The 225,660-nt window shown below is 71.4% G+C and carries 211 protein-coding genes, 7 tRNA genes and 3 pseudogenes (1 of these 221 only partly in view); 68 read left to right on the top strand and 153 right to left on the bottom strand.

The features are described 5' to 3' along the window. A protein-coding gene (locus ACIP63_RS32530; protein WP_401522964.1) for a protein kinase crosses the window boundary here: on the top strand, window positions 1-144 show its 3' portion. The gene continues 1,446 nt to the left of window position 1, outside the view; 144 of the gene's 1,590 nt are visible here — the last part of the coding sequence; its start codon lies beyond the left edge, outside the window; it ends in the stop codon at window positions 142-144. A 47-nt stretch (window positions 145-191) separates the two neighbouring features. Then, complete coding sequence (locus ACIP63_RS32525) at window positions 192-2,357, top strand: UvrD-helicase domain-containing protein (RefSeq protein WP_401522961.1); 2,166 nt, start codon at window positions 192-194, stop codon at window positions 2,355-2,357. Window positions 2,358-2,407: 50 nt separating this feature from the next. Here the strand turns inward: ACIP63_RS32525 and ACIP63_RS32520 are convergent, their stop codons facing one another. Then, the gene (locus ACIP63_RS32520) at window positions 2,408-3,607 is read right to left on the bottom strand and encodes an ROK family transcriptional regulator (protein ID WP_401522959.1); all 1,200 of its coding nucleotides are present in this window, start codon (window positions 3,605-3,607) and stop codon (window positions 2,408-2,410) included. Window positions 3,608-3,748: 141 nt separating this feature from the next. Here ACIP63_RS32520 and ACIP63_RS32515 point away from each other — a divergent pair, with 141 nt between their 5' ends. Together ACIP63_RS32515 and ACIP63_RS32510 are read left to right on the top strand one after the other, a co-directional pair. After that, window positions 3,749-4,978 carry an MFS transporter gene (locus tag ACIP63_RS32515; protein WP_401522957.1) on the top strand — a complete coding sequence of 410 codons (1,230 nt, stop codon included), beginning with the start codon at window positions 3,749-3,751 and terminating at the stop codon, window positions 4,976-4,978. Window positions 4,979-5,143: 165 nt separating this feature from the next. Next, a complete protein-coding gene (locus ACIP63_RS32510; protein ID WP_401522955.1) occupies window positions 5,144-6,535 on the top strand; it encodes a uracil-xanthine permease family protein in 1,392 nt (463 codons plus the stop codon). A 205-nt stretch (window positions 6,536-6,740) separates the two neighbouring features. On the opposite strand, the gene ACIP63_RS32505 is transcribed toward ACIP63_RS32510, so the two are convergent. Beyond that, window positions 6,741-6,977, bottom strand: a complete 237-nt coding sequence (locus tag ACIP63_RS32505; protein WP_401522952.1) for a hypothetical protein — start codon at window positions 6,975-6,977, stop codon at window positions 6,741-6,743. Window positions 6,978-7,163: 186 nt separating this feature from the next. Here ACIP63_RS32505 and ACIP63_RS32500 point away from each other — a divergent pair, with 186 nt between their 5' ends. Both ACIP63_RS32500 and ACIP63_RS32495 read left to right on the top strand, forming a co-directional pair. Next, a complete protein-coding gene (locus tag ACIP63_RS32500) occupies window positions 7,164-9,428 on the top strand; it encodes a penicillin acylase family protein (RefSeq protein WP_401522949.1) in 2,265 nt (754 codons plus the stop codon). A gap of 221 nt (window positions 9,429-9,649) precedes the next feature. Beyond that, on the top strand, window positions 9,650-10,360 hold the full coding sequence (locus ACIP63_RS32495; RefSeq protein WP_401522946.1) for a DUF5995 family protein: 711 nt from the start codon (window positions 9,650-9,652) through the stop codon (window positions 10,358-10,360). A gap of 15 nt (window positions 10,361-10,375) precedes the next feature. Here ACIP63_RS32495 and ACIP63_RS32490 read toward each other — a convergent pair whose 3' ends face one another. From ACIP63_RS32490 to ACIP63_RS32470, 5 genes are all read right to left on the bottom strand, one after another. Continuing rightward, window positions 10,376-12,067 carry a flavin monoamine oxidase family protein gene (locus ACIP63_RS32490; RefSeq protein ID WP_401522943.1) on the bottom strand — a complete coding sequence of 564 codons (1,692 nt, stop codon included), beginning with the start codon at window positions 12,065-12,067 and terminating at the stop codon, window positions 10,376-10,378. Between the two features lie 48 nt (window positions 12,068-12,115). Next, window positions 12,116-12,913 carry a carbon-nitrogen hydrolase family protein gene (locus tag ACIP63_RS32485; RefSeq protein WP_401522940.1) on the bottom strand — a complete coding sequence of 266 codons (798 nt, stop codon included), beginning with the start codon at window positions 12,911-12,913 and terminating at the stop codon, window positions 12,116-12,118. 233 nt (window positions 12,914-13,146) lie between these two features. After that, window positions 13,147-13,605 carry an Lrp/AsnC family transcriptional regulator gene (locus tag ACIP63_RS32480; protein ID WP_104790440.1) on the bottom strand — a complete coding sequence of 153 codons (459 nt, stop codon included), beginning with the start codon at window positions 13,603-13,605 and terminating at the stop codon, window positions 13,147-13,149. 118 nt (window positions 13,606-13,723) lie between these two features. Further along, window positions 13,724-15,184 carry an aldehyde dehydrogenase family protein gene (locus tag ACIP63_RS32475; RefSeq protein WP_401522937.1) on the bottom strand — a complete coding sequence of 487 codons (1,461 nt, stop codon included), beginning with the start codon at window positions 15,182-15,184 and terminating at the stop codon, window positions 13,724-13,726. Between the two features lie 213 nt (window positions 15,185-15,397). Then, entirely contained in the window at window positions 15,398-16,864 is a 1,467-nt protein-coding gene (locus tag ACIP63_RS32470; RefSeq protein WP_401522935.1) for a GuaB1 family IMP dehydrogenase-related protein, read from the bottom strand. Between the two features lie 293 nt (window positions 16,865-17,157). On the opposite strand from ACIP63_RS32470, the gene ACIP63_RS32465 reads away from it, so the two are divergent. Next, complete coding sequence (locus tag ACIP63_RS32465) at window positions 17,158-18,210, top strand: terpene cyclase (RefSeq protein ID WP_401522933.1); 1,053 nt, start codon at window positions 17,158-17,160, stop codon at window positions 18,208-18,210. Window positions 18,211-18,268: 58 nt separating this feature from the next. Here the strand turns inward: ACIP63_RS32465 and ACIP63_RS32460 are convergent, their stop codons facing one another. Beyond that, window positions 18,269-19,255, bottom strand: coding sequence for a sugar-binding domain-containing protein (locus tag ACIP63_RS32460; protein WP_362929676.1), 987 nt, complete (start codon window positions 19,253-19,255; stop codon window positions 18,269-18,271). Window positions 19,256-19,393: 138 nt separating this feature from the next. Beyond that, window positions 19,394-20,077 (bottom strand): ribulose-phosphate 3-epimerase, encoded by a 684-nt coding sequence (gene rpe, locus ACIP63_RS32455; protein ID WP_362929473.1) that lies wholly within the window; start codon window positions 20,075-20,077, stop codon window positions 19,394-19,396. Between the two features lie 168 nt (window positions 20,078-20,245). Between rpe and ACIP63_RS32450 the strand changes: the two genes are divergently transcribed. The 3 genes and pseudogenes from ACIP63_RS32450 (at window position 20,246) to ACIP63_RS32440 (ending at window position 21,659) form a co-directional block, all read left to right on the top strand. Next, entirely contained in the window at window positions 20,246-20,317 is a 72-nt protein-coding gene (locus tag ACIP63_RS32450) for a putative leader peptide (RefSeq protein ID WP_401523167.1), read from the top strand. 165 nt (window positions 20,318-20,482) lie between these two features. After that, window positions 20,483-20,662, top strand: a pseudogene (locus ACIP63_RS32445) (ABC transporter ATP-binding protein); the annotation flags it as partial. 61 nt (window positions 20,663-20,723) lie between these two features. Beyond that, window positions 20,724-21,659 (top strand): TauD/TfdA dioxygenase family protein, encoded by a 936-nt coding sequence (locus ACIP63_RS32440; protein WP_401522930.1) that lies wholly within the window; start codon window positions 20,724-20,726, stop codon window positions 21,657-21,659. 31 nt (window positions 21,660-21,690) lie between these two features. On the opposite strand, the gene ACIP63_RS32435 is transcribed toward ACIP63_RS32440, so the two are convergent. Continuing rightward, window positions 21,691-23,124, bottom strand: coding sequence for an RsmB/NOP family class I SAM-dependent RNA methyltransferase (locus tag ACIP63_RS32435; RefSeq protein ID WP_401522927.1), 1,434 nt, complete (start codon window positions 23,122-23,124; stop codon window positions 21,691-21,693). Window positions 23,125-23,202: 78 nt separating this feature from the next. Then, window positions 23,203-24,135: a methionyl-tRNA formyltransferase gene (gene fmt, locus ACIP63_RS32430; RefSeq protein ID WP_401522925.1), complete on the bottom strand. Its 933-nt coding sequence runs from the start codon at window positions 24,133-24,135 to the stop codon at window positions 23,203-23,205. A 259-nt stretch (window positions 24,136-24,394) separates the two neighbouring features. Here fmt and ACIP63_RS32425 point away from each other — a divergent pair, with 259 nt between their 5' ends. After that, window positions 24,395-24,907, top strand: coding sequence for a hypothetical protein (locus ACIP63_RS32425; RefSeq protein ID WP_401522922.1), 513 nt, complete (start codon window positions 24,395-24,397; stop codon window positions 24,905-24,907). Window positions 24,908-24,954: 47 nt separating this feature from the next. Here ACIP63_RS32425 and ACIP63_RS32420 read toward each other — a convergent pair whose 3' ends face one another. The 14 genes from ACIP63_RS32420 to pyrR all read right to left on the bottom strand — a co-directional run bounded on the left by ACIP63_RS32420 (window position 24,955) and on the right by pyrR (window position 41,704). Then, complete coding sequence (locus ACIP63_RS32420; RefSeq protein WP_401522919.1) at window positions 24,955-27,099, bottom strand: primosomal protein N'; 2,145 nt, start codon at window positions 27,097-27,099, stop codon at window positions 24,955-24,957. A gap of 119 nt (window positions 27,100-27,218) precedes the next feature. After that, window positions 27,219-28,427, bottom strand: coding sequence for a methionine adenosyltransferase (metK, locus tag ACIP63_RS32415; RefSeq protein WP_401522916.1), 1,209 nt, complete (start codon window positions 28,425-28,427; stop codon window positions 27,219-27,221). Window positions 28,428-28,667: 240 nt separating this feature from the next. After that, window positions 28,668-29,870, bottom strand: a complete 1,203-nt coding sequence (coaBC, locus tag ACIP63_RS32410) for a bifunctional phosphopantothenoylcysteine decarboxylase/phosphopantothenate--cysteine ligase CoaBC (RefSeq protein WP_401522915.1) — start codon at window positions 29,868-29,870, stop codon at window positions 28,668-28,670. 190 nt (window positions 29,871-30,060) lie between these two features. After that, complete coding sequence (gene rpoZ, locus ACIP63_RS32405; RefSeq protein WP_003970369.1) at window positions 30,061-30,333, bottom strand: DNA-directed RNA polymerase subunit omega; 273 nt, start codon at window positions 30,331-30,333, stop codon at window positions 30,061-30,063. Between the two features lie 98 nt (window positions 30,334-30,431). Continuing rightward, window positions 30,432-31,049: a guanylate kinase gene (gmk, locus tag ACIP63_RS32400; protein WP_401522912.1), complete on the bottom strand. Its 618-nt coding sequence runs from the start codon at window positions 31,047-31,049 to the stop codon at window positions 30,432-30,434. Window positions 31,050-31,087: 38 nt separating this feature from the next. Next, window positions 31,088-31,411: an integration host factor gene (locus ACIP63_RS32395; protein ID WP_014157387.1), complete on the bottom strand. Its 324-nt coding sequence runs from the start codon at window positions 31,409-31,411 to the stop codon at window positions 31,088-31,090. A 244-nt stretch (window positions 31,412-31,655) separates the two neighbouring features. Beyond that, on the bottom strand, window positions 31,656-32,495 hold the full coding sequence (gene pyrF / locus ACIP63_RS32390) for an orotidine-5'-phosphate decarboxylase (protein WP_401522907.1): 840 nt from the start codon (window positions 32,493-32,495) through the stop codon (window positions 31,656-31,658). Then, window positions 32,492-33,601, bottom strand: a complete 1,110-nt coding sequence (locus ACIP63_RS32385) for a quinone-dependent dihydroorotate dehydrogenase (RefSeq protein WP_401522904.1) — start codon at window positions 33,599-33,601, stop codon at window positions 32,492-32,494. The genes pyrF and ACIP63_RS32385 overlap by 4 nt, the downstream gene beginning before the upstream one ends. Window positions 33,602-33,657: 56 nt before the next feature. Further along, on the bottom strand, window positions 33,658-36,966 hold the full coding sequence (gene carB, locus ACIP63_RS32380; protein ID WP_401522901.1) for a carbamoyl-phosphate synthase large subunit: 3,309 nt from the start codon (window positions 36,964-36,966) through the stop codon (window positions 33,658-33,660). Next, window positions 36,959-38,116: a glutamine-hydrolyzing carbamoyl-phosphate synthase small subunit gene (gene carA, locus ACIP63_RS32375; RefSeq protein ID WP_401522899.1), complete on the bottom strand. Its 1,158-nt coding sequence runs from the start codon at window positions 38,114-38,116 to the stop codon at window positions 36,959-36,961. Before carA ends, carB begins: the two co-directional genes overlap by 8 nt. Then, window positions 38,113-38,727, bottom strand: coding sequence for a hypothetical protein (locus tag ACIP63_RS32370; RefSeq protein ID WP_401522895.1), 615 nt, complete (start codon window positions 38,725-38,727; stop codon window positions 38,113-38,115). The genes carA and ACIP63_RS32370 overlap by 4 nt, the downstream gene beginning before the upstream one ends. Then, window positions 38,724-40,010, bottom strand: coding sequence for a dihydroorotase (locus ACIP63_RS32365; RefSeq protein WP_401522892.1), 1,287 nt, complete (start codon window positions 40,008-40,010; stop codon window positions 38,724-38,726). The genes ACIP63_RS32370 and ACIP63_RS32365 overlap by 4 nt, the downstream gene beginning before the upstream one ends. Before the next feature lie 2 nt (window positions 40,011-40,012). After that, the gene (locus ACIP63_RS32360; protein WP_401522889.1) at window positions 40,013-41,029 is read right to left on the bottom strand and encodes an aspartate carbamoyltransferase catalytic subunit; all 1,017 of its coding nucleotides are present in this window, start codon (window positions 41,027-41,029) and stop codon (window positions 40,013-40,015) included. A gap of 90 nt (window positions 41,030-41,119) precedes the next feature. Further along, window positions 41,120-41,704 carry a bifunctional pyr operon transcriptional regulator/uracil phosphoribosyltransferase PyrR gene (gene pyrR / locus ACIP63_RS32355; protein WP_401522886.1) on the bottom strand — a complete coding sequence of 195 codons (585 nt, stop codon included), beginning with the start codon at window positions 41,702-41,704 and terminating at the stop codon, window positions 41,120-41,122. 221 nt (window positions 41,705-41,925) lie between these two features. Here pyrR and bldD point away from each other — a divergent pair, with 221 nt between their 5' ends. Beyond that, entirely contained in the window at window positions 41,926-42,426 is a 501-nt protein-coding gene (gene bldD / locus ACIP63_RS32350) for a transcriptional regulator BldD (RefSeq protein WP_014157378.1), read from the top strand. 170 nt (window positions 42,427-42,596) lie between these two features. Here bldD and nusB read toward each other — a convergent pair whose 3' ends face one another. From nusB to ACIP63_RS32285, 13 genes are all read right to left on the bottom strand, one after another. Beyond that, the gene (gene nusB, locus ACIP63_RS32345; protein ID WP_031097763.1) at window positions 42,597-43,028 is read right to left on the bottom strand and encodes a transcription antitermination factor NusB; all 432 of its coding nucleotides are present in this window, start codon (window positions 43,026-43,028) and stop codon (window positions 42,597-42,599) included. 2 nt (window positions 43,029-43,030) lie between these two features. After that, complete coding sequence (gene efp, locus ACIP63_RS32340) at window positions 43,031-43,597, bottom strand: elongation factor P (protein ID WP_014044814.1); 567 nt, start codon at window positions 43,595-43,597, stop codon at window positions 43,031-43,033. 75 nt (window positions 43,598-43,672) lie between these two features. Then, complete coding sequence (locus ACIP63_RS32335; protein WP_401522882.1) at window positions 43,673-44,779, bottom strand: M24 family metallopeptidase; 1,107 nt, start codon at window positions 44,777-44,779, stop codon at window positions 43,673-43,675. 69 nt (window positions 44,780-44,848) lie between these two features. Next, the gene (locus ACIP63_RS32330; RefSeq protein WP_401522880.1) at window positions 44,849-45,676 is read right to left on the bottom strand and encodes a Pro-rich N-terminal domain-containing protein; all 828 of its coding nucleotides are present in this window, start codon (window positions 45,674-45,676) and stop codon (window positions 44,849-44,851) included. A gap of 107 nt (window positions 45,677-45,783) precedes the next feature. Next, window positions 45,784-46,227: a type II 3-dehydroquinate dehydratase gene (gene aroQ, locus ACIP63_RS32325; protein WP_362929232.1), complete on the bottom strand. Its 444-nt coding sequence runs from the start codon at window positions 46,225-46,227 to the stop codon at window positions 45,784-45,786. Continuing rightward, on the bottom strand, window positions 46,224-47,870 hold the full coding sequence (gene aroB, locus ACIP63_RS32320; RefSeq protein ID WP_401522877.1) for a 3-dehydroquinate synthase: 1,647 nt from the start codon (window positions 47,868-47,870) through the stop codon (window positions 46,224-46,226). Before aroB ends, aroQ begins: the two co-directional genes overlap by 4 nt. Beyond that, window positions 47,867-49,051, bottom strand: coding sequence for a chorismate synthase (gene aroC, locus ACIP63_RS32315; RefSeq protein WP_401522874.1), 1,185 nt, complete (start codon window positions 49,049-49,051; stop codon window positions 47,867-47,869). The genes aroB and aroC overlap by 4 nt, the downstream gene beginning before the upstream one ends. A gap of 147 nt (window positions 49,052-49,198) precedes the next feature. Further along, a complete protein-coding gene (locus tag ACIP63_RS32310) occupies window positions 49,199-50,035 on the bottom strand; it encodes a shikimate dehydrogenase (protein ID WP_401522871.1) in 837 nt (278 codons plus the stop codon). After that, on the bottom strand, window positions 50,032-51,723 hold the full coding sequence (gene mltG / locus ACIP63_RS32305) for an endolytic transglycosylase MltG (RefSeq protein ID WP_401522868.1): 1,692 nt from the start codon (window positions 51,721-51,723) through the stop codon (window positions 50,032-50,034). Before mltG ends, ACIP63_RS32310 begins: the two co-directional genes overlap by 4 nt. A gap of 100 nt (window positions 51,724-51,823) precedes the next feature. Further along, window positions 51,824-52,297, bottom strand: a complete 474-nt coding sequence (gene ruvX, locus ACIP63_RS32300) for a Holliday junction resolvase RuvX (protein WP_401523164.1) — start codon at window positions 52,295-52,297, stop codon at window positions 51,824-51,826. 8 nt (window positions 52,298-52,305) lie between these two features. Then, entirely contained in the window at window positions 52,306-54,975 is a 2,670-nt protein-coding gene (gene alaS, locus ACIP63_RS32295; protein ID WP_401522866.1) for an alanine--tRNA ligase, read from the bottom strand. Next, window positions 54,975-55,271, bottom strand: coding sequence for a hypothetical protein (locus tag ACIP63_RS32290; protein ID WP_401522864.1), 297 nt, complete (start codon window positions 55,269-55,271; stop codon window positions 54,975-54,977). The genes alaS and ACIP63_RS32290 overlap by 1 nt, the downstream gene beginning before the upstream one ends. Window positions 55,272-55,278: 7 nt before the next feature. Next, a complete protein-coding gene (locus ACIP63_RS32285; protein ID WP_401522862.1) occupies window positions 55,279-55,734 on the bottom strand; it encodes a DUF948 domain-containing protein in 456 nt (151 codons plus the stop codon). A 240-nt stretch (window positions 55,735-55,974) separates the two neighbouring features. Between ACIP63_RS32285 and ACIP63_RS32280 the strand changes: the two genes are divergently transcribed. Then, the gene (locus tag ACIP63_RS32280; RefSeq protein WP_401522859.1) at window positions 55,975-58,233 is read left to right on the top strand and encodes an ATP-binding protein; all 2,259 of its coding nucleotides are present in this window, start codon (window positions 55,975-55,977) and stop codon (window positions 58,231-58,233) included. Between the two features lie 14 nt (window positions 58,234-58,247). Here ACIP63_RS32280 and rpsD read toward each other — a convergent pair whose 3' ends face one another. After that, window positions 58,248-58,862 carry a 30S ribosomal protein S4 gene (gene rpsD / locus ACIP63_RS32275; protein WP_031097728.1) on the bottom strand — a complete coding sequence of 205 codons (615 nt, stop codon included), beginning with the start codon at window positions 58,860-58,862 and terminating at the stop codon, window positions 58,248-58,250. A 188-nt stretch (window positions 58,863-59,050) separates the two neighbouring features. On the opposite strand from rpsD, the gene ACIP63_RS32270 reads away from it, so the two are divergent. Further along, a complete protein-coding gene (locus ACIP63_RS32270; RefSeq protein WP_401522856.1) occupies window positions 59,051-59,752 on the top strand; it encodes a DUF2470 domain-containing protein in 702 nt (233 codons plus the stop codon). Window positions 59,753-59,762: 10 nt separating this feature from the next. Here ACIP63_RS32270 and ACIP63_RS32265 read toward each other — a convergent pair whose 3' ends face one another. The 4 genes from ACIP63_RS32265 to ACIP63_RS32250 all read right to left on the bottom strand — a co-directional run bounded on the left by ACIP63_RS32265 (window position 59,763) and on the right by ACIP63_RS32250 (window position 64,089). After that, on the bottom strand, window positions 59,763-61,136 hold the full coding sequence (locus ACIP63_RS32265) for a replication-associated recombination protein A (protein WP_393765799.1): 1,374 nt from the start codon (window positions 61,134-61,136) through the stop codon (window positions 59,763-59,765). Between the two features lie 44 nt (window positions 61,137-61,180). Continuing rightward, window positions 61,181-61,816 carry a vitamin K epoxide reductase family protein gene (locus ACIP63_RS32260; protein WP_401522854.1) on the bottom strand — a complete coding sequence of 212 codons (636 nt, stop codon included), beginning with the start codon at window positions 61,814-61,816 and terminating at the stop codon, window positions 61,181-61,183. 308 nt (window positions 61,817-62,124) lie between these two features. Then, the gene (gene hisS / locus ACIP63_RS32255) at window positions 62,125-63,387 is read right to left on the bottom strand and encodes a histidine--tRNA ligase (protein ID WP_401522852.1); all 1,263 of its coding nucleotides are present in this window, start codon (window positions 63,385-63,387) and stop codon (window positions 62,125-62,127) included. A gap of 15 nt (window positions 63,388-63,402) precedes the next feature. Beyond that, the gene (locus ACIP63_RS32250) at window positions 63,403-64,089 is read right to left on the bottom strand and encodes an MBL fold metallo-hydrolase (RefSeq protein ID WP_401522849.1); all 687 of its coding nucleotides are present in this window, start codon (window positions 64,087-64,089) and stop codon (window positions 63,403-63,405) included. A gap of 147 nt (window positions 64,090-64,236) precedes the next feature. Between ACIP63_RS32250 and ACIP63_RS32245 the strand changes: the two genes are divergently transcribed. The 3 genes from ACIP63_RS32245 (at window position 64,237) to ACIP63_RS32235 (ending at window position 67,256) form a co-directional block, all read left to right on the top strand. After that, window positions 64,237-65,025 carry a peptidylprolyl isomerase gene (locus ACIP63_RS32245; RefSeq protein WP_401522847.1) on the top strand — a complete coding sequence of 263 codons (789 nt, stop codon included), beginning with the start codon at window positions 64,237-64,239 and terminating at the stop codon, window positions 65,023-65,025. A gap of 189 nt (window positions 65,026-65,214) precedes the next feature. Further along, window positions 65,215-66,444 carry a DUF349 domain-containing protein gene (locus tag ACIP63_RS32240; RefSeq protein ID WP_401522844.1) on the top strand — a complete coding sequence of 410 codons (1,230 nt, stop codon included), beginning with the start codon at window positions 65,215-65,217 and terminating at the stop codon, window positions 66,442-66,444. Window positions 66,445-66,650: 206 nt separating this feature from the next. Then, a complete protein-coding gene (locus ACIP63_RS32235; RefSeq protein WP_401522841.1) occupies window positions 66,651-67,256 on the top strand; it encodes an ALF repeat-containing protein in 606 nt (201 codons plus the stop codon). A gap of 51 nt (window positions 67,257-67,307) precedes the next feature. Here ACIP63_RS32235 and ACIP63_RS32230 read toward each other — a convergent pair whose 3' ends face one another. The 15 genes from ACIP63_RS32230 to pgsA all read right to left on the bottom strand — a co-directional run bounded on the left by ACIP63_RS32230 (window position 67,308) and on the right by pgsA (window position 82,679). Beyond that, on the bottom strand, window positions 67,308-69,971 hold the full coding sequence (locus tag ACIP63_RS32230; protein ID WP_401522838.1) for a RelA/SpoT family protein: 2,664 nt from the start codon (window positions 69,969-69,971) through the stop codon (window positions 67,308-67,310). Window positions 69,972-70,139: 168 nt separating this feature from the next. After that, window positions 70,140-70,694, bottom strand: a complete 555-nt coding sequence (locus tag ACIP63_RS32225; protein WP_401522835.1) for an adenine phosphoribosyltransferase — start codon at window positions 70,692-70,694, stop codon at window positions 70,140-70,142. Beyond that, a complete protein-coding gene (gene secF, locus ACIP63_RS32220) occupies window positions 70,691-71,812 on the bottom strand; it encodes a protein translocase subunit SecF (protein WP_401522832.1) in 1,122 nt (373 codons plus the stop codon). The genes ACIP63_RS32225 and secF overlap by 4 nt, the downstream gene beginning before the upstream one ends. Before the next feature lies 1 nt (window position 71,813). After that, on the bottom strand, window positions 71,814-73,568 hold the full coding sequence (secD, locus tag ACIP63_RS32215) for a protein translocase subunit SecD (RefSeq protein WP_401522831.1): 1,755 nt from the start codon (window positions 73,566-73,568) through the stop codon (window positions 71,814-71,816). A 147-nt stretch (window positions 73,569-73,715) separates the two neighbouring features. Continuing rightward, window positions 73,716-74,219: a preprotein translocase subunit YajC gene (gene yajC / locus ACIP63_RS32210; RefSeq protein WP_401522828.1), complete on the bottom strand. Its 504-nt coding sequence runs from the start codon at window positions 74,217-74,219 to the stop codon at window positions 73,716-73,718. A gap of 168 nt (window positions 74,220-74,387) precedes the next feature. Then, complete coding sequence (gene ruvB / locus ACIP63_RS32205) at window positions 74,388-75,473, bottom strand: Holliday junction branch migration DNA helicase RuvB (RefSeq protein ID WP_401522825.1); 1,086 nt, start codon at window positions 75,471-75,473, stop codon at window positions 74,388-74,390. 82 nt (window positions 75,474-75,555) lie between these two features. Further along, complete coding sequence (ruvA, locus tag ACIP63_RS32200) at window positions 75,556-76,182, bottom strand: Holliday junction branch migration protein RuvA (protein ID WP_401522823.1); 627 nt, start codon at window positions 76,180-76,182, stop codon at window positions 75,556-75,558. Continuing rightward, the gene (gene ruvC, locus ACIP63_RS32195) at window positions 76,179-76,712 is read right to left on the bottom strand and encodes a crossover junction endodeoxyribonuclease RuvC (protein ID WP_033304357.1); all 534 of its coding nucleotides are present in this window, start codon (window positions 76,710-76,712) and stop codon (window positions 76,179-76,181) included. The genes ruvA and ruvC overlap by 4 nt, the downstream gene beginning before the upstream one ends. A 112-nt stretch (window positions 76,713-76,824) precedes the next feature. Next, window positions 76,825-77,577, bottom strand: coding sequence for a YebC/PmpR family DNA-binding transcriptional regulator (locus tag ACIP63_RS32190; RefSeq protein ID WP_099176837.1), 753 nt, complete (start codon window positions 77,575-77,577; stop codon window positions 76,825-76,827). Between the two features lie 61 nt (window positions 77,578-77,638). Then, window positions 77,639-78,232, bottom strand: a complete 594-nt coding sequence (gene pdxT / locus ACIP63_RS32185) for a pyridoxal 5'-phosphate synthase glutaminase subunit PdxT (protein WP_401522819.1) — start codon at window positions 78,230-78,232, stop codon at window positions 77,639-77,641. A gap of 6 nt (window positions 78,233-78,238) precedes the next feature. Continuing rightward, window positions 78,239-79,159, bottom strand: coding sequence for a pyridoxal 5'-phosphate synthase lyase subunit PdxS (gene pdxS / locus ACIP63_RS32180; RefSeq protein ID WP_104790385.1), 921 nt, complete (start codon window positions 79,157-79,159; stop codon window positions 78,239-78,241). Window positions 79,160-79,296: 137 nt separating this feature from the next. Further along, a complete protein-coding gene (locus ACIP63_RS32175) occupies window positions 79,297-79,842 on the bottom strand; it encodes a hypothetical protein (protein WP_104790384.1) in 546 nt (181 codons plus the stop codon). A 73-nt stretch (window positions 79,843-79,915) separates the two neighbouring features. Next, entirely contained in the window at window positions 79,916-81,076 is a 1,161-nt protein-coding gene (locus tag ACIP63_RS32170) for a glycosyltransferase family 4 protein (protein WP_401522815.1), read from the bottom strand. Continuing rightward, the gene (locus ACIP63_RS32165; RefSeq protein WP_401522813.1) at window positions 81,073-81,996 is read right to left on the bottom strand and encodes a phosphatidylinositol mannoside acyltransferase; all 924 of its coding nucleotides are present in this window, start codon (window positions 81,994-81,996) and stop codon (window positions 81,073-81,075) included. Before ACIP63_RS32165 ends, ACIP63_RS32170 begins: the two co-directional genes overlap by 4 nt. Next, a complete protein-coding gene (pgsA, locus tag ACIP63_RS32160) occupies window positions 81,993-82,679 on the bottom strand; it encodes a phosphatidylinositol phosphate synthase (RefSeq protein ID WP_401522810.1) in 687 nt (228 codons plus the stop codon). Before pgsA ends, ACIP63_RS32165 begins: the two co-directional genes overlap by 4 nt. A 277-nt stretch (window positions 82,680-82,956) precedes the next feature. Here pgsA and ACIP63_RS32155 point away from each other — a divergent pair, with 277 nt between their 5' ends. Both ACIP63_RS32155 and ACIP63_RS32150 read left to right on the top strand, forming a co-directional pair. Next, a complete protein-coding gene (locus tag ACIP63_RS32155; RefSeq protein ID WP_401522807.1) occupies window positions 82,957-85,182 on the top strand; it encodes an elongation factor G-like protein EF-G2 in 2,226 nt (741 codons plus the stop codon). A gap of 156 nt (window positions 85,183-85,338) precedes the next feature. Continuing rightward, window positions 85,339-87,009, top strand: a complete 1,671-nt coding sequence (locus ACIP63_RS32150; RefSeq protein ID WP_401523161.1) for a hypothetical protein — start codon at window positions 85,339-85,341, stop codon at window positions 87,007-87,009. Window positions 87,010-87,036: 27 nt separating this feature from the next. On the opposite strand, the gene ACIP63_RS32145 is transcribed toward ACIP63_RS32150, so the two are convergent. Then, the gene (locus tag ACIP63_RS32145; RefSeq protein ID WP_401522805.1) at window positions 87,037-87,609 is read right to left on the bottom strand and encodes an HIT family protein; all 573 of its coding nucleotides are present in this window, start codon (window positions 87,607-87,609) and stop codon (window positions 87,037-87,039) included. Window positions 87,610-87,675: 66 nt separating this feature from the next. Here ACIP63_RS32145 and ACIP63_RS32140 point away from each other — a divergent pair, with 66 nt between their 5' ends. Continuing rightward, window positions 87,676-88,353, top strand: coding sequence for a potassium channel family protein (locus tag ACIP63_RS32140; protein WP_401522802.1), 678 nt, complete (start codon window positions 87,676-87,678; stop codon window positions 88,351-88,353). A gap of 27 nt (window positions 88,354-88,380) precedes the next feature. Here the strand turns inward: ACIP63_RS32140 and thrS are convergent, their stop codons facing one another. The 3 genes from thrS to ACIP63_RS32125 form a co-directional block, all read right to left on the bottom strand. After that, window positions 88,381-90,357 (bottom strand): threonine--tRNA ligase, encoded by a 1,977-nt coding sequence (gene thrS, locus ACIP63_RS32135; protein ID WP_401522799.1) that lies wholly within the window; start codon window positions 90,355-90,357, stop codon window positions 88,381-88,383. 101 nt (window positions 90,358-90,458) lie between these two features. Beyond that, a complete protein-coding gene (locus tag ACIP63_RS32130; protein ID WP_401522796.1) occupies window positions 90,459-91,700 on the bottom strand; it encodes a hypothetical protein in 1,242 nt (413 codons plus the stop codon). Beyond that, window positions 91,700-92,299: a DUF4365 domain-containing protein gene (locus tag ACIP63_RS32125; protein WP_362929294.1), complete on the bottom strand. Its 600-nt coding sequence runs from the start codon at window positions 92,297-92,299 to the stop codon at window positions 91,700-91,702. Before ACIP63_RS32125 ends, ACIP63_RS32130 begins: the two co-directional genes overlap by 1 nt. Before the next feature lie 194 nt (window positions 92,300-92,493). Here ACIP63_RS32125 and ACIP63_RS32120 point away from each other — a divergent pair, with 194 nt between their 5' ends. Next, entirely contained in the window at window positions 92,494-93,219 is a 726-nt protein-coding gene (locus tag ACIP63_RS32120) for a 3'-5' exonuclease (protein ID WP_399234662.1), read from the top strand. A gap of 61 nt (window positions 93,220-93,280) precedes the next feature. Here the strand turns inward: ACIP63_RS32120 and ACIP63_RS32115 are convergent. Then, window positions 93,281-93,352, bottom strand: a tRNA-Val gene (locus ACIP63_RS32115). A 39-nt stretch (window positions 93,353-93,391) separates the two neighbouring features. Next, on the bottom strand, window positions 93,392-93,838 hold the full coding sequence (locus ACIP63_RS32110; protein ID WP_401522792.1) for an SRPBCC family protein: 447 nt from the start codon (window positions 93,836-93,838) through the stop codon (window positions 93,392-93,394). A gap of 91 nt (window positions 93,839-93,929) precedes the next feature. Between ACIP63_RS32110 and ACIP63_RS32105 the strand changes: the two genes are divergently transcribed. Beyond that, a complete protein-coding gene (locus tag ACIP63_RS32105; RefSeq protein ID WP_401522790.1) occupies window positions 93,930-96,350 on the top strand; it encodes an SCO7613 C-terminal domain-containing membrane protein in 2,421 nt (806 codons plus the stop codon). Here ACIP63_RS32105 and ACIP63_RS32100 read toward each other — a convergent pair. The 7 genes from ACIP63_RS32100 to ACIP63_RS32070 form a co-directional block, all read right to left on the bottom strand. Further along, window positions 96,347-99,088 carry a Tat pathway signal sequence domain protein gene (locus ACIP63_RS32100; RefSeq protein ID WP_401522788.1) on the bottom strand — a complete coding sequence of 914 codons (2,742 nt, stop codon included), beginning with the start codon at window positions 99,086-99,088 and terminating at the stop codon, window positions 96,347-96,349. The genes ACIP63_RS32105 and ACIP63_RS32100 overlap by 4 nt on opposite strands. 53 nt (window positions 99,089-99,141) lie before the next feature. Then, window positions 99,142-99,690 (bottom strand): hypothetical protein, encoded by a 549-nt coding sequence (locus ACIP63_RS32095; RefSeq protein WP_401523158.1) that lies wholly within the window; start codon window positions 99,688-99,690, stop codon window positions 99,142-99,144. Window positions 99,691-99,736: 46 nt separating this feature from the next. After that, window positions 99,737-100,597 carry a carbohydrate ABC transporter permease gene (locus tag ACIP63_RS32090; RefSeq protein WP_401522786.1) on the bottom strand — a complete coding sequence of 287 codons (861 nt, stop codon included), beginning with the start codon at window positions 100,595-100,597 and terminating at the stop codon, window positions 99,737-99,739. Further along, window positions 100,594-101,586, bottom strand: coding sequence for a carbohydrate ABC transporter permease (locus ACIP63_RS32085; protein WP_401522784.1), 993 nt, complete (start codon window positions 101,584-101,586; stop codon window positions 100,594-100,596). The genes ACIP63_RS32090 and ACIP63_RS32085 overlap by 4 nt, the downstream gene beginning before the upstream one ends. A gap of 10 nt (window positions 101,587-101,596) precedes the next feature. Further along, a complete protein-coding gene (locus ACIP63_RS32080; protein ID WP_401522782.1) occupies window positions 101,597-102,883 on the bottom strand; it encodes an ABC transporter substrate-binding protein in 1,287 nt (428 codons plus the stop codon). Window positions 102,884-103,094: 211 nt separating this feature from the next. After that, a tRNA-Val gene (locus ACIP63_RS32075) sits at window positions 103,095-103,166 on the bottom strand. A gap of 62 nt (window positions 103,167-103,228) precedes the next feature. Then, entirely contained in the window at window positions 103,229-103,684 is a 456-nt protein-coding gene (locus ACIP63_RS32070; protein WP_401522779.1) for a TIGR02611 family protein, read from the bottom strand. A gap of 190 nt (window positions 103,685-103,874) precedes the next feature. Between ACIP63_RS32070 and ACIP63_RS32065 the strand changes: the two genes are divergently transcribed. Together ACIP63_RS32065 and ACIP63_RS32060 are read left to right on the top strand one after the other, a co-directional pair. Beyond that, window positions 103,875-104,288: an SsgA family sporulation/cell division regulator gene (locus ACIP63_RS32065; protein ID WP_003959770.1), complete on the top strand. Its 414-nt coding sequence runs from the start codon at window positions 103,875-103,877 to the stop codon at window positions 104,286-104,288. A gap of 376 nt (window positions 104,289-104,664) precedes the next feature. Beyond that, window positions 104,665-105,222 carry a CGNR zinc finger domain-containing protein gene (locus tag ACIP63_RS32060; RefSeq protein ID WP_401522776.1) on the top strand — a complete coding sequence of 186 codons (558 nt, stop codon included), beginning with the start codon at window positions 104,665-104,667 and terminating at the stop codon, window positions 105,220-105,222. A 109-nt stretch (window positions 105,223-105,331) separates the two neighbouring features. Here the strand turns inward: ACIP63_RS32060 and ACIP63_RS32055 are convergent, their stop codons facing one another. The 3 genes from ACIP63_RS32055 to ACIP63_RS32045 form a co-directional block, all read right to left on the bottom strand. Further along, complete coding sequence (locus ACIP63_RS32055) at window positions 105,332-105,487, bottom strand: hypothetical protein (protein ID WP_356712427.1); 156 nt, start codon at window positions 105,485-105,487, stop codon at window positions 105,332-105,334. 166 nt (window positions 105,488-105,653) lie between these two features. Next, window positions 105,654-106,673: a LacI family DNA-binding transcriptional regulator gene (locus tag ACIP63_RS32050; protein ID WP_401522772.1), complete on the bottom strand. Its 1,020-nt coding sequence runs from the start codon at window positions 106,671-106,673 to the stop codon at window positions 105,654-105,656. A 317-nt stretch (window positions 106,674-106,990) separates the two neighbouring features. Beyond that, window positions 106,991-107,452: a hypothetical protein gene (locus ACIP63_RS32045; RefSeq protein WP_401522769.1), complete on the bottom strand. Its 462-nt coding sequence runs from the start codon at window positions 107,450-107,452 to the stop codon at window positions 106,991-106,993. A 154-nt stretch (window positions 107,453-107,606) separates the two neighbouring features. Between ACIP63_RS32045 and ACIP63_RS32040 the strand changes: the two genes are divergently transcribed. Continuing rightward, window positions 107,607-108,122, top strand: coding sequence for a DsbA family protein (locus ACIP63_RS32040; RefSeq protein WP_401522766.1), 516 nt, complete (start codon window positions 107,607-107,609; stop codon window positions 108,120-108,122). Window positions 108,123-108,150: 28 nt separating this feature from the next. On the opposite strand, the gene ACIP63_RS32035 is transcribed toward ACIP63_RS32040, so the two are convergent. The 3 genes from ACIP63_RS32035 to ACIP63_RS32025 form a co-directional block, all read right to left on the bottom strand. Next, the gene (locus tag ACIP63_RS32035; RefSeq protein ID WP_401522763.1) at window positions 108,151-108,987 is read right to left on the bottom strand and encodes a GNAT family N-acetyltransferase; all 837 of its coding nucleotides are present in this window, start codon (window positions 108,985-108,987) and stop codon (window positions 108,151-108,153) included. A 71-nt stretch (window positions 108,988-109,058) separates the two neighbouring features. After that, window positions 109,059-109,880, bottom strand: coding sequence for an aminotransferase class IV (locus ACIP63_RS32030; protein WP_401522760.1), 822 nt, complete (start codon window positions 109,878-109,880; stop codon window positions 109,059-109,061). Further along, on the bottom strand, window positions 109,877-110,932 hold the full coding sequence (locus tag ACIP63_RS32025) for a chorismate-binding protein (protein WP_401522758.1): 1,056 nt from the start codon (window positions 110,930-110,932) through the stop codon (window positions 109,877-109,879). The genes ACIP63_RS32030 and ACIP63_RS32025 overlap by 4 nt, the downstream gene beginning before the upstream one ends. A gap of 144 nt (window positions 110,933-111,076) precedes the next feature. Between ACIP63_RS32025 and ACIP63_RS32020 the strand changes: the two genes are divergently transcribed. The 5 genes from ACIP63_RS32020 (at window position 111,077) to ACIP63_RS32000 (ending at window position 111,522) form a co-directional block, all read left to right on the top strand. Beyond that, window positions 111,077-111,149: transfer RNA gene (locus tag ACIP63_RS32020), tRNA-Gly, on the top strand. 37 nt (window positions 111,150-111,186) lie between these two features. Further along, a tRNA-Cys gene (locus ACIP63_RS32015) sits at window positions 111,187-111,260 on the top strand. Between the two features lies 1 nt (window position 111,261). Next, window positions 111,262-111,333: transfer RNA gene (locus ACIP63_RS32010), tRNA-Val, on the top strand. A 19-nt stretch (window positions 111,334-111,352) separates the two neighbouring features. Beyond that, window positions 111,353-111,424: transfer RNA gene (locus ACIP63_RS32005), tRNA-Val, on the top strand. 23 nt (window positions 111,425-111,447) lie between these two features. Next, window positions 111,448-111,522: transfer RNA gene (locus ACIP63_RS32000), tRNA-Val, on the top strand. 152 nt (window positions 111,523-111,674) lie between these two features. Here ACIP63_RS32000 and ACIP63_RS31995 read toward each other — a convergent pair. The 5 genes from ACIP63_RS31995 to ACIP63_RS31975 all read right to left on the bottom strand — a co-directional run bounded on the left by ACIP63_RS31995 (window position 111,675) and on the right by ACIP63_RS31975 (window position 115,543). Continuing rightward, window positions 111,675-113,024, bottom strand: a complete 1,350-nt coding sequence (locus ACIP63_RS31995; protein ID WP_401522755.1) for an OFA family MFS transporter — start codon at window positions 113,022-113,024, stop codon at window positions 111,675-111,677. Between the two features lie 128 nt (window positions 113,025-113,152). After that, window positions 113,153-113,461: a zf-TFIIB domain-containing protein gene (locus tag ACIP63_RS31990; RefSeq protein ID WP_401522752.1), complete on the bottom strand. Its 309-nt coding sequence runs from the start codon at window positions 113,459-113,461 to the stop codon at window positions 113,153-113,155. Window positions 113,462-113,524: 63 nt separating this feature from the next. After that, window positions 113,525-114,487, bottom strand: a complete 963-nt coding sequence (locus tag ACIP63_RS31985; RefSeq protein WP_401522749.1) for an aminoglycoside phosphotransferase family protein — start codon at window positions 114,485-114,487, stop codon at window positions 113,525-113,527. Between the two features lie 242 nt (window positions 114,488-114,729). Continuing rightward, window positions 114,730-114,936 (bottom strand): hypothetical protein, encoded by a 207-nt coding sequence (locus ACIP63_RS31980; protein WP_401522746.1) that lies wholly within the window; start codon window positions 114,934-114,936, stop codon window positions 114,730-114,732. Window positions 114,937-115,297: 361 nt separating this feature from the next. Next, window positions 115,298-115,543 carry a hypothetical protein gene (locus ACIP63_RS31975; protein ID WP_401522744.1) on the bottom strand — a complete coding sequence of 82 codons (246 nt, stop codon included), beginning with the start codon at window positions 115,541-115,543 and terminating at the stop codon, window positions 115,298-115,300. Window positions 115,544-115,748: 205 nt separating this feature from the next. On the opposite strand from ACIP63_RS31975, the gene ACIP63_RS31970 reads away from it, so the two are divergent. Then, window positions 115,749-117,098, top strand: a complete 1,350-nt coding sequence (locus ACIP63_RS31970; RefSeq protein ID WP_401522741.1) for a serine/threonine-protein kinase — start codon at window positions 115,749-115,751, stop codon at window positions 117,096-117,098. Here ACIP63_RS31970 and ACIP63_RS31965 read toward each other — a convergent pair. From ACIP63_RS31965 to ACIP63_RS31930, 8 genes are all read right to left on the bottom strand, one after another. Continuing rightward, the gene (locus tag ACIP63_RS31965) at window positions 117,071-117,895 is read right to left on the bottom strand and encodes a TrmH family RNA methyltransferase (RefSeq protein WP_401522738.1); all 825 of its coding nucleotides are present in this window, start codon (window positions 117,893-117,895) and stop codon (window positions 117,071-117,073) included. The genes ACIP63_RS31970 and ACIP63_RS31965 overlap by 28 nt on opposite strands. 61 nt (window positions 117,896-117,956) lie before the next feature. Next, entirely contained in the window at window positions 117,957-119,210 is a 1,254-nt protein-coding gene (gene cobA / locus ACIP63_RS31960) for a uroporphyrinogen-III C-methyltransferase (protein WP_401522735.1), read from the bottom strand. A gap of 246 nt (window positions 119,211-119,456) precedes the next feature. Beyond that, on the bottom strand, window positions 119,457-122,783 hold the full coding sequence (cobT, locus tag ACIP63_RS31955) for a nicotinate-nucleotide--dimethylbenzimidazole phosphoribosyltransferase (protein ID WP_401522732.1): 3,327 nt from the start codon (window positions 122,781-122,783) through the stop codon (window positions 119,457-119,459). Window positions 122,784-123,115: 332 nt separating this feature from the next. After that, window positions 123,116-124,330, bottom strand: coding sequence for a precorrin-6y C5,15-methyltransferase (decarboxylating) subunit CbiE (gene cbiE, locus ACIP63_RS31950; protein ID WP_401522729.1), 1,215 nt, complete (start codon window positions 124,328-124,330; stop codon window positions 123,116-123,118). Window positions 124,331-124,475: 145 nt separating this feature from the next. Then, entirely contained in the window at window positions 124,476-125,114 is a 639-nt protein-coding gene (locus ACIP63_RS31945; protein WP_104790349.1) for a GNAT family N-acetyltransferase, read from the bottom strand. A 142-nt stretch (window positions 125,115-125,256) separates the two neighbouring features. After that, entirely contained in the window at window positions 125,257-126,123 is an 867-nt protein-coding gene (locus ACIP63_RS31940) for a MetQ/NlpA family ABC transporter substrate-binding protein (RefSeq protein WP_401522726.1), read from the bottom strand. 66 nt (window positions 126,124-126,189) lie between these two features. Continuing rightward, window positions 126,190-126,861, bottom strand: coding sequence for a methionine ABC transporter permease (locus tag ACIP63_RS31935; RefSeq protein WP_104790347.1), 672 nt, complete (start codon window positions 126,859-126,861; stop codon window positions 126,190-126,192). Continuing rightward, window positions 126,858-127,916 carry a methionine ABC transporter ATP-binding protein gene (locus ACIP63_RS31930; RefSeq protein ID WP_401522724.1) on the bottom strand — a complete coding sequence of 353 codons (1,059 nt, stop codon included), beginning with the start codon at window positions 127,914-127,916 and terminating at the stop codon, window positions 126,858-126,860. Before ACIP63_RS31930 ends, ACIP63_RS31935 begins: the two co-directional genes overlap by 4 nt. A 575-nt stretch (window positions 127,917-128,491) precedes the next feature. Here ACIP63_RS31930 and ACIP63_RS31925 point away from each other — a divergent pair. Together ACIP63_RS31925 and ACIP63_RS31920 are read left to right on the top strand one after the other, a co-directional pair. Further along, complete coding sequence (locus tag ACIP63_RS31925) at window positions 128,492-128,851, top strand: hypothetical protein (RefSeq protein ID WP_103516013.1); 360 nt, start codon at window positions 128,492-128,494, stop codon at window positions 128,849-128,851. A gap of 2 nt (window positions 128,852-128,853) precedes the next feature. Then, window positions 128,854-129,315, top strand: coding sequence for a hypothetical protein (locus ACIP63_RS31920; protein ID WP_401522721.1), 462 nt, complete (start codon window positions 128,854-128,856; stop codon window positions 129,313-129,315). A 33-nt stretch (window positions 129,316-129,348) separates the two neighbouring features. Here the strand turns inward: ACIP63_RS31920 and ACIP63_RS31915 are convergent, their stop codons facing one another. The 3 genes from ACIP63_RS31915 to ACIP63_RS31905 form a co-directional block, all read right to left on the bottom strand. Then, a complete protein-coding gene (locus tag ACIP63_RS31915) occupies window positions 129,349-129,852 on the bottom strand; it encodes a GNAT family N-acetyltransferase (protein WP_401522718.1) in 504 nt (167 codons plus the stop codon). A gap of 36 nt (window positions 129,853-129,888) precedes the next feature. After that, window positions 129,889-130,458, bottom strand: coding sequence for a sigma-70 family RNA polymerase sigma factor (locus ACIP63_RS31910; protein ID WP_401522715.1), 570 nt, complete (start codon window positions 130,456-130,458; stop codon window positions 129,889-129,891). A 102-nt stretch (window positions 130,459-130,560) separates the two neighbouring features. Further along, on the bottom strand, window positions 130,561-131,724 hold the full coding sequence (locus tag ACIP63_RS31905; protein ID WP_401522713.1) for a glycerophosphodiester phosphodiesterase: 1,164 nt from the start codon (window positions 131,722-131,724) through the stop codon (window positions 130,561-130,563). A gap of 233 nt (window positions 131,725-131,957) precedes the next feature. On the opposite strand from ACIP63_RS31905, the gene ACIP63_RS31900 reads away from it, so the two are divergent. Then, entirely contained in the window at window positions 131,958-132,629 is a 672-nt protein-coding gene (locus ACIP63_RS31900) for a lysophospholipid acyltransferase family protein (protein ID WP_401522711.1), read from the top strand. Window positions 132,630-132,676: 47 nt separating this feature from the next. Here the strand turns inward: ACIP63_RS31900 and ACIP63_RS31895 are convergent, their stop codons facing one another. Together ACIP63_RS31895 and ACIP63_RS31890 are read right to left on the bottom strand one after the other, a co-directional pair. After that, window positions 132,677-134,224: an MFS transporter gene (locus tag ACIP63_RS31895; RefSeq protein ID WP_401522708.1), complete on the bottom strand. Its 1,548-nt coding sequence runs from the start codon at window positions 134,222-134,224 to the stop codon at window positions 132,677-132,679. Then, window positions 134,221-134,772, bottom strand: a complete 552-nt coding sequence (locus ACIP63_RS31890; protein ID WP_401522705.1) for a TetR/AcrR family transcriptional regulator — start codon at window positions 134,770-134,772, stop codon at window positions 134,221-134,223. Before ACIP63_RS31890 ends, ACIP63_RS31895 begins: the two co-directional genes overlap by 4 nt. A gap of 109 nt (window positions 134,773-134,881) precedes the next feature. Here ACIP63_RS31890 and ACIP63_RS31885 point away from each other — a divergent pair, with 109 nt between their 5' ends. Further along, window positions 134,882-135,382 (top strand): hypothetical protein, encoded by a 501-nt coding sequence (locus ACIP63_RS31885; RefSeq protein WP_401522702.1) that lies wholly within the window; start codon window positions 134,882-134,884, stop codon window positions 135,380-135,382. 29 nt (window positions 135,383-135,411) lie between these two features. On the opposite strand, the gene ACIP63_RS31880 is transcribed toward ACIP63_RS31885, so the two are convergent. After that, complete coding sequence (locus ACIP63_RS31880) at window positions 135,412-136,383, bottom strand: aldo/keto reductase (RefSeq protein ID WP_401522698.1); 972 nt, start codon at window positions 136,381-136,383, stop codon at window positions 135,412-135,414. A 63-nt stretch (window positions 136,384-136,446) separates the two neighbouring features. Beyond that, window positions 136,447-137,880, bottom strand: a complete 1,434-nt coding sequence (gene argH, locus ACIP63_RS31875; RefSeq protein WP_401522695.1) for an argininosuccinate lyase — start codon at window positions 137,878-137,880, stop codon at window positions 136,447-136,449. Between the two features lie 208 nt (window positions 137,881-138,088). Here argH and ACIP63_RS31870 point away from each other — a divergent pair, with 208 nt between their 5' ends. From ACIP63_RS31870 to ACIP63_RS31860, 3 genes are all read left to right on the top strand, one after another. Continuing rightward, a complete protein-coding gene (locus ACIP63_RS31870; RefSeq protein ID WP_401522692.1) occupies window positions 138,089-139,312 on the top strand; it encodes a hypothetical protein in 1,224 nt (407 codons plus the stop codon). Window positions 139,313-139,354: 42 nt separating this feature from the next. Then, on the top strand, window positions 139,355-139,954 hold the full coding sequence (locus ACIP63_RS31865; RefSeq protein WP_401522690.1) for a pyridoxamine 5'-phosphate oxidase family protein: 600 nt from the start codon (window positions 139,355-139,357) through the stop codon (window positions 139,952-139,954). 64 nt (window positions 139,955-140,018) lie between these two features. Then, a complete protein-coding gene (locus tag ACIP63_RS31860) occupies window positions 140,019-140,720 on the top strand; it encodes a L,D-transpeptidase (RefSeq protein ID WP_401522687.1) in 702 nt (233 codons plus the stop codon). A gap of 4 nt (window positions 140,721-140,724) precedes the next feature. On the opposite strand, the gene ACIP63_RS31855 is transcribed toward ACIP63_RS31860, so the two are convergent. From ACIP63_RS31855 to argC, 5 genes are read right to left on the bottom strand one after another with little or no spacing between them, the layout of a single operon-like run. Beyond that, window positions 140,725-141,270: an arginine repressor gene (locus ACIP63_RS31855; protein WP_393758266.1), complete on the bottom strand. Its 546-nt coding sequence runs from the start codon at window positions 141,268-141,270 to the stop codon at window positions 140,725-140,727. Between the two features lie 25 nt (window positions 141,271-141,295). Further along, a complete protein-coding gene (locus tag ACIP63_RS31850) occupies window positions 141,296-142,495 on the bottom strand; it encodes an acetylornithine transaminase (protein ID WP_401522684.1) in 1,200 nt (399 codons plus the stop codon). Then, window positions 142,492-143,418 carry an acetylglutamate kinase gene (argB, locus tag ACIP63_RS31845; protein WP_401522681.1) on the bottom strand — a complete coding sequence of 309 codons (927 nt, stop codon included), beginning with the start codon at window positions 143,416-143,418 and terminating at the stop codon, window positions 142,492-142,494. Before argB ends, ACIP63_RS31850 begins: the two co-directional genes overlap by 4 nt. Continuing rightward, window positions 143,415-144,569 carry a bifunctional glutamate N-acetyltransferase/amino-acid acetyltransferase ArgJ gene (gene argJ, locus ACIP63_RS31840; protein ID WP_401522678.1) on the bottom strand — a complete coding sequence of 385 codons (1,155 nt, stop codon included), beginning with the start codon at window positions 144,567-144,569 and terminating at the stop codon, window positions 143,415-143,417. The genes argB and argJ overlap by 4 nt, the downstream gene beginning before the upstream one ends. Next, window positions 144,566-145,594, bottom strand: a complete 1,029-nt coding sequence (gene argC / locus ACIP63_RS31835; RefSeq protein WP_401522674.1) for an N-acetyl-gamma-glutamyl-phosphate reductase — start codon at window positions 145,592-145,594, stop codon at window positions 144,566-144,568. Before argC ends, argJ begins: the two co-directional genes overlap by 4 nt. A 163-nt stretch (window positions 145,595-145,757) precedes the next feature. Here argC and ACIP63_RS31830 point away from each other — a divergent pair, with 163 nt between their 5' ends. Further along, window positions 145,758-146,363: a dihydrofolate reductase family protein gene (locus ACIP63_RS31830; RefSeq protein WP_401522672.1), complete on the top strand. Its 606-nt coding sequence runs from the start codon at window positions 145,758-145,760 to the stop codon at window positions 146,361-146,363. A gap of 186 nt (window positions 146,364-146,549) precedes the next feature. After that, complete coding sequence (locus tag ACIP63_RS31825; RefSeq protein WP_401522670.1) at window positions 146,550-147,182, top strand: SRPBCC family protein; 633 nt, start codon at window positions 146,550-146,552, stop codon at window positions 147,180-147,182. A gap of 7 nt (window positions 147,183-147,189) precedes the next feature. On the opposite strand, the gene ACIP63_RS31820 is transcribed toward ACIP63_RS31825, so the two are convergent. Both ACIP63_RS31820 and ACIP63_RS31815 read right to left on the bottom strand, forming a co-directional pair. Beyond that, a complete protein-coding gene (locus ACIP63_RS31820) occupies window positions 147,190-148,455 on the bottom strand; it encodes a HEAT repeat domain-containing protein (protein WP_401522668.1) in 1,266 nt (421 codons plus the stop codon). Between the two features lies 1 nt (window position 148,456). Beyond that, window positions 148,457-148,855: a DUF5997 family protein gene (locus tag ACIP63_RS31815; RefSeq protein ID WP_401522666.1), complete on the bottom strand. Its 399-nt coding sequence runs from the start codon at window positions 148,853-148,855 to the stop codon at window positions 148,457-148,459. 58 nt (window positions 148,856-148,913) lie between these two features. Here ACIP63_RS31815 and ACIP63_RS31810 point away from each other — a divergent pair, with 58 nt between their 5' ends. From ACIP63_RS31810 to ACIP63_RS31790, 5 genes are all read left to right on the top strand, one after another. Continuing rightward, window positions 148,914-149,693, top strand: a complete 780-nt coding sequence (locus ACIP63_RS31810; RefSeq protein ID WP_401522663.1) for a LysR family substrate-binding domain-containing protein — start codon at window positions 148,914-148,916, stop codon at window positions 149,691-149,693. 129 nt (window positions 149,694-149,822) lie between these two features. Beyond that, the gene (locus ACIP63_RS31805; protein WP_401522661.1) at window positions 149,823-150,782 is read left to right on the top strand and encodes an alpha/beta hydrolase; all 960 of its coding nucleotides are present in this window, start codon (window positions 149,823-149,825) and stop codon (window positions 150,780-150,782) included. Next, window positions 150,775-151,962 carry an acyltransferase gene (locus ACIP63_RS31800; protein WP_401522659.1) on the top strand — a complete coding sequence of 396 codons (1,188 nt, stop codon included), beginning with the start codon at window positions 150,775-150,777 and terminating at the stop codon, window positions 151,960-151,962. Before ACIP63_RS31805 ends, ACIP63_RS31800 begins: the two co-directional genes overlap by 8 nt. Beyond that, the gene (locus ACIP63_RS31795; RefSeq protein WP_401522656.1) at window positions 151,955-153,250 is read left to right on the top strand and encodes a sensor histidine kinase; all 1,296 of its coding nucleotides are present in this window, start codon (window positions 151,955-151,957) and stop codon (window positions 153,248-153,250) included. Before ACIP63_RS31800 ends, ACIP63_RS31795 begins: the two co-directional genes overlap by 8 nt. Then, window positions 153,247-153,915: a response regulator gene (locus tag ACIP63_RS31790; protein ID WP_401522654.1), complete on the top strand. Its 669-nt coding sequence runs from the start codon at window positions 153,247-153,249 to the stop codon at window positions 153,913-153,915. Before ACIP63_RS31795 ends, ACIP63_RS31790 begins: the two co-directional genes overlap by 4 nt. A gap of 7 nt (window positions 153,916-153,922) precedes the next feature. Here ACIP63_RS31790 and ACIP63_RS31785 read toward each other — a convergent pair whose 3' ends face one another. The 4 genes from ACIP63_RS31785 to ACIP63_RS31770 form a co-directional block, all read right to left on the bottom strand. After that, on the bottom strand, window positions 153,923-155,074 hold the full coding sequence (locus ACIP63_RS31785; RefSeq protein WP_401522651.1) for a serine hydrolase domain-containing protein: 1,152 nt from the start codon (window positions 155,072-155,074) through the stop codon (window positions 153,923-153,925). Window positions 155,075-155,168: 94 nt separating this feature from the next. After that, window positions 155,169-155,744, bottom strand: coding sequence for a histidine phosphatase family protein (locus ACIP63_RS31780; protein WP_401522650.1), 576 nt, complete (start codon window positions 155,742-155,744; stop codon window positions 155,169-155,171). Window positions 155,745-155,813: 69 nt separating this feature from the next. Continuing rightward, entirely contained in the window at window positions 155,814-156,251 is a 438-nt protein-coding gene (locus ACIP63_RS31775; RefSeq protein WP_401522648.1) for a GNAT family N-acetyltransferase, read from the bottom strand. Further along, window positions 156,248-157,708 (bottom strand): PLP-dependent aminotransferase family protein, encoded by a 1,461-nt coding sequence (locus ACIP63_RS31770; protein WP_401522645.1) that lies wholly within the window; start codon window positions 157,706-157,708, stop codon window positions 156,248-156,250. The genes ACIP63_RS31775 and ACIP63_RS31770 overlap by 4 nt, the downstream gene beginning before the upstream one ends. On the opposite strand from ACIP63_RS31770, the gene ACIP63_RS31765 reads away from it, so the two are divergent. Further along, window positions 157,707-158,678: a DMT family transporter gene (locus tag ACIP63_RS31765; RefSeq protein ID WP_401522643.1), complete on the top strand. Its 972-nt coding sequence runs from the start codon at window positions 157,707-157,709 to the stop codon at window positions 158,676-158,678. The genes ACIP63_RS31770 and ACIP63_RS31765 overlap by 2 nt on opposite strands. A gap of 42 nt (window positions 158,679-158,720) precedes the next feature. Further along, complete coding sequence (locus ACIP63_RS31760) at window positions 158,721-158,924, top strand: DUF1918 domain-containing protein (RefSeq protein ID WP_401522641.1); 204 nt, start codon at window positions 158,721-158,723, stop codon at window positions 158,922-158,924. Window positions 158,925-159,021: 97 nt separating this feature from the next. Here the strand turns inward: ACIP63_RS31760 and ACIP63_RS31755 are convergent, their stop codons facing one another. Then, window positions 159,022-160,284, bottom strand: coding sequence for a glycoside hydrolase family 10 protein (locus ACIP63_RS31755; RefSeq protein WP_401522639.1), 1,263 nt, complete (start codon window positions 160,282-160,284; stop codon window positions 159,022-159,024). Between the two features lie 196 nt (window positions 160,285-160,480). Here ACIP63_RS31755 and ACIP63_RS31750 point away from each other — a divergent pair, with 196 nt between their 5' ends. Beyond that, window positions 160,481-161,341: a 3-hydroxybutyryl-CoA dehydrogenase gene (locus ACIP63_RS31750; RefSeq protein ID WP_401522636.1), complete on the top strand. Its 861-nt coding sequence runs from the start codon at window positions 160,481-160,483 to the stop codon at window positions 161,339-161,341. 67 nt (window positions 161,342-161,408) lie between these two features. Here ACIP63_RS31750 and ACIP63_RS31745 read toward each other — a convergent pair whose 3' ends face one another. From ACIP63_RS31745 to infC, 9 genes are all read right to left on the bottom strand, one after another. Further along, window positions 161,409-161,939, bottom strand: a complete 531-nt coding sequence (locus tag ACIP63_RS31745) for an NUDIX domain-containing protein (RefSeq protein WP_401522633.1) — start codon at window positions 161,937-161,939, stop codon at window positions 161,409-161,411. Window positions 161,940-162,026: 87 nt separating this feature from the next. Then, complete coding sequence (locus ACIP63_RS31740) at window positions 162,027-163,367, bottom strand: transcriptional regulator (RefSeq protein ID WP_401522631.1); 1,341 nt, start codon at window positions 163,365-163,367, stop codon at window positions 162,027-162,029. A 358-nt stretch (window positions 163,368-163,725) separates the two neighbouring features. Continuing rightward, a complete protein-coding gene (gene pheT, locus ACIP63_RS31735) occupies window positions 163,726-166,236 on the bottom strand; it encodes a phenylalanine--tRNA ligase subunit beta (RefSeq protein WP_401522629.1) in 2,511 nt (836 codons plus the stop codon). Further along, window positions 166,236-167,363 (bottom strand): phenylalanine--tRNA ligase subunit alpha, encoded by a 1,128-nt coding sequence (gene pheS, locus ACIP63_RS31730; protein WP_033304472.1) that lies wholly within the window; start codon window positions 167,361-167,363, stop codon window positions 166,236-166,238. Before pheS ends, pheT begins: the two co-directional genes overlap by 1 nt. Before the next feature lie 116 nt (window positions 167,364-167,479). Beyond that, window positions 167,480-168,634, bottom strand: coding sequence for an ATP-binding protein (locus ACIP63_RS31725; protein WP_401522625.1), 1,155 nt, complete (start codon window positions 168,632-168,634; stop codon window positions 167,480-167,482). A 136-nt stretch (window positions 168,635-168,770) separates the two neighbouring features. After that, the gene (locus ACIP63_RS31720) at window positions 168,771-169,607 is read right to left on the bottom strand and encodes a TrmH family RNA methyltransferase (protein ID WP_401522623.1); all 837 of its coding nucleotides are present in this window, start codon (window positions 169,605-169,607) and stop codon (window positions 168,771-168,773) included. Between the two features lie 162 nt (window positions 169,608-169,769). After that, a complete protein-coding gene (rplT, locus tag ACIP63_RS31715; protein WP_003970214.1) occupies window positions 169,770-170,153 on the bottom strand; it encodes a 50S ribosomal protein L20 in 384 nt (127 codons plus the stop codon). A gap of 114 nt (window positions 170,154-170,267) precedes the next feature. Next, complete coding sequence (rpmI, locus tag ACIP63_RS31710) at window positions 170,268-170,462, bottom strand: 50S ribosomal protein L35 (RefSeq protein WP_099176763.1); 195 nt, start codon at window positions 170,460-170,462, stop codon at window positions 170,268-170,270. 120 nt (window positions 170,463-170,582) lie between these two features. Then, window positions 170,583-171,290, bottom strand: a complete 708-nt coding sequence (infC, locus tag ACIP63_RS31705) for a translation initiation factor IF-3 (RefSeq protein ID WP_401522619.1) — start codon at window positions 171,288-171,290, stop codon at window positions 170,583-170,585. A gap of 341 nt (window positions 171,291-171,631) precedes the next feature. Between infC and ACIP63_RS31700 the strand changes: the two genes are divergently transcribed. After that, window positions 171,632-171,997: a DUF1844 domain-containing protein gene (locus ACIP63_RS31700; protein WP_031097477.1), complete on the top strand. Its 366-nt coding sequence runs from the start codon at window positions 171,632-171,634 to the stop codon at window positions 171,995-171,997. 56 nt (window positions 171,998-172,053) lie between these two features. Here the strand turns inward: ACIP63_RS31700 and ACIP63_RS31695 are convergent, their stop codons facing one another. Continuing rightward, window positions 172,054-172,782: an SseB family protein gene (locus ACIP63_RS31695; protein WP_401522617.1), complete on the bottom strand. Its 729-nt coding sequence runs from the start codon at window positions 172,780-172,782 to the stop codon at window positions 172,054-172,056. 86 nt (window positions 172,783-172,868) lie between these two features. On the opposite strand from ACIP63_RS31695, the gene ACIP63_RS31690 reads away from it, so the two are divergent. Beyond that, window positions 172,869-173,762, top strand: a complete 894-nt coding sequence (locus ACIP63_RS31690) for a serine hydrolase (protein ID WP_401522614.1) — start codon at window positions 172,869-172,871, stop codon at window positions 173,760-173,762. A gap of 11 nt (window positions 173,763-173,773) precedes the next feature. Here ACIP63_RS31690 and mycP read toward each other — a convergent pair whose 3' ends face one another. Next, complete coding sequence (gene mycP, locus ACIP63_RS31685; RefSeq protein WP_401522611.1) at window positions 173,774-175,000, bottom strand: type VII secretion-associated serine protease mycosin; 1,227 nt, start codon at window positions 174,998-175,000, stop codon at window positions 173,774-173,776. Further along, a complete protein-coding gene (locus ACIP63_RS31680; protein ID WP_401523155.1) occupies window positions 174,997-175,860 on the bottom strand; it encodes a hypothetical protein in 864 nt (287 codons plus the stop codon). The genes mycP and ACIP63_RS31680 overlap by 4 nt, the downstream gene beginning before the upstream one ends. Window positions 175,861-176,364: 504 nt before the next feature. Here ACIP63_RS31680 and ACIP63_RS31675 point away from each other — a divergent pair. Then, entirely contained in the window at window positions 176,365-177,567 is a 1,203-nt protein-coding gene (locus ACIP63_RS31675; RefSeq protein WP_401522609.1) for an amino acid deaminase/aldolase, read from the top strand. Window positions 177,568-177,575: 8 nt separating this feature from the next. Here ACIP63_RS31675 and ACIP63_RS31670 read toward each other — a convergent pair whose 3' ends face one another. From ACIP63_RS31670 to ACIP63_RS31655, 4 genes are read right to left on the bottom strand one after another with little or no spacing between them, the layout of a single operon-like run. Continuing rightward, window positions 177,576-178,472: a DUF2510 domain-containing protein gene (locus tag ACIP63_RS31670; protein ID WP_401522606.1), complete on the bottom strand. Its 897-nt coding sequence runs from the start codon at window positions 178,470-178,472 to the stop codon at window positions 177,576-177,578. 18 nt (window positions 178,473-178,490) lie between these two features. Next, window positions 178,491-179,282 carry a 3-oxoacyl-ACP reductase gene (locus tag ACIP63_RS31665; RefSeq protein ID WP_362939810.1) on the bottom strand — a complete coding sequence of 264 codons (792 nt, stop codon included), beginning with the start codon at window positions 179,280-179,282 and terminating at the stop codon, window positions 178,491-178,493. Window positions 179,283-179,288: 6 nt separating this feature from the next. Then, on the bottom strand, window positions 179,289-180,653 hold the full coding sequence (locus ACIP63_RS31660; protein WP_401522603.1) for an aldehyde dehydrogenase family protein: 1,365 nt from the start codon (window positions 180,651-180,653) through the stop codon (window positions 179,289-179,291). 8 nt (window positions 180,654-180,661) lie between these two features. Continuing rightward, a complete protein-coding gene (locus tag ACIP63_RS31655; RefSeq protein WP_401522600.1) occupies window positions 180,662-182,023 on the bottom strand; it encodes a glutamine synthetase family protein in 1,362 nt (453 codons plus the stop codon). Window positions 182,024-182,061: 38 nt separating this feature from the next. Between ACIP63_RS31655 and ACIP63_RS31650 the strand changes: the two genes are divergently transcribed. Beyond that, entirely contained in the window at window positions 182,062-182,835 is a 774-nt protein-coding gene (locus tag ACIP63_RS31650; RefSeq protein WP_401522597.1) for a FadR/GntR family transcriptional regulator, read from the top strand. Between the two features lie 112 nt (window positions 182,836-182,947). Continuing rightward, window positions 182,948-183,661 carry a gamma-glutamyl-gamma-aminobutyrate hydrolase family protein gene (locus tag ACIP63_RS31645; protein WP_401522594.1) on the top strand — a complete coding sequence of 238 codons (714 nt, stop codon included), beginning with the start codon at window positions 182,948-182,950 and terminating at the stop codon, window positions 183,659-183,661. A 30-nt stretch (window positions 183,662-183,691) separates the two neighbouring features. On the opposite strand, the gene ACIP63_RS31640 is transcribed toward ACIP63_RS31645, so the two are convergent. Continuing rightward, the gene (locus ACIP63_RS31640) at window positions 183,692-184,627 is read right to left on the bottom strand and encodes a LysR family transcriptional regulator (RefSeq protein WP_401522592.1); all 936 of its coding nucleotides are present in this window, start codon (window positions 184,625-184,627) and stop codon (window positions 183,692-183,694) included. A gap of 70 nt (window positions 184,628-184,697) precedes the next feature. Here ACIP63_RS31640 and ACIP63_RS31635 point away from each other — a divergent pair, with 70 nt between their 5' ends. Then, window positions 184,698-185,852, top strand: a complete 1,155-nt coding sequence (locus ACIP63_RS31635) for a TDT family transporter (RefSeq protein ID WP_401522589.1) — start codon at window positions 184,698-184,700, stop codon at window positions 185,850-185,852. Here the strand turns inward: ACIP63_RS31635 and ACIP63_RS31630 are convergent. The 4 genes from ACIP63_RS31630 to ACIP63_RS31615 form a co-directional block, all read right to left on the bottom strand. Further along, on the bottom strand, window positions 185,791-186,495 hold the full coding sequence (locus ACIP63_RS31630) for a helical backbone metal receptor (RefSeq protein ID WP_401522586.1): 705 nt from the start codon (window positions 186,493-186,495) through the stop codon (window positions 185,791-185,793). The genes ACIP63_RS31635 and ACIP63_RS31630 overlap by 62 nt on opposite strands. A 13-nt stretch (window positions 186,496-186,508) precedes the next feature. After that, window positions 186,509-187,054 carry a helix-turn-helix domain-containing protein gene (locus ACIP63_RS31625; protein ID WP_401522583.1) on the bottom strand — a complete coding sequence of 182 codons (546 nt, stop codon included), beginning with the start codon at window positions 187,052-187,054 and terminating at the stop codon, window positions 186,509-186,511. A gap of 187 nt (window positions 187,055-187,241) precedes the next feature. Next, complete coding sequence (locus tag ACIP63_RS31620; protein WP_401522581.1) at window positions 187,242-189,866, bottom strand: ABC transporter permease/substrate binding protein; 2,625 nt, start codon at window positions 189,864-189,866, stop codon at window positions 187,242-187,244. Beyond that, on the bottom strand, window positions 189,859-190,962 hold the full coding sequence (locus ACIP63_RS31615) for a glycine betaine/L-proline ABC transporter ATP-binding protein (protein ID WP_401522578.1): 1,104 nt from the start codon (window positions 190,960-190,962) through the stop codon (window positions 189,859-189,861). Before ACIP63_RS31615 ends, ACIP63_RS31620 begins: the two co-directional genes overlap by 8 nt. A 266-nt stretch (window positions 190,963-191,228) precedes the next feature. On the opposite strand from ACIP63_RS31615, the gene ACIP63_RS31610 reads away from it, so the two are divergent. Beyond that, window positions 191,229-192,137 carry a 5'-3' exonuclease H3TH domain-containing protein gene (locus ACIP63_RS31610; protein WP_401523153.1) on the top strand — a complete coding sequence of 303 codons (909 nt, stop codon included), beginning with the start codon at window positions 191,229-191,231 and terminating at the stop codon, window positions 192,135-192,137. 87 nt (window positions 192,138-192,224) lie between these two features. Beyond that, on the top strand, window positions 192,225-193,067 hold the full coding sequence (locus ACIP63_RS31605) for a siderophore-interacting protein (RefSeq protein WP_401522575.1): 843 nt from the start codon (window positions 192,225-192,227) through the stop codon (window positions 193,065-193,067). Between the two features lie 63 nt (window positions 193,068-193,130). On the opposite strand, the gene ACIP63_RS31600 is transcribed toward ACIP63_RS31605, so the two are convergent. Further along, a complete protein-coding gene (locus ACIP63_RS31600) occupies window positions 193,131-193,760 on the bottom strand; it encodes a MerR family transcriptional regulator (protein ID WP_401522572.1) in 630 nt (209 codons plus the stop codon). Window positions 193,761-193,955: 195 nt separating this feature from the next. Here ACIP63_RS31600 and ACIP63_RS31595 point away from each other — a divergent pair, with 195 nt between their 5' ends. The 4 genes from ACIP63_RS31595 to ACIP63_RS31580 all read left to right on the top strand — a co-directional run bounded on the left by ACIP63_RS31595 (window position 193,956) and on the right by ACIP63_RS31580 (window position 196,748). Then, window positions 193,956-194,867 (top strand): hypothetical protein, encoded by a 912-nt coding sequence (locus ACIP63_RS31595; RefSeq protein WP_401523150.1) that lies wholly within the window; start codon window positions 193,956-193,958, stop codon window positions 194,865-194,867. After that, window positions 194,864-195,334 (top strand): ABA4-like family protein, encoded by a 471-nt coding sequence (locus tag ACIP63_RS31590; RefSeq protein WP_401522569.1) that lies wholly within the window; start codon window positions 194,864-194,866, stop codon window positions 195,332-195,334. The genes ACIP63_RS31595 and ACIP63_RS31590 overlap by 4 nt, the downstream gene beginning before the upstream one ends. Window positions 195,335-195,411: 77 nt before the next feature. Next, window positions 195,412-195,996 carry a sigma-70 family RNA polymerase sigma factor gene (locus tag ACIP63_RS31585; RefSeq protein WP_401522566.1) on the top strand — a complete coding sequence of 195 codons (585 nt, stop codon included), beginning with the start codon at window positions 195,412-195,414 and terminating at the stop codon, window positions 195,994-195,996. Next, window positions 195,993-196,748, top strand: a complete 756-nt coding sequence (locus ACIP63_RS31580; RefSeq protein WP_401522563.1) for an anti-sigma factor domain-containing protein — start codon at window positions 195,993-195,995, stop codon at window positions 196,746-196,748. Before ACIP63_RS31585 ends, ACIP63_RS31580 begins: the two co-directional genes overlap by 4 nt. 42 nt (window positions 196,749-196,790) lie before the next feature. On the opposite strand, the pseudogene ACIP63_RS31575 reads toward ACIP63_RS31580, so the two are convergent. Beyond that, window positions 196,791-197,040 (bottom strand): annotated as a pseudogene (locus tag ACIP63_RS31575) (amine oxidase); the annotation flags it as partial. 99 nt (window positions 197,041-197,139) lie between these two features. Here ACIP63_RS31575 and ACIP63_RS31570 point away from each other — a divergent pair. The 4 genes from ACIP63_RS31570 to ACIP63_RS31555 all read left to right on the top strand — a co-directional run bounded on the left by ACIP63_RS31570 (window position 197,140) and on the right by ACIP63_RS31555 (window position 201,074). Beyond that, window positions 197,140-198,771 carry a molybdopterin-dependent oxidoreductase gene (locus ACIP63_RS31570; protein WP_401522560.1) on the top strand — a complete coding sequence of 544 codons (1,632 nt, stop codon included), beginning with the start codon at window positions 197,140-197,142 and terminating at the stop codon, window positions 198,769-198,771. Window positions 198,772-198,829: 58 nt separating this feature from the next. Next, window positions 198,830-199,465 carry a fasciclin domain-containing protein gene (locus tag ACIP63_RS31565; protein ID WP_401522557.1) on the top strand — a complete coding sequence of 212 codons (636 nt, stop codon included), beginning with the start codon at window positions 198,830-198,832 and terminating at the stop codon, window positions 199,463-199,465. Window positions 199,466-199,493: 28 nt separating this feature from the next. Further along, a complete protein-coding gene (locus ACIP63_RS31560; protein ID WP_401522555.1) occupies window positions 199,494-200,498 on the top strand; it encodes an ADP-ribosylglycohydrolase family protein in 1,005 nt (334 codons plus the stop codon). 90 nt (window positions 200,499-200,588) lie between these two features. After that, window positions 200,589-201,074 (top strand): SPW repeat protein, encoded by a 486-nt coding sequence (locus ACIP63_RS31555; RefSeq protein WP_401522552.1) that lies wholly within the window; start codon window positions 200,589-200,591, stop codon window positions 201,072-201,074. Between the two features lie 121 nt (window positions 201,075-201,195). Here the strand turns inward: ACIP63_RS31555 and ACIP63_RS31550 are convergent, their stop codons facing one another. From ACIP63_RS31550 to ACIP63_RS31495, 12 genes are all read right to left on the bottom strand, one after another. Continuing rightward, entirely contained in the window at window positions 201,196-204,024 is a 2,829-nt protein-coding gene (locus tag ACIP63_RS31550; RefSeq protein ID WP_401522549.1) for a DEAD/DEAH box helicase, read from the bottom strand. A gap of 50 nt (window positions 204,025-204,074) precedes the next feature. Continuing rightward, window positions 204,075-204,965, bottom strand: coding sequence for a diacylglycerol kinase (locus ACIP63_RS31545; protein ID WP_401522546.1), 891 nt, complete (start codon window positions 204,963-204,965; stop codon window positions 204,075-204,077). Between the two features lie 18 nt (window positions 204,966-204,983). After that, on the bottom strand, window positions 204,984-205,946 hold the full coding sequence (tatC, locus tag ACIP63_RS31540) for a twin-arginine translocase subunit TatC (RefSeq protein ID WP_401522544.1): 963 nt from the start codon (window positions 205,944-205,946) through the stop codon (window positions 204,984-204,986). Between the two features lie 49 nt (window positions 205,947-205,995). Then, window positions 205,996-206,289 carry a Sec-independent protein translocase subunit TatA gene (tatA, locus tag ACIP63_RS31535; protein WP_401522541.1) on the bottom strand — a complete coding sequence of 98 codons (294 nt, stop codon included), beginning with the start codon at window positions 206,287-206,289 and terminating at the stop codon, window positions 205,996-205,998. A gap of 216 nt (window positions 206,290-206,505) precedes the next feature. Continuing rightward, window positions 206,506-206,703 (bottom strand): hypothetical protein, encoded by a 198-nt coding sequence (locus ACIP63_RS31530; protein ID WP_129261536.1) that lies wholly within the window; start codon window positions 206,701-206,703, stop codon window positions 206,506-206,508. 23 nt (window positions 206,704-206,726) lie between these two features. Beyond that, on the bottom strand, window positions 206,727-207,002 hold the full coding sequence (locus ACIP63_RS31525) for a hypothetical protein (RefSeq protein ID WP_401522538.1): 276 nt from the start codon (window positions 207,000-207,002) through the stop codon (window positions 206,727-206,729). A 37-nt stretch (window positions 207,003-207,039) separates the two neighbouring features. After that, window positions 207,040-207,996, bottom strand: coding sequence for a YafY family protein (locus ACIP63_RS31520; protein WP_104790274.1), 957 nt, complete (start codon window positions 207,994-207,996; stop codon window positions 207,040-207,042). Between the two features lie 15 nt (window positions 207,997-208,011). Beyond that, window positions 208,012-208,965, bottom strand: coding sequence for a YafY family protein (locus tag ACIP63_RS31515; RefSeq protein ID WP_104790273.1), 954 nt, complete (start codon window positions 208,963-208,965; stop codon window positions 208,012-208,014). A 115-nt stretch (window positions 208,966-209,080) separates the two neighbouring features. Further along, window positions 209,081-209,452 carry an FKBP-type peptidyl-prolyl cis-trans isomerase gene (locus ACIP63_RS31510; RefSeq protein ID WP_401522534.1) on the bottom strand — a complete coding sequence of 124 codons (372 nt, stop codon included), beginning with the start codon at window positions 209,450-209,452 and terminating at the stop codon, window positions 209,081-209,083. A gap of 43 nt (window positions 209,453-209,495) precedes the next feature. Then, window positions 209,496-210,431, bottom strand: coding sequence for an FKBP-type peptidyl-prolyl cis-trans isomerase (locus tag ACIP63_RS31505; RefSeq protein ID WP_401522532.1), 936 nt, complete (start codon window positions 210,429-210,431; stop codon window positions 209,496-209,498). A gap of 120 nt (window positions 210,432-210,551) precedes the next feature. Then, complete coding sequence (pafA, locus tag ACIP63_RS31500) at window positions 210,552-211,913, bottom strand: Pup--protein ligase (protein WP_401522529.1); 1,362 nt, start codon at window positions 211,911-211,913, stop codon at window positions 210,552-210,554. Between the two features lie 9 nt (window positions 211,914-211,922). Further along, window positions 211,923-213,182 carry an MFS transporter gene (locus ACIP63_RS31495; protein WP_401522526.1) on the bottom strand — a complete coding sequence of 420 codons (1,260 nt, stop codon included), beginning with the start codon at window positions 213,180-213,182 and terminating at the stop codon, window positions 211,923-211,925. A gap of 129 nt (window positions 213,183-213,311) precedes the next feature. Here ACIP63_RS31495 and ACIP63_RS31490 point away from each other — a divergent pair, with 129 nt between their 5' ends. Beyond that, complete coding sequence (locus tag ACIP63_RS31490; RefSeq protein ID WP_401522523.1) at window positions 213,312-214,340, top strand: LacI family DNA-binding transcriptional regulator; 1,029 nt, start codon at window positions 213,312-213,314, stop codon at window positions 214,338-214,340. A gap of 64 nt (window positions 214,341-214,404) precedes the next feature. Here ACIP63_RS31490 and prcA read toward each other — a convergent pair whose 3' ends face one another. From prcA to arc, 6 genes and pseudogenes are all read right to left on the bottom strand, one after another. Then, the gene (prcA, locus tag ACIP63_RS31485) at window positions 214,405-215,259 is read right to left on the bottom strand and encodes a proteasome subunit alpha (RefSeq protein WP_401522520.1); all 855 of its coding nucleotides are present in this window, start codon (window positions 215,257-215,259) and stop codon (window positions 214,405-214,407) included. Between the two features lie 55 nt (window positions 215,260-215,314). Beyond that, entirely contained in the window at window positions 215,315-216,160 is an 846-nt protein-coding gene (prcB, locus tag ACIP63_RS31480; protein WP_329226989.1) for a proteasome subunit beta, read from the bottom strand. Then, window positions 216,112-216,289 (bottom strand): annotated as a pseudogene (locus ACIP63_RS31475) (endonuclease domain-containing protein); the annotation flags it as partial. The pseudogene ACIP63_RS31475 and the gene prcB, both read right to left, overlap by 49 nt. 128 nt (window positions 216,290-216,417) lie before the next feature. Further along, window positions 216,418-216,636 (bottom strand): ubiquitin-like protein Pup, encoded by a 219-nt coding sequence (locus tag ACIP63_RS31470; RefSeq protein ID WP_104791959.1) that lies wholly within the window; start codon window positions 216,634-216,636, stop codon window positions 216,418-216,420. Between the two features lie 120 nt (window positions 216,637-216,756). Next, window positions 216,757-218,268 (bottom strand): depupylase/deamidase Dop, encoded by a 1,512-nt coding sequence (gene dop, locus ACIP63_RS31465; protein WP_401522514.1) that lies wholly within the window; start codon window positions 218,266-218,268, stop codon window positions 216,757-216,759. A gap of 230 nt (window positions 218,269-218,498) precedes the next feature. Then, window positions 218,499-220,265 carry a proteasome ATPase gene (gene arc / locus ACIP63_RS31460; protein WP_401522511.1) on the bottom strand — a complete coding sequence of 589 codons (1,767 nt, stop codon included), beginning with the start codon at window positions 220,263-220,265 and terminating at the stop codon, window positions 218,499-218,501. Window positions 220,266-220,506: 241 nt separating this feature from the next. On the opposite strand from arc, the gene ACIP63_RS31455 reads away from it, so the two are divergent. Beyond that, entirely contained in the window at window positions 220,507-220,818 is a 312-nt protein-coding gene (locus ACIP63_RS31455) for a ferredoxin (RefSeq protein WP_104790263.1), read from the top strand. A gap of 4 nt (window positions 220,819-220,822) precedes the next feature. Here ACIP63_RS31455 and ACIP63_RS31450 read toward each other — a convergent pair whose 3' ends face one another. The 3 genes from ACIP63_RS31450 to ACIP63_RS31440 all read right to left on the bottom strand — a co-directional run bounded on the left by ACIP63_RS31450 (window position 220,823) and on the right by ACIP63_RS31440 (window position 223,818). Further along, window positions 220,823-221,419: a hypothetical protein gene (locus ACIP63_RS31450; RefSeq protein ID WP_401522507.1), complete on the bottom strand. Its 597-nt coding sequence runs from the start codon at window positions 221,417-221,419 to the stop codon at window positions 220,823-220,825. A gap of 198 nt (window positions 221,420-221,617) precedes the next feature. After that, window positions 221,618-222,526, bottom strand: a complete 909-nt coding sequence (locus tag ACIP63_RS31445; protein WP_307127888.1) for a tRNA (adenine-N1)-methyltransferase — start codon at window positions 222,524-222,526, stop codon at window positions 221,618-221,620. Window positions 222,527-222,567: 41 nt separating this feature from the next. Further along, window positions 222,568-223,818 (bottom strand): site-2 protease family protein, encoded by a 1,251-nt coding sequence (locus ACIP63_RS31440; protein WP_401523147.1) that lies wholly within the window; start codon window positions 223,816-223,818, stop codon window positions 222,568-222,570. 169 nt (window positions 223,819-223,987) lie between these two features. Here ACIP63_RS31440 and ACIP63_RS31435 point away from each other — a divergent pair, with 169 nt between their 5' ends. Together ACIP63_RS31435 and ACIP63_RS31430 are read left to right on the top strand one after the other, a co-directional pair. Next, entirely contained in the window at window positions 223,988-224,833 is an 846-nt protein-coding gene (locus ACIP63_RS31435; RefSeq protein ID WP_401523144.1) for a RecB family exonuclease, read from the top strand. Window positions 224,834-224,842: 9 nt separating this feature from the next. Then, window positions 224,843-225,514: a response regulator transcription factor gene (locus ACIP63_RS31430; protein ID WP_104790259.1), complete on the top strand. Its 672-nt coding sequence runs from the start codon at window positions 224,843-224,845 to the stop codon at window positions 225,512-225,514. The last annotated feature ends 146 nt before the right edge of the window (window positions 225,515-225,660 follow it).

The raw sequence follows: 225,660 nt of genomic DNA, 5'->3' as shown, positions 1-225,660 counted from the left end.
GGGGAGGCATCCGAGGCACATGTGATCCTCGCTCCCCTCCACGAAGACCTGTGCCTGGTCTATGGTCCGGCGGACGACCTGTCGGAGGAGGTCGCCGAGGCACTTGCCCTGATCGAGCTCGATCTCGACGGACCTGCCGCCTGACCCGCCCTCCTCCTCCGACGTCAACCGCTCCCCCGGAGAGTCCGCTCATGCCCCACCTCGCCTTCGACATCGACTTCTGCGCACAGCTCAGCAAGCTCCAGGGAAGCGTCAAACAGGGAGTGTTCGACGCCTGGGAGAAGTTCGAACGGCTCACTCTGGACCAGCTGTTCAAGGACCAGGGACTGAAGCTGGAGACGCTCAAGCGGGCCCGCGATCCGCACATCAGGACCATCCGCATCGACCAGGGCACACGCGGTGTCGTGCTCGCACCGGACAGCGGGGACACCTACGTCCTACTGCGGGTGATGCCGCACGACAAGGCGATCGCCTGGGCGATCAAGCAGAAGGCCAGCATCAACACGGTCACCCGGTCCGTCGAGATCCGGGACATCGCGATGCTCGACGAACTGACCCCGGCGTACGAACGCATCGCTCCGGCTCCCCATCAGCGCCTGTTCGCGCACGTGTCCGATGGGGACATGACCGCGCTCGGCATCGACGACACCACCCTGCGTCAGGCCCGTGCGCTCACCGACGGGGAGCAATTGGAGATCTTCGCCCCGTACTTCCCGCAGGACCAGCGAGAGGTCCTGGAATACCTGGCGGCGGGCTTCAGCGTGGAGGAGGTGTGGCGCGACGTGGTGTCCGTCAGCATGTCCACCGTGTCCGCCGGTGACCCACCCGTGGACACCGAGGACTTCGCAACAGCCATTCGGCGCACCCGGACCCGCATCGCTCTCGTCACTGCCTCAGAGGAACTCCGCGACATCCTCGCCAAGCCGTTCGCCGCCTGGCGGGTCTTCCTTCACCCGTCACAGCACAAGGTCGCCTATCGGCCGTCGTACTCGGGCCCCGCCCAGGTCACCGGCGGCCCGGGCACCGGCAAGACGGTTGTCGCCCTGCACCGGGTACGCCACCTGCTGGGGTATCTGCGCGACGGGGACCGGATTCTGCTCACGACGTACACCAACACGCTCGTCGCCGCGCTGCGCACCGGACTTGCGGCACTGGTCGAGGACGAGGTGCTGCGTGACCGCGTCGACATCATGACCGTCGACGCGTTCGCGGGGAGGGTCGTGTCGACGTCACGGCGGCCGTTGCGGGGCGGTGAGGAGGAAGCGCGGTGGGAGCAGGCGGCACAGGCCACCGGTTTCACCGGCACCGCGCAGTTCCTCGCCCAGGAGTACAAGCACGTGGTTCTCGCGCAGAACCTGCGGAACCTGGAGGAGTACGAGGGCTGCGAACGGCGGGGACGGGGCAGCGCTCTGCCCACGTCCTCCCGTGAGCTCGTCTGGCGCACGATCGAGGAGTTCAGCGAACGGCTCACCACGGACGGGCTACGCACCTACCTGGGCACGTGCGCGGAGGCCGCTGATTTGCTGGAGAGCGCCGGCCCCCGCTTCCGGCACGTGGTCGTCGACGAGGCACAGGACCTGCACCCCGCCCAGTGGCGGCTGCTACGCGCTGCGGCTCCGGCCCGGCCGGACGACCTTTTCATCGCGGGCGACCCTCACCAGCGCATCTACGACACGAAGGTGTCCCTGAAGGCGGTCGGCGTCCGGGTCTCCGGGCGTTCCACCAAGATGCGCAAGAACTACCGGTCCACCCACGAGATCCTCAGCTGGTCGACCGCTCTCCTCGTCGGCCGCCCCTTCGAGCAGCTCGCGGACGACGCCCGCAACGAGACGCTGCTCGGTTATCGGTCGGCCCTGCACGGCACTGGACCCGAAGTGTTCGGTGGGAGCTCGGAATCCGCCGAACTCGCCGCCCTCGTCACACGGGTACGCGCGTGGCTCGACAACGGGATCGAGCCGGGTGAAATCGGGATCGGCTCCCGGTTCAACAAGAGTTGCGACAAGGCGGTCGAACGGCTCACCGCAGCAGGAATCCGCGCGGCACGCCTGCGGGGCGATGCCGTCTCCGACCCGGCCGCCGTCCAGGTCGGCACCATGCACGCGTTCAAGGGCCTGGAGTTCCGGTGTGTTGCCGTCGTAGGCGTGAGCAGCGGCGCCCTGCCGTATCCGAAAGCCGTAACCTCGGCAGACGTCGACCGGCTTCAGCATGAGGCCGACCTCTTGGCTGAGCGCTGTCTGCTGTTCGTCGCCTGCACCCGCGCGCGAGACAGTCTGTACGTGTCATGGTGGGGCGAACCCAGCCAGTTCCTGGTGGAGACGGGGGCCGTGGGCCACAATGATGTCCCGCACCGGAGCTGAGAAGCCGCCCCGGGCCTGACCAGGACATGTCCCGCACGCGGCCCGCCCTCTCACCCTCCCGGGCTGAAGAGCGCCTCCTGCGCCGCGTCCCGCGCCGCGAACAGCGCTCCGCGCAGCACCGCGCCGCCACCCAGTGTCCCGGCCCTGACCTCCGTCCGCAGCGGTGACATCCGGGCCAGTCGCTCCTCCACCCGCGCGGCGAGCGCGTCTCCTCCGGCGCGGCCGACCTCGCCGGCCAGGACGAGGCAGCCGGGGTCGAGGACGGAGACGACGGAGGCGGCTCCGAGCGCGAGGCGGTCCGCGAGCGCCGCCAGGAAGGCCTCGCTGTTCCCGTCGCCCGCACGCAGCGCGGCCCGGACGGCGGACGCGGCGGCGGGGTCCTGCTCCTGCGCCCCGTCCGGGGCGGGACCCGACGTCCTGATGCCGTGGTCCGCGGCCAGGCGGCAGACGGCGGCGGAGCCCACGAGGGAGTGAAAGCCTCCCTCGCAGTTGACCGCGGAGGGGACACCGGAGGTGCCGGGCACCGGCAGGAACCCGATCTCCCCCGCTCCGCCCGAGGCGCCGCGGCGCAGCTTCCCGTCGAGCATCACTGCGGCGCCGATGCCGCTGCCGAGCCAGAGCAGCACGAAGGTGTCGCGGTCCTGGGCGGCCCCGATGCGGTGTTCCGCGACGGCGGCGAGATTGGTCTCGTTCTCCACGAGGACGGTGGCGGAGAGCCGCTGCTGGAGCTCTCTGACCAGGCCGCCGTGCCACGCGGGGAGCCCGGCGGTGTTCCTGAGCTCGCCGGTGACCGGGTCGATCAGGCCCGGGGCGCCGATGCCGACGCTGTGCAGCGGGGCCGTGCCCGCGCTGCGTGCGGTGCGCTCCAGCATCGCCACGGCGCGTTCGACGGCGGGCCGTGTCCCGGTGTCGCCGCCGATCGGCAGCGTGGCCTCGGCGAGCGTGACGCCGAGCAGGTCCGCGACGGCCACGGCGACGCTGTCCGTACGCACGTCGAGGGCGGCCAGGTGCGCGCGGTCGGCGACGATCCCGTACAGCCGGGCGTTGGGCCCCCGGCGGTCCGCTCCGCTCTCCCCGACGACCCGGACCAGGCCGGCGTCCTGGAGCCGGTCCACCAGATCGGCGACGGTGGGACGGGACAGGCCGGTCAGGGTCTTCAGCTGAGTGGCCGTCAGCGGGCCGTCCTGCTGGAGGAGTCGCAGGGCGAGCCGATCGTTGATGACCCGGGCGGTGCTCGGGGATGCGGGCATGCCGGGATCCTTCCAGATCACTGAGAGACCGACGCCGTGGGGTTATTTATCAGGCAGGGTTCCTGATAGTTTACGCTGCGCACCGCGACGCGGGCGTCGGGGCACCGGCGGGCCGTAATTTCACAGGGGAGGGCACGGCGTATGACAGAGGATCAAGCGGTCCCGGTCTTCGGCAGGGAGCAGATAAGGCGGGCCAGATACGCGGTCGGCGCGGTCTTCGCCGTGCACGGGGCGGTGACCGGAAGCTTCGCGACGCGGGTCCCGTGGATCCAGGACCATGCCTCGGTGAGTGCGGGCCAGCTCGGTCTGGCACTCGCCTTCCCGGCCATCGGAGCCTCGCTGGCCATGCCACTGGCCGGCAGCGTCAGTCACCGCTTCGGGGCGCGGACGGCTCTGCGCGGTCTGCTGGCGCTCTGGACGCTGGCGCTGATCCTGCCCGCCCTGGCCCCGAATCTGCTGACGCTCTGCCTCGCGCTGTTCGTCTACGGGGCGACCGCGGGGATGTCGGACGTCGCGATGAACGCGCTGGGCGTCGAGGTGGAGGACCGGCTCGACAGGTCGATCATGTCCGGGCTGCACGGCATGTGGAGCGTGGGCGCCCTGGTCGGTTCGGCGGCGGGCACGGTCGCGGCGCACATCGGGGCCGACGCCCGGCTGCACCACACCCTGGCCGCGCTGGTGCTGACGGCGCTCGGTCTGGCCGCCTGCCAGGGGGTCCTGGACCTACGCAGCCCGCCCGACGAGGAGCCGCCGCCGCGCTTCACCCTGCCGCCGAAGTCGGCGCTGGTCATCGGGGCGGTGGGCTTCTGCGCGGTGTTCGCCGAGGGGGCCAGCATGGACTGGTCGGCGGTCTACCTCCGGGACATCATGGGCAGCTCCGCCGGGCTCGCCGCGGCGTCGACCACGGCCTTCGCCCTCATGATGGCCATCGCCCGGATCGCCGGCGACAGGGTCGTCGACCGTTTCGGTGCGGTGCGGACCGTACGGGTCGGAGGCGCGCTGGCCACGGTCGGCGGACTGCTCGTGGTCCTGGCGCCCGGTGCCGCCCTGGCGCTCACCGGCTTCGGGCTGCTGGGTCTCGGCGTGGCGGTCGTCGTTCCGCTGGCCTTCGCCGCGGCCGGGCGCAGCGGCACGAACCCGAGCCGGGCCATCGCGGGCGTCGCCACCATCACGTACACCTCCGGGCTCATCGCCCCGTCCGCGATCGGCTCGCTGGCCGAGGCGACCTCGCTGCTCGTGTCGTTCGGCCTGGTGACGGTGCTGGCGTTCGGCCTGGTGCTGGGGGCCGGGGTGCTGCGGGCGGGCGACCGCAAGGTCGCGGAGGGCGGCGTCCCGCGGCCTGCGCCGGACAGGAGCCCGGCGAGCGGCTGACGGCCCGGGCGGCGCGCGGGCGAGCGGAACGACAGGTTCCGCCGGCGGTGGGGCCGAGCGCGGGGCCGCGCCGCCTCGGCACTAACATGGCTCTGATTCTTTTCCGCGGGTGGACCCCCAGGGCGCACCGCACACAGCACCGCACACACCAATCAGGGAGCGACCATGGGCCTCGGCGTGCGCTGGACCTTGCACGGCGACGGAAAGACGCCCGCGCCGGGCGCCGTGGTGCGCCCCGACGAGCGGCTCTCCTGGCCCCGTACGTTCGGGCTCGGCGCCCAGCACGTGGTGGCCATGTTCGGCGCGTCCTTCGTGGCGCCCGTCCTGATGGGCCTCGACCCGAACCTCGCCATCATGATGTCCGGCGTCGCCACCGCCATCTTCCTGCTGGCGACGAAGGGCAGGGTTCCCAGCTACCTGGGGTGCTCGCTCTCCTTCGTAGGCGTGGCAGCCACGATCCGGGCCAGTGGCGGCACCAGCGCCACCGTCACCGGTGCGGTCCTGGTGGTCGGCGCCGTGCTGTTCCTGGTGGGGCTCGTGGTGCAGCGGTTCGGCGCACGGATCATCCACGCGGCGATGCCTCCGGTGGTGACCGGCGCCGTCGTGATGCTGATCGGCTTCAACCTGGCACCCGTCACCGCGTCGACGTACTGGCCGCAGGACCAGTGGACGGCCCTGCTGGTGATGCTGTTCACCGGGCTGGCCGTGGTCTGCCTGCGCGGGTTCTTCTCGCGTATCGCGATCTTCCTGGGGCTCGTCTTCGGCTATGTCCTGTCCTGGGTGCTCGACCTGGTCTTCGGGAAGATCCACTCCCCGGCCGGCGGCGCGGAGGCCGTCGACCACTGGCGGCTGGACCTGTCGGCCGTGGCAGACGCGAACTGGATCGGGCTGCCGTCCTTCCACGCGCCGAGCTTCGAGTGGTCCGCGATCCTGGTCGCGCTGCCGGTCGTCATCGCCCTGATCGCCGAGAACGCCGGGCACGTGAAGGCCGTCGGCGAGATGACCGGCGACTCCCTCGACGACAAGCTGGGCACCGCGATCGCCGCGGACGGCGCCGCCTCGATGCTGTCCACGGCCGTGGGCGGTCCGCCCAACACCACGTACTCCGAGAACATCGGCGTGATGGCGGCGACCCGGGTCTACTCCACCGCGGCCTACTGGGCGGCGGCCTTCTTCGCGCTGCTGTTCGGCCTCTGCCCCAAGTTCGGCGCGGTCGTCGCCGCGATCCCCGGCGGGGTGCTCGGCGGCATCACCGTGATCCTGTACGGCATGATCGGCCTGCTGGGCGCCCAGATCTGGCTGAACGCCAAGGTCGACCTGCGGAACCCCCTCAACCTCGTACCGGCCGCCGCGGGCATCATCATCGGCGTCGGCGGGGTCAGCCTGAAGATCACCGACAACTTCGAGCTGAGTGGCATCGCGCTCGGCACGCTCGTCGTCATCACCGGCTACCACGCGCTGCGGGCGTTCGCCCCGGCGCACCTGAAGACGCAGGAGCCCCTGCTGGACTCGGGCACGTCCCAGTACGACGAGGAGCCCCCGGCCGGTAAGGACTGACGGGTCCGTACCACCGGGGGCCGAGATCCCCGGCGGTACCACCGCTCAGGCCGCGGCCGGTCCGCCGCATGGTGACGGTGCTGCAATCGATCAGGCAGGGAGAGCCTTCCGGCAACGGCGCTGCGAGCGGGCATCGCGGCGTCTTCGGCGTCGGAGGTGGGTTCACGGCTCCCGGGGATGGGCAGCGCGGCCGGTCGACGGCTTCTCAGGGGTTCCTGGGCGGGTCGCGCCGGCGGGTCGGCGCCTGACCCTGACGACCCTGGCGATCACGATCAGGGTGCACAGTGATGACCGCCACGAGGCCCAGGATCGCGGCCGCCGCCACGATTCGGCCGAACAGCCGCGCGCTGTTCGGCAGTGCGATGTCGCGGTGCCGCAGGCCACGCGGTTTCAGTCGTTCGCCCAGGCGGGAAGGTGCCATCAGACGGGCCAGGAGCAGCACGGCGATCGGATGCTCGTCGAAATTTTCCCCGTGCGGACACGGGGAGGCCGGAGCCCCCTGTCCTCTTTCTGTTGCTCGGGCCGTGGCGGGGATCTTGTCAATGCGTCAGGTCACGGATAGGACTGACCGCGTGGATGATCACCAAAATCCACGCATCCTGCCGCGACAGCCGATGGGGAGCATTCGATGAGCGACGCGCAGAGCACAGGGCAGACCCCGGGACAGCACGAAGGATTGAGCCGACGGCGCGTCCTGGGCGGTGCCGCCGGGCTGGCCGTCGTCGCGGCGGGGCTGCCGGCCGGCAGTGCGCTCGCGGCGTCGGACACGGCGTCGGACGTGGCCCGCCGGCGACGACACGCCGCTCGCGTGACGATCACCCGCGACGACTGGGGTGTCCCGCACGTGGTCGGCGAGAGTGACGCCGACGCGGTGTTCGGGATGATGTACAGCCAGGCCGAGGACGACTTCAACCGGGTCGAGACCAATTACCTGACAGCCCTCGGCCGGCTCGCCGAGGCCGAGGGCGAGAGCGCGATATGGCAGGACCTGCGCCAGCGGCTCTATCTCGACCACGAGGAGCTGAAGAAGGACTACGCCAGGTCCCCCACCTGGCTGCGCACCTTGATGCAGGCCTGGGCGGACGGCCTCAACCACTACCTCGCCACCCACCCCGACGTACGCCCACGCGTACTCGACCGCTTCGAGCCGTGGATGCCGCTGAGCTTCTCGGAGGGCAGCATCGGCGGCGACATCGAGTCGATCCCGCTCAGCCGGCTCGAAGCCTTCTACGCCGGGCGCGACGTGCCGATGACCGACGACGAGACCGGCCTGACGTTCCGCGAGCCGACCGGATCGAACGGCATGGCCATCGCGCCGAGCCACACCCGCGACGGCCACGCCCTGCTCCTCATCAACCCCCACACCAGCTTCTTCTTCCGCGCCGAGCAGCATGTGACGAGCAAGCAGGGGCTCGACGTCTACGGGGCCGCCACCTGGGGCCAGTTCTTCATCTACCAGGGCTTCAACGCCGACACCGGCTGGATGCACACGACGGCCGGGGTCGACAACATCGACAACTTCGCCGAGACGATCGTGAGCCGGCCGGACGGGCAGGACGGGGAGTACTTCTACCGTTACGGCGACGAGTTGCGCCCCGTCACCACGAGGACGGTCACGCTGTCCTGCCGCACCGAGGACGGCGGCCTGGAGGAGCGGAGCTTCACCACCTTCGCCACCCACCACGGCCCTGTCGTACGCGAGGAGGACGGCAAGTGGATCGCGTGCGCACTGATGAACAAGCCCGTCGACGCGCTCAAGCAGAGCTTCCTGCGCACCACGACGAAGAACTACGAGGAGTACATCCGGGTCGCTGAACTCAAGGCGAACAGCTCCAACAACACCCTCTTCGCTGATTCCAGGGGCGACATCGCCTTTCTGATGCCGCAGTTCATGCCGAAGCGCGACGACCGCTTCGACTACCTCAAGAACGTCGACGGCAGCGACCCCGCCACCGACTGGAACGGACTGCACAGCCTGGCGAGCATGCCGCAGGCCGTGAATCCCAGGAACGGCTGGGCCTTCAACACCAACAACTGGCCCTGGACCGCCGCCGGTGAGGAGAGCCCCGACGCCGCCGACTACCCGCGCTACTTCGACAAGGCCGGCGAGAATCCGCGTGGGCCTCAGGCGATTCGGGTCCTCACCGCGCGCAAGGACTTCACCCCACGGACGCTGATCGAGGCCGCCTTCGACCCGTACCTCACGGCCTTCGCCCGGCTGCTCCCCGGCCTCGTCGCCGCGTGGGATGGGCTTCCCCGTGGCAGCGTGCGGAGGAAGCGGCTCTCCGGCCCGATCGCCCTGCTGCGCCACTGGGACTGTCGCTGGTCGGCACGGTCGACGGCCATGTCGGTGGCCGTGTTCTGGGGCGAGGACCTGTGGGCGATGACCGCGCAGGCGGCCGCGGACGCCGGACTCTCGGGGTGGGACTACATGGCCGACCGCGCCACCGACGCCGAGCGCATCGAGGCACTCGGCACGGCGGTGGCACGGCTGGAGCGGGACTTCGGCAGCCGGTACGTGGAGTGGGGCGAGATCAACCGCTACCAGCGCAACGACGGCGCGATCGTCCAGGAGTTCGACGACGACAAGCCGAGCGTTCCGGTCCCCTTCGCCTCCTCGCGCTGGGGTTCGCTCGCGTCGTTCGGTGCGAAGGCCTACCCGGGTACGAAGCGCTACTACGGCACCAGCGGCAACTCCTTCGTCGCGGTGGTGGAGTTCGGGCCGCGGCTGCGCGCCTGGGCGGTCACGGCGGGCGGCGTGAGCGGTCACCCCGGCTCCCCGCACTTCGACGACCAGGTCGAACGCTATGCGAGCGGCGACCTGCGGCGTGTCTACTTCTACCCCGACGAGCTGGAGGGGCACGTGGAGCGGAGGTACCGGCCCGGCGAGTGAGAGCCCGCCGGCCGGCACGGCCCGGTGGGGCCCCGGGCCGGGGTGGCCGTCACGCAGGCCTAGGGCGAGGCGGACGGGGTGGGCGCCTCACCTCGGTCCTGCCCTCCGCGCGTACACCCGGCGCCCCCGGTCCCCTCCCCCGGCGCCCGGTGTTCGTCCGTTCCGATGAAGTCTCCGGCCCGTCGGCGCCGTGGCGAGCCCATGGCTGGGACGCTGCCCGCATGGACCGGATCGAGCAGTTCGCAATCCCGGCCGGCGCGGCCGGCGCGGTGACCGATGTCGGCGCGGTGATCGAGCGGATGCGTGCGTTCCGCTCCGACTGGCCGCCCGAGGACGGTGTGGCGGTCTTCAACCAGGTCTATCTGACGGTCACCGAGGCGGTCGGCCGGCACATCGCGGACGGCGCGTTCACGGACCAGGAGGCCGTGTCCGCACTGGACGTGCGGTTCGCCGAGCACTATCTGGCGGCGGTCGACACAGCCGTCTCGGGCGACCGTCCGCCCGAGTGCTGGCGCCCGCTGTTCCAGTACCGCCGCCATCCGGGCGTACGTCCGCTGCAGTTCGCGCTCGCCGGTATCAACGCGCACATCGGGCACGACCTCGCACTGGCCGTCGTGGACACCTGCCGTACGCTCGACTGCTCCCCGCCGGACCTCAAGGAGGAGTTCGACCGGGTGGGCGATCTCCTCGTGCTGCTGGAGGAGCAGATCCGCGAGGATCTGATGCCCGGCCCCGATCTGCTGCAGGTCGCCGATCCCCTCATCCACCTGGCCGGGGCCTGGAGTCTGGAGCGGGCCCGCGAGGCGTCCTGGTCGGCGGCAAGGATGCTGTGGCAGCTGCGTGGAGTGCCGCCTCTGGCCGAGGAGTTCAGGGCGCGGATGGATGCCGGAGCCGGCCTGGTGGGGCGCTTCCTGCTCACTCCGTGCCGCTGAGGCGGCGGGACCGCCTCAGCCCTCCGGGAGCTCGACCGGCGCGATCTCGTCGAAGACGTCGCCCGGCCCCGGGTTCGCCGGGTCGGTGGCGCCGCCGAACTGAGCCATCACGCCCCATACGGCGTTCAGCGCGGTCTGTACGGCGCCCTCGGCCCAGCCCGCGGTCCACGAGATGTCGTCGCCCGCGAGGAACAGGCCGCGCTTGTCGGCGGGCAGCCGGTCCTGCATGAAGTGGGTGAAGAGGCGGCGCTGGTAGCGGTAGTGGCCGGGCAGGTTCGCCTTGAACGCGCCCATGAAGTACGGCTCGTTCTCCCAGGAGACGGTGACCGGGTTGCCGATGACGTGCTTGCGGATGTCGACGCCCGGATATATCTCGCCGAGCGACTTGAGCATGACGTCCATGCGCTCGTTCGGGGAGAGCGGCAGCCATTTCAGGCTGTCGTCGCACCACGTGTAGGAGAGACAGATGACGGCCGGCTTGTCGGGCCCGTCGTCCAGGAGGTACGTCCCCCGGGTCATCCGGTCCGTGAGCGTCATGGACATCGTGTCCCGGCCGGTCGACGCGTCCTTGTCGAGCCAGAACGGCCGGTCGACGGGCACGAACAGCTTGGACGACTCCATGTAGTGGGTGCGCTCCATCGCCGTCCAGTGGTCGATCGGGAAGAGCGCGTCGTCGCAGGCGATCTTGGAGAGCAGCAGCCAGGACTGTCCGGTGAAGACCGCCGCCCGGTAGGTGCGGATGTCACCGGTGGCGTCGGTGACCGTGATCCGGTTGCCCGCGGTGCGGTCGAGCCGCGTCACGGCCGGGCGCGGTTCCCCGTCGTGCAGGGAGGACAGCGACGTGCCGGACGGCCAGTGCACGGTCTTCTGCGGTTCCCGCTCCCAGAGGCGCAGCGGCAGCTGCTGGCTGCCGCCGACGATCCCCCGGTGGTGGTCGTCGGCCTCGGTGTAGACGACGCGGAGGATCTCCAGGATCGAGTTGGGGAAGTCGGTGTCCCAGCCGCCGGTGCCGAAGCCGACCTGCCCGAAGATCTCGCGGTGCCGGAAGGAGGCGAAGGCCTCGGAGCCGCAGAGGAAACCGTAGAAGGTCTGGTCGTCGAGCTTCTCGACGAGCTCCGCCCAGATCTCCCGGATGCGCGGTACGTCGCGCTCGCGCATCGCGCGGTTCATGTCGGAGAAGTCCGCGCCCTCCTCCAGGCAGGAGTTCCAGGCGTCCATCACCTCGCGGTACACCTGGGGCAGGTCGTCGATGGTGCGCGCGTAGTGGGACTCGCCCTTGAGGTCGACGACGGTCGAGGGGGTCGCCGGGGAGAGCGGGTTGGGGAACGGCTCGGTCTCCAGCCCCACCAGGTCGATGTAGTGCTGGAGCGCCGTGGACGAGGGCGGGAAGCGCATGGCGCCCATCTCGGCGGTCAGCGAGGGGTCGCACCCGTCGAAGCCGACGGTGCGCAGCCGGCCGCCGATGCGGTCCGCCTCGTAGACGACGGGCTTCAGCCCCATCTTCATGAGTTCGTACGCGGTGATGATGCCGGAGAGCCCCCCGCCGATGACGGCGACCTCGGTGCCGTGCTCGGTGGCCGGTATCTGGCCGATGCCCGCGGGGTGGGCGAGGAAGTCGTCGTAGGCGTACGGGAAGTCCGGTCCGAACATCGTGATCGGCGGCTGCGCGTCGGTGTGCTGGACTGCGTTGGGCACCGTGGACGTCATGGGGTACGGACTCCTTGCGGGGGGGAAGCGCGGAACGGGGGCGGGTGCTCAGACCAGGGAGCCGTACAGGCCCGGCCGCCGGTCCTCGATGTACGGGTTGGCGGCGCGGGACCCGGCGAGCAGTCCGGGGTCGGCCTCACCGACGAGGAGTTCCTCGTCGCGGCCGGCGCGGACGCGGACCGTGCCGTCGGGGCCGGCCAGGCAGCTCAGTCCGGTGAAGTCGAACTCTCCCTCGCTGCCCGCCCTGTTGACGTACGCGATGTAGAGCTGGCTCTCGAAGGCGCGCACCGGCACGACGGATTCGGCGACGAACGTGAAGGGGTGCATCAGCGCGGTCGGGACCAGCAGCAGCTCGGTCCCGGCCAGGGCGTGCGCGCGCACGTTCTCCGGGAACTCGACGTCGTAGCAGATCAGCAGCCCTACCCGTACGCCGTCCAGCTCGGCCTGCACCACCGGCTGCTCGCCGGGGGTGAACCACTTTTCCTCGAAGCCGCCGTAGAGGTGGGTCTTGCGGTAGTTGGCGAGCGGCGCGCCGTCCGGGCCGATGAGCTGTGCCGCGTTGAAGACCGCCTCGCCCGAACGCTCCGGGTACCCGTAGTGGACGGCGAGGCCGTGGCGTACGCAGATGCCGGCGACGGCTCGCGCGGAGGGTCCGTCCGCGGGTTCGGCCAGCTCGGGGACGGCGTCACCGATGGCGTATCCGGTGAGGAACAGCTCCGGGCAGACCAGCAGCCGGGCACCCGCGGCGGCGGCCCGTGCGGCGGCCTCGTCGAGCGCCGCGAGGTTGTCGTCCACGGAGCCGGCTCGTCCGGAGCTCTGGAGCAGGGCGGTACGCAACGGCGGCATGGCTGACCTCGGGCGGGGCGGGCGGGGTGGGGGTACGTATTGAAGGTACGGCGCGGGGATCACGGCCGACAAGGCGCGTTTGTTGCGCGTGTACCGTCGATCCGTTGCGCGGAAAGCATCCGATGCGGTGATGTGTTGCGTGGGGGCGTCCTCGCAGGCCGGACGAGTGATCTCGGTCTCCCCCGCACCCGCCCGCAGGCCTGGGGCCCGGCTCCCGCGACGCCCGTACGAGGTCAGGCCGGCGGGCCTGAGGAGGAGTACCGCCGCAGCAGCGGCGAGAGCACGAGGACCGACTTGGTCCGCTCGACGTAGGGCTCGCCCGCGATCCGCTCCAGCACCTGCTCGAAGTGGCGCATGTCGGCGGCGAAGACCTGCACGACCGCGTCGGCGTCGCCCGTCACCGTGGACGCGGACGCGATCTCCGGATAGGCGGAGAGGCCACGCTTGATCGCCTCGGGGGCTGTGTTGCGGCTGCAGTAGATCTCGATGAACCCCTCGGTCTCCCAGCCGAGCGCCGCCGGGTCGACGCGCACGGTGAAGCCCGTGATGGCCCCTTCGGCGCGCAGCCGGTCCACGCGGCGCTTCACCGCGGGTGCTGAGAGGCCGATGAGGGCGCCGATGTCCGCGTAGGAGCGGCGGGCGTCCTCGGCGAGGGCGTGGACGATGCGTTCGTCGAGGTCGTTCAGGCGCACTTCGGGTGGATCACTTCTCTGCGGCGGAAGGTTTCGGGGACGGCCGGGGTCTTCGGCCGCCCCCGAAGTAGACCACGCGCGCCCCGCCAGGGGTGCGCTCACCGCGGGGAACCGCCGGTCAGAAGGGGAATTCCGAGCGGCCGTGCTGGACCGAGATCCACTTCTGCGTGGTGAACGCCTCGAGCATGGACTCGCCGTTCAGCCGCCCGAGGCCGGAGTTCTTCTCCCCGCCGAAGGGGACGATGGGCTCGTCGTGGACGGTGCCGTCGTTGATGTGGATCATGCCGGTGCGGATCCGCTGCCCCACCCGTACGCCGCGCTCGATGTTGCCGGTGTGGACCGCGCCGCTCAGCCCGTACGGGGTGTCGTTGGCGATCCGTACGGCCTCGTCCTCCCCGTCGAAGGGGACGAGCAGGGCCACCGGGCCGAATATCTCCTGCTGCAGGACGGGGGAATCGGCGGCGAGGCCGGTCAGGACGGACGGGCTCACCACATTGCCCTCGGTCCGGCCGTGCAGCAGTGCCGTGGCGCCCGCCGCCACGGTCTCGTCGACGAGCCTGGACACGGCGTCGGCCTGCGAGGAGCTGATCAGCGGGCCGATGTGGGTCGCGGGGTCGGCCGGGTCGCCGACGCGGAGGGAGGCGACCTTGGCGACGAACTTCTCGGTGAACTCCTGCTCCACCGAGCGGTCCACCAGGATGCGGTTGGCCGCCATGCAGACCTGGCCCTGGTGGACGTAACGGCTGAAGACGGCCGCGTCCACGGCGTAGTCCACATCGGCGTCGTCCAGGACGATCAGCGCGCTGTTGCCGCCGAGTTCGAGCACCGCGCGCTTGAGGTTGGCCGCGCAGACCGTGGCGACGTGGCGGCCGATCCTGTCCGAGCCGGTGAAGGAGATGACCTGCGGGACGGGGTGCTCCAGCAGGGCGTCGCCGATCTCGGCGATGTCGGTGACCACGACGTTCAGCAGTCCGGCGGGCAGCCCCGCCTCCTCGAACACCTTGGCGATCAGTGTGCCGCCGCAGACCGGGGTGTTCTGGTGCGGCTTGAGGACCACGGCGTTGCCGAGGGCCAGCGCGGGCGCGACCGACTTGAGCGACAGCAGGAAGGGGAAGTTGAAGGGGCTGATGACACCCACGACTCCGACCGGCAGCCGGTAGACGCGGTTCTCCTTGCCCTCGGTCGGCGAGGGGAGTATCTGTCCGGTGGACCGCAGCGCGAGCTGGACCGCCTCGCGCAGGAACTCCTTGGCCAGATGCAGCTCGAAGCCCGCCTTCAGCCGGGTGCCCCCGAGCTCCGCGACGATCGCCTCGCTGATCTCGGCCTCGCGCTCCTCGACGACCCGCAGCGCCTTCTCCAGCACCGCCCGCCGGGCGTAGGGGTTGGTCTCGGCCCACTCCGGCTGGGCCCGCTCGGCGGCGCGGTAGGCCTGGTCGACCTCGCCGGCCGTCGCGACGGTGACCGAGGCGAGCTTCTCCCCGCTGTACGGGTTGAAGTCGATGATGTCCCAGGACCCCTTCCCCGGCCTCCACTCGCCGTCGATGTACTGCTGGGCCAGGTCGGTGAAGAAGGAGCTCATGGAATCCCTTTACCGCAGAGGGGCGGGCAGCTGATTGCGGCTCATATTACTTATGCTTCAACCAAGTTGGAGGGGAGACGGGAGTGCTCTCCTGAGGGAGCAGTCGGGACCTCGGCGTACGTGCGAGAAGTGCCGTACATGCGAGAAGTGCCCCTCCCCGCGCGTACGGCGGGAAGGGGCACTCGTGCGACAGGACCGCCGAGGCGGCCGGGATCAGCTCCAGCTGGCGTGGAGCGGCTTGCCCTCCGCGTAGCCCGCGGCGCTCTGCACACCCACGATCGCCTTCTCGGCGAACTCCTCGAGCGAGGACGCCCCCGCGTAGGTGCAGGACGAACGGACACCCGCGATGATCGAGTCGATCAGGTCCTCCACACCGGGGCGGGTGGGGTCGAGGAACATCCGCGAGGTGGAGATGCCCTCCTCGAACAGTCCCTTGCGGGCCCGGTCGTAGGCGGACTCCTCCGAGGTGCGGTTCCTGACCGCGCGCGCCGAGGCCATCCCGAACGACTCCTTGTAGTACCGCCCGTCGGCGGACTGCTGGAGGTCGCCGGGCGACTCGTACGTCCCGGCGAACCAGGAACCGATCATCACGTTGGACGCGCCGGCGGCCAGAGCCATCGCCACGTCGCGCGGGTGCCGGACGCCTCCGTCGGCCCAGACGTGCTTGCCGTGCTTCTTCGCCTCGGCGGCGCACTCCAGCACGGCGGAGAACTGCGGCCGGCCGACGCCGGTCATCATGCGGGTGGTGCACATCGCGCCGGGGCCCACACCGACCTTGATGATGTCGGCACCGGCCTCGATCAGGTCACGCACGCCCTCGGCGGCCACGACGTTGCCCGCGACGATCGGCACGGCCGGGTCGAGCGCCCGGACCGCGGCGACCGCGCTGATCATGGATTCCTGGTGGCCGTGGGCGGTGTCCACGACGAGGGTGTCGACACCGGCGTCCAGGAGCTGCTTGGCCTTGCCCGCCACGTCGCCGTTGATGCCGACGGCCGCCGCGATCCGCAGCTTGCCGTCCGCGTCCGTCGCGGGGGTGTAGAGCGTCGCGCGCAGCGCGGCCTTGCGGGTGAGGATGCCGACGAGCCGGCCGTCCGCGTCGACCGCCGGAGCGAGCTTGCGGTTGGCGCCGTCGAGCTTGTTGAAGGCCTCGCGCGGATCGATGTCCGCGTCGAGCACCACCAGGTCCCTGGACATGACCTCGGAGAGCTGGGTGAAGCGGTCCACGCCGGTCAGGTCGTGGTCGGTGACGACTCCGACCGGACGGTTCTCGGCGTCGACGACGACGCCGGCTCCGTGGGCCCGCTTGTGCAGGAGGGACAGCGCGTCGGCGACGGTCTGGCCGGGGGCCAGCACGATGGGTGTGTCGAGCACGAGGTGGCGCTTCTTGACCCAGCCGATGACCTCGGTGACGACCTCGATCGGGATGTCCTGCGGGATCACGACCAGACCACCGCGACGGGCGATGGTTTCGGCCATCCGGCGGCCCGCGATGGCGGTCATGTTCGCGACGACGAGCGGGATGGTGGTGCCACTGCCGTCCGGCGACGAGAGGTCCACCGCCTGCCGGGAACCGACCGCGGAGCGGCCGGGGACCATGAAGACATCGTCGTACGTGAGGTCGTAGGGGACCGAGGGAGAGGTCGTGTAGCGACCGGTTCCGGGCTCAAGAAAACGCATAACACCCATTTTTTCATACGAAACGGTGCAGGTCGTTTCCACGAAGACACAGCAATGGACCCCCGCGTTCGTCAGTTCCTCCAAGGAGGAGGCCCGGGGGCCGGGCAAGTGGAACCTGCCTTACCCATGGACCCTACCCGAACGGGATTCGCACCTTCGTGATCACTATCCCTGGACCGGGTGACGAGGGGTCAGGTAGCTTCAAATCCGCAGGTCCATGCGGTAAGCGCGACGCCGCTCACGAACCCGGAAAACCTGTCACGCGTTTGGCCGGAGAGGATGGGGATCCGCCTGTGGAGAGCGAACTGCCCGACATCTACTGCCCGTTCCCTCAGCGGAGCAATCCGCACGTGGCACACACCCGTGAGCACCTCGACGCCTGGACCCGGCGCACCGGTCTGGTGCACCGGGAATCGGCCAGGAAGCGCTTCGAGCAGGCCGACTTCGGCGCCTTCGTGGGCATGGTCCACCCGACGGCCGACAGCGAGCACCTCGACCTGGTCGCCGACTGGTTCGTCTGGCTCTTCCTCGTCGACGACCAGCTGGACGACGGGCACCTGGGCCGCAGCCCCGACCGCGTACGCGACGTGGTGGAGCGGATGCGCGCCGTGATCGAGGGCGGGGCTTCCGGGCCCCTGCCGGACGAGGAGGCCCCCGCCGCGCTCGTCGCCCTGGCCGACCTGTGGGAACGTACGATCCCGAGAGCCGCCCCGCACTGGCGCGCCCGCTTCACCTGGCACCTCATGACGTATCTGACGACCGCCACCACCTGGGAGGCGGGGAACCGCGCCGACGGGGTCGTGCCGTCCGAGGCGACGTACATCGCCAAGCGCCGGCACACCGGGGCCATCCATGTGTGCATGGACCTGATAGAGATCGTGGCCGGCATCGGGGCGCCCGAGTCGGTCCACAACGACGCCCGGTTCATCACGGCGCTCGAAGCCGCCTGCAACGTCGTGTGCTGGGCGAACGACGTCTACTCCTACGAGAAGGAGCAGGTGCTGGGCGAGATCCACAATCTCGTCCATCTGGTCCGGCACCACCGCGGCTACGGTGAGCGCCAGGCGCTGGAGCACGTGTGCGCGGAGATCGCCGACGAGACGAGACGCTTCCTCGACGCGGAGGCGGAGCTGCTGGGCCTGTACCCGGAGCTGGCGGGCCTGCTCGTGCCGTATCTCGACGGGATGCGGAGCTGGATGCGCGGAAACCTGGACTGGTCACGGCAGACCCCCCGCTACAACCCGGCGGACGTCAGCCAGTACGCGGAGCCCGGGGCCTATCTGGAGGAGTCCGTGCTCGGCGTGAGCCCGGACCACGCGCGGCTGGGCGCGGGCGGCAACGGCTGAAGCCGGACATGGCGGAGGCCGGGCACCGTGTGGTGCCCGGCCTCCGCCATGTCCTCGGTCAGTCGTCGGGGTCGGCCCGCTCCAGCGCCGGGCGCTGACCCGCGGCGAACTCCGTCAGGAGGTAGTCGGCCGCGGCGGTGTCCGTGACGAGACTGGTGACCAGCCCCGAGCGCAGCACCGCGCCGATCGCCGCCGCCTTCCGCTGTCCTCCGGCGATGGCCACCACCTCGGGGATCCGGCGCAGCCGGTCGGCCTCCACGGTGATACACCGCTCGCCGAGGTCCCGGCCGACCCGGCGCCCGTTCGCGTCGAAGAGGTGGGCGGACATCTCCGCCGCCACACCGAGCGAGGCGTAGTGGGCCCGCTCCTCGTCCGAGAGCATGTCGTGGACGGTGGAGATGCCCGGCTCCCAGGAACCGATGGAGACCGCCGCGACCGTCACCTTGTCGAAGTACTCGAAGGCGCGGGCGATACCCGTCTGGTGGCGCAGCGCGGCCGCCGTCGCCGGATCGGGCAGCAGCATCGGGGCGTAGATCGGGTGCGCCTCGCCGCCGGAGACCTGCGCGGCGCGGCGGACCGCCTCGACCGAGCCGCGCTCGGCCGTACCCGCGTCGTAGACACCGGTCAGCTGCACGACCGTGCACGGGGGAAGCCGGTCGAGGGCCGCCGCCATGTGGATGGTGGAGCGGCCCCAGGCGAGGCCCAGCACATCGCCCTCGTTCACCAGCTCGCCGAGCAGCTCGGCCGCCACCTCACCCAGATTCTCCGGGTCGGCGGCGTCGTCCTGCTCCTCCGCGGGAGACTCGACCACGACGGCGTGCCGCAGGCCGTAGCGGGCCCGGAGCGCGTCGGAGCGTTCCGCGTCCAGCTCCGCCGGTACCCGGATCTCGATCCGTACGAGATCACGCTCGAGGGCTGTCTCCAGGACCCGGGCCACCTTGAAGCGGCTGACGCCGAACTCCTCGGCGATCTGGATCTTCGACTTTCCCTCGAGATAGAACCGGCGGGCCATGGCCGCCGCCTGCACCAGCTCCGCGGGTCCCATCCGCATGGCTGACCGACCCGCCGAGATGCCAGACACCGCGATCTCCTCACTGCTGTTCACACGCTGATACGCCGTTCATCCTGTCAGATGCGGCGATCCCTGGTCAGACCCGTCGGGCCGCGTTCATCCGAGGTTGGTTCAGTGGCCGCATGCCCAGGGCGCGGAAGCCGTGACCGTGTCCGCCTGCGCGCGCAGCGCCCGCACCGCCTCGGCCGGGTCCTCGGCCCCGTACACCGCCGAGCCGGCGACGAACACGTCCGCGCCGGCCTCTGCGCACCGCTCGATGGTGGTGGCCGAGACCCCGCCGTCGACCTGGAGCCACAGCTCCAGGCCGTGCTTGGAGATCAGCTCACGCGTACGGCGGATCTTCGGCAGCATGATGTCCAGGAACGCCTGGCCTCCGAAGCCGGGCTCCACCGTCATGATCAGCAGCATGTCGAGCTCGGGGAGCAGGTCCTCGTACGGCTCGATGGGGGTCGCCGGCTTGAGCGCCATGGAGGCGCGGGCGCCCTTGGCCCTGATCTCCCGGGCCAGCCTCACGGGCGCCGCCGCGGCCTCCGCGTGGAAGGTGACCGAGCCCGCACCCGCCTCGACGTACTGCGGAGCCCACCGGTCCGCGTTCTCGATCATCAGATGGCAGTCCAGCGGGGTGTCCGTCGCCTTGCTCAGCGCCTCCACGATGGGCACGCCGAGGGTCAGGTTGGGCACGAAATGGTTGTCCATGACATCTACATGGAGCCAGTCGGCGCCTTCCACGGCCTTCGCCTCCTCGGCGAGACGGGCGAAGTCGGCGGACAGGATGCTGGGGTTGATCTGGGCCATGTACCCAAGCCTGCCATGCCCGGCGACACTTCCCCGCCTCGGTGCGCCTCAAAGCCTCACGGGATCATCACGGTTCGCGCATTCGCGGCTTTTCGGCGTACCCGAGGGCCCGGCGAACCCGGCGGACAGCCCCTGGTGCACGCCATGCGGCTGTGTTAGAAAATCCCCGTGATCAGCGACCAGTTCCTGACGGAGCGCCTCAGCATCGATCTCTGCCGTGTGACCAGCTGCTCCTGTTGAGCCTGGCCCGGCAGCGCCGAGCGCTTCCAGGACTGTGCGGCGTCGTCCGCCCGCCCCTCAAGTGAGCCGGATTCATCCCTCGGAACCCTGTCCGTGAGCCGGACCGGACGTCTCCGTCCGTGCACGGCGCACCGGCCCTTCGGTCCCCTCCCCCGTCGCCGCGGGGCCGTCTTCCTCGGTACCCGAGTCGTCGTCGTGGGCGCCGGGCCGGGTACGGTCGCCCTGGACATCCCGATTCCCCTGCCCCGTACGGGAGATGACGACCCGGACGGACTGCGGGGGCTGCCCGAGTACGCCGCGCCGCGCGCCGGGATCGGAGCGGAGGTACGCGACGCGGCCCGCTGAACCGCCGGGGCGCCCGCCCCGGCAGGCGGCCCCGCACCACCCCACGCAGACAGGAGCCCCCATGTCCCTCACCACTTCCATCGGTCCGGTCCCCGCGCTGCGCACCTCCCGGCTGCCTCCGGACGGGCTCCACGAAGGGCCCCGCGAGCTGCGCAGGCTGGCGCCGGGGCAGCCCGACCGGCCCTACACGCTGTTCGACCTCGTTCCGCTCGGCGCGGTGATCGGGGCGGAGATCGGCGGTGTCGACCTGACCCGTCCGCTCACGCCCGCCGTACGGGCGGAGCTCGACCGGGCGCTGCTGGAGTGGAAGGTGCTCTTCTTCCGCGGACAGCACCCCAGCTCGGCCGAGCAGCGGGCCTTCGCCCGCAACTGGGGCGAGCTGGAGACCAATCCGCTGCTGGCGGCCGGCGACGACCCGGAGGTGGCGCGCTTCGACCGCTCGTCCGTGCCGAGCTTCGAGAACGTCTGGCACACCGATGTGACGTTCCGCGAGCGGCCCGCGCTCGGCGCGGTCCTCCACCTGCGCGAGGTGCCTCCGTACGGCGGAGACACGATGTGGGCCGACATGGCCGCCGCGTACGACAACCTTCCGCCGGAGGTGAAGGCCCGGCTGGAAGGGGCGAGGGCGGAGCACGACTTCGTGCCGGGATTCGCGCGGTTCACCCCCGAGGAGCGGCTGGTCCGCTTCCAGGACCGCTTCCCGCCGGTCGAACACCCCGTGGTGCGCACGCACCCCGCCACCGGGCGCCGGATGCTCTTCGTCAACACCTCGTTCACCACCCGGATCGTGGGCTGGGACCGGGAGGAGAGCGACCGGATGCTGCGGCTGCTGTTCCAGCAGGCGCACGTGCCCGAGTACCAGGTGCGCTTCACCTGGCGAGCGGGGGACGTCGCGTTCTGGGACAACCGGGCGACGCAGCACTACGCGGTGAACGACTACGCCCCGCACCGCAGGGTGGCCGAACGTGTCGCCGTCGCGGGCGACCGCCCCTGCTGACGTCCGGCGGCCGCGCGGGTACGCCCCCGGCTCAGCCCGTACGGCGCAGCAGCGCGAGGTACATCGCGTCGGTGCCGTGCAGGTGCGGCCACAGCTGGATGTCGGGCCCGTCGCCCAGGGCGGGGACTCCGGGCAGCAGCGGCCGCGCGTCGACCCACTCCGCCTCGAACGGTTCCCCGCCGCGCCCCTTGAGCACGTCCTCGACGACGACCCTGGTCTCCGCGAGGTGCGGTGAGCAGGTCGCGTAACCGACGACCCCGCCGACCCGTACGGCCTTCAGCGCCTCACGCAGCAGACCGCGCTGCAGGGGGGCGAAGCCCTCCAGGTCCTCCGCGCGGCGCCGCCAGCGGGACTCCGGACGCCTGCGCAGCGCGCCGAGGCCGGAGCAGGGGACGTCCATGAGGACCCGGTCGAAGGAGCCGGGCCGCCACGGCGGCCGGGTGCCGTCGGCGGTGATCACCTGGTACGGCCCGGGGTTGCCGGCCAGTGAGCGCTCGACGAGCCGGGCGCGGTGCGGCTGCTTCTCGGCGGCGAGGAGGGTGGCGCCGCGTCCGGCGGCGAGCGCGGCCAGCAGCGCGGCCTTGCCGCCCGGTCCGGCGCAGCCGTCCAGCCACCGGGTGTCGTCGCCCTCGACGGGGGCGTTGGCCAGGGCGGCGGCGACGAGCTGGCTGCCCTCGTCCTGCACACCGGCGCTGCCGTCCCGTACGGCGGCCAGGGCGCCGGGCTCGCCGCCCTCGGCCATCCGCACGGCGTACGGCGACCAGCGGCCGGGGAGACCGCTCTCCTCGCCGAGGGCGTCCAGCAGCTCCTCGGTGGTGGAGCGGCCGGGACGGGCGGCCAGGGTCACCTCGGGCCGCTCGTTGTCGGCCTCCAGCAGGTCCTCGATCCCGGCGCGGCCGCCGCCCAGGGCGTCCCAGAGGGCGGAGACGATCCACCGGGGATGCGAGTGGACGACGGAGAGGTGTTCCTCGGCGTCCTCGTCGTACGCGGGCGCGACGCGCTCCACCCACCCGTCGAGGTCGTGCGCGGAGACCTTGCGCAGCACGGCGTTGACGAACTTGGCGCGGCCCTCGCCCAGCACCACCCGCGCCAGCTCCACACTGGCGGAGACGGCCGCGTGGGTGGGGATGCGGGTGCCGAGCAGCTGGTGGACGCCCATGTTGAGCACATCGAGCACGGGCGGGTCGACCTCGCGCAGCGGCCGGTCGATGCAGGCGGCGACGATCGCGTCGTAGGTGCCCTGCCGGCGCAGCGTCCCGTAGACCAGCTCGGTCGCCAGCGCCGCGTCCCGGCCCTCGAAGTCGCCCTTGGCGCGCGCCTTCTTCAGCAGCGGGGGGAGGACGAGGTTGGCGTAGGCGTCGCGCTCGTCGACGGCCCTGAGGACCTCGAAGGCGAGGAACCGGACCGGGTCCTTCTTGGGACGCCGGTGCGGTGTGGAAGGACGGCGACGCTGCTGGTCGTTCACGTGAAAGGTGCTCCGCTGAGGGTGAGGGGACGAACCCGTCCAGCGTACGTCGCCGGGCCCGCCCCCTGCCCCGGGGCCTCAGAGCCCCAGGAGCTCCCCGTGGGCGATGCGCACGCCGCGGGCCCAGTCGGCGGCCCGCATCGGCTTCTTGCCCTGCGGCTGGACCCAGAGGAGCTCCACGGCGTGCGAGCCGGTGCCCACGTACACGTTGTTCTTGCCCGCGGAGAGCTCGCCGGGGGCGAGATCGGTACGGTCCAGGACGGGCGCCGCCTGGACCAGCTTGAGGCGCTCCCCGCGGAAGAGGGTCCATGCCCCCGGCGCGGGGGTGCAGCCGCGCACGACACGGTCGACCCTGAGCGCTGGGGCGGACCACCGCACCTGGGCGTCCTCGACGGTGATCTTGGGTGCGAGGGTGACGCCCTCGGCGGGCTGCGGGACGGCGTGCAGGGTGCCGTCCTCGATGCCGTCCATGGTCGCCGCCAGCAGCCCCGCGCCTGCGAAGGCCAGCCGGGTGAGCAGGTCTCCACTGGTGTCGGTGGGCCGGACCTCCTCGGTCAGGACGCCGTAGACCGGTCCGGAGTCCAGCCCCTCCTCGATCAGGAAGGTCGACGCGCCGGTGACCTCGTCGCCGGCCATCACCGAGTGCTGCACGGGGGCGGCCCCGCGCCAGGCGGGCAGCAGCGAGAAGTGCAGGTTGACCCAGCCCCTGGCCGGCACGTCGAGCGCGCTCTTGGGCAGCAGCGCGCCGTACGCGACGACGGGGCAGCAGTCCGGTGCGATCTCCCGCAGCCGCGCCAGGAAGTCCTCGTCGCGCGGCCTGGCGGGCTTGAGCACCTCGATGCCCGCTTCCTCGGCGCGTTCCGCGACGGGGCTGGCGACCAGCCGGCGGCCCCGCCCGGCCGGAGCGTCGGGGCGGGTCACCACGGCGGCCACCTCGTGGCGGTCGGAGGCGATCAGGGCGTCCAGGGCGGGGACGGCGACCTCGGGGGTGCCTGCGAAGACGAGCTTCATGGGTGGCGGACTGCCTCTCGGGCCGGAACGTACGTGGCGAGCAGCACACCAGTCTAGGGGGTCACCCCGTGGTCCCGCCCGGCCTCCCCGGGCCGTACGGCGGGGGGCGTACGCAGGTCCGCGCGCCCCGCGCATATGCACATACGCCCCTATTGCGTGACCACATGGCCGGGTGACGCGTTGGTCAAGTGAGATTGACCGAAGTGGGCCGCCGCCGCGCGGCCCGATCCCTTTCAACGCCGGTTCGAGAGGCTTGTTCATGGCCGACCACGCAACCCACGACGCCCAAGCGCGTGCCAGTCTGCACCTGTTGGTGCGGGACATCGAGCGGGTCCGGCGGCAGGTGGACGCGCTGCGTACCCTCACTGCGCAGCTGGGCAACGTCTACCGTCCGCGCCGCTCCGGCCCGTCCGCGGGCTTCGTCGTCTACGGCCGGGCGCCGGCCCCGACGGTCCGGCTCGCCCAGGAACTGCGGGACAGCGTCGAGACGCTGGTCACCGCGGCGGTGGACTTCGACCGCTCGCTGGGTTTCTCGTGGGACGCGGTGGGTTCCGCCCTCGGGGTCACGAAGCAGGCGGTGCACCGGCGTTACGGCGCACGCCGCGCGACCCCGCAGCCCGGGTCGGCGGAGGCCGCCTCCGAGAACGCGACCCGTGCGGTGCCCGCGACGCCGGGCTCCTCCTCCGTGCTGCCGACCGTGCCCCCGGCCCGCTCCATGCCGCCGCAGCCGTCGGACCGCCCCGGCGCCTTCCCCGGACCGCGCAACGGCTGACGGACGGCTCAGAAGGTGGGCGGCACCTCCGCCCCGTCCCGGCCGCCTCAGCCGATGTCCGGCGGATCGATCCTGATCCGTACGGGATCTCCGGTGCCCTTGGCCGTCCGCGCCGCCAGCGCCGTCTTCAGGGCGGTCGCCAGCGCGGCTCCCCGCCCCGGCGGGACCCGGACCAGCGCCCGGTCCCAGGTCTCGCCGGTGGGTGCGTCCCCCTGTCGGCGGGGCCTGCCGGGGGTGGCGGCGGGCACGGGGACCGGGCCGAGCACCTCCGCCTCGGGCGGCAGGTCCGCTCCGGCGAGGTAGGCGGCCACCGCCTCCGGCGGGCCGGTCACCGAGGCCATCCGGGACACCGGCGGGAATCCGAGCTCGGCGCGTTCGGCGAGCTCGCGCCGGGCGTGACCGACCGGGTCCCAGCGGACCAGGGCCTGCACGGGCCGCAGGGTCGGCTCGGCCACGATCACCACCGTGCCGCCCTCCGGCTGCCCCCGGACCAGCGCGGCGGCGGCCGTCCAGCGCCGCAGGGCCTCCTCGCCCGCCCGCAGGTCGGGCCGGCCGACCATCGCCCAGCCGTCCAGCAGCAGCGCCGCCGCGTAGCCGCCCTCGGCCACCGGCTCCGCCCCGGGGGTGCTGACCACCAGGGCGGGCTGACCGGGCACGGAGTCCAGCACATGGTCCCGCCCGGACGTCCGCACCGGGACGGCGGGAAACGCCCGCCCCAGCTCCTCGGCGGTCCTGCGGGCGCCGACGATCTGCGCCCGCAGCCGGACGCCGCCGCAGGCGGCGCAGCTCCAGGCCGTCTCGGCCCGCCCGCACCAGGCGCAGTTGAGATCCTGCTGGTCGGGTGCCTGGAGCGGGCCCGCGCAGTGCCTGCACCGGGCGGGTTGGCGGCAGCGCTCGCAGGCCAGCCTGGGCGCGTAGCCCCGGCGCGGCACCTGGACGAGCACGGGGCCGCTGCGCAGGCCGTCCCGTACGGTCTGCCAGGCCAGGCTGGGCAGCCGCGCGGAGCGGGCGGCGCCGTCCCGCGCGAGCTCCCCGTCGCCGACGGTGCGCACGAGGGGCGCCGCGGCCCGCAGCTGGTCCCGGTCCGCGCGCAGGGGCAGGGCCCAGCCGCTCTCGACCAGCTGGGCGGCCTCCACCGTGCAGCTCGTGCCACCGAGCAGGAACGCGCAGCGGCCGTGCGCCGCCCGCAGCTCCAGGACCTCCCTGACGTGCGCGAAGGGGGCGTTGTCGTCGCTGTGGCTGGAGTCTCCGTCGTCCCAGAGGGCCACCAGGCCCAGGTCGGCGACCGGGGCGAACATCGCGGCCCTGGTCCCGACCACCGCGCGCACGGAGCCGCGCCGGACGGCCAGCCACTGCCGGTAGCGCTTCTCCGGTCCGGAGTCGGCGGTCAGCAGCGCGTGGCGCCCCTCCCCCAGCACCGCGGTGAGCGCGGCGTCCACCCGCCCGGCGCTCCGCCCGTCCGGTACGACGACGAGCGCGCCCCGCCCCGAGGCCAGGGTGGCGGCCATCGCGCGGGCGATCTCCTCGGGCCAGTGCGGTCCGGGGAGCGCGGACCAGACGGCCCGGGGCGCCCCGCCCTCGGCCAGCGCCCGCAGGAATCCCGGGCCCTGGGTGTACCGCTCCCAGGTGCCGGGCGACGGGACGGGAGGCGGCGGCAGGGGGGCCGACGAGGGCTTGGACTCGGCGCGGCCGTTCCGCGGCGGCACCGCGAGCTGCAGCACGTCCGCGAGGCTTCCGGCGTAACGGTCGGCGACGGCGCGCGAGAGCTCGAGCAGCTCCGGTCCGAGCACCGGCTCCGGCGAGACGACGTAGGCGAGGGCCGCCAGGGCCCCCTGGTAGTCCGACGAGGCCCGCCGCTCGATCAGGAAGCCGTCGATCAGCCCGCCGCCCTCGCGCCGCCCGCCGCGGACCTGACGTCCTCCGGCCCCGAACCGCACCCTCACCCGGACACCGGGCTGTGCGTCCGCGTCGAGCTCCTCGGGGACGGCGTAGTCGAAGTACTGGTCGAGGTGGAGTGCGCCCTTGTTCACCAGAACGCGGGCGACCGGGAGCTTCTCGGCGAGCGGGGCGCCCCGCCAGGTCCGCGGCTTGGCACGCGGCACCTTGGCCCGGCGCACCGTCTCCCGGATGAGCGCAAGCTGCTCCGGTGCCCCGGACCCGGGATCGTCGGACCGCTCGTCGTCGCTGCTCACAGCCACATTCCTACCAGACACCACTGACACGCCCCGGCGGCCCGGAAAAGGCCGCACGCGCGGGGGCCCGGACACCTCGTGCGGTGTCCGGGCCCCGTCGTGCGGAACGGCGAGCGGTGCTAGATCCCCGCCGCCTGGCGCAGCGCGTCCACGCGGTCGGTGCGCTCCCAGGTGAAGTCGGGGAGCTCGCGGCCGAAGTGCCCGTACGCCGCGGTCTGGGCGTAGATCGGGCGGAGCAGGTCGAGGTCGCGGATGATCGCGGCCGGGCGGAGGTCGAAGACCTCACCGATCGCGTGCTCGATCTTCTCCGTGTCGACCGCGGCGGTGCCGAAGGTCTCGACGAACAGGCCCACCGGCTCGGCCTTGCCGATCGCGTAGGCGACCTGGACCTCGCAGCGGGTGGCGAGCCCGGCCGCGACGACGTTCTTGGCGACCCAGCGCATGGCGTACGCGGCCGAGCGGTCGACCTTGGACGGGTCCTTGCCGGAGAACGCGCCGCCGCCGTGGCGGGCCATGCCGCCGTAGGTGTCGATGATGATCTTGCGGCCGGTGAGGCCCGCGTCGCCCATCGGGCCGCCGATCTCGAAGCGGCCGGTCGGGTTGACCAGGAGGCGGTAGCCCTCGGTGTCCAGCTTGATGCCGTCCTCGACGAGCTGGTTGAGGACGTGCTCGACGACGAACTCGCGGATGTCGGGCGCGAGCAGCGAGTCCAGGTCGATGTCCGAGGCGTGCTGCGAGGAGACGACGACCGTGTCGAGGCGGACGGCCTTGTCGCCGTCGTACTCGATGGTGACCTGGGTCTTGCCGTCGGGGCGCAGGTACGGGATGGTCCCGTTCTTGCGGACCTCGGAGAGCCGGCGCGAGAGCCGGTGCGCGAGGTGGATCGGCAGAGGCATCAGCTCGGGCGTCTCGTCGCAGGCGTAGCCGAACATCAGCCCCTGGTCGCCCGCGCCCTGCTTGTCGAGCTCGTCCTCGTCGCCCTCGACCCGCTTCTCGTACGCGGTGTCGACACCCTGGGCGATGTCCGGGGACTGCGCCCCGATGGACACCGAGACGCCGCAGGAGGCTCCGTCGAAGCCCTTCTTGGAGGAGTCGTAGCCGATCTCCAGCACCTTGTTGCGCACGAGGTTGGGGATGTCGGCGTAGGCCTTGGTCGTGACCTCACCCGCGACATGCACCAGACCGGTGGTGATCAAGGTCTCGACGGCGACGCGCGAGGAGGGGTCCTCGCGCAGGAGGGCGTCGAGAATCGTGTCGCTGATCTGGTCAGCGATCTTGTCGGGGTGGCCCTCGGTAACGGACTCCGAGGTGAAGAGACGGCGGGACACATCGCTCCCTGGGGTTGCAGCGGCTGCTGGCTGATCATTGTCGGAACTCCGGGAGCTGCGCCCGGCACATTCCGTCGACCAGTTTATCGGTCGCTTCCGGTGATTGGGGCACGTGTCTCGCCCCTTGGGAGGTCTGTGACCTGCGGCACTGTTGACGGCGGTACGACAATCCCTCCTTCCGGGTACGAGATATGGCCGAATGTCATGAGATTCCTCACGCCGGGACGGCGTGTGTGCAATCTAGTCGAAACGCGCGGCCACCAGGTCCCAAACCGTGTCGGCAAGCGCTTCCTTCGGCCCGTACGGCACGGGGGTCTCGCCGCCGTCGGCGCCGAGCACGACCGCTTCGTTCTCCTCCGACCCGAAGGTCTTGCGCTCCCCCACCTCGTTCACGACGAGGAGGTCGCAGCCCTTGCGGCGGAGCTTCTCGCGGCCGTTGCGGAGGACGTCGTCGGTCTCCGCGGCGAATCCGACCACGAGCTGTCCCTCCCGGGCACGGTCGGCGGCGACCTCGGCGAGGATGTCCGGATTGCGGACGAGCGTGATCGGGGCCGGCTCCTGACCGTCCTTCTTCTTGATCTTCCCGGTCGCGTAGGCGGCGGGCCGGAAGTCGGCGACGGCCGCTGCCATCACCACCACGTCGGCGTCTGCCGCCGCTTTCAGCACGGCCTCGCGCAGCTGTACGGCGGTGCCGGCGCGCACGACGTCGGCGCCCGCGGGGTCGGGCAGCCCGGTGTTCGCCTCGATCAGCGTGACCCGGGCGCCGCGGGCGACGGCGGTGCGGGCCAGGGCGTAGCCCTGCTTGCCGGAGGAGCGGTTGCCCAGGTAGCGCACCGGGTCGAGCGGCTCACGCGTGCCGCCCGCGCTGATCACCACGTGCCGGCCCGCGAGGTCGGGGGCGCCGGCGCCCCGGGCCAGGACGCGCCGGCAGACCTCGAAGATCTCCCCCGGGTCCGGCAGCCGGCCCTTGCCCGTGTCCACGCCGGTGAGCCGGCCGACGGCGGGCTCGATGACGACGGCGCCGCGGCGGCGCAGGGTGGCGACGTTCTCCTGGGTGGCGGGGTGCTCCCACATCTCGGTGTGCATCGCGGGCGCGAAGACGACCGGACAGCGCGCGGTGAGCAGGGTGTTGGTGAGGAGGTCGTCGGCGAGGCCGTGGGCGGCCTTGGCGAGCATGTCGGCGGTGGCGGGGGCCACCACGACGAGGTCGGCGCCCTGCCCGATCCGGACGTGCGGCACCTCGTGCACGCTCTCCCAGACCTCGGTCGACACGGGGTTCCCGGAGAGGGCGGACCAGGTGGCGGCCCCGACGAAGTTCAGCGACGCGTCGGTCGGGACGACCCGTACGTCGTGGCCGGACTCGGTCAGCCTGCGCAGCAGCTCGCACGCCTTGTACGCGGCGATGCCGCCGCTGACCCCCAGGACGACCCTCGGCTTGTCCACTGCGTCTCCCCGCACTCGTGTTCTCCGCGCACTCGCGTGCGGCCTCGTGACGTACGCACCCCATGCTGCCTCACCGCCCCGGACACGGTCCGGCCGGTACGGCGGATCCGTGGGTGGCGCGGAACACACCACAGGCCCGGCGGGTACCGGCCGCCGGGCCTGTGGTGAAGGTGCGTTTCCTGCCGCCTGCTTACTGCGCGGGGCCCTCGATGGCCTCGGAGGTCAGCAGGCCCGCGTTGATCTCGCGGAGCGCGATCGAGAGCGGCTTCTCGTGCACGTGGGTGTCGACGAGCGGACCGACGTACTCGAGGAGGCCTTCGCCGAGCTGCGAGTAGTACGCGTTGATCTGGCGCGCGCGCTTGGCGGCGTAGATCACAAGGCTGTACTTCGAGTCGGTGGCCTCGAGGAGCTCATCAATCGGCGGGTTGATGATGCCCTCGGGCGTGGTGATGGAAGAGGACACTCTCTGCCTTCCGAAGGGGATAGAGATCAAAGAGATCTTTGATCATGCTGGTTCCGCAGTGGTGATGCTCTGCGTCCGTGGACGGTGAGGACAGTGATTCAGTCGTCGGTACCACGGAGGCCGGAAGCCTGCAGCATCAACGTTAGCAGCTCGCGTGCCACGTCCTCGACCGAGGTGTTGACGAGCGTGGTGTCGAACTCCGCCTCGGCGGCCAGCTCGACCTTCGCAGCGGCGAGCCGGCGCTCGATCACTTCCTGCGACTCCGTTCCGCGGCCGGTGAGCCGGCGCACCAGCTCGTCCCAGCCGGGCGGCGCCAGGAAGACGAGCTGCGCCTCGGGCATCGACTGGCGGACCAGCCGGGCGCCCTGGAGGTCGATCTCCAGCAGGACCGGCTCGCCCGCCTCCAGGCGGTCGAGCACGGCCCGGCGCGGCGTGCCGTACCGGTTGCCCGCGAACTCGGCCCACTCCAGCAGTTCGCCGTTGGCGATCAGCTTGTCGAACTCCTCGTCGTCCACGAAGAAGTAGTGGACGCCGTTGCGCTCGCCGGGGCGCGGCTTACGGGTCGTCGCGGACACCGAGAGCCAGACCTCGGGGTGAACCTTGCGCATATGCGCGACGACCGTGCTCTTGCCGACCCCTGAGGGGCCGGAGAGCACGGTCAGCCGCGGACGTACGTCCGGGGGTACGGGGGACGTCCCCCGGGATGTTGCAGCCATGGGGCGATTATCCCCGTTCTCAGGAGTGCCTGAGAACGTCAGGCGGCGCTGCCGCCGAACTCACGCTCCAAGGATGCGATCTGGTTGGAGCCAAGACCCCGGACACGGCGGCTCTCGGAGATGCCGAGACGCTCCATGATCTGCTTGGCGCGGACCTTGCCCACGCCCGGCAGGGACTCGAGAAGGGCGGAGACCTTCATCTTGCCGATGACGTCGTTCTCCTGGCCCTGCTTGATGACCTCATGGAGCGAGGCGCCGGAGTGCTTGAGTCGATTCTTGACCTCGGCCCGCTCCCGGCGAGCCGCGGCGGCCTTTTCGAGCGCGGCTGCGCGCTGTTCAGGGGTAAGGGGCGGAAGAGCCACGCCTACGTCACCTCGGATGTCGATCTGTCGGATACGGACCGGTGAGGAACCTGGTGGCACCACACCTGGTGAGCAACGAACAACCTGTGCTCGTTGGCTCTCGACGGAGACTAGCGGCCAAGGCCGCCTGAGTCAGCGAGAACAGCGGAAAAGTCCTGGTCAGCCTCAACCGACCCGGACATTTCGGCCATAACAACCCGGAATTCTGGTCAGAATTCCGTCAACAGGCTGTTACGTGGCATGGTCAGCTTTCCGAGACGGCCGAACGGACCTCGTCCGCGAACCGTCCGGCGGCTTCGCGCAGCCCTGACGCGTCCGGTCCGTGGCGGAGCACGCCCCGGCTCACGCTCGGCACCACATTGCCCACCGAGGCACCGAACACACCGGGCAGATCCGCGGGGGTCGCGCCCTGGGCGCCGATGCCGGGAGCGAGCAGCGGACCGTTGATCGCCAGATCCACGCCCGCGTCCCCGAGCGTGGCGCCGACCACCGCGCCGACGGAGCCGAGCGGCGCCGCCCCCGCGTTCTCGGCGGCCATGTGGTCGAGCATCACCTGGGCCAGCGGCCGTCCGTCCGCCGCGGTGGCCCGCTGGACCTCCGCGCCCTCCGGGTTGGACGTGAGGGCGAGCACGAAGACGCCCGCGCCGGAGATCTCGGCGGCCTCCAGCGCGGGGCGCAGCGAACCGAAGCCGAGGTACGGCGAGACCGTGACCGCGTCGGAGAAGAGCGGGGAGTCCTTGTCGAGGTAGGTGGCCGCGTAGGCCCCCATGGTCGACCCGATGTCACCGCGCTTGGCGTCCATCAGCACGAGGGCACCCGCCGCGCGGGCCTCTTCGACGGCCTTCTCAAGGACGGCGATGCCGCGCGATCCGAAGCGCTCGAAGAACGCGGACTGCGGTTTGAGCACGGCGACCCGGTCGGCCAGCGCCTCGACGACCGTACGGGTGAAGCGCTCCAGGCCCGCGACGTCGTCGTTCAGGCCCCAGGAGGTGAGCAGGGAGGCGTGCGGGTCGATGCCGACGCAGAGCGGCCCGCGGGTGTCCATGGCGTGGCGCAGGCGCGCGCCGAAGGGTTCAGGGGTCACTGCATGGCCTTCCGTGTCTCGGCGCCGACGGCTTCGGCGAGGGTGGCGTACGGGGATGCGGCCAGGCGGGCGGCCAGGCCCTTGTGGACCGCGCGGGCGTAGAACGGGCCCTCGTAGATGAAGGCGCTGTAGCCCTGGACGAGCGTGGCTCCGGCCAGGATCCGCTGCCAGGCGTCCTCGGCGTTCTCGATGCCCCCGACGCCCACCAGGGTGATCCGGGTCCCCACGCGGGCGTACAGGCGGCTCAGGACCTCCAGGGAGCGCTCCTTGAGGGGCGCGCCGGAGAGCCCGCCGGTCTCCTTGGCCAGGGAGGCGTCGGATTTCAGGCCGAGGCCGTCGCGGGCGATGGTGGTGTTGGTGGCGATGATGCCGTCCAGACCGAGCTCGACGGCGAGGTCGGCGACCGCGTCGACGTCCTCGTCCGCGAGGTCCGGGGCGATCTTGACGAGGAGCGGGACCCGCCGGCCGGTGACGGTGCGGTCGGCGGCCTCACGCACGGCGGTGAGCAGCGGGCGGAGCGCCTCGGTGGCCTGGAGGTTGCGCAGTCCGGGCGTGTTGGGCGAGGAGACGTTCACGACGAGGTAGTCGGCGTGGGCGGCGAGCCGCTCGGTGGACTTCACGTAGTCGCCCACGGCCTCGTCCTCGGGGACGACCTTGGTCTTGCCGATGTTGACACCGACGGTCGTACGGAAGACCGGGGTGCGGGCGGCGAGGCGTTCCGCCACGGCCGCGGAGCCCTCGTTGTTGAAGCCCATGCGGTTGATCAGCGCCCGGTCCGCGACGAGACGGAACAGCCGCTTTTTCGGGTTGCCGGGCTGCGGCTCGCCGGTGACCGTGCCGATCTCGATGTGGTCGAAGCCCAGCATGGACATGCCGTCGATGGCGACGGCGTTCTTGTCGAAGCCGGCGGCGAGCCCGAACGGGCCGTGCATCCGCAGGCCGAGGGCCTCGGTGCGCAGCTCCTCGTGGCGGGGGGCGAGCGCGGCGGCGACGAAGGTGCGCAGCACGGGGATCCGGGCGACCAGGCGGATCCAGCGGAAGGCGAGGTGGTGCGCCTGCTCCGGGTCCATCCGCTTGAAGACCAGCTGGAAGAAGAGTTTGTACATCACGGTGTCCTCATGAAGAGGGGGACACCGTTTCCGGTGTCCCCCTGCTGGGCTTCCTAGTCGCGGGCCGCGGTCAGATGTTCGGCGTGTTCCTGGAGGGAACGTACGCCGACTCCCCCGTGGTTCAGCGCGTCGATGCCCTGGACGGCGGCGGCGAGCGCCTGGACCGTCGTGAGGCACGGCACGGACCGGGCGACGGCCGCGGTGCGGATCTCGTAGCCGTCGAGCCGGCCGCCCGTTCCGTACGGCGTGTTGACGATGAGGTCGACCCCGCCGTCGTGGATCAGCTGGACGATCGTCTTCTCGCCGTTCGGGCCCTCACCCTCGGACTGCTTGCGCACGACCGTGGCGTTGATGCCGTTGCGCTTGAGCACCTCGGCGGTGCCGGAGGTGGCCAGCAGCTCGAAGCCGTGGGCGACCAGCTCGCGCGCCGGGAAGATCATGGAGCGCTTGTCGCGGTTGGCGACGGAGATGAAGGCGCGCCCCTTGGTGGGCAGCGGGCCGTAGGCGCCGGCCTGCGACTTGGCGTACGCGGTGCCGAACACCGAGTCGATGCCCATGACCTCGCCGGTGGAGCGCATCTCCGGGCCGAGGACCGTGTCGACGCCGCGGCCGTGGATGTCGCGGAAGCGCGACCACGGCATGACGGCCTCCTTGACGGAGATCGGCGCGTCGAGCGGCAGGGTGCCGCCGTCGCCCTGCTTCGGCAGCAGGCCCTCCGCGCGCAGCTCCGCGACGGTCGCGCCCAGCGAGATGCGGGCGGCGGCCTTCGCGAGCGGGACCGCGGTCGCCTTCGAGGTGAAGGGGACGGTCCGCGAGGCACGCGGGTTGGCCTCCAGGACGTACAGGATGTCGCCGGAGAGCGCGAACTGGATGTTGATCAGCCCGCGTACGCCGACGCCCTTGGCGATGCCCTCGGTGGAGGCCCGCAGCCGCTTGATGTCGTAGCCGCCCAGGGTGATCGGGGGCAGCGCGCAGGCGGAGTCGCCGGAGTGGATGCCGGCCTCCTCGATGTGCTCCATGACGCCGCCGAGGTAGAGCTCGGTGCCGTCGTAGAGCGCGTCGACGTCGATCTCGATCGCGTCGTCGAGGAAGCGGTCGACCAGGACCGGCCGGGTGGGGCTGATCTCGGTGGACTCGGAGATGTACGAGGAGAGGCGGGTCTCGTCGTAGACGATCTCCATACCGCGGCCGCCGAGCACGTACGACGGGCGTACGAGGACGGGGTAGCCGATCTCGTCGGCGATGGCCTTGGCCTCCGCGAAGGTGGTGGCGGTGCCGTGCTTCGGGGCCGGCAGGCCGGCCTCGGCAAGGACCCGGCCGAAGGCGCCGCGGTCCTCGGCGGCGTGGATGGCCTCCGGGGAGGTCCCCACGATCGGCACGCCGTTGTCCTTGAGTGCCTGCGAGAGCCCCAGGGGGGTCTGGCCGCCGAGCTGGACGATCACACCGGCGATCGGGCCGGCCAGCGACTCGGCGTGCACGATCTCCAGGACGTCCTCGAGCGTGAGCGGCTCGAAGTACAGCCGGTCGGAGGTGTCGTAGTCCGTGGAGACGGTCTCCGGGTTGCAGTTGACCATCACGGTCTCGTAGCCCGCGTCGCTCAGGGCGAAGGAGGCGTGGACACAGGAGTAGTCGAACTCGATGCCCTGGCCGATGCGGTTCGGGCCGGAGCCGAGGATGATCACCGCCGGCTTGGTGCGGGGCGCGACCTCGCTCTCCTCGTCGTAGCTGGAGTAGAAGTACGGCGTCTTCGCGGCGAACTCGGCGGCGCAGGTGTCGACCGTCTTGTAGACCGGGCGGATGCCCAGCGCGTGCCGGACCTCGCGCACGACGTCCTCGCGCAGGCCGCGGATCTCGCCGATCTGGACGTCCGAGAAGCCGTGCCGCTTGGCCTCGGCGAGGAGGTCGGTGTCGAGGCGCTCGGCGGCGGCCAGCTCGTCGGCGATCTCCTTGATCAGGAAGAGCTGGTCGACGAACCAGGGGTCGATCTTCGTCGAGTCGAAGACCTCTTCCTGGGTGGCGCCGGCCCGGATCGCCTGCATCACGGTGTTGATGCGCCCGTCGGTGGGGCGGACCGCCTCGGCGAGCAGCTCGGCCTTGTCGCCCGGCTCCCCGGTGAAGGCGAACTGCGAGCCCTTCTTCTCCAGGGAGCGCAGCGCCTTCTGGAGGGCCTCGGTGAAGTTGCGGCCGATCGCCATGGCCTCGCCCACCGACTTCATGGTGGTGGTGAGGGTGGAGTCGGCGGACGGGAACTTCTCGAAGGCGAAGCGCGGGGCCTTGACCACGACGTAGTCGAGGGTCGGCTCGAAGGAGGCCGGCGTCTTCTCGGTGATGTCGTTGGGGATCTCGTCGAGCGTGTAGCCGACGGCCAGCTTGGCGGCGATCTTGGCGATCGGGAAGCCGGTGGCCTTCGAGGCGAGCGCGGAGGAGCGGGAGACGCGCGGGTTCATCTCGATCACGATGATCCGGCCGTCGGACGGGTCGATCGCGAACTGGATGTTGCAGCCGCCGGTGTCGACACCGACCTCGCGGATGATCGCGATGCCGATGTCACGCAGCCGCTGGTACTCACGGTCGGTGAGCGTCATCGCCGGGGCGACGGTGATGGAGTCGCCGGTGTGGACGCCCATCGGGTCGAAGTTCTCGATGGAGCAGACGACCACGACGTTGTCGTTCTTGTCGCGCATCAGCTCCAGCTCGTACTCCTTCCAGCCGAGGATGGACTCCTCCAGGAGCACCTCGGTGGTCGGCGAGAGGGTGAGGCCCTGTCCGGCGATGCGGCGCAGTTCCTCCTCGTCGTGGGCGAAGCCGGAGCCGGCGCCGCCCATGGTGAAGGAGGGGCGGACGACGACGGGGTAGCCGCCGAGGGTGTCGACGCCGGCGATGACGTCGTCCATCGTGTGGCAGATGACGGAGCGGGCGGACTCGCCGTAGCCGATCTTCGCCTTGACGGCTTCGACGACTCCCTTGAAGAGGTCGCGGTCCTCGCCCTTGTTGATGGCCTCGACGTTGGCGCCGATGAGCTCGACGCCGTACTTCTCCAGGACACCGTTCTCGTGCATGGAGATCGCGGTGTTGAGCGCGGTCTGGCCGCCCAGGGTCGGGAGCAGCGCGTCGGGGCGCTCCTTGGCGATGATCTTCTCGACGAACTCGGGGGTGATCGGCTCGACGTACGTGGCGTCGGCGATCTCCGGGTCGGTCATGATCGTCGCCGGGTTGGAGTTCACCAGGATGACGCGCAGGCCCTCGGCCTTGAGCACGCGGCAGGCCTGGGTGCCGGAGTAGTCGAACTCGGCGGCCTGCCCGATGACGATCGGGCCGGAGCCGATGACCAGGACGGACTGGATATCGGAGCGCTTAGGCACGCGGGCCCTCCATCAGGGTGACGAAACGGTCGAAGAGGTACGCGGCGTCGTGCGGGCCCGCGGCTGCTTCGGGGTGGTACTGGACGCTGAAGGCCGGCTGGTCGAGCAGCTGGAGGCCTTCGACGACCTGGTCGTTCAGGCATACGTGGGAGACCTCGGCGCGGCCGAACGCCGTGTCCGAGACCTTGTCGAGGGGGGCGTCGACGGCGAAGCCGTGGTTGTGCGCGGTGACCTCGACCTTGCCGGTCGTGCGGTCCTGCACGGGCTGGTTGATCCCCCGGTGGCCGTACTTCAGCTTGTAGGTCCCGAAGCCGAGCGAGCGGCCGAGGATCTGGTTGCCGAAGCAGATGCCGAAGAGCGGGGTCTTCCGCTCCAGGACGCCCCGCATGAGGGCGACGGGGTGGTCGGCGGTGGAAGGGTCGCCGGGGCCGTTGGAGAAGAACACTCCGTCGGGCTGCACCGCGTACACCTCGTCGAGGGTCGCGGTGGCCGGCAGGACGTGCACCTCGATGCCGCGCTCGGCCATGCGGTGCGGGGTCATGCCCTTGATGCCGAGGTCGATCGCCGCGACGGTGAACTTCTTGGTGCCGACGGCGGGGACGACGTACGCCTCCTTGGTGGCGACCTCGGCCGCGAGGTCGGCTCCGCTCATCTCGGGGGCCTGGCGCACCTTGGCGAGCAGCACCCCCTCGTCCTCGATCGCGTTGCCGGAGAAGATGCCGACGCGCATCGCGCCGCGCTCCCGCAGATGGCGGGTGAGCGCGCGGGTGTCGATGCCGCTGATGCCGACGACGCCCTGGCTCGCGAGTTCCTCGTCCAGTGTCCGGCGGGAGCGCCAGTTCGAGGGCACGCGCGCGGGGTCGCGGACGACGTAGCCGGAGACCCAGATCCGCTTGGATTCGGGGTCCTCGTCGTTCACGCCGGTGTTGCCGACGTGCGGGGCGGTCATGACGACGACCTGGCGGTGGTACGAGGGGTCGGTCAGCGTTTCCTGGTAACCGGTCATGCCGGTGGAGAACACCGCCTCGCCGAAGGTCTCCCCCACGGCCCCGTAGGCGCGGCCGCGGAAGGAGCGGCCGTCCTCCAGGACGAGTACGGCGGGAGACGCCTCTTTCCTCTTCGAGGCATGCCCCGGATTGGAGATCGTCATCGTGCGGTGCCTTCCGTCGTGCTGGTGGTGGTGCTGGTGAGGTGGTCACCGGCTGCGCCGGTGAGGTGATTGACGGCGTCGACCCACGCCTGGTGCTCGGCCGCGCGGTCGGAGCGGAAACCGGAGTCGATCAGCCGGTCGCCGTGCTCCCAGGTGATGACCAGGAGGCCGCCCTCGGGCAGGACCTTGCCGGCGAGCGCCTTGTCGAGCCTGGCCTCGCGCAGCGCGGCGGCCGGTACGAAGAAGTCGGCGGCCCCGGTGCGTACGACGTCGAGGCCCTGCGCGGTGAGGGTCAGCTCGACCCGGCTGCGGGTGCCGAGGCCGTGCGCCACGATCCGGTCGAGCCACTGCCCGGCGGTCGTCGAGGCGTGGTAGCGGCCGGTGAGGGTGAGCAGCTTCTCGCCGTCCGCGAACCCTTCGGGGGTGGCCGTGAGCTCGGGCAGGCCGGACTGCAGGCTCCCCCGCCACTTCCATCCCTGGCGCATCAGCCAGTAGACGAAGGCGATGAGGACGAGCAGTCCGAGGACCCAGCTGATGCGGGCGGACCAGTCCGTCACTTCGGCCGACTTCTCTTCGGCGGCCAGCTGGTAGAGGGGGTTGAGTGTTGTCACGCGAGCTTCCCGTCGACGACCGTGGCACGGCCCCGCAGGAAGGTGTGGGTCACTCGGCCGGGCAGCTCGCGACCCTCGTACGGAGTGTTGCGGCTGCGGGAGGCGAAGCCCGCGGGGTCCACAGCTCCACGGTATGCCGGATCGACCAGGGTGAGGTTGGCGGGCTCACCCGCCGAGACGGGCCGGCCGTGTCCTTCGAGCCTGCCGATGGCCGCGGGGCGGAACGACATGCGGTCCGCGACGCCCGCCCAGTCGAGGAGACCGGTGTCCACCATCGCCTGCTGGACCACGGAGAGCGCGGTCTCCAGGCCCACCATGCCCATGGCGGCGGCGGCCCACTCGCAGTCCTTGTCCTCGTGCGGGTGCGGCGCGTGGTCGGTGGCCACGCAGTCGATCGTGCCGTCGGCGAGGGCCTCGCGCAGGGCCATGACGTCGGCCTCGGTGCGCAGCGGCGGGTTCACCTTGTAGACCGGGTTGTAGGTCCGTACGAGCTCGTCGGTGAGGAGCAGGTGGTGCGGGGTGACCTCTGCGGTGACGTTCCAGCCCTTGGACTTGGCCCAGCGGACGATCTCCACGGAGCCGGCGGTCGACAGGTGGCAGATGTGGACCCGGGAGCCGACGTGGGCGGCGAGGAGGACGTCGCGCGCGATGATCGACTCCTCGGCGACGGCGGGCCAGCCGCCGAGGCCGAGCTCGGCCGAGACGACGCCCTCGTTCATCTGGGCGCCCTCGGTGAGGCGGGGCTCCTGGGCGTGCTGGGCGACGACGCCGTCGAAGGCCTTCACGTACTCCAGCGCGCGACGCATGATCACGGCGTCGTCGACGCACTTGCCGTCGTCGGAGAAGACCTTCACCCCGGCGGCGGAGTCGTGCATGGCGCCGAGCTCGGCGAGCTGCTTGCCCTCCAGGCCGACGGTGACGGCGCCGACGGGCTGCACGTCGCAGTAGCCGGACTCCTTGCCGAGCCGCCAGACCTGCTCGACGACGCCGGCGGTGTCGGCGACGGGGAAGGTGTTGGCCATGGCGTGGACGGCGGTGAAGCCGCCGACCGCGGCCGCCTTGGTCCCGGTGAGGACGGTCTCGGAGTCCTCGCGGCCGGGCTCGCGCAGGTGGGTGTGCAGGTCGACGAGGCCGGGCAGCAGGATCCGGCCTGCCGCCTCGATCACGGTGGCGTCGCCCGCCTCGATGCCGGTGCCGGTCTCCGCGACGGTCTCGCCGTCGATGAGGACGTCCTGCGGCTCGCCGCCGAGGACCTTCGCACCGCGGATCAGGATCTTGCTCATGGTTACTTGTTCTCCTCGGTACGGGCGGAGGCGGACGGCAGGGCGGTCTCGGAACCGCCCAGCAGCAGATACAGGACGGCCATGCGGGTGGAGACGCCGTTCGCGACCTGTTCGACGGCGGTGCAGCGGTCGGAGTCCGCGACCTCGGCGGTGATCTCCATGCCGCGGACCATCGGGCCGGGGTGCATCACGATGGCGTGCTCGGGCATCCGAGCCATGCGTTCGCCGTCCAGGCCGTAGCGGCGGGAGTACTCGCGCTCGGTCGGGAAGTAGGCGGCGTTCATCCGCTCGCGCTGCACTCGGAGCATCATGACGGCGTCGGACTTCGGCAGCACGTCGTCGAGGCGGTAGCTGACGTCGCAGGGCCACTGTTCGACGCCGACGGGCACGAGGGTGGGCGGCGCCACCAGGGTGACGTGCGCACCGAGCGTGTGCAGCAGGTGCACGTTGGAGCGGGCCACGCGGCTGTGGAGGATGTCGCCGACGATCGTGATCCGGCGGCCTTCGAGGTCGCGGCCGATGCCCGCGTCGGGTCCCACCAGCCTGCGGCGCATGGTGAACGCGTCGAGCAGTGCCTGGGTGGGGTGCTCGTGCGTGCCGTCACCCGCGTTGACGACGGCGCTGTCGATCCAGCCCGAGGTCGCGAGGCGGTACGGGGCTCCGGAGGCGCCGTGCCGGATGACGACGGCGTCGGCGCCCATGGCCTCCAGGGTGAGCGCGGTGTCCTTGAGCGACTCGCCCTTGGAGACGGACGAGCCCTTCGCGGAGAAGTTGATGACGTCGGCGGACAGGCGCTTGGCGGCGGCCTCGAACGAGATCCGCGTCCGGGTCGAGTCCTCGAAGAAGAGGTTGACGACCGTTCGTCCACGCAGGGTGGGAAGCTTCTTGATCGGCCGGTCCGCGACCCTCGCCATCTCCTCGGCGGTGTCGAGGATCAGGACGGCGTCGTCGCGGGTGAGGTCTGCGGCCGAGATGAGGTGGCGGTGTGTCCGGGGGTTGTCCCCGGGAGGGCGCAGCATCTGGGAGTCTCCGTGAAGGGTGGAGGGATCAGGCAGGCGGGCGTGCGGAAGCAGCCGTGCGGCCGTTCGGGCGCACGGGACGGGACTCGGCTACTGCTCGCCTGCCGGGACGGTCTGCTTGACACCGAGCAGCACGGCGTCGCGGCCGTCCTCCTCGGCGAGCTGGACCTTGACCGTCTCCCGCAGCGACGTGGGGAGGTTCTTGCCGACGTAGTCGGCGCGGATCGGGAGTTCGCGGTGGCCCCGGTCGACGAGGACCGCGAGCTGGACGGCACGGGGCCGGCCGATGTCGCCGAGCGCGTCGAGTGCGGCGCGGATCGTGCGGCCGGAGAAGAGCACGTCGTCGACGAGCACGACGAGGCTGCCCTCGATGCCCTCACCGGGGATCTCGGTGCGTGCGAGGGCACGCGCCGGGCGCATCCGCAGATCGTCGCGGTACATCGTGATGTCGAGTGACCCGACCGGCGTCTTCCGGCCGGTGATCTCTTCGAGCTTTCCGGCGAGCCGGCGGGCGAGGAAGACCCCTCGTGTCGGGATGCCGAGGAGCACCACGTCGTCGGCGCCCCTGGCGCGTTCGACGATCTCGTGGGCGATTCGGGTCAGTACCCGGGCGATGTCGGGAGCCTCGAGAACGGGGCGTGCCGCATTGCCGGTGTGGTCATGCTGTGCGTCCATAAGAAACGGACCTCCTTCTCCGCCTCACTGGACGGACGTTAAAGGACGTCGAAATTGCGTCATCCACGTTACCAGGGCTTGTGCGAGGCCCTGGCCCCGCCCCCGGGAGGCCGCAGTCCGGACCTTTCGGCTTGACGCAGCCAAGTAACGCTGCGTAACCTCACAGTGAGTTACCAGCCACGCGGCCCAGCCGCAGAATGTTCCAGCGTCCGGGGAGCCTTATGTCCAGCGAATACGCAAAGCAGCTCGGGGCCAAGCTCCGCGCCATCCGCACCCAGCAGGGCCTCTCCCTCCACGGCGTGGAGGAGAAGTCGCAGGGCCGCTGGAAGGCCGTCGTGGTCGGTTCCTACGAGCGCGGCGACCGCGCCGTGACCGTTCAGCGCCTTGCCGAGCTGGCCGACTTCTACGGCGTTCCGGTGCAGGAGCTCCTGCCCGGTACGACTCCTGGCGGTGCCGCCGAGCCGCCGCCGAAGCTGGTCCTCGACCTCGAGCGCCTCGCCCACGTGCCGCCGGAGAAGGCCGGACCGCTGCAGCGTTACGCGGCGACGATCCAGAGCCAGCGTGGCGACTACAACGGCAAGGTGCTGTCCATCCGCCAGGACGACCTGCGCACCCTGGCCGTGATCTACGACCAGTCGCCGTCCGTGCTCACGGAGCAGCTGATCAGCTGGGGCGTGCTGGACGCCGACGCGCGTCGCGCCGTGGCCCACGACGAGGGCTGACCACCAGCACCACGAAGAGCGTGCCGCCGGGCCGGCGGAGTTCCCTGGACTCCGCCGGCCCGGCGTTCTCATGTCCCGGCCCGTCCACCGCGGCCGGGGGCGGCCACGCCGAAGGGCCCACGGTCGCGTGCGACCGTGGGCCCTTCGTTCGGCTCTGTCGCCGCCGGAGGCTACTGCTCCCGGCGAAGATTCGGCTTGAGGTCCTTGAACCGGGCCAGCAGGCCGTTCACGAAGGCCGGGGAGTCGTCCGTGGAGAACTCCTTGGCGAGCTGGACCGCCTCGTCGATCACCACGGCGTCCGGGGTCGAGTCCATCCAGATCAGTTCGTACGCCCCGAGCCGCAGGATGCTCCGGTCGACGACCGGCATGCGGTCGATCTCCCAGTCCACGGCATAGGTGACGATCAGGTCGTCGATCCGGTCCGCGTACTGCGCGTACCCCTCGACCAGCTCCATCGTGAATTCACCGACCGGCGGCTGACGGTCGTCGGTCCGCGAGAGCCGTACCCAGTCCGCGAGGACCGTCTGCACGGACTCACCGCGCTGGTCGGCCTCGAAAAGGATCTGGAAGGCGCGCTTGCGGGCCTTGTTCCGGGCAGCCACGGTTAGCTGTTCACCCGGCCGAGGTAGTCGCCCGTACGGGTGTCGACCTTGATCTTCTCGCCGGTGGTGATGAAGAGCGGGACACCGATCTCGTAACCGGTCTCCAGGGTGGCGGGCTTGGAGCCACCGGTGGAGCGGTCGCCCTGGACGCCCGGGTCGGTGTGCTGGATGGTCAGCTCGACCGCGGCGGGCAGCTCGACGTAGAGCACCTCGCCCTCGTGCTGCGCCACGGAGGCGGTGAAGCCCTCGATCAGGAAGTTGGCGGCGTCGCCGACGGCCTTGCGGTCGACCATGAGCTGGTCGTACGTGTCCATGTCCATGAAGACGAAGTACTCGCCGTCCATGTACGAGAACTGCATGTCGCGGCGGTCGATGGTGGCCGTCTCGACCTTCACGCCGGCGTTGAACGTCTTGTCGACGACCTTGCCGGAGAGCACGTTCTTGAGCTTGGTGCGCACGAAGGCGGGGCCCTTGCCGGGCTTGACGTGCTGGAACTCGACGACGGACCAGAGCTGGCCTCCGTCGAGCTTGAGCACCAGGCCGTTCTTGAGGTCGTTCGTGGAAGCCACGGTTGCGGAATCTCCTGGACTGAAGCTGGTGGACGACAAAGGATGCGCGCCCGGAGTCCTCCGCGAGGAGTTCCCCTAGAGCGCGAGCAGCTCCTTGGTCGTAATGGTGAGTAGCTCGGGTCCGCCGTCCGCCTCGGGGCGCACGACGAGCGTGTCATCGATCCGGACACCGCCCCGGCCCGGGAGGTGGACCCCCGGTTCGACGGTGACCGGCACACAAGCGTCCAGTTTACCCATGGCTGTCGGTGCCAACTGCGGGTCCTCGTCGATTTCGAGTCCGACCCCGTGCCCGGTGCTGGGCTGGAGGCAGTCCGCGTGACCCGCGGAGTCCAGGAGATGGCGGGCCGCGCGGTCCACGTCGCGGTAGGCGGCACCGGGGGCGAGAGCCTCCCTGCCGGCCCTCTGAGCGGCGAAAACAAGGTCGTAGAGCTCGATCTGCCAGTCCGCGGGACTCGTCCCGATGACGAACGTCCGGCCGATCTCGCAGCGGTAGCCGCGGTAGTTCGCTCCCAGGCAGACGGAGAGGAAATCACCCTCCTCGACCCTGCGGTCGGTGGGCCGGTGGCGCCCCAGACCGGAGTGGGGGCCCGTCCCCACCGAGGTGGCGAAGGCCGGGCCGTCCGCACCGTGGTCCACCAGCCGGCGCTCCAGTTCCAGGGCGAGATGGCGTTCCGTGCGCCCCACGAGGATGGATTCGAGCAGTTCGCCGAGCGCCTGGTCGGTGATCTCCGCCGCGATCCGCAGGCAGGCGATCTCCTCCTCGTCCTTCACCAGACGCAGCTGCTCCACCGTGCTGCCCAGGTCGCCGAGGCGCAGGCGGGGCGCGACGGAACTCATGGCGCGGTGACGGGAGACCGTCAGGTCGTGTTCCTCGACCGACAGGGAGTCGGCGTGCAGGCGGCCGGCGAGCTCCGCCGCCGCGACCACCGGGTCGCTGTCGGCGTCGGGGAGAACGGTCAGTCGCAGCCCCTCGTCGGGGCGCCCGTGGACGGGGTCCCCTGTCGGCGCGCGGGGGGAGAGCAGGACGTCCTCGCCGGGGCCGAGCAGCAGCACGGCGCCGGGCGGGGCCCCGCCCGCGAGATAGCGGACGTTGGCGGGGCGGGAGACCAGGGCGGCCGCGGATCCGGCGGCGGCGTACCGGTCACGCAGCTGCCCGCGTCGGACGGCGTACACCTCTGACATGTTCCCGAGCCTACGAGCGCGGGCCTGGGCCCGCCCGGTCAGCGCACCCGACCGGGGACCGCGCGGCCGCTACCAGGCCGGAGGGCTGGCTATGGAGCGGGCCAGGACGTCGTCGAGGACCCGCGCGGTCGTCTCGACGTCGTAGGTGGAGTTGTCGATGATCGGCAGGCCGGAGCCGTACCACCCGGCCATGCGGCCGTGGATCCTGGCGACTTCCTCGTCGGAGAGCCTGCGGTTCCCGCTGCGTGCCGCGTTGCGCTCCAGGACGACCTCCAGGCCGGGCAGGAGGACCACGGGCAGCAGCCCCGGGCCCACGTGGCGCTTCCATCCGCCGAGGCCCACGACGGGCCGGTCGGGGAAGACGGCGTCGTCGAGGATGCAGGAGATGCCGTTGGCCAGGAAATTACGGGCGGCGAAGCCACAGGTGCGCCGGGCCAGGCGGTACTGCGCCTCGGAGTGGTCGTTCCACCCGGCCTGCGGGTCGGCGAAGCCGGAGCAGACCCATTCGCGGACGTCGTCCAGCGAGACGTGTGCGGTGGGAACCCGGCGGCGGCCCGCCCAGAGCTTGGCGACCGTGGTCTTTCCCGCCCCCGCGGGCCCGATCAGCAGCACGGCCAGGGTCGCCGCTCCGGTGCCCGCCTCGGCGGGCGGCGCGGGCAGCGGGACGGGACCGCCGGGCGGCAGCTGGATGTGCCCGGTGGTCTCCCGGGAGGGTGGCACCGGGGCGTGCTGGGGCACGGGCGCAGGCGCGGGTGTCTGCGGCTGGGGCCCGGGAGCCATGGGAGGAGGAGGCGGCCCCGCCTGGCCGGGGTGGCCCTGGTGCTGGGCCTGGTGCGTCCACGGCCCGTTCCCGGGACCCTGGGGCGGCGGCAGCGGAGCCCCCACTGCGTGCTGCATCCGGTGCCACTCCGTCTCGTGCAGGCAACTGGCGCTGGTCGACGGCAACCGTACCTTCCCCGGCCGCCACTCGGTGAACGGGCGGGGGAGGTACGAAGTGCCCGGTGTCAGTCCGTCAGTTCGTCGGCCAGGGCCCGCAGGGCGAGCCGGTAGGAGCCGATCCCGAAGCCCGCCACGGTCCCGGTGGCCACCGGGGCGACCACGGAGGTGTGGCGGAACTCCTCGCGCGCGTACGGATTCGAGATGTGCACCTCGATCAGCGGGGCGGTGCGCTGGGCGGCCGCGTCCCGCATCCCGTACGAATAGTGCGTGAAGGCGCCGGGGTTGAGGACGACGGGGACCGAACCGTCCGCCGCCTCGTGGAGCCAGCGGATCAGTTCGCCCTCGTCGTTGGTCTCGCGGACGTCGACGTCGAACCCGAGTTCCTTGCCGAGGGCCTGGCAGGTGTCGACCAGACCGGCGTAGGACGTCGCCCCGTACACGTCGGGCTCGCGGGAGCCGAGACGTCCGAGGTTCGGGCCGTTGAGCACGAAGACCCTGCGGGTCGTCATGCCGAGACCTCCCCGTAGGCGGCGAGCAGGACGGCCGGGTCGGGGCCCTCCAGCACGGTGGGCTTGCCGATGCCGTCCAGGACGATGAAGCGCAGCAGGTCGCCGCGGGACTTCTTGTCGACCTTCATGTTCTCCAGGAGCTTGGGCCACTGGTCACCGCGGTAGGTGAGCGGCAGCCCGACGGACTCCAGGACGGCGCGGTGCCGGTCGGCGGTGGCGTCGTCGAGGCGTCCCGCGAGCCGGCCCAGCTCCGCGGCGAAGACCATGCCGACCGAGACGGCCGCGCCGTGGCGCCACTTGTAGCGCTCGTTCTTCTCGATGGCGTGGGCGAGGGTGTGGCCGTAGTTGAGGATCTCCCTCAGTCCGGACTCCTTGAGGTCGCTGGAGACGACCTCGGCCTTGACCCTGATGGAACGCTCGATCAACTCCGCGGTGTGCGGCCCCGCGGGCGTACGGGCGCCCTGGGGGTCGGCCTCGACGAGATCGAGGATGACCGGGTCGGCGATGAAGCCGGCCTTGATGATCTCGGCCATGCCGGAGACGTAGTCGTTGACCGGCAGCGAGTCCAGCGCGGCGAGGTCGCAGAGCACACCGGCCGGCGGGTGGAAGGCGCCCACGAGGTTCTTGCCCTCGGCGGTGTTGATGCCGGTCTTGCCGCCGACCGCCGCGTCGACCATGCCGAGCACGGTCGTCGGTACGGCGATCCAGCGCACCCCGCGCAGCCAGGAGGCGGCGACGAAGCCCGCGACGTCGGTGGTGGCGCCGCCGCCGATGCCGACGATGACGTCGGTGCGGGTGAAGCCGGTCTGGCCGAGCGCCTTCCAGCAGTAGGCGGCGACCTCGACGGTCTTGGCCTCCTCGGCGTTCGGCAGCTGGATCGCGATGGCCTCGTAGCCCTGGGAGGCGAGGTCCTCACGGACCGCCTCGCCGGTCTCGGCGAGCGCCTCGGGGTGCAGGACGGCGACCCGCTTGGCACGGTCACCGATGAGGTTCGGCAGCTCGCCGAGGAGCTGGCGGCCGACGAGCACCTCGTACGGGTCGGTGCCTGCCGTGCCGGCGATCTGGATGCGTGTGGTGCCCTGCTCGGTCATGCGTGTCTTCTCCTGGTCGGACGGTACGGGCCCGCCTGTACGCTCCGGCAGCTCCAGTGCGTCGAGGACCGCCTGGGCGACCTCTTCGGGGGTACGTTCGTCGGTCGCGACGGTCACGCCCGCCACTTCCTCGTACAGATGGCGCCTGGCGTCCATGAGTTCACGCCACTGTCGTCGCGGGTTGACGGCGAGCAGGGGGCGGGCGGTGTTCAGCCCGACCCGCTTGACCGCTTCGTCCACGTCCATCGAGAGATAGACGACCCGGTGGCCCGCGAGCAGCGTGCGCGTGGCCTCGTCGAGGACGGACCCGCCGCCGAGCGCGAGTACGCCCCGGTGCCCGGCGATGGACTCCCGTACGGCCTCGCGCTCCAGAGCCCGGAACCGCTCCTCGCCCTCGTCGAAGAAGATCTCGGGAATCGACTTGCCGGCGGTGGCCACGACGTCGGCGTCGGTGTCCCGGTAGGTGGCGCCGAGCCGCTCGGCGAGCAGCTCCCCCACCGTGGACTTGCCGACCCCCATCGGACCGACGAGGACGATCAGCGGGCCGCTCACCGGATCTGGAGGTGGGAGAGGTACGACTGCACGTTGCGGTGGGTCTCGGCGACGCTGTCGCCGCCGAACTTCTCCGCCACCGCGTCGGCCAGCACCAGGGCGACCATCGCCTCGGCGACGATCCCGGCGGCCGGAACGGCGCACACGTCGGAACGCTGGTGGTGGGCCTTGGCCGCCTCACCGGTGACGACGTCGACCGTGGCGAGCGCGCGGGGCACGGTGGCGATGGGCTTCATCGCCGCGCGGACCCGCAGCAGCTCTCCGGTCGTCAGCCCGCCCTCGGTGCCGCCGGCGCGGCCGGAGGTGCGCCTGATCCCGTCCTCGGTGGCCACGATCTCGTCGTGCGCCTTGGAGCCCGGCACCCGGGCGAGGTCGAAGCCGTCGCCGACCTCGACGCCCTTGATGGCCTGGATGCCCATCAGCGCGGCGGCGAGACGGGCGTCGAGCCTGCGGTCCCAGTGGACGTGCGAGCCCAGGCCGACGGGAACGCCGTAGGCGAGCACCTCGACGACTCCACCGAGGGTGTCGCCGTCCTTGTGGGCCTGGTCGATCTCCGCGACCATCGCCTTCGACGCGTCGGCGTCCAGGCAGCGCACCGGATCGGCGTCGAGCCGCTCGACGTCGGAGGGCTTGGGGTAGACGCCGTAGGGCGCCTTGGCAGCGGCCAGCTCGACGACGTGGGAGACGATCTCGATGCCCGCGGTCTCCTTGAGGTAGGACCGGGCGACGGCGCCGAGGGCGACACGGGCGGCGGTCTCCCGGGCGCTCGCGCGCTCCAGGACCGGCCGGGCCTCGTCGAAGCCGTACTTCTGCATCCCGGCCAGGTCGGCGTGACCGGGCCTGGGGCGGGTCAGCGGGGCGTTACGGGCCTGCGCGGCCAGCACCTCGGGGTCGACCGGGTCGGCCGACATGACCTGCTCCCACTTCGGCCACTCGGTGTTGCCCACCATGACGGCGACCGGCGAGCCCATGGTCAGGCCGTGCCGGACGCCTCCGAGGAAGGTGACCTCGTCCCGCTCGAACTTCATCCGGGCGCCGCGCCCGTAACCGAGCCGTCGCCTGGCGAGCGCGTCCGCCACCATCTCCGTGGTGACGGGGATACCGGCGGGAAGACCCTCCAGCGTCGCCACCAGTGCGGGGCCGTGCGACTCTCCGGCGGTCAGCCAGCGCAACCTGCTCAACGGTGCTCCTCATGCTCGCGCCTGTAACTGCAACGGCGCGACCGGGTGCGCGGCCCTGGCCCGCCGCCCCCGATCCTCCCACGATCGGGAGGGCCGACCGGCCGCCGGTCCAGCAGACGGACGTTTCACGGCCCGATCCGGACGGGCCTACAGGCGTTCCCGTGCCGCGAGTGCCTGCTCGCCGGCCGTCCGCATGACACCGAGCGGGCCGGGGCTCCGCCCGGTCATCTGCTCGACCTGGAGGACCGCCTGGTGGACGAGGAGGTCGAGCCCCCCGACGACCGTCCCCCCGGCCGCCGACCAGCGTGAGGCGAGGACCGTCGGCCAGGGCTCGTAGAGCACGTCGAACAAAGTGCCGGGTGCGGTCGGGACGGCGTCCGCCAGGGCGTCCGTCGTGCCGGCCGGCGTGGTGGCGATCACGAGGGGTGCGCGCAGGGCCTCGTCGGCCCTGGCCCAGTCCGCGATCCTGACGTCGAGACCGAGGCGCTCGCCCCAGCCACGCATCTCGCCGGCCCGTGCCGCACTGCGCACGTACGCGGTGACCGGGCCCGTACAGATCACGGCGAGGGCGGCCAGCGCCGAGGAGGCCGTGGCGCCGGCGCCGAGGACCGCGGCGGACTCGACCTTCTCGACCCCTCGTTCGTGCAGGGCGGCGACCATGCCGGGGATATCGGTGTTGTCGCCGACGCGCCGGCCGTCCTCGGTGAAGATCACGGTGTTGACGGTCTCGACCGACGCCGCCGTGTCGCTGATGCCGTCCAGCAGCGGGATGACCGCCCGCTTCAGCGGCATGGTCAGGGAGAGCCCCGCCCAGGAGGAGTCCAGCCCCTCGACGAAGCCGGGGAGCGCCGCCTCGTCGACCTCGAAGCGGTCGTACGACCAGGTGTCGAGCCCCAGTGCGGCGTAGGCGGCCCTGTGCAGGACGGGGGAGAGCGAGTGGGCGATCGGGGAACCGAGGACGGCGGCCCGGCGGGACGTGGTCACTGGTCCGCCTTGTTCTCTTCGTACTTCTCGCGGTTGCGCTCGTGCTCCTCGTTCGTCACCGCGAACAGCGTCTTGTCCTCGGTGACGGAGACGAAGTAGTACCAGGGCCCGGACGCGGGGCTGATCGCCGACTGCAGCGCATCCGCGCCCGGGTTGGTGATCGGGCCGAGCGGAAGCCCCTTGATGCTGTACGTGTTGTACGGATCGTCGATCTTCCGCAGGTCGTCGACGGCTCCCACGTCCAGCGTGCTCTCGTCCCGGATGTAATTGACCGTGGAGTCCAATTCGAGCCTGCCGACGGTTTCGAGGTTGTCCGGCTTGAGCCGGTTGTACACAACCCTCGCGACCTTGTCGAAGTCGTGCTTGTACTTGCCCTCTTTCTGGACAAGGCTCGCCACGGTGATGACGTCGAGCGGCGAGTCCAGATTCAGCTTCTTCGCGTTCTGTGCGAGATCGAGTTTCCCGTACTCCTTGTTGGCCCGGGCCACCATCTTCTTCAGGGCGTCCTCGGGCTTCGAATTCTTGGGAACCGCGTATGCGGCCGGGAAGAGGAACCCTTCCAGCGGGTCCTTGATCTCGGGATCATCATCCGCCCATTCAGGCAGCCCGAGGCTCTCGGCCTTCGTCTTCGCGACCTTGGCCGTGGTGCCCGCCTTCAGCTCGAGCCTCTTGTCGATCGTCGCGTAGATTGCCATGGTGCCCGTGCCCTCGGGAATGACCAGGGCGTTCTGGCTCTTCGGGTCCAGCATCAGTTCGATGGCGCTGTCGGCGGACATCTCCTTCTTCAGGAGATAGACACCGGCCTGCAAGGAGCCCCCCTTGGGATTCCCGTTCTGCGCCGAGACGAAGGCATCGACGGATTTGACGACACCCGCCTTCTTCAGGATGTTCGCGATCTCGTTGCCCAGGGCGCCTTCGGGAATCTCCACCTCGACCGTGCCCGAGCCGGAGCCCGCGTAGTCCGGGGCCTCCCCGAACTGACCCTGGTAGTACGAGTAGCCGAAGTAGCCCACTCCCCCGAGGCCGCCGACGAGGACCGCCGCGACGCCCAGGCACGCGCAGCCGTTGCGGCTCTTCTTCTTGCCCTTGCCGCGGCGCTCGCCGCCGGCCCGGCGCGACTCGCGCGGATCGTCGCCGTACTCGGCGTCATCGCGGGAACCGCGCGCGTCGTCCGGTGCGTCCACGCCTGTGAAGAAGGGATGCGTCTCCTCCTGCGGCACCTCCGGATCCCAGTCCGGAGTCTGCTGCTGCTGAGCGGGCTCCTCGCGACGCCCCGGGGGCTGCGGCGGAGGGTAGGCCTCGGGGGTGCCGTAGTAGTCGCCCTGCTCGCCGTAGCCGGGGTTGTTGCCGTACGGGGGCTGCTGCGCCCCGTACGGCATCGCCGCCTGCTGACCGGTGTCCCAGCCGCCGTCGTACTGCGGCTGCTGCTGGGCGTACGGGTCCTGCGGCGCGCCGTACGGCTGCTGGTGCTGCTGGGCGTACGGGTCGTGCTGGTGCTGCGGCTGTTGCGCGTACGGATCCTGCTGGTAGCCCTGCTGGGCGTACGGGTCCTGGGCGTAGGACTGCTGCTGGCCTTCGTACTGGCCCTGGCCGTGGGCGGCCTGCCGGCCTCCCCATCCCTGGTCCCCGTACAAGGGGTCCTCGGGATGCCACGGTTCGGAGCCGGAGCCCCGGCCATACTCAGTCATCGGTCCCCTTGAGCCGCGAGACGACGCTCCGTCTCTTCGCTTTGCTGTGCGGTGTCTGTTCGAACACCGGCGCATCGCGCGGAACGTTACCGTATCGCGATCAGACAGCCACCTCGACGCCCTCGCCAGGTGCGGTGCCTGACGCCCGTTCGGACTCCAGAGCGTTCTGAAGGATCACCACAGCGGCAGCCTGGTCGATGACAGACCGGCCCTTCTTGGACTTCACGCCCGAAGCGCGTAGCCCTTGAGTGGCCGTCACTGTGGTCATCCTCTCGTCCAGAAGACGTACAGGAACCGGCGCGATCGCCTGGGCGAACACCTGTGCGAAAGCGCGGACCTTGGCGGCAGCCGGGCCCTCACCGCCGCCCAGGGAGCGGGGCAGCCCGACGATGACCTCGATCGGCTCGTACTCCGCGACGATCTGCCCGAGCCGCCGGTGGGCGGCCGGGACGTCGCGTCCCGGCACGGTCTCCACCGGCGTGGCGAGGATCCCGTCGGGGTCGCACGAGGCGACCCCGATACGGGCGTCACCGACGTCGACGGCGAGTCGGCGTCCACGGCGCATCTGCGACATCCCGGACGTCACGCCGTCTCGGTGACGAGGCGTTCGACAGCGGCGACGGCGTCGCCGATGGCGTCCGGGTTCTGGCCGCCGCCCTGGGCGACGTCCGGCTTGCCGCCGCCACCGCCACCGAGGGTCTTGGCGGCGGTGCGCACCAGCTCACCGGCCTTGAGGCCGCGCTCGCGGGCCGCCTCGTTGGTGGCGATGACCGTCAGCGGGCGGCCGTTGGCCGTGGTGAACAGGGCCACGACGGCCGGCCGGCCGCCCTGGATGCGCCCACGCACGTCGAGGACCAGCTTGCGCAGGTCGTCGGCCGTGGTGCCGTCCGGCACCTGCCCGGTGACCAGGGCGACGCCGCGCACGTCCTTGGCCGACTCCACGAGCCCGGCGGCGGCCTGGAGGACCTTCTCCGCACGGAACTTCTCGATCTCCTTCTCGGCGTCCTTCAGCTTGCCGAGCATGCCGGAGATCTTCTCGGGGAGCTCCTCGGGGCGGCCCTTGAGCAGCTCCTGGAGCTGGGCGACGACCGTGTGCTCCTTGGCGAGGAAGTTGTACGCGTCGACGCCGACCAGGGCCTCGATGCGGCGCACACCCGAACCGATGGAGGACTCGCCGAGCAGCTTCACCAGGCCCAGCTGGGAGGTGTTGTGGACGTGCGTACCACCGCACAGCTCCTTGGAGAAGTCACCGATGGTGACGACCCTGACCCGCTCGCCGTACTTCTCGCCGAACTCCGCGATGGCGCCCTGCTTCTTGGCGTCGTCGATGGACATGACCTCGGCCTGGACGTCGAGCTCCCGCGAGAGGACCTCGTTGATCTTCTGCTCGACGTCGGTGAGGACCGTGCCGGGTACGGCGGCGGGCGAGCCGAAGTCGAAGCGGAAGCGGCCCGGCGAGTTCTCCGAGCCGGCCTGGGCGGCGGTCGGGCCGAGCGCGTCGCGCAGCGCCTGGTGCGTGAGGTGCGTGGCGCTGTGGGCGCGGGCGATGGCGCGGCGGCGGGTGTTGTCGATGGCGGCGTAGGCGGAGGCGCCGACCGTCACCTCGCCGACCTGGACGGAGCCCTTGTGGACCGAGACGCCCGGCACGGGCTGCTGCACGTCGCGGATCTGGATGACGGCGCCGCTGTCGAGCCGGATGCGGCCCTGGTCGGCGAGCTGGCCGCCGCCCTCGGCGTAGAAGGGGGTGCGGTCGAGGACGACCTCGACGTCGTCGCCCTCGGAGGCTGCGGGCGAGGGTACGCCGTCGACGAGGAGGCCGACGATCTTCGACTCACCCTCGACGGAGGTGTACCCGGTGAATTCGGTGACGCCGGAGTTGTCGGCGACCTCACGGTAGGCCGACAGGTCGGCGTGCCCGGTCTTCTTGGCCTTGGCGTCGGCCTTGGCGCGCTCCCGCTGCTCCTTCATCAGGCGGCGGAAGCCGTCCTCGTCGACCGAGAGGCCCTGTTCGGCGGCCATCTCCAGCGTGAGGTCGATCGGGAAGCCCCAGGTGTCGTGGAGCAGGAACGCCTTGTCGCCGGCCAGGACCTTGCCACCGGAGGCCTTGGTCTCGGTGACGGCGGTGTCGAGGATGTTCGTGCCACCCTTGAGGGCCTTCAGGAAGGCGGCTTCCTCGGCGAGGGCGACGGTCTCGATGCGCTTGCGGTCGGTGATCAGCTCCGGGTACTGCTGCCCCATGGTGTCGACGACGACGTCGACGAGCTCACGGACGACCGGGCCGGTGGCGCCCATGAGCCGCATGTTGCGGATGGCGCGGCGCATGATGCGGCGCAGGACGTAGCCACGGCCCTCGTTGCCCGGGGTGACGCCGTCGCCGATGAGCATCACCGACGTGCGGATGTGGTCGGCGACCACCCGGAGGGAGACGTCGGAGCCCTGCTCGGCGCCGTAGCGCACGCCGGTGAGCTCGGTGGCCTTGTCCATGACGACGCGCAGGGTGTCGGTCTCGTACATGTTCTGTACGCCCTGAAGGATCATGGCGAGGCGTTCGAGTCCGAGCCCCGTGTCGATGTTCTGCGACGGGAGGTCGCCGAGGATCGGGAAGTCCTCCTTGCCGTCGCCGGCACCCCGCTCGTACTGCATGAAGACCAGGTTCCAGATCTCCACGTAGCGCTCGTCGTTGACGGCGGGGCCGCCCTCGACGCCGAACTCCGGGCCGCGGTCGTAGTTGATCTCGGAGCACGGGCCACAGGGGCCGGGGACGCCCATGGACCAGAAGTTGTCCTTCTTGCCCAGGCGCTGGATGCGCTCGGCCGGGACGCCGATCTTCTCGCGCCAGATCTGCTCGGCCTCGTCGTCGTCGAGGTAGACGGTGATCCACAGCCGCTCGGGGTCGAGCCCGAAGCCGCCGTCCGCCACGGAGTTCGTGAGCGCCGCCCAGGCGAACTCGATGGCGCCTTCCTTGAAGTAGTCACCGAAGGAGAAGTTGCCGCACATCTGGAAGAACGTGCCGTGCCGGGTGGTCTTGCCGACCTCTTCGATGTCCGGCGTACGCACGCACTTCTGCACGCTGGTGACGCGCGGGGCGGGCGGCTTGACCTCACCGAGGAAGTAGGGCTTGAAGGGAACCATGCCCGCGGGGACCAGCAGCAGAGTCGGGTCGTCCGCGATGAGCGACGCCGAAGGCACGACGGTGTGACCGCGCTCCTCGAAGAAGCTCAGCCAGCGGCGGCGAATTTCAGCCGACTCCATCAGTAGTCCTCATTCCGGTTGTTCGAGTTGTAGGGGAGTGTTCGGTGGAGGGCGGGTTCGGCGTCGGCCGAGGCCTCGATGCCGAGCGCCCCGCCCAGTTCGGCCTCGCGCCTGACCATGCCCTCACGCACGTCGAGGGCGAAGTCCTTCAGCTTGTGACCCGCCTCGAGCGCCTTGTCGGCGGCCTGCGCCGCGAGGCTCTCGGGGGTCAGCTGCCGGATCTTGCGGTTGACCTTGGTGGTGGCCCAGACACCGGCGGCTGCGCCGGCGGTGAACCAGAACGTACGGCGGAACATCGCTGGGTCAGTCCTTCTGTCCGCGGGAGCTTCGGCCGTTCCGCTTCCTGTCACGGGCGGACGGCACGGTACGGCCGACAATCACGGTGCGGCGGGAGGTCCGGCGGGCCTTGTCGGGCTCGGGGTCCGTGGCGGTACGGCGGCCGATCGCCTGCCGCACGCCGTAGCCGAACGCCGCGACCTTCACGAGCGGGCCGCCGAAGGTCGACGCCACGGTGGTGGAGAGCGCCGAGGCGTTGGAGGTGACCTCCTGGACGTCGCTCGCGATGGCGTCGACCTTGTCCAGCTGGGTCTGCGCGGAACGCAGCGTGGCCGAGGCGTCGGCGAGCAGCGGAACCGCCTGCTCCGTCACGTCCGCCACCAGTGCGGTGGTCGCCCTGAGCGTCTGGGCCAGTCTCACCAGTACCACGGCGAGGAAGGAAACCAGGATCGCCCAGAAGACAGCCACCAGGATGCCGGCCACCTCTCCACCGGACACAGTGCACCGCTCTCTGCTCGTCGCCCGCATCGGCCGGAACTCGCTCCCGGCCGGTATCTGCCTGTCACTGCTCGGCCGGCGGCGTGCTGCCACCACTGCCGATCGTCGTCCCCCGAGCCTATCGCGCCGGGCGTCGGGCGCCGTACCGCATTACGGGCGGGCGGCGCGGGTCCGGACGCGGGGAGATTGTACGGAGAGCTTATGTGCCAGTACTCTGCGTGTTTCATGCGACGCCCTCAGCGCCCCTGCCCTACGCCCGACGACGCGGAGCCCGCCCCCGTACGTGGAAATCTCCCGGCCGAGCTGAACACCTTCGTGGGCCGCGACGACGAACTGGCCGAACTGGAGCCGCTCCTGCGGCAGTCGAGGCTCGTCACCGTGGCGGGGGTGGCCGGGGTCGGCAAGACCCGCTTCGTGACCAGGGCGGCCGCTCTGATGGAGAAACGGTACTGCGATGGCGTCTGGATCGCCGAGCTGTCGGCCGTCCAGGACCCCGCGCTGCTCGAACACGCGCTGGTCGATGCGTTGGGTCTCACCGACCACACCAGCAAGCCGCCCCGCACCGTGCTGATCGAGCACTGCGCGGAGCGCCGGCTCCTGCTCGTGATCGACGGCTTCGAGCATCTCGCCGACACCTGCGCCGGACTCGTACGGGAGTTGCTGCGCCGGGCTCCACGGCTCCAGGTGCTCGCCGCCGGGCGCCGCCCCCTGCGGGTGGACGGCGAACTGGCGTTCCCGCTGCTGCCGATGACCGACGACGACGCCCTGGAACTCTTCACCCTGCGCGCCGCCGCGGTGCGCCCCGGGTTCCGGCCGGCCGGCGGCGACCTGGACACCGCGCGGGAGCTCTGCGGCCGCCTCGACGGCATCCCGCTGGCTCTGGAGCTCGCCGCGGGGCGGCTGCGCGCCCTGACGATGGAGCAGGTGCTGCACCGCCTCGACGACCGTTTCCGGCTGCTGACCGGTGGCAGTCCGAGCGCACTCCCCCGCCACCGGACGCTGCGTACGGCCATCGGCTGGAGCCACGAGCTGTGCACTCCCGAGCAGCGGCTGCTGTGGGCGCGGCTCTCCGTCTTCGCGGGACAGTTCGACCTGGAGGCCGTCGAGTACATCTGCAGCGGCCCCGGCCTGCCGGTCGACTCCGTGCTGGATGTGCTGGACGAGCTGCTGGCGCAGTCCGTGGTGCTGCGCGAGGACTCGGCCGTCGGCAGCCGCTACCGGCTGCTGGACACCGTGCGGGAGTACGGGGCCGAGTGGCTGCGCGCGACCGGGGACGCCGAGCGGCTGCGCCGGCGGCACCGGGACTGGTACCTGGGGCTCGCCACCTGGTGCGAGCTCGACTGGTTCAGCCCCCGGCAGGCGGAGGCCGCCGCCCGGGTCGACTGCGAGATGCCCAACCTCCGCCGCGCGATGGAGTGCTCGATGGAGAGCCCGGAGGAGGTCCATCTCGCGCAGTATCTGGCGGGCACGCTCTGGTTCTACTGGGTGGGCTGCGGACGCCTCTCGGAGGGCCGCCACTGGCTGGACCACGTCCTGGAGGCGGAGTCCCCGTACGACCACTCGCGGCTGAAGGCCCTCTGGGTGCTCGGGTACGTCTCCGTGCTGCAGGGGGACCCGGTCGGCGCGGTGTCGGCGTTGCAGGAGTGCCGCGAGGAGGGCGAGCACTCGGGGGACGCCACCGCCGTGGCCTACGCCGTGCACCGCACGGGCTGCCTGTCGATCGTCACGGACGACCCGGTCCGCGCGGAGGAGCTGCTGCGCGACGCGCTCGGGCGCTACCGGGAGATCGGCGAGCTGAACAGCAATGTGCTGATGGCCCAGGTCGAGCTGGGCATGGCCGTGGCGTTCCGCGGGGACCTGGACACGGCCGCGGCGATCTGTGACGAGGTCCGCGAGATCTGCGAGGACCACGGTGAGCGGTGGGCTCTGGCGTACGCGCTGTACGTCCTGGGCTTCGCGGCGCTGCGGTCCGGGGCGAGCGGGCGGGCACGCCGGATGCTCGGGGAGTCCCTGTCCATCGCGCACGCCTTCCACGATCTGCTGGGCACGGTCCTCTCACTGGAGCTGCTGGCCCTCATCACGGTGGTCGAGGGGAATGCGGCGGAGGCGGCGGTCCTCCAGGGCGCGGCGGACCGGATCTGGCCGTCGGTGGGCCTGCCGCTGTTCGGCTCCGTCCACTACGGAGGGCCCCGGGTCGAGTGCGAGGAGCGGGCGCGGGGCGAGCTCGGCGACGAGCGCTACGAGGCGGTACGGCTCTCGGGGCGCCGGCTGGAAGCCTCCGCGGCGGTGGCACGGGCGCTGGGGGCCGGTGCGGTCGACGACCCGGGCCCGGACGGCGTCCGCGCGGTTCCGGACGAGCCCGGCGCGGCCCCGGAGGGCGACGGCGCGGCCCCGGAGGGGACGTCCGGTGCCGGGGCGGCCGGGGAAACGCGAAGGCCCGCCGCCTCCCGGACAACAAGGAGGGGCGGGCCCGAGCTCGGTTGAGAGCTACGCCTGCGTCAGCGGGCGTAGTACTCGACGACGAGCTGCTCGTCGCAGATGACCGGGATTTCCTTGCGGTTCGGGTCCCGGTCCAGGCGGAAGGCCAGGGCCTTCAGGTTCACCTGGAGGTAGCGCGGGGTCTCGCCGTCGGTGTCGTAGCCACCCTCGCGGGCCACCTGGAAGGGGACCTTGGTGCGGCTGCGCTCGCGGACCTGCACGACGTCGTCGGGGCGCACGCGGAAGGACGGCTTGTCGACCTTGCCACCGTTGACCTCGATGTGGCCGTGGACGACCATCTGACGGGCCTGGTAGATGGTGCGGGCGATGCCCGAACGCAGGACCAGGGCGTCGAGGCGGCGCTCGAGCTCGACGACCAGCGCCTCGCCCGTCTTGCCCTCGGCCTTACGGGCGCGGTCGTAGGCGCGCGCCATCTGGCGCTCGCTGATGTCGTACTGCGCACGCAGACGCTGCTTCTCGAGCAGACGGACCTTGTAGTCCGAGTTCTGCTTGCGGCCACGGCCGTGCTCGCCCGGCGGGTAGGGGCGGGCTTCGAAGTACTTGACAGCCTTCGGCGTCAGGGCGATGCCGAGGGCACGCGACTTCTTGACCTTGGGACGCGACTGGTTAGGCACGTTCTCCAGACCTCCGTTGTAGGTTAGGTTAGGCTTACCTTACTCAAGGAGATCGCATGTCTCGCCCTGGGAACACCACACACGTCACGGACAGCACAGACAGCGGCAGCACACCAGAAGGTGCTGCTACGACGGAAGGCCGATCTGATCGTGGTCAGCCGCGTCCCAGCGGGCTTGAAAACACTCGGATGCCGTCAGCAGCCGAGCGCACACGAACTCTCGTACAGAGTACCTGCTCCGCGGTGCTGCTCGTACCGGGGCTGTCGGTGGTCCACCCGGACCAGCTGATGCCGGCGGACAGGAGCATCGGTCCCGAGGGGGATCTCTTCCTCGCCTTCCCCGTGGACTCCCCGGTCGTACGGGCCGCGACGCGCGCCCAGGGCGACGAGCTGACCGCTGTGCTGGAGATCACCGACGTCGCCCCGGTCTCGGTCCCGCACCGGATCCGCGGCCGCGCCCGGATCGCCGGCTGGCTGACCGCCGTGCCGGGGCTCGCGGAGCCCGGCCGGATGATGGTCCGGCTGGAGACCGGGGAGGCGTCGGTCGACGACCTGTGGGGGTTCGAGGAGGTGGAGCCGGAGGCCTTCCGGGACGCCGTCGCCGATCCGCTGGTCGCCCACGAGGCCGAGCTGCTCCAGCATCTGCACGCCGCGCACAGCGAGCGGATGGCCACGCTGTCCGCGCTGCTCGGCGAACGGGCCGAGTGCGGCTGCGCGGAGCACCGGCTCGGCGCCGTCCCGGTCGCGCTCGACCGCTTCGGGCTCCGGGTGCGGTTCGTCGACGGCCGCGACGCCTGCTTCGACGCCCGGTTCGATTTTCCCGAGCCCGTACGCGACATCACCGGGCTGCGCCGCGCGATGCACACCCTCTTCGAAGCGGCGTCCTGCTGAGCGGCGCACGTCACGAGGACGCCGGACCGCCCTGCTCCCCGCGGCCGAGCCGCTCGCGCACCCGGTCCGCCACGTCGGCGTAGCGCGCCTCCGCGCCGTACCTCGTGGGTTCGTAGTAGCGCCTGCCGCGGACGGCGTCCGGGGCGTACTCCTGGGCGGCGATACCGCCGGGGACGTCGTGCGGGTAGACGTAGCCCTGGGCGTGGCCCAGCTTGGCCGCGCCCTTGTAGTGGCCGTCGCGCAGATGGGCCGGGACCGGGCCGGCGAGGCCCCGGCGCACGTCCTCCTGCGCGGCGGAGATCGCCAGGGTCGCCGCGTTCGACTTGGGGGCGAGCGCCAGCGCGATCGTGGCATGGCTGAGGGTGAGCGCCGCCTCGGGGAAGCCGATCATGGCGACGGCCTGGGCCGCCGCCACCGCTGTGGGCAGTGCCGTCGGATCGGCGAGCCCGATGTCCTCGCTGGCGGAGATCATCAGCCGCCGGGCGATGAAGCGAGGGTCCTCCCCCGCCTCGATCATCCGGGCCAGATAGTGCAGGGCGGCGTCCACGTCGGAGCCGCGGATCGACTTGATCAGGGCGCTCGCCACGTCGTAGTGCTGGTCGCCGTCACGGTCGTACTTCACGGCGGCGCGGTCGACGGTCTCCTCGAGCGTCGTGAGCGTGATCTCCCGCTCGTGCGTGGTGAGGGCCGCTCCGGCCGCCGCCTCCAGCGCGGTCAGCGCGCGCCGGGCGTCTCCGCCGGCGATGCGCAGCAGGTGCGCCTCGGCGTCCTCGGGCAGGGTGACGGCGCCTCCCAGCCCCCGCTCGTCGGTCAGCGCCCGGCGCAGGAGCGCGCGCAGATCCTCGTCGGTGAGCGGCTCCAGGGTGAGGAGCAGGGAGCGGGACAGCAGCGGGGAGATGATCGAGAAGTACGGATTCTCCGTGGTGGCCGCGATCAGCGTGACCCAGCGGTTCTCCACGGCGGGGAGCAGGGAGTCCTGCTGGGCCTTGGAGAAGCGGTGGATCTCGTCGAGGAAGAGGACGGTCTCCTTGCCGAAGCCGCCGGTGGCGCGGCGCGCGCCCTCGATGACGGCCCGGACCTCCTTGACGCCCGCCGTGATCGCGGAGAGCTCGACGAAGCGCTTGTTGGTGGCCTTGCTGACCACGTATGCCAGGGTCGTCTTTCCCGTGCCGGGCGGGCCCCAGAGGATCACCGACGAGGGGCCCGCGGGCCCTCCGCTCCCCTCACCGACGAGTCGCCGCAACGGTGAGCCCGGCTTGAGCAGGTGCTGCTGGCCGACCACCTCGTCCAGCGTACGAGGACGCATCCGGACAGCGAGGGGGCTGCTGGACGGGTCCTTCTCCTGGCGGTCTTCGGCTGCTGCGGTAAAGAGGTCGGGCTCCACGTCACGAAGCCTATGTCACCCCACTGACAGGACCGCCTGGCGCGTCAGCTGGTCCAGAAGTCCCACCAGCGGGTCAGGATCAGCATGCCGATGATCCCGATCCAGAGGACGGGCGGAACCCAGTGGAACTCGGTGAGGGTGTTCCGCAGCCAGGCGGGGGCGGGCAGGATGCCGTGCTTGATGTTGTGCGTGGTGACGTAGCAGAACATGAAGATCGTGGCGACCCAGGCCAGGCAGCACCACAGGCAGAGCGAGTTGATGTTGTACAGCGACTGGTACTGCAGCCAGGTGCAGAAGCCGACGCCGAAGAGCGTGCCCGCGTTGAGTCCGAGCCAGTACCAGGCGCGGAAGCGGGCGCCGGCGAGGAGCGCCATGCCGATGCCGATGACCACCGAGTAGGTGGCGATGCCGAGCATCGGGTTGGGGAAGCCGAATGCGGACGCCTGCTCGCTCTTCATGATGTTGCCGCACGCGACCACCGGGTTCAGGCTGCAGCCCGGGGTGAAGCTCGGGTCCTCGAGCAGCTTGAACTTGTCGATGGTGATCACCCAGGCGGCGAGCAGCCCGGCCGCGCCGGTGATCACCAGCAGCAGTGCGAGCGCGCGGCTGCCGCCATGAGTCTTCGCGCCGTTGTCCTCGTCCTGCCGGGAGGAGGGGTGGTCTACCGCTGCCATCGTCATATCGCCGTTCCATCACTGAGTAGCCGGCTGGGCATCGTCATTGTGCCGCACCGCCGTTGTGGCCAGCCGTTCGATCGGCATAAAAGTGCGCGAGGACGGCCCCGCATCCGGAGGTGCGCGGACCGCCCGCGTCCCTGGCCGGGCGCGCGGCGGACGTCCGGGGCCGGGGCAGGCGCTCCGGGCGTCCTGACCCCGTAAGGGAATGTCCCGGCACGGTGAATCCGCGCACCCGGAGTTGACGAAGGCACCCCGGAACGCGCTGTGCCCGCCCGGGCGGACCGGACGGGCACAGCGGTGGGACGTGCGGCTCAGGCCAGCTTGGCCCTTACCGTGGCCACGAGCGCGTCGAGCGCGACCGGCTCCTGGTCGCCCGACTCCATGTCCTTGAGCTGGACCGCGCCTTCGGCGAGATCACGCTCGCCGGCCACGATCGTGAAGCGGGCACCGGAGCGGTTCGCACTCTTCATCGCGCCCTTGAGGCCCCGGCCGCCGAACGCGAAGTCGGTGGCGACACCGGCCTTGCGCAACTCGGTGACCAGACCGAAGAGCACCCGCCGGGCCTCCTCGCCGAGCGGTACCGCGTACACGCTGGTGGTGGCGGGGACGTCGAGCTCGATGCCCTCCGCCTCCAGGGCGAGCACCGTGCGGTCCACGCCGAGCGCCCAGCCGACGGACGGCAGCGCGGGGCCGCCGATCATCTCGGACAGCCCGTCGTACCGGCCGCCGCCGCCCACCGCGGACTGGGAGCCCAAGCCGTCGTGGACGAACTCGAAGGTCGTGCGGGTGTAGTAGTCGAGGCCGCGGACCAGCTTCTCGTCGTCCTCGTAGACCACACCGGCCGCCGTCAGCAGGTCGCGGACCTCCTCGTGGTACGCCTTGCAGGCGTCGCAGAGGAAGTCGCGCAGCATCGGGGCACCGGTCAGCTGCTTCTGGACGTCGGGCCGCTTGTCGTCGAGGACCCGGAGCGGGTTGATCTCGATGCGCCGGCGGGTCTCCTCGTCGAGGTCCAGGTCGCGCAGGAACGTCTGGAGCGCCTCGCGGTAGACGGGGCGGCACTCCTTGTCGCCCAGCGAGTTCAGCAGGATGCGGAACTGACTGAGGCCGAGGGAGCGATACGCCTGGTCGGCGAGGATGATCAACTCGGCGTCGAGCGCGGGGTCCTCGGTGCCGATGGCCTCGGCGCCCACCTGGGAGAAGTGCCTGTAACGGCCCTTCTGCGGACGCTCGTAGCGGTAGTACGAGCCGGAGTACCAGAGCTTGACCGGGAGGTTGCCCGCCTTGTGCAGGTTGGCCTCCAGCGCCGCGCGCAGCACCGAGGCCGTGCCCTCGGGGCGCAGCGCGAGCTTGTCGCCGCCCTTGGTCTCGAAGGCGTACATCTCCTTGGAGACGATGTCGGTGGACTCACCGACTCCGCGCGCGAACAGGGCGACGTCCTCGAAGCCGGGCGTCTCGATGTAGCCGTAGCCGGAATTCTTCAGGGGTGCGGAGATCGCCGCGCGCACCGCGAGGTACTTCGCGGAGTCCGGCGGGATCAGGTCGTACGTGCCCTTGGGGGCCTGGAAGGTGCTCACGGTGTTTCTCTCTCGTCACATTCCTCGGCGGGGCGCGGCCAGACCGTTCATGTACGGGTTGGAGGCGCGCTCGCGGCCGATGGTCGTCTGGGGGCCGTGGCCGGACAGCACCACGGTCGAGTCGTCGAGCGGCAGGCACACGCGGGCCAGCGACTCGATCAGCTCGGCGTGGTCGCCGCCGGGCAGGTCGGTGCGTCCGACGGAGCCGGCGAAGAGCAGGTCGCCCGAGAAGAGGACCTGCGGGACATCCGCGGCCTCGGGCATCCGGAACGTCACCGACCCCTTGGTATGGCCGGGCGCGTGCGCGACGCCGAACTCCAGACCCGCCAGCTCCAGCCGGGCGCCGTCGGCCAGCTCCTTGACGTCGTCCGGCTCACCCACGGTCAGCTCGCCCATCAGCGGCATCCCGATGGAACGGCCCAGGGCCTTCTCGGGATCGCTCATCATGTAGCGGTCCTCCGGGTGGATCCAGGCGGGGACGTCATGGGCACCGCACACGGGGACGACCGAGGCGACGTGGTCGATGTGGCCGTGGGTGAGGACGACGGCGACGGGCTTGAGCCGATGCTTCTTCAGCGCGTCCTCGACGCCCTGGGCGGCCTGGTGGCCCGGGTCGATGATCACGCACTCCTCACCGGCGGCGGGGGCGACCAGATAGCAATTGGTCCCCCAGGCCCCGGCGGGGAACCCAGCAATCAGCACGTTCGTCCTTAGAGTTCGTCCGACGAGGAGGGCCGCTGAGGGGAATGCGGCAGATCAGAGACTACCGGCGCTCCTCATTCCACAGCTAACCCATATACCGTACGGGCATTCCAGGACCGATCACACGACGTACAAGGAGACCATCCGGTGGTCAGCAGCGATCAGCGGCGGCGGCAGCTCGCCCGGGAGAAGTTCGAGCGGCAGCAGCAGCGCCGGGAGGAAGCGCGCCGGAGGACGAGGCGCCTCACGGTGATCATCGCTTCGTCGGTGGCCGTGGTCGCGGTCATCGGTGTGGGCGCGTACGTCTCGCTCGACGGCGACGACTCGAAGGCCTCGGCGGACGCGGCCGCGAGCGAGAGCCCGTCGGCATCGCCCTCGGCGAGCGAGAGCAGTGCTCCCGAGCCGGCGATGAAGATCGACAAGAAGGCCAAGTACTCGATGTCGCTCAAGACGAGCCAGGGCGACATCGGCATCGCGATGGACGCGGCGAAGACCCCGCACACCACGAACTCCTTCAAGGCCCTCGCGGACAAGGGGTACTTCGACGACACCAAGTGTCACCGTCTGACCACGGAGGGCATTTTCGTCCTGCAGTGCGGTGACCCGAAGGGCGACGGGACGGGCGGCCCCGGCTACACCATCCCGGACGAGAATCTGACCGCGCTGGGCAAGGCGGACGACAAGGGCTCGGTGACGTACCCGGCGGGTACCGTCGCGATGGCGAACACCGGCCAGCCGGGCACCGGTGGCAGCCAGTTCTTCCTCGTGTACAAGGACACCGAACTGCCGCCCAGCTACACGCCGTTCGGCACCATGGACGATGCGGGTCTGAAGGCCGTCAAGAAGGTCGCCCAGGCAGGCGTCGCCGGTGGGGCGGGCGACGGTGCCCCGAAGAAGACCGTCACCATCGAGAAGGCGACGGTCGACAAGGCCTGACCGTTCGTGCGGCCGCCCGGCACGGGGTCCTCGGAGCGCACCGGAGAATTTCAGCCGCGCTGAGTGCGGACAGCCGGGCGGCCGGTCGCCTAGATTGGCGTTGTGCAGGGCGGGCGCTGCCCGCCCCAGGAAACTGTGGACGATGCACGGGGGGCGAACCCCCTCGATGCATCAGGTGGAGGAGGCGCTGTGAGCAGCGACCCGTGGGGCCGTGTCGACGAGACGGGCACCGTGTACGTGCGTACAGCCGAGGGCGAGCAGGTCGTCGGATCGTGGCAGGCCGGTTCCCCCGAGGAGGCTCTGGCCTATTTCGAGCGCAAGTACGAGGGCCTGGTGGTCGAGATCGGCCTCCTCGAGCGGCGGGTGAAGACCACCGACCTCTCGGCGAAGGACGCCACCGCGGCGATCGAGCACCTGCGTCAGCAGGTCGACGAGCACCACGCCGTCGGCGACCTCGCCGCGCTCGGCAAGCGGCTGGACGCGCTCGTCGCGACGGTCGACTCGCGCCGCGAGGAGCGCAAGGCCCAGAAGGCGAAGCAGACCGACGAGGCCCGTCAGGCCAAGGAGGCGCTCGTCGTCGAGGCCGAGGAGCTGGCGCAGAGCGAGCAGTGGCGGTCGGCGGGTGAGCGCCTGAGGGCGCTCGTCGACACGTGGAAGGGGCTGCCCCGTCTGGACCGCAAGTCCGACGACGAGCTGTGGCACCGCTTCTCGCACGCCCGATCCGCCTTCTCCAAGCGCCGCAAGGCCCACTTCGCGGCGCTGGACGCGCAGCGCGAGGAGGCCCGCAAGGTCAAGGAGAGGCTGGTCGCCGAGGCCGAGTCGCTCTCCGGCTCGACCGACTGGGGTGCGACGGCCGCGCGTTACCGCGACCTGATGACCGAGTGGAAGGCGGCGGGCCGTGCCCAGCGCGAGGCCGAGGACGAGCTGTGGAACCGCTTCCGCGGGGCCCAGGACGTCTTCTTCGCCGCCCGGAGCGGGGTCTTCGCCGAGCGGGACGCGGAGCAGGGCGAGAACCTAAAGCTCAAGGAGGAGCTCGCCGCCGAGGCCGAGAAGCTGGTCCCGGTGAGGGATCTGAAGGCGGCCAGGGCCGCGTTCCGGTCCATCAACGAGCGCTGGGAGGCCATCGGCCACGTCCCGCGTGACGCCCGCCCGAAGGTCGAGGGCCGGGTGCAGGCGGTGGAGCGGGCGCTCCAGGAGGCCGAGGAGTCCGAGTGGCGCCGGACGAACCCGGAGGCGCGGGCACGCGCCGCGGGTCTGACCGGTCAGCTCCAGGCGGCCGTCGACAAGCTGCGCACGCAGATCGACACGGCACGCGCCTCGGGCAACAACGCCAGGGCGGACAAGCTCTCGCGCGAGCTCGAGGGCCGGCAGGCGCTGCTGGACCAGGCGCTGAAGGGCCTGGAGGAGTTCGGCGGCTGAGCCGGGCGATCGCGTCCACACACGAGAGGGGCTCCCGTACGCCTGGCGTACGGGAGCCCCTCTCGTGTGTGGACGGCAGCGAAGAGTGGTGCGGCGCTGCCGGAGTTCGCCGGCGCCGTTGTCAGACCGAGGCGCGATGATCTCCATGTCGGCACGCGCACGTGTGCCGGCACCGGGTTCACTACGACCTTGAGGCAGGTTCACCCATGAGACCCACCCGTGCCGCCCTGACCGTCGCTGTCACCGCCCTGGCCCCGGCGCTCCTTCTGGCCGGCCCGGCCTTCGCCACCGGACCCGTGTCCTCGCCCGCCCATGTGGCTGTGTCACCGGCAGTGGTGGTCCTGGAGATCCCGGTGGACGAGATGTCCGACGACGACGTCCGCGTCGCCCTCTCCCGCATCCTGGCCGACCCGGACTCCGGAAGGAGAGTCATCCGCGAGGTCAACGCGCTCCTCGACTCCGGTACGCCGGACGAGATGCGTACCTGGCTCGGAACCGGCTATCCCCTCGCCCAGGCCGAGGACGACACCGTCGCCCTCGCCCGCATACTCGCCGACCCCGACTCCGGCAGACGGGTCATCAAGGAGATCAACGCGCTCCTCGACGACAGCACCGCCGACGAGAAGCGCACCTGGCTCGAAACCGGCTACCGCCTCGCCCAGGCCGAGGACGACCGCGTCGCCATCGTCAGCATCCTGAACCGCCCCGGCATCAGCGACGCGCTGCGCGCCGCGGTCCAGGAGGCCATCGACGGCACGCCCGAGGAGATGCGCTACTTCCTGGAGTACGGCCAGTACGAGGTCGACGCGTAGACGGCCGTGCGACGTGTCCGGCAGGCTGGGCGCCTGCCGGACACGTCGTCCTCAAGGCCTGCGGGCCGAGGTGACCCGGTAGACGTCGTAGACGCCCTCCACGCCCCGCACGGCCTTCAGGACGTGTCCCAGATGCTTGGGGTCGCCCATCTCGAAGGTGAAGCGCGAGGTGGCCACCCGGTCCCGGGACGTCTGCACGGCGGCCGACAGGATGTTCACGTGCTGGTCGGACAGGACCCGGGTGACGTCCGAGAGGAGCCGCGAGCGGTCCAGCGCCTCGACCTGGATGGCGACCAGGAAGACCGACGACTGGGTGGGCGCCCACTCGACGTCGAGGATCCGCTCCGGCTGCTGCGAGAGCGAGTCGACGTTGACGCAGTCCGCGCGGTGCACGGAGACCCCGCTGCCCCGGGTGACGAACCCGATGATCGGGTCGCCGGGCACGGGCGTACAGCAGCGGGCCAGCTTGACCCAGACGTCCTCGACGCCCTTGACGACCACACCCGGATCCGCCTTGGCCCGGCGCTTGTTGCGGCCGTGCGAGGGCGGCGAGCTCTCCGCCAGGTCCTCGTTGGCCGCGTCCTCGCCCCCGAGCGCCTGGACGAGCTTCTGGACGACGCCGGCCGCCGCGACATGGCCTTCGCCGATCGCCGCGTACAGCGACGAGATGTCGGGGTAGCGCATCTCGTGCGCCAGCGTGACCAGGGAGTCGCCCGTCAGGATCCGCTGGATCGGCAGGTTCTGCTTGCGCATGGCCCGCGCGATGGAGTCCTTGCCCTGCTCGATCGCCTCGTCGCGCCGCTCCTTGGAGAACCAGGCGCGGATCTTGTTGCGCGCCCGGGGCGACTTGACGAACTGGAGCCAGTCACGGGAGGGCCCCGCGCCGGCCGCCTTGGAGGTGAAGACCTCCACCAGGTCGCCGTTGTCGAGCGTCGACTCCAGCGGTACGAGCCGTCCGTTGACCCGTGCCCCTATGGTCCGGTGGCCGACCTCGGTGTGGACGGCGTACGCGAAGTCGACCGGCGTCGCGCCGGCGGGCAGCGCTATCACGTCGCCCTTGGGCGTGAAGACGAAGACCTCGTTGCGCGACAGGTCGAAGCGCAGGGACTCCAGGAACTCGCTGGGGTCCTCGGTCTCCTTCTGCCAGTCCAGGAGCTGGCGCAGCCACGCCATGTCGTTGACGGTGTCCTGGCCGCGGCCGCCGCCCGTGTTCTTCGGGATGTCGGTGCGGACCTTGGAGGCGCCCGCGACGGCCTCCTGCTTGTACTTCCAGTGCGCCGCGATGCCGTACTCCGCGCGGCGGTGCATGTCGAACGTGCGGATCTGGAGCTCGACCGGCTTGCCGCTGGGACCGATCACCGTGGTGTGCAGCGACTGGTACATGTTGAACTTGGGCATCGCGATGTAGTCCTTGAACCGCCCGGGCACCGGATTCCACCGGGCGTGGACGGTGCCGAGCGCCGCGTAGCAGTCGCGGACCGTGTCGACGAGGACGCGGATGCCCACCAGGTCGTAGATCTCGGCGAAGTCGCGGCCTCGCACGATCATCTTCTGGTAGACGCTGTAGTAGTGCTTCGGCCGGCCGGTGACGGTGGCCTTGATCCGGGCGGCGCGCAGGTCGGCCTGGACCTCGTCGGTCACTATGGCGAGATATTCGTCGCGCTTGGGCGCACGCTCGGCGACGAGGCGGACGATCTCGTCGTACATCTTGGGGTAGAGGATCGCGAAGGCGAGGTCCTCCAGCTCCCACTTGATGGTGTTCATGCCCAGGCGGTGAGCCAGCGGCGCGTAGATCTCGAGGGTCTCGCGGGCCTTCTTCTCCTGCTTCTCCCGCTTGAGGTAGCGCATGGTGCGCATGTTGTGCAGCCGGTCGGCGAGCTTGATGACGAGGACCCGGGGGTCCTTGGCCATGGCGACGACCATCTTGCGTACGGTCTCGGCCTGGGCGGCCTCGCCGAACTTCACCTTGTCCAGCTTGGTGACGCCGTCGACGAGCAGCGCCACCTGGTCGCCGAAGTCCTTGCGCAGGGTGTCCAGGCCGTACTCGGTGTCCTCGACGGTGTCGTGCAGCAGGCCGGCCATCAGCGTCGCGGGGTCCATGCCGAGCTCGGCCAGGATCGTCGTGACGGCGAGCGGATGCGTGATGTAGGGGTCGCCGCTCTTGCGCTTCTGCCCGCGGTGCCAGCGCTCGGCGACCTGGTAGGCCTTCTCGATCTGCCGCAGGGTGGCGGACTCGATCTTGGGGTCGTTGCCGCGGACCGTACGCAGGAGGGGCTCGAGGACCGGGTTGTACGGACTGGAGCGCTGTACGCCCAGACGGGCGAGGCGGGCCCGGACGCGGTTGGAGGAGCCGCCGGAGCGTGCGGGTGCGGCGGGCGGGGTGGCGGCGGACCGGGCCGGGGGCTTCGCGGCGGGAGCCGGCGCCGGGGGCTTGGGCGCCGCAGGTCCGGGGGCGGGCGTCGCCGGAGGCTTCGTCCCGGAGGAGGGCGCGGCCTTCGTGCCGGGCGGGGGCGCCGGCTTCGTCCCGGGCGGCGGGGTCGGCTTCGCCGGTGCCGCGGGCGTCCGGTCGCCCGGTGCGTCGGCGGGGCCCTGCGTGTGCCCGCCTGCGGGCCCGGGCGTGCCTGCTCCTTCGGGCTGCGCCTTCCCGGGCGTGGCGGAGGCCGCCGCGGGCCTTTCGGGCTGCGGGGCGGCGACTGGCTGGGCCTCGTCTGGCAAGAGCGCTCCTCGTGCGGATCCGGGCTACCGGAAAGCCCATGGTATCGACCTCCGGGCGGGTCCTCGCCCGGGGAGTGTGGAACCCCTCACAACGCGGAACGGGCACCCGGATGTTCCCGGGTACCCGTCCTGTACGTCCCTACGCGCGCCGCGGCGGCGCGGTGCAGGTCAGAGGGTGATCAGGGCCTCCAGCGGGGCGTCCCGCAGTCCTGCCTCCAGTCGTGCGCGGCCGGCGAGGAAGCCGAGTTCCATGAGGACCGCCACCCCCGCGACCTGCGCACCGGCCCGCCGGATGAGCTCCAGCGAGGCCTCGGCGGTGCCGCCGGTGGCCAGGACGTCGTCGATGACCATGACCCGGTCGTCGGCGGCCAGGTCCTCGGCGTGGATCTCGATCTCCGCCGTGCCGTACTCCAGCTCGTACGTCTGCCCCAGCGTGGCACCGGGCAGCTTCCCGGCCTTCCGCACCGGTACGAACCCGATCCCGGCCCGGACCGCGACCGGCGCGGCCAGGATGAAGCCGCGGGCCTCGAGGCCGACGATCTTGGTGGCACCGTGCCGGAGGCACAGCTCCACGAAGAAGTCGGTCAGCGCGGAGAAGGCGACCGGGTCCGCGAGCAGCGGGGTGATGTCCTTGAACAGCACTCCGGGCTTCGGATAGTCCTGCACGTCACGGATCCGGCTGAGCAGGAGCTCCCGGGTGGCGTCGGTGACGTTCGTGGTCATCGGCGGTTCCTGGGGGTCCTGCCGTGGCCACCGGCCTGCCGGCGCGGGCCGACGACGGCCCCGGCGGTCCGGGAGTCGTCTTCGGGCCCGTCGTCGAACTCCTCGGCCCGGTCGTCGCGCTCGTCCTCGACGGACTCGCCCTTGGCCGCAGCGGCGGCGCGCTTGGCGAGGATCCGCTTCTTCAGTGCCTTTATCTGCGGCTCGCGTTCCTTGAGGTCGGCGACCAGCGGGGTGGCGATGAAGATCGAGGAGTACGCGCCGGCCGCGAGGCCGACGAAGAGCGACAGCGAGATGTCGTTCAGCATGCCCGCGCCGAGGACGCCGCCACCGATGAACAGCAGACCGGCGACCGGCAGCAGGGCGACGACGGTGGTGTTGATGGAGCGCACCAGCGTGCCGTTGATGGAGCGGTTGGCGATCTCGCTGTAGGTCCAGCGGGTCTGCTTGGTGATCCCCTTCGTGCCCTCCTTGAGGCTGTCGAAGACGACGACCGTGTCGTAGAGGGAGTAACCGAGGATGGTCAGCAGACCGATCACGGTGCCGGGGGTGACCTCGAAGCCGACGAGGGCGTAGATGCCGACGGTGATGGTGATGTCGTGGATCAGCGCGACGAGCGCCGCGACGGCCATCCGCCACTCGAACGCGATGGCCAGGTAGACCACGACGAGGACCATGAAGATGCCGAGGCCGGTCCAGGCCTTGTTGGCGATCTGCTCACCCCAGCTGGGGCCGACGAGGTCCGCGTTGATCTTCGCCTCGGGCACGCCGAGGTCCTCGGAGAGCTGGGCCTTGATCTGGTCGGCCTTCTGGGTGTCGACCTCGGTGATCTGGATCCGGAGTCCGCCGTTGCCGAGCTCCTGGACGATCGCCTCGTGGCCGGAGGCCTCGACCGCGTCCTCATGGGCCTGGGAGACGGACACCTTGGCCTTGGTGTCGGTCGTGAAGACGGCACCGCCCTTGAACTCGATGCCCATGTTCAGGCCGCTGACCGCCAGGCCGAGGACGGCCGTGATGGTGATCAGGATCGAGACGCCGTACCAGATCTTGCGCTTGCCGATGAAGTCGTAACCGACCTCGCCACGGTAGAGCCGGGCGCCGAGATTGCCGAGTCGCGACATCTCACGCCTCCTTCGGGTGGTCGGTGCGGGCGTTGACGCGGCGGGAGCGGCGCAGCGGCGGCTTGGCGCCGAGCCTCTTCGGGTCCAGGCCGGACCACGGGTGACCGCTGGCGAAGAACTTCGTGCGGGCCATGAGCGTCATGACCGGCTTGGTGAAGAGGAACACCACGACGACGTCGAGCAGGGTCGTGAGCCCGAGCGTGAACGCGAAGCCCTGGACCTTGCCGACGGTGACGAGGAAGAGCACGGCCGCCGCGAGGAACGACACGAAGTCGGACACGAGGATGGTGCGCCGGGCCCTGGGCCAGGCGCGCTCGACGGCCGGACGGAGCGTGCGGCCCTCACGGATCTCGTCGCGGATGCGTTCGAAGTAGACGATGAACGAGTCCGCCGTGATTCCGATCGCCACAATGGCACCGCAGACGGCCGGGAGGTTCAGCGCGAAGCCGATGGCCGGGCCGAGGAGGGCCATGATCGTGTACGTCAGGATGCCGGAGGCCAGCAGGCTGAGAAGGGCGATGAGGGCCAGGCCGCGGTAGTAGGCCACCAGGTAGATGACGACCAGGGCCAGTCCGATGGCGCCGGCGATGAGACCGGCCTCCAGCTGCTCGCCGCCGAGGGCGGCGGTGACGGTGGTGACGGTGTCCTCGCTGAAGGACAGCGGGAGCGCGCCGTAGGACAGGACGTTGGCCAGGTCCTCCGCCGACTGCTGAGTGAAGCTGCCGGAGATCTCGGCGCTGCCGCTGAGCGCCTCGTTCACCTGCGGTGCGGAGACGACCTCACCGTCGAGGGAGATCGCGAACTGGTTCTGCGGGGACTGCTGCGACGACAGCTTCTTGGTGATCGTCTGGAACTTCTTGGAGCCCTTGTCGGTGAACTCCATCGAGACGAGCCAGATGCCGCGCTGCTGGTCGAACTGGGCCTTCGCGTCGTCGACGTCCGTGCCGGAGACCTCGGCCGGGCCGAGGAGGTACTTGGCGTCGCCCTCGGAGCTGCACGCGACCGTGGGGTCCTCGGGCTTGACGCCGTCGCCGGCCTTGGCGCGGGCGGCCTCGTCGGTGCAGTCCAGCGCGGTGAACTTCTTCTCGAGCGCCGCGGTGGCGGGGTCGGGAGTCCCGGTCGCCGCGGGGGTCTCCGATCCACCGGAGGCGCTCGCGGACGGGGTCGGCGTCGCGTCCTTCTTCAGCGCGCCGGTGACCGCGCGGCCCTGGGTGGTGGCGCTCGCCGAGGGCGTCGTCTTCGAATCGGAGGCTGTTTCCGGGTCGCTCGCCTTCGCACTGGGCGTGGCGCTCGGCTTCCCGGAACCGCTCGCGGACGGGCTCGCGGAACCCTCGGGGGTCGGTGCGCCGCCGGTGACCGTGAGCACGGGCCGGAAGTACAGCTGGGCGGTCGTGCCGACCTGCTCCCGGGCCTGCTTCGAATTCGTCCCCTTGGGGATGTTGACGATGATGTTCGAGGGGCCCTGGGTCTGGACCTCGGCCTCGGAGACACCCAGACCGTTGACACGGCGTTCGATGATGCTGACCGCGGTGTTCATGTTGGTCTCGTTGATCGCGTCAGGCTTGCCGGGCTGGCTCTTCGCCTTGAGCGTGATCGATGTGCCGCCGGCCAGGTCGATGCCGAGCCGGGGCGTGGTGTGACCGGACAGGAACATCCCGCCGGTCAGGGCGACCATGGCGATCAGGATCAGAGCCAGGGCACGGCCCGGCTTGCCCTGTCCACCGGTTGAACCCCGGCCTTTCTTCGGTGCTGCCACCTTTTCGTTTCTCCCTGTCCAACCGCCCCGCGCCGGGTACGCGCCCGAGCGGCCACGAAGTGTTGTGGGGACCCGCCCCCGCAGAAGACCGCACGGCCCGTGAGACGCCGGACACCCTCGGGTGTCCGGCGTCTCTGGGTCGTGGAACTACTTCGCGTCGCCCTCGCCGTCGGCCTTGGCGTCCTTGACCTCGGAGCTCTTGATCTCGGAGCCCTTGGTCCCGGCGTCCTCCGGCGCGGCGTCCTCGGCCTTCTTGCCCAGGTCGATCTTCGCGACGTCGTCGGCCGCGTCCTCGTCCGTGGACTCGCCGGCGGTGAGCGAGGAGGCGTCGTCGGGCACGACCGTGCCGTCGGCGTCCAGCTCGTCGTCGTCACCGTGGACGATGCGGTTGTACTCCGCGTCGTCGAGGACGGCGCCGATGGCGTTCTTCGCGTAGATGGCGTGCACGCCGGGCGCGACCTCGAGGAGAACCGTGTCGTCCTGAATCTCCTTGACGGTGGCGTACATGCCCCCGATCGTCCGGACGCCGGTACCGGGCTGCATGTCGTTGCGCATCTGCGCAGCCGCCTGCTGCTTCTTCTTGGCGGACCGGGTCATCAGGAACATGGCCCCGATGAGCACGATGAAGGGGAGGAGGGTCACGAGACTCACGGGACGGAACTTCCTTCGCACGACCACGCTGGATTCACGCGGCCTGGTCTACGGGGGTGGGTACACCGACCTGAACGGGCGGCATCGGCGGAGTCTAAGCGAGTCCGCATCATTGGAACAACGTCCAGCATGGCACCGTGGTTCCCCTGCTGGCCAACCCGTCCTGTGTCACGCCCCGAACAGGCCCTGTTGTCCCTTTGCGCCGTGCTGCGGAGGGACGAGGCCGAGGTGCGCCCATGCCGCGGGGGTCGCGACCCTGCCCCGCGGGGTCCTCGCGAGCAGTCCTTCCCGTACGAGGAAGGGCTCGGCGACCTCCTCGACGGTCTCGCGCTCCTCGCCGACGGCCACGGCGAGGGTGGAGAGCCCGACGGGGCCTCCCCCGAAGAGCTTCAGCAGGGCGCCGAGCACCGCGCGGTCCAGCCGGTCGAGCCCCCGGGCGTCGACCTCGTACACCCGCAGGGCCGCGGCGGCGATGTCCCGGTCGATCCGTCCTTCGGCCTTGACCTGGGCGTAGTCCCGGACACGGCGCAGCAGCCGGTTGGCGATACGGGGCGTGCCCCGGGAGCGTCCGGCGATCTCGGCGGCGCCCGCTGTGTCTATGGCCACGTCGAGCAGGCCGGCGGAGCGGTGGATGACCCGCTCCAGCTCGGTGGGGGCGTAGAACTCCATGTGCCCGGTGAAGCCGAAGCGGTCGCGCAGCGGGGGCGGCAGCAGTCCCGCCCTGGTGGTGGCGCCGACGAGGGTGAACGGCGGCAGTTCCAGCGGAATGGCGGTGGCGCCCGGGCCCTTGCCGACGATCACGTCGACCCGGAAGTCCTCCATCGCCATGTAGAGCATCTCCTCGGCCGGCCGCGACATGCGGTGGATCTCGTCGAGGAAGAGGACCTCGCCCTCCTGGAGCGAGGACAGGATCGCGGCGAGATCGCCGGCGTGCTGGATGGCGGGGCCGGAGGTGATCCGGATCGGCGCGCCCATCTCGGCCGCGATGATCATGGAGAGGGTGGTCTTGCCCAGGCCGGGGGCGCCGGAGAGCAGGACGTGGTCGGCGGTGGCGCCCCGGGCGCGGGCCGCCTTGAGGACCAGGTCGAGCTGCTCCCGCACCGTCTCCTGGCCGACGAATTCATGGAGGTCCTTCGGGCGCAGGGCCGCCTCGACGGCGGTGTCCTCGCCGTCCGCCCCGGCGTCCACCAGGCGGTCGTCCAGCCGCTCGTCCGTGAGGTCGCCGGTGTCGGTCCCGGTCTCGTCCCAGTTCATCTCGTCAGTCCCGCCTCGGGTGTTTCGGTGCCGGTCCGTGCGGTGTTCCGGCCGGCGTACGGGGCGCGTGGCGGCCCCTGGGTCAGCGTGCGCGGTTGAGTGTCTGGAGGGCGGCGCGCAGCAGCTGCGGCACGGGGGCCTGGCCGCTGTCGGCGATCGCGGCCTCGGCCTGCGGAGCCACCGCGCTCACCGCCTCGTCGGCCTCGCGGGTGGCGTAGCCGAGGCCGATCAGGGCGGCCTGCAGCTGGTCGCGCCAGGAGCTGCTGACTGCGGTGCCGATGCCCTGCTGCCCGATGTGCGCGCCGACCGGTTCGCCGAGCCGGTCCTTGAGCTCGAGGAGGAGCTTCTGGGCGCCCTTCTTGCCGATGCCGGACACGGCGGTGAGCGCCTTCTCGTCACCGGTGGCGACGGCGATGCGCAGGGCGTCCGGGCTGTGGGTGGCGAGCATGGCCTGGGCGAGCCGGGGACCCACACCGCTGGCGGTCTGGAGCAGCTCGAAGATCTGCCGCTCGTCGTCGTCCGCGAAGCCGTAGAGGGTGAGCGAGTCCTCCCGGACGACCAGGGACGTCGCCAGTCTCGCCTCCTTGCCGATCCGCAGGCCGGCGAGGGTCTCGGGGGTGCACTGGACGGCCATGCCGATGCCGCCGACCTCGATCACGGCCGTGGCCGGGGCGAGGGCGGCCACCGGGCCTGAGACGAAGGCGATCATGCGGTACGGCCTTTCAGCGTGCGGTGGGCGGCGACGGCCTGCTGCAGTCGGTTCTGCGCGGGCGCGCGCCAGATGTGGCAGATGGCGAGGGCGAGGGCGTCGGCGGCGTCGGCGGGCTTCGGCGGCGCGTCGAGCCGCAGCAGCCGGGTCACCATGGCGCCGACCTGCGCCTTGTCGGCCCGTCCCGATCCGGTGACGGCGGCCTTGACCTCGCTCGGGGTGTGCAGGGCGACCGGGATGCCGCGGCGCGACGCGCAGAGCATGGCGACGGCGCTGGCCTGTGCGGTGCCCATGACCGTACGCACGTTGTGCTGGCTGAACACCCGCTCCACGGCGACGAATTCGGGCCGGTGCTCGTCGAGCCACCGCTCGATGCCCTGCTCGATGGCGACGAGCCGGTGGCCGAGCTCCGCGTCGGGCGGGGTCCGCACCACGCCGACGCCGACCATGGTGAGCGGCCGGCCGGCGACTCCCTCGACGACTCCGACGCCGCACCGGGTCAGCCCCGGGTCCACACCCAACACCCGCATGAATGGGCCCCCTCCACCGCTCGGTCATCTGTTCCCGCAGGCTATCGGCTCCCGCTGACAATGCGACGGGCCGACGGGGTGTGTCCCGTCGGCCCGTCCCGGTTGCGCCGCCTCAGGCGTCGACCTTCTCCATGACCTCGTCCGAGACGTCGAAGTTGGCGAAGACGTTCTGCACGTCGTCGCTGTCCTCCAGCGCGTCGATCAGCTTGAAGATCTTGCGCGCGCCCTCTTCGTCGAGCTCGACCTGCATGGTCGGGACGAAGTTGGCCTCGGCCGAGTCGTAGTCGATGCCGGCCTCCTGGAGCGCGGTGCGGACCGCGACCATGTCGGTGGCCTCGCTGAGCACCTCGAAGGTGTCACCGAGGTCGTTGACCTCCTCGGCGCCGGCGTCGAGCACCGCACCGAGCACGTCGTCCTCGCCGAGCTCGCCCTTGGGGACGATCACGACACCCTTGCGGTTGAACAGGTACGAGACCGAGCCCGGGTCAGCCATCGAACCGCCGTTGCGGGTCATGGCGACACGGACGTCGGACGCGGCGCGGTTGCGGTTGTCGGTGAGGCACTCGATGAGCACCGCGACGCCGTTCGGCCCGTAGCCCTCGTACATGATCGTCTCGTAGTCGGCGCCACCGGCCTCGAGACCGGCACCGCGCTTGACCGCCGAGTCGATGTTCTTGTTCGGGACCGAGCTCTTCTTGGCCTTCTGGATGGCGTCGAAGAGGGTCGGGTTGCCGGACACATCGGCACCGCCGGTGCGGGCCGCGACCTCGATGTTCTTGATCATCTTCGCGAAGAGCTTGCCGCGCTTGGCGTCGATCACGGCCTTCTTGTGCTTCGTCGTAGCCCATTTAGAGTGGCCGGACATCTGCCTTCTCCTTCGCGTCACCAAAATCGATCCGAACCCGAGAGATCCTACCGGGGTCGGATCAGCCCACGGCGCGCACCATGTCGGTGAAGAGCGCGTGCACCCGGTGGTCGCCGGTCAGTTCCGGGTGGAATGACGTGGCGAGGGCGTTTCCCTGGCGTACGGCCACGATATGCCCCCCGTGCACCGCGACGACCTCCGCGCGGGCGCCGACCGACTCCACCCAGGGGGCCCGGATGAAGACGCCGTCGACGGGTCCGCCGGGCACGCCGTCGACCTCGACGGCCGCCTCGAAGGACTCGTTCTGCCGCCCGAAAGCGTTACGGCGCACGATCATGTCGATGCCACCGACCGTCTCCTGGCCGGAGCGGGGGTCGAGGATCTTGTCGGCGAGCAGGATCATGCCGGCGCAGGTGCCGTAGACGGGCATCCCGGCGGCCACCCGCTCACGCAGGGGTTCCAGCATGCCGAAGAGGACGGCCAGCTTGGACATCGTGGTGGACTCGCCACCGGGTATGACGAGCCCGTCGACCTCGGCGAGCTCCTCGGGCCGCCTGACCGGCCTGGCCACGGCGTCCGCCGAGGCCAGGGCGATCAGGTGTTCCCGTACGTCGCCCTGGAGAGCCAGGACTCCGATCACAGGGGTGTCGGTCATCGGTGCTTACCAGCCGCGGTTGGCGTAGCGCTCGCCCTCGGGGAGCGTGTCGCAGTTGATGCCGACCATGGCCTCGCCGAGGTTGCGGGAGGCGTCCGCGATGATCTTCGGGTCGTCGTAGAAGGTGGTGGCCTTCACGATGGCGGCGGCGCGCTTGGCCGGGTCGCCGGACTTGAAGATGCCGGAACCCACGAAGACGCCCTCGGCGCCGAGCTGACGCATCAGGGCCGCGTCCGCGGGGGTCGCCACGCCGCCGGCCGAGAACAGGACGACGGGCAGCCGGCCGAGCTCGGAGACCTCCTTGACCAGCTCGTAGGGGGCGCGGAGGTCCTTGGCGGCGGCGTACAGCTCGTTGTTGTCGAAGCCGCGCAGGCGGGCGATCTCGTTCTTGATCTGGCGCAGGTGGCGGACCGCCTCGACGACGTTGCCCGTGCCCGCCTCGCCCTTCGAGCGGATCATCGCGGCGCCCTCGGCGATACGGCGCAGGGCCTCGCCCAGGTTGGTGGCGCCGCAGACGAAGGGGGTGGTGAAGGCGAACTTGTCGCTGTGGTTGACCTCGTCGGCCGGGGTGAGGACCTCGGACTCGTCGATGTAGTCGACGCCCAGGGACTGGAGCACCTGGGCCTCGACGAAGTGGCCGATGCGGGACTTGGCCATGACGGGGATGGAGACGGCCTCGATGATCTCCTCGATCATGTTGGGGTCCGACATCCGGGCCACGCCGCCGTCCTTGCGGATGTCGGCCGGCACCCGCTCCAGCGCCATGACGGCCACGGCGCCCGCGTCCTCGGCGATCTTCGCCTGCTCGGCGTTGACGACGTCCATGATCACGCCGCCCTTGAGCTGCTCGGCCATGCCGCGCTTGACGCGGGCGGTGCCGGTGGCCGGGGTCTCGGCGGACTGCGGGGTGGTGGGAAGCGTGGACACGGATCGACCTCACTGGGGTGGAAAGACGCTGGATGGTGCAGACCCGAGCAAACGCTCCGGGAGCAGTCCACAGCAAGGGCCAATGCACACCCCGTGGATCGTTCTGCACGCCTCCGGGCCGCCCGGCCGGTCCGCGCTCAGCTGCCGGGACGGTCCGCCAGGGCGACCGGCGGCTCGTCGTCCATCTCGAACGCGAGCGGGAAGGGGGCGTGCCCCGCCAGCCGGAACAGCCGTACGGTCCGGTGTCTGCGCAGCGCGCGGGCGGCGCGCACCGAGTCGTTGTGGAAGCGGCGCGCCATCGGTACGCGGCGTACGGCGGCGGCCAGTTCCTTCGCCGCGTCCTCGCCGCCCGGGAACTCCTTCACGGCCTCGACCTGCGCCGCCTCGCCGAACACGGCCCGCAGGGCGGTGCTCAGCTCGCTCTCGGCGACCTCGCGCTGCTCCTCCTCGGCCTGCCGCGCCGCGTGTGCGGCCTCGTAGAGCACGATCGACGCGGCCGGGTCCAGGACCCCGGCGGTGGCCAGTTCCTGGGTGACCGAGGCACGGCGCAGCAGCTGGGCGTCGAGCGCCGCCCGGGCCGCGTCGATACGGGCGTGGAGCCGGTCGAGCCGGCCGGCGGTCCAGCTGAGATACAGGCCGATCGCGAAGAGCGCGACGACGGTCCAGATGAGGATTTCGATCACGGGCGGCAAGGCTACCGTCGGAGGGGACCGCCCGGCCCCGCCGGTGCGCCCCCGGGGCGGTGACCGTCCCCGCTCAGTCCCGGGCGAGGCCGAAGCGTGCGCGGAGCCCCGTGCGTTCGTCGGTGTCCACGGCCGCCGCTCCGTCGGTCACCGTCTCGTACACCGCCAGGATGTCCGCGCCGACCGTCGTCCAGTCGAAGCGGCGCACATGCGCGCTGCCCCGTTCCCGCAGCCCCGAGCGCCGCTCCGGGTCGCCCAGGAGCCGGATCGCGGCCGAGGCCAGGGCGTCCGCGTCCTCGTTGGCGAACAGGTCGCCGGCGGCTCCCTGGTCGAGCACCTGCGCGAACGCGTCCAGGTCGCTGGCGAGGACGGGCGCTCCGGCCGACAGGGCCTCGACCAGGATGATGCCGAAGCTCTCCCCGCCGGTGTTCGGCGCGACGTACACGTCGACACTGCGCAGCAGCCTGGCCTTGTCCTCGTCGCTGACCATGCCGAGGAACTCGACGCGCGAGCGCATCTCCCCGGGCAGCGAGGCGACCGCCTCCTCCTCGTCGCCCCGTCCCGCGACCAGCAGCCGGGTCTCCGGGCGGGCGGCGAGGATCGTGGGCAGCGCCTTCATCAGGACGGGCAGCCCCTTGCGCGGCTCGTCGATGCGTCCTATGAAGCCGAGCGTGCCCCCCTGCCACTCGGCCTTCGGCTCGGCCCGGGCGAAGAAGTCGACGTCGACGCCGTTGGGGATGACCACGGCGTCGCCGCCGAGGTGCTCGACCAGGGTCCGGCGGGCGTACTCGCTCACCGCGATCCGCGCGCTGATCTTCTCCAGCGCGGGCTGGAGGATCGGGTACGCCGCGATCATGGCCCTGGAGCGGGGGTTGGACGTGTGGAACGTGGCCACGATCGGCCCCTGTGCCGCCCAGCAGGTGAGCAGGCCGAGCGAGGGCGAGGTGGGCTCGTGGATGTGGATCACGTCGAAGGTGCCGTCGTTGAGCCAGCGCCGTACGCGCGCCGCCGACAGGAACCCGAAGTTCAGCCGGGCGACCGAGCCGTTGTACGGGACGGGCACCGCCCTGCCCGCGGAGACGACGTACGGCGGGAGCGGCGTCTCGTCGTCGGCGGGCGCGAGCACGGAGACGTCGTGGCCGAGGCGGATCAGGTGCTCCGCCAGGTCGCGGATGTGGAACTGCACCCCGCCCGGAACGTCCCAGGAGTACGGGCAGACGATGCCGATCTTCACGGAGCTTCCCCCTGGGGTTCCAGATCGGAGAGCCAGAGCCGCTGGAGCATGTGCCAGTCCTCCGGATGCTCGGCGATCCCGGTGGCGAAGGCGTCGGCCAGCGCCTGTGTCATGGAGGACGTCTTCTCGGCCCGGGTACCTGTCTCCGGCACGGCGACGGGCTCGTGGACCCGTCCCCGCATCACGGGCGTGCCGTCGTACCAGAGGGTGGCGGGCAGCAGCAGGGCACCGGTCTGCTGCGCCAGCAGAGCCGGGCCGGCGGGCATGCGCGCGGTGTCGCCGAAGAAGTCCACCTCGACGCCGGAGGCGGACAGATCGCGGTCGGCGACGAGGCAGACCAGCCCGCCGGCGCGCAGGCGCCGGGCCAGGGCCCCGAACGCGGCCCCTCCGTTGTGCGGCAGGACCTCCATGCCCAGGCCCTGGCGGTAGGCCACGAACCGGTCGTAGAGGGTCTCGGGCTTGAGCCTCTCGGCGACCGTCGTGAACGGCACCTCGAGGCTCGTGGTGACGTACGCGCCCGCCAGGTCCCAGTTCCCCAGGTGTGGCAGCGCGAGGACGACCCCCCGGCCCGCGTCCAGGCCTTCGGTGAGCCTGTGGATGTCGCGGACGTCTATGGAGGCCTTGATCCGCTGCGCACTCCACGTGGGCAACCGGAAGGACTCCATCCAGTAGCGCATGTACGAGCGCATGCCGGCCTTGGACAGCTCGGCGAGCCGGGCGGCGTCCGCGTCGGGCACCACCCGGGCGAGGTTCGACTCCAGCCGCAGCACGGACTTTCCGCGCCGCTTCCACACCTGATCGGCCAGGGTGCGGAAGAGCGCGGTGGCGGCCGGCTCGGGAAGCTTCTTGACCGCGCCCCAGCCCAGGCCGTAGAGCCCGTCGGTCAGCCGGTCCCTGAGATCGGTTCCGGTGCCGCTCACTGCGTGGCCTCGCTCCCCTGTTCCGCCGTCCCGCCCTGGGCGGCGGCCGCGGCGGCATCGGCCTCGGCAGACTCCCTGCGCACGGTCACCACCCGCTGGACCAGCGTCACCAGGCTGCCGGCGGCGACGATCCACAGCGCGATCGGCAGCAGGACCTGGATGCCCGGCACACCGAAGCCGTGCAGGCCGGCGAGGCCCGCCGCGACCAGGGAGATGACGAGCCGCTCGGCGCGCTCCACCAGTCCGTTCACCGCGACCGGCAGGCCGATCGACTCGCCGCGCGCCTTCGTGTACGAGACCACCTGGCCGCTGGCCAGGCAGAAGATCGCGACCGCGCACAGCACGTTGTCGTCACCGCTGCCCGCGTACCAGAGCGCGAACCCGGCGAAGATCGCCCCGTCCGCGACCCGGTCGAGCGTCGAGTCCAGGAACGCGCCCCACCGGCTGGAGATCCCGGCCTGCCGGGCCATGTTGCCGTCGACCAGGTCCGAGAAGACGAAGACCGTGATCACGATGGTGCCCCAGAAGAACTCCCCCATCGGGAAGAAGACCAGCGCACCTGCCATCACTCCGGCCGTACCGACGAGAGTGACCGCGTCGGGACTGACCCCGAGGCGGAGCAGCAGAGCGGCGAACGGTGTGAGGACACGCGTAAAAAATGCACGCGCGTACTTGTTCAGCATGGCCTTCCCGAGGTTCGGTGGGCGCCGCGGCCCTTTCGGCCATCGGCTGGCCCATCGTAGTCACGAGCCGTGCCGCGCAACGGCGGGGCACCCCGTCCCGCCGGATGTCCCGGAAGTCATGCTTCGCCGTGTGCGACGTATGGACGGTTTCCGGCACGGGTGAAAAGCTCGAATGACCGCGGGCGTCGCCGAAGCCGCCGCGGCGGCTCCGCCCTGCCCGTGCATCCACTCCCCCAGCTCTTGCGGCACTGCGCCAACCGATCGGGAGGCACGCATCATGGGCGACAGGACTCACACGCACACCGGAGCCGCCGGCAGGGCAGCGACGGCCGACCGGCCCGCTTCCGTACGGAACGTGGTGCTGGTCGGCCACAGCGGCTCGGGCAAGACCACTCTGGTCGAGGCACTCGCGCTGACGGCCGGGGCGCTGAACCGGGCCGGCCGGGTCGAGGACGGCACCACCGTCTCCGACCACGACGAGATCGAACAGCGCCGACGGCGTTCCGTACAGCTCTCGCTGGTCCCCGTCGAATGGGACGGCTACAAGATCAACCTGCTGGACACCCCCGGCTACGCGGACTTCGTCGGTGAACTCAGGGCCGGTCTGCGTGCGGCGGACGCGGCCCTCTTCGTCGTCTCGGCCGCCCAGGAGGCCGACGCCGTGGCGGGCACCACCCGCGCGGTCTGGGAGGAGTGCGCGGCCGTCGGGATGCCCCGGGCGATCGTCGTCACGCACCTGGACACGGCGCGTACGTCCTTCGACGAGATGACCCGGATCTGCGGCCGGATCTTCGGGCGCGACGACCCGGACGCGGTGCTCCCCCTCTACCTGCCGGTGCAGGGGCCCGAGGGCCCGGACGGGCACGCGCCGCTGACCGGGCTCACCGGGCTCCTCACCCAGCGGATCTTCGACTACTCCTCGGGGGAACGGCAGGAGGCGCCACCCGGCGGTGACCAGCGGGAACCGCTTCTGGAGGCCCGTAACCGGCTCATCGAGGGGATCATCGCCGAGAGCGAGGACGAGACCCTGATGGACCACTACCTCGGGGGCGGCGAGGTAGGTGTGACGACGCTCGTCGCGGACCTGGAGCGCGCGGTCGCGCGTGGCTCCTTCCACCCCGTCCTCACCGCCGCGCCCGCCGCCGACGGCGCCCGCCAGGGCATCGGCACCGTGGAACTCCTCGATCTGATCACGCGTGGCTTCCCCTCCCCCGAGGAGCGCACCCTGCCCGCCGTCACCACCCCGGACGGCGCCCCGCGCCCCGCCCCGGTCTGCGATCCGGCGGCACCCCTGGTCGCCGAGGTCGTGAGGACCACGTCCGACCCCTACGTGGGACGGGTCTCCCTCGTACGCGTCTTCTCCGGCACCCTGCGCCCCGACGACGCCGTACACGTGTGCGGGCACGGCCTCACCGGACCCGGGGGCGACGCCCGCCCCTGCCACGAGGCCGACGTACGCGTCGGGGCCCTCTCCGCGCCCTTCGGCGGACAGCAGCGCCCCCTGGACAGCTGCGTCGCCGGAGACCTGGCCGGCGTCTCCAAGCTCGGCGGGGCGGAGACCGGGGACACCCTCTCCGGCCGCGGGGAACCGCTGCTGATGGAGCCGTGGGCCACGCCCGACCCGCTGCTCCCGCTGGCGGTCCGGGCCCACGGCAAGGCCGACGAGGACAAGCTCTCGCAGGGACTGGCGCGTCTGGTCGCCGAGGATCCGACCATGCGTCTGGAGCAGAACCAGGACACCCACCAGGTCGTCCTGTGGTGCATGGGCGAGGCGCACGCGGAGGTGGCGCTGGAACGCCTGCGCAGCAGGTACGGCGTGCAGGTCGACGCCGAGCCCCACCGCGTGCCGCTGCGCGAGACCTTCGCCTCGCGCACCCTGGGGCGGGGCCGGCACGTCAAGCAGTCCGGCGGGCACGGCCAGTACGCCGTCTGCGAGATCGAGGTCGAGCCGCTGCCGCCCGGCACGGGCATCGAGTTCGTCGACAAGGTGGTCGGCGGTTCGGTGCCGCGGCAGTTCATCGCCTCCGTGGAGAAGGGCGTACGCGCCCAGGCGGCCCGCGGTGTCGCGGCCGGCCATCCGCTCGTCGACGTACGCGTCACCCTGCTCGACGGGAAGTCGCACTCGGTGGACTCCTCCGACGCCGCCTTCCAGACCGCGGGCGCCCTGGCGCTGCGCGAGGCGGCGGCCGACACCCGCATCCAGCTCCTCGAACCCGTCGCCGAGGTCGGCGTCCTCGTCCCGGACGACTACGTGGGGGCCGTCATGAGCGATCTCGCGGGGCGCCGCGGGCGGGTCGTCGGCACCGAGCAGGCGACCGGTGGGCGCACGCTCGTACGGGCGGAGGTGCCGGAGATCGAGATCGGCAGGTACACCGTCGACCTCCGCTCCCTGACGCACGGCACCGGACGGTTCGACCGGGCGTACGCCCGGCACGAACCGATGCCTCCCCAACTCGCGGACCGCATCCGCGAAGCGCCGGAAAACAGCACAAACGTGAGCTAGTTGACTGGATCTGGCGCCTGCCGCCCGCCCCCGGCCACATCGGCGGGCGGGCGGCGCGCCCGGACGATACTCTGTGGGCCCAGCTCAGAAGGTGTGCGACGTACGGTAGTTGGGAACAGCCGCAGGAGCAGACCGTGCGGGCGAGTGGGGGCGACAGTGGCCAACGACGGATTCGATTTCTCTCCCGGAGCGCAGATCCCGCTCCAGGGTTCGGGAGGGCAGGCGGTGGCGACGAACGCCCTCGCCTCCGCCGCGTACCGCGACAGCGATGTGACCGAGATCCTGAAGGCCAACAGCGAGTGGCACAAGTCCGAGGTGAAACCGGGCGAGTCCAAGCTGTTCAAGTCCGACTACTTCAAGCCGAATCTCGGCGAGGCGTTCTCCCGGGCCGTCCAGGAACGCATGCTCGGCGGCGGCCGCAACGCGCTCATCCAGTCCTTCGGCACCGACCCGCAGACCGTCGTCGAGCACTGCCTCTCCGCGACCCGGCTGCGCAAGGCACGCGACTCGAAGCTGACGCTGGTCACCGCGGTCTTCGGCTTCGCCTTCCTGCCCGGTCTGGTCCTCTGGGTCCTCGCCTTCCGGCTGCGCGACTTCCTCAACAAGTCCAAGGACAAGTTCTTCCAGGCGCTGGGCGGCATCCTCCTCATCGCGCTCGGTGCCGGCGCCGCGTTCTTCCTGATCGCCATGCCGCTCACCGGCTTCCTGGCGCTCTACCTGCGGGCGGCCGCCGTCGCACCGCTGATCGGCTGGCTGCTCGCCAAGCGGATCGCGGAGACCTCGGTCAAGGACCTGCGCGCCCGCTGGGAAGGGCTCCTCTCCGGCAGCGGCGTCAGCGCCAAGATCCCCGAGGCCGTGCCCAAGAACCCCAACGAGACGGCCCGCGAGGCGCTGCGCCAGGGCCTGGAGAAGCTCTCCGCCGAGCAGCAGTCCAACGCCGTCTTCTACGCGGGCCCCAAGGGCATCCTCGGCATGGGGACCCGCTGGGGAAGCTGGCAGCTCGCCGAGGAACTCACCCCGGAGGACCCCGCCAAGGAGATCCACCAGTTCCGGAGCTGGGACGTCGTGCGGGCGATCCACGACCAGCTGAAGATGCTGGAGCGCGGCCCGCTGAACACCGGCGGCTTCCCCACGCCGTCGGTCAAGCACTGGATCGTCTCCCCCGTCGGCGAGAACGCGGACTCGGTCTCCCGCCCCGAGGGCGAGGACGTCGCCACCTTCCAGATCAAGCCCCACGAGATACAGCGCATCTGCAACCACCAGCAGTTCGGCAGCGGCAACCGGCATTACCTGGGCGTGCAGTTCACCCTCTGGGACGGCCAGCTCGTGATCACGATGCTGATCACGGTCACCGTGCTCCACGAGACCCTGCGCATCGAGGTCACCGGGCACGCGCTGGGCCCCGTCCACGGACTCTTCCTCACCAAGCCGGAGGCGGCGACCAAGACGGTGAAGAAGGCCGTCAGGTTCTGGGAGACCCGCAAGGTGACGCTCCCCCTCATCAAGGCGAGCGAGGTCGTCAGGCTCGCCCTGCGCGCCCCCTTCACCTGGTACCCGCCGCTGCTCGACTACCTGGGCGGCAAGATCGTCCTGCCCGAGCCCTTCGGTCTGCGGCACGCCTGGGCCGCCAAGCCGTGGGGCCACCGCTTCATGGCCGACGACGCCATGCGGACGGCCACCCCGGTCCTGCGCGTCGTCCACTCCGCGACGATGCGGGTCCTCAAGGAACACGGCGTCGACACGGAGCGCTTCGACAACCGCTCCATGATCCTCAGCGGACTGGTCCAGGACCCCGCCCCGAGGAAGGCCGACGTCTACGACGCCTGACCCGGCCCGGGACGGGAACCCCGCAGCTCAGGCGGACGGCTGTGCGGCCGGCCACACACCGGCCAGCATCGTCCGGGTGTCCCCCAGCAGCTGAGGGAGCACCTTCGTGTGGCCGACGACCGGCATGAAGTTGGTGTCCCCGCCCCAGCGGGGCACCACGTGCTGGTGGAGATGCGCGGCGATGCCCGCACCGGCCTCGGCGCCCTGGTTCATCCCGATGTTGAAGCCGTGCGCCCCGGAGGCTGCCCGCAGCGCGACCATGGCCCGCTTGGTGAAGTCGGCCAGCTCCACGGTCTCCGGGCCGTCGAGCTCGGTGTAGTCGGCCACGTGCCGGTACGGCACCACCATCAGGTGCCCGCCGTTGTACGGATACAGATTGAGCACGGCGTAGACCCGCTCGCCCCTGGCGACGACGAGCCCGTCCTCGTCGGACTTCGAGGGAATCTCGCAGAACGGACAGCCGTCCCCGGCTCCCGGGCCGCTCGGCTTGCTCTCACCCTGGATGTAGGCCATCCGGTGGGGCGTCCACAGGCGCTGGAACGCGTCGGGCGTCCCCACTCCGATCTGCTGTTCCGGCTCACTCGTCATGCCGGTCAGCATATTGCGTCACTCCCGGCGCGCGTGTCGCCGGGGGCGGGCCCGCCGGGGCACCGCGATGCTGACGCCATGAGCGACCGCCCCACGGCCCCCGACCCCGCCCGGCTGAAGGAATGGGAGCAGCGCACCGAGGTGCCGCTCTTCGCCGCGGCGCTGGTCTTCCTCACCGGTTACGCGGTCCGCGTCCTCGCCCCCGACGGCGCCCAGCCCTGGCGCGACATCGCCCTGGCGCTCGTCGCCGCCACCTGGCTGCTCTTCGTCGTGGACTACGGCGTACGGCTCAGGCTCAGCGGTCTGGGCCTCCGCTTCGCGCACCGTCACTGGCTGGACACGGCGGTCCTGCTCCTGCCGCTGCTGCGCCCGCTGCGGATGGTCAAGGTCTACACGGCGGTCCAGCAGCGCAGGCACGGCCCCGGGCTGACTCTCTACGCCCGGGTGATGACGTATGCGAGCCTCACCGCCGCGCTCCTGGGCTTCTCCGCGGCGCTCGCGGTGTACCACCAGGAGCAGGGGGCGCCCGGCTCCACGATCCGCACGTTCGGCGACTCGCTGTGGTGGGCGTGCGCGACGCTCACCACGGTGGGCTACGGCGACGCGGTGCCGGTGACCCCGGTCGGCCGGGTGATCGCGGCGTTCCTGATGGCGTGCGGGCTGGCGCTGCTGGGGGCGGTGACGGGCTCGTTCTCGTCGTGGCTGGTGGAGGTGTTCAAGCGGGAGGACGAGAAGAGGCCCCCGGGGAGCGCGTAGCTCCCCGGGGGCCTCCTTCGGGCAGGGTCACACCTGTACGCGGCGCTCCACCACGTCGGCGAGCTTGGCGATCGCCTCGTCACGGGCGATGCCGTTCTCCTGCGATCCGTCGCGGTAGCGGAAGGACACCGTGCCCGCGTTCATGTCCTCGTCGCCGACGATGATCATGAACGGGACCTTGGCCTTCTGGTGGTTGCGGATCTTCTTCTGCATCCGGTCGGACGAGGCGTCCACCTCGACCCGCAGCCCCTTCTTGCGCGCCTCGGCGGCGAACTCCTGGAGATACGGGATGTGGGTGTCGCCGATCGGGATGCCGACCGCCTGGACCGGGGCCAGCCAGACCGGGAACGCGCCCGCGTAGTGCTCCAGCAGCACCGCGAAGAAGCGCTCGATGGAGCCGAACAGGGCGCGGTGGATCATGACCGGGCGCTGCTTGGTGCCGTCCGGACCGGTGTACTCCAGGTCGAAGCGCTCCGGCAGGTTGAAGTCGAGCTGCACGGTCGACATCTGCCACGTACGGCCGATGGCGTCCTTGCACTGCACCGAGATCTTCGGGCCGTAGAACGCGGCGCCGCCCGGGTCCGGGACCAGCGGGAGGCCCTGCTTCTCGGCGACCTGACGCAGTGTCTCGGTGGCCTCTTCCCAGGCCTCGTCGGAGCCGACGAACTTCTCGGGGTCCTTGGTGGACAGCTCCAGGTAGAAGTCGGTCAGACCGTAGTCGCGGAGCAGGTTCAGGACGAAGGTGAGCGTCCGGTCGAGCTCCTCGGCCATCTGCTCGCGGGTGCAGTAGATGTGCGCGTCGTCCTGCGTGAAGCCGCGCGAGCGGGTCAGGCCGTGGACGACACCCGACTTCTCGTACCGGTACACGGTGCCGAACTCGAAGAGGCGGAGCGGCAGTTCACGATAGGAACGGCCCCGCGCGTCGAAGATCAGGTTGTGCATCGGGCAGTTCATCGGCTTGAGGTAGTAGTCCACGCCGTCGTCGAGCTGCATGGGCGGGTACATGCCGTCGGCGTACCAGTCGAGGTGGCCGGACTTCTCGAAGAGCTTGCCCTTGGTGGCGTGGGGGCTGTAGACGAACTCGTAGCCCTCCTCCTCGTGGCGGCGCCGCGAGTAGTCCTCCATGGCCCGGCGGATGACGCCGCCCTTGGGGTGGAAGACCGCGAGGCCGGGGCCGATCTCGTCGGGGAAGGAGAAGAGGTCCAGCTCGTTGCCGAGCTTGCGGTGGTCGCGCTTGGCGGCCTCCTCCAGGAACAGCAGGTGCGCCTTGAGCTCGTCCTTGGTGGGCCAGGCGGTGCCGTAGATACGCTGGAGCATCGGGTTCTTCTCGCTGCCCCGCCAGTACGCCGCCGCGTTCCGCATCAGCTTGAACGCGGGGATGAACCGGGTGGTGGGCAGGTGCGGGCCCCGGCAGAGGTCCTTCCAGCACAGCTCGCCGGTCTTGGCGTCCAGGTTGTCGTAGATGGTCAGCTCGCCGCCGCCCACCTCGACGTCCGCGCCGTCGTCCGTGGAGGCGGAGCCCTTGATGCCGATGAGCTCCAGCTTGTACGGCTCGCCGGCGAGCTCCTCGCGGGCCGCCTCGTCGGTCACGACCCGGCGGGAGAACCTCTGGCCCCGCTTCTGGATCTCCTGCATCTTCTTCTCGATGGCCTTGAGGTCCTCGGGCGTGAACGGCTTCTCGACGTCGAAGTCGTAGTAGAAACCGTCCTTGACCGGCGGGCCGATGCCCAGCTTGGCCTCGGGGTGCAGCTCCTGCACGGCCTGTGCCATCACGTGCGCGGTGGAGTGCCGCAGGATGTTCAGGCCGTCCTCGGAGGAGATCTCGACGGGCTCGACGACCTCGCCGTCCCCGAGCTCGTACGCGAGGTCGCGCAGCTCGCCGTCGACCCGGGCCGCGACGACGGTGCGCTGCCCGGGGAAGAGCTCGGCGGCCGTCGTGCCCGTCGTCACCACGTGCTCTTCCCGCTCGGAATCGCGTTGGATGATCACACGGACGTCTGACACCGGTCTCTCCTGACTGAGGGGGTGCGTCGCTTTCCTCTGGCGCGCGCAAGAGGAATCGTACCGAGCCGGGGGGCCTCGACGCGAAAGGGATACCGGGCGGGCTACTCCTCGTCCCCCGTGCACGCCTCCTCGAAGAAGTCGACGTTCTCGTGGAGCGACTTCATCAGCCGGTCCCGCTCGGCCTCGTCCACCTGCACCGGTGTGACCTGGGAGGCGCCGCCGAGCCTGCGGAAGCCGCCCCGGTTCTCCAGTCTGCCCTCCACCCGCAGGGGAAGTCCGACCAGGTGCGCGTGGCCCGCGATGCGGTAGGCCTCCTCGTCGAGCTCGATCCGTACGTGCGCCACCTCGGCTCCCGCCAGCACCCGCAGCCGCACGACACCGGGGCCGCGCGGCCCGGAGCGGCGCAGCCGCACGACGGCTCCGGTGATGCGTACGGGAACGGCGGGCTCGTCCTGCTGGTAGCGCGCTCCCGCCATGCGGAGGGCGGGCAGATCGCCCGGGGAGAACTCGACGGGCTCGGGGTTCGCGGGGCACCCTTCGGGTGTTCCGGCGGCGGGTGCCCAGGCCAGCGTGATCCTGGCGCCCTCCGCTCCCCGGACGAGGGCGACGACCGCGTCGGTCAGCTCCCGGCTGACGCCGGCGGCGACAGCGGTGTCGAAGGCTTCCATCCCGCCGGTGGCCCGCTGGTAGTCGACGGCCTCCCGGGCCGCGTGCAGCGCCGCGTAGAGCTGTACGGCGACGGCCCGCCCCGAGGTGACAGGGACGAACGCGGTGAGGCAGCGGCCGTCGGCGGCGGGCCCGACCAGGGTGCCGTCCAGGGCCCTCCGGGCTTTCCCCCGGTGCCGGGCGCCGTGGTAGCCGGCCCGGCCGCGTGCGGCGAGGGATCCGGCGAGGAGGATCTGCCGGGCCGCCCTGCGCAGTTGGTCGGTGCAGGTCCAGTCGGCGGCTCCCGAGGCGCCTTCGGGGACGTCACGCCACCAGCGGATCTCGTCGCTGGGCACGGTGAGGGCGACCAGGATGTCGCGGGCCGAGGGGGTGGCGCTGCGGGTGAGCGCGGTCAGCGCCTCGGCGAGCAGCTCCTGCCCGTCGGGGAAGGCGGTGCTGTCCGGCACGAGCAGGCTGGTACCGCCGGTGGCGGGGCCGGGCGGGATCCAGCGGCTGTAGCGTCCGCTCGCGCCCCCGCGCCGGTGCCAGCCGTGGCGCCGCAGCAGCGCACCGAGGACGGCGGGGTCGACGCGTGCGGGGTCGGGGGCCTCTCCGGGGCCGGGGCCGTCGGCGTACGGGTGCGCGCGGCTGCCCGCCGGGACCGTCCCTCCGTTGGGCTCGTCCATCGACCTGTGCATCAGGGTCTCCCTCCCGCCCCGACCCGGGCCATGATGTCGCAGAGCGCGCGGTCGTCGAAGATCCGCGAGGTCGGGATCCGCACGGTGGTCCGGTGCCGGCCCGTCACCGGGTGGCCGGCCAGGTTCGTCCAGTAACAGCAGTGCCTCAGGTCCAGCCGGTCGTGTCCGGCCCGCAGCCAGTCGTCCTGGCTGCGGGGCACGAGCATCACGACCAGGATCTTGTGCACCGACACCGGGGTGCGCGCGAGCTTCACCAGATGGGCGTTGTCGAGGGTGAAGGAGAACGCGGCGCCGGGTGGGTGCGGGGGGATCTGGTAGGTGCACTTGAGCTGCACCTTGATGGTCACCTCGTCGTCGACGGTGTGGTCGGGGGCGCCGTGGCTGACGTGCCAGTCGATGCCGTTGTCGGGAAAGGGCTGCGAGAGCGAGCAGCCCGCCGCGGCCGCGACCGCGTGGAGGTAGCCCACCTGGAGGGTCTCCATGCAGGCGGTGGTGGCGAGTGTGCCGCGCAGCGGTGGTGTGCTCCGCTGCTGCGGCGGCTTTCCCCCGTGGTCCTCGGTGCGGGCGGGACTCCCTGGGTTCGGCTGCGCGAGCGCCATGGCTCCGTGCCTTCCGGGCTGTGCCGACCGGTTGTCCGGTCTCCGCTGACGGGCTGGTCAACTTCCGTGCCCGTCCCTTGTGTTGTCACCGCAGGAGGCGGGCCGTAAACGGCGTATCAGGCATAGGGCGCGGGTATCACCGAACCGGGCAGAGGAATCCCGCCATCTGCCGAGCAGGCGCGAGGAGTTCGGGGATGATGCATTGGTTCGAGGGGCCGCTGGCGGCTTTTGACACCGAGACAACAGGCGTGGATGTCGAGGAGGACCGGATCGTCTCGGCCGCCCTCGTCGTCCAGGACGCGGCGGGCGGGCGGCTCCGCGTCACCCGCTGGCTGGTCAATCCGGGGATTCCGGTGCCGCCCGGCGCCACCGAGATCCACGGTCTGACCGACGACCATCTGCAGCGCAACGGCCGTTGGCCCGCGCCGGTCGTCGAGGAGATAGCCCGGGCGCTGGCGGAGCAGTGCGCGACGGGACGGCCGCTGGTCGTGATGAACGCACCGTTCGACCTGACGCTGCTGGACCGGGAGCTGAGGCGCCACCGGGCGTCGTCGCTGGCCGGCTACCTGCGGAACAAGCCGCTGTGCGTGCTGGACCCGCGGGTGCTGGACAAGCACCTGGACCGCTACCGCAAGGGCCGCCGCACGCTCACCGACCTGTGCGAGCTGTACGGGGTCACGCTGGACGGCGCGCACGACGCGGCGGCCGACGCGGCGGCGTCGCTCGAACTGGTGCGGGCGGTGGGGCGGCGGTTCTCCGCCCGGCTGGAGCGGCTGTCACCGGCCGAGGTGCACTCGCTGCAGGCTGTGTGGCACGCGGCTCAGGCCCGCGGGCTGCAGGCGTGGTTCGAGAAGAACGGCGCCCCGGAGGCCGTGGATCCGGCGTGGCCGTTGCGTCCGGAGCTCCCCGCGGCGGCCTGAGCGGCGCCGGGCACGCGAAAGCCGGTCCGTCGATGACACTGACGGACCGGCTCTTCCCGGGTGGGCGATACTGGTTTCGAACCAGTGACCTCTTCGGTGTGAACGAAGCGCTCTCCCACTGAGCTAATCGCCCGGGAACGGGTTGAACCATACAGGGCTCGGCGGTCTCCGTTCAAACCGCTTGGAGCCATGCCCCCAGTCCGCGGTGGCCGGCGCGCATCATCAGCGTGTGGTTGGCGCGGAAGAAGGGGCGGCAGGGGACGGCGAGCCGGCGCAGCAGCGCCCTGCGCACCTCGGCCTCCTGCTCGTACACGACGCGGCTGCCGCCCCCGTGCGGGGCGACGGTCCAGCGTGCCCAGCCCTCGAGGTCGCCGCTCATCGCCGCTTCGAGCGTCCGCGCGACGGGGTCGTTGCGGCGCTGCCGCAGCGTCAGGACGAGGTCGTACGGGAGGGACGAGCGGAAGCGGGCCCTGGCGGTGGAGTCGTCGATGCGGCTGATCCCCCGGACCTGCGGCCACCACCGGGGGTAATCCTCGACGCGCTCCAGGGCGGCGTAGACGGTGTCGGGCGGCGATGGCAGTTCCCAGACGCTCGTGAAGCGGTAGTGATTCCAGTCCATGGTTCCAGTCTGCGCGCACGGCCCTACTCAGAGCCGGAACTGAGTAGGGGAACGCATGCACGAGGATGTGGCGGCCACCACACTCCCGTACATGAGACATGTGCCGCCGCCCGCCGAGGAATTGGCGCTCCTCGATCATGAACTGGCCCGGCTGGACGCCCGCCGGCTGCAGTTGCTGAACCGCCGTGCCTGGCTGGTGGGCGTGCTCCGCGCGCCGGCCGCCCCGGCGCCCTTCCCGGCGCCTGCCGCCCGTGCGCAGGCCCCTGCCGTTCCGTACGCCCCGTCGGCGCCCGCGCACGGTACGCAGAACGTGCTGCTGGTCCTCGGTGGTCTGCTGCTCACGGTCGCGGCGATCGCCTTCACCCTGTTCAGCTGGGGCGAGATGGGCATCGCGGGCCGTTCGGCGGTGCTGGCGGCGGTGACCGCGGGTGCGCTGGTGGCGCCGGCCCTGCTGCTCGCGCGCAAGCTGCCCTCGACCGCGGAGGCGGTGGCCGCTCTGGCCCTGGTGCTGACGGTGCTGGACGCGGTGGCCCTGCACGCGGTCGCCGCTCCCGGGACCGACGCACTCGTGTTCTCGGCGGTCGCGTCGGCGGTGCTGGCGGCGGTGTGGGTCCTGTACGGGCTGCTGCTCGGCCGACTGCGGGTGCCGCTGCCCGCAGCCGTGGTGGCGGGGCAGCTGCCGCTGGTGCTGACCGCCTGGGCGGCGGGGGCGTCCGCGACCGGCTTCGGCTGGGCGCTCCTGGTGACCGCGGCGGCGGATGTCGCGGTGGTGTCGTGGGGCCGGGGGCTCGCGGTGAGGGTCACGGCGGCTGTCGGGGCGGGGGTCGCCGGGCTGGTCGCGCTGCTGATCGGTCTGGGGCTGTCCGTGTCGGCCGGTGGGCCGTTCGCGGCCGTGGGCCCGGGGGCGCTGCTGCTGGCGGGCGCGGCGGTGGCCCTGGCGGGAGCGTGGCGCGCGCCGAAGGAGTGGGCCGTCGCCGGGGGTGCGGTGGCGGGCCTGGCGTCGGTGGCCGCGGTGGGCGGAGTGCTGCGTACGGGACTGCCGTGGAACTGGGCGGTCGTGGTGTATCTGCTCTGCGGCGTCGCGCTGTCGCCGGTGGTGCGGCTCCGGGTTCCGCAGCCGGTGGGCCGGGGTGTGCTGGGGGCGTCCGCCGCGGTCACGGCGGGCGCGCTGGTGTGGGCGTCGCCCGTGGTGGCGGCGGTGCTGCTGGGTCCGGTGTCAGGGCTGGCGGACGTCTGGTCCGGGGCGCCGGAGGGCTTCCGGGGTGCGCTGGGGCCGTCGGTGCCGTGGCCGGCGTCCGCCGCGTCCCCGGTGGTGCTCGCGGTGGTGGCGGGTGTGCTCGCTGCGCTGCGTCTCGGGTGGGCGCGGGGGACGTTCGTGGCACCTCCGCAGGGGTGGCGGGCCGCCGCGGAGGCCGGGGCGACCGTCCTGGGCTGGGGTGCGGTGCCCGCGCTGCTCGCCGTGGCGGATGTGCCGTACGCGGTGGCGGTGGGCGTGGAGCTGCTGCTGGTGGGCGGGCTGCTGGCGCTCGCCGTGCGGCGGGGGTCCGGAGCCGTCCCCCTGACCGCTCTGGCGTGCGCGCTCGTGGGTGCGGTGAGCGTGGGACTGCTCGCCCTGGCCGCCGAGCCGGCCACGTACGCGGTGTTCGGAGGCCTGCTGGTGCTGTTCGCGGGTGCGGCTGCCCGGTCGCGGGCGGTGGCGGTGCGGTCCGTGCTCGCCGTCGGGTCGGTGCTGTGCGCGATCGTGGTGGCTACGGCGGCGGGGGCGTCGCTGGGGTGGACCGCGCCGCAGTCCGCTCCGGTGGTGCTGGTCGTCCCGGCGGTGACGGTGCTGCTCGGGGCCCGGCTGCGGGTGGCCGCGGTGGCGGTGCCGCTGGAGGCCGCCGGGGCGTTCGGTGCACTGGTGGCTGTGGGGCTCGCGGTCACGGACGCGCCGTTCCTCGCGCTGGTGCTGGCGCTGTGCGGGGTGCTGGCGGCGGGGAGCGCGGTGCGGCCCGAGCGCCGGCCGGCCGCGGGGTATCTGGCGGCGGCGTTGTTCGTGGCGGCGATGTGGGTGCGGCTGGGGGCTTCGGGGGTGACGGCACCTGAGGCGTACACGCTGCCCGTGTCGGTGGCCGCGTTCGCGGTGGGGTGGCTGCGGGGCCGTACGGATCCGGCTGTGTCGTCCTGGGTGGCGTACGGCCCGGCCCTCTCGATGACGATGGTTCCGAGCCTGGTGGTGGCGTGGACCGATTCCGGCTGGCCGCGGCCGCTGCTGCTGGGCGCGGCTGCCCTGGTGGTCACGCTGGCGGGCGCCCGTCTCCGGCTCCAGGCGCCGCTGGTGCTGGGCGGTTCGGTGCTGGCCCTGGTCGGCCTGCACGAGCTGGCCCCGCACGTGGTGCAGGTGCTCGACGCGCTCCCGCGCTGGGCGCCCCCGGCGCTCGCCGGGCTGCTGCTGCTCGCGGTCGGAGCGACCTACGAGCAGCGGCTGCGCGACGCGCGCCGGGTGCGGGAGAGCCTGGGCCGGATGCGTTAGGGCATCTTGTCCCCGACGAGGGCGAGGTTCTCGATGGCGGCGAGTCCGTAGAGCGCGGTGTCGTTGGTGTAGACCCAGTTGGCCTCGGTCCCGGGGACCGTGGTGACGGGGCCGGTCACCTCCTCGGTCTTCCAGGGGGCCGATTCCTTGTATCCGTCGCTGTTGTAGAACTTCGCCCAGGCGCGGGCGGCGAGCCTCTCGTCGCCCGTACGGACCGCGGCGTACGCGTCCAGGCGCGAGTGGCCCTGGAAGAGGATGAGGCTGCCGAAGTCGGAGCCGTAGCGCGCCTTCTGTTCGGCCTTGGTCGCGTTGAAGTACCGGCAGTAGTCGAGGTAGGCCTCCTCGAACTCCGGTACGTCGACGAGGTCGATGAGTTCGGCGCACAGCTCGTTGAGGCCGAAGACCGCCGAGAGGTGCGAGACGCTGACGACCGGTTCGGTACCGACGGCGAACTTCCCGGTGTCGAGGTCGTACAGGCCGCTCCCCTGGACGAAGCCGTTGGGCTGGGCGGCGATGGTCTCCATGGTTCCGAGGATGCGGGCCTCGGCCTTCGCTGCCTGCGGGCCGCCCCGCTCCCATTCGGTGAGCCAGGCGGAGACGAGCCCGCTCCAGTCGGTTCCGAAACCGATGGACAGGGCGTGCCGGTCCGGTGTGTAGGGCTCGGTACGGATCTTGCGGAGCGGGTCGAGGGCGAGGAAGGTCTCGTCGGAGTCGACGTTGGCGCGCATCAGGTCGCCGACGCGCTCGTCGGCGGTGAGGAAGTAGTAGAAGCGCCGGTAGGTGGTGTTGGCGATGCGCTGCTGCTTGGCGCTGTCGGCGTAGTGCTGGATGCCGTGCCGGGTCCCGAGGCCGGCCCACTCGCCGAGGTGGTAGACGTCGACCTCCCCGGTGTGGCGGGTCATGGCCTCGGCGAAGCGGAAGATGTCGGCGCGGCCGGAACGCAGGTAGGCGTACCAGAGCCACAGGTCGGGTGAGAGCTCGGAGTTGTCCCAGGCGTAGCCGCCGACGTCGTAGCGCCACTGGTGGCGGGCGGGGTCGTAGGAGTGCATGACGTCGCCGTAGTCCCAGAAGCCGTACCAGCGCCGCATGTCGACCTGGTCCTTGTAGTACGTGAAGAGGAAGTCGAGGTGGTCCTCGATCTTCGCCTTGGCCGGGGTCGAGCGGTCGACCGGGGAGAACAGTCCGCCGAAGACCTTCGCGCCGATCAGCTGGGAAGGCGGCGCGACCAGCTGCGGGAGGGTGCGGACGGCCTCGGTCTGCTGGGCCAGGGCGGTGGCGCCGGGGGTGGAGTCATGGGCCCAGAAGAGGAGTTCGCTGGTGCGCGCGATGCCGTACGGGGTGCCGAAGCCGGGTTCGTAGTCCTCGTAGGTGATGTTGAGGCCTTCGAGCTGTTCGGCGTACGTGTCCTGGCCCAGGCCGTCGTGGTAGAAGCGCAGGTCCATCGGTTCGGCCTCGGGCGACCAGAGCCACAGGGTGACCTCGGCCGCGTCGGTGTGGGCGTCGCGGATGTCGAGCTGGGCGGGGAACTTCTCCCAGAAGTCGCGCAGGCCGAAGGCGAGTCCGCCGCTCGCCCCGCCGACGTATCCGAAGCCGGAGGCCCGCCGGCCGCCGCCCGCCGCGATCCAGCCGTGGCCCTTCTTCGTGCGCTTGCGGAGCGAGAACCCGTCGGCGGACAGCTGACTGAGGGTGTAGTCGCCCCAGGTGGGGATGAGGTGGAGGCGGCTGGTGACGCGCTGGTCCCAGGTGGCGGGGTCGGGGAGCTTCGTGCCCTCGAACTGGGCCGCCTGGACCGCGGCGCCGGGGTCGCGGCGCAGACCGGTGATGCCCTTGACGGCTTCCCGGAGCATGCCGGTGCCTTCGCCGCCGATGCGGATGTGCCGGTCGTAGGCCTCGTCCCGCATCGGGACGGTGAAGCGGACGCCGAGGCCGCGGATGAAGTCGCCGCTCGCCTTCCCGGGTTCCTGGGTGCCGTCGAAGGTGATGGTGTGCACCATGCGGAACGATTCGGCGCCGGCGTAGAAGTAGAGCCGCACCGAGAAGGGCAGCCAGGAGCGCTTCCCTCTGCGGTGCTTGCCCTCGATCCGGACGACGGCGCGTACCGGGCCGCTCTGTTCGACCTCGGTGGTGGTGACGGCGCTCTCGAACCGTTCGTACGCCTCGCGCCCCTGGTCACCGTCCTCGATCTCTCCCTGCCGGATCAGGACGAGCCGTCCGTCCTTGGCGATCTCGGTGGAGCCACGGGTGAGGGAGGTGATGAGCGAGGAGCCGGACTTCCCGATCTTCGCGGTGATGACGCCGGTGGAGACGGTGACGGTGGATCCGGTGCTCCTGACGGCGACCTTGTGGGCGGGAGCCGTGGGCGCCCCCGGGCCGAGGAGGAACTTCTTCGCGCCCGCGGCTTCGGGGCCCACGGCGTGCGCGGTCCACTTCGCGGAGCCGTCGGGCCAGGTGGCGGTCGTCCACGACTGCACGGGGACGTCCTTGCCGTCCTCGGTGGTCAGCGCGAAGGTCTGGTCCTTGCGGTACCGCCCCTTGGGCCAGGGCACCCCGAGCGTGGAGCCGGGCGCCGCGCCGAGACCGCCGGACTCCAGCCAGGTCAGGGTGACGGGTTCGTCGGTGTGCTCCGCGCCCGGGGCCGCCGCCGACGCGGGAGCGGCGCCGAGGGACCAGCTGAACTGTGCGGCCGCGCCGGCCGCTGCCGCGGCCTTCAGAAGGGTTCTGCGGGGCATCCTGGACATGGGTGTGCCTCTCTCCGTGCGGATGGTCGGAACAGGGGACGATCAGGGACGGGTCAGCGCGAGAGCTCGCGCTGCCGTACGGCGGTGGCCGCGGCGGCGACGGCCCCGACGACGGGGACTGCTAGTGGCAGCACCAGGGCGCCGGACAGCACGACGACGGCCATCCCGCAGACGAGCAGCAGGGAGCCGGCCGGGTCACGGACCGTGTTCCGGCCGGCCTCGGCCAGGAGGGGGCGCCAGAGGGCGCCGGGCTCCCAGCAGGAGGCGGCGCGTACGACGGCGACCAGGAAGCCGATCATGGCGATGATGCCGACCGCGCCCACGAAGGGCCCGCCGGGCAGCCCGGCGCGGACCGCCGCCAGGTCGAGCTGGAGCAGGCCCCCGGCGGCCCACACGGCCACACCGACGAGCCATCCGCCGCGGGCAGCGGCCCGGGTGTCGTCCGCGAACTCGCGCAGCCCGCCGTGCCGACCGTCGAGGTAGCGGCGCAGGTGCCGGGTCCCCGCGGCGAAGGCCGCGGGGAACGTGAACAGCGGCAGGGCGGCGACGGCGATCCACACGCCGACGAGCAGGCATTCGGAGAACAGGGCGAAGCGGTTCATGACGCGCGAACGCCCGGCCGGGGTACGGGTCTTCGTCGCCACGGCGTCAGCCCTTCAGGCCCGAGGTGGCCATGCCGTCGATCAGGTACCGCTGGAAGGCCACGAAGAAGGCCAGCACCGGGAGCAGCGCCACGAGTGACATGGCGACCATGCCGCCGTAGTCCGCGACCGCGTCCTGGTCGATGAACATCTTCAGCCCCAGGGAGACGGTGTACTTGTCCGGCTCGTTGAGATACAGCAGGGGGCCCATGAAGTCGTTCCAGGCGTTGATGAACGTGAAGATCGCACTGGTGACGAGCGCCGGCCGGCAGAGCGGCATGACGATGGACCAGTAGGTCCTCAGGTGCCCGCAGCCGTCCAGCCGTGCCGCCTCGTCGAGCTCCTTGGGCAGTCCGCGCATGAACTGCACCATCAGGAAGACGAAGAAGGCGTCGGTGGCCAGGTACTTGCCGATCAGCAGCGGGGTGAAGGTGTTGATCAGCTCCAGCTTCTGGAACAGGACGTACTGCGGAATGATCAGTACGTGGTACGGCAGCAGGAGGGTGCCGATCATGACGGCGAACATGATGTTGCGCCCGGCGAACCGCACCTTGGCGAAGGCGTAGGCGGTCAGCGAGCAGGACAGCACGACGCCGATCACGGAACCGATGGCTATGTAGGCCGAGTTCAGGAAGAAGGTCGAGATCGGGATGTCGGCGATGCCCTCGGTGAGCCGGGCGTAGTTGTCACCGATCGGGTCCGCCGGGAACAGGTCCAGGCCACCGATGATGTCCGCGCTGGGCTTGAAGGAGGCCCCGATCGTCCACACCACCGGGTAGAGGACCACGGCGAGGATGACGAGCGCACCGAGGTGCCAGGCGAGTGCCCCGGGTCCCCGGCGGCGTACTGCTGATGTCAGGAGACTCATCGGCCGCCCTCCTCGTAGTGCACCCAGCGCTTCTGGGACCAGAACAGCACGGCGGTGACCAGTCCGACCGCGAGCAGCAGCAGCCATCCCATGGCCGAGGCGAAGCCCATGCGGCTGTTCACGAAGCCTTGTTCGTACAGGTAACAGGTGTAGACGAGCGTCGCGTCGGCCGGCCCGCAGCTGCCGTTGCTGACGATGTAGGCCGATCCGAAGATCTGGAACGAGTGGATGGTCTCCAGCAGGACGTTGAAGAACAGGACGGGCGAGATCATCGGCAGCGTGATGTGGAAGAACCTGCGCCAGGGGCCGGCCCCGTCCACCTCGGCCGCTTCGTACAGTTCACGCGGGACCTGCTTGAGGCCGGCCAGGAAGATGACCATCGGCGCGCCGAACTGCCAGACCGTGAGGGCGATCAGCGCGTAAATGATCATCGAGGGGTCGCCGATCCAGCCGCCGACCTCGAAGCCGAACACCTTCTGCGTACGGTCGACGATCGCGTCGTCCGAGAACAGCGCGCGCCAGACGATGGCCGCCGAGACGCTCGCACCGATGAGGGACGGGGCGTAGAAGGCCGCGCGGTAGAAGGACTGGCCCCACCGCTTCTGCGCGAGCAGCATGGCGACGGCGAGTGCCGCGGCCAGCTTGACCGGGGTGCCGATCAGCACGTACCAGGAGGTGACCTTGACCGACTGGCGCCAGCGGGGGTCCGCGAACATGTCGGTGAAGTTCTGGAGGCCGATCCAGCGCGGGGCCTCGAACAGGTTGTACTCGGTGAACGACAGGTACAGCGAGAACACCATCGGCCCGGCGATCAGGAACAGGAAGCCCGCTATCCAGGGCGACATGAACAGATAACCGGCCAGGTTCTCACCGCGGTCCCGCCGCTTCCGGGCGGGGGGCGGCACGTTTCCTCCGGGACCGTTCCGCTTGGCGACGGAGCGGTCGTCCCCGGCTGCGAGCACGCCCGGGGAGGTGTGGATGTGAGTCACCTCGGTCCTCTCAGTTCGAGCCGAGGGCGGTCTTCGCCTCGGAGAAGAACTGCTTCACGGAGTCCTTCGGCGAGGTCTTGCCCAGGGACAGGTCGGCGCCGATGCGCAGGAAGGCCGCCTCGATGACGTCGGCGCCGGCCGGGTGCGGGGTGATCGGCTCCAGGACACCCGCGTCGGCGATCGCGGTCTCGTACGCGCCGATGGCCTTGCTGGGGGCGTCGGCGGGCTCGTAGGCCTCGAACTGCGCGGTGGTGGCGGGCACTCCGCGGTCGTATCCCATGATCCGGGCGACCTCGGGGTCGTGGGTCATGAAGCTGATGAAGGTGGCCACCTCGGCGGGGTGCTTGGTCCGCGCCGTGCCGCTCAGCATCAGCGAGCCCAGGTACTGGCCGGTCTTCTTGCCGTCGGTGCTCGGGATGGGCGCGAGGCCGTAGCTGCTCCTGCCCTCCGCGCTGTAGCGGACCGAGAAGTTGTCCCAGGTGAACTCACCGGCGGACAGGCCCTTGGCGGTGGCCGACGCGGGCTTGAGCTGCTCGACCTTGTTGGGGTCGGCGTAGAGGCCCGACTTGACCCGCTCCAAGGCCTCGGTCCAGTACGGCAGCAGTTCGTCCTCGCCGAAGCCCATGCCGTCCTCGGTGAAGAAGGCCTTGCCGTTCTGGCGGAGGATCAGGTCGTACAGATACATCACGCCGTGCGGTCCGGCGTCACCGGCGATCTTCTGGCCGCGCTTGATCTTCTCCAGACCGGCCAGCCAGTCGTCCCACGTCCAGCCGATCTCGGGGGTGATGCCGGCCTTGTCGTACACCTTCTCGTCGATGACCAGGGCCATCGAGTTGCTGCCGACCGGAACGCCGAGCAGTTTGCCGTCGATCTCGGCGAACTTCTCCAGCCCGGAGCGGAAGCCGCCGAGATCGAGGTTGCCCTTCTCCGCCTGGGGGTTGAGGTCGAGGAGGACGTTCTTCGCCTCGTACTTGCGCAGGAAGGTCACGGCGTTCTGGATGACGTCCGGGGGGTTGCCGCCGGCCGCCTGGGTGTTGAACTTCTTCCAGAAGTCCGGGTACTGCTGGAAGTCCGTCTTCACCTTGATCTTCGGGTGCTTCTTCTCGAAGAGGGTGACGCACTGCTGGACCTTCTTGGCACGGTCGTCCGCGCCCCACCACGAGTGCCGGATGGTGACCGGACCACCGGAACCGCCGCTGCCCGAGCCGCAGCCGGCCGCGGTCAGGCCGAGACCGGCCGCAGAGAGGCCGGCCAGCTTCAGCAGCTGCCGCCGGTCCATGCCGTTGTTCCGAGACATAGCTCGCCCCCACCGTTCGCATTGAATCGTTTTAGAAAGCGCTTGCTGGGTCAAGGTAGGGAGCGGCAGGGGGCGCGTCAACGGTTAGGACGAAATTTCGGCGACCGGACGACGGGCCGAACAAAACGGCGAGGGCGGCGCCCGACGGGCGCGCCCGGAAACGCCGATGGCCCGGAAGCTTCTCAGAAGCTTCCGGGCCATCGGACCGGGGTGGGCGATACTGGGTTCGAACCAGTGACCTCTTCGGTGTGAACGAAGCGCTCTCCCACTGAGCTAATCGCCCCGGCGCACGGCATACATTACCCCATGTCAGCGGCGCCTTGGGACCACCGGGTCACTACCGGGTCACTGCTCGATCTTCCACGGCATCACTATGCCGAACTTCCAGACGTAGATCCCGACCAGCACCGCGATGATCACGAGCCCCACCGTGGTGAGGATGATGTTGCGCCGCCGGACCTTGGGATCGAGGGCGCGCTGCGCGGCCTCCGTGACCTTGCGTCGGGTCCAGCGCAGAACTATCTGCGCCCAGACGAATTCGGTGGCCCAGATCGCCATGCCACCGAAGATCACCAGCCACCCGGGGCCCGGCAGCGCCAGCATCGCGACGCCCGCCCCGACCACCGCGAGGCCGACGACGAAGATCCCGACCTGCCAGCCCAGGTGGAGCAGCCTCGATTTCCGGATGAACCCGGGCGCACGCGAACCCAGCTCGCGCTCCGCCGTCTCTTCGTCCCCCGCGGCGGAACTGCCGGCCACCGTGGGGGCGACCTCTTTCCGCTCGTCACTCTCCGCGTTCATGGAGCCCAACCTACCGGACCGCCGATCGTCACCGGAATGGACGCATGACCCAAAGTTACACACCGCCGCACGAGCGACCTGAAGCATCACAAATAGGTCAGAGGGGTTTACAACGGCACCGTAGGTGGCATGTCGATTTCGCCGACGTGCGAATCCCCGAGCGCACACTGAGCGAAAGGCCCTGGCGCTTATGAACACCACGGTCAGCTGCGAGCTGCACCTGCGCCTCGTTGTGTCGAGCGAGTCCTCACTGCCTGTACCCGCGGGCCTGCGGTATGACACGGCCGATCCCTATGCCGTGCACGCCACCTTCCACACCGGAGCGGAGGAAACGGTCGAATGGGTTTTCGCCCGTGACCTCCTTGCCGAGGGGCTGCACCGGCCCACCGGCACCGGAGACGTCCGCGTCTGGCCATCACGTAGTCACGGTCAAGGCGTCGTCTGCATCGCACTGAGCTCCCCTGAGGGAGAAGCCCTGCTGGAAGCCCCGGCACGGGCCCTGGAGTCGTTCCTGAAGAGGACCGACGCCGCGGTCCCGCCCGGCACCGAGCACCGTCACTTCGACCTCGATACGGAGCTCTCACACATCCTGGCCGAGAGCTGAGCCAGGCCGAGAGCTGCGGGACGCCGTCCGACTCGGGGAGACGGCGTCGCGCGGACAACCTCATAGGGCAGGCACCGGCGCCGTCGCCGCGGAACCCACCGCGGCGGCGGCGCCGCTGTGCGCGGGGGCCGGACGCACGCCAGGGGCGCCCGGCTCTCGCCACACCCGCATCATCCGCACCACACGCCTCACCTCTGCCACAGAAACCGCCTCCGGAGCCGCCAGGGCGGCCCGTGCGCTCCGCGGTGCCGCCCTTCCGGGAAAAGGGTGCCGCCCTCCCCGCCGAGCCCGTACCGGCCCCTGAGCGCCCTCGGCGAGCCAGTAGAGTCAGCCCGCATCGGTGGACGCCCGTCCGCCGGAGGCCAGGGAGCGAAGCGTGCTGATCCCACACGACACCCGGATCGCCCTCGAAACGGTGGTCGATCTGGTGAACACCGCGCCGGAGGGCGAGTCGGGCGACGGGCTCGCGGAGCTCACCGCCCTCTACGCCTTCGCGGAGCGCCACCACATCAGCGGCGTCGGAACCCTCGGCGACAAGGACCTGCGCGCCGTGCGGGACGTCCGGGACCGGTTCGCCGAGATATTCGCCGCACCCGACGCCCGCACGGCCGCGGACCTCGTCAACAGCCTGGTGGCCGCGGCCGGCACCACTCCGCAGCTCACGGATCACGACGGCTACGACTGGCACGTCCACTACTTCGCACCGGACGCATCCATCGCGGACCACCTCGCGGCCGACTGCGGCATGGCCCTGGCCTTCATCGTCGTGGCGGGTGAGCAGGACCGGCTGCGGCGCTGCGAGGCCCCGGACTGCCGGGACGCCTTCGTCGACCTGTCACGCAACCGCTCCCGCCGCTACTGCTCCAGCCGCACCTGCGGCAACCGGCTCCATGTCGCCGCGTACCGGGCCCGGCGCCGGCAGGCCGCCCGCTGAACCCTCCGCGGACGGGCCGTGCGGCCGCCCCCGGGAGGGGGGCGGCCCTGCGGGACGGTGGGCGTCCGGGTGCGGCGGCCGTTCACGGCGGAAGGGTCGCGACGGCCGCTCACAGCAGGAAGAGATCGTGCAGTGCGGCCATCAGCAGCAGGCCGCCGACGACCGTCAGGAAAATCATCAGCGGCGGCTGGGAAAGCGCGAAGAGGCAGCCACGCGGCTCTTCGGCGGGGGGTGCGGGGACGTCGCCCCGGGATGTGTCCACCATCTCGTAGTGATCATGACGCAGAGCGGGCCCTGTTGGCGATCAACAAAGCTTTTCCCAGGGCGAGTTCACACACTTCAGGATGAACGGGAATCGCTCCCGCGTCCGAAGGTCCCGCATGCGTTCGCTCCGCGTGTCCCCGCGCCGGGGCCCCGGCCCCCCTGCGGTGTCAGCGCGGGGCGGCGCTGGAGGCGCGTACGACGAGCTCCGGCTGGAGGACCACGCTGCGGTGCCGGTGGCTGCCGTCCCCGTCGTCCGCCTCCTCCAGGAGGAGCTCCGCCGCCATCCTGCCCATCACCACGGCGGGCTGCCGGACCGAGGTGAGCGGCACGGCGGCGGCCGCGGCGAACTCGATGTCGTCGTAGCCGACGATGGCGACGTCCTGCGGCACCCGCACGCCGGCGGCGTACAGCGACTGCAGGACACCGAGCGCCAGCAGGTCGTTGGCGCAGAACACGGCGGTCGGTCTGGGCACGAGGCCGAGGAGCCTGGCCCCCGCGTCGCGGCCGGCCGCCACGTCCAGGCGCTCGGAGGGGATCTCCACGAGGGCCTCGGGGCCGAGCCCCGCCTCGGCGAGTGCCGCCAGGGCACCTTCGCGGCGGTCCCTGATCTGATGGAGATCACCGGGACCGCTCACATAGGCGACGGACCGGTGGCCCGCCGAGACGAGATGCCCCACGGCGAGCATGCCGCCGCGCACGTCGTCCACCGAGACGGCACAGCTGTCGGTGGAGGCTGCCACGCGGTCGACCAGCACGTAGGGGATCCGGTGGCGGGCGAAGGCTTCGAGGTTGCCGCCGGTGGCGTCGGCCGGGGTGACCAGCACGCCGCAGACCCGCTGCTCGGCGAAGAGCCCGAGATATTCGGCCTCCTCCTCCGGGCTCTGGCCGCTGTTGCAGACCATCACGCCGAGACCGGCCTCCCGGGCCGCACGCTCGGCACCGCGCGCGACGTCGACGAAGAAGGGGTTGCCCATGTCCAGCACGAGCAGGGCCATGATGCGACTGCGGCCCGCCCTGAGCTGCCTGGCCGACTCGCTGCGTACGTATCCGAGTTCCTCGATCGCCGCCAGCACACGGGCCCGGGTGTCGGGAAGCACCGCCTCGGGACGGTTGATCACATTGGAGACCGTGCCCACCGAGACTCCGGCCTGCCGGGCCACGTCCTTGATCCCTGCCACACGCCCCACTTGCCCTGCCCCACTGATGCCGTCCGGCCGCCGCGCGTCGACGCCGGTCCCTGGTCCTCGGACGGACGTCCAGCATGGTCCGTCGCGCCGTCGCCCGGGCCGCGCCCACCGGATTGAATTGTTTCAATCCGTTCGGGACGCTAACCGCATCCACGGGATACCGTCAAGATCGGGGCGGCGCAACCCCGAGAATACCCAGACCCGGCACAGGCGTCGGCATTCCGCTGCCCAGGGCCGGCCATGAATCGATTCATGGCCCTTGCGTGCCACGGCCACCGGTCATCGGGCCCCCCGGACGGCAAGGCCGGGGCCGCCTGTCAGATCCCGTGCTTCTTCAGGATCGCCTCGATGTCACTGAAGTCGTCACCGGGCGCGGCAGCCTGCTGCTGCTTCTTCGGCTTCTCCCTCGCCTGTGGGGCCGTCGCTCCCGCACCGGAGGTCAGCGAGGGTGACGACGCGCCCGGCGCCACCGCGGCGCCCTGCTCCGCGGCCCGCGCGGCCTTGCGCTCCTTGCGGGTCGAGCCGCTTCGGCGCTCCACCGCACGCGTGGTCATGAAGAGCAGCCAGGCCACGGCCAGCAGCCCGAAACCGATCCAGACGCTCGGCTTGAGGACGATGCCGGACACCCACTCGACGACACCGGTCATCACCAGCCCGACGGGCACGAGCGAGTAGGCGGCGATCCGGGTCGCCGTGAGGAACCGCTTTCGGTACGCGGTGATCGCGGCGATGCCCAAACCCGCCGCCGACACCGCGGAACAGATGGTCTCGGCAAGCATCGGTGCCTCCAGCGATCGGGATACGTCCCTTCCATCCTGCACCGGCCACTGCCACAGGGGCCACGGCGCGGGCCCACATCAGGGACATTTCAGGGCCGCGGTCCTCCCCAGGTCCCGATTGGGAAGCGCGGGTCCGGCCTGAAAGACTGGTTTCATGAGCGATTCCCCCTCCGCCGCACCGGTCGTCCTCGACCTCTGGTGCGAGCTCGAGTGCCCCGACTGCCACCGGGCCCTTGCCGACGTCCACGCCCTGCGCGCCCGTTACGGCGACCGGCTGGAGGTACGGCTGCGCCACTTCCCGCTGGACAAACACAAGCACGCGTACGCCGCGGCGCAGGCCGCCGAGGAGGCCGTCGTCCAGGGCCAGGGATGGCCGTACATCGAGGCCGTCCTGGCCCGCACCGCCGACCTCGCACGCGCGGGCGAGCCCCTGCTGCTCGAAGTGGCGGGTGAACTGGGGCTGGACGCCGAGGAGTTCGACACCGCCCTGATCGACGGCCGGCACCTGCTGATCGTGGACGCGGACCAGGCCGAGGGCAAGGCGATCGGCGTCACGGGGACCCCGACCTACGTGATCGGTGACGAGCGGCTGGACGGCGGGAAGAGCCAGGACGGGCTGCTCGCGCGCATCGAGGAGATCGCCGACCGCCTGCTCGCCGGGCAGGACTGACAGCCCGGCGCTGCCGGCGGCCGGACGGTTACAGCGCCTTGGCCAGGTTGTACTGCGTCACCTCGTAACCGAGCGACTCGTACAGCCGCAGCGCGGGCGTGTTGTCCGCGAAGACGTGCAGGCCGAGGAGGCCGAGGCCGGCGTCGAGCGTGATGCCCTCCGCCAGGTGCATCAGCGCCCGGCCGTATCCGCGCCCCCGGTACTCCTCGCGCACCTCCACGTCGAAGACGTACCCGAGGTCGTCACCGTCCGGCACGTCACGACGCGCCACCCAGACATAACCGACGACGGCGCCGTCGTGGACGAGGACGTGGAAGTACATGCCGGGGGTGGCCAGACCGTCCGGCAGACTGGTGGCGTGGTCCGTCTCGGACTTGCGCCGCGCCTGCTCCTCCGGGACGCCGCGCTCCACCCACTCCTGCGTGTACGTCTCGACGCAGGTGGCCGCCCACGCGGCGTACTCCTGCTCCGTCATGGGACGTCCGGTGACCCCGCCGGGCAGTGCGGGGGCGGCCCGCCGGAGGGCCTTCAGCATGTTGCGGCTGCGCTCCGTGTAGCCGAGTACGGCCGCCAGGGCCCGGGCCGCGTGGTTGTCCACGGGGGCCACCAGGCGGACCTGCGTACAGCCCCAGCCGCGGAGCACCTCCTCGGCGGCGAGCGCGGCGATGGTGCCCCGGCCACGCCTCCGGTGCGCCTCGTCGATACCGAGCGACCGGAGTATGCCCGCCGAGGCGCCGAACGCCGGGTCGGTGGAGATGGCGACGGCGCCCACGGGCCGCCCGTTGTCGCACACGTCGTACGTCCGTGTCCGCACGCCGTCGGCGTCTTGCTGGACCGGCTCGGCCGGCCGGATGGTCGTGGTCATCAGGTCGTTCTATCCGCTGGGCGGCGGGCCGTCACCCCTTTTTCGGTTCCGGTTCCGGTGCCCGCCCGGACTCACGGGTCGAGATCCTCCGCCGCGCGCTCGTCGAAGACCCGCATCGCCTTCGCCGTCACGGGCCCCGGGGCGCCGGGCAGCTCCCGCGCGTCGACCCGGTGGACGGCCTGGATGTCGCGGAGTGTGGAGGTCAGGAAGATCTCGTCGGCCCGCTCCAGCACGTCCAGCGGGAGGTCGGTCTCCTGCGCACCCGTCCACTCCACGGTCAGTGCGCGGGTGATCCCCGCGAGACATCCCGAGGTGACGGGGGGCGTGTGGATCCGGCCGTCGAGGACGACGAAGACGTTGGAGCCGGTGCCCTCACAGAGTTGCCCGACCGTGTTGGGGAAGAGCGCCTCCGAGGCGCCCCCCTCGTGGGCGCGTGCGAGAGCGACGACGTTCTCGGCGTACGAGGTGGTCTTGAGGCCGGTCACCGCGCCGCGTTCGTTGCGCGTCCAGGGGACGGTCACCACGGCGGTGCTGTCGGGGCGGCGTGTCGTCCCGCCCAGCGCGACGACCAGGCTGGGCCCGGCGTCCCCGCGGTCGGAGCCGAGCGGCGAGAGACCGCCGGTGCAGGTGATCCGGAGCCGGCCGAGCTCCACGGGATTGGCCTCGACGACCGCCGCCACCGCGTGGCGGACCTCGTCGTGATCGGGGTCCGTCAGGCCCAGGCCCCTGGCCGAGCGCGTCAGCCGGTCGAGGTGCCGGGTGAGGGCGAAGGGCCGGCCCCCGGCGACCTTGACGGTCTCGAAGATGCCGTCCCCGACGGTCAGCCCGTGATCGAACACGGACAGCCGTGCGTCATCGGCGTCGTACAGTCCGCCGTTGACCCAGATCCTCATGACGCGGTTCTCCCTGGCTCCTCGTGGTGGGTGCCCGACGCTACAGCGAGCAGCCGGGAGGCCTTGAGCTCGGTCTCGGCCCATTCGCGCGCCGGGTCGGATCCCCAGGTGATGCCGGCTCCGGTGCCGAAGCGGAGAAGGGGTGCGGGCCCGGTCCGGTCGATCCAGAAGGTCCGTATGCCGACGGCCAGTTCCGCGGTGCCCCGGTCTGCGTCCACCCAGCCGACCGCTCCGCAGTACGGGCCGCGGGGAGCCGTCTCCAGGGCTTCGATGATCCCCAGCGCGCTGGACTTGGGCGCGCCGGTGACGGACCCGGGCGGGAACGCGGCGGTGAACAGCTCCGGCCAGCCGGCGCCGTCGGCGAGCCGTCCGCGCACGGTGGAGACGAGGTGGACGAGCCCGGGGTGCTTCTCCATGGCGCAGAGGTCGGGGACGCTCACGCTGCCGGGTACGCAGACCCGGCCCAGGTCGTTGCGGACCAGATCCACGATCATGACGTTCTCCGCGTGGTCCTTCTCCAGCAGATCGTCCTCGGTGCGCCCGGTGCCCTTGATCGGACCGGACTCGACCGTCCGGCCGTCGCGTGCGAGGAAGAGCTCGGGAGAAGCGGTGGCGATCTCCACACCGTGCTCCGGGAGCCGGATCGTTCCCGCGTAGGGCGCCGGGTTGCCGCGGGCGAGCAGCGCCGTGAGCGCGTCCACGTCGGTCCGGGGACCGGGCAGCGGCGCGGAGAGGACCCTGCAGAGGTTGGCCTGGTAGACCTCGCCGGCCGCGATGTGTTCACGGATCCGTCGTACGCCGGCCATGTAGGCCTGCTCGTCGAGTGAGGACGTCCACTCCTCCGGGGAGGGCCCTCGCCAGGCCCCGGGCACGGGGAGGGGGACCTCTTCGGACCGCACGGTGGCGAAGCGGGCACAGACCGGACGGCCTTCGAAATCAACACATACCGCCCAGAAACCGGACGATTCAAGAGCGGCTGGGTCGCTGGTGACATCCAGCAGGCCGGAGGCGACGAGGCCACCGAAGCGGGCAAGGGGGGTGAGGTCGCGCACGTGACCGAGTCTAAGGCGGCACGCGGTGACCTGCGGCGGGCGACGGTGGCGCAGCACGCTGCGCAAACGCGTTTTTGTGCTGGCCCGGGAATCCGCTAGAGTTCAACACGTCGCCGGGACGCGCAAGCGGTCCGGGAAAGACAAGCGGACGTAGCTCAGTTGGTAGAGCGCAACCTTGCCAAGGTTGAGGTCGCCAGTTCGAACCTGGTCGTCCGCTCGCAGTAGACGGGGGATCTTCCCGAACCCCCGTCCCTGGTGGAGTGGCCGAGAGGCGAGGCAACGGCCTGCAAAGCCGTCTACACGGGTTCAAATCCCGTCTCCACCTCCAAGGACGATTAGCTCAGCGGGAGAGCACTTCCCTGACACGGAAGGGGTCACTGGTTCAATCCCAGTATCGTCCACCGGTCCGCAAGGACCCCCGCGCGATTAGCTCAGCGGGAGAGCGCTTCCCTGACACGGAAGAGGTCACTGGTTCAATCCCAGTATCGCGCACGCAGTACACGCAGGTTCACCCTGCGCGATTAGCTCAGCGGGAGAGCGCTTCCCTGACACGGAAGAGGTCACTGGTTCAATCCCAGTATCGCGCACCAGCCGAAGCCCCCGGTCGTCTCGACGACCGGGGGCTTCGTCGTGGGCGGTCGGGGTTCAGCCGGTGAAGAGCTGGGTGGCCTTGCGGACGAGCTCGTACAGTCCGTAGGCGAACGGCACGGCGACCCAGAGCCAGACGAACGCCATGAGGGGCTTACGACTGCTGGTGGACACGGGGGCTCCTTTCCGGTGCCTCGTGGAAGCGGGCGTGGACCGGGCGTATGCATTCGTTGGCGACGAAGCCGACGACCAGCAGCCCGATCATGATCGTCAGGGAGGTCGTGTAGAGGCTGGGGCCGCTGTGCCCTGCCCGCTCCCCCGCGTCCGCGACCCGGTTGACGATCAGCGGGCCGAGGACGCCGGCCGTGGACCAGGCGGTCAGCAGGCGGCCGTGGATGGCTCCCACCTGGTAGGTGCCGAAGAGATCCTTCAGATAGGCCGGCGCGGTCGCGAACCCGCCGCCGTAGAAGGAGAGGATCACCAGCGCGCAGCAGATGAAGAGCGGCTTGGAGTCGTCCCCCAGCTGGACGATGACCACGTACATGAGCGCGCCGACGCCGAGGTAGATCCGGTACATGTTCTTACGGCCGATCAGGTCCGAGGTGGAGGACCAGAGGAGGCGTCCGCCCATGTTGGCCAGCGAGAGCAGGGCGACGAAGCCCGCCGCCGCGGAGACCGAGACCGGGGTGGCGGTGTTCGTGAAGAAGTCCTGGATCATGGGCACGGCCTTCTCGAGGATGCCGATGCCCGCCGTGACGTTCATGCAGAGGACCACCCACAGGCACCAGAACTGCGGCGTGCGCAGGGCGTTGCGGGCGGAGACCTGGGCGTTGGTGACGAGCCTGCGGGTCTCCTGCTTCGGTTCCCAGCCGTCCGGGAGCCAGCCGTCCGGCGGCACCCGCACGAGGAAGACGCCCAGTGCCATGAAGGCGGCGTAGACGACACCGTGGACGAGGAAGGCCGTGGCGATGCCGGACCGGTCCGTCCCGAAGCTCTCCAGCATCCCGGTGGACCAGGGTGAGGCGATGAGGGCGCCGCCGCCGAATCCCATGATGGCGATGCCGGTGGCCATGCCGGGCCGGTCGGGGAACCACTTGATGAGGGTGGACACCGGCGAGATGTAGCCGATGCCGAGCCCGATGCCGCCGATGAAGCCGTAGCCGAGGACGACGAGCCAGTACTGGCCGGTGGAGGCGCCGAGCGCGGCGACGAGGAAGCCGGAGGAGAAGCAGACGAGGGAGACGAACATCGCCCAGCGTGGGCCGTTGCGCTCGACGAGCGTGCCGCCGAACGCGGCCGAGAGGCCGAGCATGACGATGCCCAGCTGGAACGGGAGAGCACTGGCGGTGCCCGAGAGGTCGAGAGCGGACTCGAGCGGGGGCTTGAACACGCTCCAGGCGTAGGCCTGTCCGATGGAGAGGTGCACGGCGAGCGCGGCGGGCGGTACGAGCCAGCGGCTCCACCCCGGGGGCGCGACAGTCCGGGACCTGTCGAGGAAGTTCATGGATCCGCACTCTAGGCATCAGCCATGGCCATGACTAGATCATGAGAGGAAGTCGGTCGACCGTATGCAATGCGGGCCCGGGCTCGGCCCGGACCCGCCCTGCGGCACTACCCGCTCGGAAGCCGCGGTCAGGAGCTGAACAGCATCCGGCCGAAGCTCTTCTGACGGTGGTGGCCGCCGTAGTGACCGCCCTGGTGCGGCGCTCCCCAGGCGGGAGCCGGCGACGCGGGGTACGGCTGCTGAGCGGCGGGGTAGCCCTGCTGCGGGGCGGGCGGCGCGGGCGGGGCCTGCTGCGCCCACTGCGACTCCAGGCGGGTCAGGGACTCCAGCTCGCCGTAGTCGAGGAATATCCCGCGGCAGCCGCTGCACTGCTCGATCTGCACGCCGTTGCGGTTGTACGTGTTCATCTGCGCATGACACTTGGGGCACTGGATCATCGGGTGGACTCCTCAGGTCGTGGCGGCGTCGCCGGATACATGCCCGGCGGCGCACGCTTCACCCTACGACGCGTACGCGGACGCCAACTCGGGCGGGAGGGACGCAATTCGGACACATGCGTCGATCATCAACTGTTCCACCTCATCCGGACTGCGGCCCTCCGCCGCGGACTTGGTGAGCGCGAGGGCTGCCGTCTGCACCGTGAGCGCTCGTGCCGCGACGTCCAGCTCGGGCCACGGGTCCCCTTCGGCCCGTACGGCGGGGCCGCCGGACTCCCGGTAGGCGTCGAGGAAGCGCAGCCAGATCTCGGGCGGCAGCAGTCCGGCGGCGTACCAGGCCGCGGGCCGCGCCAGGTCCCAGGCGGGGTCGCCCAGGCCCGTGTCGTCGATGTCGATCAGCAGCCAGGGGCCGCGCCGCGCGGGGTGCCGCACGAGCTGGCCGAGGTGGAGATCGCCGTGGCAGAGGAAGCCGTCCCGGTGCTCCGGCGTCGGCTGCTCGGCGCGGGCCCAGTCGGGCAGCCCGCGCCAGGCTGCCAGCACGGGGCCGGCAGCCGGGTCGCCGGGGCGGGCGGCGCGCATCCGCGCCACGGCCCGGGCGGCCTTGACGGGTCCGCGCATCGGCGGGAGCGGATGGGGCGGCGGGGTGCGGTGCAGCCGGGCCAGCAGTGCGGCGGCTTCCTCCCAGGGGGCCGCGTCCGGGTCCGAGGGGTCGACGGGCGAGCCGTACGGCCAGAGGCTCACGGTGCGGCCCTGGGCGCTGTCCGGCGGCCCGTCCGGGGCGGGCAGGGGCGGGAGCAGGATCCCCGCCAGCCGGGGCGAGGCGGCCAGGGACAGACGGGCCGCCAGGGCGGCGGGGTCCGAGTCCGGGGCGTGCGCCTTGGCGACGCGCGGGCCGCTGCGGACCACCGTGGCGTCGGGCCGGTCCGCGAGCACCTGGGGCGGCGCGCACACGCACGGAGTGGTGCCGGCGTGGGCGCTGCCGTGCGCGAGCTCGCCCAGCTCGCGTACGACAGGGGTGGTGGTCATCGGACGGCTCCCGCGGAGGTGATCGGCCGGCCCGCGGCCGGTCCCGGCGGCGATCGTACGCGGCCGCCGGCGCCGTGGCGGGCGACGGGCCGCCGCGGCGGCGGAACGGGTCCGGACAGCGCGATGTCCGGCCAGCTCCCCAGCTGGCCGGACAAACGCTGCCGTCCGCCGCACCCCCGTCCCCACGGGGCTGTTGGCCGGATGTCCCGGTCCGGACCGCTCTTCCGGACCCGGGGCGCCGCTCAGCGCCCCAGCATCACGCCCACGGACGACGCCTGTGTGACCACTGCGTCCCAGCCGCCGAAGACGACGACCAGCAGGGCCGCCAGGGGAAGGACCATGGCTGTCGCCACCAGCGGGTGGCGCGTACCGGACGGGCGTACGCCGAACGAGGCGTACGCCCTGCGACCCTGCGTGCGGATGATCGTCCGCGCGGCCGTGTCCGCCATGGTTCCTCTCCTGACCTGTTCCGGAGCGGCGGGCGTCTGGCCTCGGGGGACGAGTTCCACGCCCGCCGCTTGACTTCAAGATTAGGGAGACGCAGGACCCATGGCGTCATGCCCGCGTACCGAATGCCGGGCCTCCCGGAGGATGAGCCGACCGTCCCCGGTGTACTCCCCTGGGTGGAGAAACGGTGAGGGCCACGGCACCCGGCACCTAGGGGTCGTCGTTCGGGTGATCCGAACGACGGGCCCCCGGGGTCCGCTCCGGCCGGAGGGTCCGGCCTCGGCATTCACCACCGCGGACACACCGCACCCGGAGGCAGACCACCAGCCGGCCGCGCCTCCCCGGCCTCACGGGGCGGTACAGCTAGGCGTCGCGGGGACGCTCGGAGGCGTCCTCACGAGGGACCGGCTGTTCCACCAGGGCGAGCACCCTGGTCGCCATGAACCGGGCGGTACGGACAACTGATCCACTTCGGGTGACTTCACTCACTTCCACCACCCCCCGGCGGACCGCTGTCTCCACCCTTCGGCCTGCCCTGGAGGCCACCACTTCGTACGTCCTGGTCGTGTCACCCGCGTCCACGACTATTTCCACACGATCGCCCTTCATTGATCCAATCCCCCTTATGCGACGGCCCTTTGAGATCTCGCACGGGCCACGGAACCTGGATCCCCGGCTCCCTGACCACTCCTCAATTCTCCCACCGGGCACTGACAATCGATGGGCCGGTGAGGGCGCGGCCTCTGAGCGCGCCGCGCCACGGGTACGTAAGCTGTGCCTCGTCAGGCGGACCGGCAGCGGGGATGGGCAGACGATGGCGATGATGCGGCTCCGGCGCGAGGACCCGCGTGTCGTCGGCTCGTTCAGGCTGCACCGGCGACTGGGCGCGGGCGGCATGGGCGTCGTCTATCTGGGTTCCGACCGCCGGGGCCAGCGGGTGGCGCTGAAGGTGATCCGGCCTGATCTGGCGGAGGACCAGGAGTTCCGCTCGCGTTTCGCGCGCGAGGTGTCCGCGGCCCGGAGGATCCGCGGCGGCTGCACGGCCCGGCTGGTGGCCGCCGATCTGGAGGCGGACCGTCCGTGGTTCGCGACGCAGTACGTACCGGGTCCCTCGCTGCACGACAAGGTCGTCGAGGAGGGCCCTCTCTCGGCGGCCGAGGTGGCCTCGATCGGGGCGGCGCTCTCGGAGGGGCTGGTGGCGGTGCACGAGGCCGGTGTCGTCCACCGTGACCTGAAGCCGTCCAACATCCTCCTCTCCCCCAAGGGCCCCCGGATCATCGACTTCGGCATCGCCTGGGCGACCGGGGCCAGCACGCTCACCCATGTGGGTACGGCCGTGGGCTCGCCGGGCTTCCTGGCGCCCGAACAGGTGCGCGGTGCGGCGGTGACCCCCGCGACGGACGTGTTCTCGCTGGGCGCCACGCTGGCCTACGCGGCGATGGCGGACTCGCCCTTCGGGCACGGAAGTTCCGAGGTGATGCTCTACCGCGTGGTGCACGAGGAACCGCATCTCTTCGACGTGCACGACGCGCTCGCCCCCCTCGTACGGGCCTGTCTGGCGAAGGACCCGGAGGAGCGGCCGAGCACCCTGCAGCTCTCCATGCGGCTCAAGGAGATCGCCGCCCGTGAGGCGCAGGGGCTGCAGGAGCGCCGTCCGCCCGCCCAGCGGAGCGCGCAGGAGCTGGACCGGCCGACCGGCCGGATGGAGGGCCCGTACACCGAACAGGCGACCCGGCACACGGCCGGGGGGTCCGCTCAGGAGTCGCGCGCGCCGGGCGGCCGGCGCCCCGCGTCGTCGCGTCCGGCGGCCCCTCGCACCGGTGGCTCGCAGTCCCGGGCGGCGCGGGGCGGCCCACGCTCCGGTCAGCAGTCCCACGGGCCCAAGGGCACGAACGGCAGGCAGGCCTCGAGGTCCGGTGTCCGCACGACCTCGGCGGGGAAGGGCGGGAAGCGGCGGCCGGCCAACCCGCGGCTGCTGCGCCAGCGGCTCGTCGTCTTCGTCGTGGTGACGCTGCTCGTCGCGCTGGGCATCGCGGCCGCCCAGGGCTGCCAGGGCCCGGCGCGCGGCCTGGGGGGCTCGCCGTCACAGACGTACGACGGGGCCGGCCCCGCGCAGGTGGGCGGGGCGGCTCCGGCTCAGGCGGATCCGGCCCGGGTCGCGTAGAAGGCGACGGCGGAGGCCGCGGCGACGTTGAGCGAGTCGACCCCGGCATCCATCGGGATGCGCACGTGGGCGTCGGCCGCGGCGAGCGCCCCGGGTGTGAGGCCGTCGCCCTCGGTGCCGAAGACGAGCGCCAGCTTCTCGTGCTGCCGCGCGACGAGTTCGTCCAGGGTGATCGACGTGTCGCTGAGGCAGAGCGCGGCGGTGGTGAAGCCCGCCTCGCGCAGCACGCCGACGTCCTCGGGCCATGACGTCAGGCGGGTCCAGGGGACGTGGAAGACGGACCCCATGGAGACCTTGACCGCCCGTCGGTAGAACGGGTCGGCGCAGCGCGGGGTGAGCAGGACGGCGTCGACGCCGAGTGCGGCGGCGTTGCGGAAGGCCGCTCCGACATTGGCGTGGTCGACGATGTCCTCGAACACGGCGACCCGCCGCACGTCCCCCCGCTCAGGGGACAGCAGCGTGCCGACGTCGGGAAGCGGCTTGCGCTGCATGGAGGCGAGGGCCCCACGGTGCACGTGGTAGCCGGTGACGCGTTCGGCGAGAGCCGGTGTGACCGCGTAGACCGGTGCGGTGGCCTCGTCGATCACGTCGCGCATGACGTCGACCCACTTGGCGGAGAGCATCATGGACCGCATCTCGTACCCGGCGTTCCCGGCACGCCGGATCACCTTCTCGCCCTCGGCGATGAAGAGGCCCTCGGCGGGTTCACGCCGCCGCCGGAGCTCGACGTCGGTCAGGCCTGTGTAGTCGCCCAGGCGAGGGTCGTCCGGGTCGTCGACGGTGATGAGTTCAGCCACGGGGTGCTACTGCCTTGTCGGGGGTGTGGGAGTGCGGGAGCGCGGCGGGGGGCCCGGCCGCTCAGCCTTCGAGCCGGCCGGCCGGGTCCGCGGCGACGGCGACGACATCGCCGATGACGATGACGGCCGGGGGGCGCACCTCTTCCGTGACGACACGCTCCCCGACGTCCGCGAGGGTCGCGTCGACCCTGCGCTGGGCCGCCGTGGTTCCTTCCTGGACCAGGGCGACCGGGGTGTCGGGTGCCTTGCCGTGGGCGATGAGGGCGCGGGAGATGGCACCGATCTTGTCGACGGCCATCAGGAGGACCAGGGTGCCGCGCAGCTGTGCGAGCGCCTTCCAGTCGACGAGGGACCTCGGGTCGTCGGGTGCCACATGGCCGCTGACCACCGTGAACTCGTGCGCGACGCCCCGGTGGGTGACGGGGATGCCCGCCGCTCCCGGCACGGAGATCGAGCTGGAGATGCCGGGGACGACCGTGCAGGCGATGCCCTCGGCGGCCAGCGCCTGTGCCTCCTCCATGCCACGGCCGAAGACGAACGGGTCGCCGCCCTTGAGGCGTACCACGGACCTGCCGGCCTTGGCGTGGTCGATCAGCGCCTGGTTGATCGCCTCCTGCGCCATGTACCGGCCGTACGGGATCTTCGCGGCGTCGATCACCTCGACGTGCGGCGGGAGCTCGTCGAGCAGGTCGCGGGGGCCGAGGCGGTCGGCGATGACCACGTCGGCCTCGGCGAGGAGACGGCGGCCGCGGACCGTGATCAGGTCGGGGTCGCCGGGGCCACCGCCCACCAGCGCGACGCCGGGGGCTCGGGTCCGGTGGTGCGGGGCGGCGAGGGTGCCGTCGCGCAGGCCCTCCACGATCGCGTCGCGGACGGCGGCGGAGTGCCGGGGGTCCCGGCCCTGCGAGGTGGTGGTGAGGACGGCGACCGTGATCCCCTCGCTGCGGCCGGTGGCCGGGGTCCAGGCGGTGGCCGCCTCCGCGTCGTCGCTCCGGACGCACCAGGTGCGGGTGCGCTCGGCCTCGGCGGACGCGGCGTCGTTGGCGGCGGCGTCGGACGACGCGACGAGGGCGTACCAGGTGTCGGCGAGGTCGCCGTCCTGATACCTGCGGCGCTCCCAGCGGATCTCACCGGTGTCGGCCATCGCCTCGACGGACGCCGTCGCCGACGGGGACACCAGGGTGATGTCGGCCCCGGCCGCGATGAGGGCGGGCAGCCGGCGCTGCGCGACCTGGCCACCGCCGACGACGACGACGCGGCGCCCGTTCAGGCGCAGTCCGACGGGGTAGGCAGGGTGATCGTCATGCTCGGCCATGGTCGTGCGGGCTCCTCGTGCAGGGTGCGGTGTGCTGCGGGCCGCTGCGGCGGTGGAGCGGCGGTGACGTGGGCTGGGTGAGGCGGTGACGCGTGGGACCACGATACGGGGTGGTGGGCACGGCACCCGGGCTGTGCGGCGGGCCGCCCCCGGCGGGCCCGGAGGCCCCGGCACGGACGGTCGTGCCCGCGCGGGGCCGCGTGGGTGCCCGGACGGGCCGGTCGGGCGCGTCCGGGCACGCGGCGGCTACTTCTCCGTGACGCCCGCGGAGTCGAACGTCGCCACCTCGTGCATCGCACGGGCGGCACTCTGCACGATGGGGAGGGCGAGCAGCGCGCCCGTGCCCTCACCGAGGCGGAGGTCCAGGTCGACCAGCGGGCGCAGGCCCAGCTTGTTGAGCGCGGCGACATGGCCGGGTTCCGCGCTGCGGTGCCCCGCGATGCACGCGGCGAGCGCCTCGGGGGCGATCGCCCGGGCGACCAGCGCGGCGGCGCCGGCGCTCACACCGTCCAGGATCACCGGCGTACGGAGCGAGGCGCCGCCCAGCAGGAAGCCCGCCATGGCGGCGTGCTCCAGGCCGCCGACCGCGGCCAGTACGCCGATGGGGTCCGTCGGGTCGGGCTGGTGCAGGTCCAGGGCGCGGCGCACCACGTCGACCTTGCGGGCGTGCATCTCGTCGTTGATCCCGGTGCCGCGCCCGGTCACCTCCGACGGGTCCAGGCCGCTGTAGACGCAGATCAGCGCGGCCGACGCGGTGGTGTTGGCGATGCCCATCTCACCGGTGAGCAGGCCCTTGTTGCCTGCGGCCACCAGGTCGCGGGCGGTCTCGATGCCCACCTCGATGGCCGCGAGGACCTCTTCGCGGGTGAGGGCGGGGCCCGTGGTGAAGTCGGCCGTTCCGGCGCGGACCTTCCTGGGCAGCAGACCGGGCGTCGCGGGGAGTTCCGACGCCACACCGACGTCGACGACGCAGACCTCGGCGCCGACCTGGGCGGCGAAGGCGTTGCAGACGGCGCCGCCACCGAGGAAGTTGGCGACCATCTGGCCGGTGACCTCCTGCGGCCACGCCGTGACGCCCTGGGCGTGCACCCCGTGGTCACCTGCGAAGATCGCCACGGCCGCGGGTTCGGGGATCGGCGGGGGGCACATCCGGGAGAGCCCGGAGAGCTGCGCGGAGATGATCTCCAGCATGCCCAGCGCGCCGGCGGGCTTCGTCATCCGCTTCTGGCGTTCCCATGCCTCGCCGAGCGCCTTGGCGTCCAGCGGGCGGATGCCGGCGATGGTCTCCTGGAGGAGGTTGTGCGGTTCCTCGCCCGGCAGGGCGCGACGGCCGTACGTCTCCTCGTGGACGACCCAGGACAGCGGGCGGCGCTTGGACCAGCCCGCCTGCATCAGTTCGGGCTCCTCGGGGAATTCGTCGACGTAGCCGACGCAGAGGTAGGCGACCACTTCGAGGTGTTCGGGCAGGCCGAGCGCCCGGACCATCTCCCGCTCGTCGAAGAAGCTGACCCAGCCGACGCCGAGCCCTTCCGCGCGGGCCGCCAGCCACAGGTTCTCCACGGCGAGCGCCGAGGAGTACGGGGCCATCTGCGGCTGGGTGTGCCGCCCCAGGGTGTGGCGGCCGCCGCGGGTGGGGTCGGCGGTGACGACGATGTTCACGGGCGTGTCGAGGATGGCCTCGATCTTCAGTTCCTTGAACTGCTTGGCCCGGGCCTTGGGCAGCGACTTGGCGTACGCATCACGCTGACGCTGGGCCAGTTCGTGCATGGAGCGGCGCGTCTCCGCGGAGCGGATGACGACGAAGTCCCAGGGCTGCGAGTGGCCGACGCTCGGCGCGGTGTGCGCGGCCTCCAGGACGCGGAGGAGGACCTCGTGAGGGATGGGGTCGCTGCGGAAGCCGTTACGGATGTCGCGGCGTTCACGCATGACCCGCAGGACGGCTTCGCGCTCGGCGTCGTCGTAGCCGGGGGCGGGTGGGGAGGCCGGGGCCTCGGCCGCGGCGGCCTCGGCGGGGGCTGTCCCGGCCTCCGCCTCTTCGGTCTCCTCCGGCGCCTCGACGGGGGCCGGGGCCTCCTGAAGGGCTTCCTCAACAGGGGCCACGGGGTCCGGGGCCTGGGCCGCCAGGGGCTCGGCCTCCGGGGCCTCGGGCTCCAAGGTCTCCGGAACCACGGGCTCCGGGATCACGGCCTCGGGGGCCTCGGCCTCGGGGGTCTCGATGATCTCGGGTCCGGTGCCGGGCTCGGGCTCCGTCTCCGGCTCGGCCAGGATCTGGGGTCCGGCCTGCGGCACGACGAGGGGCTCGGGCTCCGCGAAGGGCTCGGGCGCGGCCTCGGGCTGCTGGACGGCGACCGGCTCCGGCGCCTCCACGGCCTCGGGCACGGCCGGTGCGGGCTCCGCCACGGGGGGCGCGGGCTCGGCGGCCGGCTCGGCCTCGGCGACGGGGGGCGCGGGTTCGGCGGCCGGCTCGGCCTCGGCGACGGGGACGGCGGTCCCGGCCGCGGGGGTCGGGGCGAGGTGCGGAGCCGTCGGTACGGAGCCCTCCACGGGCACGAACTGCCCCACCGGCTCAGCCGGGGCGGCGGCTTCGACGGGCAGTTCGACGGGAGCGTCGACCGGTACGGGGGCCGGAGCCTCGGCCAGGGCCTCCGCGGGAAGCTCCTCCATCGTCTCCGGCACCGGCGCGACGGGAGTCTCCGGAATCACGGCCGCCACGGGCTCCGGGGCGACCGTTTCTGCGGGAGCGACGGGCGGGGCGGGCGAGGCGGCCACGACGGGTTCGACCGGTTCGGCAGGCGCGGCAGCCGCGTCGGGTTCGACACGTTCGGCAGGCGCGTCGGGTTCGACAAGTTCGGCAGGCGCGGCATGCTGCTCGGCGGGTTCGACAAGTTCGGCAGGCGCGGCATGCTGCTCGGCGGGTTCGACAAGTTCGGCAGGCTGCTCGGCGGGCACCACGGGCTCCGCCACCGGAGGCTCCACCAGCGTCTCGGGCGCCACGGCCGGCTCCGGCGCGCCCCACGCGGGCGCGCCCTGCGGCGGGATCTCGCCCAGCTGCGGACCGGGCAGCAGGGAAGCGCCGTCCGCCGGGACGTCGAAGTACTCGGGCCCTGTCGTCGGCGGTCCCGCGTGCCGCACGGGCATCGGGTTCTGCGGGCCGGCCGGCCCCCGGTCCGCGAGCGAGCGGACGACTCCCCCGGTCGGCGGCCCCCCGTAGGAGGGCGCCTCGGTGGAGGCGGGACCGCGGTGCAGCGGGCGCCGGGCCGGCGCGGCCGCGACCGGGACCTGCGCGGGTGCGTGCGCCGCGACCCGTACGCCGTTGAGGTCGGCGCCGGACCCGTGGGTGCCGTTCACCGCTCCGTCGTGCGCCGGGAACTGCTCGGGCACGCCCGCCGGTGCGGCCGGAGCGTCGCTCCAGGCGCCCTGGGACGCGGGCATCAGAAGGAGGTCGTCGTCCTCTGGTGTGTGCTCGGAGGGTTCGAGGTAGGTGTAGGCGTCCGGGGCGGGGACGCCCGGCTGCTCCACCATGCCTGCGTTCTCCGGCAGTCCCTCGCCCGGGATCTGGCCGGTGTCAGTCATGCGTACCCCTCGCCCATCGTCAGTGCTCCTTCGCCCTTCGCCCGGGATGCCCGAACCACGGCACGCCGGTGCTCGTCAACAAGAACGAGCGGGCTCCCCGCGCGGCACGAAACGCGCGCGGAGGTATACATTCTCGCGGCCGTTCGCCGCCGCGACAGACAGTTCTGCCTCGGCTCGCTGTGGACTGCGCCACGTTGCGCGTCCCCCGGTTACGCCGTACCACATCGCGGACCAAAACGGTCCACTTTTCCGGACATTGACGAACGAACCGTCGAACGGCCGGGCGCGGTACAACAATCGGTCAGCCTACCTCGCGCTCCCCCGCGACCACCTCAGGGGGCGAGGTCGGTACGCACCGCGGAAAGCATGAACACGACGGAGCGTTCACGCTCCGCCCAGACGGACGTGTCCAGTTCGACGGACTGGAGCAGCGCGCACGCGACCGTGTATCCGTTCTCGCCGAGCGCCGCGCCCAGCGCCTCCGCCTCGTCCCGGTTCGAGGCATGGGTGACGATGCGTTCCGGCCGGCGGTCCGCGACCGCCGTGACCACGGGCACCCCGCCGCCCCCGATCCGTACGACATCGGGTTCGGGCAGGCTTTCCAGGACGTGCGGGGCGGTGCCCATGACGACCTGGACGCCGACCTGGAACGCGCGGGCGGCGGCGGCCGTACGCGCGCAGGCGTCCGGATCGCTGTCCACGGCGAGCACAGCGGCGCCGAAGCGGGCCGCTTCCACGGCGAGTGCGCCGCTGCCGGAACCGATGTCCCAGACGAGATCGCCGGTGCGCGGTCCGAGGCGGGCGAGCTGGGCCGCTCGCAGCCCCGGGAACTCCCCTTCGCCGGTCTCCCCCGCGCCGCCGTACACCGCGGGCGGCAGGGCCCAGCCGCGGGGGCCCTCGGGGCGGCGGCCGGCGATCCAGGCACTGTTGGCGGTGGTCTCGGGACCGCCGCCGATGACGATGACGACATTGGGGTCGCGCCAGGTGTGGTCGGCCGTCTTGTCGGAGGTGAGGACGGTGACCCGCTCGCGTACGGTGCCGAGCTCCTCGCAGATCACGAAGGTGCGGTGGACGTTCTCGAGCAGCAGCGCGAGCTCGGCCGGGCCGGCTCCGGGCGATGTGAGTACGGCGACCTTGTGGTGGGCGCGGATGACGTTGACCGCGCGGCGCAGGGTCCGGGGGTGGGCGACGACGACCTGCGCGTCGTCCCACGGCATTCCGGCGCGGGCGAAGGCGGTGGCGACAGACGAGACGGCGGGGACGACCTCGACCTCCAGCCCGTGTTCGGGCTTGCGCAGGGTGCGTACGACGCCGAAGAAGCCGGGGTCGCCGTCGGCGAGGACCACGGCGCTCCCCCGGTGCCCGGCGATCCTGCGGGCGGCCAGGTCGACGCTGCCGAGGCGGATCCGTTCCGCGCGCCCCGGCACTTCGGGGAGCGCGAGGTGGTGCGCGGCGCCGGCGACGAGCGTGGCGGCCGAGAGCGCGGCTGTGGCCGCGCCGGTCAGTGGCGAGCCGTCCCAGCCGATCACCGTGACCCGGTCGGCCATCGTCGTCAGTCTCCTGGGGTGTGAGCAGGCGGGGTGTCTCCGCGGGATGCGCGGAGCAAGGGTGAGCGTATCCGGTCCGTACCAACACCCTGCCGGGGGCTCCCGCCCCGGGAGCCGGGGTCTTCCGTCCGGAACAGGCCCCAGGTCAGTTCCAGTCGTCGTACGTGCCGTAGCCGCCCGCGTCGGCCAGCTGCTCGGCGACGCCCTCCAGGTCCTCGGGCAGGAGTCCCCACACGATGAGGTCGGTCCTGATGTCGGCCCAGCCTCCGTCCTCGGTGGCGGTCCTGGCTATGCGGGCGTTCCGCAGGACGCCCTCGCTGATGCAGCCCAGCTTCTGGGCGACCTGCTGGGAGGCCGTGTTCCCGGCGGGGGTGCGCAGTTCGATCCGTTCGAAGCCCTGGTCGCGGAAGAGCCACTCGGCGAGGGCCAGCACGGACTCGGTGGCGTATCCCTCGCCGCGCGCCCAGGGGGCGGTGATGTAGCGGACCTCGGTTGCCAGGGTGCGCCGGTCGGTGTTGAGGAGGCGCACGGAGCCGACGAGGCGCTGGGTGAGGAACTCGGTGACGGCGAAGACGATGCCGTTGCCCTGGGAGCGTTCGGCCGGGGCGATCCTGCGGACCCAGCGTTCGGCGTCGACCTGGGTGTAGGGGTACGGGGCCTCGGTCCAGGCGGTGACGAGCTCGTCGTTCATCATCTCGATGTACGCCGGGACGTCCGCCATGTCGAAGGGGCGCAGCACCAACCTGTCCGTGCTGATGGAGATGGACGGGAAGGTGGTAGTCATGCGCAGCTCCATGCCGAAGACCGTGTAAAGCCACCAGCATGCAGCATCGGGGCGTGGATGTGCATGGCCGGGTCCGCACGGCGGAGCCCCGCACACCCTGGTGCGGGCGTGCGGGGCTCGTGGGGCAAGTGGTGCCTGGGTGTCAGGACTTGGCGGGCGCGCCGAAGGCGGGGACGATGGAGCCCTTGTAGGTGTCCTCGATGAACTTCTTGACCTCGTCGGAGTTCAGGAGCTTCGCGAGCTTCTGGACCCGGGGGTCGTCCTCGTTGCCGTCCTTGACCGCCAGGAAGTTGGCGTACGGGTTGCCGTCGGCCTTCTCCAGCACCAGGGAGTCCTGACCCGGCTTCAGGTCGGCCTCGATGGCGTAGTTGCCGTTGATGACGGCGGCGTCGACGTCGTCCAGGGCACGGGGCACGGTCGCGGCCTCGATCTCCTTGAACTCCAGGCCCTTCTTGTCCGTGATGTCGCTGAGCTTGGCGTTGGTGCCCACGCCGGCCTTGATGGTGATCAGCCCGTTCTCGGCGAGGAGCTGGAGCGCGCGGCCCTCGTTGGTGGTGTCGTTCGGGACGGCGACGGTCTGGCCGGCCTTGATGTCCTTCACGTCCTTGGCCTTCTTGGAGTAGAGGCCGAGGGGCTCCAGGTGGACGTCGACCACCGGGACGATGTGGGTCTTGTTCTTCTTGTTGAAGTCGTCCAGGTAGGGCTTGTGCTGGAAGAAGTTGGCGTCGACCTGGCCGTTCTCGGTGGCGGTGTTCGGCAGGACGTAGTCCGTGAACTCCTTGACCTCCAGCTTGAGACCGGCCTTGTCCGCCAGGTTCTTCTTGACGTAGTTCAGGATGTCGGCGTGCGGCGTCGGGGACGCGGCGACGACGAGGGCCTTGGAGGTGTCGGCGTCGGCACCGGTCTCGCCCTTGGCGGCCGGGTCGGAGTCCGTACCGCAGGCGCCGAGGCCGAGGGCGAGGGCGGCGGCTGCGGCGGCGGCAGCGGTGATCTTGATGTTCTTACGCACGAAGAGTGCCTCTTTCTGGTGGTGGTGCGCCCGGACAAGGAGTTCGGGCTTCAGGGGGGAGGAAAGTCAGGAGGAGGTGCGGCCCCGGCGGGCGAGCAGGCGTACGGCTCCGTCACCGATCAGCTGGACCACGGTCACGATGACGATCAGCAGCACGACGGTGATGAGCATGAACTGGTTGTCGAAGCGCTGGAATCCGTAGGTGACGGCCTTGGAACCGAGCCCTTCGCCGCCCACCGCTCCCGCCATCGCGGAATAGCCGATGAGCACGATCACGGTCGTGGTGACGCCCGAGACGAGCGAGGGCAGCGCCTGCGGCAGCAGGACCTTGCGGACGATCGTCGGGACGGACCCGCCCATCGACTGGACGGCCTCGACGAGCCCGTGGTCGACCTCGCGCACCGCCGTCTCGACGAGCCGCGCGAAGAAGGGGATGGCGCCGATGGCGAGCGGCACGATCATCGCGGACGGGCCGATGAAGGTGCCGACGACCCAGGTGGTGAAGGGGATCAGGGCAATCAGCAGGATGATGAACGGCAGCGAGCGGCCGATGTTCACGATCACGCCGATGACCTTGTTCACCACCGTGTTCTGGAGCAGTCCGCCCTTGTCGGTGAGGACGAGCAGAATGCCGAGCGGCAGTCCGCCGACGACGGTGACGAGCGTGGACCAGAGCACCATGTAGAGGGTGTCGATGGTTCCCTGCGAGAGCAGTGGCTGCATTTCGGACCAGGTCACTTCGCCACCTCCTTGGTGACAGCGGCGGGGATGCCGGTGGCGCCGGCGGGGCCGTCGTCCACGACCTCGGCCTGGAGGCCCTGCTCGCGCAGGAAGCCGATGGGCACGACGTTCTCCTCGAAGCGGCCGGGCAGCTCGATGCGCATGCGGCCGATCTGCTTGCCGCCGACGGTGTCCATCGCGGCACCGAGGATCGAGATGTCGATGTTGTACGTCCGGGAGAGCTGCGAGATCACCGGCTGGGCGGCGGCCTCGCCGTGGAAGGTGACGTCGACGACGGTGGAGCCGGGGCCGGAGGCGGTGCCCCCGACGGGGAACAGCTCGTGGGCCAGCTCGGAGCCGGGGGTGGACAGCAGCTCACCGACGGTGCCCGACTCGACGATGCGGCCCCGCTTCATCAGCGCGGCGGAGTCGCAGACGGTCTTGACGACGTCCATCTCGTGCGTGATGAGCAGGACGGTGAGGCCGAGCTCCTGGTTGAGGTCGCGCAGCAGCTGCAGGATGGAGCGGGTGGTCTCGGGGTCGAGCGCGGAGGTCGCCTCGTCGGAGAGGAGCACCTTCGGATCGCCCGCGAGGGCGCGGGCGATGCCGACGCGCTGCTTCTGGCCTCCGGACAGCTGACCGGGGTAGGCCTTCGCCTTGTCGGCGAGACCGACGAGGTCGAGGAGTTCGAGCGCCTTGCGGGTGCGTTCCTGTCCGGAGATCCCGAGGATCTCCAGGGGGAGCTCGACGTTGTCGCGGACGGTACGCGAGTCCAGCAGGTTGAAGTGCTGGAAGACCATGCCGATGCGGTTGCGCGCCCGGCGGAGCTCCTTGCCGGCGCGGCGGCCGCGGCCGGCGAGGGCGGTGAGGTCCTGTCCGGCGACCGTCACGGTGCCCGAGGTGGGGCGTTCGAGGAGGTTGACGCAGCGGATGAGGGAGGACTTGCCGGCGCCGCTCTGTCCGATGACGCCGTAGACCTCGCCTTCGCGGACGTGCAGGTCCACGCCGTCCAGGGCGGTGACCTCCCGGCCGCGTGACTGGTAGACCTTCGTGAGGCCCGAAGTGGTGATCACAGGGTTTCCGTCACTGTCGAGTGCACGGCGCGGTGTCCGCCGGGCACGGGGCATTCAGCTGGATGAGACTGTTCTCGGTGGTCGACCGGTGGGAGTCTCCGCATGGCCCGGCCGCGGCGGAGCCGCTGGGCGCGGGGCATGGGCGGGCCGGCTCGATCCGCTGGGTGCGGACGGCACGGGCGCGGTCTCGCTTCGGGGCGCGAGGCTCGGGCGGGGACCCTCAGAAGGCGCGCATTCGACACATACAACGAGCACCGGGCGTCGGGATCGCCTCGGTCGCAGGGCTGCGGTAGCTCGTCGTGGTCATGGCCCAAGTAAAACAGACGTAACGTTCCGGCGATCCCCCGTGTCCGTATAGCGGACGGCCGTGGATACGTGTCCCTTGTAGCCGGGAGCGTCGCACACACCGCCCTGACCTGGGGAAACGTGAGCAGCGCCACGTGCCGTACCGCCGGCGGCGCGATCATGCTGTGCGCACCCTGTGGCAAAGGCCACGCTTCCCCACGACCGCCCGTACCCGGTGGGCGTCCGGGCCCGCACGCGGCGGCCCGGCCCGTCCGTAATACCCTCACTTCATGCTCGACGCCCTGACGGTCGCGGTCGCCGTGACCGCGCTCGCCCTCGCCGCCTGGTGCGGATTCGCCGCCTACCGGGACCAGCCCACGAAGGACTGGCACTTCATCGGCATGGCCGTCGTGTCCGTGCTGGCGCTGGCGCAGCTGCTCGTGGGAATCGTGCAGCTGGCGCGCGGCGAGCGGCCCGACCAGGGCATGACGATCTTCATCGCCTATCTGATCGGCGCGTTCGCGGCCGTGCCCGCGGCGGGCTTCCTGTCGCTGTCGGAGCGGACCCGCTGGGGCTCGGTGACGGTGGCGGCCGGCGCGGTCGTGCTTGCCGTCCTCGAAGTACGGCTCTACGACATCTGGGGAAACTGACCTTGAGCGACACCGACCGCACGGGGAAGCCCGCGTCCCCGGCCCCGCAGCCGAACGCCCCGCAGCAGAAGCAGCAGTTCGACCTCGGCACCGGGCCGGGGCGGGTACTGGTCTGGTTCTACGGGGTGTTCACCGTGGCCGCCGCGTCCCGCTCCGTCGTCGAGATGATCCTGGACTTCGGCAAGGCGCCGCTCGCGTACGTCCTCTCGGCGGTCGCCGCCGTCGTGTACGGCTTCATCACGTACTCGCTGGTGCGGGGTGGGGAGAAGGCACGCAGGGCGGCGCTGGTGTGCTGCGCCGCCGAGCTCGCCGGTGTGCTGGTCGTCGGCACCTGGACGCTCCTGGAGCCGTCCGCCTTCCCGGACAGCACGGTGTGGTCGGGATTCGGCATGGGCTACCTGCTCATCCCGGTGATCCTGCCGGTCACCGGGATGATCTGGCTGCGCCGCGCGCGTATCGCCTGAGGCGGGACGTACGGGAGCCGTCAGGCGCTTCGTTCAGGCACTGGTCACATAGGCGGGGGCGGTGGCGTCCTTCTCCAGCAGGACCATCCGGACGCCGTCGCCTCCGGTGGTGTTGCCCACCTGGGCATAGCCCGCCTTGCGGTAGAGCCGCAGGTTGCCTTCGCTGCGCTCCCCCGTGTGCAGCCGGAAGCGGGTGGCCGAACGCCCGTCGGCCAGGCCGGATTCCGCGGCCCGCAGGAGACGGGTGCCGAGGCCGTGGTTACGGAGCCGGGGGTGGACGCAGAGCTTGCCGATCCGGCCGGCGCCGTCGGCGTCGGTGAAGCCGCGTACCGAACCGACGACTTCGTCGCCGAGCCGGGCCACGAACACCAGGTCCGTGGCGAGTTCGTCCCGCACCGAGTCGAGCGTCTGGACGAGTGGGTCGATCCGGTAGTTGCCGTAGAGCTCCGCCTCGCTCTGGAAACAGAGGTACTGGAGTCTGAAGATCTGCTCGACGTCCTGTGCCGTCGCCGCCGAGATGGTCACGCTCATGCCCATGTGTGCATGCCTCCCGCTCACCTGTCCGCCGGTTGTCTACCGCTCCATTCCCCGCAGTTCAGGAGCTACAACCTCCGCCGCCAGCATTCTGCGCAGACATCCAAGGCATCGGGAACGCATCGGGCCCAAACTCCCCTGTGACATACCCAACTCCCCTGCGATTTCCCGGTACGTCGGATCGTGGGGAGCCAGCATCGCCTCGAGTAACCGTGGGCACCTGCCGGGCAGCCGGCCCACCGCTGTGCGCAGCGCACGGCGTTCGTCGGCTCCCACCGCGATCCGTTCGGGGCAGCCCGCCCAGTCGCCCGGGGGCTCGCCGGCGGTGTAGGCGCGCTCGCGCAGGATTCTGCGGCGGGCGACGCGCGCCTCGGCCCGCACGGCGGCGCGGACCCAGCGGGCGGGGTCGGCGGGCACGCCCGGTCCTGGCCGGCGTTCCAGCAGCTTCAGCCAGACCGACTGCTCCAGGTCCGCGGCCTCGACGCCGGCGGCCTGGGCCTCGGCCCCCGCCTCCGCGCGCACCAGCGCGTGCAGGGCGCGCACGAGGGCCCGCCCGCCGTCGCCCGGCGCCTCGGCCGGGGCCGCCGGAACATGATCAAGAAGTGTCATGCCCCGTCAACGCTCCCCGGGTGCGGCGGGTTGCCGCACCCGGGGAGCTCCACCCGACCGGGGCATGTGGGCCGGGCGGCTGACGCGCCCCGGCCCTCGTACTCAGCCCTCGGCGAAGTCGGCTGCCGCGAGCAGGGCGGTGTCCGGGTTGTCGGAGAAGATCCCGTCGATCCCCGTCTCGAAGTACGCCCGGAGAGCGCCGAACACGTCGCCGTACGCGTTCGGGTCGGTGCCGCGCCGGAACTCCGCCGGCAGGAACGTGTTCTCGTTGCGCAGCGTGTACGGGTGCAGGACCAGGCCCCGCGCGTGAGCGTCCGCCACCAGGGAGGTGGGGGACGTCAGCCGTCCTTGGCCGTCCTTGGGGATGACGAGGTCCAGCGTGGGGCCGATGCCCTGGGCGAAGGACGCGATCCACTTCAGCCCGGCCGGCTTCACCAGGTCGGCGACCGTACGGGGGTCGCCGGCCTCCATGAAGTCCCACGGCCGCTCCTTCGGGCCGGGCAGCAGGACGACACGGGGGGTGGCGACGAGCTTCGACAGCCGCTGCATCGAGCTGGGCTCGAAGGACTGGAGGATCAGCGACGAGTCCGCCCGGTGCCGGCCGTGGCGGCGCAGCAGCTTGGCGAGGGGCTCCTCCAGGCCGAGGCCGAGGCCCCTGAAGTAGGAGGGGTGCTTGGTCTCGACGTAGAGCCAGACGGGCTCGCCCCGCCTGCGGCCCTCCTTGTCCGCCCAGCGCAGGACCTCTTCGAAGGTGGGGATCTCCCAGCGGCCGTCGTACAGCGTGTTCTCCTGGCGGTTGCCGGGGATGCGCTCCTCGGCCCGGAGGGTCTTCAGCTCGGCGAGGGTGAAGTCCTCGGTGAACCAGCCGGTGAGAGCGACGCCGTCGACCCGCTTGGTGGTCCTGCGGCTCGCGAACTCGGGGTGCTCGGCGACGTCCGTGGTGCCGGTGATGTCGTTCTCGTGGCGGCAGACCAGGTGGCCGTCCTTGGTCGGCACGAGGTCCTGCTCGATGATGTGCGCGCCCATGTCCAGCGCGAGCTGGTAGGAGCCGAGGGTGTGCTCGGGGCGGTAGCCGCTGGCGCCGCGGTGGCCGATGACGGTGGGCACGGGCAGGTCCCGGTAGCCGCCTCTGCCCCCGCCCCGCCCGTCCGGGGCGCCACGCCCGGCGGCTTGGGCCGTTCCGGTGGCACCGAGGGCCGTCGCGCCGAGGACGGCCGCCCCCAGGAGTGTCCGCCGGCCGGGTCCGGTCTGCGCGCGCTCTGTCATGAAATGCTCCTCGCATGTGATGTCCGGCACCTTCGGGCGAGGCTTGATCGTAGGCAGCTACGCCATCGGTGGGGCGGACCGTGGACGAACATGGCGGAAACACACGTCAACACTGCGTATCCACTGGGTGAACCCGATGTGCGGAGAGGCAGTACCCGCGAGTATCGTCCTCACCTGCACAGACCCTCGCGAATTCCCGCCCCGGCCGCCCGGCCACGACACCGGAGGATGCGTTGTCCCGACTCACGGTCATCAAGGCAGTGCTCGGACCGATCCTGCGCCTGCTCTTCCGGCCACAGGTGGAGGGCGTCGAGAACATCCCGGGTGACGGCCCGGTGATCCTCGCGGGGAACCATCTGACGTTCATCGACTCGATGATCATGCCGATCTGCTGCGACCGGCCGGTCTTCTACATCGGCAAGGACGAGTACGTCACCGGCAAGGGCCTCAAGGGCCGGCTGATGGCCTGGTTCTTCACCGGCTGCGGCATGATCCCGGTGGACCGGGACGGCGGCCGCGGCGGCGTCGCGGCGCTGATGACGGGCCGCCGGGTGCTGGAGGAGGGCCACGCCTTCGCCATCTACCCCGAAGGCACCCGCTCCCCCGACGGCCGGCTCTACCGGGGCCGTACGGGTATCGCGAGGCTGACCCTGATGACCGGCGCGCCGGTCGTGCCGTTCGCCATGATCGGCACGGACAAGCTCCAGCCGGGCGGCTCGGGCCTGCCCCGCCCGGGCAAGGTCACGGTCCGCTTCGGTGAGCCGCTGGAGTTCTCGCGCTACGAGGGCATGGACCGCGACCGCTACGTCCTGCGGGCGGTGACGGACTCCGTCATGGCCGAGGTGATGCGCCTGTCCGGCCAGGAGTACGTCGACATGTACGCCACGAAGGCGAAGGCCGCCTGAGCCGGACGGGTGCTCCCCGGTGACCCCGCGCGACCGCGCCGGGTCACTCACTCGTCGGCGATGATCCCCTCTTCCAGCTTCTGGCCGCGCAGCAGGAACCACGCGGCGACCGCGGTCGCGAGCAGCACGACGGCACCGACCGCCGCCGACACCCGCAGCCCGTTGACGAAGGCCTCCTGAGCCGCCACGACGAGCTCGCTCCCCTGCTGTGCGGGGAGGTGCTCCGCCGTCTCCACGGCTCCGCCCAGCGACTCGTGTGCCGCCGTCTCGGCGGCGGCCGGGACGCCCTCCGGGGTACCGAAGCCCTTGTAGACGCCTGTGACGATGGACCCGAGCAGCGCGATGCCGAGGGCCGCCCCGAGCTCGTACGCCGTCTCGGACACCGCGGACGCCGATCCCGCCTGTTCCTTCGGGACGCTGGAGAGGATCACGTCGGAGGTGACGGTGAAGGCGAATCCCGCACCGACGCCCACCACCAGGAGCAGGACCCCGATCAGGGGATAGCCGGTCTCCTTGTGGATCACCGTGACCACGGCGAGCGACGCGCCGATGGCACCGAGTCCGACGGCGACCACGGAGCGCACGGAGTAACGGCGCGCCACCCTCCCCGCCAGCAGGCCGGCGGTCACCGCGCCGACGGCTGCGGGCAGTTCGGCGAGGCCTGCCTCCAGCGGGCCCCGCCCCTGGACGAGCTGCAGGAACTGGGAGAGGAAGAAGACGATCCCGGACAGGCCGAGGATGGTCAGCAGGTCCGCGAGGACCGCTCCGGAGAACCCCCGGTGGTGGAAGAGCCGCATGTCCAGCAGCGGGGCGGGGAGTTTCAGCTGACGGCGCACGAACCAGGTGAGTGCCAGCACGCCACCGAGGGCCGCCAGGACGTTCTCCCAGCTCACACCGTGTGCGGCGGCCTCCTTGACGGCGTACACGACGCCGATCATGCCGACCAGGGAGAGTCCCACACTGAGCAGGTCCCAGGGCCCCGGTGCCGGGTTCTTCGACTCGGGGATCATCCTGATGCCCACGACGACGAGGACGGCCATCACGGGCAGGTTGATCAGGAAGACCGAGCCCCACCAGAAGTGCTCCAGCAGGAGCCCGCCCACGACCGGCCCGACGGCGGCGCCCGCCGAGGCCATCGCGCCCCAGATACCGACGGCGAGGCTGCGTTCGCGCGGGTCGTGGAAGAGGTTGCGGATCAGGGCGAGCGTGGACGGCATCAGGGTGGCGCCCGCGACACCGAGCAGGGCCCGGGCCAGGATCATCATCTCGGGGCTGGACGCGTAGGCGTTCAGGACGGAGACCGCGCCGAAGGCGGCGGCGCCGGTCAGCAGCAGCTTCTTCCGGCCGATGCGGTCACCGAGGCTGCCCATGGAGACCAGGAGTCCGGCGATGACGAAGGAGTACACATCGCCGATCCACAGCAGCTGGGTGCCGGTCGGTTCGAGGTCCTCGCTGAGGAACGGTGTCGCCAGTCCGAGGACGGTGGCGTCGACGGCGACGAGCAGCACGGCCAGGACGAGGACGGTGAGGGCGATCCACCGGCCGGGATGACGCACGTCGCCCGTGACGCCTGCCCTCGAAAAGGTGCTGCTCATTTCTCCACGCTCCGGCGTGCTCCGCCCAGGAGCAACTCGACGATCATGTACGGGAAGTCCTGCGCGGCCACCCGGCCCGTCTGCACGGACCACGCGCAGCTCCCGATCAGGCCGTAGAGTGCCTCGGTCAGCCAGGCGGGTGTGAGGTCGATGCGGAACTCGCCGCGTTCCTGGCCGCGCCGGAAGAAGGCCGAGACCCTTGCGTCCAGACGGTTCCAGCCCTCGTTGACGTCGTCGCCCTCGAAGAGCTGGTTCTCGGTGACGAGGAACGACAGCAGCCCGGCGCTCGGCTCGACGGCCGCGATCAGCCGCCGGAGCCCGTCCTCGGCCGCGCCCTCGTCGAGCGCGGCGGAGTCCAGAGCCGCCTCGAACTCCCGGATCCCGAGGTCCTCCAGCGCTCCGACCAGGGCGTCCCGCCCGGCGAAGTGCCGGTGCAGGGTGGCGCGGCCGATGCCCGCGGCCCGGGCGACCTCGTCCATGGTCGCCGTGGACTTACGGGTCAGCAGGGCGGCGGCGCTCCGCAGGACCTGCTCGCGATCGAGAGTCATGAGACAACAGTAGCCCACATGAGACATCGATGTCCCATTCGCTCATCCCGTTCGAACGGAGCCGGAACCGGTCCACCGGTCCCGGGTGCTCCGGGGGCACCATGGCGCCATGAAGCCGCTGCTGCTGATCGACATCGACGGTCCGCTCAACCCCTATGCGGCGCTGTCCCGCCCCACGGTCCCGGAGGGCTATGCGCTCCATCGGATGCGGCCGACGGGGTGGAAGGCGGGAACCCCGCTGCCGGTCCTGCTCAGCCCCGTCCACGGCGACGAGCTGCTGGCCCTTGCCGACCGGTACGAACTCGTCTGGGCGACCACCTGGAAGGACGAGGCGAACGAGTGGGTCGGCCCGCGCATCGGGCTGCCCCCGCTGCCGTACATCGACTGGCCGGCGATGCACGCGGCCACGGCCGACGGGACGTACTGGAAGACGCGCTACGTCGTCGACTACGCGGACGGCAGGCCGTTCGCCTGGATCGACGACGAGATCTCCGGCCTCGACACGGACTGGGTCGCCGCGCACCACCCGGGGCGGGCCCTGCTGCGGCGGGTCGACCCCTGGGTGGGGCTGGTGCGGGCGGACTTCGAAGCGCTCGCCGACTGGGCGTGAAAGTGCTCCGGCCCGCGTGGACCGGCCGTTCAGCTCCAGGGCAGCGAGGCCCGGTGGCGCCAGTACGCCTCCGGCTCCTCCACCAGGGCGGCCAGCCGGTCCAGCCGGTCCGCGTCCAGGTCGAGCAGCGGGGCGTGCAGGTTCGCCGCCAGCTGGGTGACGGTGGCCGCGCCGGACAGGACGACTCCGGCCCACGGCTGGTGGAGCACCAGCGCCAGGGCGACGGCGTCCGCGTCCAGTCCGGCTTCGGTGCCGATCTCCCGGACGACGGCGGGCGCTTCGGTCCCGGCGAGCCGGCCGTTGGCCATGGCTTCCTTGACGATGACCGTGAGGCCCGCGTCGTGCGCCTCGGCGAGCGCCGCGCCGGCGGAGGTCTCCAGGGCGTTGTAGGTGGCCTGGACGGTGCGGAAGAGGGGTTCGCCGTCCACGGTCACGGCGAGGGCGGCCCGGATGGCGTCGCTCTGGCCGGGACCGCTCGTGGAGAGGCCGACCGTGGTGCCTCCGGCGGCCAGCTCGGCCAGACGCGCGTGCAGGTCCTTGTCGCCGAGCGCCGGGCTGTCGGCGGTCACCGAGTGGACCTGGTACAGGTCGAGCCGGTCGCCGAGCAGCCCGGCCGTCTCGGCGTGCTGACGTTCGAAGGCGGCGAGTGAGTGGTCCTTGACCTCGTGCGCCTCGGCGTCGACGCGCCAGTCGCCGGTGTAGGTGTAGCCCCATTTGCTGCCGATGACCACGTCCGTCGCGTCGGGGCGGGTGGTCAGCCACTCGGCGAGGAACTCCTCGGCGCGGCCGTAGGAGCGGGCGGCGTCGAAGTAGCGCACGCCCTGGGCGTAGGCCGCGTCCAGGAGTTCGTGGGTGTGGGCGCGCAGCGCGTCCACGCCGCGGTCGCCGGGCAGGTCGCGGTCGCGGTGCGGGGTGATGTAGCCGGGCCTTCCGACGGCGGCCAGGCCGAGCCCGATGTGAGAGGTCGGGGTGGTCGCTCGGTTCAGGCGGGCGAAGGGCATCGCGGGCTCCTCTGGGTCGGTTCCGAACGCCTTCCCGTCAACGTAGCCCGCGATGCCTGCGAATCATCCGCGCGCGGTCGCCCAGGCGTGCTGCGTCACCAGGTCGGCCTTCACCTCGGCCAGCTGGACGGCGACGGCCGAGGGGGCGGTCCCGCCGCGGCCGTCGCGGGAGGCCAGCGCGCCGGGCACGTTCAGGACGGTGCGCACCTCCGGGGTGAGGTGCTCGGAGATCTTCGCGAACTGCTCGTCCGTCAGCTCGTCGAGCTCGATGCCCTGCTGCTCGCACACCTTCACGCACTCACCCGCGACCTCGTGCGCCACCCGGAAGGGGACGCCCTGCTTGACCAGCCACTCGGCGATGTCCGTGGCGAGCGAGAAGCCGGCCGGGGCCAGCTCCTCCATGCGCTCCCGGTTGACGGTGAGCGTGGCCATCATGCCGGTGAAGGCGGGGAGCAGGACCTCGAGCTGGTCGCAGGAGTCGAAGACCGGCTCCTTGTCCTCCTGGAGGTCACGGTTGTACGCGAGCGGGAGCGCCTTCAGGGTCGCCATCAGGCCGGTCAGATTGCCGATGAGACGGCCGGACTTGCCTCGCGCCAGCTCGGCGATGTCCGGGTTCTTCTTCTGCGGCATGATCGAGGAGCCGGTGGAGAAGGCGTCGTGGAGGGTGACGAAGGAGAACTCCTTCGTGTTCCAGATGATGATCTCCTCGGCGATGCGGGAGAGGTTGACGCCGATCATCGCGGTGACGAAGGCGAACTCGGCGACGAAGTCCCGCGAGGCGGTGCCGTCGATGGAGTTGCCCACCGACCCGCGCTCGAAGCCGAGGTCCGCCGCGACCGCCTCCGGGTCGAGCCCGAGGGACGACCCGGCCAGCGCGCCGGAGCCGTACGGCGACACCGCGGTCCGCTCGTCCCACTGCCGCAGCCGCTCCGCGTCCCGGGACAGGGACTGCGCGTGCGCCAGGACGTGGTGGGCGAAGAGGACGGGCTGCGCGTGCTGGAGGTGCGTACGGCCGGGCATGGCCACGTCCGGGTGCGCCTCGGCCAGTTGGACCAGGGCGTCCTGGAATTCGGCGACCAGTCCGCCGATGATCCGGGCGTGGTCACGCAGGTACATGCGGAAGAGCGTGGCCACCTGGTCGTTACGGGACCGGCCGGCGCGCAGCTTCCCGCCGAGGTCCGGACCGAGGCGCTCCAGGAGTCCCCGCTCCAGCGCGGTGTGGACGTCCTCGTCGGCGATGGTGCCGGTGAACGACCCGTCGGCGACCGCGGCCTCGAGCGAGTCCAGGCCCTCGGCCATGCGGGCCAGCTCGTCGTCGGTGAGGAGCCCCGCCTTGTTCAGCACGCGGGCGTGGGCGCGGGAGCCCGCGATGTCGTACGGCGCGAGCCGCCAGTCGAAGTGGACGGAGGCGGACAGCTTGGCCAGCGCCTCGGCGGGGCCGTCGGCGAAACGGCCGCCCCAGAGGCGTACGTCGCTGTTGCCGGTGCCGTTGCTCACTGCGTGCTCCTCGGAAGTGCAAGGGGTGTGCGTCCGCCTCATGGCGCGCGATCACGAATGGCATAACTATGCAATGGTCCGTATGTTTTGTCAAAGCTGCTGGTCAGGGTTCCGAAATTGGCTGGGCTCACACCACGGCCGCCCCGTACGATCGGCCTCCATCGCGCCTCCCCGATGATCGGACAGGGCGCCCTTCCTGGGGGGCAGGATGAGCGACGGATACGGGGCCGCCGGGCGGATGGCCCTCGGCGCGCCGGTGCACGAGACGATCGACACCAACTCTCCGGCGGCCTGGGTCGCTCTGGATACCGAGGTCCGGGAGCTGGCACCGCATGCCGCGAGCCGGCTGCCGACGTGCCAGGAGCTCCGGGGCCTTCCGGCCGGGGAGCCCACTCCGGCCGAGGAGACCCGGATCGCCCTGGCCCTGTGCCACCCCGACGGAAGGGTCCGTGGAGCAGCCCTGGAGCCGGCGTCCGGAGCAGCCGGCCTGCGTCCGCTGCTGGTGGTGCGCTGCGCCGACTGGGCCGCGCCGGTGCGCCTGAGGGCCCGGGAGCTGCTCGCCGATGTCTCCGGACGGCGACTGGTGCCCCTGGCCGGGCTCATCCTGCTTCTGGCCCGGCGCGAGCGGGGCGTTTTCGCTGGGGACCTGCTGGACCGCGCACTGCGCGACGGGCCTGCGGCGGACGTCGAGTCCTTGCTGACGAGCGAGGTCCGTGCGGTACGCCGGCTCGGCTACCGCATCGCCGTCGACCGGCGCCTGCTGACCGCGGCCGAGCTCGCCCGCACCGCAGCCGCCGCGTCAGGCGACACACGCGTGCAGACGCTCTGCGCGGAGGCGGCACTCGCCGCCATGGGCGAGGACGACCACAGGGACGTGGTGGATCCTCTGCTGGCCGCCCGCTCGCCCCAGGTCCGTTCCACCGGTGTGACCGCGCTGCGGCGCGCCGGACGGCACAGCGAGGCGGCCGCGTTCCTCGCCGACCGGGCGGGCGTGGTGAGGGCCTGCGCCCGGTACGTGCTGCGGCAGGCGGGCTCCGACCCCCTCCCCCTGTACCGGTCGTTGTGCGCCGACCCCGCGAGGCAACCGGCGGCAGCCGCGGGGCTCGGTGAGTGCGGATCGGGTGCGGACGCCGAAGTGCTGTGGGCCCTGACGACTCATCCCGTACCCGCCGTACGCGCGCACGCCGTTTCGGGCCTGTGCGCGCTCGACGCCGTACGCCCTGAACGCATGCGTCCGCTGATCGACGATCAGGCCGCCCCCGTTGTCCGCGCCGCCGGCCGGGCTCTGCGGCCGTACGCCACGGGGCTGCCGTCGGACTGGCTGCTGGCGCGGCTTTCACCGGAGCTTCCCGCCCCCACACGTCTGGCGGCACGGCGGCTCATGGACGTCCGGAACCGCGCCCAGGCCCGGGGCCTGCCCGTCGTCAGGTGAAATTCCCGGCGGGCGGCCGACGGGCGGCACAAGAATGCGGCCATGGGAAAAACATACGAACGTATCGACGGTCGGCTCAGGACCTTCATCGAGGAACAGCACCTCTTCTTCACCGCGACCGCGCCCCTGGACGGTGACGGCACGGTCAACCTCTCCCCCAAGGGGATGAGCGGTTCCTTCGCCGTCGTCGACGAACGGACCGTGGCCTACCTCGACTTCGCCGGCAGCACCGCCGAGACCATCGCGCATCTCCGGGAGAACGGGCGCATCACGCTGATGTGGTGCGCCTTCCAGGGGCCGCCCAACATCGTCCGTGTGCACGGCCGGGGCGAGCCGGTGTTCCGTGACGACCCCCGCTTCGCCGGGCTGCTCGGCCACTTCCCGGGCATCGACCCCACCGCGCACGGGCTGCGCGCGATCGTCGTGGTGACGGCCGAACTGATCCGGGACTCCTGCGGTTACGCGGTGCCGTTCATGTCGTACGAGGAGGACCGCACCCTGCACGCCGGCCGTTTCCGGCGCGAGGACGACGAAGGCCTGAGCAGGTACTTCGAGAAGAAGGACCACATCGCGACCAGCATCGACGGGCTGCCGGGGCTCCCCCTGCCGCTGCCCGCGATGCCCGCACCCGTCATGGAGTGAGCCACTGGGCCGTACGGAGCAGGCGCGGTGGGGGCGGGAGGCCACGCGCCGTACGGTCCGGAGCATGCGCAGATTCCTGGTGAGCGTGTCGGTCCTGCTGGCCCTGGCCGGTTCGCTCGCGGCGAGGCCCGCCGGTCCGCCGCCCCTTCCGGAGCGGCTGGCCGACACGGGCGGCGGTACGCAGCTGATCACCGCGGAGGCCCCCGGCACGGACTCCGTGACGGGCACGGTCACCTGGTGGGACCGGCGCGGGGGCGGCTGGGTGGCGGCGGGTTCCGCGCCCGCGCGCTTCGGGGCGAACGGACTGACTGAGGGCGCCACCCGCACCCAGGGCACGAACACCACGCCCACCGGGCTGTACGGCCTGCCGTACGCCTTCGGGATCGGGGCCGCCCCGCCCGGGACCCGCTACCCGTACCGCAAGGTCGGCGAGAACTCGTGGTGGTGCCAGGACAACGCGTCCCGGGCCTACAACCGCTGGGTGGAACCGCGGCCCGCCGACTGCCGCGCGGACGAGGCCGAACACCTCGTCACCTACACCGCCCAGTACGCCCGTGCGCTCGTCATCGGCTTCAACTACGACCGGCCGGTGCGCGGCAGGGGCGCCGGGATCTTCCTCCACGTGGACGGCAAGGGCGCGACCGCCGGCTGTGTGTCCGTGCCGGCGGCCGCCATGGACCGGATCCTGGCCTGGGCCGACCCCGCACGCCGGCCGCACATCGCGGTCGGGACGGAGTCCGGCCCGACCGCGATCACCCGCTACTGAGGACCTACTGGGGACCGCGGTCGTTCTGGGCCAGCCGCAGCAGATGGTCGGCCAGCGCCTGACCGCCGTTCGGGTCCCGGCTGATCAGCATCAGCGTGTCGTCCCCCGCGATCGTGCCGAGGATCGCCTGGAGTTCGGCCTGGTCGATGGCCGAGGCGAGGAACTGGGCGGCGCCCGGAGGCGTACGCAGCACCACGAGGTTGGCCGATGCCTCCGCGGAGATGAGCAGCTCGGCGGAGAGCCTGCGCATCCGCTCCTCCTTGGCGGACCCGCCCAGCGGCGCCTGCGGGGTGCGGAATCCGCCCTCGCTCGGCACCGCGTAGATCAGTTCGCCGCCGGTGTTGCGGATCTTCACCGCGCCGAGCTCGTCCAGGTCGCGGGAGAGCGTCGCCTGGGTGACGCTCAGCCCGTCGTCGGACAGCAGCCTGGCCAGCTGGCTCTGCGAGCGCACCGGCTGACGGTTCAGGATGTCCACGATCCTGCGGTGGCGAGCCGTGCGGGTCTGTGGCACCGACGGCCCTCCGTGGTCGGGTTCCTGCGCCTCGGTCATCGTCGTCGCCTCATTCTCCGGATGGTCACTCTCCGGATCGTCCGTCCCCGTAAGCCGCGTCGAGAGCTCCCGGCAGAATCCGCAGGAACGCGTCCACCTCGGCGTCACCGATGATCAGCGGCGGCATGAGCCGTACGACGTCGGGGGCGGGCGCGTTCACCAGGAGTCCGGCTCCCTGAGCCGCCTGCTGCACCTTCGGTGCGAGGGGCCCGGTGAGCACGATACCCAGCAGCAGTCCGGAGCCGCGGACGTGGGAGACCAACGGGTGCCCGAGGCCCTCGACTCCTTCCCTGATCTTCTCCCCGAGCCGTTTCACGGTGTCCAGTGCCCCGTCGGCCGCGAGCGTGTCCAGCACGGCGAGGCCGGCGGCACAGGCGACGGGGTTGCCGCCGAACGTCGTGCCGTGCTGACCGGGCTTCAGCAGGTCGGCGGCGGCGCCGAACGCGACGGTGGCGCCGATCGGCAGTCCGCCGCCGAGTCCCTTGGCGAGCGTGACCACGTCGGGCTCGACGCCCTGGTGGGCCTGGTGCTCGAACCACTGGCCGCAGCGGCCGATCCCGGTCTGCACCTCGTCCAGGACGAGCAGCGTGCCGGTGGCCCGCGTGATCTCCCTGGCCGCCTCCAGATAGCCCTTGGGCGGTACGACGACGCCGATCTCACCCTGCACGGGCTCGATGATCAGCAGCGCGGTGTCGGTCGTCACCGCGGCCCGGAGCGCCTCGACGTCGCCGTACGGCACGTGCGTGACATCGCCGGGCAGCGGCAGGAACGGGGTGCGCTTGGCGGGCTGGCCGGTCAGGGCGAGGCTGCCCATGGTCCGGCCGTGGAAGCCGCCGTCGGTGGCGACCATGTGCGTGCGCCCGGTCAGCCGGCCGATCTTGAAGGCCGCCTCGTTGGCCTCGGCCCCGGAGTTGCAGAAGAAGACCTTGCCCGTCCGCCCGAAGAGCGTCAGCAGCCGCTCGGCGAGCGCGATGGGGGGCTCGGCGGTGTAGAGGTTGGAGACATGGCCGAGGGAGGCGATCTGCGTCGAGACGGCCTCGACGACCGCGGGGTGGGCGTGGCCGAGCGCGTTGACCGCGATGCCGCCGACGAAGTCGAGGTACTCGGTGCCCTCGGCGTCCCAGACCCGGGCGCCCGCGCCGCGCACCAGCGGCAGCTGCGGAGTGCCGTAGTTGTCCATGAGCGCGTCCTGCCAGCGCTGTGCGAACTCCTCGTTGCCGGTCATGACTCCCCCTCTGCGTCGTGCTCCGTGGCGGGTGGTGCGTCGGGAACGACCATCGTGCCGATTCCCTCGTCGGTGAAGATCTCCAGCAGGATCGAGTGCTGGACCCGGCCGTCGATGACGCGGGCGGTCTCGACGCCGTTGCGTACGGCGTGGAGGCACCCCCGCATCTTCGGCACCATGCCGCTGGAGAGGTCGGGCAGCAGCTTCTCCAGCTCGGTGGCCGTGAGCCGGCTGATGACGTCGTCGCTGTTCGGCCAGTCCTCGTAGAGGCCCTCGACGTCGGTGAGGACCATCAGCGTCTCGGCGTTCAGCGCGGCCGCGAGTGCGGCGGCCGCGGTGTCGGCGTTGACGTTGTAGACGTGGTTGTCCTCGGCGGAGCGGGCGATGGAGGAGATGACCGGGATGCGGCCGTCGTCGAGCAGCGCCTGGATCGCTCCGGTGTCGATGGAGGTGATCTCACCGACCCGGCCGATGTCGACGGCCTCACCGTCGATCATCGGGCGGTGCTGGGTGGCGGTGATCGTGTGGGCGTCCTCGCCGGTCATGCCGACGGCCAGCGGGCCGTGCTGGTTGAGCAGCCCGACGAGCTCGCGCTGCACCTGTCCGGCCAGCACCATCCGTACGACGTCCATCGCCTCGGGCGTGGTGACACGGAGACCGGCCTTGAACTCGCTGACCAGGCCCTGTTTGTCGAGCTGGGCGCTGATCTGCGGACCGCCGCCGTGCACGACGACCGGCTTGAGGCCGGCGTGCCGCAGGAAGACGACGTCCTGGGCGAAGGCGGCCTTCAGCTCCTCGTCGATCATGGCGTTGCCGCCGAACTTGATGACGACGGTCCTGCCGTTGTGCCGGGTGAGCCAGGGCAGCGCCTCGATGAGGATCTGCGCCTTGGGCAGGGCGGTGTGCTTCCTCGCGGCACTCATGAGCTGTACGCGCTGTTCTCGTGGACGTACTCGGCGGTCAGGTCGTTGGCCCAGATGACGGCGGACTCGTCGCCTGCCGCGAGGTCCGCGGTGATCCTGACCTCCCGGTAGCGCATGTCGACCAGGTCGCGGTCCTCGCCGACGCCGCCGTTCTTGCAGACCCAGACGTCGTTGATGGCGACGTTCAGCCGGTCGGGCTCGAAGGCGGCCTTCGTGGTGCCGATCGCGGAGAGGACCCGGCCCCAGTTGGGGTCCTCGCCGTGGATGGCGCACTTGAGGAGGTTGTTACGGGCGATGGACCGGCCGACCTCGACGGCGTCGTCCTCGGTGGCCGCGTTGATCACCTCGATCCGGATGTCCTTGGAGGCGCCCTCGGCGTCACCGATCAGCTGCCGGGCGAGGTCGGCGCAGACGCTCTGCACGGCCTGGTCGAACTCGGCCCGCGCGGGGGTGATTCCGCTCGCGCCGGAGGCGAGCAGCAGCACGGTGTCGTTGGTCGACATGCAGCCGTCGGAGTCGACCCGGTCGAAGGTGGTGCGGGTGGCGGCGCGCAGCGCTGAGTCGAGCGCGGGCGCTTCGACGTCGGCGTCGGTGGTGAGGACGACCAGCATGGTGGCGAGGCCGGGGGCGAGCATGCCCGCGCCCTTGGCCATGCCGCCGACGGTCCAGCCCTCGCCGCCCGCGACGGCGGTCTTGTGGACCGTGTCCGTGGTCTTGATGGCGATGGCGGCCTTCTCGCCGCCGTGCTCGCTCAGGGCGGCGGCGGCGGTCTCGATGCCGGGCAGGAGCTTGTCCATGGGCAGGAGCAGGCCGATCAGCCCGGTCGAGGCGACCGCGATCTCCCCGGCGCTGTGGCCGCCGAGGACCTCGGCGGCCTTCTCCGCGGTGGCGTGGGTGTCCTGGAACCCCTGAGGGCCCGTACAGGCGTTGGCGCCACCGGAGTTGAGGACGACGGCGGTCACCTCGCCGCCCTTGAGCACCTGTTCCGACCAGAGGACGGGCGCGGCCTTGACGCGGTTGGAGGTGAAGACGCCCGCGGCGGCGCGGCGGGGCCCGTTGTTGACCACCAGGGCCAGGTCGGGACTACCGCTGTCCTTGATCCCGGCGGCGATGCCCGCCGCCGTGAATCCCTTGGCTGCCGTGACGCTCACGGTGCGACTCCGATCGTGGAAAGACCTGTGTCCTCGGGAAGTCCGAGGGCGATGTTCATGCTCTGCAGGGCGCCTCCGGCGGTGCCCTTGGCGAGGTTGTCGATGGCGCTGATCACGATGATCCGGCCGGCCGCCTCGTCGTGGGCGACCTGGATCTGCACGGCGTTGGATCCGTACACGGCGGCGGTGGCGGGCCACTGCCCTTCGGGAAGCAGGTCGACGAAGGGCTCGTCGGCGAAGGCCTTCTCGTACGCCGTACGGAGCGACTCGGCACTGACCCCGGGCTTCGCCTTGGCGCTGCACGTGGCGAGGATGCCTCGGGGCATGGGCGCGAGGGTCGGCGTGAAGGACACGGAGACGGGCTCACCGGCGGCGGCACCGAGGTTCTGGATCATCTCGGGGGTGTGCCGGTGGACCCCGCCGACGCCGTACGGGGACATGTTGCCCATGACCTCGGAGCCGAGCAGGTGCGGCTTGGCCGCCTTGCCCGCGCCGGAGGTGCCGGACGCGGCGACGACGACGGCCTCGGGTTCGGCGAGGCCGGCCGCGTACGCCGGGAAGAGTGCGAGGGAGACGGCGGTCGGGTAGCAGCCGGGCACGGCGATACGCTTGGTGCCTTCCAGCGCCGCCCGGGCCCCGGGCAGCTCGGGCAGGCCGTAGGGCCAGGTGCCGGCGTGCGGCGATCCGTAGAACTTCTCCCAGTCGGCGGCGTTCTCGAGCCGGAAGTCGGCGCCCATGTCCACCACGAGCACCTCGTCACCGAGCTGTTCTGCCACGGCGGCGGACTGCCCGTGCGGCAGGGCCAGGAAGACGACGTCGTGCCCGCCGAGGACCTCCGCGGTGGTCGGCTGGAGCACACGGTCCGCGAGTGGCCTCAGGTGCGGCTGGAGCGCGCCGAGCCGCTCGCCGGCGTTGGAGTGGCCGGTGAGGGCCCCGATCTCGACCTGTGGGTGGGTGAGGAGCAGACGGAGCAGTTCCCCGCCGGCGTATCCGCTCGCCCCTGCCACTGCCGCACGTACCACCATCGGAAATTCCTCCTCATCGATGGCATGACTATACGCAGCTATGCACTTTTATGCAAAGACCGTGGCGGCTCACGAGCCGTAGTCCTGTACTCCACAGCGTGGCCGATGAGTTTGTGGCTCCCGGCCGGTCCACACTCGTGAGACCTCAGGAAAGGACACCGCCATGTCGGAGCTTCTCGTCGACTTCATCACCTCCCTCGACGGCCATGCGTCGGGCGAGGGGTGGCCCGGGTTCTGGGGCCTCGAGGGCCCGGAGTACCTCGCATGGCTCGGCGAGCAGCCCGAGGCCACCCATCTGATGGGAGCGAACACCTATCGCCAGATGTCGGGCTTCGCCGCAGGCAAGGTCCCGAACGGCCAGGACGAGTTCAGGCCCGAGGAAGAGGCGTCCGTCGACGGGCTCACGCAAGCGGCCAAGGTGGTGTTCTCCTCCTCGCTCGAGGAGCCACTGACGTGGGCCAACTCCACGCTCGTCCGCGACGACGCCGTCGAGGCGGTCCGCGCCATGAAGTCGAGTGGCTCGGGGCTCCTCAGCACGATCGGGAGCCTCAGCCTGTGCCGGTCCCTGCTACGAGCCGGGCTCGTCGACCGCTTCCGGGTCGTGATGTTCCCGGTGATCACCGGGGCCACGGGCGAAGAACGCATCTACGACGGCTATCCGGACGTTGCCCTCGAGATGATCGAGCACCGCACCTTCGACGGCCGCATCCAGCTGGTCGAGTACAAGCCCCGCGTGCTCGATCACCCGCCGCTCGGCGTCCCCGCGTGACTACGTGCTGCGGCGGCGCAAGGGGGAAGCCGGTGCGGGCGGCTGAGTCCGCCCGGGGATCCACGCCCGGAGGCCGGCCGACGTGCTCGGTCGCGGTGAGCGGGTGCGGCGGAACACCGGTTACATGGTCCACGGGGCCGACGGAGCGCGGCGCGAGCGCGGATACAGGGAAGGACGTGAGCGGCCATGGGCGAGATCGTCGACGAGATCAGCCGTGTGCACCGGGAGGTCGGCACACGCCGTGTGGCCTCGGAGGAGGCGGGCACCGTGCTGTTGCGGCGCACCTTCGACGCCGGTGCCGCCGATGTGTGGGACGCGGTGACCTCGCCGGAGCGGATCGCCCGGTGGTTCCTGCCGGTGACCGGTGACTTCCGCGTCGGCGGCGGTTACCAGCTGGAGGGGAACGCGGGCGGCGAGATCCTGGAGTGCGTACGCCCGGAGCGGCTGCGTGTGTCCTGGCGGTTCGGGCCCGACCCCGCCTTCAGCGAGGTCGAGGTGCGCCTCACACCGGAGGGCTCCGGCCGGACCGTGTTCGAGCTGGAGCACGTGTCCGTGGTGCCCGAGGAGTTCCGGAGCCAGTACGGACCGGGCGCGGTCGGGATCGGCTGGGACCTGGCTCTGCTGGGGCTCGGGTGGCACCTCGCGGGTGAGGGGATCAGCCCGGAGGACGCCGTGGAGTGGCAGACGTCTCCCGAGGCGAAGGCCTTCGTGGCCCGCTCCGGCGAGGAATGGGGACGCGCGTTCGCCGCTTCGGGCGCGGACCCGGAGACCGTGACCGCGACGACGGTGGCGACGATCGCGTTCTACACAGGGGAATAGGCCGCCGTCACAGTGCCCGTGCGGTCCCGTCCCGTAGGCGCTCCTCGTACCGCCGGACGCCGTCCAGCATCCAGGTGTCGGGCCCTTCCTCCGGGTCCACGGGCCCTATCAGGCGCTCCCCCGCCACACAGCGAGGGTCGTCGAGCCGGGCCAGCCCGTACACGGCCCAGATGCGCGCCATCTGGTCCTCGTGCTCCAGCAGGCTCGCCAGGGCGTCCGCGATCTCCGGGGTGTTGTCCGGATACTCGGCCAGCCAGGCGCCGGCCACCTTGCGCACGTCGGCGTCCTCGTCCCGTGCCAGCGTGAGCACCGCGTCCAGCGCCACGGGCGTGACGAGAAGCCTGTCCGACAGCATGAGGGTGCGGGGCACCATGCAGCGCACATCCGGGTCCGGGTGTGCGAGGAAGGAGAGGCCGACCGCTTCGGCCTCCGGGGTGTCGTGGTCGGCCAGGCCGTTCAGCACGGCGCAGAGGACCGAGGTGTCCTCCTCCTCGACCGCCCAGGAGCGGAAGATCTCCAACGCCCGCTGCTCGTAGGGCCAGGTCTCGGCCATGAAGCCCCCGTCCGCGACGGCCTTGAGGACTTCGGCGGCGAGGAGCCGGGGCAGGGGGTCGGCGTGGGCCCGCAGCGCCGCCGCGGACTCCCAGGTCTCGTCGTCCTCCCTCCGGCTCAGGACGTACATCGGCCCCCACCAGTCGGCGTGCCCGGGTCCCGGGGAGGCGAGGGCACGCCCCACCAGCTCGTCGAAGGGTGTACGCAGGCCGAAACGGGCTTCCAGGTCGGTGAGGATCTCCCCGTGCCCTTCGCGCACCGTGACACCGCCGAGGGTGAACTGCTCGTAGTCCTGGAAGTAGTTCTCGTCCCGGACCTGGATCCTCACAACGGGTTCCGAGGCCCCCGTCCGGCGCCGGAGTTCGGCCTCGGTGCCCGTCTCGTGCCACCGGCGCGCACGGTCCAGGAGCTCCGTGCGTGCGGCGGCGTCCACGGCGGGACCCGTTCCGTCGAGCAGCGCGGCGACCCCGGCGACGCAGCCGCCGTCGACGGCCCGCAGCAGTGGGGTGGTGCCGTCCGGCAGCCGGCGGAACGGGTCGACGCCCCCTGCCACGAGGGCTTCGGCCACGGGTACGTCGTACGAGGCGACGGCCGCGCAGAGCAGCGGCAGGCCGTCCTCGCCGAGGGCGTCCGGGTCGGCGCCGGCGGCCAGGAGCTCCCCCACCGCTGCGGCGTCCCGCTGCCGCACCGCGGCGACGAGCCGGGAGTCCGCGGCGGGCACGTCAGTCGCGGTCGGCCTGCTCGGCCCGGGCCGCGTCGCGCTCCTTGATGCGGGCCGCTTCCTTGCGGACGTCGGCCTGGGTGGCGCGCTCCTTCTGCAGCCACTCCGGGCTTTCCTGCTTCAGGGCGTCGATCTGCTCGGTGGTGAGGGGCTCGGTGACACCGCCGCGCGCGAGGCCGGCGATGGAGACGCCCAGCTTCGAGGCGACCACCGGCCGGGGGTGCGGGCCGGTGCGGCGCAGCTCCTGCAGCCACTGGGGCGGGTCGGCCTGCAGCGCGTTCAGCTCGGCGCGCGAGACGACGCCCTCCTGGAACTCGGCGGGGGTGGCTTCGAGGTACACACCCAGCTTCTTCGCCGCGGTGGCGGGCTTCATTGTCTGGGTGGTCTGGTGCGACGTCATGGTGTCCAGGGTATCGAGCATGTGCGCCGCCTCCGACCACGGCCGGTAACCTGGCGGGGTGACAGGCTCGGAAGTACCCCCTGCGTTCCGGCTCGCCTACGTCCCGGGCGTGACCCCGACCAAGTGGGTGCGGATCTGGAACGAGCGGCTGCCCGACACCCCGCTGACCCTTGTCGGCGTGCCCGCGGCCGAGGCCGCCGCTCTGCTGCGCGACGGCGGCGCGGACGCCGGTTTCGTGCGGCTGCCCGTCGACCGTACGGACCTCAGCGCGATCCCCCTCTACACCGAGACGACCGTGGTCGTGATCCCCAAGGACCACGCCGCGACGGCAGTCGAGGAGATGTCGGCCGAGGATCTCGCCGAGGAGATCGTGCTGCACCCCCTCGACGACCCGCTCGACTGGGAGCGTCCGCCCGGCAGGCCCGCGTTCGAGCGGCCGCCCACGACCGCGGACGCCGTGGAGCTGGTGGCGGCGGGGGTGGGGCTGCTGGTCGTCCCGCAGTCCCTGGCCCGGCTGCACCACCGCAAGGACCTCACCTACCGGCCGCTGACGGGCGTCCCCGAGTCACGGATCGCCCTGTCGTGGCCGGAGGAGAAGACGACCGACCTGGTGGAGGAGTTCATCGGGATCGTCCGGGGCCGGACCGTCAACAGCACCCGGGGCCGGGCCCCGACGCCGCCGCAGCCCAAGGCCGGGCGCGCCGAGAAGAAGACCGGCAGGAAGGGCGGCGGCGCCCCGCGCAAACCGGCGGCGGGCAAGACCTCCCGGGGCGGCTCCGGCGGCGCGAAGAACCCCAAGGGCGGCGCCAAGCGCGGGAAGCCCCGCCGCCGGCCGTAGGCGGCACCCCCTACCCGTAGTACTTCGGAGCTACGCGCCAGGTGCGCTCCCGAGCGGGACGCCGACCACACGGGTCGGTCCATAACTTCGGTACCGGATTCAACGAGACCCGGTACGGAAGGACTCCCCATGGCGCCCCGCCCACGGAACAGTCGCGCTCGGCGCGCCCTGCTCACCGCACTCGTCACCGCGTCCGTGGCGCTGCCGGTGTCGGGCGCGGCCCGCCCCGCCGCCGTTCCGGCGCCCGCCCCGGCCGCCCTCGCCCCGCTGAGCACGACGCGGCCGTCCGCGCTGGAGGCCAGGTACGCGGCGGGCCGGGAGGAGATCCGGGCGGCACGGGACATGGCGGCGCGCCACGGCGACCGGCGACGGGCCGCCACGCTCACCGCGATGGCGGGCCCGGGGCGCACCTTCCTGATGTTCGACGGGCGTGACGGCGGCCGCGGCGCGGAGGTACTCGGGGATCTGTCCCGGGCCCGGCGTATCGCCGTACTCGTGCCGGGTGCGGGCGTCGACCTCGATCACTACGCGCGTTTCCGGCGTGGCGCCGGGGCGCTCCTGGACGAGGTGGGCAGCGGGTCCGCCGTCGTCGCCTGGCTCGGCTACCGGACGCCCACCACGCTGGGCCCGTCCTCCCTGACATCGGCCCTGGCCGACGAGGCGGCTCCCGGACTGCGTTCCTTCGTACGGGAGTTGGGCGCGGCCAGGCCCGCCGCCCGGGTCTCCGTCCTCTGCCACTCCTACGGTTCGGTGGTCTGCGCCCGGGCCGCGTCCGGACTCGATGTCGCGGACATCGTGCTGTACGGAAGTCCCGGCACCGGTGCCGGGAGCGCCGCCGCCCTGCACACCCGGGCGACGGTGCGGGCGGGCATCGGCGGGGACGACTGGATCGCCGGGGTCCCCCACGTCGAGCTCCCGCTGCCGTTCGCCACCGTCGGGTTCGGGACGGACCCGGTGTCACCGGAGTTCGGCGCCGAGCTCTTCGACGCCGGCGACGCCGGCCACAGCGACTACCTGGCACGCGGGTCCGTATCGCTGCGCAGCATCGCCGGGATCGTCGCGGGCACGGCCGGGGGCCGCCATGCGTGACCTCGTGCGGCGGGCGGACGTACGAGGCCTCGTACGGCGGATCGACGCGGCGACGCCCCGGGACCGCGACCGGGCGGTCGACGCGCTGCGCGCCTTCGCCATCCTGGGTGTGGTGTGCGGCCACTGGCTGGTGACCGCGCTGGTCGCCGACAGCGGCACGGTGCGGGGCGCGAGTCCGCTCCAGCACATGCCGGGGCTCGTCCCCGTCTCCTGGGTGTTCCAGACGCTCGCCGTCTTCTTCCTGGTGGGCGGCCGGGTGGGCACGCAGGGGTACGCCTCCGCCCGGGCCCGGGGCGAGTCCTACGGGCACTGGCTGGGGACCCGGATGGGCCGCCTGTTCCGGCCGGTCGCCGTCCTGACCGGCGTATGGGCGGTGGCGGCCGGCGTGATGCTGGCCTCGGGGGTGGACGAGAGCACGGTACGGGCGCTCGGCAAGCTGGTCTGGTCGCCCCTGTGGTTCCTGCTGGTGTTCGCGGCCCTGACCGCGGCGACCCCCCTGGTGGCGCGGCTGCACCCGCTGTGGCCGCTCACCGTCGTCCTGTGCGTCGACCTGGTCCGGCTCGGCTTCGACGGCCCCGCCGCTCTGGGCGGGCTCAACGTCGTCGCGGGCTGGCTGGTCCCCTACTGCCTGGGAGCGGCCTGGGCACGGGGCGGGCTCCGCGACCGGCGCACCGGATGGGTGCTGCTGGTGGGCGGCGCGGCGGCCGCGGCGGGGCTGGTGCTCTTCGCCGGGTACCCCGCGTCCATGGTCGGGGTGCCGGGCGGCGCGCTCTCCAACCTCGACCCGCCGACGCTCGCCGCCGTCACCTTCGGCCTCGCGCAGTGCGGTGCGGCGCTGCTGCTGCTCGGGCGCCTGCGGCGGGCTCTCGCGCGGCCCGCCCTGTGGGCGGTGGTGGCTCTGCTGAACCTGTCCGCGATGACCGTGTTCCTGTGGCACCAGACCGCGATGATCGTGGTCACGGCAACGGCCCTGTTCCTGGGCGGCCCGCTGCCCGGGCTCCACACGGTCCCCGACGGACCCGGCTGGGTGTTCGCCAGGCTCGGCTGGCTGCCGGTCTTCGCCTCTGTGCTGCTGGTGTGCCGGTCCGCGTTCGGGGCGTACGAGCAGCGGGGCGGCGGCCGTTCGACGGTCGTACGGTCCGGTTCCCCTGCCCGGACCCCGGAGTCGCGCCATGTCTAAGCTGAGCGGCATGACGGGGGTCGGGGGACGGGTCGAGGCGACGCTGCGCGGGCTGCCGCGCATGCTGCGCGAGGATCTGTGGACCGCCCCCGTCGATCCCGTACCACCCATGGGCGCACCCGGATCACCGGTCTGGCGGCCCGCTTTCGGAGTGCTGCTGACGCTCGCGGCGACGACCGTCGCCGTGTGGCACGTTCCTGACCTGGTCCCGAACGGTGCCGCCGTGCCCGAATACGCGGTGCTCCTCGTCGTGCTTCAGGCGCTGGCGCTCCTCGCCGGTATGTCACAGCCCCTGTACGCCTGGTGGGCGTCCCTGGTGCTGATGGTCGTCAGCGTGCGGATCGCGGCGTCCGTGACGTCGCCCGGCGAACTGTTTCCGTGGACCGGGCCCGAGATGGCCCTGCAGAGCGGGGCGTTGTTCCTGCTGGCGCTCCGGGTACGTCCCCGGCGGGCGGGTCTGGCGCTCGCGCTGAGTCTGCTGGCGGGGCCGGCGGCCGGCTTCACCGTCAGGCCGCACCACTACTCCCTGGGCGTGGGCGCACTGGCCCTCCTCACAGCCGTGGTGACCGGTGCCGCGCTGCGCGCCCTGCGGGTGGCCCGCACGGAGCTGGTCGAGCAGTCCGAACTCACGGAGGAGGAGCGGTCCCGGCGCACCCTCCTGGAGGAACGCAACCGGATCGCACGCGAACTGCACGACGTGGTCGCCCACCACATGTCCGTGATCTCCATCCAGGCACAGGTCGCCCCGCACCTGGTCGAGAATCCGTCCCAGGAGCTCCGGGAGAACCTCGCCGGCATACGGGAGAACGCCGTCGAGGCGCTGGCGGAGCTGCGCCGGGTGCTGGGTGTGCTGCGCTCGGAGGACGCCGTGGCGGACGGGCTGCGGCACGCCCCGCAGCCCTCCCTGGAGAGCCTCGGCGAGCTGGTCGGCACGGTGCGGAGCACGGGTACCGGGGTGGCGGTGGAGACGACGGGTGCGCCCAGGCCGCTGCCGCCGGGGGTGGAGCTGTCGGCGTTCCGCATCGTGCAGGAGGCGCTCAGCAACGTGATGCGGCACGCGCCCGGCGCGAGCGCCCGGGTCGAGGTGGGCTACCACTCAGCCGCCGTCACCGTCCGGGTCACCAACACCGCCCCGGTCACGCCCGCCGCACGGCCGGGCGGAGTGGGGCACGGGTTGCTCGGCATGCGCGAACGCGCCGCGATGCTGGGCGGCGAACTCGCCCACGGCCGCACCCCCGGTGGGGGTTACGAGGTACTTGCGACGCTCCCCCTGGAGGACCCCGCATGACCATCCGCGTACTGATCGCCGACGACCAGATGATGGTCCGGCAGGGCTTCACGGTGCTGCTGAACGCCGAGCCCGGCATCGAGGTCGTCGGGCAGGCGGTGGACGGTCTGGACGCGCTGGAGAAGACGGCCGAACTCGCCCCCGACGTCGTCCTGATGGACATACGCATGCCCCGCCTCGGCGGCATCGACGCGACCCGCCGCATCACCGAGGCGCCCGGCGGAGCCCCCAGGGTCCTCGTCCTGACCACCTTCGATCTCGACGAGTACGTGTACGAGGCGCTGCGCTCGGGGGCCTCCGGATTCCTGCTGAAGGACGCCTCGGCCGCCGAACTCGCCCAGGCCGTACGGGTGGTGGCGGCGGGTGACGCCCTGCTCGCCCCGAACATCACCAAGCGTCTGATCGCCGAGTTCTCCAGGGTGAGCGCCGGACCGCGCGCTCCCGGCAGGGAGCGCGTCGGCGATCTCACGGAACGCGAGACCGAGGTGCTGTCCCTCATCGCGCAGGGCCTGTCGAACGCCGAGATCGCGGTGCGCCTGGTGGTGGCGGAGCAGACCGTGAAGACCCATGTGAGCCGGATCCTGGTGAAGCTGGGCCTGCGCGACCGGACCCAGGCCGCGGTGTTCGCGTACGAGTCGGGGCTGGTGCGCCCGGCAGGTTACTGACCGCGGCTCACAGGGCTCCGTACACCGCGTCGACCAGCGCCATCTTGCGCGGGTCGTCGGCGATGTGGGGGCCCATGCGGTTCATGACGTAACCGAGCGCGATCCCGGCCTCCGGGTCGGCGAGACCGCTGGAGCCGCCCGCCCCGTCGTGGCCGACGGCGCGTGGGTTGGGGCCGTACGACGCGTTCGGGCCGCTCAGCCAGAGGCCGAGGCCGAGCTCCGTCTCGTGGGCGAAGCCCGCTCCCAGCACCAGGTCCCGGCAGGCGCCCTGGCCCTCGCGGACCCGCTCGGCCGCCTCCTGGGACAGGATCCTCCGGCCGCCGAGGCTGCCCCGCCCTGCGAGGATGCCGTAGAGGGAGGCGACGGCGCGGGCGGTGCCGTGGCCGTTGGCGGCGGGGATCTCGGCGGCCCGCCACTCGGGGGTGTTGGCGGCGGCGATGCCCGTGCCGGGGTTGAGGAGGGAGGCGATGGCGAGCGGCTCCATCGTGGCGAACAGGGCGGCCTGTTCGCGGGAGACGGCCTTCGGCTGGACGAGTTCGGCGACCCGGCCGGCGTCCTTCTCGGGGAGGCCGACGGCGAAGTCGATGGAGAGCGGGCCCGTGATCTCCTTCCGCAGGAACTCCCCGGGCAGGAGTCCGGTGATCCGGCGGACGACCTCGCCGACGAGGAAGCCGTACGAGATCGCGTGGTAGCCGGAGCGGGTGCCCGGTTCCCACCAGGGCTCGGTGGCCGCGAGGCGGGCGGTGGTGAGCTCCCAGTCGTAGAGCTCGGCCAGGGTGTGCGGGTCGCGCAGTCCGGCGACCCCGGAGCGGTGCGAGAGGAGGTGGCGCACGCGTACGGACTCCTTGCCCGCGGCGGCGAATTCGGGCCAGTACGCAGCCACCGGAGCGTCCAGGTCCAGGAGACCGCGGTCGGCGAGGACGTGGGCGCAGAGCGCGGTCGGGCCCTTCGTCGTGGACCAGACGTTGACCAGGGTGTCCCGCTCCCACGGGCGGGTCCGTGCCCCGTCGGCCCAGCCGCCCCAGAGGTCCACCACGGGCTGTCCGTCGAGCAGGACGGTGACCGCCGCGCCCAGCTCGTCGCGTTCGGCGAAGTTCGCCGCGAACGCGTCGCGCACCGCGGCGAACCGCTCGTCACAGTGGCCTTGGATCTGCGTCACGGTTCTCTCCTCGTCTCGGTGCCCCGCACCATACCGACTGGTCGGACTGGCGGGAAGGTGCCGTACACGGCGTTCCTTCGACCGGGTGATCCGGTCAGCGTGGAAGCGCTTCGAGGCTGAGGCTCCAGCGGCCGGGCAGCCCGGTGATCGTCACCGGGGCGAGCGGGCGCACGTCGACGTTCCAGTACGTCGACGGCGGGGCCTTGAGGGCGTACACCAGGGCCGCACGGACCACGGCGGGTTCGGCGACGGCGACGACGGCCCCCTCCTGGACCGGGCGGGTGTCGAGCCAGCTCCCCACCCTGGTGATGAAGGCGAGCAGGGATTCGCCGCCGTGCGGGGCGGAGCGCGGGTCGGCGAGCCAGGCGTCCACGGCGTCCGGCTCGCGGGCGGCGACCTCGGACAGGGTGAACCCCCTCCAGCGGCCCATGTCGCAGTCGCGCAGCGCGAGCTGGACGAGCGGGGCGAATCCGAGGGCGTCGCCTGTCGCGCGGCTGCGCGGGGTGGGTGAGCAGTAGCGCAGCTCGGCGGCACCGAGCCGCACCAGGGCGTGGGCGGCGAGCTGGACCTCGCGCCAGCCGGCGTGGTCGAGCGGCCGGTCGTCGTCGAAACGCTCGGCGAGGAGGGCGGAGCTGCGTGCTGCGGCGACGAGGGACACCCGAACACTCATGCGCGCGATCGTGGGGCCCTACGCCGCCCCGGTCAAGAGGGCCCCCCGCCACGTGCGTTGCCCCGCGGCTCAGCTCACCTGGAGGGACATCCACATGTCCGGTTCGGCGAGCGGGGTGAATCCGAGCTTCGCGTACACCCCGTGGGCGTCCTTGGTGGCGAGCAGGAACCTGCGCACACCCAGCGGCGTCAGCTCGTCCCGGGCGGCGGTGACGAGCCGGGTGCCGAGACCGAGGCCGCGGGCCGCGGGGTCGACGTACACGTCGCAGATCCACGCGAAGGAGGCGCGGTCGGTGATCACGCGTGCGTAGGCGGCCTGCTCGCCCGAAACGAGGTCGTAGGCACCGTAGTTGAGCGAGCCCGCTATCGCCCGGTCCTGCTGTTCGCGGGTGCGCCCCAGGGCCCAGTAGGCGTCCGTGGACAGCCAGTGATGGATGCGTGCCGCGTCGATCCGGGTGGGGTCGTCGGAGATCTCGTAGGACCGCTCGGCGGTGTCGTTGCCGTTCATCCCGGGAGGCTATCGCCCGGCGCCCGCAGTTCGTCGACCGCTTTACGCAGCCTGCGCACCCCCTCGGCGATCTCGGCGGGTCCAGAAACGGCCGCGAAGCTCAGCCTGACGTGTCCGGCGGGGGGTTCGGCGCAGTGATACGGGCGGCCGGGCGCGACCGCCACTCCGGCCCGCAGGGCGGCGGAGACCAGGGCGGGCTCGCCGGCCACCGGTCCGGGCAGCCGGAGCCAGATGATGCCGCCGCCCGACGGCACGTGCGGCAGGGCGAGTTCGGGCAGCCGGGTGCGCACCGCCGCCGTCATCGCGGTGCGGCGGCTGCCGAGCTCGGCGGCCACGGTACGGAGATGGCGCTCCCAGGCCGGGGAGCCCACCAGTTCGAGCGCGGCCTCCTGGATCGGGCGGGGCACGAAGAAGCTGTCGACGACCTGGATGGCGCGCAGCCGTTCCAGGACGGGCCCACGGGCGGCCAGCGCGCCGACGCGGAGGCTGGGGGATGTGATCTTGGTGAGGGAGCGCACATGGACGACGACGCCGTCCGGGTCGTGGGCCGCGAGGGGCTCGGGCAGCGGGCCGGCGTCCGCGTGGACGAGGTGGCGGGCGAAGTCGTCCTCGACGACGAAGGCGCCCGCCTGCCGGGCGGCGCGCAGGATCCGTTCGCGCCGTTCCGGGGCGAGGATCACCCCCGTCGGGTTCTGGAAGAGCGGCTGACAGACGAAGACCCTCGCCCCGGTGGCCCGGAACGCCGCTTCCAGCAGGTCGGGCCGCACCCCGTCGGCGTCCATGGGCACGGGGACCGGTCGCAGGCCGGTGGCGCGGGCGGCGGCCAGCATGCCGGGGTAGGTGGGTGACTCGACGAGGACGGGGGCTCCTGGCGGGGCGAGCGCCCGCAGCGCGGTGGCCAGGGCGCTCTGCCCTCCCGCCGTGATCAGGACGTCGGCACCGGTGAGCGTGGGGCCGATCTCCCGGGCGAACCAGGCGCGCAGCTCGGGCAGCCCGTCGGTGGGCGGCCTGCCCCAGGCTCCCGGACGGCGGCCGGCCCTGGCCAGGGCGGCGGCCAGGGCCCGCTCGGGCTGGAGGCCGGGGTGGAGGTAGCCCCCGTTGAATTCGATGACACCGGACGGAGGTTCGGCGAGCGTGACGAGGACCCCCGACGCGTCGACGGTGCGGGGCACGACCTCGGGCCCGCTGTCCCCGCTGAGTGACACCTCCTGCCAGGAGGTGTCACCCGGAGCGGGTGCGGCCGTGCGGGCCTCGGCCAGGAAGGCTCCGGATCCGGGGCGGGTGACGACCAGACCTTCGGCGGCGAGTTGCGCGACGGCCCGGGAGACGGTCACCGGACTCACCTTGAAGCGCTCGACGAGTGCCCGACTGGACGGCAGCTTCCCACCAGGAGAGTAGCGGTCCAGCTCACCCTTCAGGGATTTCACCAGTTCGGACACACTGCTACGCTCATTCATGACAGTACAGAATAGCGCTACTGGACAGACGACGATAGCGGTCGCTGTCGGACCACCCCCGGCGCGCCGCTCCCCCGGGCGCGGCGTCCTGCTCGCCGGTCTCGGCGTCCTCGCCTTCTCGCTGACCTTCCCCTCGACGGTGTGGGGCCTGGAGAGTTTCGGCCCCTGGTCCCTGGTCGCGCTGCGCAGTGTGCTCGCGGCGCTGATCGCCGGATGCGCGCTGCTCGTCGGCCGGGTCCCGTTGCCCGCGCGACGCCACTGGGCGGGTCTCGCGGTCGTCGCGGGCGGCGTGGTGGTGGGTTTCCCCCTGCTGACCACGCTCGCCCTGCAGACCTCGACGAGCTCGCACGCGGCCGTCGTGGTGGGGCTGCTGCCACTGACGACGGCGCTCCTGTCGGCACTGCGCACCGGCTCCCGCCCGCCGCGCGCCTTCTGGGCCGCGGCGCTGGCCGGTGCGGCCGTGGTGATCGTCTTCACCGTCCAGCAGAGCGGCGGTTCGCTCTCCGGCGGCGATCTGTACCTGTTCGGGGCGCTGCTCGTCTGCGCCGCGGGCTACACGGAGGGAGGCAGGCTGGCCGGGGTGATGCCGGGCTGGCAGGTGATCGGCTGGGCCCTCGTCCTCTGCCTGCCGCTCGCCCTGGCGGGTGCGGCGGTGGCGCTGCCGTACGAACCGGTGCACCTCACGGCGCACGGGGTCGTCGGGCTGGTCTGGGTGGCCGCCGGATCGACCTTCCTCGGGCTGTACGTCTGGTACCGGGGCATGGCGGAGATCGGGGTCCCGCGCGCCAGCCAGCTCCAGCTCGCGCAGCCGCTGCTCACCCTGGTCTGGTCGTTCCTCGCCCTCGGCGAGCGGGTGTCCGCCGCCGCCCCGGTGGCGGCGGTGGCCGTCCTGGTCTGCATCGCCGTCACCCAGCGGGCGGGGAGCCGCGGCGCGGGCCGCACGAAAGCCGACACGTCCATGGAGACATAGACTTGTCGACATGGACCGCCACCCGTGAGGAGGTCACTCCCGATGGAGGCACACACGGGCGACCATCTGCTGACGCACGGCAGGACCGTGGGGCAGCACGACCGGGTCGCAGAGATCGTCGAGGTGCTCGGTGACGAGGGCAGCCCCCCGTACCGCCTGCGCTTCGAGGACGGGCACGAATCGATCAGGTCCCCGGGCCCCGACAGCGTCGTCCAGCACACCGCCCCGGAGGACCGGGACCGCTAGAGCGCGCGCGGGCCGGGGGCACGAGCGGTCCCCGGCCCTCGCGTCCGGGCCGTGTGAGGCGTGAGTCCGGCGCTTCCGGCGGTTCCGGCGCTTCCCGTCAGCGGGGCGTGCGGGCCCGGACCTGGTAGTGGTCGGCCACCACCCGGGCCATGGCCCCGATGGGGTCGGACTTCACCTGCCGCGCCGAGAAGTAGACATGGCCGCCCACCTCCGGATGGCCCGCGGCGAAGTCGAGGTGCCGGGAGAGTTCGGCGGGGTCCTGCCAGGCGGCGGGCTGGGCGGGGTCGCCGGCCTTGTAGAGCGCCTCCCCGATGTACAGGCCGACGCCGGTGCCGCGGACCGTCTCGGCCCACCACGGCAGCAGCTTCGCGTAGTCGGCGGCGGAGAAGCCGATGTTCCAGTAGATCTGCGGGCAGATGTAGTCGATCCAGCCCTCCTTCACCCATTTCCGGGTGTCGGCGTGCAGATCGTCGTACGTCTGCACGCCGGCCGCGGTGTCGGAGCCCAGCGGATCGGTCGCGGCGTTGCGCCACACCGCGAAGGGGCTGATCCCGAACCGGACGCCGCTCCTGACCTCCTTGATCCGCTCGGACGTCTCGCGCACCAGCCGGTCGGTGTTGTCGCGGCGCCAGGCCGCCTTGTCCGCGAAGTCGTCGCCGTACAGCTCGTACGCGGCGTCGTCGTCGAAGACCTGGCCGGCCACCGGGTAGGGGTAGAAGTAGTCGTCCCAGTGCACCGCGTCGACGGCGTAGCGGCTCACCGCGTCGAGCATCGCGTCCTGGACGAACTCCCTGACCTCGGGCAGCCCCGGGTTGTAGTAGAGCTTCCCGCCGTACGGCAGGACCCAGTCCGGGTGGAGCCGCGCGGGGTGGGACGCGACGAGACGGGAGGGGTCCGTGTGGTTCGCGACCCGGTACGGGTTGAACCACGCGTGCAGCTCCAGACCGCGGGCGTGCGCTTCACGCACCGCCGTGCCCAGCGGGTCCCAGCCGGGGTCCTTGCCCTGGACACCGGTCAGGCACTGGGCCCACGGCTCGTACGACGAGGGCCACAGGGCGTCGGCGCTCGGCCGGACCTGGAGGACCACGGCGTTCAGCCGCAGGGCGACCGCTCGGTCCAGGTGCGCGATCAGCTCGGCCTCCTGGGCCGCGGCGCTCAGGCCCGGCGCCGAGGGCCAGTCCAGGTTGGCCACCGTGGCGATCCACACACCGCGCAACTCCCCCTCGCCCGCCCTGCGACCCCGGCCTCCGGGCCGGGGGGTTCCGGGTCCGCGCACGGCGGCGGCATCACCCGCTGTCATCAGCGCGGCCGCCGTGCCGACCGCTCCCATCACCAGTGACCTCCGGCCCATACGAGGCATCTGTGTACCTTTCGTCTCTCAGTTCCCGTGTGTCACGTCGGCAGTGCGTGACACAGATCATGCCCGCTCACGGACCGCCGGACCCGCAGCTCGCCGGAGCCGGATCGCGGAGTAACGTCGTGGGGTCGAGGCGGGCACCGGAATCAAACGGGAACTGCCGCACGAGATCAGCGAAAGGCACGAGGTGACGGACTCTATGGCCGACATTGCACGCGTCGGAGTGGTGGGCTGTGGCCAGATGGGCGCAGGCATCGCGGAGGTGTGCGCTCGCAGCGGCCTCGAGGTCAAGGTGGCCGAGACCACGGGTGAGGCCCTGGAGATAGGGCGTACGCGGCTCCACAACTCCCTCTCCAAGGCCGCCGAACGCGGCAAGATCACCGCGGAGGAGCGGGACGAGACCCTCGCCCGTCTCAGCTTCACCACGGACCTCGGCGAATTCGCGGACCGCGATCTCGTGATCGAGGCCGTCGTGGAGAACGAGCAGGTCAAGACGGAGATCTTCCAGGTGCTCGATCAGGTGGTGACGCGTCCGGACGCGATCCTCGCCTCGAACACCTCCTCCATCCCGCTGGTGAAGCTGGCCGTGGCGACCTCCCGGCCGGACCAGGTCATCGGCATCCACTTCTTCAACCCGGCCCCGGTGCAGCGGCTCGTCGAGCTGATCCCCGCGCTGACGACGTCCGACGAGACCATAAAGCGTGCGGAAGCCGTCGTGCAGACCGTGCTGGACAAGCACGCGATCCGCGCCCAGGACCGGTCGGGCTTCGTCGTCAACGCCCTGCTGATCCCGTATCTGCTCTCGGCGATCCGGATGTTCGAGTCGGGCATCGCCAGCCGCGAGGACATCGACAACGGCATGGAGATGGGCTGCGCCCACCCGATGGGCCCGCTCAAGCTCGCCGACCTGATCGGCCTGGACACCGTGGCCTCGGTCGCCGACTCGATGTACGCGGAGTACAAGGAGCCCCTGTACGCCGCTCCCCCGCTGCTCCAGCGCATGGTCGACGCGGGCCGGCTCGGCCGCAAGACGGGCTCGGGGTTCTACCCCTACGAGTGAGCCGCCCGTGCGGGTGCGACGGGTGGTCCGGGATCTGCCGGGCCACCCGCCGCATCGTCATATGCGGTCAGCCCAGCCGCATGTGATGGAGCATCAGCAGTCCCGCCGCCATGCCGGCCGCCGGTATCTCACCGCGGGCGACCATGTCCGGCACGAGCTTGAGCGGGACCCATGCGCGGCGCGAGGACTCGAAGTCGTCCGCCGGATGACCGGTGTACGTCGCCTCGCGGGACCAGAAGAGGTGGTGCCGGGCGTCGACGAGGCCGTTGGCCGGTTCCACGGTCATCAGCGGTCGCAGCTCGCCGGGGCGCCATCCGGTCTCCTCCTCCATCTCCCGCGCCGCCGCGGCGGCGATGTCCTCGCCGTCCTCGACCACACCCGCAGCCAGCTCCCAGCCCCAGCTGTCGGTGATGAAGCGGTGCCGCCACAGGAGCAGGACCTCATCGGCCTCGTTGACGACGGTCGCCGCGGCGACGGCCCGGAGGCGGATGAGGTAGTGGTCCAGATGGCGGCCGTCCGGGAGTTCGACATCCGCCAGATTGACCCGGAACCAGCGGTTCTCGTACACAGTCTGTTCGTTTAAGTTTGCCCACTGCACAGTTCTGCCACCTTCCGACTGGTCGATGGCAATATCGGAGCAGGGTCCGCCTCTCAGGGGAACGTGTGGAGGCTCCCGGGGCGAGGCTCACAGGGGCACGCGCAGCTCCCCGTCGATGAGACCGGCCACCGCCGCGGCGTCGGCGCTGCCGCTCGCGGCCAGATGTTCCCGTACGGAGCGGAGCCGGTCCCGGAGCCGCTGGGACTCCACGCCCCGGGCGCGTTCCGCCATTTCCGAGGCGGTGCGGGCCGCCTTGTCCGCCTCGCCCTGGAGCAGTTCGAGATGCGTCAGCATGGCGAGCCGGTGCACGGTCCCCCGGTCGTGCGCCGGGGAGCGTACGGCGGCGGTGGCGTGCTCCCGGGCACCGGGGAGGTCCCCCAGGCACAGCAGCGCCTCCGCCACCTGAACGTTGACGAGGCCCGGCTGCACGTACCCCGTCTCGTCCGGCTCGCCCCCGCTCCGGATGCGGCCGGCCTCGGTCTCGGCGCGGCGGATGCACTCCAGGGCGCTGCGGTGGTCGCCGAGCTGGGCGTAGGCCTTGGCCTGCATCGCGTGCAGATCGGTGGCGAGGGCCGGGGTGATGTGCGGGCCCGCCGCGCGCAGTGCGGCCTCGGCGAAGGCCACGGACCGGCGGAATTCGGCCAGGTACAGCGACTGGTTGACGAGCAGGGCGATCACATAGCCGCCGAGCCCCCGGTCCCCGCTGGCCTTGGCCAGGCGCAGCGCCTGGTGGAAGTAGCGCTGGGCGAGTCCATGGGCGTCGGAGTCGTAGGCGCAGATGCCGGCGACGGCCACCAGTCCGGCGGTCGCGCGGTGGAGCTGACGGCCCAGGGCGTCGCTGTACCCGCCGCGCAGCAGCGGCGCGGTCTCGGCGTTGAGGAAGCCGACGATGCGGGACCTGGTCGCGACGCCGCCCGCCTTTCGGTACATCTGTTCGTAGTGCGCCCGGGCCGCGCGGAGCATCGCTATGTCCGCCATGCTCACGCGGGACGGCCCGGGGCGTGAGACATCGGTGTCCTCGGGCGGGTTCTCCCACTCCCAGACCGGCATCACGGCTGTCGTGCCCGTCACGGCGGGGGCGGTGGTGAGGTGGGGACGCTGCTGTTCGTCGGAGCGCCACAAGGCCGTCGCGTGCTCCACGAACCCGGACAGACCGGCGCTCCGGGTCGCCGTGTGGACGCCGGAGACCCCCATGCCGATGTCGTCGAGCGTGACGGGCCGGCCCAGCCGGCCGGCCAGCACTTCGCAGATCAGGTCGGGGACCTGCCCGCGCGGGCGCTGGCCCTTGAGCCAGCGGGCGACCGCCGTGTGCTCGTAGCGCAGGCACAGCCCGCGGGCGCGGCCGGCCTGGTTGACATGACCGGCGAGCCCGGCGCGGGACACACCCGCCTCGTCGATCAGGGATTCGAGCAGGACATTGGGCTCCATCGCCCCCCCATGTGCGCGTCGCGATGAGCCTAGTGCAGCACGATTCACACGGGGTGTGAACGGAATGCCCGAACCATCCTGCTGTGCGCTCTGCCGCGCCGGGGCGCCGCTCGGTTGAATGAGCTCCTCGCAAGAGGCGGCCGGGTCGTCGGCTCCCCCTCGTAACAGTTCGACGACCCGCCCCCGCGCCGTTCGTTCTGCCGGCCTGCCCGACACTCCGTGGCAGGGCGGGCGGCGCCGGACCGCACAGCCCACTGCCCCGATGACAGGAGGCCCGTGTGCGGTCCCCGGGCCGTCCCGCGAGAACAGAAGGGGCGTATCCGGTGGCCGGATACGCCCCTTCTCACCGCCGGTACGCCTACGCGCCGCGCAGCACCGCGCCGGTGCGCTCGGTGGCCAGGGCGACCGCGGCGTCGCGGGCCGCGGAGGCCTCCTCCACGGTCAGCGTGCGGTCCGGGGCACGGAACCGCAGCGCGTACGCCAGGGACTTGTTGCCCTCACCGATCTGCTCGCCGGTGAAGACGTCGAACAGCCGGAGCGATTCGAGCAGACCGCCGGCGCCTTCGCGCAGGGCCTTCTCCACCGCGTCTGCGGGCACGTCCGACGCGACGACGAGTGCGACGTCCTGGGTCGCCACCGGGAAGGTGGAGATGCGGGGCGCCTGGAGCGCACCGTCGACCGCCTGTTCCAGGACGTCGAGCTCGACCTCCATGGCACAGGTCCGCTCGGGCAGGTGGAGCTCCTTGATGACGCGCGGGTGGAGTTCGCCCGCGTGTCCGAAGAGGGTCTCCTGGCCGTCGACCGTGACGTACAGCGCGGCACAGCGGCCGGGGTGCCACGGTGCGTGCCGGTCGGCGCGGACCGTCACCTCGACGCCCGCCTCGCGGGCGATGGTGCGCGCCGCCTCGACGGAGTCCGCCCAGTCGGCGGGGCGGCCCTTGCCCCACCAGCCGGCCTGCTCACGGGCGCCCGCGAGGACGACGGCGGCACGGCGCGGCTGACGCGGGAGCGCCGCGTCCAGTCCGGCGATCTCCTCGTCGGTGGGCCGGCGGTCGACCGGCAGACGGACGGCCTTGGTCTCCTCGCCGGTCGGCCTGAAGACCAGGCCGGTCTCGAAGAGCGCCAGGTCGTGGCTTCCGCGGCCGTCGTTGCGCCGCAGTGCGCCGAGCAGGCCCGGCAGCAGCGTGGTGCGCAGCGCGGGCTCCTCGTCGGAGAGCGGGTTGACGAGGGTGACCGTACGGCGGCGGGCGTCGTCCTTCTCCAGGCCGAGCTGGTCGAGGACGGCTTCGCCGATGAACGGGTAGCTCAGCGCCTCGACGTAACCGGCGCCCGCGAGGGCACGGCCGACGCGGCGGTGCAGCCGCTGGCGGTCGGTGAGCCCGCGTCCGGAGGGCGGCGTCGGAAGGGTCGACGGGAGGTTCTCGTACCCCTCCAGCCGGATGACCTCCTCGGCCAGGTCGTTCGGCTCGGCGAGGTCGGGGCGCCACGACGGCACCGTGACGATCAGCTCGTCCTGGCCGTAGACGTCGCAGCCGACCTGCTGGAGACGGCGTACGACGGTCTCGCGGCCGTACGCCACTCCGGCCACCCGGTCGGGGTGGTTCGCCGGCATGGCGATGGTGCGGGGGGCGGACGGGGCGGTGATCTCCGTGACGCCGGCCTCGGCCGTGCCGCCCGCGAGGAGGACCAGCAGGTCGACCGTGCGCTGCGCGGCAGCGGCGGCGGCCTGCGGGTCGACACCGCGCTCGAAGCGCTTGGACGCCTCGGAGCTCAGCTTGTGGCGGCGCGCGGTCCGGGCGATGGCGATCGCGTCGAAGTGCGCCGCCTCGATGACGACCTCGGTGGTCCCGGTGTCCTCGGCGTGGTCGGCGATCTCGGTGTCGGCGCCGCCCATGACGCCCGCGAGGCCGATCGGCCCGCGGTCGTCGGTGATGACCAGGTCCTGGGCGTCCAGGACACGCTTGGCGCCGTCGAGCGTGGTGAGCTTCTCGCCCTGCTGCGCGCGGCGCACCCCGATCGTCCCCGCGACGCGGGTGCGGTCGTAGGCGTGCAGCGGCTGGCCGAGCTCCAGCATCACGTAGTTGGTGATGTCGACGGCCAGCGAGACGGTGCGCATCCCGGCCTTCTGCAGCCTGCGCTGCATCCAGATCGGGGAGCGTGCCTCGGGCCGCAGGCCGGTGACCGTACGCGCGGTGAAGTTGCTGCAGCCGAACGGGTCGGACACCTTCACCGGGTAGCCGTGCGCGTTGGGCGGGGGCACGTCCAGGAGCGCCGGGTCGCGCAGCGGCAGCCCGTACGCGATGGCGGTCTCACGGGCGACGCCGCGCATGGAGAGGCAGTAGCCCCGGTCCGGCGTGACGGCGATGTCCAGGACCTCGTCGACGAGCTCCAGGAGCTCGATCGCGTCGGTGCCGGGCTCGAACTCCGGCGGCAGCACGATGATGCCGTGCGTGCCGTCGTCGCCCATGCCGAGCTCGTCGGTCGAGCAGATCATGCCGTGCGAGGTCTTGCCGTACGTCTTGCGCGCGGCGATCGCGAAGTCACCGGGCAGCACGGCGCCCGGGAGGACCACGACGACCTTGTCGCCGACGGAGAAGTTACGGGCGCCGCAGACGATCTCCTGCGGCTCCCCGGTGCCGTTGGCGGTGCCGACGTCCACGGTGCAGAAGCGGATGGGCTTCTTGAAGCCCTCCAGCTCCTCGATGGTCAGGACCTGTCCGACGACCAGGGGGCCCTTGAGGCCGGCGCCGGTCTGCTCGACGGTCTCGACCTCGAGGCCGACGGAGACGAGCTTGGCCTGTACGTCACGGCCGGTCTCGGTCGCCGGCAGGTCGACGTATTCCCGCAGCCAGGAAAGCGGGACGCGCATCAGATCTCCATCCCGAACGGCCGGGTGAACCGGACGTCACCCTCGACCATGTCTCGCATGTCCTCTACGTTGTGGCGGAACATCAGCATCCGCTCGATGCCGAACCCGAAGGCGAATCCGCTGTACTTCTCGGGGTCGACGCCGCAGGCGACGAGCACCTTGGGGTTGACCATGCCGCAGCCGCCGAGCTCGATCCAGCCCTCGCTGCCGCAGGTGCGGCAGGGGCGGTCCGGGTTGCCGACGGACTCGCCGCGGCAGACGTAGCAGACCATGTCCATCTCGGCGGACGGCTCGGTGAAGGGGAAGAAGTTCGGCCGGAGCCGGGTCTTCATGTCCGGGCCGAAGAGCGCCTGGACCATGTGGTCGAGGGTGCCCTTGAGGTCGGCCATGGTGAGGCCCTCGTCGACGGCGAGCAGCTCGATCTGGTGGAAGACCGGGGTGTGCGTGGCGTCGAGCTCGTCGGTGCGGTAGACCCGGCCGGGGCAGACCACGTAGACGGGGGGCTTACGGCTGAGCAGCGAACGGGCCTGGACGGGCGAGGTGTGCGTCCGCAGCACGACACCGGACTCGTCGCCCTTGGCGCCGTCGGCGCCCTGGACGAAGAAGGTGTCCTGCATCTGCCGCGCCGGGTGGTCCGGCACGAAGTTCAGGGCGTCGAAGTTGAACCACTCCGCCTCGACCTCGGGGCCCTCGGCGATCTCGTACCCCATGGCGACGAAGACGTCGGCGACGCGCTCCATGATGGTCGTCAGGGGGTGGCGCGCACCGGCCGGAGTGCGGTCGTAGGGCAGGGTGACGTCCACCGCCTCCTCGACCAGCACCCGGGCGTCACGCTCGGCCTCCAGCTCCGCCTGCCGGGCGGCCAGCGCCTTGGAGACGGCGCCGCGGGCCTGGCCCACGCGCTTGCCCGCCTCGGCCTTGGCCTGCGGCGGCAGGGCGCCGATCTCGCGGTTGGCGAGCGACAGGGGCGAGGTACCACCGGTGTGCGCGGTCTTCGCCTGGGCGAGCGCGTCGAGGTCGCCCGCGGCGGCGAAGGCGGCGAACGCCTCGTCCCGCATGCGCTCGATCTCTTCCGGTTTCAGTGCCTCGACCTCGACTGGGTCGTACGACTTGTTCGGTGCCGACATCTCTTCCCGTGCTTCCGATTGGCTGGTGGCGCGACCCTGGTTCGACGACTGAGGACGCAAAGGTGCCAAAAGTCGAGTCTACGGGCCGCCGAGAGGCGAAGAAGCCCGTGGGCCGCCTAAGCCAGGTAGGCCGGCATGCTCACGGGCAGGATAAATCGGAACTGGGCGCCGCCGCCGGGTGCCCGGGCGACGGTGATCGTCCCGCCGTGCGCCTCGACGATGCCCTTGACGATGTACAGGCCCAGGCCGGTCCCGCCGCGCTTGCTCCCCCGCCAGAAGCGGGTGAAGACGCGGGCCATCGACTCCTCGGGGATGCCGGGCCCTTCGTCGCTCACGGTGACCGCCGTTCCACTCTCGTCGTCCTTGCCCGGTGCGGATGCGGGGGCGATATCGATAGTGACGGTTCCCTCGCCGTGCCGCACCGCGTTTTCCAGCAGGTTGCCCAGGACCTGGTCGACCTTGTCGGGGTCCGCCCAGAGCGCGGGCAGCGGCTGCCGGGTGTGGACGAGGAAGCGGTCGGGCGCCTGGCCGTTCGCCGTGTGCGCCTGGATGTGGCGTTCGACGGCCGCGGCGATGTCGACGGGCTGGCGGCGCAGCTCGAGCCGGCCGGAGTCGATACGGGAGATGTCGAGCAGCTCGGCGATGAGCCGGGTGACCCGGTTGGCATCGGCGTCGACGGTCTCCAGCATCAGCCGCTTCTGGTCGTCGGTGAACCGCTCCCACTTGGCCAGCAGCGTGGCGGTGAAACCCTTGACCGAGGTCAGCGGGGAGCGCAGCTCGTGGGCGACGGTGGCGATCAGCTCGGCGTGGCTGAGCTCGGTGCGCCGGCGCGCCTCGGTGCCGCGCAGCGACACGACGAGCCGGCGGACCGGGCCGGTAGGGGCCTCGCGCACGTACCGGGCGGAGACCAGGACCTCGCGGCCGCCGGGAAGGAGCAGATTCCGCTCGGGCTGGCCGACCCGGGTGGCGAGGCCGCCGTACGGGTCGGTCAGGGCCCACCAGCGGCGTCCCTTGAGGTCCTCGAGGGGCAGCGCCTGGTCGAGGGAGCGGCCGAGCGCCTCGGCCGCGGGAGTGGCGGTGATCCGGGCCGCGGCCGCGTTGAAGCAGATGACCTTGCCGTTCTCGTCGGCGACGACGAGACCGTCCGGCAGATCGTCCGGGTCGATGCCCGTCACGGGGTCACCGACGGCCTGGCTTCCGCCGGCTCCGTCGGAGAGGGCGCGCACGGCGGCCGTGTGTGTCGCTCGCGGCCTGCTCATGCCGACAGCCATCTTCCCGTACCCCACCTCTCGAACCGGTGCAGTGGGCCCCCGAGTTCGTCACCCTACTAGGCGGTGGCGGCCGGGCGACACCCTCCGGGGCGCCGCCGGCGGGGTGTGGCCGGTACAGGCCGGTGGGTCCCGGGGGTCAGCCGGCCCGCCGCGGGCGCTGGGCCCGCGCGGAGGCGTAGAGGCAGACGGCTGCGGCGGTGGCGAGGTTGAGGCTCTCGGCCTTTCCGTGGATGGGGACCCGGACCACGGCGTCGGCCAGGGCGCGGGTCTCCTCGGGGAGGCCCCACGCCTCGTTGCCGAAGACCCAGGCGGTGGGCCCGCCCATGGTGCCCGCGTCGAGCTCGTCGTCGAGGTCGTCGCCCGCGCCGTCGGCGGCCAGGATGCGCACACCGGCGCCCCGGAGCCCTTGCACGGCCTGCTCCACGGGCACCCCTACGGCCACCGGAAGGTGGAAGAGCGAGCCGACGGAGGCACGGACGGACTTGGGGTTGTAGAGGTCCACGGAGGCGTCGGTGAGCACCACCGCGTCCGCGCCCGCGGCGTCCGCGCAGCGCAGCACCGTGCCGGCGTTACCGGGGTCGCGTACGTGGGCGAGGACGGCGACCAGGGTGGGCCTCGCCGCCAGGATGTCCTCGAAGGGCGAGTCCAGGAACCGGCAGACGCCGATCAGCCCCTGGGGGGTGACGGTCTGCGAGACGTCGGCGAGCACGTCGCCGTCCGCGAGGTGCACCCGGGCGCCGGCCCCGCGCGCGGCGTCGATGATGTCGGCGTACCGGTCGGCCGCCTCGACGGTGGCGAAGAGCTCGGTCAGCGTGGGTTCGCCGTCGGTACCCCGGTGCGCGGCGGCCTCCCGCACGGCCTGCGGCCCCTCGGCGATGAACCTGCGCTCCTTGCCGCGGAAGTTGCGCCTGGCCAGCCGGCGTGCGGCGGCGATTCGCGGTGACCGCGCGGAGATCAGTTCGGGGGTGCCCATGGTCGGCGGCGAGCCTCTCTGCGTAAGTCAGCTTCTCTGCGTACGTTTCTCCGCGTACGGCTGACTACGTACGCGACACGTGCTGCAACGCACCGGACCCGCAGACGGCGCGCGCCTGCGGGTCCGGCTCGAAACGCTGGAACGACGGAAGTACTGCCTGGATCAGGCGGCCTTCGGGGCGTTGACGTCGCTCGGGAGGGCCTTCTGAGCGACCTCGACGAGGGCGGCGAACGCGTTGGCGTCGTTGACCGCGAGCTCGGCCAGGATCTTGCGGTCCACCTCGATGTTGGCGGCCTTCAGACCCTGGATGAGGCGGTTGTACGTCATGCCGTTCTGGCGGGCGGCCGCGTTGATGCGCTGGATCCAGAGCTGACGGAAGTCGCCCTTGCGCTTCTTGCGGTCGTTGTAGTTGTAGACCAGGGAGTGGGTGACCTGCTCCTTGGCCTTGCGGTACAGGCGCGAACGCTGACCGCGGTAACCGCTGGCGGCCTCGAGGATCGCCCGGCGCTTCTTGTGGGCGTTTACCGCCCGCTTGACGCGTGCCACTTTTAACTCCTTGCAGCGGGGTCAGGTGGTCGAAGGGAGGACTCACCGGACCCGGAAACGAATTGGTCCCGGTCGGATCGAGGTCGCGCCTCCGGGTTCACCGGAGGCGGCGCCTCACTTGCCGAGAAGCTTCTTGACCTTCTTGGCGTCGGCCGGAGCCACGACGACCGTGCCGGTCAGCGAGCGGGTCTTCTTCGAGGACTTGTGCTCGAGCAGGTGGCGCTTGCCGGCCTTCTCGCGCAGCACCTTGCCGGAGCCCGTGATCTTGAAGCGCTTGCTGGCACCGCTGTGCGTCTTGTTCTTCGGCATCGCGCCGTTATCTCCTCGTCAGTGGCGCCCCTCTCGGTGCGGGCACCGGACTGCAGGGGCGTCAGATCTTTGGGTGGTTTCCGAGGGACCCGGGGGCGCCTGGGTGGCGGCCCCCGGAGGTCACGCCTCGGAAGGTGTCTCGGCCGGAGCCTCGGCCGCTGCGGCCGGGGCCTCAGCGGTGTCACCCTCGGACTCGGCGTCGGGGGTGAATCCCTGACGCTCCGCCTTGCGGGCGGCCTGGGCCTCGCGGGCTTCGGCCATGGCTTCGGTCTTCTTCTTGTGCGGGCCCAGAACCATGATCATGTTCCGGCCGTCCTGCTTCGGGTTGGACTCGATGAACCCGAGGTCCTCGACGTCCGAAGCGAGACGCTGGAGCAGCCGGAAGCCCAGCTCGGGGCGGGACTGCTCACGACCGCGGAACATGATCGTGATCTTGACCTTGTCCCCCTGCTTGAGGAACCGGACGACGTGACCCTTCTTGGTGTCGTAGTCGTGCGGGTCGATCTTCGGCCGGAGCTTCATTTCCTTAATGACCGTGTGCGCCTGGTTCTTGCGCGCCTCACGGGCCTTCATGGCCGACTCGTACTTGAACTTCCCGTAGTCCATGAGCTTGCACACGGGGGGACGGGCTGTCGCCGCCACCTCGACCAGGTCGAGGTCGTACTCCTGTGCGAGCTCCAGGGCCTTGGCAAGCGGAACAATCCCGACCTGCTCGCCGCTGGGACCGACAAGTCGCACCTCGGGAACGCGAATCCGGTCGTTGATGCGGGGCTCGGCGCTGATGGATCCTCCTCGGTAGCACCACGCGACCGCCTGGCGGACAGCCACGTAACGTCTTATGTATGACCAACCGAGCCGGGAAAACAGAAACGCCCCGGACGGGACACAGGCGGGGCTCCTGGAACTACCGGAACACCGCCGCGTGCTACCGCGGGGCGCAATCGGGCGGCCCCATCGTCCGTACGGAACGATGGCTGCCACCTGACCGGTGACCCGCCGTCCCTGAGGACGGTCAGGTGGGAGATCGGAGCCTCCACTTGTGGGCCGGTCACATAGGTGTCCGGCCGGTCGTTACACAAGGTTAGCAGCTCCCCGGGGGTACGGCGAACCCGCTGCCGGGACGGCTCCCGCAGGAGGAGCCGCGCGGACGTGGCCTTATCGTGTGGGGCATGAGCGACGCGACCACCCCCAGCACCGAGAACCCCGGCTTCGACGACATGGCCCGCGACATCGCGGAGGTTCCCGCGGTCGAGGTGATCGTGACCGTCGCCGTCAATCTGATGAGCGCGGCAGCCGTGAAGCTCGGCCTGACCGAGGAGGGCGAGCAGCACAAGGACCTGGACGAGGCCCGCAAGCTGGTCCAGGCACTGGCAGGGCTGCTCGACGCGAGCGCCACCGAGATCAGCACCTTCCACGCCTCGCCGCTGCGCGACGGCCTGAAGTCGCTCCAGCTGGCCTTCCGCGAGGCCTCGCTCGTGCCGGACGAGCCGGGCCAGGGCCCGGGCGAGAAGTACACCGGGCCCGTCTACGGCTAGTCACCCCCCGCACCTCTTGAGCCCGTCGCCTGTCCCAGGCGGCGGGCTCGCGTGCGTCAGCGGCTGAACAGCGGCTCGCCCGGGGCGTCGGCGTCGGCCGGCAGCAGCGCCAGGTCGATTCCGCGCACCAGCCGGGCGCGCAGCACCTCGCTGGCGGTCAGCGCGTCGGCGACCCGGCGGGCGGCGTCGCCGACCACGGCGTCCGGGGAGAGCACCAGGGCGAGGGTGCCGTCGGCCTGCCCGGGGCCCAGGTGGGCCCGGATCACCGCGGGCTCGGCGGCGACCGCCTCCCGCACCGCGGCGACGACCGCCGGGTCGTCGAGCGGGTCCGTGCTGGTGCGGTTCTCCGCCAGAGCGAGCAGCGCCGGGCCGGTCAGCTCGAAGGCGACGGGCCCCGCGAGGTCGAGCACCACCGTGTCCGCCTTCTCGTGCGCGGCCGCCTGCAGCGCCTGGTGCAGGGGTACGGCGACGGGGCGTGCCTGCGGATCCCAGCGGGCCAGCGACGCGGTGGAGGTGAAGGCGGGGAGGGCGCGCCGGTCCCCGGCCTGAAGGGTCGGCACGGCCATGTCGCTGGTCTTCTCGCGGCGCAGGCCCTTCTCGTCCTCCTCGACCTCGCCGAGCACGGCGACGACCGGCACGAGCAGCCGGGCGCCGCGGAGAGCCGCGAGGACCGGGCCGACGGCCGTCCTGTCGTCGGCCCATGCCGCGAGGGCCGCCGTCAGTTCGGGCGAGGCAGTGCCGTCGTCGTCGGAGAAACCGGAGTCCGGGATGTTCTTGAGCGCCACACGACGAGCGTAGTGGGTCGGCTCTCTCACCTGGGCGACAGGTCGGGCACAGGCTGCTGCCAGCCTGGCTGCCTAGCGTCCGGGCCATGCCCCGTCACAGAACGCGCCGGCCCGCGCTGTCCTGCCTCCTGACCGCCGCCGCCGTGCTGCTGGCCGGTTCCGCCGCGGGAGGCGCGTATCTCGTGGCTCGCTCGCCGGATGACGCGCACGCGGCCGTGGCCGCCGTATCGTCCGCGTCGAGCCCGTCGGCCACGGCGGGCCGGAGCGAGGAGCCCGAGGTGGATCTCGACGCGGAGCTGGCCGAGGCGCTGGCGCCCCTGGCGGACGGGGCCGATGTGTCGGTTGCCGTGCTGGACACGGAGAGTGGCGTGGGTGCCGTCTACGGGGACGGGGCGTACGACGCCGCCAGCATCGTGAAGGTCGACATCCTGACGGCGCTGCTGCTCAAGGCGCAGGACGAGGGCCGGGAGCTGAACGGCGCCGAACAGGCGTACGCGGAGGCCATGATCCGGCGCAGCGACAACACCTCGGCCACCGAACTGCTCAAGGTGGTCGGCGGGGAGGAGGCCCTCGACGCGGCCAACGGCCGGCTGGGGCTCACCGGGACGGAGGCCGCCCACGCGTGGGGCCTGACCCAGACGACGGCCGCCGACCAGGTGCGGCTGCTGGAGGCGGTGACCGGGACGGATTCGGAGCTGTCGGCGGCCTCGCGGGCGTACATCACGGAGCTGATGGGACAGGTCGAGGCGGACCAGCGGTGGGGGGTGTCCGCGGCCGGCACCGACGCGGTGCTGAAGAACGGCTGGATGCCCAGGACGACGACCGGGCTGTGGGACGTCAACAGCATCGGGCGGGTGGAGAGCGGCGGGCACACCGTGCTGGTGGCGGTGCTGTCGCGCGGGCACGCCACGAAGGAGGCGGGCATCGCCCTCGTGGAGTCCGTCGCGAAGACGGCGGTGGGCGTGACCGGATCGGGGTGAGGCGGGTCCGCTCAGCGGAGGGGGCGGGTGGGGAACGGGTTGTGGCGGGGAGAGGCCGCTCCGCCGCCGGCTCCCCTGCCGCGCCACAGCACCACGGCCAGGGCGAGGAGCACGGCTCCGAGGCCGCCCGCAGCGGGTGCCAGCCAGCCCGCGGGGTCCCGGTCGCCCCCCTGCGGGGCGGGCCCGGAGCCGAAGTACTCCTTGCCGTAACCGGCCTTCGCGGAGCGGGCGCTGAGCTCGTCGGGGCGCAGCTTCGCCCCTGCCTTGATCGCCGCGGCGGGATCGACCATGCCGTAGCCCCTGGCGTCGTCGCGGCCACCGGAGGGGGCGTCGTCGGCGGTGTCGGTGATCAGGGTCTTGATCTGTGCCGGCGAGAGGCCCGGGTGCGCGGCGCGCACGAGGGCGACGGCGCCGGAGACGAACGCCGAGGCGGCGGACGTGCCCCACTCGATGTAGTAGTGCCGGTCGGGGTTGGCCACGACGATGTCGACGCCGGGCGCGCTGACGGTGGCGTACCAGCGGCGGGTGGAGAAGGCGGCGTGCGTGCCGTACTCGTCCACGGCCGCTGCGGCGATCACCCCCGGGTAGGCGGCGGGGTAGGAGATCCGGTCGCCCTTCTCCCCGCTGTTGCCCGCGGAGGCGACGACGGCGACGCCCTTGCCGAGGGCGTACTGCACGGCGGCGTCCTCGCCGGGCTCCGGGTGGGCCGACTCGCTGTCGTCGCCGAGGGAGAGGTTGATGACGTCGGCGCCGTGGTCGGCCGCCCAGCGGATGCCGTCGGCGAGCGCGGTTCCGCGTGACTCGCGGGCCCTGGCGCGCGACGGGTCGCCGGATTCGAGGATCACCCGCACGGGAAGGATCTTCGCTTCCGGGGCGACGCCGAGCACGCCGTCCCCCCGGCCGGGGCCGTTCCCGCGGCCCGCGATGATGCCGGCCATGGCGGTGCCGTGCAGGGCCCAGGAGCGGTCGCCGCGTTCGGCCCCGAAGCCGATCAGGTCCTTGCCCGGAAGCACCTGCCCGGCGAGGTCGGGATGGTCGTCGTCGACCCCGGTGTCCAGGACCGCGACCGTGATGCCCTTGCCCTTGGTGGTCGCCCACGCCGTCCCGGTGTGGAGGGCCTCCAGGCCCCACTGCTGGTCGCGGATGGCGTCCGCCCGGGCGGGGACGGCGGGCAGCAGCGCGAAGGCGGTGGCCGTGGCCACGGCGGCGAGCGCCCGCAGCCGGCGGGGACGGGTCATTCCGGCTGCTCCGTGAGGTCGGTGACGGTCCTGCGCAGGGTGCGCTCGACCCGGTCGGCGACGCCCTCCGCCTCGTGGCCGAGCCCTGCCTGGGCCGGGGCGGTCGTGGCGTCCGCGGCCATGGCCGCGGCGGCGGGCTGCGGCTCGGCGACCGGGCGCCCGTCGGCGAAGCCTGAGACGGCGAACACGACGGCGGGCAGCTCGGTCAGGACGTGGACCGTCCAGCTGGCGCGCTGCCGGTCGCCGAAGCCCGCGGCGACGGTGCCCTTGACCGGGTAGGTGCGGGGCATCAGGTCGGAGCGGCCGGCGAGGCGCTGTGCGGTGAAGCGGGTGTCGAGCGCCCTCATGGCATCGGTGTCGCCCTCGGTGAAGACGATGCCGACGGTGGTGACGCTGCTGCGCGTGGCATCGGTGTAGGTGGCGCGCACCAGGCGTTCGCAGCCGACGGGGCGGAGCGTCCGGAGCAGCAGCGGGTCCAGGCCCGCCGCGCAGCCGCTGTCGCTCGCGACGGCGACCCTGGTCCAGACGCGGTCGGTGGCTCCGGGGCCCGCGCCGTCGCCCTTGAGGGTGGCCGGGAAGAGGGTGTCGACGGGCACGCTGTGCCAGGCCGAGCGGCCCACGGAGTACGCGCTCCCGGCGCCGGGTTCGGCGGCGGAGTCGCCGATGAGCCAACTGCCGGTGATCGCGCCGCCGATGAGCCCGAGACCCAGTACGGCGCAGACGGCGGCCGCCGCGGCCCTGACGGGCCTCCTGGCCTTGACCGGGCGAAGCCGTGTGGTGGTCTCGGCGGGCGTCTCGGCGTACGGGAAATAGGCGCCGGGCGGGGCGGGGGTGGCGCCGGGGCGCGGGGTGAGGTCCACGGCGCCGACGGGCCTGCGCCTGGTGGCGGGGGGCGGTGGTGGCGGGGCGGGGTGCGCGGGCGGGACGGGGCGGAGCCGGGCGGTCGTCTCCACCGGCGGCAGGGGTGCGCCGCCGGGCACGGGCGGTGCGTATCCGGCGCGCGGGACGGGAGGCACGGGCTCGGCACGCGGGGCCGGGGGTGCGGGGGTCGCGGGGGCACTGCCGGGGGCAGGAGGTGCGGGCTCCGGAGGGACCGGCGGCACGGCTGCGGTGGGGGGTATGGGCGGAGGGGTGGTCGGGCGGGGCGGCACTGGAGCGCGCTGCGCCTCGGTACTCATCCGTCCCCCTGGTCCACGTCCCCGTACCGCCCACGGACCGCCGTCGCGCACGGGCCCGTCGGTCGCTCGTGTGACGGTCACTCTACGGGGTGGACGGGGCCCCGTGGGAACGGGACAGGGCGTGCGGGACGATCTGCACCGAACGTCCCCTACCCAGTGGTACGGCCGTCTGGCAAGCTGCGGGCCATGACTGCCCGCACCGCTGACCGGAGCCGCTACAACCGGGCCACCGCCCATCTCGACGCCCCGGTGGCCGTCGTCGACCTGGAGGCCTTCGACGCCAACGCCGACGACCTGGTGCGCCGGGCGGCCGGCAAGCCCATCCGGGTGGCGAGCAAGTCGGTACGCTGCCGGGCCCTTCTGGAGCGGGTGCTCGCGCGTCCCGGCTTCGCGGGGATCATGTCGTTCACGCTCGCGGAGTCGCTGTGGCTGGCCCGCGCCGGTTTCGAGGACGTACTGCTGGCCTATCCGTCGGCCGACCGGTCGGCGTACGCCGAACTGGCGGCCGATCCGAAGCTCGCGGCGGCCGTGACGGTGATGGTGGACGATCACGCGCAGCTGGAGCTGATCGACGCGGCGCGGGCGGGCGGCACCGAGGAGATCCGGGTCTGCCTGGAGCTGGACACCTCGCTGCGGCTGCTCGGCGGCCGGGTCAGGATCGGCGCGCTGCGCTCCCCCCTCCGCTCCCCCGCCCAACTGGCCGAGCTGGCCCGCTCGGTGGACCGCAGGCCCGGCTTCCGGCTGGTGGGCCTGATGGCGTACGAGGGTCACGTCGCCGGGGTGGGCGACTCGATCGCCGGCCGGCCGCTGCGTTCGCGCGCGGTCCGGCTGATGCAGGCGGCGGCCCGCAAGGAGCTGGCGGCCCGCCGCGCGGAGGTCGTGCGGGCGGTCCGCGCGGTGGCACCCGGCCTGGAGTTCGTGAACGGCGGCGGCACCGGCAGCGTGCAGCACACCGCCGCCGAGTCCGCGGTGACGGAGATCGCGGCGGGCTCCGGTCTCTACGTGCCGAGGCTGTTCGACAACTACACGTCGTTCAGGGGCCGTCCGGCGGCCCTGTTCGCGCAGCCCGTGGTGCGGCGGCCGGGCGTGGGCGTGGTGACGGTGCTCGGCGGCGGCTACCCGGCGTCCGGTGCGCCGGGCGCGGACCGGCTGCCGGTGCCGTATCTGCCCGAGGGCCTGCGCTACGACCCGCAGGAGGGCCCGGGCGAGGTCCAGACCCCGCTGCTCGGCGCCCCGGCGGACGACCTGCTGATCGGCGACAAGGTGTGGTTCCGGCACGCCAAGGCGGGCGAGCTGTGCGAGCGCTTCGACGAACTGCGGCTGATCGAGGGCGACCGGATCACGGCCACCGTGCCGACGTACCGCGGTGAGGGCCGGACGTTCCTGTAGTACCCCGCTCAGGGCCCGACGGTGCTGCCCACGCCGCCGCCGGTGGCGTCGCCGATCGGGCGGATGCCCCGGGTGATGGTGTCCATGAGGGCGAGCGGCAGGTCCTCCTGGCCCACGTCGAACGCGAAGCGCACGATGACCGGCGTCTCGCTGCCCACCGCGGAGGGGAAGACGAGCGACTGCACGTAGCCGCCGGGGCCGTTGCCCGTGGTGACCTGGCGGCGCACCAGGTACCCGGTGCGTCCCGCCACCGTCACGGACTCGGCCGCCAGGTCCTTGTGGGACCTGATGCCCCCGTGGATGCGGTTGCCGACGGTGTCCTTGCCGTAGGCGCGGTCGGCCGCCGTCCCGATGTCCTCCTCGGCCAGTGCCCTCATGTCCGTGAGGTCGGTGCCGCCGGCCGTCCGGACCGTGACGGTGCCGTGGTAGCAGAAGCTCCCCGAGTCGCCGGGGCAGGTGTAGGAGCCGGCCGTACGCATCGTGGAGGCGTCGTCGAGGGTGTTCTCCGGCTTCTCCCAGCCGTCGGGGACCGGGAGCGTGACCCCGTTGAGCTGGTCGACCAGCACCGCGGGGTCGTCCTCCGGGCCCTCGGCGGGCGTCGGGCCGGGCGCGCTCGCACTGTCCGTGGCGGTGGGGGGCGCACCGGTGCCGGGCGAGGACGTCGGCCGCGTACCGCCGTCCTCGCCCAGCACCAGGAAGCCGGTGACGGCTGCTGCGACGACGAGCAGGCCTGCCACGGTCATGGCGACGGCCCGGGTGGGACTCCCGGACGTCCGGTGCACGGGCAGCGGCCCGGGTCCGGTGGAGGCGCGGGTGTACCCGGTCCAGGCCGTGCCGTCCCACCAGCGCTCGGTGCCGGGCACGTTCACGTCCGGGTACCAGCCGGGCGGAGTCGCGTTGCTCATACCGCCACCCTAGAAGCGTCAGTCGAGGGGGGTCACGTACGCCCCCGAGATTCCGCCGTCGACGAGGAAGTCGGTGGCGTTGACGAACGAGGAGTCGTCGCTCGCCAGGAAGGCGACGGCCGCCGCGATCTCCGTGGCCTCGGCGAACCGGCCGAGCGGAATGTGGACGAGCCTGCGGGCGGCACGCTCCGGGTCGGTGGCGAACAGCTCCTGGAGCAGGGGGGTGTTGACCGGGCCGGGGCACAGGGCGTTGACCCGGATCCCCTCACGGGCGAACTGCACCCCGAGTTCGCGGGAGAGAGCGAGGACGCCGCCCTTGGAGGCGGTGTACGAGATCTGTGAGGTGGCCGCGCCCATCCGGGCCACGAAGGACGCGGTGTTGATGATCGAGCCGCGGCCCTGGCGCCTCATGTAGGGGAGGGCGGCCTTGCAGCAGAGGTAGACGGAGGTGAGGTTGACGTCCTGGACACGTTTCCAGGCCTCGAGACCGGTGGTGAGGATCGAGTCGTCGTCGGGCGGCGAGATGCCCGCGTTGTTGAAGGCGATGTCGACGGAGCCGTAGGTGTCGTCCGCCGCGGCGAAGAGCGCCTCGACCTGGTCGGGGTCGGTGACGTCGACGCGTACGAAGATGCCTCCCGCCTCCTTCGCGGCGGCCTTGCCCGCGCTCTCGTCGATGTCGCCGCAGACGACGTGCGCCCCTTCCGATGCCAGCCGGCGGGCGGTGGCGAGGCCGATGCCGCTGCCGGCCCCGGTGATGACGGCGGTGCGGCCGGTCAGGCGGCGGCAGATGTTCCCCGTGTCGGTGGTCATGTGTGCTCAGGCCTCCGTGCCGATGAAGACGTTCTTGGTTTCGGTGAAGGCCGCGAGGGCGTCGGGCCCCAGTTCACGGCCGAGCCCGGACTGTTTGTACCCGCCGAACGGGGTCCAGTAGCGGACGGCGGAGTGGGAGTTGACGGAGAGGTTCCCGGCCCGGACCGCCTGGGAGACCCGCAGGGCGCGGCCCACGTCGCGGGTCCAGATGGAGCCGGCCAGGCCGTGTTCGGTGGCGTCGGCCAGCCGGACGGCGTCGGCCTCGTCGTCGAAGGGGAGGACGACCGCGACCGGGCCGAAGACCTCCTCGGTGGCCACGGGGGCGTCGGGGGCGATGCCGGTGAGGACGGTCGGGGGGAACCAGAAGCCGGGGCCGGTGGGCGCGCTGCCTCGGATGCCGTCCGCGTCCGGGGGTACGTAGGCGCGGACGCGCTCCAGCTGGGTCCGGGAGATGAGCGGGCCCATCTGCGTCTTCTCGTCCGACGGGTCTCCCACGACGACGGACGCGACGGCCGGGACGAGGAGTTCCAGGAAGCGGTCGTACGCGGACCGCTGGACCAGGATGCGGGTGCGGGCGCAGCAGTCCTGGCCCGCGTTGTCCAGGAAGGACATGGGCGCGGCGGCCGCGGCGGCCCCGATGTCGGCGTCGGCGAAGACGATGTTGGGGCTCTTGCCGCCGAGTTCGAGGGTCAGCCGTTTCACCCGGTCCGCGCACCTGGCCATGATCTGCTTGCCGACGCGGGTCGACCCGGTGAAGACGATCTTGGCCACGCCCGGGTGTTCGACGAGGGCGTTGCCCGCCACGTCCCCCGCGCCGGGCAGGACCTGGAAGAGGTGTTCGGGGAGTCCGGCGTCGAGAGCGAGCCGGGCCAGCCGGAGGGCGGTGAGCGGGGTGGTCTCGGCCGGTTTGAGGAGGACGGCGTTGCCGGCGGCGAGGGCGGGGGCGGTGCCCCAGGCCGCGACCGGCATGGGGAAGTTCCACGGGGCGATCACTCCGACGACGCCCAGCGGTTCGAGGAACGTGAGGTCGATGCCGCCCGGCACGGGGATCTGGCGTCCCGTCAGGCGCTCCACGCCCCCGGCCGCGTAGTCCAGCAGGTCCCGGACGTTGGCGGCCTCCCAGCGCGCGTTGCCCAGGGTGTGGCCGGCTTCGGTGACCTCCAGGTGGGCCAGTTCCTCGGCGTGTCCGTCGACGAGGACGGCGAAGCGGCGCAGCAGGCGGGCGCGGTCGCCGGGTGCCAGGGCGGCCCAGGTGCGCTGGGCGGCCGCGGCCCGTGTGACGGCGGTGTCCACCTCGGCGGCGGTGGTGGCGGGGACGGTGGCGACGAGCTCCTCGGTCGCCGGGTTCAGGACGCGGTGTTCGTGGTTCACGGGGTGCCTCACAGACGTTCGAAGGAGCGGCGGAGCTCCCAGTCGGTCACCGCTGCGTCGAAGGCCTCCAGTTCGACGCGCGCCATGTTGCTGTAGTGGGCGACGACGTCGTCGCCGAAGGCTTCCCGGGCCAGGTCGCTGCTCTCCCAGAGGCCGGCGGCCTCGCGGAGCGTGGTGGGGACCTGGTCGTATCCGGCGGTGTAGGCGTTGCCCTCGCAGGCGTCGGGGAGTTCCAGTTCGTTCTCGATGCCGTGGAGTCCCGCGGCGACGAGGCCGGCCACCGCGAGGTACGGGTTGACGTCCCCGCCGGGCAGCCTGTTCTCGAAGCGCATCGAGCGGCCGTGGCCGACTACGCGCAGGGCGCAGGTGCGGTTGTCGTGGCCCCAGGCGACGGCGGTCGGGGCGAAGGAGCCGGGCTGGAACCGCTTGTAGGAGTTGATGTTCGGCGCGTAGAGCAGGGAGAAGTCGCGCAGGGCGGCGAGCTGGCCGGCGAGGAAGTGCCGCATCACGGGCGACATCGTGCCGTCCTCGCCCGCCATGACGCCGTGTCCCGCGGTGTCCTGGAGCGAGAGGTGGATGTGGCAGGAGTTGCCCTCACGCTCGTTGAACTTGGCCATGAAGGTGAGCGAGACGCCTTCCTGGGCGGCGATCTCCTTGGAGCCCGTCTTGTAGACGGCGTGCTGGTCGCAGGTGACGAGGGCCTCGTCGTAGCGGAAGACGATCTCGTGCTGGCCGGGGTTGCACTCGCCCTTGGCGGACTCGACGCTCAGCCCGGCGGCCGCCATCTCGTTGCGGATGCGGCGCAGCAGGGGTTCGATGCGGCCCGTGCCGAGGACCGAGTAGTCGATGTTGTACTGGTTCGCCGGGGTGAGGCCGCGGTAGTCGCGGTCCCACGCCTCCTCGTAGGTGTCCTTGAAGACGATGAACTCGAGTTCCGTGCCGACGTGGGCGGTCAGTCCGTGTGCGGCGAGCCGCTCCAGCTGCCGCCGGAGGATCTGGCGGGGCGCGGCGACGACCGGCGAGCCGTCGTCCCAGGAGAGGTCGGCCATGACCAGGGCGGTCCCCTCGTGCCAGGGGATCAGGCGCAGGGTCGTGAGGTCGGGGCGCATCGCGAAGTCGCCGTAGCCGTTGGACCAGGAGGACATGGCGAACCCGTCGACGGTGTTCATGTCCGTGTCGACGGCGAGCAGGTAGTTGCAGCCCTCCGTGCCGTGCTCCAGCACCTCGTCGAGGAAGAAGGACGCCGCGAACCGTTTGCCCTGCAGTCTGCCCTGCATGTCGGTGAAGGCGAGGACCACGGTGTCGATCTCACCGCGCTCGACGAGCACGCGCAGCTCGTCGGTCCCCAGCGGGGGTGTTCGGTCTGCCACGGGATGCTCCTCGTTCGGTCAGCCGGAAGGCTTAAGGTATGGGAGAAAACCATTGGGGGGAAGGGAATCGGGACGTGGCGGAAGAGACCGGGGAGCCCGGGTCCTCCGGCCGGCTGCTGCCCGCGCTGCGGCCGGTCCGTGCGGGCAACGGTTTCGAGGAGGCCCTGGAGCAGATCCTCCAGGTGGTCCGGCTCGGCCTGGTGCCCGGCGGCGGGCGGCTGCCGGCCGAGCGCGAGCTGGCCGGGCTCCTCGGGATCAGCCGCGTCACCCTGCGCGAGGTCCTGAAGGTGCTTCAGGACCAGGGTCTGATCGAGGCCCGGCGCGGCCGGTACGGCGGTACGTTCGTGCTGCCCCGCGCCGGCCCTGCCGACGGGGACGAGCTGCGCCGCCGGGTGGCGGACGTCGACCTCGAGGACGTCCTGCTCTTCCGCGAGGTCCTGGAGTCGGGGGCGGCCGGGCTCTGCGCGGCGCGCGGCCTCGACGACGAGGGGGCGGACCGGCTGCGTACGGCTCTGGCGGCGACACACGAGGCACCTCTGCCCGACTACCGCAGGATCGACACCCTTTTCCATCTGACGCTGGCCGAGCTCTCCGGCTCCCCCTCCCTGGCCGCCCGGTACGCGGCCGTGCGGGCGAGCGTCAACGACCTGCTGGACTGCATCCCCCTGCTGGTACGGAACCTCGAACATTCGCAGCATCAGCACACGGCCCTCGTCGCCGCGGTGCTCGACGGCGACGAGGCGGGCGCGCGGGCGGTGATGCGCGAGCACTGTGCCGGGACCGCCGCACTGCTCCGCGGCTTCCTGGCTTGAACCCGCCCTTCCGGATCACTGCTCTTGCGTGACGGCCCCGCACGAACAAAGGTATGACGCGACACCATTGCACCGGGCCGGCCGGCAGACCGGCCGCCGGAGGGACCGCACCATGCACGAACCGCTCATCGGCGTCACGACCTATCTGGAGCCGGCGGCTCGCTGGGGCGTCTGGGAACTCCCCGCGGCGGTGCTTCCCGCCGCCTACCCCGCGCTGGTCCAGCGCTCCGGCGGACTCGCCGCACTGCTGCCGCCGGACGACCCGTCGAAGGCGGCGGCCGTCGTGGCCCGGGTGGACGGCCTCGTGATCGCGGGCGGCGCCGACGTCGACCCCGGACTGTACGGCGCGGAGCGCGACTTCAGGACAGGTCCGCCGGCCCACGAGCGCGACACCTGGGAAGTGGCCCTGCTCCGCGCGGCGAGGGAGGCCGGCACTCCGGTGCTCGGGATCTGCCGGGGCATGCAGCTGCTCAACGTGGCGCTGGGCGGCACGCTGACCCAGCATCTGGACGGCCACGCGGGCCCGTTCGGCAAGGCCGGGGTCCTCGGCGAGCACCTGGTGACGCCGGTCCCGGGGACGCTGTACGCCTCGCTCGTGCCCGAGGAGGCGTCCGTACCCACGTACCACCACCAGGCCGTGGACCGGCTCGCGCCGGGCCTGGTCGCCTCCGCCCACGCGGCGGACGGCACCGTGGAGGCGGTCGAACTGCCGGGCGACCGGTGGGTGCTCGGGGTCCAGTGGCACCCGGAGATGGGCGACGACCTGCGGATCATGCGGGCCCTGGTGGAAGCAGCCAGGGCGGGGGCGGCCGTACCCTCCGCCTGAGGCCGGCACCCGACGAGCGCCCGAAGGGGCTCAGCGCTCCCGCGCCTCGCGGGCCGTCAGGGAGAGCAGATCGCGGGCCGGCCCGGTGGGCCGGTGCCCGGCGGGCCAGACCGCGCGCAGCTGACGGCGCAGCCGTACGCCCTCGACCGGGACCTTGACCAGGCGCCGTGCGGAGAGCTCCTCGCCCAGCGCGAGTTCGCTCAGCACGCACGGGCCGGCCCCGCTCTCCGCGGCCCCCTTCACCGCGGTGGTCGAGGAGAGCTCCAGCAGGGGGCGCGCCAGTCCGCCGTGCACCGCAAGCGCGGCGTCCAGGACCTGGCGGGTGCCCGACCCGTGTTCCCGCAGGATCAGGGGCGCCCGGGCGAGCTCCCCCGGGGTCAGCCGGGCCCGGCGCGCCCAGGGGTGGGAGGGGGCGACCACGACGACGAGCCGGTCGTGCGCGATGACGGTGCCGTCGAGTCCTTCCGGTATCGAGAGCCCCTCGACGAAGCCCAGGTCCGCCTCACCGGCCAGCAGGCGCAGGGCGACCGCCGCGGAGTTGCCCGCCAGGAGGGACACGGCGGTGTCCGGGCGCTCGGCCCGCAACGCGATCAGCCAGCCGGGCAGCAGGTACTCCGCGATGGTCATGCTCGCGGCGACCCGCAGCCGGGAGTCGCGCCGGTCCCGGAGCGCCTGGGCTCCCGCGTCGAACGCCTCGGCAGCCTCGACGACCCTGCGCGCCCAGTCGGTGACGAGGGCGCCCGCGTCCGTCAGCCGGGAGCCGCGCGGTGAGCGGTCCAGGAGCGCGACGCCCAGCTGCCGCTCCATCGACCGGATGCGGCCGGATGCGGCGGGCTGGCTGATGCCGACGTCCCGGGCCGCCCTGCCGAGGCTCCCGTGCCGCGCGACGGCGAGCAGCAGCACCATGGCTCCCAGGTCGGGGACCCGGTGGGGCAGGGACGAGGGCGTGGACGGAGGACTGGACATAAGCCCAGCCTATGACCTCATAGCCCCGCGCTCCCTGGTGGGCGCCGGTCCGCCCGGTGAGAATCGTGGCATGGCCATCTTTCCGCAGACCAAGACCGGGACGCCCTCCTCCCGGACCGTCGCCCCCCGGCTCCCGGCCCTGCGGCACCTCGGCCCCAACTGGTACGCGACGGTGATGGGGACCGCCGTCGTCGCGACGGCGGGCGCGGCGCTGCCCGTGGACGTGCCGGGTCTGCGAACCGCCTGCGTCGTGGTGTGGGCGCTGTCCGCCGTGGCGCTGGCCGCCGTGCTGGCCGCCCGTGCCGGGCACTGGATCCTGCACCGGGACCAGGCCCGCGCCCACCTCCTGGATCCCGCCGTCGCCCCGTTCCACGGCTGTCTGTCCATGGCGCTGCTCGCCGTCGGCGCGGGCACCCTCGTGGTGGGCCAGGACGTCATCGGTCATCCCGCCGCCCTCGCCGTGGACGTGCTGCTGTTCACGGCGGGCACGGTCGCGGGCCTCGCCGCCGCCGTGGCGATCCCGTACCTCATGGTCGTACGCCACCGTCCTGCCCCGGGCACCGCTTCGCCGGTCTGGCTGCTGCCTCTGGTGGCCCCTATGGTCTCGGCCGCGGTGGGGCCGCTGCTGGTGCCCGAGCTGGCCCCCGGTCAGGCGCGGGAGGCGCTCCTGCTGGCCTGTTACGCGATGTTCGGGCTGTCCCTGCTGGCGACCCTGGTGGTCGTCCCGCTGGTCTTCGCGCGGCTGGTCCACCAGGGCCCGCCGGCCCTGGCGCTGACCCCGACGCTGTTCCTGGTGCTCGGGCCGCTGGGCCAGTCCACGACCGCCGTCAACCAGTTGGCCGATGTGGCACCGGGCGCGATCGACGCGCCGTACGCGGCGGCGTTCGGCGCGTTCGCCGTCCTGTACGGGGTGCCGGTGATGGGGTTCGCCCTGTTGTGGCTGGCCCTGTCCGTCGCGCTGGTGGTGCGTGCGATGCGGCGCGGCATGCGGTTCACGATGACGTGGTGGGGGTTCACCTTCCCGGTCGGCACGTGTGTCACCGGCGCGGCGGGGCTGGCCCGGCACACCGGGCTGGACGCGTTCACCTGGCTGGCCGTGGCGCTCTACGCGCTGCTGGTGACCGCCTGGGCGGTCGCCGGCGCCCGGACACTGGGCGGGCTCTTCAGCGGAGCGCTGCTCGCAGCGCCCCGGCCGCTTCGGCCAGTGACGGTCCGTACCACGTGAGGTGACGCCCGTCGACGAGCACGGCGGGCAGGCCGGGGAAGGCCTCCGGTCCGTCGGCGGCGGTGAAGTGGTACGGCTCGTCGGGCAGGACGACCAGCTCGGCACCGGACGCGTTCAGCTCGGCCAGGGGGACGCGGGGGTAGCGGTCCTGGTGGCCGGCGTACACGTTCCGCACCCCGAGGCGGGCCAGCAGGTCGCCGGCGAAGGTGTCGCGGCCCAGCACCATCCAGGGCCTGCGCCAGACCGGCACGATCCCGGGGCGCGGGGCGGGGGCCGGCGGCAGCGCCGCCCAGGCGGTCCGGGACTCCTCCAGCCAGTGCGGCCGGCGCAGGCCGCAGGCGGCGAGGACGCGCTCCAGCTCGGCGAAGGCCTGGTCGAGGGTGCGGACCTCGGTGACCAGGACGTTCAGCCCGGCCTCTCTCAGGGCGGCCAGGTCCGCTGCCCTGTTCTCCTCCTCGTTGGCGACGACGAGGTCGGGACGCAGGGCCGCGACGGCGGCGGTGTCGGGGTTCTTCGTGCCGCCGATCCGGGCGGCGGTCAGCCCGGCGGGACGGGTCCACCAGTCGGTGACGCCGACGAGCAGCCCGGGGGCGGTGACGGCGCCGGCCTCGGTGAGCGACGGGACCAGGGAGACGACACGCATCGGCACCGCCCCGTCAGCGGCGCGAGTCGTACGTCGCGTCGATGTGCTCGGCGACCGAGACGACCAGCAGCCGGGTGCCCGGCACGGTCGCCCGCCACCGGTGCCGCACCCCGCCGGAGAGGAAGAGGGTGTCGCCCCGGCCCAGCCGGTGGGCCCGGCCCTCGGCCTCGACCTCGACGGCGCCCTCCACGATGTACATCACCTCGTCGTTCCGGTGCTGGAACTCGCGCCCCAGGTCCTGCTCGCCGATGAACTCCAGCGCGCTGAGCTGGTGCCTTCCGCGCACCAGCCTGCGTACGCCGTCCTCGTCGTCCGCCCGTACGACGTCCACGGCGCGTGCCGAGTCCGCCGCGGCCCGCAGCCGCTCGGTCGTGGTCTCCAGCGCCTCCGCCACCCGGTGCAGGGAGCGGGGGCTGGGTCTGGCCCGTTCGTTCTCGATCTGGCTGAGGAACGGTACGGACAGGCCGCTGCGCCCTGCCACCGCGGCCAGGGTGAGTCCGAGGCTCCTGCGGCGTCGGCGGACCGCCGCGCCCACTCGAAGGGCTTCCTTGTCGTCCATGTCCGGCTCCCTCCCCGGATCGCCATCCTCCCGGTTGCCAGCACCCTACGCATGTCGTTTGCGCGACGGAGTGGAGACCGGTGGACGGAGAGCCTCGGGGAACCCCCTCCGACCAGCCTGAAGGGGACGGCCCCGGTTCGCGACCGGGACCGTCCCCTTCAGGGTGACGCGTGGGTGGACCAGCGGATCAGCTGCCGACGGGCGCCAGCTTCTCCACCACGTCCGGGTTGGCGTCCATCCAGCGGCGGGCGGACTCCTTCTCCTTGCCGGCGCCGCCCTTCTGGAGCTCCACTTCGAGCGAGGCCAGCTGCGCCTCGGTGAGCTCGAAGTCCTTCAGCCAGCCGGTCAGCTCCGGGAAGTCCTTGGCGAAGTCCTTCTTGGCGACCGTATGGATCTGCTCGCCCTTGCCCCAGGCACCCTTCGGGTCCTTGAGCTTCTTCAGGTCGTGCTTGCCGTAGGCCCAGTGCGGCGACCACAGGGTCACCACGACCGGCTCCTTCTTCTTGATCGACCGGTTCAGCTCGGCCAGCATCGACGAGGTGCTGGAGGAAACCACCTCGTACTCACCTTCGAGGCCGTACTCCTTGAGCACCTTCTTGTTGAGCGTGCCCATCATGCCGGCGCTCGACTCGATGCCGATGATCTTGCCGTTGAACTTCTTGCCTTGGCCCTTGAGGTCATCGAGCGAGTCGATGCCCTTGACGTACGACGGAACCGTCAGCTCCAGCGAGGTCGGCCCGTACCAGGAACCGAGATCGACGAGGTTCTCCTTGTACCGGTCCCAGTAGTCCTTGTGCGTCGTCGGCAGCCAGGAGTCGAACTGGACGTCGAGCTGGCCCTGTGCGAGACCGGTGTAGAGCGGTCCCGGGTCGAGCTGCTTGACCGTCGTCTTGTATCCCCGGTCCTCCAGCATGTTCTGCCAGAGGTAGGTGGAGGCGATGGCCTCGTCCCACGGGAAGTACCCCATGTTGACGGTCTTGCCCGCGTCCTTGCCCTGCTGCGCACCGCCGCCCGGCACCGGGGCCAGCTTGTCGACCAGGCCGGGGTTCTTCTTCAGCCAGGCACGGACGCCGTCCTGCTCCTGGCCCTGGCCGGCGGTCTGGATCTCGTTCTCGAGGCTCGTGAGCTGCTTCTCGGTGAGCTTGAAGTCCTTGAGCCACTTGGAGACGGCGGGAGCCTTCTCGGCGAAGCCCTTGTGGGCGACGGTGTGGACCTCTTCGCCCTTGCCCCAGGCACCCTTCGGGTCCTTGAGCTTCTTCAGGTCGTGCTTGCCGTAGGCCCAGTGCGGCGACCACAGGGTCACCACGACCGGCTCCTTCTTCTTGATGGAGGCGTTCAGCTCGGCGAGCATCGAGGAGGTGCTGGAGGAGACGACCTCGTACTCGCCCTCCAGGCCGTACTCCTTGAGCACCTTCTTGTTCAGGGTGCCCATCATCCCGGCGCTGGCCTCGATCCCGATGATCTTGCCGTCGAACTTCTTGCCCTGTCCCTTGAGGTCATCGAGCGAGTCGATGCCCTTGACGTACGACGGGACCGTCAGCTCCAGCGAGGTCGGCCCGTACCAGGAGCCCAGGTCGTCCAGCTGGTCGCTGTACTTGTCCCAGTAGTCCTTGTGCGTGGTCGGCAGCCAGGAGTCCGTCTGGAAGTCGATGTCGCCGCGGGCGACGCCGGAGTAGAGCGGACCGGCGTCGAGCTGGGTGATCCCGGTCTCGTAGCCGCGCTGCTCCAGGATCTCCTTCCACAGGAAGGTGGAGGCGATGCCCTCGTCCCAGGGGATGTACCCCATGTTGATCTTCTGACCCTGGCCGACGTCGCCGCTGTCGGCCGTGGTGGCCTTCGAGTCGCCGGAACCGGCGATGTTGAGGCCGCCCGCGACGAGCGCGAGGACGACGACACCGGTCATCGCGACGGCGGTTCCCGGCTTGTAGTGCGTGAACCTGAGCCGGCGCGCACCGGCGGCGACCTTGGCGGCGGCGCGGCGGCCGAGCGGGGAGACCCGCTCGTTGAGCGCGCCGGTCATCCGGTCCAGGTACATGGCGAGGATGACGACGGCGATCCCGCTCTCGGCGGCGAGGCCGACCTGGAGCTGGGTGATCGCCGCGTACACCTTCTCGCCGAGGCCGCCGGCGCCGGCCATGCCGCCGATGACGACCATCGACAGGGACAGCATGATGACCTGGTTGATCCCGGCCATGATCGTCGGCAGGGCGAGGGGCAGCTGCACCCGGGTGAGGGTGTGCTTGGGCGTGGTGCCGAAGGCCGCGGCGGCCTCGACCAGCTCGCCGTCGACCTGGCGGATGCCCAGCTCGGTCATCCGGACGCCGGGCGGCATCGCGAAGACGATGGTGGCGATCACGCCGGGGGTGACGCCGACGCCGAAGAACATGACGCCGGGGATCAGGTAGACGAAGGCGGGCATCGTCTGCATGACGTCGAGCACCGGCCGCAGCGTGGCGCTGACCCTGTTGTTGCGCGCCGCCCAGATACCCATGGGCACCGCGATGACGATCGTGATGACCGCGGCCACGACGACCAGCGAGAGGGTGGCCATCGCCTCGTCCCAGAGGGCGAGGGAGTCGATGAGCGCGAACCCCACGAAGGTGAGCACTGCGGGTATCACCCCGCGCAGCCAGAACGCGAGGACGGCGAAGATCCCCGCCATCAGCAGCGGCTCACCGCCGCTGAGTACGGCGTTGACGCCGTCGTACATCCCGCCCAGCACGGTCTTGATGGCGTCGAAGATCCAGGTGAGGTTCGACTGGAGCCAGTCGACCACGTCCTCGACCCATGCGCCGAAGGTGAACCTAGGCACCGGCGATCACCTTCTTGACCTCACGCGGGGCCGGGACCCGGCCGTCGGCCTGGCTGTCGACCTGCGGTTCCTCGCCGAGCGCGGCGAGCAGCCTGGCGCGCGGGACCATGCCTATGACCTTGCCGTCCTCACCGGTGACGGCGACGGCCGCCCCGCTGGTGGAGCAGGGGGTGAAGAGCTCGGCGATGGGCGTGTCGGCGGACACCGTCGCGGGTGCCTCGGCCTTCAGCTCGGCGTCGGAGCGGCCCGCCGCGGGCGCCTCCATGACCGAACCGGCGGTGAGCACCCGGGAGCGGTCGACGTCCTGGATGAAGGACGCGACGTAGTCGTTGGACGGCCGTACGAGGATGTCCTCGGCGGTGCCCTGCTGGACGATCTCGCCGTCCCGCATCACGGCGATACGGTCACCGAGGCGCATGGCCTCGTTGAGGTCGTGCGTGATGAAGACGATGGTTTTCTTCAGACGCTTCTGCAGTTCGAGGAGCTGGTCCTGCATGTCGCGCCGGATCAGCGGGTCGAGCGCGCTGAAGGACTCGTCCATCAGGAGCAGGTCGGCGTCGGTGGCGAGCGCGCGGGCCAGCCCCACACGCTGCTGCATGCCGCCGGACAGCTCGTCGGGCCAGGACTTCTCCCAGCCGGCGAGGCCGGTCATCTCCAGCGCCTCGGCGGCACGCGCCTCCCGCGCGGCACGCGGGACGCCCTGGACCTCCAGGCCGTACGCGGCGTTCTCGAGCACGCTCCTGTGGGGGAAGAGCGCGAAGTGCTGGAAGACCATGCTGATCTTCCTGGAGCGGACGGTGCGCAGGTCACGGGCGCTCAGGGCGGTCAGGTCCTGCCCGTCGAAGAGCACGCGGCCGGCGGTGGGCTCCAGCAGGCCGTTGAGCATCCGCAGCAATGTGGACTTCCCCGAACCGGAGAGCCCCATGACGACGAAGATCTGGCCAGGTTCCACGGTGAACGAGGCGTCGATCACCGCTGCGGTCGTTCCGTCGGCGCGCAGCTCGTCGCGGTGGGTACCGTTCTCGAGCTTCTGCACGGCTTGATCGGGTCGTCTGCCGAACACTTTGTACAAGTGCTCAGCTTGCAGCCTTGACACATACACCTCACGCGTTGAACCGAAAACGGTCTGCCAACCCCCTTCGGCAGACCGTGGAGCGGTGCGGATTCGGTCCGCAGAGCACGCGCACTTTGTTGAAAAATGGACGTGGTCCGCTCCGGTGCCGCGCCTGCCCTCACTTACGCGACCCAAACACGCGTGTGATTCAGATCACTTGTGCGAAACCGCTCTCACGGGAACCGCGCGCCGCGCCCACCGCGGCTGTCGGAGGTGTACGGCATCATCGGGGTGTGACGCGACGCCTGATGCTCCTCGACACCGCCTCCCTCTACTTCCGCGCCTATTTCGGCGTCCCGGACTCGGTGCGCGCACCGGACGGCACCCCGGTCAACGCCGTGCGCGGACTGCTCGACTTCATCGCCAGGCTGGTCCAGGACCACCGGCCGGACGACCTGGTCGCCTGCATGGACGCGGACTGGCGCCCGCAGTGGCGGGTCGACCTGATCCCGACCTACAAGGCGCACCGGGTGGCCGTCGAGACCACGGAGGGCGTCCCGGACGAGGAGGAGGTCCCCGACACCCTCTCGCCGCAGGTCCCGGTGATCGAGGCCGTCCTGGACGCGCTCGGGATCGCCCGCGTGGGCGTCGCGCCGTACGAGGCGGACGATGTGATCGGCACGCTGGCCGGGCGGGCCACCGGACCCGTGGACATCGTGACCGGGGACCGCGATCTCTATCAGCTGGTCGACGACGCCCGCGGGGTGCGGGTGCTCTATCCACTGAAGGGCGTGGGGACGCTCCAGGTGACGGATGAGGCCTGGCTGCGCGGGAAGTACGGCGTGGACGGCGGTGGATACGTCGATCTGGCCCTGCTGCGCGGCGATCCGAGCGACGGGCTGCCCGGGGTCCCGGGTATCGGCGAGAAGACGGCGGCGAAGCTGCTGGACTCCTTCGGCGACCTGGCCGGCATCATGGCCGCGGTGGACGATCCCGCGGCCCGGCTCACCCCGTCCCAGCGCAAGCGGCTCGACGAGGCCCGCGACTATGTGGCGGTCGCCCCGAAGGTCGTCCGTGTCGCCGACGACGTGCCGCTGCCCGATTTCGACCCCGCGCTCCCCCGCGAACCGCGCGATCCCGCGGCCCTGGAGGCCCTCGCGACCCGATGGGGCCTCGGAAACGCGCTACAGCGCCTGCTCCTCACACTCCAGGCGTGAAGGTGCTAGCTTAGGTAAGCCTAAGTAAGTACGTAGAACCTCATACGGTCCCGTCCCACACCCGGGTCCAGAGCTAGGGAGCACTCCGTGGCAGAGCGGCCGCAACGCCGGACACCGAAGGCGCAGGGGGCGCAGGTCCTGCGCACCGAGCAGATCACTCCGCACATGGTGCGCGTGATCCTCGGCGGCGACGGCCTGGCCGGCTTCACCCTCGCCGGGTACACCGACCACTACATCAAGTTGTGCTTCGCCCCGGAGGGCGCGGACTACAGCCACCCCTTCGACATGGCCAGGATCCGCGAGGAGTACCCGCGCGAGCTGTGGCCCACCACCCGGACGTACACCGTGCGCTCCTGGGACCCCGACGCCCGCGAGCTCGCCGTCGATTTCGTGGTGCACGGCGACGAGGGCCTGGCGGGCCCCTGGGCGGCGCGCGCCCGGCCCGGCGACCAGGTGACCTTCCTCGGCCCCGGCGGTGGTTACGTTCCGGAGGCCTCGGCCGACTGGCACCTGCTGGTGGGTGACGAGAGTGCCCTGCCCGCGATCGCCGCGTCCCTGGAGCACCTGCCGCAGGGCGCGGTGGCGCACGCCTTCGTCGAGGTGCCCGACGCCTCGGAGGAGCAGAAGCTCGTGGAGCCGGAAGGCGTCTCGGTGACCTGGCTGCACCGCGGCGACCGCCCGGTCGGCGAGGCTCTCGTCGCGGCGGTGAAGGGGCTGGAGTTCCCCGAGGGCGACGTGCAGGCCTTCGTCCACGGCGAGGCGGGCTTCGTGAAGGAGATCCGGCGCCACCTCCGCCTGGAGCGCGGCATCCCGCTCCAGCAGCTGTCGATCTCGGGCTACTGGCGCCTCGGCCAGAACGACGACGCGTGGCGCGCGGTCAAGCGCGAGTGGAACGAGCAGGTGGAGCGCGAGCAGGAGAGCGCCGCGTAAACCTCCCCGCTCCCCCGTGACCCGGTCGCCGTCCTGGACGGCGACCGGTTTTCGTGTGAGCCCTCACCCCCCGGCCTCCCGCTCCGCTCCGCCCTCGTAGGCGCGGGCGGAGGCGTCCACGTGGGCGAGCCGCCTGAGGGCGCCGAACATGGCCTCGCCGAGCACCGTGCCGACCACCACGCTCTCCACCAGGTCCTCGCGCGCCACCCGTCGCCGGACGTAGTCGAGGTCCGCGTGGGCCACGGGTTCGGCCGCGTCCGCGTAGACGTCGAGCAGTTCGACAAAGCCGCCGTGTCCCGCCCGGTGAAGGGCCGCCAGCACGCCTGCCAGTGACCGTCCCGCCGGACTGTCCGCACGCACGAACCAGCCGCGCCGCGCCAGCAGCGCGGCGACCTCCTCGCGGGCCTCGGCCGACTCCGGCCCCTCCTCCTCGGACCCCTCGGGCTCCTCGGGCTCCTCGGGCGTGATGCGCCTGGCTGCCGTACCGAGCACCTTGTGCACCGGCTGCCCCGGGTCGTCGACGGCCTCCAGGACCTCCGCGATGGCGGACAGCGACAGCCCTCCGACGTCCAGGAGAGCGCGGATCAGCCGCAGCCTGCGCTCGTGCCCGTCGTCGTAACGCGCCTGGTTGGGGCTGGTCAGAACGCCGGCGGGCAGCAGCCCCTCGCGTACGTAGTACTTGATCGTCGGCACCGGGACCCCGGACCTGCGACTCAATTCGCCGATGCGCACCGTGTGTTCACCCTCCAGGAGGTTGCCAAGCCGACCACCATCATAGATAGTTCCCCTATCGGATAGCGGACAGTGCCGCTATCCATATTTCCTCTGGGGGGACCTATGCAGTCATGGCGCACATGGCACCGGCCGTTAGTGCTGTTCGCCGCCTCGATGGTCGTCATGTCCGTCGTCGCAGCGGTGGGGATCCTGGTGGACGGCCGGGTCCTGGCGGGCGCGCCGATCTGGGCCAAGCCGTTCAAGTTCGCCGTCTCGTTCGTGGCGTACGCGCTGGCCCTGGCGTGGATGCTGACGCTGCTGACCCGCGGCCGGCGCGTCGGCCGGTGGGCCGGCACCGTGGTCGCCCTGGCGTGCGCCGGGGAGATGGTGATCATCACCGGCCAGGTGATCAGGGGGAAGCGGAGCCACTTCAACCACGAGACCGCGCTCGACTCGGCGTTGTACGACGCGATGGCCGCCACCGTCGTGGTCCTCTGGGCCGGCACGCTCGTCATCGCGCTCCTGCTGCTCCGCGCACGGATCGCCGACCGCGCCTCGGCCTGGGCCGTGCGGTCGGGGGTGCTGATCGCCCTGGTGGGCGCGGGGTTCGGCTTCCTGATGGCGCGCCCGTCCGCCGGACAGCGGGCGGCCGGCGGTCTCGACACCGCGGACGTGGTGGGCGCCCACGCGGTCGGTGTGCCGGACGGCGGGCCCTCGATGCCGCTGACCGGCTGGTCGACGACCGGCGGCGACCTGCGCGTCCCGCACTTCGTCGGCATGCACGCCCTGCAGGCCCTCCCGCTGTTCGTGGTGGCCCTGCTCCTCCTCGCGCCCCGGGTCGCCCGCCTGCGCGACCCGCGTGTGCGGCTGCGGCTGGTGCTCGTCACCTCCGGTGCGTACGCCGCGGTCGTCGCCCTGGTGGCCTGGCAGGCGCTGCGCGGCCGGCCACTGGTCCACCCCGACGGCGCGACACTCGCCGCCGCGGGGCTGATCGTCGCCGCAACGGCCGCGGGGGTCCTCGCCGCGCTCCGCCCGGCCGCCCCCGCCTCGTCGGCCACCGCGCCGGACAAGGAGCCCGTGTCATGACCGGTGCACTCTTCGAGATCACGTTCATGGCGGCCGCCCCGTTCTGGCTGCTCATGATCTTCGCGCCGAACTGGCGCGCCACCGCGCGCGTGGCGTCCTCGCCACTGACCGTCCTGCCGGTGCTGGCCCTCTGGGCGGTGATGGCCGCGCCGGTGCTCCCGGAGCTGTGGGCCGCGGTGAGCAGCCCGGACGTCGACACGTTCCGCGAGCTGACGTCACTGGCGAACGGCGCCGGGGCCGTCTGGGCGCAGATCATCGCCTGGGATCTGCTGCTGGGGCAGTGGATGTTCCTGGAGTCGCGCAGGCTGGGGATGTCCCCGCTGGTGACGGGGCCTCTCCTGGTGCTGACGATCCTGCTCTCACCGATCGGGCTGGTGGTCCTCCTCGTCGTCCGCGCGGCCAGGAGGCCCCGGTCACGGCCGGCCGGACGTGCGTACGAGAAGGTGGGCGGACCGGCCGATTCCTGAAGCGTCCGACCAATCCTCCGGGCCGCCGGCTCCGAATCACCCAGGAAACCGTTGCGTGCCCCGGGAGGACCGTCCGCGTGAGAGAAGCCGTACACATCAGTGGGGTCCCTTCGTCGGGCCCCGGCCTGCAGGAGCTGCTCGGCCGGGTCGCCCGGGGCGACCAGGCCGCCTTCACCCAGGTGTACGACCAGGTCAGCGGGCCGGTCCTCGGCCTGGTGCGGAGCGTGCTCCGCGACCCGGCCCAGTCGGAGGAGGTGGCCCAGGAGGTCCTGGTCGAGGTGTGGCGCACCGCCCCCCGCTACCAGGCGTCCCGCGGCAGCGCCATGAACTGGGTGCTGACGCTCGCCCACCACCGCGCGGTGGACCGGGTCAGGTCGGCCGAGGCGTCCGCGGCACGGGAGCACAAGGCCGCGCTACTGGACCGCACCCCGGACTTCGACGAGGTGTCCGAGCAGGTCGAGAGCCGGCTGGAGAAGGAACAGGTCCGGCGCTGTCTGCGGACGCTCTCCGAGCTCCAGCGGGAGTCGGTGACGCTGGCCTACTACCGCGGACTGACCTATCGCGAGGTCGGCGAGCTGCTGTCCGTACCACTGGGAACCATCAAGACACGGCTGCGCGACGGGCTCATCCGGCTGCGCGACTGCCTGGGGGTGAACGCATGAGCACGGCCGAGCTGCACACACTGACCGGGGCCTATGCCCTGCACGCGCTGCCGGACGAGGAGCGCGTCGCGTTCGAACGGCATCTGGGTGCCTGCGAGGCGTGCGCCCGGGAGGTACGGGAGCTGTCCGCCACCGCGGCCCGGCTGGGGCTCGCCGTGTCCGCCACGCCGCCCCCGGGGCTCCGGGACCGGGTGCTGCGCGACATCACGACCGTACGGCAGGAGCCGCCGCCCCGGGGGCGGAGTGCCGGCTCCGGGGTCTCCGCCGGCCGGGCCGGCCGCTGGTCGACGTACGCCCTCGCCGCCTGCGTCGCCGCCGCTGCCGCCTTCGGCGGGGTCGCGGTGTGGCAGAACCAGGTCGCTCAGGACGCCCGGCAGGAGACCGCCCGGGCCGTACAGCACAACGAACAGGTGGCGCGGGTGCTGACCGCACCGGACGCCAGGACCAGCGCCGCGGATCTCGGGGACGGGGCCCGGGGCACGGTGGTCGTCTCACGGAGCGTGAACCGGGCGGTGTTCCTCGCGTCGGACATGGCGCGGCCGCCCGGCGGCAAGGTGTACCAGCTGTGGTTCGACGACGGCGGCACCATGCGCGCGGCCGGTCTGATGAACCCGTCCGCCACGGATGACGCAGTTCTGCTGGACGGTCCGGTGGACCGCGCGTCCGGCATGGGCATCACCGTCGAACCGGCGGGCGGATCCGAACAGCCGACCTCCGACCCGGTGGCCCTGATGGAGTTCAAGGACGCCTGAAAGCCCGAGTGGGCGCGTCCCCTTGCCGGGGGGGCGCGCCTCGGTGGTGCCGTCCTCGGTGACGATGTCCACGCCTCCGCCGAGGCGCCGCACCGTGCGGGCCGGGGTGGGCGTACGCACGGAGCGCACCTGCCCGGCGATGCGGTCGACGTACTCGCGCGACCACCCGGTGACGGTCCGCCAGACACCCGGTGACGGTCCGCCAGACCGGGGAGTCGCCGATCGTGAGCATCCCGTGGTGTCCCAGGAACGTGAAGAGGTGGCGGGCCGGGTGGCGCACGCCCCTCAGAGGTCATTCGGGGCAGTGGGCACCACGGATTGGCCGATGATCGGAATTACTTCGATCGGGTGAACGACCAATCCGCCGGGCGGTCCGCGCCGAACCCCTGGTGTGAGAACAGACCGAGATGTTTCGCAGCAGCAGGGGGCCTCCGCGCCCCGGCGGTCCCGCTGGGCACGCGCCGCGTTCGCCGCGCTCAGCGGTCTGATCGCCGGGTTCACCGCCCTGTGCGTCGCCGAACTCGTCGCCGCCGCCGTGCGTCCCGAGGCGGGTCCGGTCACGGCCGTGGGCGGGGCGGTCATCGACCGCACTCCCCCGGCCGTCAAGGACTTCGCCGTACGGAACTTCGGTACCGACGACAAGCTGGTGCTACAGCTCGGGATCCTCGTCCTCCTGGCGGTCTTCGCCATGGCAGTGGGGGTCCTCGCGCTGCGGCACCGGTGGACCGGCGCTGCGGCCGTCCTGGTCTTCGGCGTCGTCGGGGCGGTGTCCGCGGTCGGCCGGCCGGAAGGCCGGCCGGGGGACGCACTGCCCTCGGTCGTGGGTGCGCTGGTGGCCGCGGGAGTGCTGTATCTCCTGGCCGGACGGCTGCGCGTCCCAAAGACCGTGCCGTCTCCCGCGGCTGGGGGGACGGACGGTGGGGCGCAAGGCGCCTTCGACCGCCGCGGATTCGTGATCGCGGCGACCGCCGCCGCGGCGGCCTCGGCCGGTGCGGGGCTCCTGGGCCGACAGCTCCAGGCGTCCCGGCTGGCCGGGGTCTCCGCCTCACGCGGCGACATCACCCTCCCGGCACCTGCCTCGGCGGCGCCCCCGATACCCGCGGGAGCCGATCTCGGCATCCGGGGCCTGAGTTCCTTCACCACCCCGAACAAGGACTTCTACCGGGTGGACACGGCTCTGGTGGCCCCGCGCGTCGACGCCGACGCGTGGCGGCTGCGGATCCACGGCAAGGGGGTGGCGCGACCCGTCACCCTCAGCTTCCAGGACCTCCTGGGCCGCGAGCTCGTGGAGCGGGACATCACGCTGACCTGCGTGTCCAACCAGGTGGGCGGCCCCTATGTGGGCACGGCCCGGTGGATCGGCGTACGCCTGGCCGATCTGCTGCGCGAGGCCGGGGTGAAGCCCCCGTCGAAGGGCGGGTCCGCGGACCAGATCGTGGCGCGCTCCGTGGAGGGGATGACGATCGGGACTCCGGTCGAGGAGGTCATGGACGGCCGTGACGCACTGCTCGCGGTCGGCATGAACGGCGAACCGCTGCCGTTCGACCACGGCTTCCCGGTCCGGATGGTCGTCCCCGGCCTCTACGGCTACGTCTCGGCGTGCAAGTGGATCCAGGACATCGAGCTCACGACGTTCGACGCGTACGACGCCTACTGGGTCGAGCGCGAGTGGTCCCGCGAGGCTCCGGTCAAGACCCAGTCCCGCATCGACACGCCGCGCCCCTTCGCCGCCCCCGGGGCGGGGACCGTGCCGGTCGCCGGAGTCGCCTGGGCCCAGCACCGGGGCATCGCCCGCGTCGAGGTCCGCGTCGACAGCGGGGAGTGGCACACCGCACGGCTGGCGGCGGAGGCCGGCCATGACACCTGGCGCCAGTGGGTGTGGGAGTGGCCGGCCACGACCGGCCACCACACCCTCGAGGTCCGCGCGACGGACCGTACCGGCGCCACCCAGACCGACAAGCGGGTCGGCACCGTGCCCGACGGTGCGACCGGGTGGCACTCGGTGGTGGTCGATGTGACCTGACGACCGAACACGCCCCCTCTTCCCAACCCTTGCTCAACGATTCACCAAGGAGAACACCATGAACAACCGTCACCTTCGCCGCATCGCCGTCACCGTCTCCGCCGCGGCCATGCTGCCGCTCGCGCTGACCGCCTGCTCCAGCGACGACTCCTCCTCGTCCGACTCTGCTGCGGACAAGCCCGCGTCGAGCGCGCCGGCCAAGGAGACCGAGCCCATGGACGAGCCGTTCGGTCCGGGCTGTGCGACGGTCCCGAAGGAGGGCGCGGGCTCGTTCGACGGCATGGCGCAGGACCCGGTCGCCACGGCCGCGTCGAACAACCCGGCGCTGTCCACCCTGGTGACGGCGGTCAAGCAGGCCGGTCTCGTCGACACCCTGAACAGCGCCGAGAACATCACGGTGTTCGCCCCGACCAACGACGCCTTCGCCAAGATCCCGAAGGCGGACCTGGACAAGCTGCTCGCGGACAAGGCCGGGCTGACCAAGGTGCTCACCTCGCACGTGGTCGGCGAGAAGCTGACGCCGAAGCAGCTGGAGAAGGGCTCCTTCGACACCCTTGCGAAGACGAAGCTCACCACGTCGGGGTCGGAGATGTCCTACACGGTGAACGACTCCTCGAAGGTCGTCTGCGGCAACGTCCCGACCGCCAACGCGACGGTCTACATCGTGGACACCGTCCTGATGCCGGCCTCCTGAACCGACGGCCCGTCAGTACGCTGACGACATGACACCGAGCCCCGAGGACCGCGCCCTCCGCCCCGGCCGGAGCGGCGCGGACCGCGGGGCTCGCACCGTCGGCGCCGTCGTGGGCTCGGCGGTGGGTGACGCCCTGGGCGCCCCCTTCGAGTTCGGCCTCCCAGGGGTGTACTCCGCCCGGTTCCCGGACGGAGCAGGCGCGATGTGCGGGGGCGGCGGCTGGGATCCGGGGGAGGCTACGGACGACACGCAGATGGCCGTCCTCGTCGGTGAGTCACTGCTGGAGAACGGGGGCCTGGACCTTCCCGACATCTTCGGCCGGTTCCGTCGGTGGGCGGCCGGCGAGCCGAAGGACATCGGCCTGCAGACGGAGGACGTCCTCACGAGCGGTGCGCCCTGGGACCTGGCCGCAGCGCTCCACTTCCAGGTCAACGGGCGTGCGGCGGGCAACGGTTCACTGATGCGCGCGACCACGTCGGCTGTGTACTTCGCCCGGGCGGGGCGGACCGCCACCATGGACGCGGCCCGTCGGATCGCCGCCCTGACGCACGGCGACCGGGCGGCGTGGGAAGGCACCGCGGTCTTCCACGAACTCGTACGCGTGGCGCTCGAAGGCGGTGATCCGCTCGCGGCCGTGGAGGACACGCTGGACCTGGTCCACACCGGCCACCGGGCCCGCTGGGCCGCCGTGCTGGCCCCGGACTGGCATCCGGACGACGCCACCGAGTTCAACGGCGCGGTCTGGCCCTGTCTCGGTACGGCGCTCTGGGCGCTGCGCACCACCGACGACTTCGAGCGCGCCCTGGGATCGGCCGTCGACGTGGGCGGGGACACCGACACGGTGGCCGCGGTGACGGGCGGCCTGGCCGGCGCGGTGTACGGGATCGACGCCGTCCCGGAACGCTGGACCCGCCCCCTGCACGTACCGCTGCCGGGATACGGGGCCCGTGTGCTGCGGACGGCCGACCTGGTGTCACTCGCACGCCGCCTCGACGGAACCGCAGAATTCGACCGCCAGGAAAACTACACATAAGGGGCATATAAGAGCACACTGGGTCTGGAGAGCTGATGACCGCACCCCCTGACCGCGGTCGCTCCAGCAAGTGCGAAGGAGACCATCCTCATGAGTAACATCTCGCACACCGGAAGGGATGTTTCCGGAAAGACCAGAGACTCCGGACACGCCGGAAGGGACATCTCCGGACACCCTGACGCCGAAGAAATGCGAGCACGCCACGACCGCGTGATGGGCGGCGGCCGTCGCACCACAGCCGGTGCGGACGCCCCGGTGTTTCTGCTCGGTCTGTACTGCGCCGTCTCGCCGTGGGTGCTTCACTTCACCGCGAGCCAGCCCTCCCTGGTGACGCACAACCTCGTCATCGGCCTCGCGATAGCCGTGCTGGCGCTCTGCTTCACGGCCATGCCCGAGCGGATGACCGGGATGAGCATCGCCATCGTCGCGCTGGGCGCCTGGCTCATCGTGTCGACGTGGGTCGTGGGCCAGAGCCCTGACATGGGCGTCATCCTCAACAACGTGATCGTCGGTGGTCTGGCGATTGTGCTGGGGGCAGCCTGCGCGGGACTCTCGATGAAGAACAAGAAGACCTGACGGGAGAACGCACAGGAGTGGCCACAGGCGCGTACAGCCGCCCGTGGCCACTCGTCCGTTCTCCTCGCCCGGGGGGCGGGAACCCCACGGGGCGGGAACTCCACGGGGTGGGAACCCGCTCTCACCCCACGGAGCTGTACGCCACCACGCCCCGCAGCACCGCGTCGACGGCCTTGTGGGCGTTCTTCGCGACCGAACTGCCGTCCCGGGGCGCGGCGGCCGCGATCTGGCCGAGCACGTCGATGACCTGCTTGCACCACCGTACGAAGTCACCGGCCGGCATCTCCGCCTCGCGGAGGACCTCGTCCAGCGTCCGGCCGGAGGCCCACATGTAGACCGCCCAGGCGAAGCCGAGGTCGGGTTCGCGCTGTCCGACCCCTTCCGTCTGGCTGATCTTGAAGTCTTCCTCCAGGGCGTCGAGACGGCCCCAGATGCGGATCATCTCGCCCATCGCGGCCTTCGCGGGCCCTGAGGGCAGCTTGGGTGCGACCGCGTCGTCCGCCTGGCGCGCCTCGTAGACGAGCGCCGAGACGCAGGCGGCGAGTTCGGCGGGGTTGAGCCCCTCCCAGACACGGTCCCGCAGGCATTCGCTGGCCAGCAGGTCGAGCTCCCCGTAGAGCCTGGCCAGCCGCCGGCCGTTGTCGGTGACCTCGTTGCCCCGCAGGTAGTCCAGCTCGGTCAGGAGCGCGACGATGCGGTCGAAGGTCCGGGCGATGGTGTTCGTCCGGCCCTCGATGCGGTGCTCAAGCTGCCGGGTGTCGCGCTGCAGCCGGTGATACCGCTCGGCCCAGCGCGCGTGGTCCTCGCGCTCGTCGCACCCGTGGCAGGGATGCGCGCGCAGTTCCGTGCGCAGCCGGGCGATCTCGTGGTCGTCGGCCGCGGCGGCCCGCTGCTTGCGGTGCCGGCCCGGGTCGATGTGTCCGGCCTTGCTCCTCAGCGCGGAGGCCAGGTCGCGGCGGGACTGCGGTGAGCGGGGGTTGAACGACTTGGGCACCCGCATCCGCTCCAGCGCCTCGACCGGCACCGGGAAGTCGATGTGGGCCAGCCGCTTGACCTGCCGCTCGGCGGTCAGCACCAGGGGACGCGGTCCGTCGTGGTACTCCAGCCCGCGATGGCCGTTGGTCCGCCCGGCGGGCAGGCCGGGGTCGAGGACCAGGGCGAGTCCGGCGAACTTGCCGGTGGGGACGTGGATGACGTCACCGGGCTTCAGCTTCTCCAGCGACGAGGCCGCGGCCGCCCGCCGCTGGGCCGCGCCCTGCTTGGCCAGCTCCGTCTCGCGGTCCTTGAGGTCGCGGCGCAGTCGCGCGTACTCCTCGAAGTCCCCGAGGTGGCAGGTCATGCCCTCCTTGTAGCCCTCGAGGCCCTCCTCGTTGCGCTGGACCTGCCGGGAGATCCCGACGACGGACCGGTCGGCCTGGAACTGCGCGAAGGAGGTCTCGAGCAGCTCGCGCGAGCGGTGCCGCCCGAACTGCTGGACGAGGTTGACGGCCATGTTGTACGAGGGCCGGAAACTGGAGCGCAGCGGATACGTACGCGTCCCCGCGAGTCCGGCGAGCGCTCCGGGGTCCATCCCCCGCTGCCAGAGAACGACCGCGTGGCCCTCGACGTCGATGCCACGGCGCCCGGCCCGCCCGGTCAGCTGGGTGTACTCGCCGGGCGTGATGTCGGCGTGCTGCTCGCCGTTCCACTTGACGAGCTTCTCCAGCACCACGGAGCGCGCGGGCATGTTGATGCCCAGCGCCAGCGTCTCGGTGGCGAAGACCGCCTTGACCAGGCCGCGGACGAACAGCTCCTCCACGACCTCCTTGAAGGTCGGCAGCATCCCGGCGTGGTGTGCCGCGATGCCGCGCTCCAGGCCTTCGAGCCACTCGTAGTACCCGAGGACATGGAGGTCCTCGGGCGGAATGGACGCCGTCCGCTCCTCGACGATCTCCCGCACGAGCCCGCGCTTGTTCTCGTCGTTCAGCCGGAGACCGGCCTGCAGGCACTGCTGTACGGCCGCCTGGCAACCGGCCCGGCTGAAGATGAAGGTAATGGCGGGCAGCAGACCCTCGGCGTCGAGCCGGTCGATGACCTCGGGCCTGGACGGGGTCCAGATCCGGCTGCGCTGACGCCGCTCGCGCTCGCGGTCCGCCTCGCGCACCATCTTCCCGCGCCTGCGGTCGCGCGGGTTGTATCCGCGCTGGTTCTCCATGCGGGCGAGGCGGACCAGGTCCGGACTGACCTCGCGCCGGCCGGTGCCCCTGCCGCCGTGGTCGGTCTCCTCCTCGAAGAGGTCGTACATCCGGCGTCCGGCCATGACGTGCTGCCACAGCGGCACGGGCCGGTGCTCGGAGACGATCACCTGGGTGTCACCGCGGACGGTGTCCAGCCAGTCGCCGAACTCCTCGGCGTTGGACACGGTCGCCGACAGCGACACCAGTGTCACGGACTCCGGGAGGTGGATGATCACTTCCTCCCACACGGCTCCGCGGAAGCGGTCGGAGAGGTAGTGGACCTCGTCCATGACCACGTAACCCAGGCCGGTGAGGGCCTGCGAGCCCGCGTACAGCATGTTGCGCAGGACCTCGGTCGTCATGACGACCACGGGTGCGTCCGCGTTGACGCTGTTGTCGCCGGTCAGCAGACCGACCTTGTCCGCGCCGTAGCGCCGGACGAGATCGGTGAACTTCTGGTTGGACAGCGCCTTGATGGGCGTGGTGTAGAAGCACTTGCGGCCCTGCTGCAGGGCCAGGTGCACGGCGAATTCACCGACGATCGTCTTGCCCGACCCGGTCGGGGCCGCGACCAGTACCCCCTTGCCGGCCTCCAGAGCCTGGCAGGCCTCGATCTGGAACGGGTCCAGTCCGAATTCGTACATCTCGCGGAAGGGCCCGAGGGCGGTGGCCTGCTCGGCCGCACGGACCCGGGACGCCTGGTATCGCTCAGCTGGTGAGAGGTCCTCTGTCATCTTGATGACGAGCCTACCCGCCCCGTATGACAGTCAGCCCGATCTTTATTTCACGGTGCAAGGACCCGGACCGCGCCGGGCACGCACGTGGCGCTGAGGGGCAGCGCGCCCAGCGGTTCACCGTCCGCGTACGCCGTGACACCGACCGCGGCCAGCTCTATCGAGGACACCCGGTGCACGGTGACCTTCGGGTGCCCGAGGTGCGTGCCCCTGTAGACCTTCGGGAAGACCTTGAGCAGGGTGGTCCGGCTGCAGTCACCCACCACGGTCACGTCGAAGAGCCCGTCGTCCATGACCGCGTCGGCGCAGATCCTCATGCCGCCGCCGTACGTCGTCCCGTTGCCCACGGCGATCAGCGTCGCCTCGATCTCGGCCACCGGTCCGCCGTCCAGCCTGATCCGATACGGGATCGGCCTGAAGGAGGCCAGTTCGGCGAGGATCGCCAGGTCGTACTTGAAGCGCCCGCCGACCCAGCGCATCCGGTTCCCCCGGTCGTTGACCCGCGAATCGAAGCCGGAGGCCAGCACGGAGCCGAACCAGCGCTCCCCGACCCGGCCCAGGTCGATCGCGCGCGCCGTCCCGGCCTTGAGCATCCCGGCGGCCAGCCGGCCCGCGGCGGCGGGCGACCGGATCGGCAGCCCGAGGGCACGGGCGAAGTCGTTCCCGGTGCCCACCGCCACGGCGCCGAGGGGTGTCGAGGTACCGGCGACGGCCTGCAGGGCGAGGGACATCATGCCGTCCCCGCCCACGGCTATCAGCGCCCCGGTCCCGTGTGCCACCGCCTCCCGGGCCCGTCGCAGTGCGTCGTCGGCGTCCTCGCCGAGAACCGTCCGTACGGAGAAGCCGGCGTCCCGCAGAGCGGAAGCGGCCGGCTGCGCGGCACGCGCGCCCCGGCCGCTCCCCGCGGTGGGATTGACGAAGAGGGTGATCTCGCTGGTCACCCGCGGGACCTTACAAGGTCAGGTGATGTCGTCGTAACCGTTGAGCCGGTTCGACCGGCCGCCGTCCGCGTCCCCGCTCGCCTGCCCGGGCAGAGCAGGCCGGGAGGACACCGGTTCGACGGCGCCGACCGCCTCGGGGGTGAGGTCCAGGCTCGACGCCTCGTCGTCGTCGAGCTCGGCGTCGGGGTTGGCACGCCGCCTGCGCTTGTCGTTGAGCAGCGAGAAGCCGACGGCCACGAAGTAGAGCACGGCGAGCGGGCCGGCCAGCAGCAGCATCGAGATGGGCTCGCCGCCAGGCGTGGCGATGGCCGCGAAGGCGGTCAGCCCGACGAGCATCCCGCGCCACCAGCGCAGCATGCGGACGCCGGACAGGACACCGGTCAGGTTGAGCAGGATGAGCAGGAGCGGCAGCTCGAAGGCGAGCCCGAAGACGATCACCATGCGGGTGATCAGGTCCAGGAAGTCGTCCAGCGGCAGCAGGTTCTTCACGTTGTCGGGTGTGAAGCCCAGCATGATCTCCGCGGTCTGCGGCAGGATCGCGTACGCCAGGTAGGCACCGCCGACGAAGAGCGGTACCCCGGCCGCGACGAAGGCGACCGAGTAACGCTTCTCCTGCTTGTGCAGGCCGGGGGCGACGAACGCCCACAGCTGGTACAGCCACACCGGGGTGGCCACCAGCACGCCTGCCATCAGGGACACCTTCAGCGCGATGGTGAACGGCGACAGCAGACCGTTGGTGGTCATCTCCGCGCAGGGCCGACCGTTGACCATGGTCACGGCGCCGTTCTTGCAGCCGACCGAGTCCAGGATCGGCTTCATCAGGAACTCGAAGATTTCCTTCTGGAAGAACGCTGCCACGATCACGGCGACGATGATCGCCAGGACCGACTTCAGCAGCCGGTTGCGCAGCTCACGCAGGTGATCGAGGAGGGGCATCCGCCCCTCGTCGTCCTTCTCCTGCTTGCGGGCAGACTTGAGCAACCCACTTCCCTCGTCTCGTGCGGCAGCTTCAGATGGTGCGGATCAGCTGTCAGCTCTGGGTGGTGGGCTTGGCCTCGCTGACCGGGCGGGAGCTGGTGACATCTCCCGGAGCGGCCTGGATCGTGCGCGCGGTGGCCGCGGGCGGGGTGGTGTCCGCGACGTTCTCCGTGGTGGGCGCCGCGGCCTCCGCGTCGTCCTTCTTCATGGCCTTGGCCTCGCTCTTGAGGATGCGGGCCGACTTGCCGAGCGAACGCGCCATGTCGGGGAGCTTCTTGGCACCGAAGAGCAGCAGGACGACAGCGATGATCAGAACGATCTCGAGGGGCTTCAGATTGCCGATCATGTGCGACTTCCTTCTCACTGAGGCGTCTGGAGGGTGGGGCTCGCCACCCGTTTCGACCGGACAGTTGTCCGACCTTCGCGCTGGCAGCGATCGTAACCCGCAGGGGTAAACGCGAGGCAATGCCTGTGCGTACTCCCGCTTGCGGCCCACACCTCCCTGCCTGGGCCGCTCCAGCAGCGTACCCCCCGAACCAGTGAATCAGGAGGCCGCGCACTGCTATCGCAGGGCCTCGCCGGTGTCGGCGAGGGTGGTGGCCGCTCGTTCGAGATCCTCCGCCGCTCGGTTGATGCGGCGCGTGGTGGCGGCGACCTGTCCGGCGAGCCGCTGTGCCTCGACGAAGACCTTGACGGCCAGGACGCCGAGCACGGCCAGGCCGGCGAATCCCAGAGCGATGGCGAGCATGGGCCAGAACATGGGCGGATCCTCGGTGTCTCTCGTTACCGCAGGGCGGTGTGCAGGCGCAGTGTCCGTACCCCGCCGCCGCTGAGGAGTTCGATGATGCGCTCCCCGGCCGGCTTGCGGACCGCGGACCCGCAGGCGGGACACGTGAAGGAGTAGAAGGTCGTACGGTGGCTGGCTCCTATGGCCAGCCGCAGTGAGCCCGCACCGAGCTCGAACCGCTCGCGGCAGTCCGGGCAGGCCGCCCGGAAGCGCACGGTGTCGGGCACCGTGACCGGAACCGGTCCGGTCTGTGTGCTCGATATCGCAGTCATATGGCCTTCGTCTCCTCGGTGCACCGCCGGCCGCCGCTCAGAGCGCGCCGTCGTAGGCGGCCAGTGCCTCACGCGCCGCCAGCCGGGCGCTCTCGGCCAGATCCGGGGGCGATGTGATGCGTCCTTCGCCGCCCAGCCGCAGGGCGAGCCTGCGCAGGGAGGCCGGGTCGGGCGTGCGGAGCGTGATCCGCAGACCGCCGTCGGGGAGCTCCTCCGCGCTGTCGTGCGGGTAGTACTCGGCGACCCACCGGCCGCCGGGGCCGACCTCGATCACGACCTCCGGGTCCTCGGCGGCGGGCTGCACGAGCCCCTCGGAGAGGTCCCGCAGCTCCAGCTCGGGCGGGGCGGACGGGGCGTCGAGGAGTCTGATCTCGGCGACCCGGTCGAGCCGGAACGTACGCCGCGCCTCGGAGAGGCGGCACCAGCCCTCCATGTAGGTGTGGCCGACGGCGAACAGCCGGATCGGATCCACCTCGCGCTCGGTCAGCTCGTCGCGCGCGGGTGAGTAGTAGCGCAGCCAGAGGCGGCGCCGCTCGGAGATCGCCCGGTCGACGTCGGCGAAGACACCGCCCTCGGACTCGAAGGTGACCGAGAGCCGCGAGCTGGCGGCCCCCACCTCACCGGCCGCCGTCTCCAGCTTCGCGGTCGCGCGCACCAGCGCCTGGCGGTCGCTCTCCCGCAGGCCGGGGAGCGTGGCGACGGCACGGGCCGCGACGAGCAGGGCCGTCGCCTCGTCGGCGGCCAGACGCAGCGGCTCCGCGACGTCGTCCGGGTTGTGCCACCAGATCCGGTCGCCGTCGGTGTCGATGTCCAGCAGGTCACCGCCGCGGAAGCTGGTCCCGCACATGGGCAGCACGTCGAGGTCGGAGATCAGCTCGTCCTCGGTGATCCCGAAGGCCCGGGCCACGTCCTGGACGTGCGCGCCGGGGCGCTCACGCAGGTACGTGACGAGGGACAGCATCCGCCGGGTCTGGTCGATCGCGTTCGTGGCCACGAGTACGGGTCCCCCTCAGTCCTTGGCCACGGCGCGCAGCCGGTCCATCACGTCGGCCCGCAGATCGGCGGGTTCGCTCACGATCACGTCGGGCCCGAACTCCACGAGCCAGGCGTCCAGCCCGTGCCCGTACGGGATCTCCAACTCGTCCCAGCCGTCGCCCAGTTCCCGTACGGATATCGCGCGGGAGCGCAGCGGGTAGCCGGAGCCGGTGCGCAGCCTGATCCGGGCGGTCCTGGTCGCGGTCTCCCCCGCCCAGCTCTCCACCGTCTCGCGGACGGTGACGGCGTCGGGCACGGGGGCCGTGAAGGCCCCCGCACGGGAGCGGACCCGGCCGGAGATCCGGGAGAGCCGGAAGACCCGCTCGGCGCCCCGCTCGCGGTCCCAGCCGGCCAGATACCAGTGGCCGCGCCAGCACTCGAGCGTCCAGGGCTCGACCTGGCGCTGCTCCGGGCGGGCGGCGTTGCCCTTGCGGTAGTCGAAGGTGACCGGGCGGCGGTCCCGGCAGGCGAGCATCAGCGGCTCGAACGCGGCCTCGTGGACCGGGATACGGGGTTCGAGGGCGCTGTGCACCTCGTAGGCGTCCTCGGCCTCCGGCATGCCGGCCGCCCGCAGCTTCTGCAGGGCGCCACTGGCGGCGCCGGCGAGCCGGGCCTGCTGCCAGACCTTCGCTGCGAGCCCGAGGGCCGCGGCCTCCTCGGCGTCCAGGGTGATGGGGGGCAGCCGGTTGCTGTCGCGGCGCGCGAGATATCCGGTGTCGCCGTCCAGATTCTCCACGGTCTCGATGATCAGGCCGAGTTCACGCAGATCGTCCTTGTCGCGCTCGAACATCCGGTTGAAGGATTCGTCGGAGCCCGCCTCCAGGTAGGCCTCGATGGACCCGCGGAGCTCACGCTTGCTGAGCGGACGCCGGGTACCCAGCAGACACAGTGCCAGGTTCATCAGCCGTTCGGCCTTGGCAATCGCCATCGACGCCCTTTCTCGACGTGCTCTCCGACCGTCGACCGTACCGCCCCGGGGTGTCCGGACCAAAGCGAGGGCCCGTGCCTTGCGGCACGGGCCCTGACTGCTGTAGACGGACGGATCAGACGCCGACGAGGTCGCAGACGAAGATCAGCGTCTCGCCCGGGGCGATCGCGCCGCCCGCGCCACGGTCACCGTAGGCGAGGTGGGCGGGGATGGTCAGCTGGCGACGGCCGCCGACCTTCATGCCCTGGACACCCTGGTCCCAGCCCGCGATGACCTGGCCGGCACCGAGCTGGAACTGCAGCGGGGTGCCGCGGTTCCACGAGGCGTCGAACTCCTCGCCGGTGGAGAAGGCCACACCGACGTAGTGCACGGAGACGGTCTGACCCGCCTGGGCCACCGGTCCGTCGCCCTCCCAGATTTCCTTGATCTCCAGGTCGGCCGGAGGCTCGCCACCCGGGAAGTCGATCTCGGGCTTGTCGATGCTCACTGAACTGCTCCTCTTGACTGTGAACTGGGCAACCGGGACAGTCTTACATCTTTGTCAGGATGTCCACGGCGAAGACGAGAGTGGACTTCCCGGGGATGGACTGCTGGGCCTCGTCACCGAAGGCCTGGTCCGGCGGGATGACGAGCAGCACACGGCTGCCGACCTTCTTGCCGACCAGACCGTTCTTGAGACCCTTGAGGGTGACCTGGGCGAGCGGGAAGGTCTGGGTCTTGCCGGTCTGGTAGGTGCTGTCGAAGGCCTTGCTGCCCTTCCAGAGCAGACCCACGTAGTTCACGACGACGCTGTCGGTCTCCTTGATGACCGCGCCCTTGGACTCCAGTACGTAGTTGGAGACCAGCTTCTTCGGCGGGTCGCTCTTGGGGATCGTGACGGTCGGCGCCTTGCCGTCGGTCTTGGTCCCGACCTTCGGCAGGTCGATGTTGTCCTGGGCGACGGCTGTGCCCTCGGCGGACTTCGGGATCTGCGTCGCCTTCACGACGTCGACGACGAAGACGAGGGTGGCGTTGGGCTTGATGTCGCCCTGGCCCTGCTCGCCGTAGCCGAGGCTCGGCGGGATGACCAACTCGACGCGGCTCCCGACCTTCTGGCCGACGAGCCCCTTGTCCCAGCCCTGGATGACCATGCCCGCACCGAGCGTCAGGTCGAAGGGCTGCTTGCGGTCGAAGCTGTTGTCGAAGGGCTTGGTGGAGTCCCACGCCTGCCCGAGGTAGTTGACCTGGATCGCGTCGCCGTTCTTGAGCTTCGCGCCGTCACCCTCACTGATGACGTCGGTCTTCAGTTCCTTGGGAGGATCCCCCTCACCCTTCGACAGAGTGGGCTTCTCGCCGAACTTCGCGCCCGCGGTGATCGCGGGAACGCCCTTCTCGGTCGAGGCGGAGTCGGAGGCCTTGTCGTCGCCGCATGCCGCCGTGGACAGCAGCAGTAGGGGGACGACGAGAAGGCCGGCAAGTCGGCGCACTGGTTCCTCAGATCTCAGACGGCACGTGAATGGTCCCCGACACTCTAGGCGGACGGAAGGGCCCCGTACGAGGAACGTACGGGGCCCGGTCACATGCGAGGCAGGACATTCCTGTCCGGGTCACATGCCCGCGATCAGCTTCTCCACCCGCTCGTCGACGGAACGGAAGGGGTCCTTGCACAGCACGGTGCGCTGCGCCTGGTCGTTGAGCTTGAGATGGACCCAGTCGACGGTGAAGTCCCGCCGCTGCTCCTGGGCCCGCCGGATGAAGTCGCCGCGCAGCCGCGCCCTGGTCGTCTGCGGGGGCACCGACTTGCCCTCGAAGATCTTCATGTCGTTGCAGATGCGGGCGGCCTGGCCCTTGCGCTCCAGGAGGTAGTAGAGCCCACGACGCCGGTGGATGTCGTGGTAGGCGAGGTCTATCTGGGCGACCCGCGGATTCGACATGGTCATGTTGTGCTTGGCCCGGTACCGCTCGATGAGCTTGTACTTCATGACCCAGTCGATCTCGGTGCCGATCCGGTCGAGGTCCTCGGCCTCGATGGCGTCCAGCGTGCGGCCCCACAGCTCGAGGACCTGGTCGACGGTGCCGGTGCGGATGCCACGGCGTTCGACGAAGTCGACGGCCTTCTCGTAGTACTCCCGCTGGACCTCGATGGCGGACGCCTCGCGGCCGCTGGCCAGGCGCACCTTGCGCTGTCCCGTGATGTCGTGGCTGACCTCGCGGATCGCCCGGATCGGGTTCTCCAGGGTCAGGTCGCGCATCACGGTGCCCGCCTCGATCATGCGCAGCACGAGATCGGTGGCGCCGACCTTGAGCAGCATGGTCGTCTCGGACATGTTGGAGTCACCGACGATGACGTGGAGGCGGCGGTACCGCTCCGCGTCGGCGTGCGGTTCGTCCCGGGTGTTGATGATGGGACGGGAGCGCGTCGTCGCGGAGCTGACGCCCTCCCAGATGTGCTCGGCCCGCTGGCTCACGCAGTAGACGGCTCCGCGCGGCGTCTGCAGCACCTTGCCGGCACCACAGATCAGCTGCCGGGTGACGAGGAACGGAATGAGGATGTCCGCGAGCCGGGAGAATTCTCCGTGCCGGGCCACGAGGTAGTTCTCGTGGCACCCGTAGGAGTTTCCAGCCGAGTCGGTGTTGTTCTTGAAGAGATAGACGTCGCCCGCGATTCCCTCCTCGTGCAGGCGGCGTTCGGCGTCGACGAGCAGGCCTTCGAGAATGCGCTCGCCCGCCTTGTCGTGCGTGACCAGTTCGGTCACGTTGTCGCATTCGGGTGTCGCGTATTCCGGATGCGATCCCACGTCGAGGTACAGGCGGGCGCCGTTCCGCAGGAAGACATTGCTGCTGCGGCCCCATGACACAACACGGCGGAAGAGGTAGCGCGCCACTTCGTCAGGTGACAGTCGGCGCTGTCCCCTGAACGTGCACGTGACGCCGTACTCGTTCTCCAGCCCGAAAATGCGGCGGTCCATGACTGAACATTACGCCTTATGGCCTGAGCTGAAACCGGGTTCGGCAGCACCGTTTCGATCATTTTCCGAACCGGCCACAACCGCGGGCGTACGCCCGGGAGCTGCGAGGACCCTTCCGGTGGCCAGCAGAACCAGCAGCGCCGCCACTCCACCGGCCCCGGCGACGGCGAAACTCCACGCCGTCCCGCCGAGCTCGACGGCCGGGCCCGCCACCGCCGTTCCGGCCGCCGCGCCCACCCCGAAGGTCGTCACGAGCCAGGAGAACGCCTCGGTCACCGTGCCCTGCGGCGCGTGCCGGTCCACGACGATGAACGAGCACGCGATCGCCGGGGCGAGGAACACTCCGGCGAGGGCCGCCAGAGCGGTCATGGCGGGCACGCCGGGCGTCAGCGTCAGCGGCAGATAGCCCAGCGCCAGCAGGGCGACGATGATCCGCAGCCTGCGCTCGGGCGCGCCGGCCCACTGCCGCGCCCCGTAGACCGCTCCACCGATCAGCGCGCCGAGGCCGAGCGCGGCCATCAGCCAGCCGTACACGGACTCCTGACCCTGGTCGTCGGCGTAGGCGACACCGGCCACCGTGATGGAGCCGAGCGCGAGCCCGACGAAGAAGAAGGCGCCGAGCAGGGCGAGCAGTCCGGGCGAGCGAAGGGCGCCCAGCCAGTGCGCCTCGCGGGGCGCCGAGCGCCACACCCTGGAGGGCTCGGACAGGACGACGGACAGCGCACCCAGCACGCCGATGGCGTTGATGACCAGGAGTGCGGCGGCGGGCGACAGGAGCGACACCAGGACCGTCACGAGGAGCGGCCCCACGGTGAACATGATCTCCTGGGCCACCGCGTCCATGGCGTACGCGCGGTGCACCCGGTCCTCCCGGCCCAGGACCGTCGGCCACAGGGCGCGCAGGCCGCCCTCCAACGGCGGCGTGAACAGGCCGGCCACGACGACCGCCGCGTAGGCGGCCGGGAGCGAGGCCAGGCCGATGAGGGCGAGCACGGCCATGCCGAGCGCGGAGACGACCGCCGCGGGGAGCTGGACACGCGGCTGGCCGTACAGGTCCACGGCCCGGCCCAGCAGGGGCTGCCCCACCGCTGTGGCGAGTCCGTACGCCGCCGCGAGGGCGCCGGCCAGCGTGTAGCTGCCGCCCTCCGCGCGGGTGAACAGGACGATCGCGATGGGGGCCGTGCCGTTCGGCAGCCGCCCCACCAGCGTTCCCGTGAGCAGCCGGGCGGCGTGCCGCGTCCGGAGGATGTCCATGTACCCCGCGGCCATGTCCGCCCCTCTCCCCCAGCGGTGCCACACCCTGGGGTTTTACGTATAACTTCGACGCTCATACGTACCATGTGGGCAGCCCGGGAGTCCATCCCGCCACGATCCGACCGGCCCAGCACGGAGGCACGAGTGAGCAGCACCCAGCAGCCCTCCCCACCACGGCCCACCAGCCGTGACGTGGCCCGGGCGGCGGGCGTCTCGCAGGCGACGGTCTCGCTCGTACTCGGAGACAAATGGCGCGGCCGGGTCTCCACGGCCACCGCCGAACGGGTCCGCGTCAGCGCCAGGGACCTCGGCTACCGGCCGAATTTCGCGGCCCGCAGTCTCCGGCTGGGCCACACCCGCACCGCCCTCCTCGTCGTCCCGGCGCTCACCAACGAGTTCTTCGCCCGGGTGTACACGGGGGCCGCCGCCGTCGCCGCCGAGCACGACTTCGGCGTGGTCCTCTACCCGTCCCCCGACGGCACCGGTCCCGCCAGGGACCCGTTCGCCTCGGCCCGCGCGGCGCTCGACGGGGTGATCGCCTCGTCGATGGCGGCGGACGCCCTGGGGGCGCTGAGGGGCGCGGACCTGCCGCTGGTGATGCTGGACAGCGATCCCGAGGACCCCGGGGCCGCGGCGCGCGTGAATCTGGACATCGCGGACGGCATGCGCCAGGTGACGGGCCATCTGCTCGGCCTCGGCCACCGCCGGATCACGCACCTCGCCTCCGCCGTGGACACCTGGACCTTCGCGGTGCGTGCCCGGGCGCTGCGGGAGGCCGTGCGTGACGTCCCCGGCGCCGTCCTGCGCACCGTCACCGCCCCGCTGGACGTACGGTCCGGGCGCGAGGCCACCGAGAGGGTCCTGGCCTCCCCCGGCCCACTGCCGACGGCCATCGTCTGTGACGACGACATCCTGGCCGCCGGCGCCTGCAAGGCGGTGCGCAGACGGGGGCTGCGGGTGCCCGACGACATCTCCGTGACCGGTTTCGACGACCTCGCGCTCGCCGCGGCGGTGGAGCCGGAGCTCACCACCGTGCGCCTCCCGGCCGAGCAGGTGGGTGAGCGCGGCATGACAGCACTGCTGGCCGTCCTGGAGGGCCGCCCCGCGGTCCACCACGACCTCCCCGTCCGCCTGGTGGTACGGGGCTCCACCGCACCCCCGGCCACCGCATGACGGAGCCCTCCGGCCGCCGCGTACGACGGCCGGAGGGCTCCGCCCGGAGATCTTCCCGTACCGGTTACTCCTTCGGGGCGTCGCCCGTGCCCTTCTCGGGCCCGTCGGTGCCCTTCTCGGGGGCGTCGGCACCCTTCTCGGGGGTGCCGGCGGCCGGGGTGGAGCCGCCCTCGGGCTCCTCCGTGTCGGACGGGGCGTCCGTGGGGGTCGCCCCCGCACCGTCCGCGTCCAGCAGCCTGGTCAGCTGCCGGCCGACGATCCGCTTGAACTTGCGCTGCTGCGGCCTCGTGCGGTCCAGGACCGCGACCTCGAGCCGCTCGGCGGGGATCTCCCGCTCGTTGCCGTTGGCCTCGCGGGACAGCGCCTGGACGGCCAGCTTCAGCGCCTCGGCGAGCGACATCCCGTCGCGGTGGCGCTGGTCCAGGAAGCTGCTGATCTGCTCGGCGTTCCCGCCGACCGCGACGGAGCCGTGCTCGTCCACGATCGAACCGTCGTGCGGCAGCCGGTAGATCTGGTCGCCCTCGGGCCCGGCGCCGACCTCGGCGACCACCAGCTCCACCTCGTAGGGCTTCTCGGCGGCGCTGGAGAAGATGGTGCCGAGCGTCTGGGCGTAGACGTTGGCCAGCCCACGGGCCGTCACGTCGTCGCGGTCGTAGGTGTATCCCCGCAGATCGGCGTAGCGCACACCGCCGATGCGGAGGTTCTCGTACTCGTTGTATTTGCCGGCGGCGGCGAAGCCGATCCGGTCGTAGATCTCGCTGAACTTGTGCAGCGCGCGGGACGGGTTCTCGCCGACGAACACAATGCCGTCGGCGTACTGCAGCACAACCAGGCTGCGACCACGGGCGATGCCCTTCCGGGCGTATTCCGCCCGGTCGGCCATGGCCTGCTGGGGTGAGACATAGAACGGCGTCGACACCGGCTATCCGTCCCTTTCTGTCAGTGACGAGTGCATCGGAGAAGCATCGGGCCGGTCAGAGCAGCGCGGCGCGGGGGCCGTCGGGCTGCTCGAGCCGGCGCTCCAGGATCGCGCGCGCGATCTCCGAGGATTCCGCGTCGTCCAGCCTGCGGAAGCCCTCGTCGGTGATGACGGTGACGATCGGGTAGATCCGGCGGGCCACGTCCGGGCCACCGGTCGCCGAGTCGTCGTCGGCCGCGTCGTACAGTGCCTGCACGACCAGCGTGAGTGTCTGCTCCTCCGTCAGGTCGTCGCGGAACAGCTTCTTCATCGACCCGCGCGCGAAGACCGAGCCGGAGCCGGTGGCCGCGTAGCCGCGCTCCTCGGAACGGCCGCCGGTCACGTCGTACGAGAAGATCCGGCCCTTCTCGCGGTCGACGTCGTACCCGGCGAACAGCGGGACGACCGCCAGGCCCTGCATGGCCATCGCCAGGTTGCTGCGGATCATCGTGGAGAGCCGGTTGGCCTTGCCCTCCAGGGAGAGCGTGGCGCCCTCGACCTTCTCGAAGTGCTCCAGCTCCAGCTGGAACAGCTTGACCATCTCCACGGCGAGACCCGCCGTGCCGGCGATCCCCACCGCCGAGTACTCGTCGGCCGGGAACACCTTCTCGATGTCGCGCTGCGCGATCATGTTCCCCATGGTCGCCCGCCGGTCACCGGCCAGCACCACTCCGCCGGGGAACGAGGCCGCCACGATGGTCGTGCCGTGCGGCGCCTCGATCGCGCCCTGCAGCGGCGGCAGGCTGCGGTTGCCGGGAAGGATCTCGGGTGAGTGGTCGGACAGGAAGTCCATGAACGAGGACGAACCCGGCGTCAGGAACGCAGCTGGTAGACGCCCGGTGCTACGAGTGTTGGCTTCCACGCGTTTCCCTCCAGGTATGCGATGGCCCTGCGCAAGGAGTCAGGATCATCCCCCAACTTGCCGATGGCCGAATTGCAGTTGAAGCAGTACGCCACGGACCCTACCCGTCCTGTGACGGTGATCAACATGATCCCGGGTGCGGAGGCACTTCCGTGGGACGCCCCCGGTGACGCCCGGTGCGGGCGAGGGCGTCCCACGGAAATCGCCTGCCGGCGGCGCGAGCCCGCCGGCGAACGGTCCGGCCGGGAATCCGGCTGTTACTCGCCGCCCTTTTGAACGAACGATCGAACGAAATCTTCGGCGTTGGACTCGAGCACGTCGTCGATCTCGTCCAGGACGTCGTCCACGTCCTCGCTGAGCTTCTCCTGTCGCTCCGCAAGGTCCTCGGACGCCTGCGCGTCCTGCGCCTGCTCCTCGGTCTCCTCGGTGGAACGCGTCGCCTTCTGCTGTCCGCCGCCGGTGTCCTTGGTCGCCATGTAGCTCACCCCGCTCGGTTCGAAGCACTTGATCAGACCCTACCTACGGGGTCCGACATTGGCCCGGTACTTTCCTCAACGTCCGGAGGTCATCTGATTGATTCCCAGCCGGGAGGCCTTTCAGCCCCCCGTCAGCGTCCGGACCAGCTCTTCCGCCGTGCGGCAGCGGTCCAGGAGGTCCTTGACGTGGGCGCGTGTACCCCGCAACGGTTCCATCGTGGGAACCCGTTGCAGCGAGTCACGGTCGGGCAGATCGAAGATGACCGAGTCCCAGGAGGCCGCGGCGACGTCGTCCGCGTACTGCTCCAGGCAGCGGCCCCGGAAATAGGCCCTGGTGTCCTCGGGAGGCTTCGTACGGGCCCTCTCGACGTCGCTCTCGTCGAGGAGCCGCTTGATCTTCCCCCGGGCCGCCAGGCGGTTGTACAGGCCCTTGTCGGCCCGTACGTCGGCGTACTGGAGGTCCACCAGGTGCAGGCGCGGCGCGTCCCAGTCCAGGCCGTCACGACGCCGGTAGCCCTCCATGAGCTCCCGCTTGGCGATCCAGTCCAGCTCGCCCGAGAGGCTCATCGGGTCGTTCTCCAGGCGGTTCAGGGTGTCCTCCCAGCGGGCCAGGACATCCTTGGTCTGCTCGTCCGCGTCCGCCCCGTACCGCTCCTCGACGTACTTGCGGCCCAGCTCGAAGTACTCCATCTGCAGCTGCACCGCGGTGAGTGTCCGGCCGCTACGGAGCGTGATCAGCTGCTTCAGTGTCGGGTCGTGCGAGACCTGGTGGAGCGTGCGGACCGGCTGGTCCACCGCCAGGTCGACATTGATGAAGCCGTCCTCGATCATGGCCAGGACCAGCGAGGTGGTGCCGAGCTTCAGATACGTCGAGATCTCGGAAAGGTTCGCGTCGCCGATGATCACATGCAGCCTGCGGTACTTCTCGGCGTCGGAGTGCGGTTCGTCGCGGGTGTTGATGATGGGGCGCTTGAGGGTCGTCTCCAGGCCGACCTCGACCTCGAAGTAGTCGGCGCGCTGACTGATCTGGAATCCGTGCTCGTGGCCGTCCTGGCCGATGCCGACCCGGCCCGCACCGGTGACGACCTGGCGGGAGACGAAGAACGGGGTCAGATGGCGCACGATGTCCGAGAAGGGGGTCTCCCGCTTCATCAGGTAGTTCTCGTGCGTGCCGTAGGACGCGCCCTTGTTGTCGGTGTTGTTCTTGTACAGATGGATCGGCTGGGCGCCCGGGATCGCGGCCGCCCGTTCGGCCGCCTCCGCCATCACCCGCTCGCCGGCCTTGTCCCAGAGCACCGCGTCCAGCGGATTGGTGATCTCCGGTGAGCTGTATTCGGGGTGCGCGTGGTCGACGTACAGCCGCGCACCGTTGGTGAGGATGACATTGGCGAGGCCGATGTCCTCGTCGGTGAGCTGGCTGGAGTCCGCGGTCTCACGGGCGAGGTCGAAGCCTCGCGCGTCGCGCAGCGGGTTCTCCTCCTCGAAGTCCCAGCGGGCGCGGCGCGCCCGGTGCATCGCCGCCGCGTAGGCGTTGACGATCTGGGACGAGGTGAGCATGGCATTGGCGTTGGGTTGACCGGGGACGGAGATCCCGTACTCCGTCTCGATGCCCATCACTCGCCGTACGGTCATGCGGCCCTCCTTGCCCGGCGTCGCTCCCGTCCGGGAGCGGCGCTCAAGTACCGCTGCTGGTCCGCGGTGCCCGTCCCCGCACTGCGCGACTCGGCGGTAGTACGGCTGAGCCTAGAGCGCCTCTGCGCCGGTGGGGAGATCAATTACGTCATTGTTCGGGTGTGGCCGGAGCTGCCGGGAAAACGGCCGGCTGCGGATACCCTGCCGGGCATCCGCAGCCGGTCTGCGTTTTACAGGTACTGTCCGGTATTTGCCACCGTGTCGATGGAACGACCGGTGTCTGCGCCCTGCTTTCCGGTGACGAGTGTGCGGATGAACACGATCCGCTCGCCCTTCTTTCCGGAAATCCTGGCCCAGTCGTCCGGGTTGGTCGTGTTGGGCAGGTCCTCGTTCTCCTTGAACTCGTCCACGCAGGCCTGGAGGAGGTGGGAGACGCGCAGGCCCTTCTGGCCCTGCTCGAGGAATGCCTTGATGGCCATTTTCTTTGCCCGGTCCACGATGTTCTGAATCATCGCTCCGGAGTTGAAGTCCTTGAAGTACAGGACTTCCTTGTCGCCGTTCGCGTAGGTGACCTCGAGGAAGCGGTTCTCCTCGGACTCCGTGTACATCCGCTCCACGACGGACTGGATCATCGCGTGGGCGGCGGCCTCCCTCGACCCGGTGTGCTCGGACAGGTCGTCCGAGTGCAGCGGCAGCGAGGGCGTGAGGTACTTCGCGAAGATGTCCTTCGCGGCCTCCGCGTCCGGACGCTCGATCTTGATCTTCACATCGAGACGGCCGGGCCGCAGGATCGCGGGGTCGATCATGTCCTCACGGTTGGAGGCACCGATGACGATGACGTTCTCCAGGCCCTCCACACCGTCGATCTCGGCGAGCAGCTGGGGGACGATGGTGTTCTCCACGTCCGAGCTGACACCGGAACCACGGGTGCGGAAGAGGGATTCCATCTCGTCGAAGAAGACGATGACGGGGGTGCCCTCGCTCGCCTTCTCCCGGGCACGCTGGAAGACGAGGCGGATGTGCCGCTCGGTCTCGCCGACGTACTTGTTGAGGAGCTCGGGGCCCTTGATATTGAGGAAGTAGCTCTTCCCCGCGGGCTGTCCCGTGACCTCGGCGACCTTCTTGGCCAGCGAGTTGGCGACGGCCTTGGCGATGAGCGTCTTGCCGCAGCCGGGAGGACCGTAGAGCAGGATGCCCTTCGGCGGGCGGAGTTCGTGCTCCTTGAAGAGGTCCGGGTGGAGGTACGGGAGCTCGACCGCGTCGCGGATCAGTTCGATCTGGTCGCCCAGACCGCCGATCTTGTTGTAGTCGATGTCCGGGACCTCTTCGAGAACGAGCTCCTCGACCTCGCTCTTGGGGACCACTTCGTAGACGTAGCCGGACCTGGGTTCGAGCAGGAGGGCGTCGCCGGGGCGGATGGTGATGTCCAGCAGGGGCTCGGCGAGCCTCACCACCCGTTCCTCGTCGGTGTGCCCGATGACCAGGGCGCGCTCGCCGTCCTCGAGGATCTCCTTGAGGGTGACGATGTCCCCGGCCCGCTCGAATTCCATGGCCTCGACCACGTTGAGCGCCTCGTTGAGCATGACCTCCTGGCCTCGCCGGAGGCCCTCGAGCTCGACGCTCGGACTGACGTTCACCCGGAGCTTGCGGCCCCCGGTGAAGATGTCGCAGGTGTCGTCCTCGTTGGCCTGCAGGAAGACACCGAAGCCGGCCGGCGGCTGCGCGAGCCGGTCGACCTCCTCCTTGAGGGCCACGATCTGGTCGCGGGCCTCCCGGAGTGTGTTGGCGAGCCGCTCGTTCTGCGCGGACACGCCTGCCAGGTTGGTCTGCAACTCGACGATCCGCTCTTCGAGAATCCTCGTATGACGCGGAGAGTCGGCGAGCTTACGTCGCAGGACGGCGATTTCCTGCTCGAGATAGGCGACCTGGCCGGCTGGGTCCTCAGACCCTCGCCCGGGCCGGTTGCCGCGGTTGATGTCGTCGTCGTGGGCTGCCACGGTCCTCACCTCCTCCAAGGGGAGCTGGACGCTTCCTGACCCTACCTGGGTGGGTGATGATTGAAACCCCTAGATCACAAAGACCCGGGAGTCTGTCCGATCTTCACCCTTGCGCTCTCCCTCACGCCAAGGGAATACCCACCCTTCGGCACCGGAAAGCAGCCGGTTGTATCGTCGAAGCGTTCAACACCCGTCAGGGCTGGCTTCAATTGGTGCAGATACGCAGGGAACGGCAGGACACATGACCGTGCAGCAGGACGCTCCGGGCGACAGCGACACGCAGGACCTCGAGGTCTGGATCGACCAGGATCTCTGTACGGGCGACGGCATCTGCGTGCAGTACGCACCCGAGGTGTTCGAGCTGGACATCGACGGTCTGGCGTACGTCAAGAGCGACGAGGACGAGCTCCTCCAGGACAAGGGAGCCACCACACCGGTGCCGCTGCCTCTCCTCCAGGACGTCGTGGACTCGGCCAAGGAATGCCCGGGCGACTGTATTCATGTACGTCGCGTTTCGGACAATGTAGAGGTCTTCGGGCCCGACGCGGAGTGACGGCTCAGACGCCTCGCGCGGTGGAGCCCGCGGGGCCGGCCGACTTGATGAACGCGTTGCCCTTCCACTGCCAGGAGGCGCTCTCCAGCTCGTCGGGGCAGCAGCGGGGCACATCGGCCGAGGAGTAGCCGAGCAGGGTCGCCGACACACGGCCGTCACGGACGGTGAAGTCGGTGACGTTGAGTTTCTCAGCGGGGTCCACCAGGGTCGCCACGACCCGGGGTGCGGCCCCGCTCGGCTGTGTCACGACGTAGATGCCGCTGGGCGGGGTACCCGACCCCGCGGCGCAGCGCACGACCGCCACGGTCTCGGGGCCGCCGTCCCCGTCGAGGTCCCCGGGTGCGCTTTCGGCCACGGTGTGTCCGGCGGCGCCGCAGTCGAGCGGAAAGGCGACCTGGGCCGGGTCGGGCGCCTTCGCGACGGGCGCACTCCCGTGCTGCGTCGTGACGCGGTGCTCGGACGCGGAGGCCGTCGCGGTGGCCGCCTCCGGCTGGAGCAGGCCCGCGGCGGCGACGACCGCGGCCATCGCCGTCGCCGTGGCGAGCCAGTGCACCGGCTTGGCGTCGGTGTGCGCGAGGTCCGGGAGCGCGGAGGTCTGCACGCGGTATGTCTCCTGTGGTTCCTGGTGCCTGGATAGGCGGTGCCGAACGGATGTCGGCGGGCGGGGGGTGGCCAGCATCGTGCCACACCTCACACCCGAGGGGAACGGCGGGGTCGTCGCGGCCGACGGAAAAGGCGCCCCCGCCGGGCTCCCGGGTCGGTCCGGGAACTCGGCGGCGGCGCCTTCGCGTTGTACGGGTCAGTCGCGGGTGGCGGAGCCGCTCCGGCTGCCGGGACCGTCGTAGTCGTCGCCGTAGGCGCCCTTGGACGGGCGGCGGCGGCGCAGCGGAGGCTCGACGCCGTCCGCGAGACGGCGGGCGGTGACGAGGAAGCCGGTGTGGCCGATCATCCGGTGGTCGGGGCGGACGGCCAGGCCTTCGACGTGCCAGTTGCGGATCATCGACTCCCACGGCTGCGGTTCCGCGAAGCAGCCGATCTCACGGATGGACTCGACGGTCCGCGAGAGCTGGGTGGTGGTCGCGACGTACGCGCAGAGGATGCCGCCGGGCACCAGGGCCTTGGAGACGGCCTCGAGGCACTCCCACGGGGCGAGCATGTCGAGGACGACACGGTCGACGTCGGTGTCCGAGAGGTTGTCCTGGAGGTCGCCGACGGTGAGCTGCCAGGCCGGGTGCGGCGAGCCGAAGTAGCGCTCGACGTTCTGCTGGGCGATCTCGGCGAAGTCCTCGCGGCGCTCGTAGGAGTGCAGCATGCCCTGCTCGCCGATGGCGCGCAGCAGGAAGGTGCTCAGCGCACCCGAGCCGACGCCGGCTTCGACGACGCGCGCACCGGGGAAGATGTCACCGAAGGCGAGGATCTGGCCCGCGTCCTTCGGGTAGACCACGGCGGCACCGCGGGGCATGGACAGGACGTAGTCGGGGAGCAGGGGACGCAGCGCGAGATAGGCGACGTTTCCCGTGGTTCGGACAACACTGCCCTCGGGAGCACCGATCAGCTCGTCGTGCGGGAAAGAACCCTTGTGGGTGTGGAAATTCTTTCCGGCCTCGAGCGTGAAGGTGTAGTGGCGTCCCTTGGGGTCGGTGAGCTGGACCTGGTCCCCGACTTTGAATGGGCCGCGACGGCGGGCGGCACCGGTCGGTTCGGACATGTGACCAGCCTACCGGTATTTCGGTGGCCGCTTCCCGGGCGTCAGGCCGGGGGACGGGCCATGGCCTTGATGAAGGCGCGCTCCACGTCGGCGGTGGAGAGGACCCCGTAGATCTCGCCGGTCTCCTCGACCACGAGGTACTCGGTGGCCGGGGTGGCCTTCAGCCGGTCCAGCAGGGCCTCGCCCGCGAGTTCGGCCGGGACCTTCATACCGTCCGTGAGGTCCTGGGCGAGGCCGCTGACGGCCACCCAGGGCCTGCGGTGTTCGGGGACGCCGGCGATGGCCGCCTCCCGGACGACGCCCTTAGGGCTGCCCTGGCCGTCGACGACGACGAGGGCGCGGGCGCCCGCCTCGTTGGCGCGGCGGAGTGCCTCGGAGAGCGGGGTGGCGGACTCCACGGGCACGGCACGCCGGGTGAGGGTACGGGCACGGAGTTCGGGGAGATGCTCACGGAGCCGGGCCGTCCGCAGGCTGTTCCCGGCGCCGGTCCAGATGATCGCCGCGAGGATCGCCGCGAGGAGGGCGTCGGTGACGGTCTCGAACCCGCTGATCTCACCGGTGGCGTTGCCGAGGGCGCCGGTGTGGGTGAGCAGCGGGAGGCCGACGAAGACGGTGATGGCCAGGCCACGGCCGACCCACGCGGCGGCGATGGTGCCGCTCATCGGCTTGCCCGTGATCTTCCAGACGACCGCGCGGAGCATGCGTCCGCCGTCCAGGGGGAGGCCGGGCAGCAGGTTGAAGGCGGCGACGATGAGGTTGGAGACCATCAGCCCGGCGAGGAGCACGCCGGGGACGGTGCCCGCTTCGACGAACTGGAGCGGGACGTAGAAGACACCGCCGAGGACGAGGGAGAGCAGGGGGCCCACGAAGGCGAGGACGAACTCGCGGCCGGGGGTCTCGGTCTCCTTCTCGATCTCGGAGACGCCGCCGAAGAACTGGAGCTGGATGCGGCGCACCGGCAGCTTGTAGCGCAGGGCGGCGACGGTGTGGGCGAGCTCGTGGACGAGCACGGACGCGTAGAAGGCGATCGCGAAGAAGAGCGCGACCAGGTAGCGGGCCCCGCCGAGTTCCGGCAGGACGCGGTCGAGCTGTCCTCCGAAGACCCATGTGATCAGCGCCGCGACGACGAACCAGCTGGGTGCGACGTACACGGGCACGCCGAAGGGGCGCCCCATCAGGAGGCCGCCTCCCGGGTCTGCCGGGCGTCGCGGTTTGCCCTTGTCCGGTCCGGTGCCGGGGTTTTTGTCCCCTGCGCCGGGCTGCGGGCGCCCGCTGTCGCCGCTCTCGTCCACGGGGTCCCTTCGGTCGGTGGCTTCTGCCACGATCATGCTGTGTGCGAGCTCTGTCGTCGATGGTATGCCGCTGGTGTCAGTGGCGGGCCGTAGGGTCTGCGACATGACGTCCGTACCGCGCCCGCCTCAGCCACCCTCGTCCCTGTCGCCGTCGCGCGCGAGCGATTTCATGCAGTGCCCCCTGCTGTACCGCTTCCGGGTCATCGACAAGCTCCCGGAGAAGCCCAGTGAGGCTGCTACCCGGGGCACGCTGGTGCATGCGGTGCTTGAGCGTCTGTTCGACGCCCCGGCGGCGGACCGTACGGCGCCGAGGGCCAAGGCGCTGATCCCGGGCCAGTGGGACCGGCTGCTGGAGTCGAAGCCCGAGCTGACGGAGCTCTTCGAGGGGGATCCGGAGGGAGAGCGGCTCGCGGGGTGGCTCGGTGAGGCGGAGCGGCTCGTGGAGCGGTGGTTCTCGCTGGAGGACCCGACCCGCCTGGAGCCTGCGGAGCGGGAGCTGTTCGTCGAGACGGAGCTGGATTCGGGGCTGAGACTGCGTGGCGTGATCGACCGCGTGGACGTGACCCCGACGGGTGACGTCCGCATCGTGGACTACAAGACGGGCAAGGCGCCCCGGCCGGAGTACGCGGAGGGCGCGCTGTTCCAGATGAAGTTCTACGCCCTGGTGGTGTGGCGCCTGAAGAACGTGGTCCCGCGCCGGCTCCAGCTCGTCTATCTCGGCAGCGGTGACGTGCTGACCTACGACCCCGTTCCGGCGGACCTCGAGCGGGTGGAGCGCAAGCTGCTCGCGCTGTGGGAGGCGATCCGGCTCGCCACCGAGACGGGCGAGTGGCGGCCAAGGCCGACGAAGCTGTGCGGCTGGTGCGACCACCGGTCGGTCTGCCCGGAATTCGGCGGGACTCCCCCGGTCTATCCGCTGTCCGTGCGCCCGCCCGAATCGGTGGAGGCTGTGCAGGGCAGAATGGAGCCGGTCCGGTCCGAGGCCGGCCGCCCCGCGGCCCTCGAAGGCCCTTAAGGAGATTACGTGGCTATCCGCGTCCTGCTCGTCGATGACCAACCACTGCTGCGCACCGGTTTCCGGATGATCCTGGAGGCGGAGGGCGATCTGGCGGTGGTCGGTGAGGCCGGCGACGGTCTGCAGGCCATCGATCAGGTGCGGGCGCTGCAGCCCGATGTCGTGCTCATGGACATCCGGATGCCGCGGATGGACGGGGTCGAGGCGACCCGCCAGATCACGGGCCCCGGGCGGGACGGCCCGGCGAAGGTCCTGGTGCTGACGACGTTCGACCTCGACGAGTACGTGGTGGAGGCGCTGCGCGCCGGCGCCAGCGGCTTCCTGCTGAAGGACGCGCCGGCCAACGAGCTGGTGCAGGCCATCCGGGTGGTCGCCGCGGGCGAGGCGATGCTGGCGCCGAGCATCACGCGCCGGCTGCTCGACAAGTACGCCGACCATCTGCCGTCGGGCGAGGACCCCGTCCCGGACGCCCTGCACACCCTGACCGAGCGCGAGGTCGAGGTGCTGAAGCTGGTGGCGCGCGGGCTGTCCAACGCGGAGATCGCGGCGGACCTGTTCGTGAGTGAGACCACGGTCAAGACGCATGTGGGCCATGTGCTGACGAAGCTGGGCCTGCGCGACCGCGTGCAGGCCGCCGTCTACGCCTACGAGAGCGGTCTGGTGCGTCCCGGCGCCCAGTGAGACGGACGCGGACGCACGGACGGGGGGGGGGGGGGGGCCCGGGGGGCGGGCCCCCCCCCGCCCGGGGGGGGGGGGCCGCCGGGGGGCAAGCCCCCGGGCCCCCCCCCCAGGAGGGGGTGGGGGCCGGGGGTTTGGGGCCCCCCCAC

Source organism: Streptomyces sp. NPDC088746, assembly GCF_044751065.1.
In the GTDB taxonomy this organism is placed as follows: Bacteria; Actinomycetota; Actinomycetes; order Streptomycetales; family Streptomycetaceae; genus Streptomyces.
Note: the sequence above shows the minus strand (reverse complement) of the source record. Positions and strands in the feature narration are given on the sequence as shown.

Coding starts and splice junctions, on each gene's coding strand:
- ACIP63_RS32425 (WP_401522922.1), top strand. CDS start 24,395: ATGGCCGACCACGCAACCCACGACGCCCAAGCGCGTGCCAGTCTGCAC.
- ACIP63_RS32100 (WP_401522788.1), bottom strand. CDS start 99,088: ATGTCCAGGATGCCCCGCAGAACCCTTCTGAAGGCCGCGGCAGCGGCC.
- ACIP63_RS31760 (WP_401522641.1), top strand. CDS start 158,721: ATGGAGGCACACACGGGCGACCATCTGCTGACGCACGGCAGGACCGTG.
- ACIP63_RS32140 (WP_401522802.1), top strand. CDS start 87,676: ATGAGCGACCGCCCCACGGCCCCCGACCCCGCCCGGCTGAAGGAATGG.
- cbiE (WP_401522729.1), bottom strand. CDS start 124,330: ATGGCCGACCGGGTCACGGTGATCGGCTGGGACGGCTCGCCACTGACC.
- ACIP63_RS31690 (WP_401522614.1), top strand. CDS start 172,869: ATGCCCCGTCACAGAACGCGCCGGCCCGCGCTGTCCTGCCTCCTGACC.
- ACIP63_RS32525 (WP_401522961.1), top strand. CDS start 192: ATGCCCCACCTCGCCTTCGACATCGACTTCTGCGCACAGCTCAGCAAG.
- ACIP63_RS31565 (WP_401522557.1), top strand. CDS start 198,830: ATGAACAACCGTCACCTTCGCCGCATCGCCGTCACCGTCTCCGCCGCG.
- argC (WP_401522674.1), bottom strand. CDS start 145,594: ATGGTGGTACGTGCGGCAGTGGCAGGGGCGAGCGGATACGCCGGCGGG.
- ACIP63_RS31885 (WP_401522702.1), top strand. CDS start 134,882: ATGAAGCCGCTGCTGCTGATCGACATCGACGGTCCGCTCAACCCCTAT.
- ACIP63_RS31905 (WP_401522713.1), bottom strand. CDS start 131,724: ATGACAGAGCGCGCGCAGACCGGACCCGGCCGGCGGACACTCCTGGGG.
- ACIP63_RS31670 (WP_401522606.1), bottom strand. CDS start 178,472: ATGAGCAACGCGACTCCGCCCGGCTGGTACCCGGACGTGAACGTGCCC.
- ACIP63_RS31775 (WP_401522648.1), bottom strand. CDS start 156,251: ATGAACGGCAACGACACCGCCGAGCGGTCCTACGAGATCTCCGACGAC.
- cobA (WP_401522735.1), bottom strand. CDS start 119,210: ATGGCCGAGCATGACGATCACCCTGCCTACCCCGTCGGACTGCGCCTG.
- ACIP63_RS31860 (WP_401522687.1), top strand. CDS start 140,019: ATGCGCAGATTCCTGGTGAGCGTGTCGGTCCTGCTGGCCCTGGCCGGT.
- ACIP63_RS31675 (WP_401522609.1), top strand. CDS start 176,365: ATGACTGCCCGCACCGCTGACCGGAGCCGCTACAACCGGGCCACCGCC.
- ACIP63_RS32330 (WP_401522880.1), bottom strand. CDS start 45,676: ATGCAGCACGCAGTGGGGGCTCCGCTGCCGCCGCCCCAGGGTCCCGGG.
- ACIP63_RS32385 (WP_401522904.1), bottom strand. CDS start 33,601: ATGTACAAACTCTTCTTCCAGCTGGTCTTCAAGCGGATGGACCCGGAG.
- pdxT (WP_401522819.1), bottom strand. CDS start 78,232: ATGACCGACACCCCTGTGATCGGAGTCCTGGCTCTCCAGGGCGACGTA.
- ACIP63_RS31995 (WP_401522755.1), bottom strand. CDS start 113,024: ATGAACTTCCTCGACAGGTCCCGGACTGTCGCGCCCCCGGGGTGGAGC.
- ACIP63_RS32290 (WP_401522864.1), bottom strand. CDS start 55,271: ATGTTCCGCCGTACGTTCTGGTTCACCGCCGGCGCAGCCGCCGGTGTC.
- pheT (WP_401522629.1), bottom strand. CDS start 166,236: ATGCGCGTCCCGCTTTCCTGGCTGCGGGAATACGTCGACCTGCCGGCG.
- ACIP63_RS31550 (WP_401522549.1), bottom strand. CDS start 204,024: ATGACAGAGGACCTCTCACCAGCTGAGCGATACCAGGCGTCCCGGGTC.
- ACIP63_RS31815 (WP_401522666.1), bottom strand. CDS start 148,855: ATGACGTCGCACCAGACCACCCAGACAATGAAGCCCGCCACCGCGGCG.
- ACIP63_RS32055 (WP_356712427.1), bottom strand. CDS start 105,487: ATGGTGGACACATCCCGGGGCGACGTCCCCGCACCCCCCGCCGAAGAG.
- ACIP63_RS31455 (WP_104790263.1), top strand. CDS start 220,507: ATGACCGTGCAGCAGGACGCTCCGGGCGACAGCGACACGCAGGACCTC.
- ACIP63_RS31890 (WP_401522705.1), bottom strand. CDS start 134,772: ATGACTCTCGATCGCGAGCAGGTCCTGCGGAGCGCCGCCGCCCTGCTG.
- ACIP63_RS31795 (WP_401522656.1), top strand. CDS start 151,955: ATGTCTAAGCTGAGCGGCATGACGGGGGTCGGGGGACGGGTCGAGGCG.
- fmt (WP_401522925.1), bottom strand. CDS start 24,135: ATGAAGCTCGTCTTCGCAGGCACCCCCGAGGTCGCCGTCCCCGCCCTG.
- ACIP63_RS32515 (WP_401522957.1), top strand. CDS start 3,749: ATGACAGAGGATCAAGCGGTCCCGGTCTTCGGCAGGGAGCAGATAAGG.
- ACIP63_RS31800 (WP_401522659.1), top strand. CDS start 150,775: ATGCGTGACCTCGTGCGGCGGGCGGACGTACGAGGCCTCGTACGGCGG.
- pheS (WP_033304472.1), bottom strand. CDS start 167,363: ATGTCGGCACCGAACAAGTCGTACGACCCAGTCGAGGTCGAGGCACTG.
- ACIP63_RS31515 (WP_104790273.1), bottom strand. CDS start 208,965: ATGGCGATTGCCAAGGCCGAACGGCTGATGAACCTGGCACTGTGTCTG.
- ACIP63_RS32225 (WP_401522835.1), bottom strand. CDS start 70,694: ATGACCACGAACGTCACCGACGCCACCCGGGAGCTCCTGCTCAGCCGG.
- mltG (WP_401522868.1), bottom strand. CDS start 51,723: ATGACTGAGTATGGCCGGGGCTCCGGCTCCGAACCGTGGCATCCCGAG.
- ACIP63_RS31625 (WP_401522583.1), bottom strand. CDS start 187,054: ATGGACGACAAGGAAGCCCTTCGAGTGGGCGCGGCGGTCCGCCGACGC.
- ACIP63_RS31915 (WP_401522718.1), bottom strand. CDS start 129,852: ATGGGCATGAGCGTGACCATCTCGGCGGCGACGGCACAGGACGTCGAG.
- ACIP63_RS31445 (WP_307127888.1), bottom strand. CDS start 222,526: ATGTCCGAACCGACCGGTGCCGCCCGCCGTCGCGGCCCATTCAAAGTC.
- cobT (WP_401522732.1), bottom strand. CDS start 122,783: ATGACTGACACCGGCCAGATCCCGGGCGAGGGACTGCCGGAGAACGCA.
- ACIP63_RS32490 (WP_401522943.1), bottom strand. CDS start 12,067: ATGACGTCCACGGTGCCCAACGCAGTCCAGCACACCGACGCGCAGCCG.
- tatA (WP_401522541.1), bottom strand. CDS start 206,289: ATGATCGGCAATCTGAAGCCCCTCGAGATCGTTCTGATCATCGCTGTC.
- ACIP63_RS32155 (WP_401522807.1), top strand. CDS start 82,957: ATGGGCGACAGGACTCACACGCACACCGGAGCCGCCGGCAGGGCAGCG.
- ACIP63_RS31630 (WP_401522586.1), bottom strand. CDS start 186,495: ATGCGTGTCGTCTCCCTGGTCCCGTCGCTCACCGAGGCCGGCGCCGTC.
- ACIP63_RS32190 (WP_099176837.1), bottom strand. CDS start 77,577: ATGTCCGGCCACTCTAAATGGGCTACGACGAAGCACAAGAAGGCCGTG.
- ACIP63_RS31740 (WP_401522631.1), bottom strand. CDS start 163,367: ATGGAGCCCAATGTCCTGCTCGAATCCCTGATCGACGAGGCGGGTGTG.
- ACIP63_RS32470 (WP_401522935.1), bottom strand. CDS start 16,864: ATGCGTTTTCTTGAGCCCGGAACCGGTCGCTACACGACCTCTCCCTCG.
- ACIP63_RS31560 (WP_401522555.1), top strand. CDS start 199,494: ATGACACCGAGCCCCGAGGACCGCGCCCTCCGCCCCGGCCGGAGCGGC.
- ACIP63_RS31805 (WP_401522661.1), top strand. CDS start 149,823: ATGGCGCCCCGCCCACGGAACAGTCGCGCTCGGCGCGCCCTGCTCACC.
- ACIP63_RS31610 (WP_401523153.1), top strand. CDS start 191,229: ATGCTCCTCGACACCGCCTCCCTCTACTTCCGCGCCTATTTCGGCGTC.
- ACIP63_RS32475 (WP_401522937.1), bottom strand. CDS start 15,184: ATGAGCTCCTTCTTCACCGACCTGGCCCAGCAGTACATCGACGGCGAG.
- aroQ (WP_362929232.1), bottom strand. CDS start 46,227: ATGACGACCCGCAGGGTCTTCGTGCTCAACGGCCCGAACCTCGGACGT.
- ACIP63_RS32130 (WP_401522796.1), bottom strand. CDS start 91,700: ATGCACAGGTCGATGGACGAGCCCAACGGAGGGACGGTCCCGGCGGGC.
- ACIP63_RS32440 (WP_401522930.1), top strand. CDS start 20,724: ATGTCCCTCACCACTTCCATCGGTCCGGTCCCCGCGCTGCGCACCTCC.
- ACIP63_RS31765 (WP_401522643.1), top strand. CDS start 157,707: ATGACAGTACAGAATAGCGCTACTGGACAGACGACGATAGCGGTCGCT.
- ACIP63_RS32495 (WP_401522946.1), top strand. CDS start 9,650: ATGGACCGGATCGAGCAGTTCGCAATCCCGGCCGGCGCGGCCGGCGCG.
- ACIP63_RS32260 (WP_401522854.1), bottom strand. CDS start 61,816: ATGACGATGGCAGCGGTAGACCACCCCTCCTCCCGGCAGGACGAGGAC.
- ACIP63_RS32125 (WP_362929294.1), bottom strand. CDS start 92,299: ATGGCGCTCGCGCAGCCGAACCCAGGGAGTCCCGCCCGCACCGAGGAC.
- ruvA (WP_401522823.1), bottom strand. CDS start 76,182: ATGATCGCCTTCGTCTCAGGCCCGGTGGCCGCCCTCGCCCCGGCCACG.
- ACIP63_RS32485 (WP_401522940.1), bottom strand. CDS start 12,913: ATGCCGCCGTTGCGTACCGCCCTGCTCCAGAGCTCCGGACGAGCCGGC.
- ACIP63_RS32035 (WP_401522763.1), bottom strand. CDS start 108,987: ATGACCACGACCATCCGGCCGGCCGAGCCGGTCCAGCAAGACGCCGAC.
- ACIP63_RS32030 (WP_401522760.1), bottom strand. CDS start 109,880: ATGAGGATCTGGGTCAACGGCGGACTGTACGACGCCGATGACGCACGG.
- ACIP63_RS31555 (WP_401522552.1), top strand. CDS start 200,589: ATGAGTAACATCTCGCACACCGGAAGGGATGTTTCCGGAAAGACCAGA.
- ACIP63_RS32500 (WP_401522949.1), top strand. CDS start 7,164: ATGAGCGACGCGCAGAGCACAGGGCAGACCCCGGGACAGCACGAAGGA.
- ACIP63_RS31720 (WP_401522623.1), bottom strand. CDS start 169,607: ATGGGCACCCCCGAACTGATCTCCGCGCGGTCACCGCGAATCGCCGCC.
- ACIP63_RS31910 (WP_401522715.1), bottom strand. CDS start 130,458: ATGACACTTCTTGATCATGTTCCGGCGGCCCCGGCCGAGGCGCCGGGC.
- ACIP63_RS31985 (WP_401522749.1), bottom strand. CDS start 114,487: ATGACCACCACCCCTGTCGTACGCGAGCTGGGCGAGCTCGCGCACGGC.
- carA (WP_401522899.1), bottom strand. CDS start 38,116: ATGACGATCTCCAATCCGGGGCATGCCTCGAAGAGGAAAGAGGCGTCT.
- ACIP63_RS31870 (WP_401522692.1), top strand. CDS start 138,089: ATGAGCGACGGATACGGGGCCGCCGGGCGGATGGCCCTCGGCGCGCCG.
- ACIP63_RS32460 (WP_362929676.1), bottom strand. CDS start 19,255: ATGGGACCCGCGGAGCTGGTGCAGGCGGCGGCCATGGCCCGCCGGTTC.
- ACIP63_RS31970 (WP_401522741.1), top strand. CDS start 115,749: ATGGCGATGATGCGGCTCCGGCGCGAGGACCCGCGTGTCGTCGGCTCG.
- ruvB (WP_401522825.1), bottom strand. CDS start 75,473: ATGAACTGGGACGAGACCGGGACCGACACCGGCGACCTCACGGACGAG.
- pyrR (WP_401522886.1), bottom strand. CDS start 41,704: ATGGACGCACAGCATGACCACACCGGCAATGCGGCACGCCCCGTTCTC.
- rpmI (WP_099176763.1), bottom strand. CDS start 170,462: ATGCCGAAGAACAAGACGCACAGCGGTGCCAGCAAGCGCTTCAAGATC.
- gmk (WP_401522912.1), bottom strand. CDS start 31,049: ATGGCTGCAACATCCCGGGGGACGTCCCCCGTACCCCCGGACGTACGT.
- rpe (WP_362929473.1), bottom strand. CDS start 20,077: ATGGCCCAGATCAACCCCAGCATCCTGTCCGCCGACTTCGCCCGTCTC.
- ACIP63_RS31635 (WP_401522589.1), top strand. CDS start 184,698: ATGGCCATCTTTCCGCAGACCAAGACCGGGACGCCCTCCTCCCGGACC.
- ACIP63_RS31650 (WP_401522597.1), top strand. CDS start 182,062: ATGGGAGAAAACCATTGGGGGGAAGGGAATCGGGACGTGGCGGAAGAG.
- ACIP63_RS32145 (WP_401522805.1), bottom strand. CDS start 87,609: ATGCTGACCGGCATGACGAGTGAGCCGGAACAGCAGATCGGAGTGGGG.
- ACIP63_RS31770 (WP_401522645.1), bottom strand. CDS start 157,708: ATGAATGAGCGTAGCAGTGTGTCCGAACTGGTGAAATCCCTGAAGGGT.
- ACIP63_RS31975 (WP_401522744.1), bottom strand. CDS start 115,543: ATGAAGGGCGATCGTGTGGAAATAGTCGTGGACGCGGGTGACACGACC.
- alaS (WP_401522866.1), bottom strand. CDS start 54,975: ATGGAGTCGGCTGAAATTCGCCGCCGCTGGCTGAGCTTCTTCGAGGAG.
- ACIP63_RS31580 (WP_401522563.1), top strand. CDS start 195,993: ATGAGCACGGCCGAGCTGCACACACTGACCGGGGCCTATGCCCTGCAC.
- ACIP63_RS32335 (WP_401522882.1), bottom strand. CDS start 44,779: ATGTCAGAGGTGTACGCCGTCCGACGCGGGCAGCTGCGTGACCGGTAC.
- ACIP63_RS31925 (WP_103516013.1), top strand. CDS start 128,492: ATGCTCGACGCCCTGACGGTCGCGGTCGCCGTGACCGCGCTCGCCCTC.
- pgsA (WP_401522810.1), bottom strand. CDS start 82,679: ATGCTGAACAAGTACGCGCGTGCATTTTTTACGCGTGTCCTCACACCG.
- ACIP63_RS31725 (WP_401522625.1), bottom strand. CDS start 168,634: ATGGCTGTCGGCATGAGCAGGCCGCGAGCGACACACACGGCCGCCGTG.
- ACIP63_RS31865 (WP_401522690.1), top strand. CDS start 139,355: ATGGGAAAAACATACGAACGTATCGACGGTCGGCTCAGGACCTTCATC.
- ACIP63_RS31990 (WP_401522752.1), bottom strand. CDS start 113,461: ATGATCCAGTGCCCCAAGTGTCATGCGCAGATGAACACGTACAACCGC.
- ACIP63_RS31435 (WP_401523144.1), top strand. CDS start 223,988: ATGCAGTGCCCCCTGCTGTACCGCTTCCGGGTCATCGACAAGCTCCCG.
- ACIP63_RS32065 (WP_003959770.1), top strand. CDS start 103,875: ATGAACACCACGGTCAGCTGCGAGCTGCACCTGCGCCTCGTTGTGTCG.
- ACIP63_RS32080 (WP_401522782.1), bottom strand. CDS start 102,883: ATGTCTCGGAACAACGGCATGGACCGGCGGCAGCTGCTGAAGCTGGCC.
- ACIP63_RS32360 (WP_401522889.1), bottom strand. CDS start 41,029: ATGCTGCGCCCTCCCGGGGACAACCCCCGGACACACCGCCACCTCATC.
- ACIP63_RS31645 (WP_401522594.1), top strand. CDS start 182,948: ATGCACGAACCGCTCATCGGCGTCACGACCTATCTGGAGCCGGCGGCT.
- mycP (WP_401522611.1), bottom strand. CDS start 175,000: ATGACCCGTCCCCGCCGGCTGCGGGCGCTCGCCGCCGTGGCCACGGCC.
- ACIP63_RS31750 (WP_401522636.1), top strand. CDS start 160,481: ATGGCCGACATTGCACGCGTCGGAGTGGTGGGCTGTGGCCAGATGGGC.
- ACIP63_RS31790 (WP_401522654.1), top strand. CDS start 153,247: ATGACCATCCGCGTACTGATCGCCGACGACCAGATGATGGTCCGGCAG.
- ACIP63_RS32280 (WP_401522859.1), top strand. CDS start 55,975: ATGCGACGCCCTCAGCGCCCCTGCCCTACGCCCGACGACGCGGAGCCC.
- ACIP63_RS31895 (WP_401522708.1), bottom strand. CDS start 134,224: ATGAGCAGCACCTTTTCGAGGGCAGGCGTCACGGGCGACGTGCGTCAT.
- ACIP63_RS32070 (WP_401522779.1), bottom strand. CDS start 103,684: ATGAACGCGGAGAGTGACGAGCGGAAAGAGGTCGCCCCCACGGTGGCC.
- ACIP63_RS31700 (WP_031097477.1), top strand. CDS start 171,632: ATGAGCGACGCGACCACCCCCAGCACCGAGAACCCCGGCTTCGACGAC.
- ACIP63_RS31850 (WP_401522684.1), bottom strand. CDS start 142,495: ATGACCGGCAACGAGGAGTTCGCACAGCGCTGGCAGGACGCGCTCATG.
- ACIP63_RS31855 (WP_393758266.1), bottom strand. CDS start 141,270: ATGACCGAGGCGCAGGAACCCGACCACGGAGGGCCGTCGGTGCCACAG.
- ACIP63_RS32045 (WP_401522769.1), bottom strand. CDS start 107,452: ATGCTTGCCGAGACCATCTGTTCCGCGGTGTCGGCGGCGGGTTTGGGC.
- bldD (WP_014157378.1), top strand. CDS start 41,926: ATGTCCAGCGAATACGCAAAGCAGCTCGGGGCCAAGCTCCGCGCCATC.
- ACIP63_RS32040 (WP_401522766.1), top strand. CDS start 107,607: ATGAGCGATTCCCCCTCCGCCGCACCGGTCGTCCTCGACCTCTGGTGC.
- ACIP63_RS31830 (WP_401522672.1), top strand. CDS start 145,758: ATGTCGGAGCTTCTCGTCGACTTCATCACCTCCCTCGACGGCCATGCG.
- ACIP63_RS31665 (WP_362939810.1), bottom strand. CDS start 179,282: ATGACCACCGACACGGGGAACATCTGCCGCCGCCTGACCGGCCGCACC.
- ruvC (WP_033304357.1), bottom strand. CDS start 76,712: ATGCGGGTGTTGGGTGTGGACCCGGGGCTGACCCGGTGCGGCGTCGGA.
- ACIP63_RS32520 (WP_401522959.1), bottom strand. CDS start 3,607: ATGCCCGCATCCCCGAGCACCGCCCGGGTCATCAACGATCGGCTCGCC.
- ACIP63_RS31590 (WP_401522569.1), top strand. CDS start 194,864: ATGACCGGTGCACTCTTCGAGATCACGTTCATGGCGGCCGCCCCGTTC.
- ACIP63_RS31980 (WP_401522746.1), bottom strand. CDS start 114,936: ATGGCGGACACGGCCGCGCGGACGATCATCCGCACGCAGGGTCGCAGG.
- argB (WP_401522681.1), bottom strand. CDS start 143,418: ATGAGTGCCGCGAGGAAGCACACCGCCCTGCCCAAGGCGCAGATCCTC.
- ACIP63_RS31880 (WP_401522698.1), bottom strand. CDS start 136,383: ATGCCCTTCGCCCGCCTGAACCGAGCGACCACCCCGACCTCTCACATC.
- ACIP63_RS31595 (WP_401523150.1), top strand. CDS start 193,956: ATGGTCGTCATGTCCGTCGTCGCAGCGGTGGGGATCCTGGTGGACGGC.
- ACIP63_RS32110 (WP_401522792.1), bottom strand. CDS start 93,838: ATGGACTGGAATCACTACCGCTTCACGAGCGTCTGGGAACTGCCATCG.
- ACIP63_RS32510 (WP_401522955.1), top strand. CDS start 5,144: ATGGGCCTCGGCGTGCGCTGGACCTTGCACGGCGACGGAAAGACGCCC.
- ACIP63_RS31525 (WP_401522538.1), bottom strand. CDS start 207,002: ATGACTGCGATATCGAGCACACAGACCGGACCGGTTCCGGTCACGGTG.
- ACIP63_RS31640 (WP_401522592.1), bottom strand. CDS start 184,627: ATGTCCAGTCCTCCGTCCACGCCCTCGTCCCTGCCCCACCGGGTCCCC.
- ACIP63_RS32365 (WP_401522892.1), bottom strand. CDS start 40,010: ATGAGCAAGATCCTGATCCGCGGTGCGAAGGTCCTCGGCGGCGAGCCG.
- ruvX (WP_401523164.1), bottom strand. CDS start 52,297: ATGTCGCAGATGCGCCGTGGACGCCGACTCGCCGTCGACGTCGGTGAC.
- ACIP63_RS32095 (WP_401523158.1), bottom strand. CDS start 99,690: ATGAACCGCTTCGCCCTGTTCTCCGAATGCCTGCTCGTCGGCGTGTGG.
- ACIP63_RS31530 (WP_129261536.1), bottom strand. CDS start 206,703: ATGTTCTGGCCCATGCTCGCCATCGCTCTGGGATTCGCCGGCCTGGCC.
- ACIP63_RS31755 (WP_401522639.1), bottom strand. CDS start 160,284: ATGCCTCGTATGGGCCGGAGGTCACTGGTGATGGGAGCGGTCGGCACG.
- ACIP63_RS32120 (WP_399234662.1), top strand. CDS start 92,494: ATGATGCATTGGTTCGAGGGGCCGCTGGCGGCTTTTGACACCGAGACA.
- pafA (WP_401522529.1), bottom strand. CDS start 211,913: ATGGACCGCCGCATTTTCGGGCTGGAGAACGAGTACGGCGTCACGTGC.
- ACIP63_RS31495 (WP_401522526.1), bottom strand. CDS start 213,182: ATGGCCGCGGGGTACATGGACATCCTCCGGACGCGGCACGCCGCCCGG.
- ACIP63_RS32270 (WP_401522856.1), top strand. CDS start 59,051: ATGCCGTCAGCAGCCGAGCGCACACGAACTCTCGTACAGAGTACCTGC.
- ACIP63_RS31825 (WP_401522670.1), top strand. CDS start 146,550: ATGGGCGAGATCGTCGACGAGATCAGCCGTGTGCACCGGGAGGTCGGC.
- secF (WP_401522832.1), bottom strand. CDS start 71,812: ATGTCGCGACTCGGCAATCTCGGCGCCCGGCTCTACCGTGGCGAGGTC.
- ACIP63_RS32090 (WP_401522786.1), bottom strand. CDS start 100,597: ATGAGTCTCCTGACATCAGCAGTACGCCGCCGGGGACCCGGGGCACTC.
- ACIP63_RS31470 (WP_104791959.1), bottom strand. CDS start 216,636: ATGGCGACCAAGGACACCGGCGGCGGACAGCAGAAGGCGACGCGTTCC.
- ACIP63_RS32105 (WP_401522790.1), top strand. CDS start 93,930: ATGAGACATGTGCCGCCGCCCGCCGAGGAATTGGCGCTCCTCGATCAT.
- ACIP63_RS31780 (WP_401522650.1), bottom strand. CDS start 155,744: ATGAGTGTTCGGGTGTCCCTCGTCGCCGCAGCACGCAGCTCCGCCCTC.
- ACIP63_RS31945 (WP_104790349.1), bottom strand. CDS start 125,114: ATGACTACCACCTTCCCGTCCATCTCCATCAGCACGGACAGGTTGGTG.
- dop (WP_401522514.1), bottom strand. CDS start 218,268: ATGACCGTACGGCGAGTGATGGGCATCGAGACGGAGTACGGGATCTCC.
- ACIP63_RS32235 (WP_401522841.1), top strand. CDS start 66,651: ATGAGACCCACCCGTGCCGCCCTGACCGTCGCTGTCACCGCCCTGGCC.